We start from the raw sequence: 227,825 nt of genomic DNA on the forward strand, positions 1-227,825 counted from the left end.
AAGAGCCGGAGTTCCCAGCCGGTTGTTCTACAGAGGAGTGGAAGCTATGCCTGAACCGTATGCCTCGGCTGCACCCACCGAACGCACTTTTGGCAAGCGGCAAATCCAAGCCGGCCACGCGCTCATGATGGTCGTCGGCAGGATCATTCCCTATCCCATTGGGGAAGTGTGGGCGGCCCTGACGGACCCCGATGCCCTGGAGAAATACGTGGGACGGCCCGAGGGAGATTTACGGCGGGGAGGCAACTACGAGCTCCCCGACGGGACCAGGGGCGCTATCCTGCGGTGCGATCCGCCCCGGTTGCTGACCGTCTCCTTTACCCGTCCGGGCGGCCAAACGGCCGAACTGGAAGTGCATTTGGCTGCAGAGGATTCATATACGCATGTGGAGCTGAAGTACGCCTCGGTACGCAGCGGCTTCTTCCTCATTAACTCGGATTCCGGGGAATGGGCAGCGGGCCCGGGATGGGAATTCTTCCTGGACCACCTCACCGGCCATCTCGGCGGGGAGGAATTCCAGGAAACGATGGGAGTGATTGGCTGGGCCTCGCTGGAGGGGGAGCAACTGCGGCTGTACGAGGCGCGAAACGCCCAGTGGGAGCGGGCCAAAGAGGACTGGGACCACGAGCACGAAGCCGTGCCCGGCCTCTCCTAGAACGGGCTCGCGCAGTCCGGAAACTGCGTTCGATATTTTTGGGTCCAAGTGCGCGCAAACCGTGCCTCATTGTCGTGCAAACGCCGTGGATAACCTATACAATTCAAGTTGAGTCGAATTGACTCAACTTTGTTGCGTCCGGTGGGATGATCTTTTCTAGGACTCGCTCCGGAAGCTGGAATCCAGTTTGAGCTTGGAAGGAACCCGTAGTGGACACCAAATTCACCAACAAGAGCCAAGAAGCGCTCCAGGCAGCTGCCATGAACGCTGCCACGGCGGGCAACCCGCAAATCGAGCCTGCCCATCTCCTGAAAGCACTGATGGACCAGCGTCAGGGGGTTGCGGTGGCCCTGCTGAAGGCAGCGGGCGTGAGCGCTGATGCGGTCAGCGCCGCAGCGTCCAACGCGATCCACTCCCTGCCGTCATCTTCGGGCTCCTCCGTGGCACAGCCGCAGTTCTCGCGCTCCATGCTGCAGGTGATCACTGCGGCTCAGCAGGAAGCCGAACAGCTGGGCGACGCGTACGTGTCCACCGAGCATCTGCTGCTCGGACTGTCCCTGGACAGCGGCGCGGCCGGCAAGGCACTGCGGGACAACGGAGCCGGCCACGACGCTTTGAAGGCAGCCCTTCCATCTGTACGAGGAGACCGAAAAGTGACCAATGCTGATCCGGAAAACACCTTCCAGGCGCTGGAGAAGTTCAGCACCGACCTCACCGAGATGGCCCGCAGCGGCAAACTTGATCCGGTCATCGGGCGGGATTCAGAAATCCGCCGCGTTATCCAGGTGCTGAGCCGCCGCACCAAGAACAACCCTGTGCTGATCGGCGAACCCGGCGTGGGTAAGACCGCCGTCGTCGAGGGGCTTGCCCAGCGGATTGTGGCAGGCGATGTTCCGGAGAGCCTCAACGGCAAAACCCTCCTGTCCCTGGACCTGGGGTCCATGGTGGCCGGCGCCAAATACCGCGGCGAGTTCGAGGAGCGCTTTAAGGCCGTGCTGGAGGAGATCTCCAACGCCGAAGGCCAGATTGTCACCTTCATCGACGAGCTGCACACCGTGGTGGGCGCCGGGGCCGCTGAAGGCTCCATGGACGCCGGGAATATGCTCAAGCCCATGCTGGCGCGGGGGGAACTGCGCCTGATTGGCGCCACCACACTGGATGAATACCGCGAAAACATCGAAAAGGACGCCGCGCTGGAGCGGCGCTTCCAGCAGGTTTACGTGGGGGAGCCCAGTGTTCCGGACACCATCGGGATTTTGCGCGGCCTGAAGGAACGCTACGAGGCGCACCATAAGGTGGCCATCGCCGATGCTGCCCTGGTGGCCGCGGCTACGCTGTCCAACCGGTACATTACGGGCCGCCAGCTTCCGGATAAGGCTATTGACCTGGTGGACGAGGCCGCTTCCCGGCTGCGGATGGAGATTGACTCCGCGCCGGAGGAAATCGACGAACTCCGCCGCGCCGTGGACCGGTTGACCATGGAGGAACTGGCGCTGGCAAACGAGACGGACGAAGCCTCGGTGGAACGGCTGGCGGTCCTGCGCGAAGACATGGCCAATAAGAAGGAAGAGCTGGCTGCCCTGAACGCCCGTTGGGAAGCGGAGAAAGCGGGCCTGAACCGTGTGGGTGATCTGAAGGCCCAGATCGATGAACTGCGCAGCGAGGCGGAGAAGTTCCAGCGCGACGGCGACCTCACGGAAGCTTCGAGGATTCTTTACGGTGAAATTCCCGCGCTGCAAAAGGAGCTGGAAGCTGCCCAGCAGGCGGAAGAAAGCAAATTCGGCGAGGAAACCCATGAACTGATGGTCTCGGAGGAAGTCACGGCGGACGACATCGCCGAGGTTGTCTCCGCTTGGACCGGTGTTCCGGCCGGCCGGATGCTTCAGGGCGAATCACAAAAGCTCTTGGACATGGAGGCCAACATCGGTTCGCGCCTGATTGGCCAAACCAAGGCAGTGAGCGCCGTCTCGGACGCAGTCCGCCGTTCCCGCGCCGGTGTCAGCGACCCGGACCGGCCCACCGGTTCCTTCCTCTTCCTGGGACCCACCGGCGTGGGCAAGACCGAGCTCGCCAAAGCGCTCGCCGAGTTCCTCTTCGACGATGAGCGTGCCATGGTGCGCATTGACATGAGCGAATACTCGGAGAAGCACGCGGTTTCCCGCTTGGTTGGAGCGCCTCCCGGATATGTGGGGTACGAGGAGGGCGGCCAGCTGACTGAGGCGGTGCGCCGCCGGCCGTACTCCGTCATCCTGCTGGATGAGGTGGAAAAGGCCCATCCGGAAGTCTTTGACATTCTGCTCCAGGTGCTCGACGACGGCCGGCTCACCGACGGTCAGGGCCGCACCGTGGACTTCCGCAACGTCATTCTGATTCTGACGTCCAACCTCGGGTCCCAGTTCCTGGTGGATCCCGGTCTGACGGAAGATCAGAAGCGGGAGTCGGTTATGTCCATGGTCAACGCCAACTTCAAGCCGGAGTTCCTGAACCGGCTGGACGACGTCATCCTGTTCGATCCGCTGAGCCTGGAGGATCTGTCCAAGATCGTAGACATCCAGGTGCAGGCGCTGGCGAAGCGGCTGCATGAACGCCGTCTGGTGCTGGACGTCACCGACGCGGCACGCGAATGGCTGGCGTTGACCGGGTATGACCCGGCCTACGGCGCCCGTCCGCTGCGCCGGCTGGTGCAGCGCGAAATCGGTGACAAGCTGGCGCGGGGCATCCTCGCCGGCAGGATCAGTGACGGAGACACCGTGCTGGTGGACCGCCCGGAGGGAAACGTGAGCATGGACGGCGAGGAGCTGGTGACGGAACCGGTGGGTCTGACGGTGGAAGCCGCCTAAGCGGCCGGCCTGGCTGCCCTCGGGCAGCTAGTCGGCGAGCAGTGAGGCAGTCAGGTCCGCTTCTCCGCTGGAAACCACAAAGCAGTCGATGCGGCGGTCGCCGTCCTCCCACGACTCGCGGGTGGGGATGACCTTGTTCTCCTGAAGCTCCAGGTCAGGGGACTCGGTCAACACCTCGGAGTAGCGGACCTGGGCGCAGATCTCAGTGGCCCGTTCCGACAGTGCCTCGGTGCCGGGGAACTCGTCGCCGTCCGGATAGGTGGCTGCGGCGACCAGCTGGGCATTGTGCGGAGTCTCGCAGGTGACCACCGTGACGGGCTCGTTGACTCCGGCGAAATCAGCAAGGCAGGCTCCGGCATCCAGTTCTATGGGTGCAACGTTCTCTTCCAGCACCCCCGGTTCCTTTTCCGAACCCAGGATCACGGTGAAGAACAGCACCACGAGGACGGCGAGCACCCCCAGCACACCAATGATGAGCAGGGTGCGCTTGGTTGTTCCGTTGCCGGAAGGTTCCCCGGATGATTCGGATGATGCTGCGGTGCCGCGTGGCTCAGTGCCGCGGCGGGAACGCCGGGAGTCCGCAGGCTCTGCAGCAGCCTGCGGCTCCGCAGCTTCGCCGTTGCCGGAGGTCCCATCCGTGTTGCCATCGGAGCGGGGAGTCTCCTCCTTCGGGGATTCGTCATCCGCGGTCCCTGTGCCAGTCATGGGAGCCGCTGCCGTTATTCCCGCGGTGTGGCTGACCGCCGCAGGATGATTGGCAGCCGGATCGGTGAGGACAGCCGCATCCGCCGCTTCAGCCTCCACTGCCTTAACTTCTGCAGTTGCATCGTTGAGCGAGGCGGCGTCGGCTGCATCGGAGCTGATGTCCGGGCTGCCCAGGGACGGCTCTTCCAGCGTGACATCGTCCGGGTTGGTCAGTTCCGGTTCCTCACTCACCATTGCGTCAGGCCCTGCGTCAGCGGGTTCAGCGGCTGTACTGCCGCCGTCGTCCTGCCCGGCTTCGGTGCCTTCGAACGCGGCGGACCAAACGCGGGTGTCGTGTCCGATGTCCCCTGACAGCCACTGCGGTGGCTCGGCATGGGCTTCAAGGTCCGGCAGCCCGGGTGATGCAGCGGTCGCTGCCCCGGCCTCTTCCGCTGTTGGCTTTATCGGGGACGCTCCCGAAGCGGGAGGGGAATCTGTCCCCGGCGTGCTGTTTTTATCGCTCATGGTGAACGTCAGTCCTCCCTGTAGGCGGCCCGAAAAGGGCCCCAAATCTGTCTCTACCCCTGACTTTACCCAGTGTGGGTGCGGTCGTGCAGGATGAGGGGTGCTGGGTGCCGTGAACAATCCGGGGTCTTGGAGCGCCACATCGGGCGAGGCGGGGCACAAGGCGGCCCGAAAACATGTAACCTGTACTTACGACAAATTGACCAAATATTCCGGGGCCTCGCTCATCTTGCTCAGAGCGACCACCTCCGGATCGACGCAAAAAGGGGGTCACGCCATGGGGCGCGGCCGTCAAAAGGCAAAAGCAACCAAGCAGGCCCGGGAAATGAAGTACTTCACCCCGGCCACGGACTACTCGGCACTGCAGCGTGAGCTTGCGGGACCAACGAGCCGTCCATCGAGTCGATATCCCGAGGAACCGGCCGAGCCGGATTACTCGGCGTACGAAGACAAGTACGCGGATCAATTTGGCGACGATGACGACGATGAAGGTACTTCCCGCCGCATCGGCTAAAGCGGCACTTCAAAGCGTCGGCCAATTGCTATCCTTCAGCGGATCACCCCCGGGTGGATCCGCTGAAGGCCGTTAAGACGCGTTGCCGTTCCCAGCAGGACCTTTCCTCTCCCGGGACGGGCACAACAAAGGGCGCCCATCGAAGCCGATGAGCGCCCTTTGTGTTGAGGCCCTGGTGGAGGTTCGGCCCGTTAGCCTGCGTAGTTCCCCACCAGCCGGACGGCTCCGCCGTCGACGCCCTTGGCTCCCTGGACGTAGTCCGGGCCTGCCTGCGCCGGGCCTGCGGCACCTACGGTACCCATGACCCATGCGGGGACGCCGCGCTCCGCCAGCCGGGCCAGAGCCGCATCCGCGCCTGCCGCGTCCACGATGGCCACCATGCCCACTCCGAGGTTCAGGGTGCGTTCCAGATCGGACTGCGGCACATTGCCCAGCTCACCCACGAGCTTGAAGATGGGCGGCAGCTCCCAGGTGGAGCGGTCCACCGTCGCTTCGAGGCCCTTGGGCAGCACGCGTGCCAGGTTGGCGGCGAGGCCGCCGCCGGTGACATGGCTGAAACCGTGGACGCCTGCGGTTTCCAGCCGGGCCAGATCCAGGCAGTCAGCGGCATAGACGCGGGTGGGTTCCAGGAGCTCTTCACCCAGTGTCCGACCGAACTCGCTGACCTGGCGCTCCAGCTGCCAGCCGGCACGGTTGATGACACTGCGGACCAGCGAGTAACCGTTGGAGTGCAGGCCGGAGGACGCCATGCCGATCACCACGTCGCCGTCGCGGACGCGTTCGGGGCCCAGCAGGTTGGCGGCCTCCACAACACCGGTGGCTGCGCCGGCGACGTCGTACTCGTGTTCGCCCAGCAGCCCGGGGTGCTCGGCGGTTTCACCGCCCACCAGCGCGGTGCCGGCCACCTCGCACGCCGCAGCAATGCCGCGGACAATGTCCGCGATACGTTCCGGAACCACCTTGCCGCAGGCAATGTAATCGGTCATGAACAGCGGTTCGGCGCCCACCACCACAATGTCATCAACCACCATGCCCACCAGGTCAAAACCGATGGTGTCGTGGATGTCCATGGCCTGGGCAATGGCAACCTTGGTGCCCACGCCGTCGGTGGACGTTGCCAGCAGGGGCTTCTTGTAGGTCAGGAGCCGGGACACATCATAGAGCCCGGCAAAACCGCCCACCCCGCCCAGAACGGAGGAATTGTGGGTAGCCTTCACGGCTGCCTTCATCAGTTCAACGGCTTTGTCTCCGGCTTCAACGTCCACGCCCGCAGAGGCATAGGTGATGGCGGTGTCGGACGAGCTCATACGGCTTCCTTCTTATCGGATTCGGTGAGGAGGTTCTCAAAGTCTGAATCTGGTCCGGGGTCACAGCCGTTGGCGCTGTCTGCGTCCGCAGGGTTGGCCGGCGCCTCGGACTCCAGCAGGGACTTGCCCAGTTTGTCCGCTGCCGGCAGCTCAATCGGATACACGCCGGTGAAGCAGGCAGTGCACAAGCGTTGGCGGGGCTGCTGGGTGGCTCCGATCATGCCGTCCTCGGAGATGTATGCCAGGCTGTCGGCCCCGATGGACGTGCAGATTTCCTCCACGGCCGCACCGTTGGCAATCAGTTCTGCACGGGAGGCGAAGTCGATCCCGTAGAAACAGGGCCACTGGACGGGCGGCGAGGAAATCTTGACGTGCACCTCTTTGGCGCCGACTTCGCGCAGCATCCGCACAATGGCCCGCTGGGTGTTGCCGCGCACAATGCTGTCATCGACCACCACCACGCGCTTGCCCCGGATCACCGATTCCAGCGCGTTGAGCTTGAGTTTGATGCCCAGCTGACGCAGCGTCTGGCTGGGCTGGATGAAAGTGCGTCCCACATAGGAGTTCTTGACGAATCCATGGGCGAACGGAATGCCGGACTCTTCGGCATAACCCACGGCGGCGGGAGTTCCGGACTCAGGCACGGGAATGACAATATCCGCTTCAACCGCGTACTCGCGGGCGAGCTGGCGGCCCATTTCCACCCGGCTTTCATACACGGAGCGCCCGTTGATGACGGCGTCGGGCCTGGCCAGATAGACGTATTCGAAGACACAGCCGGCGGGAGTTGGCTCGCCGAAACTGCTGCTGCGGATCCCGTTCTCATCAATGGCAATGAACTCACCGGGTTTGATTTCGCGGATGAAGCTGGCGCCCACGGTGGCCAGGGCGGAGCCTTCCGAGGCTACGACCCAGCCGCGGTCCAGCCGTCCGAGGACCAGGGGGCGCACCCCGTAGGTGTCACGGGCGGCATAAAGGGTGCCTTCATCCATGAACACGAAGGAGAACGCGCCGCGCAGTTTGGGCAGCAGTTCCAGGGCCGTTTCCTCGAGCGAGCGGCCGTCGGAACCGTTGAGCAGGGCCGTGACCAGTGCCGTGTCCGAGGTGTTGCCCTGGGCGATCTCGCCGGAACGGGGCCGTCCCTCGCGCTCAACGATCATTTCATAGAGTTCAGCAGAGTTGGTCAGGTTCCCGTTGTGGGCCAGCGCCACTGTGCCGCTGGCGGTTGCGCCGAGAGTGGGCTGTGCGTTGGCCCAGTGCGAGGCACCGGTGGTTGAGTAGCGGCAGTGTCCCACCGCGATGTGACCGCCCAGGGTGTTCAGAGTCGTCTCGTCAAAGACCTGGGACACCAAACCCATGTCCTTGTAAACGCTGATTCTTGAGCCGTCACTGGTGGCTATGCCGGCGGACTCCTGTCCGCGGTGCTGCAGTGCGTAGAGCCCGTAATAGGTAAGTTTTGCTACCTCTTCGCCGGGGGCCCAGACGCCGAAAACTCCGCAGGCATCCTGCGGACCTTTTTCGCCGGGCATGAGATCGTGGGAAAGCTTTCCATCACCGCGTGCCATGAGATTAGTCTCTCACGCCGCGGGCAAAGCCAGACCTTCATGCGCAACCATTACGGCCGCTGGGAGCAGGACTACTCTTCGTCCCGTTCGACGACGGCACGGCGGGTTTTGCGGACACTGTTCCAGTCCAGGAGCAGGGCAACCAGGGCGCCGAGGCACACACCCGGAATCGCGAACATGATGGTGAAGAAGCCCAAGGTGGCTTCCCGCGTGTACGTGGGATTTTCCGGGCCGAGATAGGCGACCAGCATCGCCGCGATGAAGCCGGCGATCACGCCCAACAGGAGGAATGGGACGAAACGGGGGGCACGCCGGACGGTAATTTCGCGGCGTTCGGGACTGTGCTGCTGGGAATCCATACGAAAATTCTACCGGCAGTAGAGGTTATTGGCCTGCACGGAAGAGCGGCAGCCACTCAGACAGGTTGGCCCGCAGCCCTGACGCAGCCACTTTTCCGGCCTGAACGGACTCATTCCAGGACTGCTGCCCGGAGACCAGGCCCAGCCAGGTGGCCGCGTCGGTTTCGATCACGTTGGGCGGGGTGCCGCGGGTATGCCGGGGGCCGGCGACGCACTGGGTGACGCCGAACGGCGGCACCCGAACCTCCACGCTGTTGCCCGGCGCGCGCTCCGCCAGCTCTTCCAGTGAATAGCGGACGGCCGTGGCCAGGGTGTTCCGGTCGGCCTTCGTCCCGGCCGCTGCCGCTGCGAGGGCAGCGCGCAGCGCAGCTTCGCCGTCGGCAGCCGGGACCCGTCGTCGTGCCATGAGTTGTTCAGCCGGTCCGCTCAGGAATCCAGGAGTGCGGAATCCAGCAGCGCCGTTACGGGTGCGCCCAGGCGGATGCTGCCCACGGGTGCGCCGCCGCCCAGAATGGGACGGACAATCTTGTCCAGCACCGCGCTGATCTTGCCGGGATCCACCGCACCGCTGGCGGCCAGCAGGGTCAGGCCCACCAGGGACGCGGCCCGGGTGTCGCCGTCGAGCATCTTCAGCGCCACTGACACACCGGTGTCGGTGCCCAGGACCAGGACGCCTTCGGCGCCGTTCTTGGAAATGATGCCAAGGTCCTCCATCACCACCGTGTTTTCACGGCCGTGGCCGTGAACGGCCCAGGGGTAGTCCAGCATGGCGGTGGCCACCGTGGCGGCGCGGGCATTGCCGTGTTTCCCGGACGGAGCCTTGGCCAGGCGGCCGATGCCGCGGGCCAGCCCGGTGAGCGAAACAGCGGCCAGGGGCGCACCGCAGCCGTCGGTTCCCCAGTGGCTGACACTTTCGCCGGTGAATTCTTCGATCACACCGGCGATGCTCTGCTGGAGGGGATGCTGCGGGTCCAGGTAGGTGGCGTGGTCCCAGTTGTTTTCGGTGCAGGCCCAGAGGAAGGCGGCGTGCTTGCCGGAGCAGTTGAAGGCCAGCTTGTTTTTGCCCTTGCCGGCACGGATCAGCTCATGGCGGGCGGCCTCATCCTGCGGCCAGTCTTCGGGGCACTGCAGATGGTCCTCGGTGACGCCTGCGGCGGCCAGCATCGTCTTGACTACGTCCGTGTGTTCCTTGGAACCGGTGTGGCTGGCGGCGGCCAGCGCCACCTGCGCTCCGCGCAGGGGGACCCCGGCCTGCATGGCGGCCACGGCCTGGAAGGGCTTCAGCGTGGAGCGCGGAAAGATGGGCGTGGTGATGTCGCCCAGGGCGGTGACAACGGTTCCGTCGGCGGCCATGACCACGGCGGACCCGATATGGCGGGACTCGATGAAACCGCTGCGTTCAACAACGGCAAGTTCAACGGCATCGGACGCAGTAAAAGTGGCAGGCATGTTTCTATTCCACCATGAACTGAACGGACTGCCAGCCGGAGGCGCCGTCCGGAACCGTGTCGGCCCGGGCGCCGGTCTGCACACCGTCCTGCGGGTCCGTGGCGCGGGCCCGGACCGTGTGGTTGCCGCTGGAAAGGTCATCGGTGCGGAAGGACCACTGGCGCCAGGTATCCACCGATGCCTCGGCTGCCAGAACGGCGGGCTGCCAGTCGCCGTTGTCGATGGAAACTTCCACGCCGGTGATGCCGCGCTGCTGGGACCAGGCGGTGCCGCCCACGTCCACGGGACCGGCCGGAACCCGGGCGAACGACGCCGGAACCTCCACCCGCGCCATGGTCTTCACGGGTGCCTTCTGGGCCCATCCGCGGTCCGTCCAGTAGGCGGTCTGCGCGTCGAAACGGGTCACTTCCATGTCCACGATCCACTTCGTGGCGGAGACAAATCCGTAGAGCCCGGGCACCACCATCCGCACGGGATAACCGTGCACCGGGGGCAGCGGTTCACCGTTCATTCCCACGGCCAGCAGGGCGTCCCGGTCATCCTGGAGCACTTCCAGCGGTGTGGAGGCGCTGAAGCCGTCAACGCTGGTGGAAAGCACCATATCCGCGTCCGCGGCGGGCCGTGCCCGTGCCAGCAGTTCGCGCACCGGAAGTCCCAGCCACTTGGCGGTGCCGGCCAGGTCTCCGCCGAGCGGATTGGAGACGCAGGTCAGCGTGAGGTGACGCTCAATCAGCGGCGAGGCGAGCAGTTCGGCAAAACTGATCCGCACTTCCTCTTCCACCATCCCGTGAATGCGCAGCTCCCAGGTTTCCGCATCGATTTCCGGCACGCTCAGGGCGGTGTCAATCCGGTAAAAATCCGCGTTGGACGTCAGCCACGGGGTCACTCCCGCCACGGGTGACTGCAGCCCGGCCGGCAGGGCAGATGCCGGGTCAGCGGCGGCTGGCAGCTTCAGGGCCGCGCGGAAGGAAGCAGTGGTGTTCCGGGCTGCGGCGATGGCCCGGCCGCCGGCCGCGGCGGCAGTTCCCGCGATGACGGTCAGCCCGGCGGCAGTGAAAAAGCCCCGCCGGGTGGGGCGGTTCCGGAGCGGAGCGGGGGACCGGCCGCCACGGGATTCACCGGATTCGGCGGCAGGAGTGCGGCGGATCAATCCGCGCAGGACGCCGATCCCCACTGCGGTGCCCAGTACCGTGGGGATGGCGTCCACCGGGGAGGTGCCGGCTCTGGTCACCACGCAGGCCACAATCACCGCACCCATGATGAGGACGGCGGCTACGCCGAGCCCCCAGCGGCGGTGCGCCAGTATCCCTGCGCAGGCCGCGAGTACCGCGATGGTCAGGGCCATGCCCGCGAACAGAGCTGCCTTGTCATTGGTGCCGAAGGTTTCCACCGCGAAGTTCTTCAACCACAGGGGGGTGAAGTCAATGAAGGTGGATCCCAGGGCAATCAGCGGGCGGGCGCGGGCGGTGAAGAAGGACCCCGCGAGTTCCGCTGCAGCCAGGACGGTTCCGGCGGCGAGGATGCCCGCCAGCGCGGCGTAGAGCAGGGCTGGAAGGTTCCGGGGCCGGCGGGCTGGGTACTTCGGGGAAGCGGTCATGGCTCCTATTCGCGGCGGGAGGGCGTTTGTATGGGTGCGGCCACTGTGCCGGCGCTGCTTCGTCACAAGGCCGCCGTTCTTTCTGCTGCCGAAGCGCACCCAGTACGCTGAACTACTGTGAAGGTTCTAGTTGTTGGCCCCGGCGGCCGCGAACACGCCCTTGTCCGATCCCTGCTGGCAGATCCGTACGTCCGCGAGGTGCACGCAGCCCCCGGAAACGCGGGCATCGCGCAGATGGTTCCGGTGCACCCGGTCAACGCGTCCAGCCCGGAGGAGGTGACGGCGCTGGCCCGCAGCCTCGACTCGGACCTGGTGGTGATCGGCCCTGAAGCTCCGCTCGCCGCCGGCGTGGCCGATGCCCTCCGCGAAGCAGGCATCCCCGTTTTCGGCCCCTCGAAGGCGGCCGCCCAGCTGGAGGCGTCCAAGGCCTTCGCCAAGCAGGTGATGGCAGCGGCGGGCGTTCCCACCGCCATGGCCCGGCTGGCATCCAACCCGGAAGAGGCCGCCGACGCCCTGGACACTTTCGGTGCCCCCTACGTTGTCAAGGATGACGGGCTCGCCGCCGGCAAGGGAGTGGTGGTCACCTCCGACCGCGACGAGGCTCTGGCCCACGCCCGCGCCTGCTTCGATGTTGGCGGCACCGTGGTGATCGAGGAGTTCCTGGACGGCCCCGAGGTGTCCCTCTTTGTCCTCTCCGACGGCCGCAACGTGGTGCCGCTGGCACCGGCACAGGATTTCAAGCGCATTTTTGACGGCGACGGCGGCCCCAACACCGGCGGAATGGGCGCCTACTCACCGCTGGCCTGGGTGCCGGCGGACCTTGTTGAGGACGTTGTCCGCCGCGTGGCCCAGCCTACGATCGATGAGATGGCGGCGCGGTGCACTCCCTTCGTTGGAGTTCTGTACTGCGGCCTTGCACTGACGTCACGCGGGATGCGTGTCATCGAGTTCAATGCGCGGTTTGGCGATCCGGAAACCCAGGCCGTGCTGGCCCGGTTGAAGACTCCGCTGGGCGGGCTGCTGATGGCCGCCGCGAAGGGCGAGCTGGATGCCATGGAACAGCTCAAATGGGATCCCCGGACGGCGGTTGCCGTGGTGGTTGCCGCCGCCAATTACCCGGACACGCCGCGCACCGGTGACCGGATCCGCGGATTGAAAAAGGCCGAAAGGCTCGGCGGCGTGCACGTGCTGCATGCAGGCACCGCCCTCAATGATGACGGGAAAGTGGTGTCCGCGGGCGGGCGGGTGCTCGCCGTCGTCGGGCTGGGCGCCGATCTGGAGGCAGCACGCGCGCTCGCCTATGCGGGGGTGCAGGAGATCCGGCTGGACGGCTCGCAGCACCGCAGCGACATCGCCCTGAAAGCACTGCGGGGTGAGGTCACGGTGCCCGCGGGCTCCCAGTCCCCCGCGGGCCGTGATGTGGAAGGAGAGCTGGCATGAGCGCCCCCGAACTGGCCGGTTGGACCCACGTCTATTCCGGAAAAGTCCGCGACCTGTACGTTCCTGCTGATCTGTCCGCACCGGGGGCGGGGGAGAAGGTCCTGGTGGTGGCCAGCGACCGGATCAGCGCCTATGACCACGTGCTGTCCAGCATCATTCCGGACAAGGGCCGGATCCTCACCCAGCTGAGCCTGTGGTGGTTCGACCAGCTTGGCAACGTCCCCAACCACGTCATTTCCGCTGATGAGGGTGTTCCTGCCGAAGTGGCCGGCCGGGCCATGATCTGCAAAAAACTGGACATGTACCCCGTGGAAGCCATTGCCCGCGGCTACCTGACCGGGTCCGGGCTGGCCGAGTACCGCCGGTCGCAGACGGTATGCGATGTGCCCCTGCCCGCGGGACTGGTTGACGGCTCACGGATCGACCCCGCGATCTTTACCCCGTCTGCGAAGGCCGAGGTGGGTGAGCATGACGAGAACATCAATTACGACGCCGTTGTGGCGGCTGTCGGTGCCGAAACGGCTGCGAAGATCCGCGACCTGACGCTGGACATCTACACTGCGGCCGAGGCCATTGCCCGGAGCCGCGGGATCATCCTGGCGGACACCAAGGTGGAGTTTGGGCTGGACCCCGCCACCGGCCTGGTGACATTGGGAGACGAGGTGCTGACCCCGGATTCCTCGCGGTTCTGGGACGCGTCCCTGTACGAGCCGGGCAAGGCCCAGCCGTCCTTCGACAAGCAGTACGTCCGGGACTGGCTGACCTCCCCTGAATCCGGCTGGGACAAGGCGTCGGACACTCCGCCGCCGGCTCTGCCCGCCGACGTCGTCGAGCGCACCCGCTCCCGCTACGTCGAGGCGTACGAGCGGCTGACCGGGCGGACTTTTACTTGATGTGTAAGGCGTGCGGACTCAGCGCCGGAAGGTCAGGTGGGTGACGCCGTTGTCGGCTGCTTCGGCGCTGGCTTGGTAGCCGTCCTCCAGGCCGCGCAGGCCGTCCCAGAGGTTGATGCCGCGGCCCAGCAGGATCGGAGTGATGCTTACATGGAGCCGGTCCACCAGCCCGGCTTCCAGGAACGCTTTGACCACGGTGGGACCGCCGCCGATCCGCACGTCCTCGCCGCCGGCCGCATCGGCCGCCCGTTCCAGCGCCTCTTCCGGTGACGCGGCCAGGAACTCAAATCTTGTTCCGTCCGGCATGTCGATAGGTGCACGGGTGGTGTGGGTAAGGATGAAGACCGGGTAGCGGAACGGGGTTTCATCGCCCCACCAGCCCTGCCAGGCCGGGTCGTCGGGGAAGTTGTGCAGCCCGAACATTCCCGCTCCCATGATTTCAGCGCCGATGCCGTCGAAGTACTCGGCTGCGTATTTGTCGTCCACGCCGGTGCTGCCTCCGCCGGACTCCTGCAGGACACGCTCCCGGAACGTCCGGGTGGCGGTGTACGGACCCACCAGCCGCGACCAGTCTTCACCAAACGGGTTTTCCGGAGTTTGGTCGGTGGTGGTGGCGAACCCGTCCAGGGAAATATTCAAATCAACGCGGACAACCATGGGGAGCTCCTGGTGGCGTGTGCTGTCGCCACGAGCTTACCGCCGGGAATTCACAGATCAAGGGTGCGGGAACGGGACGCACCGCTTGCCGGCTCAGATGGAGGCAGGCTGGGCTGCGGGCTTGACGGACACGATTTGGCGCACCACCGCACAGGCCTCGCCGGAGCTGTCCGTAACCCGGACGTCCACGACGGTGGTGCGGCCCGTCCGCGTTACCTCGGCCTCGGCCCGAAGGATACCGCGTGCCGGCCGCAGGAAGTTTGTGGAGGATTGCATTGTTGCCGGCGCGGCTGAGGGGTCACCGGAGGCCATGACCGCCATGACTGCAGCGGCGATGTCCGCCAGGGCCATGACCGCGCCGCCGTGCACTCCGCCTCCGATGGTGCCGTATTCCGGCCGGTCGGCAAGCTGCGCCACCACGAGGTGGGGCGACAGTTCGGGAAAATCGATCTCCAGGAATTCGGCAAACGGAACGAGCTGTCGAATCATCTGAGGGGTAATGCCCATGGTTGTTTCCTCCGTGGTGAGCAGCGTGCGGCCTGAAAGGGTCGGATTGAAGCGTACTCGGTGCCCGGAGGAGAAGGGCAACAAAAAAGAGCCTGTCGAATGACAGACTCTCTTTGTTTGGTCGGGGTGACAGGATTTGAACCTGCGACCTCGTCGTCCCGAACGACGCGCGCTACCAAGCTGCGCCACACCCCGTAACCATTGCTTTTCGCCGGGTTTCCCCGCCGCTGAAGCAACTTTACAAGTGTAGACGATCACCGTGGATTCCGCGAAACCGGGCTCGCCGCCGGACGGTAACATCGCCCGGCGGCGAGCTTTCACCGTCGTCGTCCTACACGAGGGATTCCTGCCAGGCGGCCTGCAGCTTGGCAAACCGGCCGGTGCCGCCGGTGAGCTCCGCGGGGGTCCCGTCCTCCACCACTTCACCGGCGTGCATGACCAGCACCCGGTCGGCAATCTCCACGGTGGACAGCCGGTGCGCAATGATCAGCGCCGTCCGGTTGCCGAGCAGGGTCTTGAGGCCGTGCTGGACCAGCCGTTCGCTGGGGATGTCCAGCGAGGACGTGGCCTCGTCCAGGATCAGTACCGCCGGATCGGCCAGGAAGGCCCGGGCGAAGCTGATCAGCTGCCGCTGGCCGGCGGAAACCCGGCCGCCGCGCTTGTTCACGTCGGTGTCATATCCCTCCGGCAGCGCCTCGATGAACTCATGCGCACCCACCGCCTTGGCCGAGGCAATGATCTCCGCGCGGGTGGCTTCGGGCTTGCCCAGGGCTATGTTGTCCGCCACCGAGCCGCTGAACAGGAACGCTTCCTGTGTCACCATGACGACGGCGCGGCGCAGGTCCCGCTGGGTCAGGTTCCGCAGATCCACGCCGTCCAGCAGCACGGAGCCCTGGGAGGGGTCGTAGAAGCGGGCGATCAGCTTGGCGAGGGTGGACTTGCCGGCACCGGTCTGTCCCACCAGGGCAACGGTCTGGCCGGCGGGAATGTGCAGGTCCATTTGCGGCAGGATCACCGGTCCGTCACCGTAGCGGAATTCCACGCCGTCAAACCGGATGTCGCCCTTGGCGTGCTTCAATTCCACGGGATGCTTGGGCGGGCGGACGGTGGGCACTTCCTCCAGCAGGCCGGAAACCTTTTCCAGCGCCGCGGAAGCGGACTGGAAGGAGTTGTAGAACATGGCCATCTGGTCCACCGGCTGGAAGAAGCGCTTGGAGTACAGCAGCAGGGCCAGCAGGGCGCCCACCTCCAGGCCGCCGTCGAGTACCCGGAAGCCGCCCGCCAGCAGGACCACGGCCACCGTGGCGTTGCCGATGAGCACCAGCCCGGGCTGGAAGACTCCGTTGAGGTTGATGGAGCGGACGGTGGCCACGCGGTAGTCCTCGGCCAGATCGTCGTACTTCTCTGCGTTGACCTTTTCGCGGCGGAAGGCCTTCACGGCCCGGATTCCGGTCATGGTTTCGATGAAGTGCACAATCAGCTTCGCGGAGGTGACCCGGGAGGCGCGGTAGGCCAGCTGGGAGCGTTTCTGGTACCAGCGGGTCAGCAGGTACATCGGAACGAAGGCCACCAGCATCAGCAGTCCGGTGCGCCAGTCCAGCAGGAAGATGCTCACGGCGGTGAACAGCATGTACATCGCGCCGGACGCGAGGGAGCTGACGCCGGAGTCCAGCAGTTCGCGCAGCGCTTCCAGATCGGAGGTCTGCCGCGAAATGATCCGCCCGGAGGTGTACTTCTCGTGGAATTCCAGGCTCAGGCGCTGGGTGTGCCGGAAGACCCGCAGCCGCAGGTCCAGCAGCATGGCCTGGCTCAGCAGGGCAGTGGCGCGGACATACCCCGCCGTCAGGCCGGCAGCCAGGAGGGCGGCCAGCAGATAAGCCACGCCGGAAAGGATCAGGGGCAGGCTGTTGCCGGTCTGCAGGTATGGCAGGGCGTGGTCGATGCCGTAGGCGATGATGGCGGGCCCGGCCACGCGGGCGGCCTGGGAGAAGACCACCAGCAGCACCGTGCCGATGAACCGTCCGCGGTTGGGGCGGATCAGGGAGCCCAGCAGGGCCAGCGAGCGGCGGCGGACGGCCTGGTTCTCTTCCTTGCCCAGGTGGACGGCGTCCTCGCCAGCGGTGCCCAGCCTGGCGGTGGCATCATAGGCCGGGTCGGCACCCTTGCCGCGGCGGACGGTGAAGCGGCTCATCGGATAATCTCCTCATCGTCCAGGCTCGGTGCTTCAAGGGCTCCTGCGGCGTCGTCGGCTTCCTCCGCGGGCCGCGGACCGTCCTCCAGAGGGCTGTCCAGGTCTTCGGGATCCGTGGGCAGGCTGGCAATCACATACCGGTAGTGGTCGTTGCCGGCCAGGAGTTCGGCGTGCGTGCCGACGGCGCTGATGCGTCCGTCTTCCATCAGGGCCACGCGGTCGGCGAGGGAAACGGTGGACGGGCGGTGCGCAACCACCAGCGTGGTGGTGTCCGCAAGCACTTCGCGGAGCCGGCCTTCCACCAGTTCCTCGGTGCGTACATCCAGGGCCGAGAGCGGATCGTCCATGATCAGCACCGTGGGCCGCGCGGCGATGGCCCGGGCCAGGGCCACGCGCTGCCGCTGCCCGCCGGAAAGGCTCAATCCTTCCTCGCCGATGAGGGTGTCCGTGCCCTCGGGCAGCGAGTACACAAAGTCGGCCTGCGCCACGTCCAGGGCCTGGGCCAGGAGCTGGTCCGCTTCTGCGGAGCTTGCCGGTTCGGCGCCAAGCAGCACGTTGTCGCGGACGGAGCTGGAGAACAGTGTGGTGTCTTCGAAGGCCACAGCCACAATGGTGCGCAGTTCTTCCAGATCCAGCTGGCGAAGATCAGTGCCGTCGATCCGGATGGAGCCGCCGGTGACGTCGAACAACCGGGGGACCAGCTGCAGCAGGGTGGATTTTCCGCTGCCGGTTACGCCCACCAGCGCCATGGTCTCGCCGGGACGCAGGCACAGGGTCACGCCGTCGATCAGGTTGCGCGTGCCGTCCTTGGTGTCCGGATAGGCAAAATGGACGTCGTCGAACACCAGCTCTCCGCGGACATCGTTGAGGTGCACCGGGTGCTGCGGGCTTTGAATGGAGGACTGCGCGTCCATTACTTCGTAATGCCGGTCGATCGCGGTTTTCGCTGTCAGGGTCATGGACAGCAGCGGACCCACGGCTTCCACCGGCCCGGCGACTACTGCGGCGGTGGCAAAGAAAGCAACCAGCGAACCGATGCTGAGGTTGCCGTCCGCTACGGCAATGATTCCCACCACGAGGGCAACGGCGAGGGCAGCTTCGGGCAGCAGCGTCACCACGAGGGAGAACTTGGCCAGCGAGTTTGCCTTCGACACTTCGGTTTCACGCAGTTCCTGGGCCTGCTCCTCAAACGAGTCCAGGGCCTCGCGGCTGCGGCCGAAGGCCTTCAGGACGCGGATGCCGTGGACGGATTCCTCCACCGTGGTGGCCAGGTCTCCGGTTTGGTCCTGGCTCTGGCGGGAAACCTGCCGGTAAAAACGGTTGAAGCGGTAGCCGTAAACCACGATCGGAACGGCTGCAGCGATGAAGATCAGCGCCAGCACCCAGCTCGTGAACAGCATGATGGTGAAGCCAACCACCACGGTCAGCGCCGTGACCACCAGCATGATGGCACCGAACGCCATCCAGCGGCGGACCAGGTTCAAGTCGCTCATGGCCCGCGAGAGCAGCTGCCCGCTGCCCCAGCGGTCATGGAACGAGACGGAGAGGTCCTGCAGATGCCGGTAGAACGAGGTGCGCATCCGGGTTTCCACGGTGGTGGCCGGTGCAATCACGAACTGGCGGCGCAGGGCGATGAAGGTTGCTTCAAGGATGCCCAGACCCAGGACGACGCCGGCCGCTCCCCAGACAGCCGCCGTGGATCCGCCGGGGGCCAGGGAGGTGTTGATCAGGACCCGGAACACCTGGGGGATCGCCAAAGCCATGAGGCTGGCTCCGAGGGCACAGAACAACCCGCAGATTAAGCGGGGGAGGATGGGCCGCAGATGCGGATAGAGCCGTGCAAGGGATTGCCACAGGGTTGTCTGCGCAGGCATGGAACCTTCTCGAGCGGGTGGAGGGTGCTGCAACGAGCAGAGTGTCCCTTTGAGGGCTCAATCCTAAGCCCGCTTACGGGGGAGAATCGATGGGCGTCCGGAGTTTGGTCGTCCATGGTGGGCAACCCTGTGACCCCGCGGGAGGGAAACGGTCTAAGACCGCGCCGTCAGAGTCAGCAGGACAGCCTCGGGGCGGCAGGCGAACCGGACCGGGGCAAAACGGGAGGTTCCGATGCCGGCCGAAACATTCATCGGAACTTTCCGCCCGTTGTGCTCCCAAACGGCCAGGCCCTTGGCCAGCCGCGTAGGCAGGTCGCAGTTGCTGACCAGTGCGCCGTAGAACGGGATGCACACCTGTCCGCCGTGGGTGTGGCCGGCCAGGATCAACTCAGCGCCGCCGTCGGTGAAGTAGTTGAGCACCCGCTGGTAGGGAGCATGCGCAACCCCCACCCGGACAACCGGAAGCCCGGTGCTGGAACCTGTCTCGGGAAACCCGGGGTAAACGTCCCGGTCCAGATGCGGGTCATCCACCCCGGAGAAATCAAGGCGGACGCCTCCCAGCTCCATGGAGTCCCTGCGGTTGGTCAGGCCCCTCCAGCCCGCGTCCTCGAACGCTCCAAAGAGTTCGCCGAAGGGCAGCGCCGGCGGATCCTTGGTGATCTTCGAGGGACCGGTGAAATACGTCAGCGGGTTCTTGGCCCGGGGACCGTAGTAGTCGTTGGAGCCGGGAACGTACACGCCGGGAAAACGCAGCAGCGGCTTGAGCGCTTCCAGCAGGGGCGGCACGGCTTCCAGATGGCTCAGGTTGTCGCCCGTGTTGACCACCAGGTCCGGTTCGAGCTCGGCGAGGGACTGCAGCCAGCGAACCTTGATGTTCTGGTTGGGCACAAAATGGATGTCCGAGAGGTGCAGTACCCGCAGCGGGGCGCTCCCCGGCGGCAGGATGGCCACGGTCTCTTCGCGGACTCCAAAGAGATTCCGTTCAATCAGCGACGCGTATGCCAGCGCTGCCGCACCGGCTCCGGCAGTGCCGCCGGCAACCCAGGCGGCCGAACGCAGGGCAGAGCTAAGGGAAGGAGCAGCCACCGTTAGTCGTCGCCGTCGTTCTTGTTTTCGCCCTGGTTGCCGCCGCCGTTGTTGTTGTTGTTCTTGTTCTGATCATTGGACGGAGCCGGTGCAGGCGGCCGGGGCGGCGCCGCCACGGTGCCCATGACGGATGCCGGCGGCGGGGTGAACGGATTGGCCTGGTACTGGTCCGGGATCCGGTCAATGAAGTTCTTCCAGGACGGGCCGGCAATCTTCGAGCCGTCGATCTCGGGGTAGACCTGCCCGCCAATCTGCTTGCCCTCCATCGAGCCCCGCTCGTTGCCCCAGACGTGGTTGCCCAGCCAGGAGGCGGTGACCATGCCCGTGGTGTAGCCCATAAACCAGGTCTGGGACCGGAAGTCATTGGTTCCGGTCTTGCCGGCCACCGGCCTGCCGTTCTGCAGGTAGTAGCCGGAGCCCTTGGTCATCACCTGCTGCGTGGCCGCGTTGACGCCCTGGGCAACTTCCTTCTTCATGACCTGCGTGCACTCCTGGGCCGGTACCTCGAAGGACCGTCCATCCGCGGCCGTTACCGACTCCAGGGCGCGCGGTTCGCATTTCAGGCCTTCGGCTGCAAACGTGGCAAAGCCGGTGGCCATGGCCAGCGGGGAGGCGTCCCCGCCGCCGCCGAAGGACGACGGCGGGTTGACCTCAAGCGGTTCATTCTCGCCGCTGGCACTCTTGCCGTTGTGGATGCCTGAGGCAAACGCCATTTCCTGGAACTTGCAGAGATCAAGCTGGTTGATCTCGGCCATGGTGATGGTGTTCAGGGAGTTCGCCAGACCGTCGATGACGGTGGTGGTCTTGTAGTTGGTGTCCCCGTAGTTGATGGGCGTCCAAGGCTCCGGAATGCCATAGCGTCCGCCCGGCAGGCAGCTGGCGTTCCAGCTGTGGCCTGCAGGGTAGGTGCGCTTGCTGCCGTTCAGGGTGGTGTTCAGGGTTTTGCCTGCGTCCAGCCAGGCTGCCACGGTGAATGGCTTATACGTTGATCCGGGCTGGAAACCGCCCATGCCGCCCAGCGGCTTGTTGGGGTCGCCGTCCTGGTTCAGGTCAACGTTGAAATTGATGACCGAGTTGCCGGCGCCTTCTTCGGGTGTGTAGCGCGTGTTCTGCGCCATGGAGAGAATTTTTCCGCTTCGAGGTTCCATCGACACCATGGAGTGGCCGATCTCGGGGTCCGTGGTGTCCGGATTAGCGGTTTCGTTGACGGCCGTCTGCGCGGCGTTCTGGATCTCCGGATCCAGGGTGGTGTTGATGCTCAGGCCGCCCCGGTAGAGCAGCTTCTGCCGGTCCTCCGTAGTGGCACCGTATCTCTCATCGTTGAGGATCAGGTGCATGACGTAGTCGCAGAAGTACGGTGCCTGGACGGCGCCGGTGCAGTTGCTGGGAACCGGTGTGATGTTCAGGCCCAGCTCCGTGGCTACGGCGGCGTCGTGCTCTTCCTGCGTGATGCGGCCCTTGTCGAGCATGGCGCGGATGACAATGTTGCGCCGTTGAAGGGCCAGTTCCGGATTGCCCGTGGGGCTGTAGACGGACGGGCCGTTGACGACGCCGGCCAGCAGGGCTGCCTGCGGAATGTTCAGCTGCGAGGCGTCCACATTGAAGAAGAACTTGGACGCGGCCTGGACACCGAAGGTGGTGCCGCTGAAGGGAACGATGTTGAAGTAGCCCTCGAGGATTTCATCCTTGGAGAGCTGCTTTTCCACGGCAATGGCCAGCTTCATCTCCCGCAGCTTGTCGCCGTAGTCCTTGTTGCCGGAGAGCACCACCTCCTGCTTGTTCTGCAGGTTGGTGTCGATGATGACGCTGTTCACATACTGCTGCGTAATGGTGGACGCGCCGCGGTTGGTGCCGGAGGTGAGGTTGGAGGCCAGGGCTCCGATGACACCCTGGACGTCCACGCCGCCGTGCTCGTAAAAGCGGTCATCCTCAATGGCCAGCATCGCGTCGATCATGGTGGGGGAAACCTGGTCCAGCTTGATCGGCTGGCGGTTCTCCTCATACAGGGTTGCGATGAGAGAGCCGTCATTGGCGTAAATTTTTGACGGCTCGGCCAGCGCGCCGGCCTGCAGTTCCGACGGGAGGTCATCGAAGAACTGGATGGATCCGGACGCGGCTGTGCCCGCGGCGGCGGCGGCGGGAACCAGAAGACCCGCTGCCAAAACACCACAAAGCGCGCTGACGCCGAAGAAGGCGACAATCTGGCCAAGGGTGGTAGCCGTATCAAAGAACGGAGATTTGCGAGCTGCCATGCGCATCAGTCTACAAGCACGCGTTAGTCTTTGGATTATGAGCAAATGGGAATATTTCATCACGCCGCTTCCTCTTCACACACCGGGAGCTGTCCTTAACATGCACGGCGAAGAAGGTTGGGAACTCGTTCAGATCACACCCGCCCCCAACGGAACGGGTGCCGTGGCGTACATGAAACGCGAGAAGTCGCAGTGACTGAGGTGAACGGGGCGGTTTCCGCCGTGGAACGCAGGCTGGCAGAACTGGGTATTGAGCTGCCGGACGTCGCAGCACCGGTGGCCGCCTATGTACCCGCCGTTGTCACGGGGAACTACGTCTACACCTCCGGGCAGCTGCCCTTCGTCTCGGGCGTGTTGCCTGCGGCCGGCAAAGTTGGCGCCGGGGTACCGAGCGAGGACGCCGCAGGATACGCCGCAACCTGCGCTGTTAACGCGCTGGCTGCCATCAAGGCCCAGATCGGAGATCTGGACCGCATCAGCCGCATCGTCAAGGTGGTGGGCTTCGTGGCATCGGACCCGTCCTTTACCGGGCAGCCGGCCGTCATCAACGGTGCATCAGAACTGCTGGGGAAGGTCTTCGGCGAGGCGGGCGCGCATGCCCGCTCCGCCGTCGGGGTGGCCGTGCTGCCGCTGGATTCCCCCGTCGAAGTAGAAGTGATCGCTGAATTTGCCTAATTCATCAGTACGGCTTTTCCCGGTTCCCCCGTATCTTCGGGGAGCCGCGGAAAGCTGGTTTGAACACGGTGACCGTGCACCGCGCAAACCCCGCCTGGCGTCCTCCGTGGTGCTGGTGCGGGACGCGCCGCGCGGCGCCGAGACCTATCTGGCTTACCGCCGGGGCGAATCGCCGCTGGGCCGGGTGGCGTTTCCCGGCGGCAGCATCAACCCGGAAGACGACGACGCCGTGACCTGGTTCGGTCCGGCCCCGGCAGCCTGGGCCAAGGCACTGGGCATCGATGATCCCCGGCTGGCCCGCCGGCACGTGGTGGCGGCCATCCGTGAACTGTTTGAAGAAACCGGCATTCTGCTGGCCGGACCGGACGAATCGACGCTGCTGGAGGGCAACCGGGGGCCGGACTGGATGGCCGCGCGGGTGGCGCTGGCAGCCGGAGACAAGTCCTTTCCGGAGCTTCTCAAACGCCGGGGACTGGGCCTGCGCACCGACCTGCTCCGGCCGCTGGCCAACTGGCAGACGGCTGATTTTGCGCTGCGCCGGTTCGATACCCGGTACTTCGCGGTTGTCCAGCCGATGGGGCAGGAAGCCTCCCTGCTGGAGGGCAAGGGAAGCTGGGGTCAGTGGCGGTCCGCGGCGGAGGAGATCGCGGCCCGGAACACCACCGCCCTGGGCGATGAGATCGGGCTCCCGGACACCACCGGGCTCACGCTGTCTGAACTGACCGTGCCGCCGGTGGAACTGGTGCTGGAGAAACTGGCCGGTGCCCGTGGCTGCATTGCCTACCTTGCATCCCGCCGTCCGGCGGCCGTCTTCCGGCCCGAGCTGGTGGAGGCCGACGGCAGTTACTGGCTGTCCGTTTCACTCAGCGGCGCCGGGGAGGGATCGGCCCAGCACGGGCGCTGATTCCTGCACCGAGACCGATTCCCGCACACCTTAAACGCAAACGACGGCGTCGCCCCCGGTAAAGGGGAGCGGCGCCGTCGTTCGCTGTAAGACGGTCGGAAAAGACCTAGCGTGAGCGCTGGCGCAGCCGCTGCACGTCCAAAATGACGACGGCGCGGGCTTCCAGGCGCAGCCAGCCGCGCTGAACGAACTCGGCCAGGGCCTTGTTCACCGTTTCGCGGGAAGCGCCGACCAGCTGGGCCAGTTCTTCCTGCGTCAGCTCGTGAGCCACCAGGATGCCGTCAGTGGCGGGGCGGCCGAAGCGGTCCGCCAGATCCAGCAGTGCCTTGGCAACGCGGCCGGGAACGTCCGAGAAGACGAGGTCCGCAAGGGACTCGTTGGTGCGGCGCAGCCGGCGGGCCAGGGCCTGCAGCAGCTGGACCGAAACCTCCGGGCGCGTTTCCAACAGTGCCTTCAGGTTGTCGTGCCGCAGTCCGGCCAGTCGCGTTTCGGACACCGCGGTGGCGGTGGCGTTGCGCGGGCTCGGATCAAACAGCGCCATTTCGCCGAAGAGCTCGCCCGGGCCAAGAATGGCCAGCAGGTTCTCGCGGCCGTCCGGTGCCGAACGTCCCAGCTTGATCTTTCCGGACACGATGAAATACAGCTGGTCGCCCTGGTCACCCTCGCGGAAAACTGATGCGCCGCGCGAAAGGTCGACCTCAGTCAACTCGTCGGTCAGAGCTGCGAAGACGTCGTCTCCCAATGAGGCGAACAGTGGCGCACGGCGCAGTACCTCGATATCCATGAAATCTCCTGTAAATAGTTGTCCCTTCCATTATCTTCTCGCACTACGGCCCCATGTGACACCTGTAATAGCTTTGTTCGCCCACGGATGATAAAAAGGACGCCCCTGCGTACTGCCCTCTGCGGTCCGGCGCGGACGAAGTCTCCAGTTTGGGCCGCTAAACTCGGGAGGCAGGGACAGTCTCGAAGAGTCCCCGCAACACCCCCTAGACCGCGCTTGGAGCTGTTTGTGCTCGGATTTTCACTGCTAGACATCATTCTGCTGTTGGCGCTGCTGTTCTACCTCATCGCCGGGCTGCGGAACGGTCTTGTGGTGACGCTGGGCGGCATTGTGGGCTTTGTGGCCGGGGCTGTGGCCGCGTTCTTCGCGATCCCCCTGGTCACCGAATGGGTGCCCGACGACGGCTGGCGCCTGACCGCTGTCATCGCCACCATTGTGGTGCTTGTCCTGGGCGGGCATGCTCTCGGCGCCGCGCTGGGCGGGTCCATCCGGCGCTGGATGAACTTCCCGCCGCTGCGTTTTCTGGACCGGCTGCTGGGCGGGGGAGTGAACCTCGCCGTATCCGCCCTGGTGATGTCCGTGCTCGCTTTCAGCGTCAACACCCTCGGGGTTCCGTTCCTTTCGCAGCAGATCACGTCCTCGAAAGTGCTGAACGGCATCGAGGAAGCCACTCCTGACCGGGTGAAAACCTGGACGGCGGAAGTGCGTTCCTTCACTCTCGCAGAGGGCCTGCCCACCATCCTGGACAGCGCCGCCCCGGACAAGGTGGTTGCCCCCAATGAGGCGCTCTCATCCGCAGCTTTGCAGGCGTCGTCGGATTCGGTCGTGAAGATCACCGGAACGGCTTATCAGTGCGGGCAGAACCAGACGGGCTCGGGCTTCGTCGTCTCCGATGACCGCGTGATCACCAATGCTCACGTGGTGGCCGGAGTTTCCCGGCCCGTGGTGCAGGTCCCCGGCGGCGGGGCGCTTCCGGGCGAGGTGGTCTATTTCGACAGTGCCCGTGATCTGGCCGTGCTGGCTGTGGACAGCCTCGACGCCGAACCGATCCCGCTGGGCGATGTCCTTCCGGACGGCACCACTGCGGCGTTTGCCGGGTACCCGGCCGGCGGTCCGTTCCAGCTGCAGGCGGCCAACGTTGAAAAGCTCTCCGAGGTCTCGGTGCGTAACATCTACGGGTCCGCCCCGGAAGTGCTGGAGGTCTACACCCTCGCCGCGAACGTGCAGCAGGGCAACTCGGGCGGGCCGCTGCTGGACATCGACGGCCAGCTGGCCGGTGTCATCTTCGCCAAGACCACCGGCGATCAGCCGATCGGCTATGCGCTGTCCCTGAGCGAGGTTGGTCCGGTGGCGGAAGCCGCCGCCGGATATTCCGATCCTGTCTCGCCCGGGCAGTGCATCTCCGGCGAGTAGCGGATCAGGCGCCGGCTTCCGCCTGCGCTTCCCCGTCCAGCCGCGCGGCGAGGTAGTCCACGGCCATCTTGTAGCCGGCGATTCCGGCCCCGCAGATGACGGCGTCCGCCACCGCTGATACGTAGGAGTGGTGCCGGAATTCCTCGCGCCGGTGAATGTTGCTCAGGTGGACCTCGACCACGGGCAGACCGACGCCGGAAAGCGCATCCGGGATGGCGACTGATGTGTGGCTGTAGGCCGCCGGGTTGATGATGATCGCGTCAGCCAGCCCCGGAGCCCCGTGGATCGCATCGATCAGGTCACCCTCATGGTTGGACTGGATGCAGTCCACGGTCCAGCCGTGGGATTCCGCGGCGTCCAGCGCCAGTGCCTCCACGTCGTCGAGCGTTTCGGTGCCGTAGATTCCGGGCTCGCGGGTGCCCAGGAGGTTCAGGTTGGGGCCGTTGAGGATCAGCAGGTTGCGGGTGCGGGAGGCAGTCATGGCTTAACTATGCGCCAACCTGCGCCGGTGCTGCTGCCTCATCCCGGCGGCGCGTCATGCGTCCCGCCGCCAGGGCGCCGGCGATGGTCACCACCGACATCAGCGCCAGTACGACGCCGGGATGCCACCACGCGCTGTCCGTTGCCTTGGCGAATGCCTGCGTTGCGGCCGGGGCGAAGCCGGCGAGGATGCCCGCAAAGCTGTAGGCCAGGGACAGGGCAGTGAAACTGGTGCGGGCCGGGAAGAGATCAGCCATCAGTCCGCCCAGGGCCGCCCACGCGGCGGTTGGCGCGATCCCGCCGATGAGGATGGTGAGGATGTAGGTCGTCTGGTCTGCGGTGCTGATGAGCCAGTACAGGGGAAAGGAAATGAGCAGGGTGGCGAAGGCTCCTGCGGCGACCATGCGGGCCGAGCCGATCTTGGTGGCCAGCCAGCCGAATGCCGGAATGGTGGCCAGCTGCAGGACCGAGCCCACCAGTGCGGCATTGAGAACGGTGGTGCCGGACAGGCCCAGCTGTTCGGTTCCGTAGGCCTGGGTATAGGTGGTCATCAGGAAGTAGGACCCGATGCCGAGCAGGGACGCGGATGTGGCAACCAGGACGGCCAGCCGCTGGGTCTTCAGAACCTCCAGGACGGGAACGCGGGGAAGGGCCTGGTGTCCGGCAACATCCTTGAAGACGGGGGTTTCTTCGATGGCAAACCGCAGGTACAGGGCAATGGCCATGAACGGGAAGGCCAGCAGGAACGGAACCCGCCACAGGCCGGCCTCCATGGTTTCCTGCGGGACGCTGGTCAGCAGCAGGAAGATCCCGGTGACCATGATGGTTCCGACGGGGGAACCGATCTGCGGGATCGCGGCATACAGGGCGCGTTTGCGGGGTTCTGCATGCTCGGTGGCGATCAGGACGGCTCCGCCCCATTCACCGCCCACTGCCAGGCCCTGCAGCAGCCGCAGTGTCACGAGCAGGGCGGGGGCCCAGATGCCGATGGTGTTGTAGTCCGGCAGCAGGCCGATGATCCCGGTGGCTGTGCCCATCAGGACGATGGTCCAGATGAGCGACTTCTTCCGGCCGATGCGGTCGCCGAGATGGCCAAAGATGACGGCTCCAAGGGGGCGGGCAATGAACCCGATGCCCAGGGACAGGAAGGACAGCAGGGTGCCGATCAGCGGATCGACCTCCGGGAAGAAGATCCGGTTCAGGATCAGGGCAGCTGCGGTTCCAAAAACATAGAAGTCGTAGGACTCCAGGGCTGTTCCGACGAATGACGCTCCGGCGACCTTGCGCGCCATGCGTCGGGAGTGGACCGGCGGGTCCTGTGGTGCGGAGGGTGCGGAAGCGGACAGCGGGGAGGAAGTGCTGGAAGTGGACACGAGCACTGATTCTGCTACCCCGGACGCTGTGGTGCCAACTCCATGAGTTTCCATCTCACCAACGGACGTGATGGGTGCCGGGCCGGTGCGGAAAACCGGTCAGGCCGCGAGGCTGCCGAGAATGGCCCGTCCGCCGCTGACCAGTGCCCCCGAAACACCCGTGGGATCCGCCACATAGCCGTGGACCATGGCGCCGTCCCGCAGCATCAGCAGCTGATCTGCCAGGGAATCCGGATCTGCTGCCCCCAGCTGCGCCAGCCTGCCGCTGACCTCTGCGTGCAGCCACTGCCTGTGCTCAAGGATCACGGCACGGACCGGCGAGGCGGGGTCCGGATACTCGGCTGCCGCGTTGATGAACGGGCAGCCGCGGAAGCCGGGGACGCAGGCCTGCGCCCCCATGGCCTCGGCCAGTTCCAGCAGCCCGGTGCAGGGATCGGGGCTCAGGTGTCCCGCTGCCTCCCGGATCCGTTCCGACTGTGCCTGCAGATAGGCCACCACCAGCTCCTCTTTGGTTCGGAAGTAGCGGTAGAACGTCACCTTGGTGGTTTCTGCCGCAGCAATGATCCGGTCTGCACTCACGGCACGGATGCCTTCGGTATAGAAGAGCAGGGCGGCGGCATCCAAGATGCGGGTGCGCACCGGCGGACTGGCGGCCATGGGTCCTCCCGGGGTTGCGGTTTGCGGTGAAGGCGCGTTTACTTAGGGTCCAAGTAGACGTACTAGTTAGTCTACCTGATGCCCCCCGACTTAGAGGAGTTGCCATGAGCGCTTTGTACACTGCAGTTGCCACCGCGTCCGGAGACGGCCGCAACGGAGAAGCCCAGACGAGCGACGGACAGCTGAAGGTCAACCTGGCCACTCCAACGGAGATGGGCGGCTCAGGCGACGGCACCAACCCGGAGCAGCTCTTCGCAGCCGGCTACGCGGCCTGCTTCCTGTCCGCCCTGAAGATGATTGCGCGCGCCGAAAAGGCTCCGATCGCCGACGCAGCCATTACGGCCGATGTCAGCATCCACAAGCAGGACGTCGGCTTCAAGCTGGGCGTGGCCCTGCATGTGGAAATGTCCGGCGTGGACCAGGCCACGGCCGAGAAGCTGGTGGACGCCGCCCACCAGGTCTGCCCGTACTCCAACGCGACCCGCGGCAACATTGACGTGGAACTGGACGTCACCACGGCCTAACAGCCTCTCCGCGGGACAACCGCGTCCCGGAAAGCACAGAACACAAAACACAAAAGGTGCACGCCCCGGTCCGGGGGCGTGCACCTTTTGTTGGCTCAGTGCTTGTTGGCTCAGCGCGGGACGTTAGCTCCGCATCGACTCCGCGATCTGCTGCATGACGGTGTTGTCCGCCAGTGTGCTGGAATCCCCGGCCTCGCGGCCTTCGGCGACGTCTTTGAGCAGGCGCCGCATGATCTTGCCGGAACGGGTCTTGGGCAGCTCCGGCACCACCAGAATGTGCCGCGGCTTGGCGATCGGACCGATTTCCCTGCCCACGTGGTTGCGCAGCGTGGCGACAATGTCGTCGTCGTCCTTGGCGCTGCCGCGCAGGATCACAAAGGCCACCACGGCCTCGCCGGTTGTCTCATCCGCGGCGCCCACGACGGCGGCTTCCGCCACCGAGGGGTGGCTCACCAGTGCGGACTCGATTTCGGTGGTGGAGAGCCGGTGTCCGGATACGTTCATCACGTCATCGACGCGGCCCAGCAGCCAGATGTCGCCGTCCTCGTCCTTCTTGGCGCCGTCGCCGGCGAAGTACATGTTGTCGAACCGGGACCAGTAGGTTGCCTTGAAGCGCTCGGGATCGCCCCAGATGCCGCGCAGCATGGCCGGCCACGGTTCCTTGATGACCAGGAAACCGCCGGATCCGTTGGGCACGGATTCTCCCATCTCGTCCACCACGTCAATCGAGATGCCGGGAACGGCAACCTGTGCGGAACCGGGTTTGGTGGCCGTGACGCCCGGCATGGGGGCAATCATGTGCGCGCCGGTCTCCGTCTGCCACCAGGTGTCCACGATGGGTGCCGGGATTTCCTTCTGGTTGCCGTTGGCGCCGATGACGGTGCGGTACCACATCCACGCCTCCGGGTTGATGGGCTCGCCCACGGAGCCCAGCACGCGGATGGAGTCCAGATTGAACTTTCCGGGAATGTCCCGGCCCCACTTCATGCAGGTGCGGATGGCGGTCGGCGCGGTGTAAAGGATGGAGACCTTGTATTTCTCCACCAGTTCCCACCAGCGTCCCTGGTGCGGAGTGTCAGGGGTGCCCTCGTAAATGAGCTGGGTGGCACCGTTGACCAGCGGGGCGTAGGTGACGTAGCTGTGCCCGGTGACCCAGCCGATGTCCGCGGTGCACCAGTACACGTCGGTTTCCGGTTTCAGGTCAAAGGTGTTGAGGTGGGTGAACGCCGTCTGCGCCAGGTAGCCGCCGGTGGTGTGCAGGATGCCCTTGGGTTTTCCCGTGGTGCCGGAGGTGTAGAGGATGAACAGCGGATGCTCGGAGTCGTGGCCCACCGCAGTGTGCTCGGCGCTCGCGGAACCGACGGCGTCGTCCCACCAGATGTCCCGCCCCTCGGTCCACTCGACGGGTTCGCCGTTGCGGCGAACGACCAGGACGCTGGTGACGGTATGGCCTTCCTTCGCCAGCGATTCATCCACGGCGGGCTTCAGGGCGGTGGGCTTTCCGCGGCGGTAGGAGCCGTCGGCGGTCACCACCAGCTTGGCTTCGGCATCGTCAATGCGGTTGCGCAGTGCATCAGCGGAGAACCCGCCGAACACCACCGAGTGGACCGCTCCGATGCGGGCGCACGCGAGCATGGTGATCACGGCTTCGGGGATCATGGGCAGGTACACGGCTACCCGGTCGCCCTTGGATACGCCCAGGGATTCGAAGGCGTTGGCGGCCTTCTTGACCTCTTCAGTGAGCTGGGCATAGGTGTAGGTGCGGGTGTCACCGGGCTCGCCCTCGAAGTAGATGGCCACACGGTCGCCGCGGCCGGCTTCAACATGGCGGTCCAGGGCGTTGTAGGCCGCGTTGAGTTTTCCGCCGCCAAACCACCTGGCAAAGGGCGCGTCGGACCAGTCCAGGGTCTCGGTGAAGTCTTCGTCCCAGGTCAGCAGACTGCGGGCCTGGCGGGCCCAGAACTCCGGACCTTCGGCCGCTGCTTCGTCATAGACCGACTGCTGGGCAACCGCGCCGGCGGCGAAATCCGCGCTGGGCGGAAAACTGCGGCGCTCGTGGAGCAGGTTCTCCAGTGCGTCGCCTTGCTGCTTGACGGGGGACTGTTCAGACATCGTGAACCCTTTCGCTTAGCTGTCGCCCACGGTCCAGCCCGGATCGAGGGGCTGCCGTGGCGTTGCAATTACCCTAACGCCGATCGGCCGCCAGTGTGTTAACCGTCACATTCACGCCCGGTAACGGGGGTATTTGTGCGGTGAGCGGTAGATCACGGCCCGTGTCGCAGCGGCAGTTCGGCTAGTCTGCGGTGCCGGCGTTGACTAGGCTGTGCAGGGAAGCAACCGCTTTTTACCAGTGCAGGCGGCTCGCCCTGCCGCGGACCGCAGATGTTCTGCCGGCCTGCAGGCGGCGGCCGCGAATGGAGAAACGAATGAACCAGCCCCCCGTTGAGAACGACGCCCGAACGGCGACGGAGACTCCGGCACCGTCGGAGATTCATTCCGCCGGCGAGGACAACGCCCGGACGGCAGTCCTGGGTCCGTTTGGCCTGCGGGACACCGTGGTCGGTGGCTCCGTCCTCCTCATGCTGATTGGTTCCCTGCTGCCGTGGAGCTTTGCCTTCGGCCTGGAAGCCACCTTCTGGTCCCCGCTGACCCCGTTGTTCTTCCTCGGAATCGGCATCATCCTGCCGCTGCTCGTCGCCGGGCTCTTTGCCGCCCGCCGGATGGCTCCCGAACTGAAATACCGCGTTGGCTCGCTCTCCGTGGACCAGTTTGGTTCCGTTGTAGCTGTTTTGGCGGTGGCCTTCTTCTTCCTGCAGGTGGTCAACGACTTCACGATTGGCGCCCTGGTCACCCTCATCGGAGCCCTGGGCCTGGTGGCATCCACCACGCTCGCACCGCACATCCCGCCCTTCTCCCGCGAGTTCGACGAGCGCCCCGCGGCACCGGCCCACGTCATGGCCCGCGACGCTGTCCGTTTGCGCCGCCGTCCGGCCAAGCCCGCACCACAGGGAGCCACGGCCGCCGGTGCTGAGCACGGCACCGGTGAGAACGCCGGCAACAGCGCCGAGCCGGCAGAATCGCGCTTCGCAGGGATGGGCAAGGGCATGGGCAAGCTGGCCCCGGCCGGATTGTTTGGCCGCAAGGCTAACGACGGCGTGACCCCCGGCGCCGATGCCCCCGCCGTTAACGGCATCCCGGCAGATGCCGCGGAAGCCGGCTCCGGAGCGGGCCGCACGGAACCTGCCCGCACGGAAGCTGTTCCTGCCGACTCAGCCCGGACGGAATCCTCAGCTGACCAGAACGCCGCATCCCAGGGTTCCGCTTCGACTCAGGCACCCGCTTCGACTCAGGCTCCCGCAGGGTCTCAGGCTCCCGCAGCGGCGCCGGACAGCGAGGACGCCCTCGCGGCCACCACGGTCAACCCGGTGGTTCGGGCAAAGTCCGCCGAGGCGGAACCGGCCACGCAGGCCTCGGCCCAGGTGCCGTCGTCGGGCAATGAATCCATCAGCGCCACCCGTGAAGAGTCCGAAAACGTGGTGGAAGCATTCTGGTTTGCGGTGGGAACCCCGCGCCAGATCGTGGATGAACGCACCGGACTGCCGCTGTTCATGTTCCACCCGGGAGACTGGGAGCTGGGCCTGGAAGACCGCGGCACCGAATTCCTGGTCCAGGACAAGCGCACCGGCCGCATCGGCGTGCTGCGGGACTTGAGCAACATCGAGCGCGTTGGTGAGGATTCCGGCGAGTAGTCCGGAAACCCCCACCACCGCAGCGGCGCAACAGAAGGACACCAACCAAGTGGCAAAGGCAACCGGGAGTGATCCCTCCCTGCTGGCCCTGAAACGCAGGGCCCGGAAGATCAACCGGATGCTGGGGGAGCTGTACCCCTACGCCGTGGCTGAATTGGATTTCACCAACGCGTTTGAGCTGCTGGTGGCCACCGTCTTGTCGGCGCAGACCACCGACATCCGGGTCAACGCCGTCACTCCCGCGCTGTTTGCCCGTTATCCGGACGCCAAGGCACTGGCCGAGGCGGACGAGACGGAGCTGCAGGAGCTGATCCGGCCCACCGGTTTCTTCCGGGCCAAGGCCGCCAGCATCAAGGCCCTGTCCACCCGGCTGGTGGATGAGTACGACGGCGAGGTGCCGGACAAGCTGGAAGAGCTCGTCACGCTGCCGGGAGTGGGCCGGAAGACGGCCAACGTGGTGCTCGGCAACGCCTTCGGCATCCCCGGGATCACGGTCGACACGCACTTTGGCCGGCTGTCACGCCGGTTCGGCTGGACGACTGCCAAGGACCCCGTGAAGGTGGAGGAGGACGTCGCCGAGTTGTTTGAACCCAAGGACTGGACGCCCCTGTCCAACCGGGTGGTTTTCCACGGCCGGCGGGTCTGCCACGCCAAAAACCCGGCCTGCGGCGCCTGCGCGGTGGCCGCGCTGTGCCCGTCCTACGGCGAGGGCGAAACAGATCCGGAAAAGGCGAAAAAACTGCTGAAGTATGAGCTGGCTCCGGGCCGCGAGGAACTGCACGCCCGGATGATGGCCGCTGAGACCCGTGCCCAGCTGCGTGCCGCGGGCTATGGGCTGGAAGCATGAGCGCCTACGCCGATCTGAGGGAGCTGGGTGTTTCAGCCTCGGCCCGCAGCACCAGCTTCGACGCGAATTTGGAGCTGCTGCGCCGTAGCGTGGACCCGGCCACTGCCCGTCGTGCCGCGGTGCTGATCCTCTTCGGCAACCTGGATGACAAGCCCGCTGACTTCCGTACCGCCGGTGTTCCCGAGGAATTGGATGTCCTGCTGGTGGAGCGGGCCGCCACCCTGAACGACCATCCCGGGCAGGTGGCCTTTCCCGGCGGCTCCGTGGACGCGGTGGATTCCGGCCCGGAGGCCGCCGCCCTGCGCGAAGCGCAGGAGGAAACGGGGCTGGACCCGGACGGCGTCGTCGTTCTGGGCACGCTGCCCGAGGTTGGCCTGCCGGTCAGCAACTTCCTGGTGACTCCGGTGCTGGGCTGGTGGGACCGGCCCACCCCGGTGGATGTGGTGGATTACGGCGAGTCGGCGTCCGTGTTCCGGGTCCCGGTGGCGGACCTGTTGAACCCCGAAAACCGCCGCACCGCGGTGATGAGCCACGGCCGGAACAAGCACCGCTCGCCCGCCTTCCTCGTGAACGGGGTGCTGGTGTGGGGTTTCACGGGAATCATCCTCAACGGGGTGCTTGAGGAGCTGGGCTGGACTCTGCCCTGGGATGAAAACCGGGAAATCGTTCCCGATCTGTAGACGCTGGTTGGGCCTGCATGACGGTCACGGCCAGCTGGACACGGTTGGTGACGTTCAGCTTCGTGAAGGTGTTGGCGATGTGGGTTTTGACGGTGGCAATGCTGACGTAGAGTTCGGCGCTGATCTCCGCGTTGGTCAGCCCGCGGGCAACGGCCCGGGCAATGACGTGCTCGCGTTCACTGAGGACCGCCAGCGGGTTGTGCTGTGACGCGGGCTCCGCTGATTCTGCGGATGAGGCCGCCGCGGCCGCCACGATGCGCTTGAGGACACCGGGGGAGAAGCGCAGGTTGTCGGCTGCCGCCGCCCGGACGGCAGAGACCATGTCTGCCGGCGGCGTGTCCTTGAGCAGGAATCCACTCGCACCGGCACGCAGCGCGGACAGGATGAAATCATCGGTGTCGAACGAGGTCAGGACGATCACCCGGGGCGGCTCCGGCGCCGCCGTGATGCGCTCCGTGGCGGCGATGCCGCTTAGGCGTGGCATCCGGATGTCCATGAGGACGACGTCGGGCGCTAGCTCGGCGGCAAGCCGAACGGCGGTGTCGCCGTCGTCCGCTTCACCGATGATGGCAATATCCGGCGCTCCGTCGAGGATGAGCCGGAGCCCTGCCCGGATGAGGGGTTCATCGTCCGCGAGCAGGACCTTCAGCGGATCCGTGCTCACCACGGAACCTGCACTGCGGTGGTGTAGACCCCGCGCTTAGCACCCGATTCAAAGGAGCCGCCGGAGAGCCTGGCCCGCTCGGCCAGCCCAATCAGGCCGAGCCCGTCCGGTGCAGGGGACGTGGAGCGGGAAACCGGATTACTGACCGTCACCGTGATGCCCTCCCCGGGTGCACCTGTGAGGGACACAGCCACGGGATGGCCGGGAGCATGTTTTTGGGCGTTGGTGATGCCCTCCTGCGCCACCCGGTACAGATGGCGGGAGGTGGCATCGGCGGGACCATCCGCTCCGGCTGCCAGCAGCGCCGGTTCGATGCTCAGCTTGATGTCGGTGCCGACCGCCCGGGCTGATGCCACGAGTGCCGGAATGGCGGAGATATTGGGCTGGGGCGCCGTGGCCTCCGGCTCTTCACGAAGAACGGCCAGTACCTGGCGCAGCTCCGACGCAGCTTTGGCGGCGGTCTCCCGGAGGACCCCGGCTGTGGAACGGATGGTCTCCGGCTCCAGATCGGTGCGGTACTCCAGGGCGCCGGCATGCATGCTGATCAGGCTCAGGCGGTGCGCCAGGGTGTCGTGCATTTCCCGGGCGATCCGGGTGCGCTCGGCCAGCCGTGCCTGATCCGCCCGCGCATCCTGTTCCCGGCGGGCGCTGTCCGCTTCCTGCCGGAGGGAGACGATCAATGCTCTTTTGGCGCCGCGGTTCAGCCCGATCAGCACCAGAACTCCCAGCATGCCCAAAGCGATCAACAGCACCCACCCGTAGTCTTCGGCGCCATCAACCGGGTTGACCGCTAAGTCGACCAACACGGCTGCAAGAAAGACAAGCGCAGTGGCGGCCAGAAGACGAGGTCGCCGCAGGGTCGCGAGGCGGACGATGCACAGGCAGGCGGCGGGAAGGGCCAGGGTGGAGAGTCCGCTGAGGGCAATGATGGCAAGTCCGGCGCCCACGGGTGACCGGCGCAGGGCGATGGGGAGGAGGCCAACGGCGGTCAGACCCAGGACGAAGTCCAAGAACATCAGGCCTATGAAAGGCAGCGGATCGGCGTCGTCCGGCGGCAGCATGGAGCCGCGGACGATTAGGAAAACCAGGACCCCGACTGCCGCGGCGGCGGCGGTGATGCCGGCCGTCTTCCAGGGGCTGGGGTGTTGAGTCGGGAGCGGCATTCTAGAAATCCTAGTGAGCGGTCTGCCGGAGAACAATTAGCCAAAAGCATGAAGTCTTTTCCGTCATGTGGCTGGTGGCGGGAGCCGATTGGCCGAAGCGGAACGCGGCGCCGGGCGGGCAGGCTGGGAGCATGACTTTCTCTGCTGATCCTGCCGCCGCTCCCGCCTATCCCTTTCACCGGCTGCCCCGTTCCCTGCCCGGCTACCGCTGGTGGCACCCGCTGACCACGGTGTTGGTCACGGTCGTCCTCTTTTTTGTCCTGATGATGTTGGCGATGGGGATAACGGCGGTGGTGGGGATCTTTGTGCCGGAGGTTTCCGCCATGGTTGACCGGGCATTGTCAGCGCAATCAGACCTCGGGGACCCGGTGCAGCTCGCCTTTCTGCTCGGAACCGTCTGCCTGCTGTGGCCCGCGGCAGCACTGGGCGTGCGGTGGGGCGGCAGGCGTTCCGCCGGAACTCTCTCTTCGGTCACCGGCCGGCTGCGCTGGCGGTTGTTTCCCAAGCCGCTCGTCCTCGCGGCCAGCCTGTTTGCTGCCTTGAACGCCCTGAGCCTGCTGGTGCCGGAGTCCGCGCGAGGAAGCGGCGGAGTCCCGGACGGGAGACCAAACCCCGGTGATGTCTGGCTTCTGCTGCTGGTGGTCCTGGCGCTGGTGCCAGTGCAGGCAACTGCTGAGGAGTATGTGTTCCGCGGTCTGCTGATGCAGGGCATCGGTTCCTGGCTGCGCCATCCGGCCTTCGCCATTCTGCTGCCGGTTCCCCTCTTTGTCCTGGGCCACGGCTACGGACCGGCGGGGCAGATTGACGTGGCTGCCTTTGCCGTCGCGGCCGGCTGGATCACCTGGCGCACCGGCGGGCTGGAAGCAGCGATCGCGCTGCACGTCATCAACAACCTGGGAGCGTTTGGCCTGGGTGCGGCGGGCTTCGGGGACCTCAATGCCACCGACCTGCCGTGGGCTGCCCTGCCCTTCTCGCTGGCCTTCCTGTTGGCCTACTCCCTGATCGTCATCCGTTGGTTCCCGGCTCCGGCTCCTGTGCCGTCGCGTGCGGCGGAGCGTTACTTGGCTTCGGCGTAGGAATCCACGGTTACGGCCACCACCGGGAATTCCAGCGGGATCCGGCCGAACAGCAGGCGGGTGGCTGCCGCAGCGGCCTCGGTGACCAGGGCGCTGACCTCCTCTGCCCGGTCTGCGGGCACATGGAGCATCACTTCGTCATGCAGGAAAAACACCAGCTGCCCCGCCGGGGAGGAGGACGACGCCGCCCGCAGCCGGCGTCGTATTTCCGCCAGCCAGCACAGCGCCCATTCCGCCGCCGTTGACTGCACTACAAAGTTGCGGGTGAACCGGCCCTGGGCGCGGGCGAGGGAATCGGCGCGGCGCTGTTCCTCGGCGGACGCGGTCTGCTGGGCACGCAGCCAGCGTTCGGAGACCGGCGGCGAGGTGCGGCCCAAATGGCTGCTGACCGTCTTTCCGGCTTCCCCTGCCCGGGCACCGCGCTCCACCACTCCAATTGCCTGCGGGTAGGACCGGGTCAGGGCGGGCATCAGCCGGCCGGCTTCACCCGAAGTGGCACCGTACATGGCACCGAGCATGGCCATTTTGGCCAGCGCCCGGTCGCCGTTGAAGTTCTGGTCCGCGATGCCCTGGTACAGGTCCTTTCCGCGGGCCGCGGCAGCCAGGGCATTGTCTCGGCCCAGAGCGGCCAGCACCCGGGGTTCCAGCTGCGCGGCATCGGCGACAATCAACCGGTAACCCGGATCCGGGCGCACCGCATCGCGCACGTACTTGGGAATCTGCAGGGCACCGCCGCCGCGGGAGGCCCACCGGCCGGAGACCACCCCGCCCACCACGTATTCGGGCCGGAACCTGCCGCCGTCCACCCAGGCATCCAGCCAGGTCCAGCCGTTGGCGCTCAGCAGCCGCGAGAGCCGCTTGTATTCCAGCAGGGGAGCAATGGCGGGGTGTTCATGCTGCTGCAGCTCCCAGGAGCGGGTGGATTTCACCTCAATGCCGGCCCGGTGCAGGGCGCGCAGCAGTTCCTGCGGCGAATCCGGATTGAACCCCGGGTTGCCCAGTTTGTCCCGCAGCTCTGCTGCGAGCTGTTCCAGCCGCACCGGATGCTGCCCCTCGGGCGGGCGCGGCCCCAGCTCGGCCTCCAGCATGGCTTCGTGAATGTCCCGCCGCCAGGGCAGGCCGGCGTGCTCCATTTCCACGGCAATCAGGCCGCCGGCGGATTCGGCGGCCAGCAGCAGTGCCAGCCGGCCTGGGGCGGAGGAAGCCGCGACGGCCGCCAGCTGGTCCTGCAGCTCGGCCGCCTGGTCCTCCGGCGACGGACCGCGCCTGCCGGCCAGGGCATCGAAACCCTCGAGTTCCTCAAAGAGCGAGCTCTGGTTCGGTGCCGGCTGGACAGGCAGCAGCTGGCGCGGGAGCAGGTCCGCGTCCTCGCCCGGCGTCTCGGCACGCAGCTTGTCGATATAAGGGGACGCCGGCACGGCTTCGGAAAAACGCAGGATCCCGCGGACCAGGGCCAGATCATGGCTGCGTTCCACGGTGACCCCGGCGTCCAGCAGGCGGGGATAGATGTCCCGGGTGCTGCCGAAAACCCAGCGGACGTTCTGCGGCCGTTCCTCGTAATGCCGCACCGCGGCGGCCAGGTGCCCGGGGGCGACGACGGCGGGTGCTGCGCCGGGCTGCCCGGTTTCGTCCATTTCCTGCAGCAACAGGGACCCGGCGGGGGAGGCCGGCCCGGCGGCGGAGAGGACAACGTACATGGTTCCATTGTCCCTGCCTGCCGGCGGTGCTTCAGCCGACCCAACATGACGAATAAAAACGTGCGTCACTCCTCATTACATAGGTCACACCAGCATCGTTTATATTAGGTTTGGCAACCCTAACCCGCGTGGTCCGTAAACGCCTTTGGTACGCCGCCCTCCCGCCTCAGGCCCGCGACGATTCAGGTTCCTTATGTCCACAGTGCAAGACCAGTGCTCGCGGCTCCAGGCGATGCGCGGAGAGAATTTGGTACTCCGCTACGGCAGCACGCTCGTGGTCCAGGGTGTTTCACTGACGCTGGAACCCGGCCGGGTCACCGCGCTTGTCGGCCCAAACGGCAGCGGGAAGTCGACCTTGCTGCGCTCCCTGGCACGTCTGCACCGCGTCGACGGGGGGACCGTAAAGCTGGGCGGCGGAATCGACCGGCCCGAACGCGAGGCTTCCCTGCTCAGTGCGCGCGAGTTCGCGCGTGAGGTCACGTTGTTTGCCCAGTCGCGGCCGGCTCCACAGGGCTTGACGGTGAGTGAGGTGGTTGCCTTCGGCCGCCACCCGTACCGGCGGCGATTTGCCGGCCTCTCCGCCGCGGACCGCAGCGCCGTGAACCGTGCCCTGCGCGCCACCGGAGTCATGGACATGGCGCAGCGGCCGGTCGGGGAACTCTCCGGCGGCGAAGTGCAGCGCGTCTGGCTCGCCGCGTGCGTAGCGCAGGAGACCGGCGTCGTCCTGCTGGACGAGCCAACCAATCATCTTGACCTCCGCTACCAGATCGAGACCCTCGATCTGGTCCGCGACCTCGTGGATGACCACGGCGTTGCTGTCGGCATCGTGCTGCACGATCTCGACCACGCTGCCCGGATCGCCGATCACCTGCTCCTGCTGTCGGACGGCCGTATCCACGCCTCCGGCAGCCCGCTCGAGGTACTGACCGCCGCGAACATCAGCGAAGTGTACGAGCTCTCCGTCGAGGTCACCCTCGACCCGCGCACCAACCACCTGCGCATCGATCCCGTTGGACGCCATGCCAACCGCACCGCAACCCAAGTTCCTGCTCCGCCCCGGAGCGCCACCCGAGAGGACCACCGATGATCCGTTCCCGTTCCTTTGCGAGCACGGCCGCGACACTTGCCGTCGCCGCCCTCGCCCTCAGCGCCTGCGGCACCACCGAGGTCAGCGAAGCTGCCGATGTCGCCGCCGCAACGTCCGAGAGCTGCGCGGCAGACACGACGACCACCTCCACCGATGCGGTCTCAATGACCGACGGCGTGGGCCGCACCGTGGAGCTCGACAAGCCCGCCGAGCGCATCGCGGTGCTTGAGTGGCAGCAGATCGAGGACGCTCTCACACTGTGCGTAACACCTGTGGCGGTCTCCGACGCCGAGGGCTACGGAACGTACGTAAGCGCCGAAACCATCCCGGAGGGCGTTGCCGACATCGGCACCCGCGGCGAGCCCGACATGGACGCACTCTACGCGGCGGACCCTGACCTGATCATCATCGAGGCCTACAGCGCCGACGATGAACTCATCGCCCAGCTCGAGGAACGCGGCGTTCCCGTGCTTGCCACTGTCGGCGCGGACGGAGCGGACCCGATCGGCAACATGAAGAACGTGTTCAACATGATCGCCGAGGCGACCGGCCGCACTGATCGTGCCGCCGAAGTACTGGGGGACTTCGACGCACACCTGGCCGCTGCCAAGGACAAGGTCCAGGCCGTTGACCTGCCCACCACCGACTTCCTCTTCTTCGACGGATGGATGGAAGGCGGTAACGTGGTGATCCGCCCGTACGGCGAGGGTGCGCTCTTCACCGCGCTGGGCGAGGAGCTTGGCCTCACCGCTGCCTGGACGGACGAGATTGATGCCTCCTACGGCAGCGGCGGCGTCGATCCCTCGTACGGCCTGGGCCAGACGGATATCGAGGGCCTCACCGCCGTCGGCAACGCCACCTTCTTCTACTCTGCCGACGAGGGTGCCGACGGGTATGTCAGCGAGTTCGCGAAGAGCCCGATCTGGACCGCTCTTCCTGCCGTGAAGGAAGGCCGTGCGCACGCGTTCCCGGCAGGAGTCTGGGGTGCCGGCGGTCCGCTGTCCAACCAGCAGGCAATCTACGCGTACGTCAACATCATTACCGAGCAGGGTTGAGCAACTCCGCCCGAACAGCACCGCCCGGCACCGGACATGCTCCGGTGCCGGACGCCGGCCTTCGCGCCGGGATGAGCGGGCCGGCCGTATTGGCCGCCCTGCTCACCGCCGTCGTTTTGGTGGGCATGTGGCACCTGACCCAGGGCACGTCCGGAGTTGGCATGCTGGATCTTGTGCGCCTGGCCGGCGGTGCCCGAGAGGACATTGGCGGCGTGCCGGTCAGCGACATTTTGACCGGTTCCCGCCTGCCGCGTCTGCTTGCCGGAGTGGGGGTCGGTTTCGCGCTTGGGGTTGCCGGAGCGCTGCTGCAGTCGATCTCCCGGAACACCCTCGCGTCGCCGGACACGCTCGCGGTCACCGCCGGTTCCTACTTCGCGCTCACCATTGTCGCCGCCTTTGGCTTGGCCGTTCCGCTCTGGGCATCCAGCGGCGTCGCGTTTGTGGGCGGGCTGGCCGCTGCCGCACTCGTGCTGGGTCTCGCCGGAACTTCCGCCGGCTCCGGAACCACACGGCTCATCCTTGCCGGGTCCGCGACCGCCATGGCCCTGGACGCGGCCACCGCGATGCTCCTGATCCTCTTCAAGGAGAACACGACAGGTCTCTTTGCCTGGGGCAGCGGATCCCTGGCGCAGCTGAACCTCGACGCGTCCGTACGTGCAGCGCCGGTCATCATTGTCGCGCTCGCGGGTGCCCTGCTGCTTGCCAGGCGGCTGGACGTGCTCGGCCTCGGCGACGACACCGCGTTTTCGCTCGGCGTGCCGCTCCGTTCAACCCGCATCGCCGCAGTTGTTGCCGCCGTCGTGCTCACCGCCGTCTCCGTGACGCTTGCAGGGCCGATCGCCTTTGTCGGTCTCGGGGCACCGGTTCTCGCGCGGCTGCTTGCCAGCCGGATCCCGGTGCTGAACCGCCACGTTTTCCTGATTCCCGTGTCCGGCCTCCTCGGTTCACTCCTGATCCTGCTGGCAGACGCGACCCTGCGGGCTCTCCTCGGGGCTGAAGGTGCTTCGTCCATTCCCACCGGGATCCCCACCGCCATGCTCGGGGCCGTGGTCATTGTTCTGCTTGCCCTGCGGCTGCGGGACTCCGGCCCGGTCCGCCAGCCCCCGCAGGCACGCGGCGGGCTGCGCACCCGGCGCCGCTTTGTGCTGGTGCTGGCCGGTGCCGGCGTCCTGCTCGTGGCCGCCGCTGTGGCGGGCCTGCTCGCCGGCAGTCTGTGGCTGCGCACCGGAGACGTTGCCCTGTGGCTCAACGGCACGGCACCGGACCTGATTGGGCGGGCGCTGGATGACCGGATGCCGCGTGTCCTTGCAGCATTGCTGTCCGGCGCCGCGCTCGCCCTGGCCGGCTGCGTGGTGCAGAGCACGGTGCGCAATCCGCTCGCCGAACCCGGGATCCTCGGCATCACCGCCGGCGCGGGGCTCGGCGCTGTCATTGTCGTCACCATGCTCGGCGGCGGACGGCCGCTCCTCATCCTCACGGCGGTGGCGACGGGACTGGCAACGTTCGGCCTGATCGCCCTCCTGACCTGGCGCGGCGGGTTCCTGCCGGACCGTTTCGTGCTGATCGGCATCGGTTGCGGCTACGGGCTGAGCGCCCTGACGACCTTTTTCCTGCTCCGCGCCGATCCATGGAATACGCCGCGGATCCTCACCTGGCTGTCCGGCACAACCTACGGACGGACGCTGCCCGACGTCGTTCCGGTAGCGGTCGCGCTCCTCGTGGCGGTTCCGCTGCTGTTTGGCATGCGGCGGCAGCTGGACCTCCTCGCGGTGGATGAGGACACTCCGCGCATCCTGGGCGTACAGCTGGAACGGACCAGGCTCGGGGTGCTGTCCGTCGCGGCCGTCCTCGCTTCACTCAGTGTGGTCGCCGTCGGAGCAGTGGGCTTTGTGGGCCTGGTGGCTCCGCATCTTGCCCGGGCTCTGGTCGGAGCGCGGCACGGGCGCCTCATCCCCGTGTCCATGATGGTCGGAGCGCTGCTCGTCTGCGTTGCGGATACGCTGGGCCGCACGCTCATCGCCCCCGCCTCTATTCCCGCGGGGCTGATGATCGCGCTGATCGGTGCGCCGTATTTCGTCTGGCTGCTGCGCCGCTCACGCTAGGCGGTGCTGGCTGCTGACCAGCTGACTAGGGCAGGAAGCCGCGGATCACGGTGCTGATCAGCTTCGGGTGCTCGGCCAGCAGCCCGTGGGAAGCGCCCGGCACTATGCACAGCCGGGCGCCGGGAATGGAGGCTGCAATCAGGAGGGTGTGGTCCGGCCGAATTGAGTCACGGTCCCCGGCCATGATCAGGACGGGCGCGGAGATGCGGGCAAGGTCCGCTGCCGGGATGTTCGGCTCAGTGGTCCACAGCCGGAACAACTTATCGAGGACGACGTCGGCATGCTCCGGGCCGTCGGGTGACAGCCGTTCGTAGTGCAGGCGTTCGGCGTCGGGCTTGGCGGCCGGAGCGGATGCGCCGTCGCCGTCGGGTCCGCCAGCGGTGTGGACAGGACTCTGCCGCGCCGGTGTGAGCACCAGTGATTGGTGCTCTTCGTCGGTGCTGAAGGCAGAGGGATCCAGGTTGGCGCTGATGGCCGTGAGGGAGCGGACACGCCCCGGATGCTCTAGTGCGAGCAGCAACCCAAGGATGGCGCCGTCGCTGTAACCGATGACATGGACAGCTTCGAGGTTCTGGCTGTCGAGGTAGGCCAGCGTGTCAGCCAGTCCGCGGGCGTAGCTGTATTCGCCGTCGATGTCGGCGGAGCGGCCGTGGCCGGGACGCTCGAAGGCATGCACCCGATAGTGCGGGACCAGGGAATCGGAGAGCTCCCGCATCGCTTCCAGGGAGCAGAAGCCGCCGTGAAGCAGGAGAACAGGGGCGCCGTCGCCGGCAACCTCTGCATAAAGGTCCATGCCGTTGATCTGCAGGTACGTCATGCGTCCGGCATACCTTCCTGTTCCACTTCTGTTTTCACCGCGGATGCAGCCCATCCATCCTCCCACGCGGACTGCTGGCGCTGTGTTCCTTCACGCCCGTCCTCCACACCGCACGGGCAACCTCGGCTTGTCCCCAGTGCTGCAGTGGTCCGCTGTACTGCTGCTGCGGCTGGGCGAGTCTGGTGGCATGAGCGAAGAACAACTGTGGGTGCCGTCCTCCGGGCACCGGAAGGCACGCGCGCTGCGGGCGCAGTTCCCGGCGGAACACACACGGGCACCGGCTCGGTTTAGCCTGCGCACGGAGGGTGCCCCGTCCCATTCGACGGCCCGCGGTCCAAGCACCTTGGCGCCGGTCATTCTGATCAGTGCATCCCAGCGGCTCCAGGATGAGGTGGCCAGAATTGCTGCGGCAGCGGGCGTGGAGTTGGAAGTGATGCCGGACGCAGCTGCCGCATTCCAGCGCAACCCAGAAGTGATGCTCTTGGGCAGCGACCTGGCGGGTGTGGGACCTGGACACCGTATGTCACCGGACAGGAACCGGCGTCGACGGGCGGAAACCATCCTGGTGGGCTTCGAACAGGACACGGATTTGTGGAAGCAGGCTGCCCGGCTCGAAGCCGCGCGCGTAGCCGTGCTTCCGGCGGCTTCGGGCTGGTTGGCGGAATACCTTGGTCGCCGGCGCGAACACAATTCGGGCTTTGTGCTGGGAGTCGTGGGTGGAAGCGGGGGATCCGGGGCCTCCACCCTTTCGTGCTGGCTGGCCCAGGAAGCTGCCGAACACCGGATGGAAACGCTGTTGGTGGACGGCGACCCCCTCGGTGGCGGACTGGACGCCAGCCTGGGAAGCGGTGAAGTCCCCGGAGTGCGCTGGCCCGACTTGGCGGAGGTCCGCGGGGCATTGAACCCGGTGCAGCTCACTTCTGCGCTGCCTCAGGTGTCGGGTTTTGCGCTGCTCGCCGGTGGTTCCGCGGATTCCGATGCCGACGGCGAGGCGGGACCCGGGTATTCGGGAACACAGTCCTTGGTTGAAGCTCCTGCAGAAGAAAGCATCCGGGCAGTCATGGACGCAGCCCGTGCGGCCTTTGCCCTCACCATTGTGGACTGCGCACGGTACCTGCCCGGTCAGCTGCTGCTCTCCTGCGACGCATTGCTGGTGGTGGTTCCGGGACGGCTGCGGCCCGTGCTCGCAGCCAGATCATTGAGTCGAAGCCTGGGAGGCACCGTACCCAAAGCAGCAGTGGTCCGCGGACCGCTGGGCGACGGACTGGACGACGCCCGTGCAGCTGACGCCGCCGGGCTGCCCCTGGCCGGCTACCTGCCCGCGACGCGCCGCCTCGAACACGCCGAGGCACGCGGACTGCTGCTGCAGCGTGGCCGCAGCCGCAGCAACCGGCGGGTAACCGGACAGCTGGTGGAACGGTTTGCCGCCGAGGTGCCCCAGCCCGCTGACGCGAGGCAAAGGCCGCTGTCATGAGCGGGGCAAAGGGCCGCCGGGCAGCATCTTCCTTGCCCACAGATGACCAGGCGCCCCGCGCCGGTGATTCGACCATGGTGCGGGAGGTTCGCCGCAGGATGCTGGACGACGGCGAGCCCGTCACCGCCGCCCGGTTGGCAGCGGCAGTGCACTCCAGCGGGCGGCTGCTCGGCGCCCAGGGGGCCCTGCGCGCCGTTGACCGGGTGCAGGCGGAACTGCAGGGGCTCGGCCCGCTGCAGGAACTGGCGTTACTCCCGGGGATCAGCGACATCCTCGTGAACGGGCCGGACCGGGTATGGGTGGACAGCGGGCACGGGCTGGAACTGACCGGGCTGCGGTTCGGTTCCGACGCGGAGGTTCAGGGACTTGCCGCCCGGCTGATTGCTGCCGGGGGAAGGCGGCTGGATGACTCCAATCCGTGCGTTGATGTGCAGCTGCGCGGCTACCGGGTCCACGCGGTGCTGCGTCCGGTATCCACTGGTTCCACGCTGCTCTCCATCCGCATCCGGCGCACGCTGACCTTCACCATGGAGGAACTGCAGGCCGGTGGAACTATGGATCCTGAGTGCGCCGCAGTGCTTCGGCGCATCATCGCGTCCCGCCTGAACTTCCTGATCAGCGGAGCCACCGGCACGGGGAAGACCACACTGCTCTCCACCTTGCTGTCATTGAGCAAACCGCACGAACGGCTGGTGCTCGTGGAGGACGCCGCAGAGCTGGATCCCCGCCACCCGCATGTTGTGGGCCTGCAAAGCCGGCATGGCAACGTCGAAGGAGCCGGGTCCGTGGATCAGGCCGAACTGGTGCGCCAGGCCCTGCGGATGCGGCCGGACCGGCTGATTGTGGGGGAGTGCCGCGGCGCCGAGGTCCGTGAACTCCTGGCCGCCATGAACACCGGTCACGACGGCGCCGGCGGCACAATCCATGCCAACTCGGCTGCCAATGTTCCCGCCCGGCTGGCAGCTCTCGGGGCGCTCGCCGGCATGAGCAGCACCGCGGTTACTCTGCAGGCTGCAAGCGCCCTGGACGTGGTGGTGCATCTGGCCCGCAGCGCCGCCGGCCGCCGGGTTGCTGAAATAGCCGTGATCACGGCATCGGCTGACGGCCGGCTGCTGGCGGTGCCGGCGTTGCGGCCGCTGCTGCCAACGGATGCTGCAGATCGGCACGGGGAGGGGTGGGCTGCGCTTCAGCGTCGGATCGGCGGTTCCGGGGAGGAAGCGGCACCGTCCCGCCCAGACGGGCAACAGCCGTCCTGCGGAATCACCGGGGCCTTGGAGACCTCCGTTTCATGACCGGTCTTTGGGTTACCGGGCTGCTCGGGCTGTCGGCGGTTCTGCTGCTGTCGCCTTCCCGAAACCCGGGGCAATTGAGTCCGGGCCTTGGCCGCCGCCTGCCAGGTCCCGGCCGGGCCGAGAACCGGTTCCTGCGACCCTCGCTTCTGCATCAGCTATCTTCGGACTTTCGATGGTCCCGTTCTGAGCCGGCACTGCAGGAGCTGCCACTTCTGATCCATCAGCTCACTGGTCTGCTGGCGGCCGGCCGCGCCCCGCACCAGCTCTGGGCTGACGCAGCAACCCTGCAGGCAGCGGCCGGGAAGGAATCCGCCGGGTCCCTGCCCGCGCGGCTGCTGCCGGTGCTGGAGGCCGCCGCGCAGTCCGCGTCCCTGGGCATCAGCCCTGTACCGGTTTTCCGTGCTGCTGCGCAGGAACAGACCGGAACAGTTCGGAAGACGCGGCGGCCGGGCCGGAGCCGTGACGCAGCATCCCTGGCCGGGTTGTGGACCGGACTTGCGGCGTGCGTAAGCGTGACGGAGCGCAGCGGTGCACCCCTGGCCGGTGTCCTCGGACGGTATGCCGCGCAGCTGGAGAGCGGTTTGGACAGCCAGGCGGCGCGGGAGACCGCAATGGCCGGACCCCAGGCAACCGTCCGGCTGCTGACCTGGTTGCCGGTGGGAGGGCTGGGCCTTGGTTATTTGCTGGGGGCAGATCCCGTGGGCGTGCTGCTGGGCAGTCCGCTTGGCTGGTTGGCAGGGACGGCAGGAGTTGCCTTGTCCCTGGCTGGAAGGTTCTGGTCGCGTGCGCTGGTGCGTCAGGCAGCCGGCATCTGATGACCGGAGCCCTGGTGACGGTATTTCTTGCTGCCGCCGTTGCGCTGCTCCTGCTGCCGGGATGGAATACCGCGCCGCTCACTGTCTCTCCAAACGGGTCCGGTGCGCAAACAGCCCCGGGACACAACGCGGTTCCCGGGGCAGGCATAGAGGATCCTGCTCTGATGCTGGATCTGACGGCAGCCATGCTGGAGGCCGGGCAGCCGCTCCTCCAGGCACTTTCCATCTTGGCAGAGGTAGTGGAACCGGACACGTCAGTGTGTCTTTGCCGGGTGCAGGCTGCCCTGGAGCTGGGTGCTCCCTGGCCGGCAGCGTGGGATCTGGCAGCACCGGAGCGCAGCCGGCTCCCTGAGTCCGCAGCACACCTCCGCGAAGCACTGAGATTCGCAGCCACCACCGGGGCCCCGTCAGCTGCGGTCCTGGTGGCGGAGGCGGCGCAGATACGCCGCCGCCGGGCCCGCGAAGCGGAACGCCGTGCCGCGGCTCTGGGGGTCCGGCTCGTGGTTCCCCTGGGGCTGTGTGCACTCCCGGCATTCGTGGCCCTGACAGTGGTGCCGCTGCTGATGTCCCTGCTGCCGTCGCTTCCCTAAGACACATCTGCGCGGGTGCTGCGCATCCTCCACAACCGTCTTGCCCGCGTGCGTTGTCCGGAACGGCAACATCCGCACTGGTTCCGAGGGTCCGGCCGATGAAGGATCGGATCACCGCCTCAACAGCGGTGCAGTTACAGCTCACAGCAATCACATCAGGAGGAACCATGCCAGGTCTAAGCAGATCCGTGACCACCGTTCGGCGCGCCCGGAGCTACACCGATGAGCCGAACTGCGAGCCGGACGCGCCCGTTTTTTCAACGGAGCACAGTCCCGGGGCGCCGGCTTCCGGGACCCAACCCTGCGGCTCGGGATTCGGCACAGTGACCGTGCTCTACCCCCGGGCAACGGAGAACGTGTGTCCGATTCCCCTCAACAGAGGGGAGCGCCGCCGGAGAAGCTTCCGCGACAGCGAAGCAGGAATGGCAACGGCAGAATATGCGATTGCCACCTTGGCGGCCGTTGCCTTTGCCGCCCTTCTGGTAGCGGTCCTGGGCAGCGGCGAGGTGCGGTCCCTGCTCATGGGACTGATCCGCAGTGCCCTCACCCTTGGGTAGCGTACAGCGGGAGAATCCACCGGCAGAGTCCTCACGCGGAGCGGTGACCGCTGAACTGGCCGTGGGCCTGCCCGCCGTCGTGCTGCTCCTGGCGGCCGTCCTGACGGGAGTGGCAGCGGGAGCCACCCAACTGCGGGTGGAAGAAGCCGCGCGGGCGGCGGCACGGGAAATCATGCGCGGAGGCACCGCCGAAGCGGAGGATGCGGCCCGCCGGATCGCAGGACCCGGTGCACGGGTGACCGTCACCGCGGACGGGGAATGGATGCTGGTGGAAGTAGGGACCTCCGTCTCGGCTCCGCTGCTGGACCGGCTGCCGCTTGAGCTGACCGGGTCTGCCGCGGCGCTTCCGGAATCCCTGCCACCCGGAAACTAAACAAGCCAGAGGAAGCGTGCCGCCGGGCAACCGGACAGATCGGACCACGACCAGCCGAGAGGACGAACCAACGTGGGAGAAGCGCGAGCGGCCGCTGCGGCCGGGAAAGGAGATAAAACCGAGGAGGGCGCGGGCACGGTCATGGTGCTGGGTTCCGGACTGTTGCTGCTGATCCTGTGCGCAGCCGTTCTGATGCTGCTGCAAACCGCGGTGGCCGCAAGCAGGGCGGCCACCGCGGCCGATCTGGCAGCACTCGCGGCCGCTGACACGGTTCGTGAGCTTCGGAGCGGAGAGCCGTGCGTGGTGGCTGCAGAGGTGGCCGGGCGCAACGGCGCCGTGCTGGCAGCATGCACGGTGGACACCGGAGGGCGGACCGTCCAGGTGGAAACCCGGGTGCCCGTCCCGCTGCTGCCGCAGCCTGCCACCGGGCATGCCCGCGCCGGACCTCCGCCGTGAGTCTGGTCTTAGCCCGCTTGCCGGACCGGCGCTGCTGCAGCCGCAGCGGGAGCAGCGCCGGAGCCGGGTTCGGTTTCCCTGCTGCGGGCGTTGTCCAGCAGCACCTGCAGCAGGGTCACCGCACCGGCCTTGGACAGCGGATTGTTCTTGTTCCCGCACTTGGGGGACTGCACGCAGGAGGGGCAGCCGCGCTCGCACTCGCAGGCGCGGATAGCGTCGCGGGTGGCGGTCAGCCACAGTTCGGCGGCTTCATAGGCCCGTTCCGCAAAGCCTGCACCGCCGGGATGCCCGTCGTACACGAAGATGGTGGGCTTCTCGGTGTCGGCGTGCAGGGCGGTGGAAACGCCGCCGATGTCCCAGCGGTCGGAGGTGGCGATCAGCGGCAGCATCCCGATGGAGGCATGCTCGGCAGCGTGCAGGGCACCCGGAAAGTCGGCCGGAATCAGGCCCGCCCCGGTGAGCAGGTGCTCGTCAATGACAAACCACACCGCTTTGGTGAACAGTTCCTTGGCCTCAAGTTCCAGCGGCTCCTCGCCCAGGATCTCGTTGGAGATCAGGGCCTTGCGCTGAAAAGAAACCACCTGGGTGGTGACCTTCACGGTGCCGAAACAGACCTGGATCTCGCCCCAATGCGAGGTCCGTTCCGTCTCGATCACTTCAATCTGGGTGACGTCCCGGGCCTGGGTGTAGAACTCCGGGTTGCCGCGGGTGACCATCGCGCAGTGGTCCGCTTCATTAAGCTCGTCCACCAGGAACGTCTGGCCCTGATGCACGTAGACCGCGCCGGTGTGGGCCTGGTACTGGCTCTGCGGCGAATCCATGGTGCCCAGCAGCATTCCGGTGTCGGATTCCACAATGTTGATCGGCCCGCCGCCGTCCGCCCGCAGGTTCACCAGGGCGGCTGCACTTTCCGCATGCGTCCAGAACCACCCCGAGGGCCGGCGCCGCAGGTAGCCCTGGTCCACCAGCTGATCCAGCAGTCCGGCAGCGGTGGGACCAAAGAGCTCCCGCTCGTCGGGGGTCAGCGGGATTTCGGCGGCGGCGGCACAGAGGTGCGGGCCGAGCACATAGGGGTTGGACGGGTCAAAGACAGTTGCTTCCACCGAAATGTCGAAGATCGCCTCCGGATGGTGCACCAGGTACGTATCGAGGGGATCGTCACTGGCCACGAAGGCGGCCAGCGCGTCCTGGCCGGAGCGGCCCGCCCGCCCGATCTGCTGGAACAGCGATGCCCGGGTGCCCGGCCAGCCGGCCACCAGCACGGCGTCGAGCCCTGAAATGTCGATGCCAAGCTCCAGGGCGGAGGTGCTGGAAATGCCCAGCAGCTCGCCGCTGCGAAGCCGCCGCTCAAGCTCGCGGCGTTCCTCGGGCAGGTATCCGGAGCGGTACGCGGCCACCCGGTCCGGCAGCGAGGGATGCACCTCATCCAGCAGCCGGCGGGTGATGGTGGCAATGGTTTCGGCGCCCCGGCGGGACTTGATGAAGGCAATGGTGCGGACCTGTGCCGCCACCAGGTTGGCCAGCAGGTCGGAGGTTTCGGCAATGACGGTCCGCCGGGAGCGCACCCCGTTCTCGCCCTTGAGGTCGGTGAGCTGCGGCTCCCAGAGCGCCACGGTGGTGGCTCCGTGCGGAGAGGCGTCGCGGGTGACGGCGGTGACCTCGCCGCCGATCAACCTGCCGAAGGAGGAGGCCGGGTCCGCCGAGGTGGCGGACGCACCGATGAACACCGGGTCGGCGCCGTAGTAGCGGCAGATCCGGCGCAGCCGGCGCATGAGGTTGGCAACGTTGGAACCGAAAACACCGCGGTAGCTGTGGGCCTCGTCGATGATGACGTACTTCAGCCGGCGGAAGAACCTGGCCCACCAGGCATGGTTGGGCAGCACGCCAAAATGCAGCATGTCGGGGTTGGCCAGCACCAGGTTGGCGTGGTCCCGGATCCAGCGCCGGGCACCGGTGTCTGTATCGCCGTCGTATGTTTCAGCGCGCACGGTGGGAAGCTGCAGGGCGTTCACGGCGGAAAGCTGGTCAGCGGCCAATGCCTTGGTGGGGGCCAGATAGAGGGCCACCGACCCGGTTGGCTCCAGCGTGACCCGGTCATCCAGTGCCGTGCGGTGGATCGCGTCCAGGGCAGGCAGCAGGTAGGCCAGGGATTTTCCGGAGGCGGTGCCGGTGGAAATAATCGTGTGCTGCCCCGAGTGCGCGGACTCTGCGGCTTCAATCTGGTGGCGCCAGGGTTCGTGGACACCCACCGTGGCGTAGGCGGCAACGACGTCGGGGTGCGCCCAGTCCGGCCACGGAACGGGAACAGCCTGGCGGGCGGGGATTTCGTGGACATGGACCAGCTGTTCCGGGTCGGCGCCGGAGCCGAGCAGGGGGATCAGGGAATCATGTAGGGCCACTGTGCCATTCTCCCACCGGCCGTCCGGACAGCCGCTGTTAAACGCGCCCGCTCAGCTCCGGGCTGAACCGCTGCGTCTTCGCCGCAAACGCGACCGCAGAAGCCACCGCAAACCGGCCGCAGACGCCTACAGCCGCGGTTCGAACATCACCACGCTGGCCAGGTTTTCCCAGCCCAGGTAGGTGTACAGTTCCAGCCCGTCGGCGGTGGCGACCAGCAGCCCGGAATCGGCGTCGTGTTCCATGGCCACTGCGGTGAGGGCCCGCGTCACGTAGCTGCCCAGCCCGCGCCGTCGGAACCCGGGCTCGGTGACAATCCGGTCGTACACCGCATGCCCTTCCACGATCGCCACGCTGCCCCGCGCGGCCAGCTCGCCGTCGGCTGTGACGGTAACGGTGCCCACCTTGCCGTTGCGCACCGTTTCCGCTTCAAAACCGTCCAGCGGCAGCGGGTCTTCGATGTCCTGCCCGGTCATGTCCAGTGTCATGAAAACCTCGTCCGCGGACCGGACATTCAGCCCGTAAACCAAGGCGGCGCCGTGGATTTCATTCACGCGTCCGGTGACGATGGTGAAGAGCCTCCCGGGACTCATCCGGGCCGAGGAAGCCAGCGCCGCGAATTCGTCATGGGAGGGTTCCAGGGCGAAGTACTCCCAGTCGTTGGTTTTGTCGTGCAGGAAAGCCGCCGGAAAACGGCCTTCCCGTCGGGTTCGATAGCCGCGGGCCTGCGCCCATCCGGTCACCCAGGTCTCAAGCAAATCATCGTCCAGCAGGCTCATGAATGAACACTAGCGGGGGCGGCAGGTGAAAGGTATGTGCGCTGATGAAATTCGGGGTCCCGCGCCGGTCTACCCTTAATGTGTGGCTTTGAACCGAATTGCACTGTATTACGCCTTTACGCCCCTCCCCGATCCGGAGGCCGTGCGCCTCTGGCAGCGCGCCCTCTGCGAGAAGCTGGGACTGCGCGGCCGGATCCTGATCTCGCCCGACGGGATCAACGGAACCGTGGGCGGCGAGCTTGACGCCGTGAAGGCATATGTGAAGGCCACCCGCGAATATCCGGCCTTCAAGAAGATGGACATCAAGTATTCCGAGGGCGGTGCGGAGGACTTCCCGCGGCTGAGCGTCAAGGTCCGCCAGGAAATTGTCAGCTTCGGCGCCCCGGGTGAACTGAAGGTCGACGAGAACGGAGTAGTGGGCGGAGGCACCCACCTGCGGCCGGAAGAACTCCACCAGCTGGTGGAGGAGAAGAAGGCCGACGGCGAAGAGGTGGTCTTTTTCGACGGCCGGAATGCCTTTGAAGCCCAGATCGGCAAGTTCAAGGGGGCCGTGGTGCCCGACGTTGCCACTACGCATGACTTCATCGCCGAGCTGGATTCCGGCAAATACGACGATCTCAAGGACAAGCCGGTGGTGACCTACTGCACCGGCGGCATCCGCTGCGAGGTCCTGTCCTCGCTGATGGTCAACCGCGGCTTCAAAGAGGTTTACCAGATGCAGGGCGGGATTGTCCGCTACGGGGAAGCCTACGGTGACAAGGGACTGTGGGAAGGCTCGCTCTACGTCTTCGACAAGCGGATGCACATGGAGTTCACCGAGGACGCCGCCACCATCGGCAAGTGTGTGCGCTGCGAGGCTCCCACCAGCAAGTTCGAGAACTGCTCCAACCCCTCCTGCCGCAAGCTCACCCTGTACTGCGCGGAGTGCGCCTCGGACCCGTCCACCCTGCGGTGCCCGGACGGCTGCATCGAATAGGAACGATGACGACGGCGGCAGCCCGGGCCTGAAGCCTGGTGGGGCCGCCGCCGCACCGCCGGTCCGTGACGTTAGGCCGTAGCCGGTTCGGAAAGCAGGCTCTCGCCGGCCGCCAGCGCATCGCGGCGGAGGCAGGTGCCGCGGTCCAGGACCACGGTGTCCCCAACCCGCGTCTGGAAAACGGCGCCGGTTTCGGTCATCCACATGCTGGTGGTCAGCTCGTCGCCCGGAATCACCGGTGCGGCAAAACGGACGCTCAGCGAGCCGAACGCATCGACGTCGGACCCCAGTGCGCCTTCCAGGAGGGCACGGCCGGCGAAGCCCAGAGTGCACAGTCCGTGCAGGATGGGCTTCTCAAAGCCGATCATGGCGGCCATTGCGGGGTCTGAATGCAGCGGGTTGCGGTCGCCGTTGAGGCGGTAGAGCAGGGCCTGGTCGGGAGAGGTCCTTTGTACGTCCACAAGATCGGCCGGGCGGTCGGGCAGCTCCCACCCGTCATGCGGTGCCGGCTCGGATCCGAAGCCGCCCTCTCCGCGGATAATCATGGAGGTCACTGAGGTGGCAGTGAGCTCCCGGGTGTCGGCGTCGAGCAGGTGGGTGGTGAGCTCAACAACGGCATTCTTGCCTTTGTCCCAGGCGCCGCTCATGAAGCTGCGCGGAATCACGGTTCCGGCCGGGGCCAGCGTGCGGTGCAGCGTGACCGTTTGTCCGCCGTGCAGGATCTGCGAAAGCTTGAAGTCCCCGAACTCATCCATGGAACCGCCGGATCCGCCCAGAAGCACGGCGAAGGTGGGCAGCACGCTCTGATCGATTCCCCGGGAGTTCTCCGTGGTGAAGGCAAGGTTTGCTGTTTGGTCGCGGGCACCGGCACCCACGCTCAGGGCGTACAGGAGAGCGTCCTTGGACTCCCACGAAACGGGAGCGCCTTCCGTGACCTTCCCGATGTTCTGAAGATGGATTGTCATGGTCTTTCCTCTTTCACAAGCGTTTACTGAAATGCGGATTTCATGGGCCCCGGCGGCTCCGGGGACTTCGCAGCTGAGGGTTACAGCGGTGCGTGGACCGTGTCTTGCGGGCTTCGGTTGGTGCCGCGGCGAATGTCGCGCTCGCCGGCAGTCTCGGGAACCCACTGTGCGGGAGTGCGTCGCAGCATCAGTGCCACCACTACTGACGATGCAGCGAAAATCAACACGAAGATGAACGCTGAGCTGATGCCTTCCTGCGCAACGGCCGTTGTGGCCGGGTCGGTGTGGCTGGCCAGGATGTACGCGCCAATGGCAACGGCGGCGGACTGGCCGATGTTGCGGATCATGGTGTTGGTGCCGGCAGTTTCCGAAGTGTGGGTTTCCGGGACCACTTCAATGAGCAGGTTCGGCAGCGCGCCGTAGGCAAGAGATATGCCGGTGCTGTTCAGGACCATCGCAATGATGAACATCAGCACGCTTCCATAGGTCAGCAGGATGATGGGAATGACCAGGGCCACCAGCGCCAGACCAACGATGAAGACTGTGCGGGCGCCGTACCGGAAGGCCAGCTTTCCGCCCAGCGGCGAGAACAAGTAGCCCACCAGCAGAGTTGAGCTGATCAGAACCCCGGCGCCGGTGGGGGAAAAACCAAGCCCGTATCCCGACGAGGTGGGCGATTGCATGATGAGCTGCGCGGGGACGTTCCCGCCGCCCAAAGGCCCGACGGCGGCAAGCACGGTGGCGGTCATGGCCAGGGCAATTTGGCGGTTCTTGAACATTCGGAGGTTCACGATGGGGGATTCCACCCGCAGCTCCCACCACGCCCACACGGCGGCGGCGACGATCCCAACGCTGATCAGGGCGACGAACTGGGCGGACGCAAAACCGGTCTTCGAAGCGCCGGAAAACGCGAGCAGAATGGCACTCACGGCGATGGGCAGCAGTACCGCGCCCAGGTAATCCGGTTTCTCCCGGCTGGGCAGCACCGTGTCCCGGGGAATCACCAATTGGATGCTCACCGCGGCCATAACCGACACGACGGCAGCAAAGACGAAGATGCCGTGCCAGGAGAAGGCATCAATCATGAATCCGGCGATCAGTGCGCCGCCCCCGCCGGCGATGAGCGCCGAGGCCCCCACCATGGAGATGCCCACCGGAACACGTTTTTCGTCGAGATGTTCGCGGGCCAGTCCGAAAGCCAGACCCAGCACCGCACCGGTAACACCCTGAATGGCGCGGCCGAAGATGATCATGCCCAGGGAGCCCCCGAGCAGCGAGATGAGCGAACCGACGGCTGCGATGACCAGGGCAATGACCATGACCTTCCGCCTGCCGTACAGATCTCCGAAGCGTCCACCCAGAACACCGGCGGAGGCTGACACCAGCAGGAAGGCCGTAACAACCCAGGCAACCGTGTTTGCGTCCACCTGGAAGTCCCTCATCAGGGTGGGCAGGGTTACGTACATCATGGACAGCTCGAAGGCCGAGACAATCTCAGCGAGAATCAGGACTATGACAATCGGTGCAAACCCGGGACGTTTCAGCGCCCTTGCGGTGGAGGACATCGCGTCCTGCCTTTCGTGTTGGAAACCAAAGGCTGGCATGCACCGCGTGAGGCGGTGCATGCCAGCGCTTACGGGAACTTCGCTGTTGACTAGGCAGAGGCTGAAACGATGCCTTCCGGATCACGCGTTGTCCCGCGGCGAATGTCGCGCTCGCCAACCGTCTCGGGAACCCAGGGCTTGGGATTGCGGCTCAGCATCAGCCCCATGATGACTGAGAGCACGGCAAAGGCCAGGACCAGGAGCAGGGCGGCGCTGATGCCCTGCTGTGAAATGGCCTGGGTTGCCGGGTCCGTGTTCTTGGCGAGGATGAACGCGCCGATGGCGATCGCCGCGGACTGGCCGACGTTGCGGATCATGGTGTTGGTTCCGGCTGTTTCCGAGGTGTGGGTTTCCGGGACCACCTCAACGAGCAGGTTCGGCAGCGCACCGTAGGTGAGGGAAATGCCGACGCCGTTCAGAGTCATCGCCACTACGTACATTGCCACGTTCCCGTAGGTGAGCAGGATGAGGGGCAGGACCAGGGCCATCAGCACGAGCCCTCCGATAAACACAATCCGCGCCCCGTACCGGAAGGACAGTTTCCCGCCCACCGGTGAGAGAGCGAAGCCAACAAGGGCGGTAAGGCAGATGATGACGCCCGATTCGGTGGGCGTAAAGCCCAGCCCGTACCCCAGCGACTCGGGGGACTGCATGATCATCTGCGAGGGAACGGACACTCCGCCCAGGGGACCGACGGCGGCGAACACCGTTGCGGTCATGGCCAGGGCGATCTGGCGGTTCTTGAACATCCGCAGGTTCACGATCGGCGATTCAACCCGCAGTTCCCACCACGCCCACACCGCGGCAGCAGCGAGGCCCAGGCCGATCAGGCCCAGGAACTCCACCGACAGGAAGCCGGTCTTTGAGCTGTTGGAGAGTCCCAGCAGGAGGGCGCTGACCGCGATGGGCAGCAGGATGGCACCCAGATAGTCGGGTTTGTCCGTGGTGACCGCGTTGGTGTCCCGCGGAATAACCAGCTGGATGGCCACAGCGGCAATGACCGCCAGGACGGCAGCGAAGACGAAGATCCCGTGCCAGGAGAAGAGATCGATCATGAACCCGGCGATCATGGATCCGCCGGCGCCGGCGATCAGGGCCGAGGCGCCGACCATGGAGATGCCGACCGGCACCCGCTTTTCATCCAGGTGTTCACGGGCCAGCCCGAAGGCCAGGCCCAGGACGGCACCGGCAACACCCTGAATGGCGCGGCCGAAGATAATCATGCCCAGGGAGCCCCCGAGCAGCGATATGAGCGAACCGACGGCTGCGATGGCCAGGACAATGACCATGACCTTTCGCCGGCCGTACATGTCGCCGAAGCGTCCGCCCAGCACAGCGGCTGAGGCGGAGACCAGCAGATAGGCGGTGACGACCCAGGCGACCGTGTTGGCGTCTACCTGGAAATCCGCGATCAGGGTCGGCAGCATGACGTACATCATGGACAGTTCGAAGGCCGAGATGATTTCGGCCAGAACCAGGACTATGACTACTGAAGCAAAGCCTGGGCGCTTGAGCGCCCGAGTGGTGGAGGACATCGGTGTCCTGCCTTTCCTATGAGGTCAACAGAATGCAGCGGCGCCGGCCGACATGTATCGGGCGGCGGTGGAGCAGACGATCTTTAGAGAAAGGTGGTGCGGTGGTGCTGTACTCGGTGTTAGCCGTTCCCGTAGGCGACGGATTTGGTCCAGAAGAACTCTTCAAGTCCCTCCAGGCCGCCTTCATTGCCGGTGCCGGAGTGGCCGATGCCGCCGAAGGGGCGTTCCGCCACTGCGCTGGGGGCGCCGTTGATGGTTACTTCACCGGTTTCGAGCGCCTCGGTCACGCGGACGGCCCGGCGGGCGTCGCCGGTCCAGACGTATCCGGAGAGCCCGTAGTCGGTGCTGTTGGCCAGGGCGATTGCCTCGGCCTCGTCGCTGAAGCGGGTGATGGCCAGCACTGGGCCAAAGACTTCCTTCTGCGCCAGTTCGCTGGCAGGATCCACATCGGCCAGGACCGTGGGCGGATAGAAGAAACCGTCAGCGAGGTCCTCGGCAAGCCGCTGTCCGCCGGTAACCAGGCGGGCCCCGTCTTCCTGGGCCTGGGTGACCATCGAATGAATCCGGTCGATGGCGGCTTGGTTGATGACCGGACCGCAGATCGTGTCGAGTTCCTGGGGGTTTCCGGTCTTGAAGGAGGCCGCGATTGCACCGATGGTGGCCACAAAGGAGTCGTAGATGGAGTCCTGGACCAGCAGGCGGGTGGGCAGGGCGCAGGCCTGTCCGCTCATGATGCCGAAAGCCATGAAGGTTGAGTGCATGGCAGCGGCCTCGAGGTCGGCGTCGGCGAAGACGAGGTTGGCGGACTTGCCGCCCAGCTCCAGGACCACCGGTTTGAAGGTCTGCGCGCAGGCCGCGGTGATCTTGCGTGCGGTGTCGGGGCCGCCGGTAAACGTCACCTTCTTGACCAGTTTGTGCTCCACCAGGGCCGCCCCTGCCTCTGCACCGCCGGAAACCACATTGAAAACGCCCTCGGGTATGCCGGCTTCGGTGACCAGATCGGCAAAGAGCATAGCGGTGAAGGGAGTCAGCTCGCTCGGCTTGACCACCACGGTGTTTCCGGCGGCCAGAGCGGCGGGAACCTTCATGGCCAGGGACATCAGCGGTGCGTTCCACGTGATGATTGCACCGATCACGCCGTAGGGCTGACGCAGGGTATGGCCGAACGATCCTCCCGCACCGGCCACCGAGGTGATCCGGCCCAGCGGGAGTTTGTCAGCCCAGCCGCCGTAGTACCGGATCCACTCCACCGCGGCGTTAACCGTGGGATAGGCATTGGAGCGGGCAATGCCGTTGTCGGCAATGGCGAGATTGACGAAGTCCTCGGTGTGGTCCTCGACCAGCTGCGCCAGCTTGAGCAGCGCCTTGGCGCGGGTGCCCGCCGGTGTTGCCCGCCAGAGCGCGAAGGCAGCGTGGGCGGCGTTGACGGCGTCGTCAACGTCCGCGGCACCTGCCAGCGGGACCTGTGCCTGGGCTTCGCCGGTGGCGGGGTTGATATGGGTGTGCGTTCCACTGCCCGTGCTGCGCGCTTCACTGCCGATGCGCAGGGTGACGGGTGGCAGGGCAAAATCGGTGCTGACTGTCATTTTCAGTTCTCCGGTTCGTAGCGCAGCATGGTGATTCCCGCTTCGGGGTAATCGCAGAAAACGGGCTTAACCCGCATACCCACCTCGATGTCATCGTGGGCTACGTTGACGAGTTCGGTGGAAAACTTAGGGCCTTCATCCCACTGCACCACCGCGAGCACCAAGGTGCCTTCCTTCGCGAAGTGCGGGGCCACCGGCCGGGTGGAGACGGTATACGTGTACAGGGTTCCGGCTCCGGATATTTCCCGCCATTCCAGGTCGTCGGCGAGGGTGCCCGGGGCCAGGGGGCGGGGGTAGAAGATGTATTCGCCCAGTGAAGGCGAATACTGGATGCGGATGCGGTGCTCCGCCAGTGCATCCCAGAACGGCTTGGTCAGGGGTGTCGGGACCGGCATCGGACGCTGCAGATCCGGAAGAGTGTATGAGGTGCTCATGGGGTGTACTCCTAGTTGCCTTCGAGGATCAGTGCCGTTTGTTCGCTCATGATGCCGCCGTTGCCGGTCACGAAGGCCCGGTTGCAGTCGGTCACCTGCGCTTCACCGGCACGGCCCATGATCTGGCGCACGCCGTCGATCACGTGGTGCATGCCGCCGGCAATGCCCGCCTGCCCGAAGGAAAGCTGCCCGCCGGCGGTGTTCATCGGGAAGTCCCCGCGGAAGGTGAGATCGTGTTCGTTCACGAACTGCATGCCTTTGCCCTTTTCGGTGAAGCCGGCATCCTCCAGGCTCATCAGCACAGTGATGGAATAGCAGTCGTAGATGGAGACCATGTCCACCTCGTTGCGTCCGATGCCGGCCATGCCAAACGCCTGGTCGGCTGCGTGGATCATGGGTGAGTGCATCAGATCCCGTGCGTAGGTTGGTGTCTTGTAGGGCACCCGTTCTCCGAAGCCCTTGATCCACACCGGACGGTTCTTGGATTTGGCTGCGAGGTCCTTGTTTCCAATCACCACAGCGGCACCGCCCTGGCACGGCATCACGATTTCGAGCATGTGCAGCGGGTCCGCCACCATGGGTGATGCCAGCACGTCCTCAATGGTGATGGGCTGACCGTGGAAAACGGCGCCCGGGGTGGCGCAGGCGTTGGTGCGCTGGTCCACGGCAATTTTTGCCATGGCGCGCTCGTCGTAGCCGAATTCGTGGCCGTACCGCTTGGCAATTTGCCCGTAGGGACCGTTCTGCCCCAGGTTTCCGTACGGGATTTCAAATTCTGCCTGCGGCGACCCGTAGGCGTTGGATGAGGCACCGAAGTACATTTTGTCGGTCATCTCGAACGGCCGGCGGGCGTCGGCCGGTACGTCGTGGGTGCCCGGGAAGGTAACCAGTACGGCGTCGCACAGTCCCAGTTCCACGGCCGCTGCGGCCCGCCACACTCCGGCGGCGGAACCTGCGCCGCCGAGGTCCACGATCTCGGCGAAATTTGCGTTGATGCCGAGGTATTCCGTGATGGTGGAGGGAACAAACATGTCCGCTTCCCCGATCATCGGGGTGACGATGCCGTTGACGTCGGTGGCGTCCAGTCCGGCGTCATCCAGCGCCGCCTTGGAGAGCCGTGCCCACTGTTCCAGGTTGAAGGTCTTCTCACGCTTCAACTTGCGTTCCGGCGGCAGCTCAAAATAGCCCAGGATTGCGGCTTCTCCACGAAGTCCCATACGTTTGTTCTCCTCATTGCTGGTATATGAAATGTGCTGGTGCACCAAGGTCCGTGCAGATGCCGGATGTGCGACGCCGGCTGGTTGGGTAGGCGTGAACGGTCTAGCCGGATCCGGCCGGGGCGGGAATGCGCAGCGGCGAAATCCTGATGCCCAGTTCGGGATAAAAAGACCCCGCACCGAGCAATTCCAGAAGTCCGGGGGAATCCGGTCCGGCCCAGGGCTCGTCCGCTGCGGTGAAGCCCAGGGTTTTGAGGCCTGAGTCTCCGGCGCCGGGCACCGATTCCTGCAGGATGAGGTCCGCGCCTTCCGGCCACCGGAACACGGTGGCCGCCGGTTCTCCGTCGGGAACTTCCGGCAACCGCTGCCTGCCGGCGCCAAGAACGTTGACGAGCACGTGTTCCGCACGCTGCAGGTCAGACACCAGCCCAAAGACAACCGGCAGCCGGGCCGGAGAGGACGGGTCTTCCTCCCAGGGGCAGTCCGCAGTGAACTCGTTGGCAGCGGTGATGTCCTCCAGAGCTTCCGATGTCTGGACCATCTGCGTCAGGAACCCGAGCCCGGTGTCCTTGGGATGCAAAAAGGCTTCCTGCCACAGCGGATGCTCTGTGTTCACCAGAATCGGCTCGATTCCGGCCGCCTGTGCGCCTGCGATTGCTGCGGAGATGTCCTGCACCTTGAAGGTGATGTGGTGCGGTGCGGCGTTTCCTGCGTTTTCGGAGAGGAACCGTGTGATGAAGGATGTGGAGGAGCTGCCGGGTTCCAGCAGCTCCAGCCGCATGTCTTCGGCGAGGGCAACCTGGCACGGGTTGAACTCCGGCAGGGTGAAACCGCTGGCAAACCGCGCTCCGAGTTCCCGGTGCAGCATCGTTCCGGCCCGGCCCCAGGCCGGAACGGCAAAGGCAACATGGTCGAGTTCATGGGCGCTCATTCAGACACCCGGCCTGCTGCAGCGGTTAAAGTGCTCCCGCTTCGACCTGGTCGAGCCGCAGCCCGATCATTTTCACAAAGCGGACCAGGACCCGGTTGGCATCCTCCAACGTCTGGTTGCCGGCCAGCAGGCGCCCCACCATGTCCATGAGGATGGCCCACACCATGGCGGTAATGTCCGCAGCCTCGTCCGGTGACAGGGTGGAGAAATCGGCGCGGAGAGGTTCCTCGAGCAACAGGACCAGCTGCTGCATCAGCTCGCGCACATCCGGGTCGGAGGAAGTCCGCAGCATCAGGATCGTCTGGTAGAAATTCGGCCTTTTCTGGAACGCGGCCAGCGCCTGCCTCAGCCGCTGGGCGACCCGCTCGGTGGTGCTGAGGCTGTCCGGCACGGCCTCGTCCGCTGAACCAAACGGAACGCTCCAGTCGTAAACGACGTTCGCATACAGGTGCTCCTTCGAGGAGAAGTACCGGTACAGCGTTCCGAGCGCCACATTCGCCTCGGACGCGACGTCGCGGATTTGGATTGATTCGTACTCGTTGGCGCGGAGCAGGTTTTTCGCAGCATCCAGGATCCGTTGCCGGCGCTCCACCTGATAGGCGGGAAGGTCCATTGTTTCGCGCGTTAGTTGCCGAACCATCACTCGCCTCCCGGCCGAATTCCCTCAGAAATTGCAACGTTATCACCGCCTCCCGGCGCCCTTGGATGTGGCTCACCGGCTACTGGTCCTTCCAGCGGATCAGCGCGTCCAGCGCCTCGATCTGGTTACCGGAAACCCGGAGAGGATTGATTTCGAGTTCCTCGAGTTCATCGCCGAGTCCCACGGCCACCTGGGAAATCTTGAAGATGGCCTCAGCCAGCTCGTCGAGGTCGGTGGCTTCTCCGCCACGGAAGCCGGTCAGGAGGTCAATGCCCTTCAGGGATTCGAGCATGCGGCGGATCTCGGCGGGTCCCACCGGCAGCAGGCGCACCGCGGAGTCCTTGAGCAGCTCCACCATGACCCCGCCGAATCCGACGGCGAGCACGAGCCCCCAGCGCGGGTCACGGACAACGCCTACCAGCATTTCGGTGCCTGCAGGACGCATCGGCGATACCGCAACACCCTGGACCCGGGCAGCCGGTGCCAGTTCAGCCACGGAAGCACGGATGAACCGGTAGGCCTCGGCCACTGCATCGGCATCCGAGAGCATCAGCCGGACACCGCCAACCTCGGTCTTATGTGCGATGTCCTCCGACGCAATCTTCAGTACCACCGGGTAGCCCAGGTCTTCGGCGGCGGCCACTGCTTCCTCAGCGGAGGAAGCAACCACTGCAGGCACGTAGGGCACGCCAAGGCTGCGGAGGAATTCACCGCTCTGGACTTCGGTCCATGAATCCGCACCGGCCGGTTTGGCGATCGGTGCGGCGGCCGGCGGTGCGCCGTCGGCTGCGAGTTCAGCGGCACGCTGTCCCCACCAGGCGCTGCGGGCGGCCGCGGTGATGCCGCGGTCAAACGAATCGGAGGCATGAGGGAAGCCGTGCTCCGCGGCAAACGCGCGGCCAAACTCGGTTACCTCCGTGGGCAGGAAGCTCATCGCAATGACGGGTTTGGGGGAGGAGGTCAGCTGCCGGAGCATCTCATCCTGCGTGGCCCGGCTCATGTCTGCCACGGCTTGGTTGGCGGGCCAGGAGCCGTTGACCACTACGAAGTCATAATTCGGGTCATCGATAAAGCACTGGGCAGCCTTGGTGAGGATGGTCGGGTCAACTGACACATACCCGGTGGTGTCCATCGGGTTGTTGACGGTGGAGAAGGCGGGAAGCCCGGCGTCGTGCAGTCCCTGCACCGTGTCGGGGTGCGGAGCGGGCAGGTCCAGCCCTGCGGCGTCGGCCTTGTCGGCCACGAGTGCGCACATGGCACCGGAGCCGGTGACAACGCCCATGCGGCGGCCGGGCAGGGCGCCGTAGGCCTCGATGAGGCCCGCGGTGGCCACGAGGTCCTCGATGCCTTCCACCCGGATGACTCCGTGCTGGCGGCAGGCTGCGTCAATGACGGTGTCGTCGCCCACCAGCGAACCGGTGTGGGCTGCAGCGACCCGGGCCGATGCTTCACTGCGTCCGGCCTTGAAAATGACAATCGGCTTGCCTGCGGCGCGGGCGCGGGCAGCCACGTCGAGGAACTGCGCCGGGTCGGAAATCTGTTCCAGGTAAGCGGCGATGACCTTGGTGTTCTCGTCGTCCACCAGCAGGCTCATGACGTCGATGGCAGAGATCATCGCCTCGTTCCCCACGGTCACCGCCGTGGAGCAGCCGACGCCGCGCGAGGCCATGTAGGGAAGCAGATAGATGGCGAGCGCTCCGGATTGGGTGGCAATTCCCACGCCGCCGCTGATCATGGGCATCTGGGTCATATGGCTGAAGGCTGCAACCCTGGAATGCGTGTTGAGGAATCCCAGGTTGTTGGGTCCCAGGATCAGCTGGTCCGCCGCTCGTGCCCGCTCCACCAGACTGGCCTGCAGGGCAGCGCCCTCGGCTCCGGCCTCGCCCAGCCCCGCAGCCAGCATGATCAGGTTGCGGATGCCCTTGATCCGGGCTTCCTCCAGGATGGTTGCCAGGGAATCCGTTCCGGTCAGGACAATCGCCAGGTCCGGCGCCTCCGGCAGATCGGCAATCGTGGCAAATGATGCCTGGCCGTGGCAGTCCTCGCCCCGGCGGTTGACCAGGTAAAGCTTGCCCTCGAACCCGCCGGAGACCAGGTTGCTGTAGGTGAAGTGGGACCAGGCGGATCGGGTATTTGCTCCGATGATCACAATGGATTTGGGCTCCAGGAGTTCCCGCAGGCGGGCGGGATCCAGGGTGCGTGGGCTGTCGGTCTCGCTCGTCAACGTTGTCATGCGAAACGGTTCCTTCCGGTGGAGCTTGGTTGTGGGGTCACTGCGCTCGGGGGTGCGGCGGGTCCTGCTGTCCTGGATCAGCCGCGGGGAAGTCCAAGGATGCGTTCAGCAATGACATTGAGCTGGATTTCCACCGTTCCGCCGCCGATCAGCACCTGCGGAACGGAAAGCTGTCCGGTCACTGCGTCTCCGGGAGCCTGGGCAAAGAGCGCTCCGGGTCCGGCCAGCGCCAGGACGCGGGATGCGGCCTCGCGGGTTAGCCGGGCGTGGGCAACCTTGGCCAGTGAAGATCCGGCACCCGGTGCCATGCCGTTGACCTGGCGCAGGGTCTCCCGCAGGTTCAGGGCGCCGATGGCCGAGCTGAAGGCTGCGATCCTGCCGAGGGAGGAGAGTGCGTCATGCTCGCGGCCGGCGTAGGTGCCCTGGGTGATCATGGACCGCAGCGCGTCCTCCGTACCCACCGAAACACCGGAGGAAATCTGGGTCCGCTCGTTCTGCAGCGTCATGGCCGTGATGCGCCAGCCCTGGCCGGGTTCCCCCAGCAGGTAGGCGTCGGGCACGAAGACCGAGTCCAGGAACACCTCATTGAATTCGGCGTCGCCGGTGGACTGCTTCAGGGGACGGACATCCACCCCTGCGCTTCGCATGTCGATGAGGAAGTAGCTCAGTCCCTTGTGCTTAGGGACCTCGCTGTCCGTGCGGGCCAGGCAGATGCCCCAGTCCGCCTCATGGGCGCCGGACGTCCAAACCTTTTGTCCCCGCAGCTCCCATCCGCCGTCCACCTTGGCTGCCCGGGTGCTCAGCCCGGCGAGGTCGGACCCGGCACCGGGTTCTGAGAAGAGCTGGCACCAGATCAACTCGCCGCGCAGGGTAGGCAGCGCAAACTGTTCCTTGACCGCTTCACTGCCGTAGGCCAGCACGGTGGGCATGGCCCATTCGCCGATCACCGATGACGGCTGGGTCATCCCGCGGCGGGCATATTCCTGGGAGATGACCACCTGCTGGGCGGGAGTGGCGCCCAGCCCGTAGGGTGCAGGCCAGTGCGGGGCGGCGAGTCCGTTTTCCGCGAGGAATGTCCGCTGCGATCCTCGCGAGTACCAGCGCCCGCCGTCGTGCTCATTGGACAGTGTCCGGGCATGATCGAGCAGTTCGCCGATGCGGGCGCGGAAGGCCGGATCCTCGTCGGGCAGTTCAATGTCGATGCGGCGGTCCTGATTCAGGGCAACCCTGCCCAGCGATGCGGAGGCGTCGTTCATGGCCGGCACCAGAGCGGCCAGCGTCATTGCCCGCCGCCAGTACAGATGGGCATCATGTTCCCAGGTGAAGCCGATTCCGCCGAAAATGGTCACTGCTTCGGTGACCGTTTCTGCCGACGGGGCGATCGCGGCCTGAACGGCTGCACCGGCAGCCAGTTTTTGCTGGTCCTCATCCTGGTCTAGGGACACGACGGCGGACCAGGCTGCCGCTGCGGCCAGTTCGGCGGTGATGAGCAGGTTGGCACACTTGTGCTTGACGGCCTGGAAGGAACCGATCGGCGAACCGAACTGTTCGCGCAGCTTGGCGTATTCAGCGGCAGCTTCCACAGCCCAGCGGCTCACGCCGGCTGCTTCCACGGCGAGCAGGCAGGTCTGCAGGGTTTCCACGCGGCTTGCCCCGAGGTTTTCCAGGATCGCTTCGGAGCCCACGGCCACCGAGGAGAGTTCGAGGATCCCGGCGTCGCGGGTCAGATCCGTGCAGGCCTGGACCCTGCGGCTGACGCCGGCGCTGCGGGCATCGACCAGGGCAAACCGCGTGGTTCCGCCGTCGTTGAAGCCAACCACCAAAAGATCGGCTGACTGGAGTGAGAGTACGTTGGCGGTTCCGTGCAGGAGCCAGCCGCCCTCAGCGGCGGAGGTGCCGGTGATTGCGGAAGAAAGAACCAGGGTGCCGCGGGCGCCTTCAGCGAAGGCGGCCAGACCGCTGGCTGAGGCTTTGCAGTCACCGGCTGCCGCGACGGCCGCACTGGCGAGCACCGTTGAGAGGAAGGGGCCGGGTACCAGCCGGCGGGCAAATTCCTCCACCACGATGGCCGTGTCAGCCACCGTTCCGCCCTGTCCGCCGTGCTCTTCGCCGATATGCAGTGCGTGCAGTCCGTTGGCAACCAGGTCATCCCAAAACGGCGCGGGTTCCCCGGCCCCGTAAGAGTCCAGCTGCTCGCGGGTGACCCGTGTGTCGGCGAACCGTCCCGCAAAGTCGGCTGCAACGGAGCAAAGGTCCGCATGCTCTTCGGTAAGGGCAAACGCCATGTGCTGACTCCAATGTCATAGCGCACCGAGCTGCTTCAAGGAGACGGTCGGTGCATGTTTCAGATCCTGAACTGAAACTGGACTCTAATTCACAAATGTGATGTAGGCAACACTTTGCTTGGTTGGGTTTTGCGGCCGGACCACTGATTTCCACTGAAAAGTCATCATGTAGCATTCGTCGCACCCCGGACGCTGACGTCCGGGACACGCGGACCCATAGGGGGAGCAGGCCATGACGCAGGAGCAGAGCACGCGAACGGGCACCACAAAGGACACAACGCCGCCGGGGAGCGAAGAGTGGGACAGGATCGTAGACGTCCTGGTGGTGGGCACCGGAGCGGCAGCCCTCACCGCCGCTGTCACCGCGGCGGAGGATGGCCTGGATGTCCTGGTGGTGGAAAGCACCGATGTGTGGGGCGGCACCACTTCGATTTCGGGCGGGGGACTGTGGATGCCGAACAATCCGCTGATGGGCAGGGCCGGGGTTCCGGACAGTACGGAAAAGGCTCTCACCTACATGGAAACGGTGATTGATGATGTCGGCCCGGTGTCCTCCCGCGAACGCAAGCTGGCGTTCCTGAATGCCGTTCCCGACGTGGTCACCCTGCTGGGCACCCTGGGCGTGCAGTGGATGCGGTCCAAGGATTATCCCGACTACTACCCGGACAAACCCGGCGGCATGATCGGGCGTTCCCTGGAAGTCCGCCCGTTTGACACCAAACTGCTCGGTTCCTGGTTCAAGCAGTCCCGGGCCGCCAAATCCGGCATCCCGGTGCCGCTGATGACTGACGATGTCTGGGAGCTCTCCCGCGCCTGGTCCACGCCCGGCGGGTTCATCCGCGGTGCCCGTTTTGTTTTCCGGACCCTGGGCGGGCTGGCCCGCGGCAAACGGCTGTACGGTCTGGGCGGAGCGCTGTCCTGCTCCCTCATGCACATCGTGCGCCAGCAGCAGACACCGGTGTGGCTGTCCTCGCCGCTGACTGATCTGGTCCAGGACGACGACGGCGCGGTGGTGGGCGCCGTTGTCACCCGCCGCGGGCGCAGCATCCGCATCCGGACCCGGAAGGGCGTAATGCTGGGCGCCGGCGGATTTGCCCGCAACGCGCAATGGCGCAAAAAGTACCACGGGCTGGAGCAGGAGTATTCCTCGGCGCCGGAGGGGGACCGGGGCGACGTCATTGACCTGGTGGCCCAGCGCGGCGGAGCCCTGGCGCTCATGGACGACGCATGGTGGGGGCCGTCCACGGTGGGTCCGGGCGGCGGAGTCGCGTTCTCGCTCGCCGAGCGTTCCATGCCGCACTCGCTGGTGGTGGATGCCTCGGGGCAGCGGTACCTGAACGAGTCCGAGTCCTATGTCGACTTTGGGCACCACATGCTCGAACGCAATGAGACGGTGACGGCCAATCCGTCCTGGCTGGTGATGGAGGCGCGGCACCGGCGGCGCTATCTGTTCTCTGCCATCATGGTCGGGAAGAAAAAGTGGGCTGCCGAGGGGCTGCTGCTGGAGGCTGGCACGGTGGAAGAGCTGGCGGAGAAGATGGGCGTTCCGGCGGCGGGCCTGGCGGCCACGGTGCAACGGTTCAACGGATTTGCGAGGACCGGCGTGGACGAGGATTTCGGCCGGGGCAACACCGCCTATGACAACTACTACGGTGATCCCGGCGTAAAACCGAACCCGAACCTGGGCGCCCTGGAAAAGGGCCCGTTCACCGCCGTCCGCCTTTATCCCGGGGACCTGGGCACCAAGGGCGGACTGGTCACGGATCCGGACGCACGGGTGCTCCGGGAAGATGGTTCGGTGATCCAGGGACTGTATGCGGCAGGGAACACCACGGCCTCGGTCATGGGCCGGACCTACCCCGGGGCGGGAGCCACCATTGCCCCGGCTGCGGTCTTCGGCTATCTGGCGGCACGGCACGCGGCCGGGCGGAAATCCGAACCGGTGGCGGATGAACGCGGCGAGCTGCAGGAGGTTTCTTCCCAGTAGCAAAAACCCTGTGTCCGGGCACCCGGCGAGCCAGCCATAAACTGGGGAGGTGACTGATTTCGCCGGTGTCCCGGATGCACCCCAGAGTTCCGACCTTCCCCTGATCCAGAGCCTTGCCGCGGATTTGGCGGCTGTCCGCTACACGGTGGATGGGGTGGCGGACTTCCTGGGGGAGTCTGCCGCCGCAGCCTTGGGCCGGGACCAGCTGGTACCGGCGGTGCTGCGCTGCCGTGAAGAGGCGGCCAAGGAAAACCCGGCTCCGGTTTCCGTCCTGATCCGGCTGTGGCTTGCCGGAGAAGAAGTGGAAGCGGCGCCGTTGGATGCCGCCCTGCCGCGGACCGGCACCCGCGGGCTTCTTGCTTTGGGGCTGGTCGAATCGGTGCCGGACGGAGGCTTCCGCGCCGCGGTTGACCTTCGCCCGTACGAAATCGACGATGACGCCGACGGCGCCAACCTCTGGGTCGCCAGCGATTTGGGCGCTCACCAGCGGCCGGGCGTCCTCCGCCACGATCACGTGCTGGGCATCGGACAGGCCTCGCTGAGCCTTGCACAGCTGACGATCCGCCGCCCGGTTCAGCGTGCCCTGGACCTGGGCACCGGCTGCGGGATCCAGGCTTTCCACCTCCTCCGCCACGCCCGGCATGTGACGGCAACGGATATTTCGGAACGGGCGCTCGCGTTCACCCGCTTCAACCTGCTGCTGAACGCGGGCGCGCTGGATCTGAATCCCCAGCGCCTGGCGGACCGGGTGGAACTGCGGGCAGGCAGCTTGCTGGAACCGGTGGCCGGAGAACAGTTTGACCTGGTGGTGTCCAATCCGCCGTTTGTGATTACTCCCCGCCCCCGGAGTGAAGATCCCGAGGACCGCTTCACGTACCGCGACGGCGGTTTGGCCGGTGATGAAATCGTCGCCACGCTCGTGCGCAGCCTGCAGGGCGTCCTGGTTCCCGGCGGAACGGCGCAAATGCTGGGTAACTGGGAGATTCAGGGCAGTGATCTTCCCTACAGTGAGTCTCCGGAAACGCAGGAAAGCGGGTCCCCGAACTGGTCGGAACGGATCGAGTCCTGGCTGCCGGCGGAAACCGATGCGTGGGTGATCCAGCGCGAAATCCTGGAGCCCGCCGAATACGCGGAAATGTGGCTGCGGGACGCCGCGGAGAACCGGAACCGGGCCGAATACTTGGCCTCCTACGCCGCTTACCTCGAGGATTTCGCCTCCCGCAAGGTGCAGGCCATCGGCTTCGGATCCATCTTCCTTCGCCGCCGCTTGGCCCCGGACGCTGTTCCGCTGCGGCGTTTTGAGGAGATCACGCACCCGCTGGAACAGCCCGTTGGGCCGCACCTGGGCGCCGCCGTCGAGCGCTTTGACTGGCTGGCGGCGCATCCCTCGCTGGCGGAGGCGTACTTGGAGGTGGCCGACGACGTGACCGAGGAACGCCACTCACGGCCGGGGGCGGAACATCCCGGCGTCATCCTGCTGCGCCAGGGAGCGGGACTGCGGCGTACGAATCTCATGAGCACGGAACTGACCGGCTTTGTCTCCGCCAGCGACGGGGAGCTGTCCGTGGGACAGATCATTGGAGCGCTCGCGGTGCTGCTGGACCGCCCGGAACCGGAGTTTGCCGCCGGGCTGGAAGCCGAGGTCCGCAACCTGGTCCTGGACGGATTCCTGGTTCCCGCAGCCAATTGACGTCCGCAGAAGGACCTCCGGCTTTTCGGTAGGCTCGTCAATAAGTCCTATTCAATGCGGCTACCCTAGTGCTGGGGCATCCCGCATACTGTCTGAGGATGAATCGGGCCAGGCAGCAGAGCCCGGCCACAACAACCCATACTTTGAGAACCACCTTCGTACGTAGGAGAACAGTGCCAGTTAAGGCGACGGACAAGAAGACCGGCAAGAAGAAGCTTGTAATTGTCGAGTCTCCGGCCAAGGGCAAAACCATCGCCGGGTACCTCGGCGAGGGTTTCGAGGTGACGGCGTCCATGGGACATATCCGTGACCTTCCGCAGCCCTCCGACCTGCCTGCCGAGTTGAAGAAGACAGCCGTCGGCAAGTTTGCCGTGGACCTGGATAAAGACTTCGAGCCCTACTACGTGGTCTCCGCGGACAAGAAGAAGAAGGTTGCCGAGCTCAAGGCTGCCCTCAAGGACGCCGACGAACTCTACCTCGCAACTGACGGTGACCGTGAAGGCGAAGCCATTGCCTGGCACCTGCTCCAGGTGCTCAAGCCCAAGGTCCCGGTGCACCGCCTGACCTTCCCCGAAATCACCAAGGAAGCCATCCAGCGTGCGCTGCTGGAAATGCGCGACGTCGACGTTGCCATGGTGGACGCCCAGGAAACCCGCCGCATCCTGGACCGCCTCTACGGCTACGAGATTTCCCCGGTGCTGTGGCGCAAGGTGGCCCGCGGCCTGTCCGCCGGCCGCGTGCAGTCCGTCGCCACCCGCCTGGTGGTGGAGCGCGAACGTGAGCGCATGGCCTTCCGCCCGGCGTCCTACTGGGACCTGCTGGGCACCTTTGCCACCGGCGCTGCCGAATCCTTCAAGGCCAAGCTGGTGTCCGTGGACGGTGCCCGCGTGGCCACCGGCAAGGACTTCAGCGACCTGGGCGAGCTCAAGGCCAAGTCCGTGGCCCACCTGGACGAAGCGGCAGCCACCTCGCTGGCAGCGAACCTGGAATCGTCGTCGTTCACGGTCCGCTCCGTGGACACCAAGCCGTACACCCGCCGTCCGGCCGCTCCGTTCACCACCTCCACCCTGCAGCAGGAGGCCGGCCGCAAGCTGCGCTACTCCTCCAAGGTGACCATGCAGGTGGCCCAGCGGCTGTATGAAAACGGCTACATCACCTATATGCGTACCGATTCGCCGGCGCTGTCGGACCAGGCCATCAACGCCGCCCGCCGGCAGGCCTCCGAACTGTACGGCCCCGAATACGTGCCCGAAGCGCGCCGCGTGTACAAGGGCAAGTCCAAGAACGCGCAGGAAGCCCACGAGGCCATCCGCCCCGCCGGTGACTCCTTCCGCACCCCGGCACAGGTTGCCTCCTCACTGCGCGGCGACGAGTTCAAGCTGTACGAACTGATCTGGAAGCGCACCGTCGCTTCGCAGATGGCCGATGCCAAGGGCTCCACGGCGTCCGTCCGCCTCGGTGCTGTGGCCTCCGACGGCCGGGACGCCGAGTTCTCCGCCTCCGGTACCGTCATCACCTTCCGCGGCTTCATGGCCGCCTATGAGGAGGGCCGCGATGCGGCACGCGACGACGACGCCGAGGGTACCGAGGGTGCACGCCTGCCGGTCCTGAAGGCCGACGATGCGCTGACCGCAGCCGAGCTGAACGCCGTCGGGCACGAAACATCCCCGCCGCCGCGCTACACGGAAGCGTCGCTGGTGAAGGTGCTTGAAGAGCTCGGCATCGGCCGTCCGTCCACCTACGCGGCCACCATCTCCACCATCATGGACCGCGGCTACGTCACCAACCGCGGCCAGGCCCTGGTGCCGAGTTGGATCGCGTTCTCCGTGGTGCGGCTGCTCGAAGAGCACTTCACGGACTACGTGGACTATGACTTCACGGCCGAGCTGGAAGAGGACCTGGACCGCATTGCCCGCGGCGAAGCCGGCCGCGTGGAGTGGCTGAACCAGTTCTACTACGGCGACCGCGTGGACACCGGACTGCACACCATCGTGAACGACCTCGGCGAAATCGACGCCAAGGCCATCAACTCGATCGAAATCGCCCCGGGCATCACCCTGCGCGTGGGTAAGTTCGGCCCGTACCTGGAGCGCCCGCTGCCCGCGGACGCACCCGAAGGCACCGAGCCGGAGCGCGCCAACGTCCCGGAGGACCTGGCCCCGGATGAGCTGACCGCCGAGAAGGCGATCGAGCTGATGGAAACGGCCGGGCCGGAAGAGCGAGTCCTGGGCGAGGATCCGGAAACCGGGCGCACCATCGTGGCCCGGAACGGCCGTTACGGTCCGTACGTCATTGAGCTGATCCCCGAGGTCACTGCCGAGGAACTGGCGAACCAGCCGGTGGAGTATTACAAGAACGGCAAGCCCAAGCCGCCGAAGAAGCCCGTAAAGCAGAAGCCGCGCACCGGATCGCTGTTCAAGTCCATGAGCGTGGACACCGTCACGCTCGAGGAAGCGCTGAAACTGATGAAGCTCCCGCGCGTGCTGGGCACCGACGCCGAGGGCAACGAGATCACCGTGCAGAACGGACGCTTCGGCCCGTACCTGAAGAAGGGCACCGACTCCCGTTCCATCGGTTCGGAAGAGGAAATCTTCACCATCACGCTGGAACAGGCGCTGGAAATCTATTCCCAGCCCAAGCAGCGCGGCGGGCGTCAGGCAGCGGCTCCGCTGGCCGAGTTCGGCACCGACCCGGTCTCCGAGAAGCCGATTGTGGTCAAGGACGGCCGCTTTGGTCCGTACATCACCGACGGCATCACCAACATCACGGTCCCGCGGTCCACTGCCATTGAAGAGCTGACCCGCGAGCAGGCCATTGACCTGCTGGCGGAGAAGCGCGAAAAGGGTCCGGCGAAGAAGCCCGCCGCCCGCAAGCCGGCAGCCCGCAAGCGCGCACCCGCGAAGAAGTAGCCCGCGAAGAGCGCAGCCGCCGTACGGCGGCTGCGTTTCAGAGCGGCTGTGTTTTGAGCGGATAATGGGGTTATGCGATTAGGCGTGCTCGACATTGGCTCCAACACCGTCCACCTCCTCTTGGTGGACGCGCACCCGGGTGCGCGGCCGTTGCCGTTTGCCTCCCACAAGCGTCCGCTGTCGCTGATAGCGCACCTGGACGACGACGGCGCCATCACCGAGGCGGGGCAGCGCGAGCTGATCAATTTCGTCGCCGAAGCCGGGGACTTTGCCCGCAGGCACCGTGCCCAGGACCTCCTGGCATTCTGTACCTCGGCCATTCGCGAGGCGGCCAACGGTGCGGCCGTGCTGGCCCGGGTCGAGGCCGAAAGCGGTGTCCACCTGCGTGAACTCAGCGGTCCCGAGGAGGCGTCCCTAACGTTCCTGGCTGTCCGCCGGTGGTACGGGTGGGGCGCCGGGACACTGTTGGACCTGGACATTGGCGGCGGGTCCTTTGAAATGGCGCAGGGGGCCGATGAGCTGCCCGAAACGGCGCTGTCGCTTCCCCTGGGCGCCGGCCGGCTGACCCGGGACTGGCTGACGGGGGATCCGCCCACGGCCAAAAGCATTAAGAAGCTGCGCAAGTACATCCGCGGTGAGGTCCGTGAGGCTGCCGCGGAATTTGAACGGCATGGCCGGCCTGACCTCTCCGTGGGCACGTCCAAGACCTTTCGGTCGCTGGCCCGGATTGCCGGTGCCGCGCCTTCCGCGGACGGTCCCTATGTCCGTCGGCGCCTGCAGCGCACAGACTTGGGACTGTGGACCAAACGGCTGGAGACCATGAGCATTGACGACCGCAGCAACCTCGGCGGAGTGTCTCCGATCCGTGCCGCCCAGGTGCTGGCCGGGGCCATGACCGCCCATGCCGCGATGGAGGCCTTCGACCTGCCGGTGCTGGAGATTTGCCCGTGGGCCCTGCGCGAGGGACTGATCCTGCAGCGTTTTGACACTCTCCGCTTTGAATCCGACGGGCCGCTGCCCGACACTCCGCGAACTGAGACCACCCCTCAAGTCATGGAGTCCGGCACCGGAGCCGGACGCAGCCTTATCTACGGAAAGTCCAACTGAATGCCTTCTTCACCCCACACTCCACCGGCGGAGGAAAGCGGCGCCAAAGTCATTCCGGTGGCCCTCTCCAGCGCTTCCGTCTATCCGCTGTCCGTGCATGACACCTTCGCCGTTGCCCATGACCTGGGCTATGACGGGGTGGAAATCATGGTTACGGGAAACAGCGACAGCCAGAACCCGCAAATCCTGAACGGACTCAGCGAGCGTTATTCGCAGCCCATCCTGGCTATTCATGCGCCCACACTGCTGCTCACCCAGCAGGTGTGGGGCAAGGCCTGGACCAAGATTGAACTCTCCGCCGCCATGGCCGCGGAAGTGGGAGCCACCACGGTGGTGGCTCATCCACCGTTCCGCTGGCAGTCCGGTTATGCCGAGAACTTCGCCGAAGGCGTGCGGCACATTGCCGAGCAGTACGGAGTCACCATCGCGGTGGAAAACATGTATCCGTGGCGGGTCCGCGGGCGCGAGGCCAAGGCCTACCTGCCGCACTGGAATCCCATTCCGGAACCGTACGAGCACGTCACCTGGGACTTCTCCCACGCGGCCATCGCCGGCATGGACTCCTATGAGGAACTGCGCAAGCTCGGGCCCCGGCTGCACCATGTGCACCTCACCGACGGCACACCCAACGGCCGCGACGAGCACATGCTTCCCGGAGAAGGGACGCAGCGCTGCGCCGAAGCCCTGCAGTACCTCAGCGAAACCGGCTTTGACGGCGTCGTGGCCATTGAAGTGAGCACCCGGAAGGCCAAGGGGGCGGGGGAGCGGGAGGACCAGCTGAAGCAGACGCTGGACTTCGCGCGGATGAACCTGGGACAGATTTCGGAATAGCCTGCTTCTTATGAGCCGCTTGTCACGGAACATGGCAGCGCGCAGTGCCGTGACAGAATCGAAAACATGGATACCGGAGAAACCCACCTGACCTTTCTGGGCTGCGGCTCAATGAATGAAGCCATCCTGAGCGGAATCCTCGCCGGCGGGCTGCCGGCCGCGCAGGTGACGGCCACCGTGCGCCGTCCCGAACGGGCGGCCGAGCTGCGCGAACGCCACGGGATCACCGTGCTCGCCGGCAATGACGACGCCGAGGCCAACCGCACCGCCGTGGCCGGCGCCGACGTCGTCATCGTCGGGGTCAAGCCCGTGGGCGTCGCAGCACTGCTGGAGGAGATTTCCCCCGCTCTGCCCGGCGGCGCCGTTGTCATCAGCGTGGCTGCCGCCGTGTCGCTGGAAATGCTGGAGGCGGGCCTTCCCGCCGGACAGCCCGTCATCAGGTCCATGCCCAACACACCCTCCAAGGTGGGGCGCGGCGTGGTGTCGATCTCGGCCGGAACCAGTGCCACCGAGGCAACAATGGCGCTGGCTGCCGAGCTGCTGTCGGCCACCGGCCGCGTGGTGCAGGTTCCTGAGGATCAGGTGGACGCTGTGTCGGCGGTCAGCGGATCGGGCCCCGCCTATGCCTTTTACCTGGCCGAGGCCATGGCCCGTGCCGGCGTAGAGCTGGGCCTGGACCCTGAGCTTTCAACAGTCCTGGCGCGGGACACCGTTGCCGGCGCCGGATACATGCTCGCCGAGCCCGGCGCCGACGCAACCGCCCTGCGCCGCGGCGTGACCAGCCCCAACGGCACCACCGAAGCAGCCATCCGGACCTTCGACGAGCAGGACCTGCCCGGCGTCATCGCCCGGGGAGCGCGGGCCGCAGCGGAACGGGCAGCCGAAATCACGGCGGAGCTTTCAGCAAAGAAGTAGCACTTCGGGCAGGGGGGTGCCCCGGCATCCCGGGCGGACCTCCCCGGAGTGCGGATTGATGCCTAGGCACCGCACAGTGCTAAGGACGGGCCGCGAACCGTTCGAGCAGGTCCACGTGGCCGGAGACGATGAGCATGTCGCGGGAGGAAACCCTGGTGTCCGCGCGGGCATAGGTGAAGTCCTCGCCCGGGGACTTCACCCCCACCACCGTCACCCCGTATTTGGAACGCACGTTGGACTCTCCGAGGGTGAAGCCCTGGGTCTCGCGCGGCGGGTACATCTTCACGATGGCGAAGTCGTCGTCGAACTCGATGAAGTCCAGCATCCGCCCGCCCACCAGGTGAGCGGCGCGCCGGCCGGCGTCGGCCTCCGGATAAATGACGTGGTTGGCACCGATCCGGGTGAGGATCTTGCCGTGCGCGGAGGTGATGGCCTTGACCCAGAGATGCTCGATACCCAGGTCCACCAGGTTAACGGTAATCAGCACGCTGGATTCGATGGAGGTGCCCACGCCCACGACGGCGGAGGAAAAGTCCTGCGCGCCCAGCTGCTTGAGGGCGTCGATGTTGGTGGCATCGGCCTGGACCACATGGGTGAGAATGCCCGAGGCCTTCTGGACCAGGGTGGGATCCCGCTCGATGGCCAGAACCTCGCGGCCCTGCTTGACCAGCTGTTCGGCGGTGGCGGAGCCAAAGCGTCCCAGTCCAATCACCAGAACCGGAGCATTGTGAGCTGGTCTGTCAGCCAATGATCGGCCTTTCTTCGGGGTAGTGGTAGAGGGTGCTGCGTTGCCGGATTGCCAGTGCTGCGGCCAAAGTGATCGTACCCACCCGGCCGGCGAACATGAGGGCGGACAGCAGGTACTTCCCTTCCGGCGGCAGCACTTCGCTCAGTCCAATACTCAGCCCGCAGGTGGCAAAGGCGGAAATTACCTCGAAGAGCACCGGCTGCAGTGTCTCCTCCGTAATGGCCAGCAGCGCAACAGTGGAAACGGCTACCATGGTGGCGCCGAGGATAACCACCGAGATGGCCACCCGCATGGCGCTGTAGGCAATGGTGCGGCCGAACGCCCGGACATCAGAATCGCCCCGGGCCTCCGCCACGATGGCGAGGAAGATGACGGCCAACGTGGTGACCTTGATGCCACCGGCCGTGGACGCCGACCCGCCGCCGGCAAACATCAGCATGTCAGTGATCAGCAGGGTGCTGGAATCCAGATCGGACATGTTCACCAGGCTGAAGCCGCCGGAGCGGGTCATGACGGATGCAAAGACCGAATGCAGAATCCGGTCCGCCACATTCATGTCTCCGATGGTGCGTGTGTTGAACCACTCGAAGGCCCCCCACAGAATGCTGCCGCCCACGAGCAGGATGCCGGTGACCAGCAGGGTGAGCTTGGTGTGCAAATTCCATTGACGAAGGTGCAGCTTGCTTTGCAGCAGGACCATGATGACCGGAAAGCCGAGGCTGCCGAGGAAAACCCCGACCATCAGGGGAATCAGGATCCAGAGGTCCTCGTCATAGGGCACCAGGCCGTCCGAATGCGGAGTGAAGCCCGCGTTGTTGAAGGCGGACACCGAATAAAACACCGCATGCCAGATGGCCTGGCCCGCGGATTCACCCAGGATCATGAACCGCGGCGCCAGAATCACAGCCAGGATCAGCTCGATCGCCACGGTGGTGCTGACGACGATGCGGAGCAGTGAACCAACTTCACCCAGCCGGCCGGTGTTCATGCCTTCCTGTGCAATCAGCTTTCCGCGCACTCCGAGCCGCCGGTTAACGGCCAGAGCCAGCAGGGAGGCCATGGTCAGGATTCCCAAACCACCCACTTGGATGGCGATCAGGATCAGGACCTGCCCAAAACCGGACCAGTGCGTGGCGGTGGAAACCACGGTGAGTCCGGTGACGCAGACGGCCGATACTGCAGTGAAGAGCGCATCATGCAGAGGAGTGACCTGACCGGTACTCGAGGAAGCCGGCAGGGACAGAAGCCCGGTGAACACCAGGATGACCAGGGCGAAGACGATCAGAGCCAGCCGGGCCGGGGAGCCGGCGGCGACTGCATCCACAAAGTCACGCAGGCCGGAGAACACCTTGGAGGGCTGCAGTTGCCGAAGCTGCCGCAGGCGTTCCCGGGGCTCCCGGTGCTGCCGGATGGTTGCCATATTCGTGCTTGTTTCCTTGGTGACAGGTGATTACGGGTTGGGCGCGCGGTGCTCAACAGTAGTACACCACCGATGCGGTGCCGAAGCAGCGGACCGGGATGCTCCCGCTGCGTACAAACTCCAAGTATCGCGCACATCGCGTAGCCTGTTCAGCATGATCAACCGCGGACTGAGTCTTCCGGTCATGCCAACCCGCATCATCTGGCACGAGTCCATGCTGGCCTACAACTTCGGTGCGGGCCATCCCATGAGTCCGCTGCGTCTGGACCTCACCGCCAGGCTTGCCCGCGAGCTGGGAATCTTCGACCTGCCGGGCGTGTCCGTGGGGGAGCCGTTCGTTGCCAGCGACGCTGAGCTGGGCACCGTCCACGGCAGTGATTACATTGCCGGCGTCCGTGCCGTCAGCGCAGACCCCACGGCGACCAGCGAGAAGTTTGGGCTGGGAACCGAGGACAACCCCGCTTTTGCCGGTATCCACGAGGCCAGCGCCCGGCTGGCGGGCGGCTCCCTGGCAGCTGCGGACGCCATCCTGTCCGGAGAGGTGCTGCATGCGGTGAATTTTGGCGGCGGCATGCATCATGCCGCGGCCAGCCGCGCCTCCGGCTTCTGCATTTACAACGACGCCGCGGCCGCCATCGCCCGCCTGCTGGACAACGGTGTCAGCAAGGTCCTGTACATCGACGTCGACGCCCACCACGGAGACGGAACCCAGAGCATCTTCTGGAATGACCCGCGCGTCATGACCATTTCCCTGCACGAGACGGGCCTGACACTGTTCCCCGGCACGGGCTTCGCCAACGAGACGGGCGGCCCCGGAGCAGAAGGAACCGCGGTCAATGTGGCGCTGCCGGCCCGGACGTCCGATGCCGGGTGGCTGCGGGCCTTCCACGCCGTGGTTCCGCAGCTCGCGGCCGCCTTTGAACCGGAAGTGATCGTCAGCCAGCACGGCTGCGACAGCCACCTCCATGATCCGCTGACCAACCTCCGCCTCAGCGTCGAAACCCAGCGGCAGGCGGCCCTCACCATTGCGGACCTCGCCAACACCATCTGCGGAGGCAGATGGATCGCCACGGGCGGGGGCGGCTACAACGTGGTGTCCGTGGTTCCGCGTTCCTGGAGCCTGCTGATGTCCGTGGCGGCCAACGGCAGGATCCGCAGCAACACTCCCGTTCCGGAACCGTGGCGTAAGTATGTGAAGGAGCACTACGGAGAAGACTCCCCGCCGATGATGGGTGACGGCGTGGAACTCTGGTGGCGGTCCTGGGAAGTTGGCTATGACCCCAATGACGAGATTGACCGCACGGTGATGGCTACCCGCAAAGAGGTTTTTCCGCTGCACGGACTCGATCCCTGGTTTGATTAGCAGCGCGCGGCCGGGACGGGGCGGGAACCTGCCCGAGTCGGCCAAAACCGGGCTTTCCCCGGGGAACGGATAAAGTGGGTGTCATGGTCATCGATGATGTTTTTGCGGTCATTGCGGAAGGCACCCGCCGTGAACTGCTGGGAGCGCTGCGCAGCGGAGACAAATCCGTGGGCACACTCGTGGAGGAGCTGGAAGTCAGCCAGCCCACTGTGTCGAAGCACCTGAAGGTTCTCCGTGAGGCTGGTCTGGTCAGCATGCGGGCCGAGGGGCAAAAGCGCTACTACTCGCTGCAGACAGCTCCGCTGGAGGAGATTGTGCTGTGGCTGCGCGCGTTTGACCTGCCCTCGTTCTCGGCGGCATCCGCGGCAGACTCCCGGCTCGCGTCCGTAACCGCGGGATCGGCAGTTGCGCCCTCACGTCAGGGAAGGCCGCTGTTCACCGGCCGGCCAGGGGCGCCGGATCCCCGTTCCGCAGCGGCGGTCTCAGCCGCCGCACTGGAGCCCGGAGGCGCAGAGGCATCACCTGCCGGCGTGGATCCGGCCCTCGCGCCCCATCTGGGCCGCACTGTGGGCAGGGCTGCTGAACGCGCCGCAGACCTGCTGGGGCAGTTCCCGAAGTTCCGGCGTCGCCGCTCCTAGCCCTTCTTTCGCCGTCACACATCGCAGGCACGGCGCGCAAACGCTAGCGTAGAAGAGGAAATACGCTAAGGAGCATCACACCATGGACCCAACACTCATCAGCGTCCGGGATGAAGTCTTTCGCCGCAATCCGGGCGAAACTGAATTTCATCAGGCGGTAGTCGAAGTTTTCGACAGTTTGGAGCCGGTGCTCCGGAAGCATCCCGAGTTCCGCGACGCCGCCATCCTGGAACGCATCTGTGAACCGGAACGCCAGATCATTTTCCGTGTTCCCTGGGTCGATGACAAAGGCCAGGTGCAAATCAACCGCGGTTTCCGCGTGGAGTTCAACTCGGCGCTCGGCCCGTTCAAGGGGGGCCTGCGGTTCCATCCCTCGGTCTACTTGGGCATCGTGAAGTTCCTGGGCTTCGAGCAGATTTTCAAGAATGCCCTGACCGGGATGCCCATCGGCGGCGGCAAAGGCGGATCCGATTTTGACCCGCGCGGCAAAACGGACGCCGAAGTCATGCGCTTCTGCCAGTCCTTCATGACTGAGCTCTACCGCCACATTGGCGAGTACACGGACGTCCCTGCGGGGGATATCGGTGTGGGTGGACGCGAAATCGGTTACCTGTTTGGCCAGTACAAGCGGATCACGAACCGATACGAGTCCGGCGTGCTGACCGGCAAAGGCACCAGCTGGGGCGGTTCGCTGGTGCGGCCCGAGGCCACCGGCTTCGGCGTGGTGCTGTTTGTCGAGGAAATGCTCAAGACCCGCAGCCTGAGCCTGGACGGCCAGCGCGTCATTGTCTCCGGCTCCGGAAACGTGGCCATCAACGCCATCGCCAAAGCACAGTCCCTCGGCGCAAACGTCATTGCATGTTCCGATTCCCAGGGTTACGTAGTGGATGAATCGGGCATTGATGTACCCCTGCTGCGCGAAGTGAAAGAGGTGGAGCGCGGCCGGATGACCGACTACGCCAAGCGCCGGGGCAGCTCAGCAACCTATGTTCCCGGCGGCTCCATCTGGGACGCCGGCGCCACAGTGGCCCTGCCCTGTGCCACGCAGAACGAGTTGAACGCCGACGATGCCCGGACGCTGGTGAAATCCGGAGTCCTGGCGGTGGCAGAGGGTGCCAACATGCCCTGCACGCCCGAGGCCATTGAAATCTTCCAGGAAGCCGGCGTGCTGTTTGGCCCCGGCAAGGCTGCCAACGCCGGCGGCGTAGCCACCTCGGCGCTGGAAATGCAGCAGAACGCCAGCCGCGATTCATGGTCCTTTGAGCACACCGAACGCCGGCTGACCGAGATCATGGTCAACATTCACGACAACTGTGCGCAGACGGCGGAAAAGTACGGCTCACCCGGAAACTATGTGGTGGGGGCGAACATCAACGGTTTTGTCCGGGTGGCCGATGCCATGCTCGCCCAGGGTGTGATCTAAGCCCGGAGGCTCCGGCCGAAAGGATGGTTTGGAGGCCTAAGATGGCCCGCCAACTTCACTGGGGTGACGTGAGACACTAGAGTGGAAGACCGGGCAGCATTCCCTTGGCAGGCATCCGCGTCTGAGGATTCACCTGCCGTGCAGCTTGGTGGCTGCACATCAGCAAAGGAACAAAAGGCATATGGCAGACGAGGGCAATTTCTCGGACGTTCGGTTTCTGACCGTGTCAGAAGTCGCGGACGTCATGCGTGTGTCCAAGATGACCGTGTACCGGCTGGTGCACTCCGGCGAGCTGCCGGCCGTCCGTTTTGGGCGCTCCTACCGGGTGCCTGAATCCGCGGTGCAGCAGGTGCTTAAAAACGCCGTCTCCGACCGCCGAACAGACACCGCGTAGCGCTGTCACTGGATACCGCGGCGAGGCGGTACCCTGTTAAAGAACGTTTTACACCGTGGCAATTAACTGCCGGTGTCGACGCGCGGGTGCCAACGGTGCCGAAGCGTTGGAGCCGGCGTCTGACTATTTCAAGTTTGTGAGGACTCTGTGGGTTCAGTAATTAAGAAGCGCCGCAAGCGTATGGCAAAGAAGAAGCATCGTAAGCTGCTTCGCAAGACCCGCCACCAGCGTCGTAACAAGAAGTAACCAGGATCTTTCCTGGACAAACCCGCCGCCCCTTGGGCCGGCGGGTTTGTCATTTAACCAAAAAAGCCCCGGGTGGCGCCGGAAGACTAGCGGGAGCGGACCCAGGAAAAACCGCGCCACAGGCCGTAAGCGCCTCCCGCCACCGTGGCACCTTTTAGCCCCAGGGTTGCGGCGCGCCGGCCGGACCGGAAGTCATAGATGGGCCAGTTGCGGTCCCGGGCATGGCGGCGCAGCCGGGCATCGGGGTTGATGGCCACGGGATGGCCCACGATGCTCAGCAGGGGGACGTCGTTGTAGGAATCGCTGTACGCCCAGCAATGCTGCAGATCGAGGTTTTCCTTTTCCGCGAGCACCCGCACGCCTTCGGCTTTGGCGGGGCCGTGGAGGAACTCGCCCACCAAGCGTCCGGTGTAGAGGCCGCCGTCGATTTCACTGACCGTTCCCAGCGCCCCGGTCAGGTGCAGCCGGTCAGCAATCACGGAGGCCACCTCCACGGGGGTCCCGGTGACGAGCCAGACCGGCCGGCCGGATTTCATATGCTGCTCGGTGAGAGCACGGGTTCCCGGCCAAATCTTGGATTCGATCATCTCGTCATAGACTTCTTCGCCCAGAATGCGGATGTCCGAGGCTGCCAGCCCGGTGGCCAGCGTCAGGGCGGCGTCGCGCACTGAGTGAACATCCTTGAGATTCTCGCCCTGCAGCATAAACCGCAGCTGTTTGCGGGCAAAGCCGAACGCTTCGCGAAGCGTGAACACCCGGCGCTGGTACATCTTGCGCCCCACATGGAAAAGGCTCGCTCCGCGCATCAGAGTGTTGTCGACGTCGAAGAAGGCAGCCTCGCCAGGTTTGACCGCCGCTGCCATGGGCTCGACGGCTCGTACTGCGGTGGTTCTGGGCATACCCCGAGTCTACGCAAAAACTTGGTCCTAACGGCCCGTGACTAAAAGCGGCAGGAGAAATGGACGGAGCGGCTAATTTAGAGGTATGACTTCTTCACCGGCTGCTCCGGACCTGCTCCTGCTCACCCGACCGGGGTGCCATTTGTGTGCCGATGCGCGCAAGGTGCTGGAACGAATCAGCAGGGATTTGTCCATTGAGTGGCGCGAACAGTCCATTGAAGGCGATGCGGATCTGACGTCCCGGTTCGGTGAAGAGATTCCCGTGCTGATGATCGACGGCGTGCAGCGGGACTTTTGGCAGCTGGACGAGGCGAGGATCCGCCGGCTCCTGGAAGAGGGATGGCCCGGGCTTCGTCCGGACTCCCGCCGGGCATAGAGTGGAAATCCACCGACGGATAGAGACTTTGTGAGCAATTCTGAGGAACCCGCACCGGCAGGAGCAGTTGTCCACCGGCACATTCCGCCTGCCTCCCTGGCCCGGCTCACCATTTACCTGCGGGCGCTGGGCGCGCTGCTGGCGGAGGGCGTGGAGCGCGTCTCCTCCGACGAACTGGCGGCAGCGGCGGGAGTCAACTCTCCGAAACTGCGCAAAGACCTGTCCTACCTGGGCTCCTACGGAACCCGCGGCGTGGGATATGAGGTCTCCTACCTGAGCGACCAGATCTCAGCTGCGCTGGGGCTGACGCGCAATTGGCGGGTTGCCATCATAGGCGCCGGAAACCTCGGCAAGGCGCTGGCAGGATATCCGGGGTTCGGATCGCGCGGCTTCGAAGTGGTGGCCCTGTTTGACGCCGATCAAATGGTCGTAGGACAGGAAGTTGGCTGGCTGCGGGTGAGCCCCGTCAAGGATTTGGAAGCCGTGGTTCACCGTACGCGGGCCAACATGGCGGTGCTGGCTGTTCCCGCCGAGGTGGCCCAGGAATTGTGTGACAGCGTTATCGCAAGCGGCATTACCAGCATCCTGAGCTTCGCGCCGGTGGTGCTCCAGGTTCCGGATCACGTTCAGCTGCGCAAGGTGGACATGGCCACCGAACTTCAGATCCTGGCCTACCACGCCCAGCGGGCCCAGGCCTCGGATATAGCGGCGCAGGCGCGGGCCCGGCTGGCCACGTAGTAGTGGAGCCGCCGTCGCGGTTCCGGGTCAGGACTCGCCGAGATACTGGCTCCGCCTGGGCCGGAAGTACCTGGCGCAGTCCCGCCGGTACAGCAGTGCCAGGCCCAGGGCGGCCACCAGCAGCGCAACCGTTTGGGGAACCACGGCGTTGAGGACGGCCCAGACCAGTGCCGAGGCGACCAGGACCGAGCCTCCGATGCGAGCCCAGTTCCGTCCTTCCCGAATCATGGAGGCGAACAGCAGGTAGAGGCCGAAGACCACAAGCGTGGCAGCCAAGGTCACGAATTGCAGAACCGCTGCGTATTCGCCGGTGTCAACGCCCAGCTCTCCCAATTGGACGACGAGAGGCGGCATCTCGGTGACGGGCGCCCGGCTGGCCTGCACGCCGCTGATGAGGCTGATGCAGCCGGCCAGCATAATCAGGGCATAGGCCACCCGGACGGCACGCGGCCGCGGGCCCTTCCATTCGCTGTAGGGAATACGGGCAGGCAAAGCAGGAGCGGGGACCGCAGAGGGCATATCGGGAACCACCACGCCGGCCACCTCTCTGTGCCTGGGTGCCGGCGGCGCCGGATGTTTTTCCGTGGGCCGGGCAGCGGACAGCGGCTCGCCGCCGGGTTCCCTGGGGCCGGATCGCGCTGTTCGGATGCGTGCAGTGACCAATGTCCGCACCTTGGTGCCCAGGGCGGAAACACGGGTTTTTTGTGGATCGGGGGAAGCAGGAAGGGAACTCATCGCGGGTGCCGCCTTCGTCCAAAGGGATACGCTCTCCGCGCCTGGATGGGCTGCCCATCCCAGCGGGAGATCAAACGCTACGCCGCTTCCCTGCTGTTGTGACCACTGCAGGCCCTCTCCGGGAGGCTCGGGCACCAAAAAAGCCGGTCCGTGGAAACGGTCCGGCTTCTTTGGCGCGTGCCGCCTCAGCAGCGGCTGCCTTGGAGGTCCGTCAGTAGGGTCCGAAACGCGGCTGACTGCGGAAATATGGCTGGGACTCAGGGCGGTACAGCAAGAAAACGCCGGCGATTCCGGCCAATGTGCCCAGCATGTTCAGCAGGTTCAGCGGCGAGGAGAAGGCCATTCCGGCCACCAGGGAAAGCAGCAGCCCGACGGCGGATATCGCCGCGAACACCGTGGCAACAATCCGTGCCCAGTTCTTGCCCTTGCGGATCAGGACGGCAAGCAGGACATAGATCAGCAGAGCGATCGCCGCCATCACCACACCGACCGTCACGAACGAACTTCGCATCAGCTCCGCGGTGACACCGGCGTCCTCCATGACCCGGCGGTCTTCGGGAGGAAGTGTGGCCAGGGGATCGTCGGCGGTGGAGAGCACCGTGATAATCGTGGACAGGAAGGTCACGATGCCGGCCGCGATGATGAGCCAGAAGCCAGTCATGACCTCGCGGGGCGCAGGCCCCTTGGCACCCGGAACCGGCCCGCCTGATCCCGGATACGCATACCCGGAGGGCTGCGGTGCCTGGTAGCCGTAAGGGCTTTGCGGCTGGCCGTAGGGCTGCCCGTACGGCTGCTGTCCATAGGGCTGGCCATACGGGGAGGAAGGCTGGCCGGGCTGATTGGCGGATCCAGGCTGGCCATAGGCAGGGTACGGCTGGTCCTGCCCATACTGGGGCTGCTGGGGCAGCCGCTGTCCGTATTTGGGCTGGTCATCCGCCGGGCCGGGAATTGGTGGAACGAACGGATCCTGCGGATCCGGATTATTCGGTGGGGTACTCATCGCCGCCTGCTTGCTCGTTGGTGCGGGTACTGCTCCCTGCAAAGGACCGACCGGGCAGGAAAGCAGTAATCGGTTCCCATCCAGCCTATCCCGGGGCATAAACGACGGACACCCCGGCCCGAAGGCCGGGGTGTCCGCTGCGGCCCGCCGGAGCGGGATCAAATGTCTTGGTTAGGCTGCGGCCACGAAGGCTGCGTCAACGCTGATGGTCACCTTGTCACCGACAAGGACGCCGCCGGTTTCCAGAGCGGCATTCCAGGTCAGGCCGAAGTCCTTGCGGCTGATGACGGTGGAACCGGAGAAGCCGGCGCGGGTGGCGCCGAAGGGATCCACGGCTACGCCGTTGAACTCGGTGTCCAGGACCACCGGACGGGTAATGCCCTTGATCGTGAGGTCGCCGGACACCCGGTAGGTTTCACCGGAGCCCTCGATGCCGGTGACGGTGAAGGTCAGCTCGGGGAACTGCTCGACGTCGAAGAAGTCGGCGCCCTTGACATGGCCGTCGCGGTTGGCGTCGTTCGAGTTGAAGGAAGCTGACTGGATGACGGCGTTGATGGCGGAATCCTCAAGCGAGGGACCGATTTCCATCACGGCGGTGACGTCGTCAAAGTTGCCGCGCACCTTGCTGATGCCCGCGTGGCGGACAGTGAAACCGATCTCGCTGTGCGAGCCGTCGAGGGTCCAGGTACCGGTGGTGAGTCCGCTGGGGATCATGATGTGCTCCTGCTGCTGGTAGGTATCGGGGCGCTGCCCGCTGCATGTCCATGCATTTGCATCAACTATTGCACGGTTTAGTTCAAGCTTCAAGCATTGTGACGAATTTAGTCCTGCGCACTCTCTCTGCGAAACTTAGGAACATGTCGCGTGCCTCGATCCATCTCGTCCGCCATGGAGAAGTCTTCAACCCTGACGGAGTCCTTTATGGACGCCTGCCGGAGTTCCACCTGTCGGAGCTGGGCCAGCAGATGGCCCGCCGTGTCGCCGGATACTTTGAGGCGCAAAAGAACGACGGCGCCAAGCTGGTTCATCTGGTGGCCTCACCGCTGACCCGGGCGCAGGAGACCGCCGCGCCGATCGCCGCATCCCTGGGCCTGGACATCACCACCGACGAGCGCATCCTGGAAGCAACCAACAAGTTCGAAGGGCTCTCCGGCGTCACCAGCCGGCTGCGCAACCCGAAATACTGGCCGCTGATGTACAACCCCTTCAAGCCGTCCTGGGGTGAACCGTATGCCGCCCAGGCGGAGCGGGTCATGGCTGCCGTGACGGATGCACGACTGCGTGCCACCGAGCTTGGCGGGGACCGCGCCGAAGCCGTGCTGGTCAGCCACCAGCTGCCCATCTGGGTCACCCGGCTGTCCGCCGAGGGCCGCAAACTCTGGCATGATCCGCGCAACCGCCAGTGCACCCTTACCTCGGTAACCTCCCTGGATTTCGACGGCGACACCCTCATTGCTGTCCGGTACGCCGAGCCCTCCGCCGACCTTCTCCCCGGTGCAGCGAACATCCCGGGAGCATAATAGAATTACTACGCGTTGTAGAAGTGGCCCCCCTGCCGCGATGAAAGCTGGAAATAGTTGAAGAATCCTCAGAGCACTCCCCAGCCGGATGCCATGCGCCGCCGCTCCTTCCTGAAGCTGGGCGCCGGCCTGGCCCTCGGTGTGCCCGCAGTGGCGGCAGCATCGGGCTGCGCGGTGGAGGATCCGCTGGCAGCGCAGGCCAAAGCGGGGGACAACAAGAACTACATCGCCGGTGACGGCTCCGTCACCGAATATGCCTCTGACCAGCGCGGCGAGCCCGTGCAGCTGGAAGGCACCCTGTTTGACGGCACCACCGTCTCGTCGTCGGAATTCGCCGGCAGCGTGGTGGTGTTGAACTTCTGGTACGCCGCCTGTGCGCCCTGCCGTAAGGAAGCTCCGGATCTGGTGGAACTTCACGACACGTTCGAACCCGAGGGGGCACGCTTCTTCGGAGTGAACATCAGGGATGAACGCAATACTGCGGAAGCCTTTGAACGGTCGTTCAGCATTCCCTATCCCAGCTTCCAGGACAAGGACGGCGGAATCCTGCTGGCCATGACCCAGTTCGTGCCGCCGTCGGCCGTTCCCACCACATTGGTCCTGGACCGCGAAGGCCGCGTGGCTGCGCGCATCCTGGGCCTGGCGGACAAAGGCACCTTGAAGGCCTTGATCTCCGACGCGCTGGCAGCCTAGCCGGCATGCTTCCCTCAGCCCTCGCCGCCGGTGTGCCTGCCGCCCTGCCGGCCGCCAATGTTTTCGCCGAAACCATCCTGAACGGATCCATGCTGCTGGCCATTCCGGTGGCAGCCCTCGCCGGTCTGGTGTCGTTTCTGTCTCCGTGCGTTCTGCCGCTGGTTCCCGGCTATCTGGGCTACGTCACCGGCCTGACCGGTGTTGACCTCCAGAAGCAGCGCCGCGGACGGATGCTGGTAGGGATCGGCCTGTTCGTGCTCGGTTTTTCCGCCGTCTTTGTCATCATCGGTGCCGGGGTGGGCCAACTGGGCGGCTGGCTGCGCGGCGCGGACCAGGCCTGGATTCCGCAGGTCCTCGGTGCAGCCATCATTGTCCTGGGCATTGTCTTCATGGGCGGCCTGAGCTGGTTCCAGCGGGACCGGAAGATCACCGCCCGCCCGCCGGCGGGGCTGTGGGGCGCGCCGCTGCTGGGCATCACGTTCGGACTGGGGTGGGCCCCCTGCCTTGGCCCCACACTCTCGGCCGTGCAGCTGCTGTCCTTCTCCGGAGATGATGCCACCGCCGCCAAGGGCGCGTTCCTGACGTTCATCTATTGCCTCGGACTTGGCCTGCCGTTCCTGCTGATCGCTCTCGGATTCCGGCGGGGCATGGGCGCCCTGGGGGTCTTCCGCCGCCACCGGCTTGCATTGCAGCGTTTCGGCGGCGGAATGCTGATCGCACTCGGTGTCCTGATGATCACAGGCGTCTGGAACATCTGGATCAACAATCTCCAAGGTTGGTTGGATAGTGTGACCCTGCCGATCTGATGCTGATGACAATGCCGTTGACAAAAGACCAAGGACTGCCGGGGCCCCTGCTCGGCACAAGCCCCCTTCAAAGAACCATGAGAGCCAGTTGAAGCGCGAACCGGAAGTTTTGACCGAAGCCGAGAACAACGGCGCAAGTGCCTCCGGCGTGCCCGGTGGCGGCAAGGGCGGGCGGAAAGGCCCCGGCGGCAAAGGCTCCGCCGGAGACGTCCAGCTGCCGTCCCTCGGGCCGCTGGGCATGGTTCGCTGGGCCTGGACCCAGCTCACCAGCATGCGCACTGCGCTGTTCCTGCTGCTGCTGCTGGCGGTCGCCGCGGTGCCCGGATCGCTGTTTCCGCAGCGGCCGGCCAACCCCGCCGTCGTCACGCAGTACCTGAAGGACAACCCGGACACCGGCCCCTGGCTGGACCGGCTGCAGCTCTTCGACGTGTACTCGTCCGTCTGGTTCTCGGCGATTTACCTGCTGCTGTTCATCTCCCTGATCGGCTGCGTCATTCCGCGCGCAAAGGCACACTACCGCGCCATGCGCTCCAAGCCGCCGCGCACCCCCAAGCGGCTGTCCCGGCTGCCGGAGTACGGCACCTTGGCTGTGCCGGCGTCGTCGGGCCTCACCGCTGCCGCCGCCGTCAAGGAGGCCGCGCAGCTGCTGCGCAAGCGTGGCTACCGGGTGGATGTCCGGGACCTGGATACCGACCGTCCATCCGTCGGAGCGGAACGCGGCTTCGCGAAGGAAATTGGAAACCTGGTGTTCCACACTGCCCTGATCGGCGTGCTGATCTGCATTGCCGTTGGCGGGCTCTTTGGTTACAGCGGCCAGAAGGTGGTGGTGGAGGGGGAGTCCTTCGTCAACACTCTGGTGGGCTATGACTCGTTCACCCCGGGCACCAGCTTCACCGAGGAACAGCTGGCGCCCTACTCACTGACGCTGGACGAGTTCAACGTCCGGTTCGACCGCGAGTCGCCCACCCACTACGGCCAGCCCCTGGACTTCACCGCCGACATGACGGTCAAGGAAAGCCCGGATGCTGCCGAGCATACTGAAACGCTCAAGGTCAACGCTCCGCTGACCATCGGCGGCAGCCGGGTCTACCTGGTCGGCAACGGTTATGCGCCCGTCGTCACCGTGCGCGACGGCGAGGGCAACATTGCGCTGCAGGGGCCCGTGGTCTCCGTCCCCAGCGACGGCATGTACACGTCCCTGATGGTGATCAAGGCTCCGGATGCCAAGCCGGACCAGCTCGGTTTCGTGGGCTTCTTTCTGCCCACCGCCATGCTCGATGAACAGGGCGTGTCCTACTCCGGAGACCCCGATCCGATCAATCCGCAGCTCAACCTCAATGCGTACTACGGTGACCTTGGCCTGGATGACGGCGTGCCCAGCAACGTGTACGTCCTGGACACCGAGGACCTCACGGAAATCAACAGCCGCAACCTGGACGCCGGCGGCATTGTCCTGGGTGTTGGGGAAACCTATGAGCTGCCCGAGGGCAAGGGTTCCATCAGCTTTGACAGCATCAAGCGCTACGCAGCCCTGGACATCCACTATGATCCGGCGAAAATCTGGGTCCTGGTCTTCGCCACCCTCTCCCTCACGGGCCTGGCCGCTTCACTGTTCCTTGCCCGGCGCCGTGTTTGGGTCCGCACCGGCACCCATGCCGACGGGCGGATTATGGTCGAATACGGGCTCCTGGCCCGGGGTGAAGACCAGCGCCTGTCCACTGAAGCTGCTGCCGTCCGCGATCTGCTGCAGAAGCAGTGGTTGGCGGGCACCGGCTCAGTGGAGGACAATGGCGCGGGGGAAGCATCTGCTCCGGGCTCCGGACAGCACACGACAGACCGGGACGCAGAGCCCGGAGCATCAGCGGACAGCAGTGCCGCGCAGAAGAAGGAAACAGGTAAGGACTCGTAATGCCCTCCATTGACTACGCCCTCGCTGAGTACAGCGAGCTGTTCATGCTGTTGGCGGCGTTCGCCTATACGGTGGCGTTCCTTGCCTTCACCTGGGACCTCGCCAAGAGCAGCAAAACCATCCAGGCCGTGGAATCCAAGCTCTCCGAGCAGAAGGCCGGGGCGCCCGTACCGGCGCATGCCGGTGCATCCGCCCGCTCGGGCCGCGCCGGATCGGACACATATCTGGCGGACGGCAACGTACGCGGCTGGGATGCCGACGGTACAGCTGCCGACGGCGGTGCCGTGGCCCAGACAGCCGATGCCTCCATGGGCTACGTCGGAGCGCGACGGAACACCGCGCGCGTCGGCGTTGCACTGACCGTCCTTGGCGCCCTGATCCACACCGCTGCCGTGGTTACCCGAGGGCTCGCCGCCCACCGGGTGCCCTGGGGCAACATGTACGAGTTCTGCACCACCGGCGCCCTCGTAGTCGCCGTCGTGTTCCTGCTGGTGCTGCTCAAGCGGGACCTGCGCTTCCTTGGCACCTTTGTGGTGGCTCTGATCCTGACCATGATGATGGTTGCGACCATTGGCTTCCCAACGCCGGTGGCCCACCTGATTCCGGCGCTGCAAAGCTACTGGCTCATCATTCACGTGTCGGTCGCCGTCATTGCTTCCGCGCTCTTCACGCTGACCTTCGCCATGTCCGTCCTGCAGCTGCTGCAGGCGGACCGCGAGTCCAAGATTCGCGCCGGCGGCACCTCCAAGCTCACGTTCCTGCGGATTGTCCCCTCCGCCCAGGCCCTGGAGAACTTCGCTTACCGCATCAACGCCGTGGCCTTCGTGCTGTGGACCTTCACCCTCATGGCAGGGTCCGTCTGGGCCGAGCAGGCCTGGGGCCGGTACTGGGGCTGGGACACCAAGGAAGTCTGGACCTTCGTGATCTGGGTCGTGTATGCCGGCTACCTGCATGCCCGTGCCACCCGCGGCTGGACCGGCACCCGTGCCGCCTGGCTCTCGATCGTCGGCTACCTTTGCGTGGTCTTCAACTTCACGATCGTCAACGTCTTCTTCGCCGGCCTGCACAGCTACTCCGGCGTCTAACGCACTGACCGGCTTCGGCCGCTAGAAACCCGCCCTCCGGTTCGCCGGGCGGCGGGTTTTTTATTGGCCCGCCGAGTGTCCCGTCCGCGTTGCGGGCAACAAAAAACCCGCCCCGGGGATGACCGGAGCGGGTTTGGCGGCTGGCCGCTGAGCTACGAGGTGGGCTTTTCGTCGTCGTTCTTTTTGTTTCCGGCCTGCTTCTCACGCTCGCGGAGTTCAGCCTCACGGCGCTTGAGCTCGGCTTCCTTCTCCTGCTGCCGACGGCGGATGGCCAGGTTGCGCAGGAACTCCGGGTCGTCGTCGGGAGCGGTGGGATGGCGCGGCTTCCGGTTCTTCGGCTCCGGACCGCTCATCGGGCGGCCAAACAGGAACCACAGGAGCGCGCCGAGCACCGGCAACAGCACGATCGTGAAGATCCACGCCGTCTTTGAGATGCTGCGCACCTCCTGTGCACGCGACATGACGCAGTCGACGATGGCGTAAATAATGACGGCGGCGACAATGATGACACCGAAAAGCACGAGGCGAGGCATGACTCAATTGTAGGGGAGCGCAGCTGACCTTCAGCTGTGAGTTCCATACCGGGCGGGTCGGCGGGTGCCCTCGTGGCTGTGAAGAAGCTGCACACAGGAACAGCCACTAGAATGGCGGTGTGGCTTTCTGGAAATTTACCGCTCTCCGCCTTGGTTTGGTGGCCGTCTTCTTTGCAGCATGCGTCTGGCTTGGATTGGGGCTGGTGTTCTCCGCGATTGTCGGCGCGATACTTGCATGGTGCGTGACGTACCTGTTCTTCCGCGAGATGCGCGACGAGGCGGCACGCACCGTGCAGCAGCGCTTCCACGGCAACAACCCGCGGACCACAAACCGCTTTGAACGTGACGACGCCGGCGCTGAGGACAGCCTGCTGGATGCGCACCCGGACGTGCAGATCAACTCCGACCGCCGTCCCCGCGAGGATAAGTAAGCGCGGAACCTACGCCAGCATCCGGGTGAGGACCAGGCCGAGGCTGTACAGCAGGGCGAACCCGAGGTTGATCAGCCCCGTCTGTTTCAGGACCGGGATCAGGCTCCGGCGCTTCTTGCCCTTGAGCATCAGCCAGCTGGGCATCAGGCAGGCCGGGATCAGCAGCAGGACCAGCAGTACCCAGGGGTAGTCGGAGGCGAGGAACAGCGGCAGCAAAATGGCCACCGCGAGCATCATGACGTAGCTGATGCGGGCCGCTTCGTCGCCCAGCCGTACGGCCAGGGTCCGCTTTCCGGCCTCGCGGTCCGTGGGGATGTCCCGAACGTTGTTGGCCATCAGCAGCGCCATGGCGATCAGTCCGGTGCCGACGGCACCAAGCACCGCGGGCAGGCTGATCTGTCCCGCCTGCGTGTACGTGGTACCCAGCGTCGCCACCAGGCCAAAGAACACAAACACGAAGACGTCGCCCAGTCCCATGTAGCCGTAGGGGTTGCGTCCGCCCGTGTAACCCCATGCCGCTGCGACGCAGCCCACCCCGACCAGGATCAGGAACCAGGCGGAAGACAGGATAACCAGCACCAGGCCGGCCACCATCGCCGCGCCAAAACAGGCGAAGGCCGCGTACTTGACCTGCTTGGCCCGTGCCGCGCCGGAGCCGGTCAGCCGCAACGGGCCCACCCGGTTGTCGTCGGTGCCGCGGATGCCGTCCGAGTAGTCATTGGCGTAATTCACGCCTACCTGCAGCAGGATGGCCACCAGTGCGGCGAGCACGGCATTCAGGGGTTTGAACGAACCCAGATCATAGGCCGCGGCGGTGCCGATAATGACCGGAGCCACCGCCATCGGCAGAGTGCGGGGGCGGGCTCCTTCTAACCACTGCGCGGCTGTAGCCACAATCAACATCCTCTTGTTCTAGTGAAGGTTCTCTGGGATCTATTCTGCCGCAGCTTCGCGCCGCGAAATCCGCCGGGCCGACGGCCCGGTGCAGACATCAGGGGTGCGTGTGCCCGGCGGCCGCCAGCAGCTGGCGGATCCCCATCCGGTCGGTTTTGCCGTTGGCCAGCAGCGGCAGGGCCTCCAGCAGGAGCACCACCTTGGGCACCGCGGCCTTTCCCAGCGTTGTGCGGACGACGTCGCGAACCTTTTCAGGATCAACGGAGCCGACGACGGCGGCAGCGACTATGCTGCCCCATTCCGGACTGTCCAGGCCCAGGACCACGGCATCGGAGACTTCAGCCAACTGCTCGATGGCCGCGCCGACAGACGCGGCGGAGATCTTGACGCCGCCGCTGACGATGACGTCATCCAGCCGCCCGGACACCGTGACCCGGCCGTTCTCCACGTTGCCGGTGTCATCGGTCCGGTACCAGCGTTTGCCGGAATTGAACCGGAAGCGTTCCGCGGTGAGTTCGGGCCGGCCCAGATAGCCGTCCGCCAGGATGTCCCCGGCGATCCAGAGGGCGCCGGATTCCACCTCAACGTCGACACCGGGCAGCGGCACGCCGTCGTACACGCAGCCGCCGCAGGTTTCGCTCATGCCGTAGGTGGTGACGACGTTCAGGCCGAGTGCGGCTGCGTCGGCGAGGAGCCCGGTGCCGGCAGGAGCCCCGCCCAGGAGGATGGCATTGAAGCGGCGCAGCACGCGCACCGTTTCCGGCTCCGGGTTGGTCAGCAGCCGGTGCAGCTGGGTGGGCACCAGGGACGTGAACCGGTTGCGGTCCGTCATCTCTTCGGCCGCCTGCGTAAAGCGGGCCGCGCTAAAGGACCCGGACGTGTCCATGAACACCGGCTGGGTCCCGGCATACAGCGAGCGGATCAAGACCTGCACGCCGGCGATGTAGTGCGCGGGCAGAGCCATCAGCCACTGCCCGTCCGCATGCAGCGCCATGGCCGTGGCCATGGAGGAAGCGGCCAGGGCATCCGTGCTGAGCATGGTCTGCTTGGGGGTGCCGGTGGATCCCGAGGTGCTGATGACCAGGGCGATGTCATCGTTGGGGAGTTCCCCGGAAAAAGTCTGGTGCGGGTCCGCATAGGGGGCAACAGCTGGACCTTCGCCGGCGAGGGCATCTGCCAGCGGAGCCAGGAGCTCCTGGGCATTAAAGCCGGCGGGTGTGTGGACGGTCAGCAGTTCCATCGCAAGCCTAGAAGTAGTAGGGGAAGGAGGACCAGTCGGGGTCCCGTTTTTCGAGGAAGGCTTCCTTGCCCTCCACGGCTTCGTCCGTCATGTAGGCCAGCCGGGTCGCTTCGCCGGCGAAGACCTGCTGGCCCGCCAGGCCGTCGTCGGGCAGGTTGAAGGCAAACTTCAGCATCCGGATGGCCTGCGGGGACTGCCGGGCAATGTCCGCGGCGTATTCCAGCGCAACCTTCTCCAGGTTCTCGTGGTCCACGGCCTCGTTCACGGCGCCCATGGCCACCATGTCCTCGGCAGAGTACTCCCGGGCGAGGAAGAAGATCTCACGGGCCTTCTTCTGGCCGATCTGCCGGGCCAGCAGGGCCGACCCGTAGCCGGCGTCGAAACTGCCCACCGTGGCGTCGGTCTGCTTGAATTTGCCGTGCTGCCGGGAGGCGATGGTCAGGTCAGAAACCACGTGCAGGCTGTGCCCGCCGCCGGCCGCCCAACCGTTGACGACGGCTATGACCACCTTGGGCATGGTGCGGATCAGGCGCTGGACTTCCAGGATGTGGAGCCGTCCGGCGCGTGCGGGATCGATGGTTTCCCGGGTCTCGCCCTCGGCGTACCGGTAGCCGTCGCGGCCGCGGATCCGCTGGTCACCGCCGGAGCAGAAGGAGTGGCCGCCGTCCTTGGGGGAGGGGCCGTTGCCCGTAAGCAGCACCGTGGCAACGTCGGGGGTCATCCGGGCGTGGTCCATGGCCCGGTAGAGCTCGTCCACGGTGCCCGGGCGGAACGCGTTGCGGACCTCCGGACGGTTGAACGCGATGCGCACGGTAGGCAGGTCACGCACGATCCCGCCGTCGGCAGAGCGCTCCACATGGCGGTGGTAGGTCATGTCCTGCAGGTCCTCAAACCCGGAGACAAGACGCCACTGCTGCGGGTCGAAAATATCGGACACCTGTTCAGGAAGATCTGTGCTCACAGTTCCGAGTTTATCGCTCCATCCCAAACCCACTGCGCGCGACCCCGTGGAGGAACCGCCTGAGGTCCTCCCGCCGGACCGGTCTGCGTTCTGCGGCATGAATTTCCTGCCGATGGGCTGTCCCGCCCACCGGCTCCGGGCCTAGCGTGGTTTCATGGCTGGCTCCGCACCGGGGATTGATGGCCCGGCAACAGAAGCAATGCTCAAGCTCGGCAGGTTTTTCACCCGCTGGGATGAGACCGATGACGGCCGTGCCGTGTTCCGGGAGGGCGGCCGCAAGGGTGATTCCTTCTACCGGAACCGATGGAGCCACGACAAGGTGGTGCGCTCCACCCACGGAGTCAACTGCACCGGGTCCTGCTCCTGGAAGGTCTACGTCAAAGACGGGATCATCACCTGGGAAGCGCAGGAAACGGACTATCCCACGGTGGGTCCGGACCGTCCGGAGTACGAGCCCCGGGGCTGTCCGCGCGGCGCCGCCTTCTCCTGGTACACGTATTCGCCCACCCGGGTGCGCTATCCGTACATCCGCGGCGTGCTGCTGGAAATGTACCGGGCGGCGAAGAAGGACACCGGAGACCCGGTGCTGGCCTGGGAACGAATCGTCAATGACCCGGAAAGCCGTCGCACCTACCAGCAGGCCCGAGGCAAGGGCGGGCTCGCCCGGTCCACCTGGGCCGAGGCCCTGGAGATGACCGCCGCGGCCCACGTTTCCACGATCAAGAACTACGGTCCGGACCGCTGCACCGGCTTCTCGCCTATTCCGGCCATGTCCATGGTGTCCCATGCCGCCGGTGCCCGCTTCATCAATCTCATCGGCGGGGTGATGAACAGTTTTTACGACTGGTACGCAGACCTGCCGGTGGCCAGCCCGCAGGTTTTCGGTGACCAGACGGATGTGCCCGAATCCGGGGACTGGTGGGATGCCACCTACCTCATGATGTGGGGTTCCAACATCCCGGTGACCCGCACTCCCGACGCCCACTGGATGGTGGAGGGACGCTACCGCGGCACGAAAGTGGTCTCGGTCAGCCCCGACTATGCGGACAACACCAAGTTCGCCGATGAGTGGCTGCCCGCCCAGGCCGGTTCCGACGGCGCGCTCGCCATGGCCATGGGCCACGTCATCCTCAAGGAAAACTTCGTGGACCGGCGGGTACCGTTCTTCGAGGACTATGTCCGCCAGTTCACCGACCTTCCCTTCCTCGTCAGCATCAACACCCGCACCGACGGTTCCGTGGTGCCGGGCAAGTTCCTCACCGCTGCGGACCTCGGTCCGGCCGAATCCGGTGCCGCGGACGCCGCCTTCAAGACGGTGCTGCTGGACCGGGACGCCGGCACTCCGGTGGTGCCCAACGGTTCAGTGGGTTTCCGCTACAACGACGCCGACGCCGGCAAATGGAACCTCGACCTGCAGGGCGTGGTTCCGGCGCTGTCGATTGCCGATGCGCCGGCCTGGCAGGGTGAAGTCAGCCGGGTGGACCTGCCTGCCTTCACCGATCCGAGCGGCATCGGCTCTGTCCTGCGCCGGGGCGTACCCGTCATGACCGTGGCCGGCAGGACGGTCACCACCGTGTTTGACCTGATGCTCGCCCAGTACGGTGTGCGCCGGGACGGTCTGCCCGGGGAATGGGCCACCGGATACGACGACGCCGAAACCCCCTACACTCCGGCCTGGCAGCAGGAGGTCACCAACGTCAAGCCCGACGCCGTGATCCGCACCGCCCGGGATTTCGCCGCCAACGCCGAGAAATCCAACGGCCGCTCCATGATCATCCTCGGCGCGGGCATCTGCCAGTGGTATCACGGCGACGTCACCTACCGGGCCATCCTGGCAATGCTCATGCTCACCGGCTGCGAGGGCCGCAACGGCGGCGGCTGGGCGCACTACGTCGGCCAGGAAAAGTGCCGGCCGATCACCGGCTGGGCGGCAATGGCCTCGGCCGGTGACTGGAACCGGCCTCCGCGGTTCATGATCGGCACCGCATTTTGGTACATGCACACGGACCAGTTCCGCTCCGACGGCTACTCCTCCGACTCCATGCAGTCGCCGCTGGCACAGGGACACCTGCGCGGCCTGCACACCGCAGATGTGATCGCCAAGTCCACCCGCATGGGCTGGATGCCGTTCTTTCCGCAGTTCGACGCCAAGAACTCGCTCGATGTGGCCGATGAGGCAGCGGCGGGCGTGGCCCGCGGCGAGGCAAAGGATGAAGCGTCCTGGGTGGCCCGCCGGCTCAAGGACGGAAGGCTTCGGTTTGCGGTGGAGGATATTGATGCCCCGGAGAACTGGCCCCGGACCCTGGTCCTGTGGCGGTCCAACCTGCTGGGTTCCTCGGCCAAGGGCGAGGAGTATTTCCAGAAACACCTGCTGGGCACCCTGAACAACGTCATGGGCGCCGATCACGGCGAGTCCCGGCCCGCCGACGTCGTCTGGCGCGACGAGGCGCCGCAGGGAAAGCTCGATTTGCTGGTGTCCGCGGACTTCCGGATGACCAGTTCCACGCTGCTCTCCGACGTCGTGTTCCCGGCCGCCACCTGGTACGAGAAATACGACCTCTCCTCTACCGACATGCACCCGTATGTGCACGCCTTCACACCCGCCATCGCGCCGCCGTGGGAAGCCAAGACGGACTATGACCTGTTCCGGCTGCTCTCCGAGGAGTTTTCGCGCCAGGCAGGGGTCCATCTGGGGGTGCGGAAGGACCTGGTGGCCACGGCGCTCACCCATGACACGCCCGGGGAAATCGCCCAGCCCGGCGGGCACGCCCCGGATTGGAAAGGCACAGATATTCCCGCGGTGCCGGGCAAGAACCTGCCCTCCCTTGCCGTGGTGGAGCGGGACTACACCGCCATCGGCGAGAAATTCGTTGCCGTGGGGCCGCTCGCGGACAAGCTGGGCCTGACCACCAAATACGTGAAGTACGACGTCACCAAGCCGCTGGAAGACCTCGCGCGCAAGCACGGAGTCTTTGACAGCGGGGCGGCGGCGGGACGCCCCGCGGTGGACACCGACGCGCGGATGGCCGAGGCCATCCTGCTGCTCTCCGGAACCACCAACGGCGAACTGGCGGTGCAGGGATTCCGGACCCTCGAGAAGCGGACCGGCACCCCGCTGGCTGACCTGGCCGAGGGCGCGGAGGACAAGAAGATCACCTTCCGCGACACCCAGGACCGGCCGACGCCGGTCATCACGTCGCCGGAATGGTCCGGCTCGGAAACCGGCGGGCGGCGCTACGCCCCGTTCACCATCAATATCGAACGGCTCAAGCCCTTTCACACGCTGACCGGCCGGATGCACTTCTTCCTGGACCACGACTGGATGCAGGACATGGGTGAAGCCCTGCCGATCTACCGGCCGCCGCTGGACATGCACCGGCTGTTCGGAGAGCCGCAGCTGGGCACCCGCGGCGACCTGTCCGTGGCGGTGCGTTACCTGACCCCGCACAACAAGTGGTCCATCCATTCCGAGTATCAGGACAACCTGCTGATGCTCTCACTGTCCCGGGGCGGCACCGCAGTCTGGATGAGTACGCAGGACGCCGCGCTGATCGAGGTCAATGACAATGACTGGGTGGAGTGCATCTCCAACAACGGGGTCCTGGTGGGCCGGGCCATTGTGTCCAGCCGGATGCCGGCCGGAGTCATCTACGTCCACCACGCCCAGGAGCGCATCATTGACGTGCCCAAGTCGGAGGCGACCGGCCGGCGCGGCGGTATCCACAACTCGGTGACCCGCATCCTGGTCAAGCCCACCCATATGATCGGCGGCTACGCGCAGCTGTCCTGGGCGTTCAACTACCTTGGCCCCACCGGCAACCAGCGCGACATTGTTTCCGTTGTCCGCAAACGCTCCCAGAAGGTGGCTTACTGATGCGCATCATGGCCCAAACAGCAATGGTGATGGCGCTGGACAAGTGCATTGGCTGCCATACCTGCTCCGTGACCTGCAAACAGGCCTGGACCAACCGGGCGGGCACCGAATACGTCTGGTTCAACAACGTGGAGACCCGCCCCGGCCAGGGGTATCCGCGCCGGTACGAGGACCAGGAGAAATGGAAGGGCGGCTGGGAGCTGAACAGCCGCGGCAAACTCAAGCTGAAAGCGGGCGGCCGGCTGGCCAAGCTTTTTGGCATCTTCGCCAGCCCCGTCCAGCCGGAGCTGGACGATTACTACGAGCCGTGGACCTACGACTACGAGAACCTCATCAACGCCCCGGCGGGCAACGATTTTCCGGTCGCGAAGCCCAAGTCGCTGATCACCGGAGAGGACATGAAAATCGAGTGGTCCGCCAACTGGGATGACGACCTGGGCGGCTCGGCGCGCACGCAGCTCAGCGATCCGGTGCTAGAAAAGATGCGCCGCGAGGCGGAGGAGAAGGTGAAGCTGGAATTCGACTCCACCTTCATGTTCTACCTGCCGCGGATCTGTGAGCACTGCCTGAATCCGTCCTGCATGGCGTCCTGCCCGTCCGGCGCCATTTACAAGCGTGAAGAGGACGGCATTGTGCTGGTGGACCAGGACCGCTGCCGCGGCTGGCGGCAGTGCGTGACCGGCTGTCCCTACAAGAAGATGTACTTCAACCACCGCTCCGGAAAGGCTGAGAAGTGCACCTTCTGCTATCCGCGGATCGAGGTGGGCCTGCCCACCGTGTGCGCCGAGACCTGCGTGGGCAGGCTGCGGTACATCGGCATTTTCCTGTACGACGCGGACCGGGTCACGGCCGCGGCCTCTGTCCCGGATGAGAAGGACCTGTACGAGGCCCAGCTGGATCTGATGATGGATCCCAACGACCCGGAGGTGCTTGCCGCGGCGCGGGCCGAGGGCATCCCGGAGGACTGGCTGGAGGCAGCCCGGCGCTCCCCGGTGTACGCACTGGCCAAGACCTTCCGGGTGGCACTGCCGCTGCATCCGGAGTACCGCACCATGCCCATGGTCTGGTACGTGCCGCCGCTGTCCCCGATCGTGGATGTGCTGAACGAACAGGGGCACGACGGCGAAAGCGCGGACAATCTGTTCGGCGCCATCGAGGCGCTGCGGATCCCCGTGGAGTACCTGGCCGAACTGTTCACGGCCGGAGACACTGATCTGGTCACCGGTGTACTGCGCAAGCTCGCAGCGATGCGCGCCTACATGCGGAACATCACCCTCGGCGACGTCCCCGATGAACAGATTGCCGCCGACGTCGGGATGACCGGCGAACAGATCGTGGCCATGTACCGGCTAATGGCCGTCGCCAAGTATGAGGAGCGCTACGTCATTCCCAGCGCTCACCTGGAGGATGCCCACAACCTGGAGGAAATCGGCTGTTCCCTGGATGTGGACGGCGGCCCCGGAATGGGGCAAACCGGTGTCTTCGGCGAAGCCTCCGGGCGGCCGATGCCCGTTGCGGTGGAAAACTTCGCCGCTCTGCAGGCCCGCCAGCGCGGGGATGATCCCACCGGCAACGGCGATCTCGGCGGCCGCGTCAACCTGCTGAACTGGGACGGGCGGGGCTCACCCCGGGGCCTGTTTCCTGCTGACGGCAACCGCGGCGTGCCCGGGACCAGGGGCGGTATGTCCTCCGCCGAGGACAAGGGCAGCGGCATCGGCGCCGGTTACGACCAGGCCGAGGGTGACGGGCCGGACCAGCAGGGAGGTGGCCGGTGAGCCTGCTGGATAAGCTTCTGGGCAAACCCGGCAAGGGCACGTTCGAGCCGGAACCTTACAAGGACGCCCATCCCCGGCGCAGCGCCGTCGTCCGGCAGGTCTGCGGGCTGCTGCTGGAGTACCCGGACCAGGAACTGGTGGACCTGGTGCCGTCCATGCGTGCGGCGCTCGCCGAAGCCGGCGCGGATGCCGAACCGCTGGAGGAGCTGCTCTCCTGGCTGACCGTTGAACCGCTGCCCGAGGTGCAGGCGGATTATGTCCAGGAATTTGACCTGTCGAAGCGGCACAGCCTGCATCTGACCTACTGGACCGACGGCGACACCCGCCGCAGGGGCGAGGCGCTCGCCGCCTTCAAGGAGGTTTACCGGGCGCACGGTGCCCTGCCGGAAGGGTCCGAGCTGCCGGACTACCTGCCGCTGGTGCTGGAATTCGCCGCCAAGGTTTCCCCGTCGGACGGCTACGAGCTGCTGCAGCGCTACCGGCCCTCGCTGGAACTGCTGCGGCTGGCACTGCGCGATGACAATCTTCCGTACTCCGGAGCCCTGGCGCTGGTCTGTTCGACCCTCCCCGGGGTTTCTCCCGAGGACCGGCAAACGGTCATGCAGACAGCCGGCTACGGGCCGCCCACGGAAACGGTGGGCCTGGAACCTTACAGCTCCCGGCTGCTGCCGGTGCATGAAAGGAACGCGCCATGATACGTGCGGACGTACCTCCGCCGGCCAACGTGCAGGTGGGTTTGGGCGACGTGATGCTCTGGGGCGTGCTGCCCTACGTGGTGCTGGCCGTACTCATTCTGGGCTCGATCTGGCGCTACCGGTATGACCAGTTCGGCTGGACCACCCGCTCCTCCCAGCTGTACGAATCCCGGCTGCTGCGCATTGCCTCTCCGCTGTTCCACTTTGGCATTCTGGCGGTGATCGTGGGCCACTTTGTGGGACTGGTCATCCCGAAGACCTGGATGGATGCCATTGCGATCAATGAGGACCGGTACCACTTCTTTGCCCTCAGCGTGGGCTCCATTGCCGGGTTCGCCACGCTTGTGGGGATCGTCCTGCTGATCTACCGGCGGCGGACCACCGGGCCGGTCTTTATGGCCACCACCCGGAACGACAAAGTGATGTATATCTTCCTGCTGGCCGCCATCCTGGCCGGGCTCGCCACCACAGTCTTCTCCGTCTTTGACGCCGGGATCGTGAACTACCGGGACACCGTGGCGCCGTGGTTCCGCTCTCTCTTCATTTTTCAGCCGGACATTGCGGCGATGACCGCGGCGTCCCTTTCCTTCAAGATCCACACCCTGTGGGGCCTCGCCCTGTTTGCGCTCTGGCCGTTCACCCGTCTGGTCCACGCCTTCACCGCGCCGCTGCAGTACCTTTTCCGCCCGTACATCGTCTACCGCTCCCGCGGAAAAAGGCCTGCACCCGGGTCACCTACTCCGCGCGGCAGCTGGGCTCCGGTAGGCACTCCGGACCGCAACCGCAAAGGCATACCCCGGAACTGATGCGCCGGCACCAGCCCTGCACGAGAGGAGACCGTCATGCCAGCTTCAGCGCAATCGCCGGCGTCATCCGCGGACCTGAGGTCCGGGCAGCTGAAGAACCTTATTGTTGCCACGGTGGCGTCCACGGTGGGGTTCTGGGCCTGGACAATCATTGGGCCGTTGTCCAGCCGGTACGCCGCGGACATGGACCTGGGACCGGGCCAGACCTCCATCCTGGTGGCCATGCCCATCCTGGTGGGATCAGTGGCCCGCATCCCGGTGGGGGCCCTGACCGACCGGTACGGCGGCAGAATCATGTTCACCGTCATTCTGGGCATCACCGCGCCGCTGGTGCTGCTGACCGGCATCGTGGGACAGATGGGGAACTTCCCGTTCCTGGTGGTCATTGCGTTTTTCCTGGGCATCGCCGGGACTGTGTTCGCCATCGGCATTCCGTTCTGCTCGGCCTGGTACGAACGCACCCGGAAAGGATTCGCCACCGGCGTCTTCGGGGCCGGCATGGTGGGCACCGCCGTCTCGGCGTTCTTCACGCCCCGGCTGGTCACCGCCGTCGGCTACATGGGCACCCACATCACCATCGCCGTCGTGGTGGCTGCCATGGCGGTGCTGAGCTGGCTGATTCTGCGTGAGTCACCGGCCTGGTCTGCACCCACCGAACCGGTGCTGCCGAAGATTACCCACGCCTTCAGCCTGCGCGTGACCTGGCAGCTGTGTTTCCTCTACGGAGTGGTCTTTGGGGCCTTCGTGGCGTTCTCCAACTATTTGCCCACCTACCTTGGCAACGTGTACGACTATGACGCCACGGCAGCCGGAACCCGGACCGCGGGTTTTGCGGTGGCAGCCGTGATCGCCCGGCCCATCGGCGGAACGATCGCGGACAAAGTGGGTCCGAAACTGGTGACGCTCACGTCCCTGGCCGGCACCGTGGTCCTGGCCATTGTCGTTGCGCTGCGGCCGGAGGAGGAACGGGTGTACGGCACGGCATTTATCCTGATGGCCCTGTTCCTGGGGCTGGGCACCGGCGGCGTGTTTGCCTGGGTGGGACGGGCAGCACCGGCGCAGGACGTGGGCACGGTCGGCGGGATCATCGCCGCCGCCGGGGGACTGGGCGGCTATTTTCCGCCGCTGGTCATGGGCGCCACCTACGATCCCGCGAACCGCAGCTACTTTGTGGGGCTGATGCTGCTGGCGGCCTTTGCCGCCGTCGCGTTCCTGCTGACCTTCACCGTCCGCAACGGCGGCAAGACGGATCAGCGTACCAACACGTGACGGCGCGCGGGAGGCTTATTCTGCGTCGTGCACCCATGCCGCGAGCCAGTAGGGGGAGCCGTGGGCCGTTTTCACGGTGACTTCCACGCCTTCAACGGCCTCGTCGGCCGGAGCATCGAAAGTATATGACGAGGCGGGGCTGCTGCAGGGAACGGTATAACGCCCCATAGCGCCGCTGACGGACACTGAATCTCCGGGGGGACAGGACGCGGAGAGGCTCAGGACCTGTCCCGCTTCCAGCATTCCGTCAAACTTATGGGTTCCGGTGCCAACGCCCTGCTCGGAAAGAACCCTCTCTCCGGACGGAGAAACACCGTCCAGTTCAATCTGTGGTGCAAGGGGTTCCGCCACATCCGAATCCTCAAGAGGGCCGGAAGGGGAGACACTTGCGGCAGCCGCCGGCGTGGTGTTGGCCGGCTCGGCTTCAGCCGTCCCGTCCGCGGAACATCCGGAGAGGACAGCAACAAACATTGCGGCCAGGGCGCCGCGGCCAATCCAAAGACCGGGGTTGCCGCGGCCGCGCTGCCCTGTGGCGGAGGTACATGCTGCTCTGGATGCGCTTTCCTTCATATAGGTTCCCATCAACGACCCTAATCACAATGAGGTGAGTTGAATCAAGGGTTTTTGAAAAGTGCCGGAAATTTATTTATCCATGCAAAGGAAACATTTTCATAAATGCTAGGCGCCGCCGTGGACCCGGGCCTGTACCCAGAAGGATGCGCCGCTGGACGTCTCCACAGTGACCGACAGATCCGGAATATCCCGCACGAGGGCGGGATTGCTGACACTCATGTCAAGCGGCCCGTTGCCGCAGCGAAAGTTGCCGATGCCTGCGATGGCGGGGTCGGTTTTCACGTCCAGTTCTCCGCCAGGGGTGCACGTGACCGCAATGGTGAGGGATTCCCCCTCTCTCAGACCACCCTCAAGAACGTAGCTTCCGCTGCCTGTTCCCTTTTCGGAGAGGACGAGTTCTTCCGCCGGGTACGACCGGGAATCCGGTGACAGAGGTTCATGTAAGGGCTCAGGTGCAGCTGCAGATGAGGGAACGGGCGTGGGGGAGGAAGAAGTTGAAGGGACGCCGGGGGCAGGGCTGTTGGTGCCCCCGGCGTCGGTGCTGTCCGCGGGACCCGCGGAGCAGGATGCAAGGACAATTACCGCTGAGCATGCCAGCAAGGCCCGCCGTGCCCGATTCCCTGTAGAAGTCTGGGAAATGTCCGTTGGATCGTTCCAAAGCGTATTTTCCATTGCCGAGCCTAATCACATTTGGTGTACCCGAATCAAGTGCTATGAATAATGAATCCACAGGTTTTTCCCGTGAATTCATCTCGAATCGGTTTTGGGGCGGGGGTAGAGTCGGAGGATGGGTGCAATCGAACTGGTCCTGATCCGGCACGGCGAGAGCGCGGGAAACGTAGCAGCCACTGCGGCACACCGCTCCGGGGCCGAAGTCATCGACATTGGGCTGCGGGACGCCGACGTTCCGCTGAGTGACGCCGGTGTTCAGCAGGGTGAAGCACTGGGCCGCTGGCTCGCCGGGCTGCCGGAGCATGAACGTCCCGAGGCTGTTTGGTGTTCGCCGTACCTGCGGGCCCGGCAGACAGCGGAGCTGACCGGTCTGCAGGACATGCGCCTGGACGAACGGCTGCGCGACCGGGAACTGGGCATCCTGGACCTGCTGACTTCAGCAGGAGTGGACGCCCGTTTCCCGGATGAAGCACAGCGGCGAAACTGGCTGGGCAAGTTCTCCTACCGGCCCCCGGGCGGGGAATCCTGGGCGGACGTGGCACTGCGCCTGCGTTCGGTCCTCCGCGACATCGACGACGAAAACGACGGAAAGCGCGTCGCCGTCGTCTGCCATGATGCCGTGATTATGCTGATCCGCTACATCTGCGAGCAGCTCAGCGAGGCCGAACTTCTCGATATTGCTTCCAGTACAAGCGTCCGTAACGCTTCCATAACCCGCCTGATGCGCCCGGAAGGAAAGGGCCGCTGGGTGCTGGAGAGCTTCAATGCCGTTGACCACCTGGAATCCGGCGGCGCACCGGTGACCGAGCATGCAGGAGATGACAACCATGTCCACCCCCGCTGAACCCGTAACTGCCGTAACTCCCGCCCTGCTGAAGGGCTGGCAGGTCAACCGTGAGGCCGCTGACAAATCCGACCGCGGCAACGTGCTGGTGGTTGGCGGTGCACGGCGTTCACCGGGCGCTGCCATGCTGACCGGCCGTGCCGCCCTGCGCGTGGGCGCCGGGCGGCTGACCCTCGCCGTGACCGATTCAGTGGCCGTGGCCGTTGCCGTGGCAGTGCCTGAATCGGGGTGCGCTCCGCTGCCCGAAGACGAGGGCGTGATTTCCGGGTCCCGGGCGGGCAAAGCCATAGGGGCCGATCTGGAAACGTCCGACGTGGTGGTGGTTGGCCCCGGTCTGGACGACGCCGATTCCACCGCAGAGCTGCTCCGGAGCATTGCCCCGCTGATGAAGGAAGACGCGTCGGTGGTCCTTGATGCCTACGCACTGGGTGTTCTGCCCGGTCTGCCGGAGGTGTATGAGGGCTGGGCCGGGCGTCTGGTGCTGACGCCGAACAAGAAGGAAGCCGCCCGGCTGCTGGATCTTGACCCCGGGACGGACCTCGACGTGGAACAGGCGGCCCTGGACATTGCTGCCAAATATCAGGCGGTAGTGGCCGCCCAGGGCTTCATTACGGCACCGGATGGCCGGCGCTGGGAAGTTCCTGCGGGCAACTCCGGCCTGGGCACGTCCGGCAGCGGAGACGTTCTGGCCGGCGCCATCGCCGGGTTCCTGGCCCGGAAAGCCAGCCCAGAACAGGCCGCCTGCTGGGGAACCTACCTGCACTCCACCGCCGGCGACCGGCTGGCCGCCGCCCAGGGACCCCTCAGCTTCCTGGCCGGGGAGCTGCTGGACGCCATGCCCCGCGTCATGGCTGAGCTGACCGTCTAACGTGGCTGAGCTTCGCCGGCCGGACTTCCTGTCCTACGCCTTTACCCGGCGGGACGGAATTGCCGCAGGGTTTTACGTGCTGTTCCTGCTGATCTTCAGTTACGCCCCGGGGCTCGGCATCCCCGGACTGACCACGCTGATTCCCGATCCGCTGCTGGCCGGCTACGTGGTGAACCTGGCGTTCTACCTTTCGGCCGGCGCACTGGCCGCCTGGGCTTCCTGGCGTTACGCGGTGCGGGAAACCCGGATCCTGGCCACCCGGCCCTGGCTGACGCTGGCGATCATTCCGGGCGGCGTGTTTGTCATGCTGCTGCTCACCGCCGTCGCGGTGGCCTTCACCGGACCACCCGAAACAGCGGTCAACCAGGAAGCTGTCCAGGGCCTGGTGGTTTCCCTGCCGCCGCTGCTGATCATTCCGCTGCTGGTCATCATTGCGCCCTTTGTGGAGGAGTACATCTTCCGTCACCTGCTCATCGGCAAGCTCAGCCGGCACCTGAACATCTGGGCCTGCTGCACAATCTCCGTGCTGCTCTTCGCGGGCATCCACCTGGCCGGCAAGGAAGCGCTGACGCTGCCGGTCCTGATGCCGTACCTGGCCATGGGGGCGGTGCTGGTGGGCATCTACGTCTGGGCGGGAAACAACTTCATCCTGTCCTACGCCGTGCACGCCGCCAAGAACCTGCTGGCCGTTGTGCTGACCTACGCTGTGCCGGCGGAACTGCTGCAATAACCCTGGAAGCGCCGCACGCCGGACCCTCCCGCTCCAGCCCGTTGGCCTAGGCGATGCAGAATTCGTTTCCTTCGGGATCGGCCATGGTGTACCAGGAGGATGGCCCCTGCTGTTCCGAATACAGGAAGGTGGCTCCGCGTGCCTCAAGTTCCGCCCGCTTCACGTCCTTGTCCGCCCCGTTGATATGGATGTCCAGATGGATGCGGTCCTTTGCCGTCTTGGGCTCGGGCACGGGCTGGAAAAGGATGCGCAGGCGTTCCGGGGAGCCGACCTCGCTTTCCCGGCAGATCGCCGCACCGTCGCGCCACCGCCGTTGCCCTTTATGGTCAACCAGCATGTCCGGGGAAATGGTCCCCTGATCCAGCAGGGAATCAATCAGGGCCTGGTCAAGGGGTTCATTGACCCAGCCCAGCGTTTCCGCCCACCAATCAGCCTGCTCATGGGCGTTTTCGCAGTCCACGCATATTTGAATGTTGAAGCTCATGCCCGAAGCCTAGCCCCGCGAACCGCCGGCTGCGGGCGTTCCTGCGGACATTTTCTGTCCGCAGAGCCGTCCGTCACCCAAGGCCGGTCACATTGACCGCGTTCCGCCGCCGTGCAATTCTTTACAGAACGAATGGTCAGTAAATGCTGCCCGGCCAGCGTCGGCCGGCGGCACACAGACGGTGGGAGCAACAATGACTGAAGCGTTTCTCGTGGGCGGAGTGCGGACTCCGGTGGGCAGGTACGGCGGCGCGCTGTCCAGTGTCCGGCCCGATGACCTGGCGGCACTGACGCTGCAGGAACTGGTGGCGCGCGAGGGACTGGACCCCGCCGTCGTCGACGAAGTCATCCTCGGCAACGCCAACGGTGCCGGTGAAGAGAACCGCAACGTTGCCCGCCTCGCCGCCCTGTTGGCCGGGTTTCCCGGCGACGTTCCCGGCATCACCGTGAACCGGCTCTGCGCCTCCGGACTGTCCGCCATCATCATGGCCTCGCACATGATCAAGGCGGGGGCTGCGGACATTGTCATTGCCGGCGGCACCGAATCCATGAGCCGCGCGCCCTGGGTCACCGAAAAGCCCACCAAGGCCTTCGCCAAGCCCGGTGAAACCTTCGATACCTCCATCGGCTGGCGCTTCGTGAACGAACGCTTTACCTCCGGAGAACTCTCCCGCGACGGCAAGATGACGTACTCCATGCCGGAAACCGCCGAGGAACTGGCTGCCGTGGACGGCATCTCCCGCGAGGACGCCGACGCGTTTGCCGTCCGATCGCACGAGAACGCGCTGGCAGCCATTGCCGCCGGACACTTCAAGGACGAAATTGTTCCGGTCACCATCCGCGGCCGCAAGGGCGACACCGTGGTGGATACCGACGAGGGCCCGCGCGAGGGCACCACCGCCGAGGTGCTCGCCAAGCTGCGTCCCGTGGTCCGGCCCGGCGGCATTGTCACCGCCGGCAACTCCAGCACGCTGAACGACGGCGCGTCCGCGATCATCGTCGCCTCCGAGCGTGCCATCCGCGAGTACGGGCTCACCGCCCGGGCCCGGATTGTCGACGGCGCGTCCGCCGGAGTGCCGCCGGAAATCATGGGCATCGGCCCCGTCCCGGCCACGCAGAAAGTGCTCGCCCGCAGCGGCGTGAAACTTGCCGACGTCGGCGCCTTTGAACTCAACGAAGCCTTCGCCACCCAGTCCCTGGCCTGCATCCGCCGGCTCGGCGTGAACGAAGACATCGTCAACAACGACGGCGGCGCCATCGCCCTGGGGCACCCGCTGGGTTCCTCCGGCTCCCGGATTGCCATCACGCTGCTGAACCGAATGGAACGCGAGGGTGCCGCCCGCGGCATTGCCACCATGTGCGTCGGCGTTGGCCAGGGCACCGCCATGCTGATCGAGGCCGTCTAAATGGGCGCCGACTACAGCTCCTTCACCACCCTGCAGGTCACCGAGGGGAACGGGCGCGTCACCGCCGTCCTCAACCGACCCGAGGTCCGCAACGCCATCGATGCCGCCATGGTCGAAGAGCTGCACCTGCTCTGCGCGGACTTGGAGGAGAACCCCCGGACCCTCATCCTTGCTGGAAGCAACGGGGTGTTTGCCTCCGGCGCGGACATTGCCCAGCTGCGCGAACGCCGCCGCGACGACGCCCTGCGAGGCATCAACTCCACCGTGTTTGCCCGGATCGCCAAACTGCCGATGCCCGTCATTGCGGCATTGGACGGCTACGCCCTGGGCGGCGGCGCGGAGCTGGCCTTCGCTGCGGACTTCCGGATTGGAACACCCCGCGTCAAGATCGGCAATCCGGAAACCTCGCTGGGGATCCTGGCAGCCGCCGGCGCCAGCTGGCGGCTGAAGGAACTCGTGGGTGAACCGCTGGCCAAGGAGATCCTGCTGGCCGGACGGGTGCTGAACGCCGAGGAAGCGCTGGCCGCGCACCTGGTCACCGAGCTCGCCGAACCGGAAGACCTGCTGGCCGCCGCGCACGCCCTGGCGGACCGGATTGCCCGCCAGGACCCGCTGGCCGTCCGGCTCACCAAAACTGTGTTTGCCGCCCCGGCGGACGCCCACCCCGCCATCGACAATTTGGCGCAGGGGATTCTGTTTGAATCGCAGGCCAAGTTTGACCGCATGTCAGCATTCCTTGAGAGGAAGAAAAAGTAATGGCAGTTCCCTCCACGGTAGGAGTGCTCGGCGGCGGGCGGATGGGCGCGGGCATTGCCCACGCCTTCGTCACGGCCGGAGCAACGGTGGTGGTGGTGGAGCGCGACGACGACGCCGCCTCCGCCGCTTATGACCGCGTCGCCGGCGCACTGGCCAAGAGCGTCGAGCGCGGCACCGTTTCCGCGGGCCTGGCGGACCTGACCGCGCGTTTGTCCGTTTCCACGAACTATGCGGCGTTCTCCGGTGCCGGGTTGGTGGTGGAAGCAGTGCCGGAGGATTTCGGACTGAAGGCAGCAGCCCTGGTTGCGGTCGAGGAGCAGCTGGGATCCGAGGCCTGGCTGGCGTCCAACACGTCTTCACTGTCCGTCTCCGGCCTGGCGGAAAAGCTGCAGCGCCCGGAGCGGTTTTGCGGGCTGCACTTTTTCAACCCGGTTCCCGCCTCCACCCTGATTGAGGTGGTGCTGGGAAAGCAGACTTCCGAGGGGCTGGCCGAAGCCGCCGCCGCCTGGGCGCAGGACCTCGGCAAGACGCCCGTCGTCGTGAACGATGCCCCGGGCTTTGCCAGCTCCCGCCTGGGAGTGGCCATCGCCCTGGAAGCCATGCGCATGGTGGAGGAGGGCGTGGCCACGTCAGAGGATATCGATGCCGCCATGGTCCTGGGCTACAAGCACCCCACGGGTCCGCTGCGGACCACCGACATTGTGGGTCTGGACGTGCGCCTGGGCATTGCCGAGTATCTTGCCGAAACCCTTGGTCCGCGGTTTGAACCGCCGCAGATTCTCCGCGACAAGGTGGCGCGCGGCGAGCTCGGCCGGAAGTCCGGCAAGGGCTTCTTCGACTGGTCCTAGAAGGGCGTGATGAGCAACCGGGATGTGGAGTGGGAAGGCGCGGCGAATGCCCGTGACCTGGGCGGCATCCCGGTTGCCGGCGGCGGCTCCGTGGCACCCGGCCGGATCTTCCGGATGGGCCGGTCCGAATGGCTCACTGAGCGGGGCTGGGCGCAGGCCCGCGACGCCGGCGTCCGCACCGTCGTCGACCTGCGCAACGACGTCGAGCAGGGCCGCCGGGACACCGACCCGGAGGTGGGCCCCGACGCCGCCGCCGGCATCACCTTCCTGACCCGGCCCACCCAGGAAGCGAACGATCCCGACTTCACCGCGCTCTGCGGCCCGTACATGGATTCACCCAAGTGGTATCGGGAGAACCTGCGGCGCTGGCCGGAGAAGATCGCCGCCGTCGTTCAGGCCCTGGCAGACGCCGACGACGGCGCGGTGGTGATCCACTGCTCCGCCGGCCGGGACCGCACCGGGCTCATTGCCATGCTGCTGCTCCAGCTGGCCGGGGCATCGCCGGAAGCCATTGCCGACGACTATGGGGAGGCGGTCCGCGGCATTAATGCCTTCCACGCCACGCAGGTGCATCCGCGGGAAAAGCCGCTGACTCCCGAGCAGGAAGCCGCGAGGGTGGCCGACGGACGGCGGGAACTGCTCCGCGCCCTGGACGGGCTGGACGCGGAACAGTACCTGCGCGACGCCGGGCTCAGCCCTGCTGTGCTGAAGCGGCTTCGGCGCCGGATGCTGAGCTGAACCCGCTACACGGCCTGAGCTTTTCCGGCGTCGCCAAGTAGAAAAAAGAGCGCCGGGCCGGGCCGTCGAAACCGCCGGGGACCAGGAGCGAGGAATACCGGGCGCACCACTGGGCCGCTCCGCCGGAACCGGCGAGGGCCAGGGCCAGCGTCGGCAGGTCATGGAACCACATCAGCTGCTGCCTGCCGTCCACGACCAGCTGGACGATGCCCAGGTCCAGGTCCACGTAGGCCTGGGCATCCACCCAGTCATCGAAGCCAACAAGCTTCTTGGCATGGATCTGATGGATGTTATGGCCGGGCCGGAAGCTGGCGCAGCGGGTGTCACTGGAAGTGCTCACAGCGTGTTCCTTTACAGGTTGTCCTTGCCTGCGCCGGGCGGCGTCAGGCCGCTTCGTCATCCGAACCACCCGCCGAACATGGGGTTGGTGTGAGGCCAGTCGGAGCTTTTACGGACCCGGATTCCTCCGGGCGTTGGCCACCTCTCGTGAAGCTGACACCACCATAGCGCATGCCGGTGACAGCCGGGAACCGCCGCCGTACGGGAGGCATCAGCGCCAGCCGGCCGCCGGCGCGACATGCTTCACGATGTTCTCCAGCAGCTGCACGTTGTAGTCCACGCCCAGCTGGTTGGGCACCGTCACCAGAAGCGTGTCCGCAGCCTGAACCGCGGCGTCCGCGGCAAGCTGGGCGGCAATGACATCAGGTTCGCCAATGTAGCTCTTGCCGAAACGGGCCAGGCCGCCGTCGAGCCGTCCCACCTGGTCGCGTCCCTCGGCCTGGGCGCGCAGCCCGAAATACCGCCGGTCGGTGTCGGTCACCAGCGGAATGACGCTGCGGCTGACGGAGACCCGCGGAGTCCCCTCATGTCCGGCATCGGCCCAAGCCTTGCGGAACACTGCAATCTGCTCGGCCTGGAGCTCGTCGAAGGGAACTCCGGTATCCTCCGTCAGCAGGGTGGAGCTCATCAGGTTCATGCCCTGTTCGCCGGTCCACTTGGCCGTCGCCCGGGTTCCGGAACCCCACCAGATCCGTTCTGCGAGGCCGGGGGACTGCGGATCGATGGCCAGCGCGTCGGAACTGCCGGTCATCATCGGATCCGCGTTCGCCAGGCCTGCACCGGCAATCGCAGCCCGGAACACCAGTGTGTGCTTGCGGGCCTCATCCGCATCGGTGCTGTCCCCGGTGGGAACGTAGCCAAATGCCTCATAGCCGCGCAGCGCGGGCTCGGGTGAACCCCGGCTCAGGCCCAGCTGAAGCCTGCCGCCGCTGATCAGATCCGCGGCCGCTGCTTCTTCGGCCATGTACAGCGGATTTTCGTAGCGCATATCGATCACCGCCGTGCCCAGTTCAAGCCTGTGAGTCCGTGCGGCCATGGCGGACAGCAGAGGGAACGGCGCAGCGAACTGCGGGGCGAAGTGGTGGACCCGAAGGAAGGCTCCGTCAATGCCCGCTTCCTCGGCTGCCACCGCCGTTTCGACGGTCTGCAGCAGGGCGTCCCGGGCGGTGCGGACAAAGGAACCCTGCACGTCGCGGTAATGTCCAAAGGACAGGAAACCGATCTTCTTCATGTTCATTGACAGCACCGGTTTCCGAGCAGATATTCCCGGCTGCCGGCTCCCGGCACCACAGGATGAGAGGCGAACAGCATGCACCTGACCATGGTCCCCGGGATCGGCGGCTCCAATGATGAGCACTGGCAAAGCCGGTGGCAGGACGGTGCCGCGGACGTGTCCCGGATTTCGCCGTCGTCGTGGGATGACCCGAACCTGGAGAACTGGATGGACGCGCTCGACGACGCCGCCGGTTCCCGCGGCGGTGACACCATCCTCGTGGCCCACAGCCTGGGCTGCCTGGCCTCCGCCGAGTGGCTGCTGCGCAATCCGAAAGGCGCCCGGGGTGTGCTGCTGGTGGCGCCGCCGGATCCGGCCGAGCCGGCCTTCCCGGACACTGCCGGATCTTTCCGGGACCCGCGGTTGGAGCCGCTTCCGGTGCCCGGACTGCTGGTTGCCAGCGAAAACGATCCCTACTGCACCCTCCCCGGAGCACGGCTGCTGGCCCAGGCCTGGGGTGTCCCCGTGATCGACGCCGGAGCACTGACCCACATCAATGATGAAAGTGGCATCGGGAACTGGCAGCAGGGCCGGGACCTGCTGACCGCGTTTGCCGCGGGGCTGGGCGTTTCCATTCCCCTCGGCTGAAAACCGGGTAAGAATGGGGCCCATGAAACTTCCGGTAATGCCGCCCGTAGCCCCCATGCTGGCCAAAGCCGTGACTGCGCTGCCCGAGGGGGACTACTCCTATGAGCCCAAGTGGGACGGTTTCCGCTCCATCATTTTCCGGGACGGTGATGAGTTGGAAATCGGCAGCCGCAACGAAAAGCCGATGACCCGGTACTTTCCGGAACTGGTGGACGCGCTCAAGGCCAACCTTCCGCAGCGCTGCGTGGTGGACGGCGAGATTATCCTGATCAGCGAATCAGGGAAGCGGCTGGACTTTGAGGTCCTGCAGCAGCGCATCCATCCGGCGGCCAGCCGGGTGAAACTGCTGGCCGAAAAAACACCGGCGGCCTTCGTTGCCTTTGACCTGCTGGCGCTGGACGACACCGGTTTCCTCGACCGGCCGTACGCGGAGCGCCGCAGCGCGCTGGAAGCCGCGCTTGCCCACGCCGCCGCACCCGTTTATCTGACCAGTCGCACCACTGATCCAGGCACCGCGCAGCGCTGGTTCAGCGAGTTCGAGGGTGCCGGCCTGGACGGCATCGTGGCCAAACCCCTGACGGATCCCTACCAGCCGGGCAAGCGCACCATGGCGAAGTACAAGCACGAGCGGACCGCGGACTGCGTGCTGGCCGGCTACCGGGTGCACAAATCCGGGCCGGACGCCGTCGGCTCGCTTTTGCTGGGCCTCTACAACGACGACGGCGAACTCACCAACGTGGGGGTGGCCGGCGCGTTCAGCATGGCCCGCCGGCGTGAACTGTTCTCGGAACTCCAGCCGCTCGTCTCGGACTCGGCGGACCACCCGTGGACGGCGGACAAGCAGGACGCCGGGACGCGCACGCCCCGCAACTCCGAGGGCAGCCGCTGGAGCGGCGGCAAGGACCTGTCCTTTGTAACCCTGCGGCCCGAGCGCGTGGTGGAGGTCAAGTATGACCACATGGAGGGGGAGCGGTTCCGGCACACCGCCCAGTTTCTGCGCTGGCGGCCGGACCGCTCCCCGGACTCGTGCACCTACAGCCAGTTGGAGGAGCCGGTGAAGTTTGACCTGGCGGAAGTGCTGACCGCACCAGCCGGGACGTAGTTTGAGCCCGCCTCTCAGTCAGCGTCCGCGGCAGTGCCCCTTGCCTCCCTGGGCCAGGCGCTCCACGTCCACAGCGGCGGTAATGGCGGCGAAGTAGCCCTCGCTGTATCCGGTGGCCGTGGGATGCAGGGCAAAGGGGCCGTCCGCAAGGATCCAGGGGTCCGGTGAACCGATGCCGTGGCCGGCGAAGGCTTCGGTCACGTCCACGAAGGTGCCGTCGCCCACCTGCCCGGCGACGACGGCGTTGAGCGCGTCTGTTCCGGCGTTGAACAGGTTCTGTGCCTCTACGCTGAGGATTCCCGGCGCGGCGGCCTCGAACAGGTGAGGATAACCGGCCACCACCAGTTCCGCCCGCGGTGCCGCCTGGCGGATCTCCGCAAAGCTGGCCTGCAGCTGGGCAACGACGGCGGTCTCCGCGTACGCCTGTGCCGCCGCCACTGCGGGGGCGCAGGTTTCCGGCAGCACGGGTCCGGCGCAGGCAGCCACCACTGAGCCGAACTGCACGTCATTGCCGCTAATGGTGACGGTGACCAGATCGGTCTGCCGGTTCAGCAGGTTGGCGGAGACGGCGGTGGAGATCTGCTCCGGCAGGTCCACGGGGCCTGCCGGCGGGGCCGGATCGGTGGTCAGTGCCGTGGCGCCGGCGCAGGACTGATCGCTGTCCAGCTCCACGCGCGGCAGGGCGTCCAGCAGGGTCGGATAGCCCTGGGCCGTGCGGCGGCAGGCATCCAGCAGCGGCCCGCCGCCGAATCCTGAAGCGTAGGAGTCCCCAAACGCTACATAGTCAACCGTTTTGTCCCGGCCGTGGTGGCCGCCGCCGTGGCCATTGCCGTGGCCGTTCCCGTGTCCGTTCCCGTGACCGTTCCCGTGCCCCTTTCCATATCCGCCCCGGTGGCTGCCGTCTGCCCGGGCATCGGTGCCGGAGCCGGACACTGTTTCCGCAGCCGAAGCCGGCGCGGCGGTCACCGCGCCGGCAAGGGCTCCGGTCAACCCCAGCAGCAGGGCGCCAACCAGACCGGTGCGCCGGAACCGGACGGCCGGTTTGGATTTCCCCGGTGACCCGGAGGAAGCGGAGAGCGGAGGCAAAACCGTAGTCGGGGAATGAAACTCGTACATGATGCTCCTCAGGGGATGCGGATGTGCGCTCCAACGTAGTCCTGCACAATCTCCGCAGAACACCGTGGGCAGGGTTCCGGCGCACAGAACGGGTAGATTTCCGGTGCCCCGACCCGGCAGGGTGTGCTGCGCCACATCCTGCTGTAGGCTAAATCCTATTACTGAACGTCCGGTCAGTTATCCCGCGGTGGCCTCCGGCCTGCCGCTGGACCTTTGCACGGACGGGACCGTACCTCAGGTCCCCATCAATGCTTTCGAAAGGGCCAGTCAACGATGACCTCCACAGCCATAGACGTCCGGGTAGTGCCCAGCTACGTTCGGGATTCCTGGTGGACACCGGACCGCTCGGAGCTCACGGCCGCAGGCCCGGCGGAAGTCCGCGATGCCAGCACAGGGGAAACACTGGCCCTGGTCAGTACGGCGGGGCTGGACCTGGCTGCCGCCGTCGAGCACGCCCGCACGGTTGGCCGGAAGGGCCTGCAGCAGCTGACCTTCCACCAGCGTGCCCTCAAGCTCAAGGAGCTGGCCACCTACCTCAACGCCCACCGGGATGAACTCTATGAGGTGTCCGCCCGCAGCGGCGCCACCCGCACCGACTCCCTGGTGGATATCGACGGCGGCATCGGGGTGCTGTTCACCTTCGGATCCAAGGGCCGGCGTGAACTGCCCAACTCCACCGTGCTGGTGGACGGGGCAGCGGAGTCACTGTCCCGGGACGGCTCCTTCATCGGCGAACACATCTACACCTCGCTCCCGGGCGTGGCCGTGCAGATCAACGCCTTCAACTTCCCGGTCTGGGGCATGCTGGAAAAGCTCGCCCCGGCCTTCATTGCGGGCCTGCCCAGCATCGTCAAGCCGGCCACGCCCACCGGCTATCTCACCGCAGACACCGTGAAGATGATCATCGATTCCGGCATCCTGCCGCCCGGATCCCTGCAGCTGATCTCCGGTTCAGCCCGGGACCTGCTCGACCACCTGGACTACCGCGACTACGTGTCCTTCACCGGCTCCGCCTCCACGGCCAAGCTGCTGAAGGCCCATCCGAACGTCGCCGAGGGCGGGGTCCGCTTCACCTGTGAGACGGATTCGCTCAACGCCGCCATCCTCGGACCCGACGCCGTCCCCGGCACCCCGGAGTTCGATGCCTTCGTGAAGTCCCTGGTCACTGAAATCACCGTCAAGGCCGGCCAGAAATGCACCAGCATCCGCCGCGCCATTGTGCCCGCTGAGCTGGTGGACGACGTCGTTGCCGCCGCCGGCCGGCGCATTGACCAGCGCGTGGTGCTGGGCGATCCCCGCGCCGAAGGCGTCACCATGGGTGCCCTGGCGTCCACCGAACAGCTTGAGGGAGTGCGCTCCTCCGTCCAGACCCTGCTCGATTCCGGAGCTGCATTGGCCTACGGATCGCTGGACGCGCCGGAGGTCCTTCGCGGCGACGGAAGCCGCGGTGTCGCCGAGGACGGAGCGTTCCTTGCTCCCATCCTGCTGACCTGGGCAGACGCCGAAGCTGAGGCACTGCACTCCGTGGAAGCGTTTGGTCCGGTGGCCTCCGTGATCGGTTACGACGACGTTGCTGACGCCGTGCGCCTGGCCGCCCGGGGCAGCGGATCACTGGTGGCCACAGTGTGCACCAATGACCCGGACACCGCCCGCGAGCTGACCCTGGGCATCGCTGGACATCACGGCCGGGTGCTGCTGCTCAACCGTGAGGATGCCCGGAGCTCCACCGGCCACGGCTCACCCGTGCCGCACCTGGTCCACGGCGGACCCGGCCGCGCGGGCGGCGGCGAAGAACTGGGTGGCATGCGCTCGGTGCTGCACCATATGCAGCGCACTGCCGTCCAGGGGTCCCCGAACATGCTCACCGCCCTCACCGGCGTCTGGCACGCGGGTGCGGACCGGAACTTCGACGGCACCCATCCGTTCCGGAAGGACCTGTCCGAACTGAAGATCGGCGATGCCGTCCGCTCCGACCTCCGCGAAGTGACGCTGGAAGACATCACGGCATTCGCCAACAGCACCGGGGACACGTTCTACGCCCACACCAACCAGGCAGCCGCCGAGGCCAACCCCTTCTTCCCGGGCATTGTGGCACACGGCTACCTGCTGTTGTCCTGGGCGGCCGGGTTGTTTGTGGAGCCGGCGCCGGGGCCGGTGCTGGCCAACTACGGTTTGGAAAACCTGCGGTTCATCACGCCCGTGGCCGCCGGCGATTCCATCCGGGTCACCCTCACCGCCAAGAAGATCACGCCGCGGGAAACCGACGAATACGGCGAGGTTGCCTGGGATGCGCTGCTGACCAACCAGAACGACGACGTCGTGGCCACCTACGATGTCCTGACCCTGGTGGAGAAGAACCGCAGCACCGACTGATCCGCCGGAGCGGCGGTACTGGGGCGTCCGTGTCCCGTCTGCGGCGTGCACTAACAAACCAAATGTACTTGGTAACGAACCGTTTGGATTGTTAGCCTTGGGGCATGAACTCGATGCCCCACGTTCCTCCGCAGGCCGGCCGCAGGGAATGGATCGCCCTCATTGTCCCTATCCTTGCCGTCACGCTCCTCGCCATTGACGGGACCGTTCTGTACATGGCGGTCCCCGCTCTGACGGCGGATTTGGCCCCCACGGCGACGCAGATCCTCTGGATTGGGGACATCTATTCGTTCGTGCTCGCCGGGCTGCTGGTGACGATGGGCAACCTTGCCGACCGCATCGGGCGCAAACGGTTGCTCATCATCGGCAGCCTGGCCTTTGGTGTTGCCTCCGTGATTGCTGCCTTCGCTCCTTCCGCCGAGGTGCTGATTGCCAGCCGTGCCCTGCTGGGCATCGCCGGCGCCACAGTAATGCCGTCAACGCTCTCCATCATCCGCAATCTGTTCCACGATCCGATCCAGCGCACGCGGGCGATAGCCATCTGGTCAGCGGGTGCCATGGCCGGCGGCGCCATCGGCCCGCTGGTGGGCGGCGCCCTGCTGGAGTTTTTCTGGTGGGGCTCGGTTTTCCTCATCAACGTTCCGGTGATTGTGCTGATCCTGGTGCTCGGTCTCTGGCTTCTGCCCGAGTCACGGAATCCAAATGCCGGAAAGATTGATCTTCTGTCCGCGCTGCTGTCGGTGCTGGCGATTGTTCCACTGGTTTACGCGATCAAGCAGGCCGTCGGATCCGGCCTGGGCTGGCCGGTTCTCGCGGGTGCACTGATCGGCCTGGGCTCCGCCTGGTTGTTCGTTCGCCGGCAGCGCGGTCTGAAGACCCCGATGGTGGACATCAGCCTGTTCCGGATCCCGGCATTCAGCGGTGCGGTCGCCGCCAACACGCTGTCCATCTTCGCGTTTCTGGGCGTGTTGTTCTTCTTCTCCCAGTATCTGCAGCTGGTGCGCGGATACTCGCCTTTCTGGGCCGGCATGGCCGAGATGCCGGCGACCATCGCCTCCCTCGCCGTCGTCGCCGTCGTTGGCCTGGCGCTCTCGAAGCTGGGGCGCGGACGTGCCATCGCCGCCGGACTGTTTGTTGGAGCCCTGGGGCTGGCGGCGCTCGGTGTGACGGAGGGCCTGCCCCATTACCTTGGCATCGGTCTTTCGCTGGCGGTTATTGGCCTGGGAACAGGGCTGGCTATGACACTCTCCACCGATGCTGTGGTGGCGGCCGCGCCGCCCGAACGCGCCGGGGCCGCAGCCTCGATCTCCGAGACGGCCTATGAACTGGGTATCGCTCTGGGCATCGCCGTTCTCGGTTCGCTGCAGACGGCCCTGTACCGGTCCCGGCTTGAGATTCCGGAGGGCACCTCGCCGGAAACTGCGGCAGCTATGCAGGACTCCCTCGCCAGTGCGGCCGGCCGTTTGGGTGAGAGCAACGAAGCCCTGCTTGCGATGGCGCAGCATGCTTTTACGTACGGCATGCAGGTAGCCTCGTTTATTGCTGCCGCGCTCCTGGTTGTGGCCGCAGTCCTCGCCGCTCGGCTGATTCCGTCGGACACCACGAAAGAAGACACTCATGCCATCCACTGAGACAGCTGCCACGCGGGACAAGGAAAGGACCCGGAAATCGATCGTTGAGGCGGCGTCCCAGACGTTGTTTACCCATGGCGGGGGTGTCAGCCTGGCGGATATAGCAGCGGCAGCAGGAGTATCCAAGGGGGCGCTGACCCATCACTTTGCCAGCCGGAACGCGCTGGAGGAAGCAATTCTGGCGGATGTGTCCCAAAAGCTCTGGGATGCCGTGCACGCCCGCGTTGATCTGAGCGAGAACCGGCCCGGGAAGCTGCTGCGGGGCTATGTCCGGGCGCTGACCGACGCGGATAATCCCGCGGTGCGCCAGGTATTTGCCCCCACATCCCTGCTGCTGATCATCGGCAGCACGGAACCGGCCATTCAGGGGTTCCTCCGTGCGGATGCACAGAGGTGGCGGGAAGCATTCGACGCCGACGGGCTGGATCCGGCTACCTCCCTGACCATCCGCTACGCCGCCGAGGGCCTCGCAGGGTCCATCGGGACTCCCTACCTCACCGCGTCGGAACTCCGGACTTCGCGGGCGAGGCTTCTGGAGCTGGCTGAGCCGGAATGACGCGGTTGTGCACCGCACTCCCGTCAGGACCGCGCGTGCAGCCCGTCAAACATGATCGAGATGACATCATCGGCCAGCTGGTCCGGGGAAATGGGGCCGCCGGGCTTGTACCACTCCACAATCGAGTTGATCGTGCCGAAAAGCAGGCGCGTGGTGGTGCGCGGATCGATGTCGCTGCGCAGAGTTCCCTCGCTCCGTGCTGCGTCCACCAGCTTGGCCACCCGGTGGTCGAATTCGCGGCGCCGGGACAGGGCGTCGCGCTCAATTTCGGTGTTGCCGCGCAGGCGCAGCAGCAGCGTTACGAACGGCAGGCGCTCGGTGAGGACCTTGATAGTGCCGCGCAGCACGAACTCCAGCTGCTCATCCGCAGGACCGGTGGAGGCCCGGGCGTCGTCCAGTACTGCCTCCAGCCCGCCGAGTGCGTTTTCCAGTGCCAGGCGCAGCAGGTCCCCCTTGGAGGGCACATGGTGGTAGATCGCTGACTTGGTGATGCCCAGGTTTTCCGCCAGGATCCCCATCGAGGTTGCCTCGTAGCCGTGTTTGTTAAAGACGTCCACGGCAATGGCGAGGACGGACTGCTGATCGTATCCGGGACGGCCGCGGCGGTTGGCGGCGGTGGCAGCGCCGGATGCGGCTGATGGCGTTGAAGGCATGGGGTCCATTTTCTCACGAACGTTCGGCCGGGCGGGCCGGTCCCGGGCGGGCACTGCTCAGCCCTGGACCAGGCCCGCCTCTTTGGCGCGCAGGTCATAGATTCGGCGGAGCTTGCCGCTGGAGCGGGCCAGGGTTCCGGGCTCCGCCACCTGGACGGTGCAGGAGGACCCCACGTGGATCTTGATCTGCGTCCGCAGCTCCATGGCGGCGTTCAGGCACTCGTCCGAGGTCGAGTCTTCGCGCCGTTCAATCTTGACCGTGAGTTCATCCATGCGGTCCGGCCGGGTAATCTCCAGTTGGAAGTGCGGGCTCAGCGCGGGGATGCGCAGGGCAATCTCCTCGATCTGGCTGGGGAACAGGTTCACGCCGCGCAGGATGATCATGTCATCGCTGCGTCCGGTGATTCGGCCCATGCGGCGCATGCCCGGGCGTGCGGTGCCGGGCAGCAGCCGGGTGAGGTCATGGGTCCGGTAGCGGATGATCGGCAGGGCTTCCTTGGTGAGGGAGGTGAAGACCAGTTCACCGGGTTCGCCGTCGTCCAGCACCCTGGTGTCATCAAAGGGGTCGATGATTTCCGGGCGGAAGTGGTCCTCCCAGATGTGCGTGCCGTCCTTGGACTCCACGCATTCCCCGGCCACGCCCGGTCCCATCACTTCGGAAAGGCCATAAATGTCACAGGCGTCCAGGTCCATGGACACTTCCAGTTCGTGGCGCATTTCTTCGGTCCACGGTTCTGCGCCCAGGACAGCGTTCTTCAGGGAGGTGGAGCGCGGATCGATCCCCGCGGCCCGCATCGCGTCGGCGATGGTGAGCAGATAGGTGGGCGTGCACAGGATGGTGTCCGGCTGGAAGTCGGAGATCAGCTGTATCTGGCGTTCGGTCTGTCCGCCGGACATGGGGATGACCGTGCAGCCGAGCTTCTCTGCACCGGCGTGGGCACCCAGGCCGCCGGTAAACAGGCCGTAGCCGTAGGCGTTGTGGACCTTGTAGCCCGGTTTAACCCCGGAGGCACGCAGGGACCGCGCCACCAGCGTGCTCCAGCGGTCCAGATCGCCGGCGGTGTAGCCGACGACGGTGGGCCTGCCTGTGGTTCCGGAGGAGGCATGGATTCTTGCCACCTGCTCCTGCGGCACGGCGAACATGCCGAACGGGTAGGTCTGACGCAGATCCTCTTTGGTGGTGTACGGGAACTTGGCCAGATCTGCGAGCTCCCGAAGGTCTTCGGGATGGACGCCGGCCTCGTCAAATTTCTGCGTGTACAGCGGTACGCGCTCGTAGGCGTACTTCACCGTGTGCTGGAGCCGGGTCAGCTGCAGTGCTTCAATTTCATCGCGGCTCATCCGCTCTTCGGGATCAAGCGACGCCAAGTCTGCAGGGGTGGATTTGAGCAGTGCGGGGGAGGAGGTCATGGAATGCCCTTTGGGTTGGAACGTCATCGTCAAGGAAAGAGCCGCGGCATCGAAGAGGTGGCTAGCTGCGGGAGCGGAAGGCCGGGTTGGGCACTGCACGCGACCGGCCGCGGAACTCCGCAACCACCCGGCTGCCGCCGCCGGGGCCGGAAGCGGTGATCTCGACGTCGTAAACGCCGCTTCGTCCGGCGGAAGCCCGGTGATTGGCCACAGCCCGCAGAGTCTCACCAGGCAGTGCGGAGGAAATGAACGTGATGTCAGCGCCGGACGCGACGGTGATCAGTTCCATCTCCGCGACACTGGTACCGGCGGGATTACAGGCGAGGGCAAAGGCGGTGTCTGCAAAGGCGAAGACCATTCCGCCGTGGGCAATGCTGAAGCCGTTGAGCATTTCGGGGCGCAGCACCATGGTGATGGTCGCTTCGCCGGGAGCCAGGTGCTCCACCGTGAATCCCAGCCAGCGCCCCGCGGCGTCGTGTTCCAGGATCGGATGGTCCAGTCCGTGTTCCTGCACATGAGCGGCAACGTCGATGTCAGCCATGAGACCCTCTCGCTTTATTTACCGAATGTTCATTAGGTAATCCTGTGAGCGAGGTCACTGTCAAGCCGGGCGGTGCTTTGGCATTTTCCAGGGGCAGGGACACGGCGCCGTACCGTGCCGTAGGTTGAGGGGGTGATAGCTTTCGATGCCGCGGCTGCGGCCGGGGGAGCGGCCTGCCGGGCCGCATCAGACGGTGCTCCCTGAATGGCTGGATCCGCAGGTCTTCCTGGCGGATCCGGCGTTGGGGCCGTGGGTGGTGCTGGTGGTCTGCGGCATTGTGTTCGCCGAGACCGGCCTGCTCGTGGGCTTCTTCCTGCCCGGTGACACGCTGCTGTTCACCGCTGGCCTGCTGGTGGCCACCGGAACGGTGCACATCAACGTCTGGCTGCTGGGACTGCTGATTTCCCTGTCGGCGTTTCTGGGCGACCAGCTCGGGTACTGGATCGGCAGGCGGGCCGGTCCCGCCGTATTTTCCCGGCCCGAATCGCGGATTTTCCGGCGCGAAAACGTGGACCGTGCCGAGGCATTCTTTGCCCGGCACGGCGGCAAGGCCATCACCCTGGCCCGTTTCGTGGGCATCGTCCGGACCTTCACTCCAGTGGTGGCCGGAGTGGGCAAGATGCGCTATTCCGCCTACCTGGCCTTCGACGCGGCGGGGGCGCTGCTGTGGGGGACGGGGTTGACGCTGCTGGGATATGTGCTGGGGGACAGATTCCCCTTTATCCGCGACCACCTGGACCTGCTTGTGGTGGGCGTGGTCCTGCTGACCGTGGCGACCATTTCGCTCACGCTGCTGCGGCAGGGTAAAAAGGGCCAGCGGGCGCCGGGGCAGCCGCTGAACAGGCCCGCGCCGGAGCCGGGCGACTGAACGCCCGGGCCCCGGCAGCGGCAGCCGCTAGTTGCCTGCGGTGCCGGGAAGCAGTTCCGTGGCTCCCAGGGCATCCAGCACAAACGCGTAATCCCAGGCGCGGTCCTTCCAGGCCTCGTAGCGGCCCGAGGCGCCGCCGTGCCCGCCGTCCATCTCGATCTTCAGAACGATCGGCTCGGAGCCCGTGGTCACCTCGCGCAGCTTCGCCACCCATTTGGCTGGCTCCACGTACAGCACCCGGGTGTCGTTGAAGCTGGTCACCGCAGCAATGCGGGGATAGTCCACGGCCCGGATGTTCTCGTACGGGGAGTATTCCTTCATGTACCGGTACACCTCGGGGTCGGTGATCGGGTTGCCCCATTCCTCCCACTCCAGTGCCGAAAGCGGCAGTTCCGGATCCAGGATGGTGGTCAGCGCGTCCACGAACGGAACCTGTGCCACGATCGCCCTGTACTTCTCCGGCGCCAGGTTGGCCACAGCGCCCATCAGCAGCCCGCCGGCCGAGCCGCCCATGGCAGCAATCCGTGACGGATCCACCCACCCGGAAGACGCCAGGTAATCAGTGGCATCGACGAAGTCGGTGAAGGTGTTTTTCTTGTTCAGCTTCTTGCCCTGGTCATACCAGGCACGTCCCATTTCGCCGCCGCCGCGGATGTGCGCGACGACGAAGATGACGCCGCGGTCCAGCAGGGACAGCCTGGCCACGCTGAAACCCGGATCCATGCTGATCTCGTAGCTGCCGTAGGCGTAGACCAGGGCGGGGTTGGTTCCGTCCTGCTGAACCTCGGCGCGGCGCAGCACGGACAGCGGAATCCGGGTGCCGTCCGCAGCAGTAGCCCAGGCCCGCTCCGCCACGTACTCGGCCGGGTTGTAGCCGCCCTTGACCGGGGTTTCCTTGCGCAGCTCCAGCTCGCCGGTGGCCAGCACATAGTCGTAGACGCGCGGCGGAGTCAGGTAGGAGGTGTAGCTGAGCCGGATGATCGGGGAGTCATACTCCGCATTGGCCAGGTTGGCCGTGTAGAGCTCCTCGTCAAAGGCCGGCTCCACGGGATCGCCCTGGACTTCGGTGCCCAGGCCCTCCAGCGGAAGGACCTGCACCCGCTCGGTGGTGTCCTTGCGGACCGACACGATGACGTGTGTTTTGGTGACGGCCGCCCCGTTGACGCGGACGTCGTCGTCGTGCGCCACCACGGTGTTCCAGTGCTGCTCGGCCAGCGGATGTGCAAACTCGGTCTCCGCCACGAGGGAGAGCATGGAGTTCAGGGCATCCTTGTTGTGCGTGATGAGGTAGTGGCGCTCGCCGGCGATGGTGACGGGCTCGGCCTCGTAGAGGATGCGCTCGCTGCGCGGAATCAGGGTCCGCACTTCGCCGGCGGGATCTTCGAAGTCCAGGACCCGGTACTCGGAGTACTCGGAGTTGCTGATGCCGATCAGCAGCTGCTGCCGGTCCGCGGAGAGGTCAAAGCCGGTCCACATGGCAACGTCGTCCTCCTGGTAGATAACGACGTCGTCCTGGACCGGAGTGCCGAGGGTGTGCGCCTTGATCTGGTAGGGGCGCCAGGAATCATCCACGACGGTGTAGAACACCCGGGTGCCGTCGGGGGAGAAGGCAAGCGAGTAGAAGACGTTGGTGACCTCGTCCGGCAGCAGTTCGCCGGTGCGCAGGTCCTTGATCCGCAGCGTGAAGCGCTCGTCACCGGCGTTGTCCTGCGAATAGGCCAGCAGGTTGCCGTCCTCGGTGACGGCCAGTCCGCCGAGCGAGAAGAAGGGCTTGCCTTCGGCTTCGGCGTTGCCGTCGATCAGGATCTGCTCGCCCGGAACCGGAACGCCGGGTTCAACGACGGGCGGAGTCCAGTCCGCGTCCAGGTCCCCGGTGTCCTGCGCGGCGGTGCGGCAGTGGATGGCGTACTGCTTGCCCTCTTCGGTCCGGGAGTAGTACCACCAGCCCTTCTTGCGGGCCGGCACCGACAGGTCAGTTTCCTCGGTGCGGTTCTTGATCTCGTCAAAGATCTCCTGCCGCAGCTTCTCCTGATTCGCCGTGACCTCTTCCATGTAGGCGTTCTCTGCCTTCAGGTGCGCCACGACGTCGGGGTTTTCCTTTTCCCGCAGCCACTCGTAGTCGTCAACGAAGGTATCTCCGTGGTGGCTGCGTTCGGTGGGAACCTTGGGGGCAACGGGAGGAGTGGCAGAAGTAGTCATGTCCCGAATATATCGACACCGTCCGGGCGGGCGAAGAACTCCGTGGCGTTTATGCTCGCGGCTTACCGGTCTGAAGGCAGCTCAGCGCAGCAGGAACCAGGCCCCCATGGCGGCGGCTGCGAGGAACAGCATCCAGTTGCCGAGTACTCCCAGCAGGGTCAGGCCAAAAGAGGAGGGCGGAGGGGCGATCATCGGCTCAAGAATGGGGTCCGGAGCTGTGTCCTTGCGGAACTGGCCCCAGAGCGAGGTGGAGAGCAGAACCAGGCCGCCGGTGAGTGCGGTGGGCAGCGCTGGAAGGGTGAAGAGCACCACGTCCCTGGCAAGCACGCCGATCAGGACCTGAAGGGTGAAAACCAGCATTAGCGCGGCGGCGGGACGCCACAGCGGTCCCCGAACGAAGAAGCCCAGGAGGAGGGGCGCGCAGGCCGCAAGGGCCAGCCCGGTCAGCACGATGAGCAGGCCGGGGAGGGTCACCTGGACGCTGCCGTCCGTGGAACTCACCGCTGCCGCCACTGCGAAGAACCCCAGCAGTCCCAGGCAGGTGGGCACCAGCAGGGCGGCCATGCCGGAGCGGGGTTCCTTGTGGCGGGGCAAATCCAGGCTTGCGGCGTACGCCCGTGCCGGGCCGAACACTTCGCCGGGAGTGCCGCCGGAGTCCGCCAGGAACTCCCGGGCGGAGGCTACCGCGTCCCCGATGGCGTCCCCGGGAACGTCCTGTAACCGCAGTTCGACCACAAAGTCGTCAAACCATCGCTTGGTGGCCCTGTCGGTTCGGCCGGCGCGGTTTGGTTTTGGGATGGTCCGGCCGTCACGGGTTTCCATGAGTGCTCCTGTCGGGGGTCTCAGTGCTGCGTCCTTGAGTGCCGAGAAAACGGTCAACCGTGCCGCTGAAGCGCGCCCACAGTTCGCGCTGCTCAGCCAGTTCCCGTCGCCCGGCAGAGGTGAGGGAGAAGTACTTTCTCCCCGGACCGCCGTCCCCGGCCTGCCATGAGACGGTGACCCAGCCTGCAGCCTCGAACCGGGTGAGCAGCGGATACAGGGTGCCGCCCTTTACCGTGCCGAAGCCTTGTTCCTCCAAGCCGGAGGCGATGGCGTAGCCGTAGGTGGCGCCGCCGTCGAGCGCCTTCAGTACGCACAGGCTGAGCGCTGCCCGCATCCAGTCGCTGGGCCAGGAAATGTTCTGCACGACTAGATACTTTCATTAACTAGTTCGCCTGTCTAAATAGTGGGGAATGTTGACGTGAAGTGGATCACGCATATATCCTGACCGAACGGTCGGTAATTATCTTTTGCACTTTCGCATCCGGCTCCTTATCGCACAGTGAGGTGACAGTTATGTCGTTGCATACCGACGCTTCCCCCGGACTGCAGGCCGTTCCGGCCGAAGCACCGAGTGTCTCGGACGGGCCGGAGGCATACTTCGAGCAGCTCCTGGCTGAAGACTCGCGGATTGAACCGCGCGACTGGATGCCTGAGGCCTACCGCAAGACGCTGGTCCGCCAGATTTCGCAGCACGCGCACTCCGAGATCATCGGCATGCAGCCTGAGGCCAACTGGATTACGCGTGCCCCGTCCCTCAAGCGCAAGGCCATCCTCATGGCCAAGGTGCAGGACGAGGCCGGACACGGTCTCTACCTGTACTCGGCTGCGGAGACGCTGGGAACGCCGCGCGAGAAAATGACCGAGGACCTGATTGCCGGCAAGGCCCGGTACTCCAGCATCTTCAACTACCCCACCCTCAGCTGGGCGGACATGGGCGCGATCGGCTGGCTCGTGGACGGCGCCGCCATCTGCAACCAGGTTCCGCTCTGCCGTGCGTCCTACGGCCCCTACGGACGCGCGATGGTGCGCGTCTGCAAGGAAGAGTCCTTCCACCAGCGGCAGGGGTTCGAAATCCTGCTGGAACTGGCGAACGGTACGGAGGCGCAGCGCGACATGGCGCAGGACGCCATCAACCGCTGGTACGCCCCCTCGCTGATGATGTTCGGCCCGCCGGATGATGATTCACCCAACTCCAAACAGTCCATGGCCTGGAACATCAAGCGCTTCTCCAACGATGAACTGCGCTCCCGCTTTGTGGGAATGATCGTGGAGCAGGTCAAGGTCCTGGGCCTGGCCCTGCCGGATGACTCCATCCGCTTCAACGAGGACACGCAGCAGTGGGAGCACGGTCCCCTGGACTGGAACGAGTTCAAGGAAGTCCTCGCCGGACGCGGGCCCTGCAATGCGCAGCGCCTGGCCCGCCGCCGCGAGGCACACGAAGACGGCGCCTGGGTGCGCGAAGCAGCAGCCGCGTATGCAGCAAAGCAGGCAGCGGCACAGAAGACAGAGGTGGCTTAGATCATGGTTTCCGGTTCAACAACGGGCGACGACGGCGCCAAGCCGGTGGGCACGCAGACTTCCGCCGAGCCGGAGACCGCGGCCGGTGCCGCGGCACTGAGTTCGGCCTGGCCGCTCTGGGAGGTCTTTGTCCGTTCATCGCGCGGACTCTCCCACGTCCACGCCGGCTCGCTGCACGCTCCGGACGCGGACATGGCAGTCCGCAACGCCCGCGACCTCTACACCCGGCGCAACGAGGGCGTCTCGCTCTGGGTGGTGCCGGCGTCGGCCATTATTGCCTCCGACCCCGACTCCAAGGGGCAGTTCTTTGAATCCCCGCAGGGCAAGGACTACCGGCACGCCACGTACTACACCAAGTCCGAAGGAGTGAAGCACCTGTGAGCTCGGACAGCGCCACCCGCATTACCCCCGGCAACGCCCTGCGCCCGGAGGACATCGCCGCGGCGGGCATCAAGGCTCCCGCCGACGTCGCTGAATACGCCCTGCGCCTGGGCGATGATTCCCTGATCCTGGCCCAGCGGCTGGGCTGGTGGATCTCCCGTGCCCCGGAGCTGGAAGAAGACGTGGCGCTGGGGAACATAGGGCTGGACCTGCTCGGACACGCCCGGTCCTTCCTGACCTACGCCGGGTCGGCCAGCGGCAGGACCGAAGATGATTTGGCCTACTGGCGCCGCGAGGGTGAGTTCCGCTCCGCACACCTGTTTGAGCAGCCCAACGGCGACTTCGGCCGGACCATCGCCCGCCAGCTGGTGGCGTCCTTCTACCTCTACGAGCTGTACACGGCGCTCATGTCCTCCACTGATCCGACTCTGGCCGCGATCTCAGCCAAGGCCGTCAAGGAAGTTGACTACCACCGCGACCACAGCGCCCAGTGGATCCTGCGCCTGGCCGGCGGCACCGAGGAATCACGGCGCCGCATCACGCGCGCGCTGGAACTGACGTGGCCGTATGTCGGCGAACTGTTCGAGGACGACGATCTGGCCGTCTCCCTGGCCGCAACCGGAGCGGCAGTCCTTCCGTCCGCGCTGCGCGAGGGGTTCGACGCCGGCGTCGGCGCCGTGCTGCGCGAAGCAGGGCTTGAGGTTCCCGCGGTCCCGGCAGCCCCGGGCGGCGGACGCCGCGGAAAGCACAGCGAACATTTGGGATATCTGCTGGCCGAGATGCAGGTCCTGGCCCGCGAGCATCCCGGCGCCAGCTGGTAAGCGGTCATGACTGAGACTGAAGGTGCCACCGCCGTCGGCGCCGAAACGCTCCGTCCCTCCGATCCGGCAGCCGCCCGCGCCTGGGACATTGCCGCGACTGTCTGCGACCCGGAGATTCCGGTGCTCACCATCGAGGACCTCGGTGTGCTGCGGGCGGTTGAACCGACCGCACCGGACACTGTCACGGTCACCATCACGCCCACCTACTCCGGCTGTCCGGCCATGGACGCCATCCGCCAGGACGTGACGGCGGCGCTGAACGCCGCCGGCTATGACCACGTCCGCGTGGACCTGGTGCTCGCCCCGGCCTGGACCACGGACTGGATGAGCGAGGCTGGGAAAGCCAAGCTGAACACCTACGGCATTGCCCCGCCCACGGGCAAAGCCGCGGCTGGCCCGATCCGGCTGGGCCTGAGCGTGAAGTGCCCGCAGTGTTCCTCCCTCAACACCCGTGAACTGACCCGTTTCGGCTCCACCTCCTGCAAGGCACTTTATGTCTGCCAGGACTGCCGTGAACCCTTCGACTATTTCAAGGTGCTCTAACCCATGACTACATCCGTTCCCGCGCAGGCGCCCTCCGCACTGTCCGCGCCCTCCGCTGCGGACGCAGCCGTGCCGTCGCCGGGCCCCGCGCCCTCCCGCCGAACCACCTTTCATCCCCTCACGGTCACCGAGGTGCGCCGGCTCACCGAGGACGCCATCGAAGTGACCTTCATGGTGCCCGAGGCCCTCGCCGGATCGTATGACTACCTGCCCGGGCAGTATGTGGCCCTGCGCACCACCATGGACGGCACCGAAGTCCGCCGCAGCTACTCCATCTGCGCCGAGCCGCGGCCCGGGGAAATCCGGGTGGCGATCAAGCGTGACCTGGGCGGCCGGTTCTCCACCTGGGCCAATGAATCCCTCAAAGCCGGGGACGTGCTGGATGTCATGAGCCCGGCCGGCGGTTTCATTTCCAAGCATCCGATGAACGGCCTGAACCACCCCGAAGACCTGGACGTCACCGGCGAGAACGTTTTTGTGGCGGTGGCCGCCGGATCGGGCATCACCCCGGTGATTGCCATTGCCCGCACGGTGCTGGCCGCGTCCGAGAGCACCCGCTTTGACCTCGTCTACGCCAACAAGGCCGCCATGGACGTCATGTTTCTGGAGGAACTCGCGGACCTGAAGGACCGCTACCCCGCACGGTTCGCCCTGCATCATGTGCTGTCCCGCGAACAGCGGATCTCGCCCCTGCTGTCCGGGCGGATCGACGCCGAGAAGCTGTCCGTGCTGATCGACTCGGTGCTGCCGACGCAGCAGGTGGACGAGTGGTTCCTCTGCGGACCCTTCGAGCTGGTGCAGATGTGCCGGGACGCCCTGGCCGAGCGCGGGGTTGACGCGGAGAAGGTCCGGTTCGAGCTGTTCAGCACCGGCCAGCCCGGCAAGCCGGAAGGGTCCGCGGGCCGTCCCGTCGCCGTCGAACCCGGCGGCGACAACTACTCGATCACGTTCCGCCTGGACGGGCTGCAGGGCAAAGTGGCCAGCCCCACCCACGCCCGTGAATCCATCCTCAACGCCGCGCTGCGCGTCCGTCCGGATGTTCCGTTCGCCTGCGCCGGCGGCGTCTGCGGCACGTGCCGCGCCAAAGTTGTCACCGGCACTGTGGAAATGGACGAAAACTATGCCCTGGAACCGGATGAACTGGCAAAGGGCTACGTCCTGACCTGCCAGAGCCGCCCCACCAGCCCAGACGTCACCGTCGATTACGACGCCTAGTTTTCGAAGGAACGGAGCACCCCTTGATTGAACTGAGTGTCACCGGCGGCATCGCCGAAATAGTCCTCAATGCACCGAAGAAGCTCAATGCCCTGAACGAGGAGGCGCTGGCTGAACTGTCCCGGGCCTACGACGACGCCGAAGCCGCCGGCGTGCGGGCGCTGCTGCTGCGCGGGGAGGGCAGGGCGTTCTGCGCCGGACGCGACATTTCCGCCGTCGACCCCGCCAACGACGACGCTTACGCCTATTTGGGCGACCTGGTGACTCCTTTGTTGAAGAAAATGGCAGCCTTCCCGGCTCCCACCTTCGCTGCGGCGCAGGGTGCCTGCCTCGGCGTCGGACTCGGTCTGCTCGTGGCCACGGATGTTGTCTACGTGGCGGAGGACGCGAAGATTGGCTCGCCGTTCGCCAATCTGGGCGCAACCCTGGATTCCGGCGGACACTGGCTGTTCACCGAACGCCTCGGCGCGCACCGGACCCTGGACCTGATCTACACGGCGGATCTGATGAGCGGTGCCGAGGCCGTGGCCGCGGGTCTGTTCAGCCGTGCGTTCCCGGCCGATGAGCTGCTCGACTCCACCCGGGCCATCGTGGAGCGTGTGGCCAGCGGTGCAACCGGAGCGTTCCGGGCCTCCAAGTCCCTGGTGGCACAGATCCGCGATTCCCGGGTGGGACTGTGGACCGCCATGGAGGCCGAGAACACCGCCCAGGGCGAGCTCTGCCGGACCAAGGACTATGCCGAAGGATTTTCCGCGTTCATCGACAAGCGCAAGCCGGTTTTCCAGGGGTAGCCACGGGACTTTGATTCATCGCTGGAACAGATAACGGGCCTAAACGGTCCTCAGGACCCCATTATCTGTTCGAAGGATTCAGGGGAACGGGTTTTGACCCCGTTATCTGCACGATGAATCGGACGGTCCGCCCGGAAACGTATTCGACAACCCGTAGAAATCCGGGGAGAATGTCAGCAGCCGGACCGAGCACCCGCTCACCCGGTCCGAACCGTCTCCGGGAGGGAACATGAGCACGCGCACCGCACGCCTGGTGCGCGGCTGGGCCGCAGCCTTGTCGGCCACGGCCGTTGCTGCTGCCTCCCACGTCCTCGCCGGCGGGGTCATCCCCAACCCGTTCATCGTGCTGTTCGCCCTGGCGCTGTCCGCGATGGTCTCCTGTGCCCTTGCCGGACGGACTCTTTCCCTGCCGCGTACAGCCGGAGCAGTGCTGGCCAGCCAGGGAATCTTCCATCTGCTCTTTACAGTCGGGGGAGCGGGGCTGACCTCCGGTCCCTCCGCCGCCGGTCTGAGCGCAGTGAGCCACGCGGGGCACGCCGGGCATGTGGAACCGGCAGCACTGGCGGCGCAGTTTGCTGACCCCGGAACGGTTGCATCCGTGAGCGCGGCGGGGCATTCATCGGCCGCGATGTGGCTCGGCCACCTGATCGCCGCCGCAGCAACAGTACTGCTCATCCGCAAAGGCGAAGCTGCCCTGCTGCAGCTCGTGGCAACCATGCGTCTGTCCATCACGGCCATCCTGCCGCTGATCCTCCCGCTGCCGCTGGGACCGCGGATTCCCAAGCTCTCCAGCCTTATCCCTGCTGACCCGCTGGGGAACCTCGGTGTTCCGCTGCTGGTGATGAGACACCGGGGCCCGCCGGCCGCTGCTGTGTTCGTCTAGGCCCGCGCACCTCCGCGCGGAGCCTTACTCCCAGCAGCCGTCGGTAACGGGCCGGCGCAGAAAGCAGTCATGCCCTCTCTCTCCTCAACACCCTTTGCCCACCAGTTCAATTCCACCCCTCGCTCCCGCAGCGCTGTTTCCCGCCGCCTGCTCGCCTTCCGCGCGTTCCTGCTGGGCGCCCTGCTGCTTGCAGGGTTCGGAGCAGCACTGACAGCCGCACCGGCAGCACTGGCCCATGACGAACTTGTTTCCTCCACACCGGCGGACGGCACCGTCCTGGAAGAAGCTCCGGCAGAGCTCGAGCTGGTCTTCAGCTCCGAGCTGATGGACATCGGCAACAAGGTGATCGTCGCGGACGCAGCCGGAACCAACCTGGTCGAGTCCGACCCCGTGCTGAACCGTGAAACCCTGGTTCAGGCACTGCCCGCGCTCGAAAACGGCACCTACCAGGTTAACTGGCGCGCGGTTTCCAGCGACGGACACCCCATCACCGGAACGTTCAGCTTCACCGTTGATGCACCGGGTTCGGACGCCGCGGAGACGAACGCTCCGGCCGGTACACCTACGGAATCAGCAGCAGCATCCGCCACGGCGGAGCCGACCGCTGAGTCTTCCGACCCCGCAGCAACGGAGGAATCCGTGGCATCGCACGTGCCCTGGGGCCTTGGCGGTGCGGCCGTGGGAGCCATCATTGCCCTAGCCGTCTGGGCTGTTGTTGCGCAGCTGAAGAAGCGCCGCCGCGGAGCCGGCTCCTAACCGGTCAACTGCCGTGCGCCGCGCCTCAAACCCCGCGCGCGGCTACTTCAACGCAACCGTAGGGCTGCGTACCTTTAGCGACTTTTCGCCCGGGCCCATGAGCGCGCCCGCGCACCAAACCTTTCGGAGTACCCCAAATGAAGAAACTCTCCCTCGCAGCTGCCGTCCTTGCACTCTCCGCCGCAGGGCTTGCCGGCTGCGCCGCCGATACCCCGGCCACCGGCTCCTCTTCTGAAGCCTCCTCTTCTGAAGCCGCCGAGCAATCCCAGCACCTGGCCGTGACCGGAGCCTGGGCCAAGGCCAAAAGCGCCGGCGACATGACCGGTGCCTTTGGCACCCTGGAAAACTCCGGAGCGGAAGACATCACTGTGGTGTCCGCGACGTCACCTGCCGCTGCCGCGGTGGAACTGCACGAGACGGCAGCCGGCGCCGACGGTGCCATGGCAATGCAGGAAATCGAGGGCGGCTTCGTTGTCCCTGCCGGCGGGGAATACGTCCTCGAACCCGGTGCCAACCACCTCATGCTCATGGGCCTCACCGATGACCTGTTGGCCGGCGAGACGCTGCCCATCACCCTGGAACTTGGCGACGGCAGCACCCTGGAGATGGAAGCCACGGCCAAGGACTTTGCCGGCGCCAACGAAAACTACGACCCGGATGATGCGTCTTCCGAAAATGATGCTGCCCATGGTGCGGGCGATGGTGCCGGACACAGCAGCGAAGAACCCTCCACGGGCCACTGATGAGCCAGGAAAAGCCTCAGGGCGTCGGCCGTCGGCGCCTGCTGTTCGGCGGAGCGGCCGCCGGACTGGGCGCGGTCGCGGCGGCCGGCGCTCAATGGGTGGGAAACAGTTCCAGCTCCGAGCCGGATCTGGTCCGCACCGGGCTGGACGAGGGCGGAGCCAATGGTTCCCAGACGGTCCCCTTCTACGGAAGACACCAGGCGGGGATCGCCACCGAGCCGCAGACGCACGCAGCGTTCGTCGCACTGGACCTGGGCACCGATGTGAGCCGCGACCGGATCCGGTCATGGCTGCGTCTGCTCAGTGACGACGCCGCGGCCCTGACACAGGGCCAGCCTGCCCTGGCGGACACGGAAGCGGAGCTGGCGGTTCGTCCCGCCCGGCTGAGCGTGACCTTTGGATTTGGCCCGGGCCTGGTCAAGGCTGTTGCCCCGCACCTGGCACCGCCGTGGCTGGCTCCGCTGCCCGGCTTCGGCATTGACGCCCTGCAGGAGCGATGGAACGGCGGAGACCTGCTGCTGCAGATCTGCGCCGATGATCCGCTGACCGTGGCCCACGCCCAGCGGATGCTGTTGAAGGACAGCCGGGCGTTTGCCGCCGTGCGCTGGATCCAATCCGGATTCCGCCGTGCCTACGGCAGCGAACAAACCGGCACCACCATGCGGAACCTGTTTGGCCAGGTGGACGGCTCGGCCAACCCTGTTCCCGGAACGGGCGAATTTGACCGGGTGGTCTGGGGCGACGCTGAAATCCCGGCGTGGCTGGACGGTGGCACCTCCATGGTCATCCGGCGGATCGCCATGAACCTGGACACCTGGGATGAACTGGACCGGCACGGCCGCGAGGAGTCCGTAGGGCGCACCCTGGCCAACGGCGCGCCCCTTACCGGTTCCGCCGAGCACGACGCTCCCGACTTTGAGGCCGTCACGGCGCTCGGTTTCCCGGTGATTCCCGATTACTCCCATATGCGCCGGGCGCGGCCGGACAATCCGCGGCAACGGATCCTGCGGCGTTCGTACAACTATGACGACGCACCGGAGCCCGGCGGTCCGGTCTCCAATGCGGGGCAGGTTTTTGTCTCCTTCCAGGCAGACGTGAGTGCCCAGTTCCTGCCGATCCAGGAACGCCTGGACAAACTGGACCTGCTCAACGAATGGACAACGCCGATTGGTTCGGCGGTGTTCGCCGTTCCGCCGGGTGCCAGGGAAGGCGGTTTCGTGGGGGAAGCGCTCTTCGGCTGAGCATCCGGGCTGAGCAACCGCCGCGTCCGGGCCTGAACCGGGCCGGGTTGTTTCTCCGGGGCGCCAGAGACTACGTTGGAAACTAATGATCAGCATGCTGATTATTGTCCGGGCCACCCCGGAAGCACCAGTAGCCACGGAGAGACGGAGGCACAGATGACGGACAGCTACGATCCGAATAATGACCCGGGCAATCCCGACAAGCCCAAGGATGCCGGCAAGAAACTGCAGGACTCCAGCCGGGAGGGCGGCGGCAACGCCGACACCAGCACGGAAAAGGGTAAGTTTGCCAACCCGGACCCCGCGGCAGGGAACGTCACCGGGCTGGAGCCCGGCGGCGGCGTTCCCCCGGGAGAAACCCCTCCCGCAGAGGATCAGATGAGCATGGATCAGGGGCACGACGAAAATTAAGCCGCCCCGGTACTGCGCACAGCGGCCCGCCACCGGACTTCCGGTTGGCGGGCCGCTTGCTGCGTCAGGGTCTTTTGCTGTCTTGGGGGCCGCGGGTGCCGGGTCCGGGGCCTTGCCCTTACCTGGCGTCCAGATCCTCGAACACCAGGAACGTCTGCGTATCCAGGATGCCCGGCATTGATTGAAGCTGGTCGAAGATGACATGGCGCAGGTGCACGTTGTCTTCGGCGCGGACCAGCAGGATTACGTCGAAGGAGCCGCCCACCAGTGCAATGTGATGGATTTCGGGAATGGCGCGCAGCTGTTCACGCAGTTCCCGCCACGAGTGCTGACGTACCTTCAATGTCACATAGGCGGACGAACGCAGCCCTGCTTTCACCGGGTCAACGACGGCGGTGAACCGGCTGAGCACTCCTGTTTCCGTCAGCTTGGCAATCCGGGAATACGCGTGGGCGCGGGAAATGTGCACGGCCTCGGCCACGGCCGTGACGGACGCCCTGCCGTTGCCCGTGAGCTCAGCGAGGATGGATCGGTCGATGTCATCCAGTTTCGGGGCCGGTTGCTCGGTGATGTCCCGTGCCATAGTGTCCACACTCTCCGGGGTAATCCAGCTCACAATTTACATTTCGTCCACCAGCGTAGCCGACAGGGCCTCATTCATCCACGTTTTTGCCGCTCTGTGGATACGAATAAGGGTTCGTCAGCATACTTGGGTAACAGAACATCCACGGCGAAGAGGCGGTGGAAGGGCAGCTGACGGAGGCAAAATGACTATCTCAACGGGCAATCCGCCCCCCGGAGCCATGGACGATCCCCGCAGGGACGCACGCCGATTCGGCACCGCCGGCAGCTCGGACCTGCTGCCCTCGGACTCACCGGTGCAGCTGGTGGACCCGGACGGCGTCCACCGCCACGATGACCGCTATCCGCTGCCCGACGGCGATTCCCTCCGCAGTGCCTACGCCCGGTTGATCGCGGGCCGGCGCATCAACGACCAGGCCAACGCGCTCGTGAGGCAGGGCCGGCTGGCGGTCTATCCTTCCTCCCACGGCCAGGAGGCGTGCCAAGTGGCCGCCGCCGTCGTTCTCGACAAAAACGACTGGCTTTTTCCCACCTACCGCGACACAGTGGCGGTGATTTCCCGGGGCGTGGAACCGCTGCAGGTCCTGACGCTGCTGCGCGGTGACTGGCATTCGGGCTACGACCCCTACGAGCACAACACCGCTCCGCAGGCCACGCCCCTGGCAACCCAGCTGCTGCACGCCGTCGGCGTGGCCCACGCCGCCAAGCTCAAGGGCGAAGACACCGTGGTGCTGGCCATGTGCGGAGACGGTGCCACCAGCGAGGGCGACTTCCACGAGGCCCTGAACTTCGCCGCCGTGTTCCACGTGCCCGTGGTGTTCTTTGTGCAGAACAACGAGTACGCCATCTCGGTGCCGCTGGCGAGCCAGTCGGTGGCGCCGTCCCTGGCGCACAAGGCCATCGGTTACGGCATGCCCGGCGAACGGGTGGACGGCAACGACCTGGCGGCCCTGCTCTCGGTCCTCGGCGCCGCAGTGGACCGGGCGCGTGAGGGACACGGGCCGTCACTGGTTGAAGCGCATACCTACCGCATGCAGGCCCACACCAACGCGGACGACGCCACCCGCTACCGCACGGAGGAGGACGTTCAGAAGTGGGTGCCGCGGGATCCCATCGCCCGCATGCGCACCTATCTGCGCGGCCTCAACCTGCTGGACGACGACGCCGAGACCGGCTTCGCAGCAGATGCCGAGGACATTGCCGCCGCCATGCGCGACGGCTTGAACACCGATGTGGAACCGGATCCGCAGGAACTGTTCAACCACGTCTACACCCGACGCACGCCGCAGCTCACTGAGCAGGCAAACCTGCTGCGCGACGAACTCTCGCGCCAGGCCTGAAAGGCAGCCACGATGACCGTTACCGAAACCCTCGAAGTCCCTGAAACACTCGAAGCGCCGGCCGCGCCGGGCCCGGCCGCCCCTGAGTCCCTCACCTTCGCCAAGGCACTGAACACCGCACTGGCCGATGAAATGGCGGCCAATTCCGCCGTCATCATGTTCGGCGAGGACGTGGGCCCGCTGGGCGGCGTCTTCCGCATCACTGACGGGCTGACCGCCCGTTTCGGTGAAGAGCGCTGCTTCGACACCCCGCTGGCCGAATCCGGCATCATGGGCATGGCCGTGGGCATGGCCATGAACGGCATGCGTCCCGTAGTGGAGATGCAGTTCGACGCCTTCGCTTACCCGGCGTTTGAACAGGTGGTCAGCCACGTGGCTAAGACCGCCAACCGCACCCGCGGCAAGGTCCGCCTGCCAATGGTGATCCGCATTCCCTACGCCGGCGGCATCGGGGGAGTGGAGCACCACTGCGACTCCTCCGAGTCCTACTACGCACACACTCCGGGACTGACCGTCGTGGCGCCCGCCACGGTTGCCGACGCCTACACGCTGCTCCGCGAAGCCATCCGGCTGAATGATCCCGTGGTTTTCCTGGAACCCAAGAAGCTTTACTGGACCAAGGAGGATGTGGACCTCGCCGCACTGCGCAGCCGCTTCGACGCCGAAGATGTGTCCGGCGACGGCACCCGGCTGTCCGGCGGCATCGGCACCGCCGCAGTGGCCCGCTCCGGCTCCGACGCCACCCTGATTGCCTACGGACCGTCAGTGGCCACGGCCATGGCTGCCGCCGAAGCCGCAGCGGAAGAGGGCCGGTCCCTGGAAGTGATCGACCTGCGCTCCATCGTGCCGTTCGACGATGAAACCGTCACCGCCTCGGTTCGCCGCACCGGCCGCGCCGTCGTCATCTCGGAAGCACCCGGATTCGCCTCCGTGGCTTCTGAAATCGTGGCCCGCGTGCAGGAACGCTGCTTCCATTCCCTGGCCGCACCGGTGCTGCGCGTCACCGGGTTCGACATTCCCTATCCGGCACCCAAGCTCGAGCACTGGTTCCTGCCCAGCGTGGACCGGATCCTGGACAGCGTTGACGAACTGCAGTGGGAGGACCGATGAGCACGCGCACCTTCCTGCTCCCGGATCTGGGCGAAGGCCTGACTGAAGCCGAACTGGTGACCTGGCTGGTGGCCGTGGGTGATGAGATCCGCGTGGACCAGCCGGTGGCCGAGGTGGAAACCGCCAAGTCCCTAGTGGAAGTTCCCTCCCCGTTTGCCGGCACCGTGGCGCAGCTGCACGGCGAAGCAGGGCAGACGCTCGACGTCGGGCGTCCCCTGATCTCTGTGGCAGCGGCCGGCGCCGGGACAACTTCCGTCGAAAGCGCCGCCGTCGGATCCGCGCCGGCACCGGGACGCAGCGACCCCGACGGCGAAGCGTACCGGCAGGAAGAAAAGGCCGGTTCGGGCAACGTGCTGATTGGTTACGGCACCCCCGGCGGGCACGCCGTGGCACGCCGGACCCGCCGCCCGCGTACCGCAGCTGCTGGACCGGGTGCAGCTCCGGTTTCATCAGCCCCTCCGGTACCGGTTCTGGCAATAGTCCCGGACATCCCGGCCGAGGCTCCGAGGTGCATCTCGCCGCTGGTCCGCAAGCTGGCCCGCGAGAACGGTGTCCGGCTGGCTGATCTGACAGGCTCCGGCGCCAATGGACTGATCCTGCGCAGCGACGTGGAAGCAGCTCTGTCCGGGGCAGGGTCATCCGAAAAGGCCGAACCCGCCGCAGCCCCCGCAACCCCGGGGATCCAGGCATCCCCTGCCGGCAGCGACCCGCGCACCGGCCTGGCCGTCGCATCGCGGACACCGGTCAAGGGACTGCGCAAAACGGTTGCCGCGAACCTCACCGCCAGCCGGGCCAGCATTCCCGAGGCCACGGTCTGGGTGGATGTGGACGCCACCGCTCTGCTGGAACTGCGTGCGGACCTCAAGCGCCGGCACCCGGATAACACCCCCGGCCTGATGGCGTTCCTCGCCCGCTTTGTGCTGGCCGGGCTGGCGAAGTTCCCCGAACTCAATGCCCGGTTTGATCCGGCATCCGAGGACGCCGACGGCGGTGCAAGCATCACAGCCTACGACGGCGTCAACCTGGGCTTCGCAGCGCAGACCGACCGCGGCCTGGTTGTTCCCTCCATCCGCCGTGCCGACACCATGAACGCCCGCGGCCTGGACGCGGAAATCCGCCGGCTCACAGCGTCGGCACGCGATGGCAAGGCCACGCCTGCCGAGCTGACGTCGGGCACCTTCACGCTGAACAACTACGGGGTGTTCGGTGTGGACGGCAGCGCCGCGATCATCAACTATCCGGAGTCGGCCATCCTTGGGATCGGCCGGATCATCGACAAGCCGTGGGTTGTGGACGGCGAACTGGCCGTACGGAAAATGACCGAGCTGACCCTGGTTTTCGACCACCGGATCTGCGACGGCGGGACCGCCGGCGGCTTCCTGCGCTATGTGGCTGATGCCATCGAGAACCCGGGCAGCGTCCTCGCGGACCTCTGACGGACCAAGGACACCGCGAACCCTGCCGGACCCGCGCCGCAACATTTGCGGACAGTCGTGGTCCGGCCGCCGCGGCCGCGATACCTTGGAACCAGAAGTTGGAACAAGAAATTCACCGCCGGTGCACCCGAGGCTCCGGGCAGCTCACGGACCCCACAAAGGACGGACCCATGACCCACGCAACCGGCCAGGAAACCGAGCAGTGGCTGGAGGTGGCGCCGCGGGTGCTGGTGCTTCGCAATCCCGGCTTCGGCATGAACACCGGTCTGGTCATCGGGGATGAGCAGGCGCTGATCATCGACACCGGTGCCGGTCCCCGGCAGGGCTGCGCCATCCTGACGGCAGTGCGTGAGCGCACCGATCTGCCGCTGATCGCCGTGAACACCCACGCGCACTTTGATCATTTCTTCGGCAACGCTGTATTGGCGGCGAACGGCGTCCAGGACATCTGGGCCACCAGCCGCTGCGCCGAAGCCATCCGCGAGCAGGGCGATTCCCAGCGCCCCGCCGTCGCCGGCGTGGAAGCCGAGATGGCCGCCGGTGAGGGCGTGCACACGGAGATTCTGGCACCCAACCGCCTGGTGGACGGTTCCCCGGTGGACCTGGATCTGGGCGGCATCTCCGTGACGCTCTTCCATCTGGGCCGGGGCCACACCGACCATGACCTGCTCGTCGGCGCCGGCGATGTCCTGTTCACCGGAGACCTGGTGGAAGAGGGCGCGGATCCGTCCTTTGAGGACTCCTTTCCCAAGGAATGGATCCGCACACTGGGCAAGATGACCGCACTGGAGGACCTGTATTCGGTCTTCGTGCCGGGCCACGGCAAACCGGTGGCCGTGGACTTCGTGACTACGCAGATGAACAAGATGCGCACCGCCGTTGCCGTCACCCGCAGCGCCATGGACCAGGCCTCCACCGATATGACCAAGGCCATCCCTATTCTGCCGTACGGGCCGGAGCAGTCCCGGGCCCTGCTGATGCGGCTGCGGACCCTGGCACGCTGGAAGTGGCTTAAGCAATAAGGGCGTACCCTGAACCGGTGCCCGCAGAATCCTTTAGCCTCAAATCCATAGCCATTCCCGCGTTTGGGCCCACGCTCCTGTACGGCCTGGCCACCGGGGCCATCCTGCCGGTGATCGCGCTGACAGCGCGGGATCTTGGAGCCACCGTGGCCCTGGCCGCTTTGGTGATCACCCTGACGGGCATCGGTTCTTTGCTCACCAACGTGCCGGCCACGGTGCTTACCACCCGGTTCGGCGAAAAATGGGCGCTGGTGATCGCTGCACTGTGGTGTTCGGCAGCGATGGCCATGGCTGCTCTGGCACCGGTGCTGTGGATATTTGCCCTGGCCGTGTTCATGGTGGGGATGGCGGGCTCGGTCTTTGGCCTGGCACGGCAGAGCTACCTTACCGAAGCCGTACCGCTGTATTACCGGGCCCGGGCACTGTCCACCCTGGGCGGGGTAAACCGGATTGGTGTCTTTGCCGGACCCTTCGCCGCCGCCGGCGTCATCCATTTCGCCGGAATCTCAGGAGCCTACTGGGTGGGTGCCGCCGCCGCCCTGTTGGCAGCGATTATCAGCCTGCGGGTCCCTGAACTGCGGGTGCCCATCCCGGCGGGCCCGGGACGAGCCCCCGGTCCAGGCTCCGCCGGCAGAGGACGCCGCGGCGCGGGTGACCCGGCTGTTCCCGCGCCCACCGTTCGCTCCGTCCTCGGCAGCCACGGCAGGGTGTTCCGCACACTGGGCCTGGGCATCCTCCTGATCGCGGCCGTGCGGGCATCCCGGCAGGCAGTCATCCCGCTCTGGGCCCAGCACATCGGATTGGACCCCACCCAGACCGCCCTGATTTACGGGTTGTCCGGTGCCATCGACATGCTGATCTTCTATCCCGCGGGCAAAGCCATGGACCTGTGGGGGCGGCGCTGGGTGGCTGTGCCGTGCATGCTGACCATGGCGGCGGGACTGGCGCTGATGCCGTTCACCACCGACCGGACCGGCCTGCTGCTGGTGGCCCTGGTCCTGGGTTTCGGCAACGGGATCGGTTCCGGCATTGTGATGACCCTGGGTGCGGACTTCTCGCCCTCGCCCGGCCGCCCGCAGTTCCTGGGCATCTGGCGGCTGCTGGCGGACACCGGCACCATGGCCGGGCCGGCGCTCCTCTCGGCGGTGACGGCGCTGGTGTCACTGTCAGCAGGCATCGGTGCCACCGCCGTCCTGGGCCTGCTGGGAGCGGCCGCACTGTGGAAATGGGTGCCTAAAGGCCGTCCCGGCTACGGCCAGCCCAAGGGCCAGGCGCGCGGACAGGTCAGCGGGCCGGGTCTCCCGCCTGCATAGAGAAGACCCAGCAGGCCAGCGCGCTGAGCACGTAACCCACACCAACGATCAGGCCCAGACCGGACCAGAAATACAACAGCATGGACTCGCTGCTGCCGAGCACCGTGGTGCCGCTGATGGCGTACAGGTAGGCGCCCACGCTGATCAGCAGCGACAGCAGCCCGGGGATCCAGCACATCGCGGCCAGCACCGGAACTGAACCGCGGCCCCGGCCGCCGGGCGGCCAGTAATTCCACTCAGGGGTGGTGCGCAGCATGACCAACCCGCCAATTAGTGTCCACGTAGCCACCACCAGGAAGGACGCCACGACGTCGGCCGGCCGGTGCCACAGGTTAACAAAGGTGGACGCTCCGGCGAGCACGGCGTAGCTTCCGCCCGCCAGGGCAACCGCCGGACGCCAGCGGGGAGAGGCCAGCAGGAACACGACGGCGGCCGCCGAGGCAGCCAGCGTGGTGTGGCCTGACGGCAGCGAGTTGAAGTCCAGCGTGATGACGCCCCGGTCCGGGCGGTCAAAGAAGAGCCGCTTAAGCAGCTGGCTGCTGATGTTCGCCGCAGCAAAAGTTGCCAGCGCAATCACCGCCGGTGCCAGCCGCCGTCGTCGTACGGTCATCACCAGCACCACGGCCCCCGCAATGAAGACGGACAGCAGCGGCAGATTGTCCAGGAACTCCAGCACCGGCAGCTTTGTTCCGGGCATCGCCACTTCAGCCTCGCGCCAGGCGGATTCATCGGCCAGCTGGCCGGTGGTGGTTCGGACAAAACCCCAGTACGTCAGTGCCACTGCAGCCGCACACAGCAGTGCCCCGAACAGGAACAGGGCTGCATTGGAGGCAGGCGGGCGCCGAGTCGGAGCGCGGCGGTTCAGGAGATCGCGGGTATTCATTGCCTCCTAGTCTGCCACTGGATCTTGGCACTTGGCTGAATGGCCGCCGTGAGCGCCGTCATGCCGTGCCGAACCGATCCCGGGCTAGGCTGGCTGGGTGGCTACCCCTGACTTTTCCTCCGCTTCCGGGTCCCGGCCGGACCTGTCCGTCCTGCTCACCGGAGCCCGCGTCGTCTCGATTCCCATGCGCGTCCGTTTCCGCGGAATCCTGCACCGTGAGGCCCTCCTGATTCCCGGCCCGGCCGGCTGGGGTGAATTTTCCCCGTTTCCCGAATACGACGACGCCGAGGCCGCGCCCTGGCTCGCGGCCGCCCTGGAAGCGGCGGGGGAGGGGTATCCGAAACCGGTACGGACCTCCGTTCCGGTCAATGGAACCGTGCCGGCGGTGGCCGTGGACCGGGTTGAAGGAGTCCTCGCCCGGTTTGGAGCGGTAGATACCGTGAAGGTTAAGGTGGCCGAGCGGGGCCAGTCCGTGGCCGAGGATCTGGCCCGGGTGGCAGAAGTCCGGCGGCTGCTGCCCAACGCAGGCATCCGCGTGGACGCCAACGGCGGCTGGGACGTGCCCACCGCCGTCGCCGCCCTGGGAGCGCTGGCCGAAGCGGGACTGGAATACGCCGAGCAGCCGGTCCCGGACATTGCCGGGCTGCGGGAGGTGCGGCAGGAACTGGCACGCCGCGACATCCCGGTGCTGATTGCCGCCGACGAGAGCGTCCGCAAGGAAACCGATCCGCTGCGCGTGGCACGGGAAGACGCTGCGGACCTGATCGTGGTGAAGGTGGCTCCGCTCGGCGGAGTTCGCCGCGCCCTGGAGATTGTGGCCGCGGCCGGGCTTCCCGCCGTCGTCAGCTCTGCCCTGGACACCTCGGTGGGAATCCGGGCCGGCGTCGCGCTGGCGGCTTCGCTGCCCGAGCTGCCGTATGCCTGCGGGCTGGGCACACTGTCGCTGATGGCGGGGGATGTCGCCGAGGAACCCCTGCTGCCCGACGGCGGCGCCCTGGCAGTGCGGAACGTGGCGGTGTCTGGGGAATTGCTGGAGCGCTACGCGGCGGCGCCGGAGCGCCGGCAGTGGTGGCTGGACCGGCTGGAACGGGTTTATGGACAGTTGATGAGAGGGGACAGGACAGCATGAAGTACGTACTTCCGGCAGTGACGGTTCTGATGGCGGCTGCCGGGCTGGCCGTGTGGATCTTTGCGGACAACCTTCTTTTGGGGCTCGGCCTGGTGGCTCTGGCACTGCTTCTGGGGGCTGTTGCCCCGGGCATTGTTGGCCGGCTGGGAACGGACAACAGCGGCGGCGATGCCGACCCGGCACGGGTGAAGGAGTACCGGGCGCAGCATCCGGGAACGACCATCGCCGACGCAATCCGCGCCACCCGGCAGTAGGGTCCGCCGGATCCGTTGGCTGAAGGCAACGTGCAAGGATCAACCCATGACGCTGGCCACCTTTACCCTGTCCGAGCAGAACTACCGCCTGCGCCGGGCAGGTGCCGCCGACGTCAGGCCGATCGTTGAACTGCTGGCCGCAGATGAGCTGCGGCAGGGTGAGGATTCCGCGGAACCGGAGTGCCACGGAGCATACGTTGAGGCCTTCCGGCGGATTGACGCCGATCCCGCCCAGCTGCTGGTGGTTGCGGCAAACCAGCAGGACAAGGTTGTCGGCACCATGCAGCTGACTGTTATCCCCGGGCTGGCACGTGCCGGGGCCACGCGGTTGCTCGTGGAGGCGGTGCGGGTGGATGCCGGGCTGCGCGGCAACGGACTGGGCTCGGCGATGATGGCCTGGGCGGTCGAAGAAGGGCGGCGGCGCGGCGCCTCGATGGTTCAGCTCACGAGCGACAGGGCGCGCGGTTCCGCCCACCGGTTCTACGAGCGTCTGGGCTTTACTCCGTCGCATGTGGGGTTCAAACTCTTCCTCTAGCGGTCTTCCAAAAGGTGGTGCCCTCAGGCTGGGTCCGAGGCCCTAGGATGAACGACTAGGAAGGAGCGCCCCATGCCCGACTATGGCCGGAACCTGCTCTTCGGAGCATTCCTCACGCCTGCGGCCTCACCGCCGCAGCAGGCGGTGGAGCTGACCGTCACGGCGGAACGGGCCGGGCTGGACCTGGCCACCTTCCAGGATCATCCCTATCAGCCGCGGTTCCTGGACACCTGGACACTGCTGTCTTACGCGGCTGCCAGAACTGAGCAGATCACCCTCGCCACCAATGTCCTGAATCTGCCGCTGCGCCAGCCGGTGATCGTGGCGCGCAGCGCGGCCAGCCTGGACCTGCTCAGCGGCGGACGGTTCGAACTCGGACTGGGTGCCGGCGCCTTCTGGGACGCGATCGAGGCTGTGGGCGGGCAGCGGCTGGAACCGGGTGAGGCAGTCACCGGGCTGGCGGAGGCGATCCGGATCATCCGCGGCGTCTGGTCCGCCGCCGACCGGACGCCGCTGCGGGTGGACGGATCGGTCCACCAGGTCCACGGCGCCAAGCGCGGGCCCGCACCGGCGCACGACGTCGGCATCTGGCTGGGGGCCTACAAACCCCGCATGCTCCGGCTCACCGGGGAAACGGCTGACGGATGGGTGCCCACGCTCAGCTATCTCCGCGGCGGTCCCGCCGATTTGGCAGCGATGAACTCGCGGATTGACGACGCTGCGGTCGCCGCCGGGCGTGATCCGGCAGCGGTGCGGCGGCTGCTGAACATCAGCGGTTCCCTCGAAACCACCGGCGGCGGATTGCTGCAGGGGCCGGCCGCCCAGTGGGCGCGGGAACTCGCGGACATCGCCTTGGAATACGGTATCTCCGGATTCCTCCTGGCCAGCGACAATGCCCGGGACCTGCAGCGTTACGGCGAGGAAGTGGCCCCCGAAGTCCGGTCCCTGGTCGCAGCCGCACGGTAGGGCACCTGCTGGAGTTGTTAACCCGGCGTTCAACCGGCAGCCTCCTGCGCGTCGCTTTCCACTGCCAACGTGGGCAGCGACACATCCGCCGGAGAAAGGCCCGACCCTTGACCGACCTGTCCAATTTTGTGCCGTCCGCTTCTGAGCCCGCCGTGAACGCCGAGTCAAGTCTTGCCGGCGCCGCCCCGAAGAGACGGCTATTGCCCATGCTCGGGCACACCCGAGGCAAGCGTAGTGCTGTCACCTGCGCTCTGAAGTGCGACAACGCCTGCAGCAAAGCAGTCTGCAACACTTCCGCCAACAGCTATTTCCGGGACATCGTGTCGGCCGAGTTTTCACGGCGCACAGCTTTGGGGGTCGGAGCAGCCGGCGCGCTGGGGGCCGCAGTGCTGGCCCTCGGCGGCGCAGCTCCGGCGACGGCGGCACCGGCCGGGCCGGGCGGCGGACGGGGTCCGGGGAAGTCCCTGGGTTTCGCACCCATCGCACCCGTGGACGCGGCAGTGGACAGCTTTGACGTCCCGGCTGGATACGAGTGGGAACCGCTGCTGCGCTGGGGAGATCCACTGTTCATCGATTCCCCCGACTTCAATTTCCGTGACCAGAACGCGGCCGCGCAGGCCCGCCAGTTCGGCTACAACAACGACTATCTGGAAATCCTTCGCCAGCCCAACGGCAAGAAGGGACTGCTCGTCTGCAACCACGAGTATGTAAACCCGGAGATCATGTTCCCGGCTGCCCCGGCCTCCGCCGCCGAGGAAGCCGAGCGGCGCGCCATCTTCCGCAACGCCGTCGGCATGTCGGTGGTGGAACTGGAACGCAGTTCCCGGGGCACACCCTGGAATTATGTCCGCGGCGCCCGGCTCAACCGCCGCATCACCCTGGACACCGTCTTTGAACTCACGGGACCGGCAGCCGGAACGGAGCTGCTCAAAACGGCAGCCGATCCGGAGGGGCGGTTTGTGTTCGGGACGCTTGGCAACTGTGCCGGCGGCAGCACTCCGTGGGGAACGGTGCTCTCCGGCGAGGAGAACTTCAACGGCTTCTTTCGCGCCGACGGCACCAGCGCTGAGGACAAGCGGTATGGCCTGGGCAGCGCCGCGACGGCCATGGGCTGGGAGCAGGAGGACCCGCGCTTTGATGCGCGCACCCCGGAAACCCGCAACGAGCCGAACCGGTTCGGTTACATCGTGGAGCTTGACCCCGAGGACCCGGAGTCGGTGCCGCGCAAGCACACCAGTCTGGGCCGGTTCAAACATGAGGGTGCCAACGTCATCATTGCCCGCAACGGCAAGGCCGTGGCGTATTCGGGGGACGATGAGCGCTTCGACTACCTCTATAAGTTTGTCTCGAAGAACAAGTACCGGAAGAACGACAAGCGGCACAACATGACGCTCCTGGCCGAGGGGGACCTGTATGTTGCCCGGTTTGCCGGCAACTCGCCCGCGGCTGAAATCGACGGTACCGGCTCTGTTCCCGCTGACGGCGGATTCGACGGCCGGGGCACCTGGCTTCCGCTGGTGGTGCGCGGCAAATCGGCCATCCCGGGCATGAGCGTGGCGGAGGTGCTGGTCTACACCCGCCTCGCTGCGGACAAGGCCGGGGCGACCAAGATGGACCGCTGCGAGGACGTGGAGCCGAGCCTGGCCACGGGGCGGGTCTACGTGGCCTGCACCAACAACTCCAACCGCGGCGTCGGCGCCAGCGCAGCTGCCGATGAAGTGAATCCCCGGCGGGAAAACCGTGACGGGCACATTGTGGAAATCATCGAGGACCGCGACGACGCCACGGCCACCAGCTTCCGCTGGAATCTGCTGATGCTCTGCGGGGACCCGGCGCAGGGGGATGCCACCTACTTCAGCGGTTATCCGCGGGAGTTGGTCAGCCCCATTTCCTGCCCGGACAACCTGGCCTTTGATTCCGCCGGCAACCTGTGGATTTCCACCGACGGCGCTCCGTCCGGAATCGGCTATAACGACGGACTGTTCAAAGTGGCGCTTGCCGGACGCGACCGCGGCAAGGTGGAGCAGTTCCTTTCCGTGCCCCGTGACGGAGAGACCTGCGGACCGGTGATCCATGACGAGGAATCCATGGTGTTCGTTGCCGTGCAGCATCCGGGGGAGGACGGCAGCTACGGCGCGCACACGTCCTTCTTTCCGGACTACGTGCCCGATGGCGCCGTGGCGGCGTCAGATGAAGTTCGGGCGCCCCGGCCGGCCGTGGTGCAGGTGTACCGCGAGGATGCCAACCCCGGACGGCCCGGGCACAAGGGACGCGGCAAAAGGGGCCGACTCTAAGTAGGAGCGTAGGGCAGCCCCAGTCAGGTTCGTCAGGGGCCGATGTACTCGCCAGTGAAGCCGTCGACAGTTCCCAGTTGAATCCCGTCGCACTGGGAAATACCGCCGGACGTTACCGGCTCGTAGTTGAGACAGAATGCTACGTAGTAAGGCGTCCCCTGTTGCCAAGCCGCATAGGCCTGATCATACGTAAAGGTGAACCTGGTGGGGCTGTCACGCCAGGAAATCTCCTCATAGTCCTGCGGCCAGAGCGGCTGCGGATTTTTGTAGAAGTAGCACATCTGGGTATCCCCGGACGTGAAAAAGGTATCCCGGGCGCAGTATTCGGACAGGGTGATTTCACCGTTATTGGCCGCATGCATGGCCTCTTCCGGCGTCATCTCCAGTGCTGACCTGTTGGAGCGCTGCTGTGTCGGCGGGGGTGAAGCAATGGTTGGAGCCGGTGACGTTGTTTCCGGCCGCATTGACTCAGTGCTTGCGGAGGCCGACACAGTAATCGTGACGGGTGCTTCAGCCGTCTGGTCCGGGTCGTTTGTACACGCGGAGAGGGCAAGGGAGGCAACGGCCGCTGCGGCAGCCGCTAGTTTGATGGAGAGTTTCATGCCGATTCCTTTGACGGAGCTGTTGCTCCCTTAAAGGCTCGTTACATGCTGCCTCCGGAACAAGGCCTTCCCGAAATTGCCCCGCCGCCGGCCGGGCTTCTTCGCCCGGACCCGTGTCACGCCAGGGACAGGAAGAGCTGTTCCAGTTCCTTCTTGTCCATGGCGTTGTCTTCCTGGGTCAGGCACTGCTGCAGCCCAGTGGCAATGATGAGGAAACCTGCCCGGTCCAACGCCTTGGAGACGGCGGCCAGCTGCGTGACAACGTCCTTGCAGTCGCGGCCTTCCTCCAGCATGCGGGTGACAGCGCTCAGCTGGCCCTGCGCACGCTTGAGCCGGTTGATGACCGGGGTGAGCTCTGTTGCATCAAGTTCCATGGCGTTTCTCCGAAGTTAGGCGAGGTCCCAGCTTATACCCCGGTGGGTGTTTTGACTACCCCCGGGGGTATAAGCAATACTCGGTGGGGTATTCATCTTCCCCGTCCTGAGAGGACCCCATGGCTTCCGCAACACCCTCATCTCCCGGCTCGCCTACCCCCGCATCGGCCGTCACTGCACTCGATGCGCAGACCCTGCAGGCCTGGCAGCGTGAGCGCCCGGACCTGATCGTGCTGGACGTCCGCTCCGCAGCTGAATTCGAGTCCCTGCACATTGCCGGTTCCGTCAATGTGCCCCTTCCGCTGCTCAAGGACCACGCTGATTCCGTGGCAACACGCCTCGGCGGCAGCGTCGTTCTGGTCTGCCAGTCGGGTGTCCGTGCCGAGCAGGCACGGCAGCGGCTCGGCGCAGCCGGTGTCGATGCCGCCACCGTCCTCACCGGAGGCGTACCGGGTTATGCGGCGGCCGGCGGCAACGTTGTCCGCGGAAAGGAGCGCTGGGACCTGGAACGTCAGGTGCGCCTGGCTGCCGGATCCCTGGTGCTGGCGGGCCTGACCGGCGGCCGCTTCGCTTCGCCCAAGGTCCGGACCCTGGCCGGCGTCATTGGCGCGGGCCTGACCTTCTCCGCGGCAACCAACACCTGCGCCATGGGCAAGGCGCTTTCCGTCATGCCGTGGAACAAGGCCGCCGTTGAGCCCACCCCTGAAGACGTCCTCGCCAGCCTGCCGCTGAGCGGAGCCGGGAACACCGCGGCCGCATCATGACCCCGACACTGGTCCTCGTTCTGGCGCTGTCCATTCTCATCGGGCTCTCGCTCGGTGTCCTCGGCGGCGGCGGCTCCATCCTGACCGTTCCGATCCTGGTTTATGTGGCCGGTTTCGACGCCAAGGAAGCCATTGCGGCATCGCTGTTCGTCGTCGGTGTCACGTCCGCGGTCAGCGTGATCAGCCATGCCCGCAGCGGCCGGGTGATGTGGCGCACCGGCCTCATCTTCGGTGCCGCCGGCATGCTTGGCGCCTTTGCCGGCGGCTTGCTGGGCGGCTTCATTCCCGGCGAGATTCTGCTGGTTGCCTTCGCTTTGATGATGGTCGCCACCTCGGCCGCCATGATCCGCGGCCGTAAGAACAAACAGGCGGCAGGCACTGACAGCGGCGGTGCTCCGCGCCGGATGCCGCTCGGAAAAATCCTGGTCGAGGGCCTCGTTGTGGGCCTGGTCACCGGACTGGTGGGTGCCGGCGGAGGATTCCTTGTAGTTCCCGCCCTGGCTCTGCTCGGCGGACTGCCGATGTCCATTGCCGTGGGCACCTCCCTGGTGGTCATCAGCATGAAGTCCTTCGCCGGACTCGCCGGCTACCTCACCACGGTCCAGCTGGACTGGAGCCTGGTCCTGGCCGTCACGGCCGCTGCGATTGTCGGCAGCCTGATCGGCGCCAAGCTCACCGGCCGGATCCCCGAGACCGCGCTCCGCAAGGGCTTTGGCTGGTTTGTCCTGGTCATGGGCGCCTTCGTGCTCATACAGCAGGCACCGGCGGATCTCCAGCTGATTCTCGCCGGGGGCGTTGCGGCACTTGCGCTGGCTGCGGTGGCCGTCTGCTGGCTGTTCATCCCTTCCTGCCCGCTGCGTAAAACCAACCGGCACCGGGGCGACGCGTCCCGGCACCTGCCGGCCTAGCTCCACAGACAACAAACCTTCCACTTCACAACAGAAGGAGCACCCCCATGCTTATCGAACGCATTTATGATGAAGACCTGGCCCAGGCCAGCTACCTGATCGGCTGCCAGGCCAAGGGCGAGGCGATCGTCGTTGACGCCCGCCGCGACATTGCCGGCTACCTGGACCTCGCCGCCGCGAACGGCATGAAAATCGTGGCCGTTACCGAAACCCACATCCACGCCGACTTCCTCTCCGGAACCCGGGAACTGGCTGCGGCCACCGGTGCCACCGTCTACGTTTCCGGTGAAGGCGGACCCGACTGGCAGTATGACTTCGACGGTGAACGCCTGCAGGACCTGGATACCGTCAAGCTCGGCAACATCACCGTCCAGGCTCTGCACACCCCCGGCCATACCCCGGAGCACCTGTCCTTCCTGATCACTGACGGCGCGTTCAGTGATTCACCCGGCTACCTGCTGTCCGGCGATTTCATCTTCTCCGGCGACCTCGGCCGTCCGGACCTGCTGGACGAAGCCGCCGGCGGCGTCGACACCCGTTTTGCAGGTGCCAAGCAGCTGTTCGCCAGCCTGCGGGACAAGTTCCTGACCCTGCCCGACTACGTCCAGGTGCACCCGGGCCACGGCGCCGGCAGTGCCTGCGGCAAGGCCCTGGGGGCCATCCCGTCCTCCACCGTCGGCTACGAACGCCGCTACGCCTGGTGGGGCCCGTACCTCGAGAACAACGACGAGCAGGGGTTCATCAACGAACTGCTCGACGGGCAGCCCGACGCGCACGCCTACTTCGGCCGCATGAAGCGCGAAAACCGGCAGGGCCCGGCCGTCATGGGCGAGCGGGCGCCGCTGCAGGAACTGCCCACGGACGACGTCGTCCGTGATCTCGCTGCCGGCCGTGCGATTTTCGTGGACACCCGCTCTAACGCCCGTGTCCATGAGGGCACTGTTGCCGGATCCCTCAACATTCCCGCCGGCAAGTCCGTTGCCAGCTTCGGTGCCTGGGTCGTGGATCCGGAAAAGGACCAGAACCCGCTGGTGCTCCTGGCCGAGGGTCAGGAGCAGGCGCAGGAAATGTGGGACCACCTGGTCCGCGTGGGCATCGACAACGTTGCCGGTTACGTCACCAGCATCGACGGTCTGCCGCCGTTCACTCCGCCGCTGATCCAGCCGTCCGAACTTCCGGATTTCGACGCCGCCATGGTGCTGGACGTCCGCAACCGCACCGAGCACTCGGCCGGGCACATTCCCGGTTCGTACCAGCTCAGCGGCGGGCGTGTGCTGTGGCACCTGGATGAGCTTCCGGAGAGCGGCACCATTGTGACCTACTGCCAGAGCGGAGTGCGGAACTCCGTGGCAGCCAGCGGCCTGCGCCGCGCCGGGTACGACGTCGTCGAACTGGACGGCAGCTACGCCGCCTGGGTGGCACAAAAGTAACCAGCGAAAGAGAAGCCTCGCCTGGATAAGTGCCTTTGTGAAGTGCGGGGTATGGCGGCGGCCCCGCAATGAAAAACCGGCCTGGGCCGAGCATGTCTGCGAAAGATCCGAAAGTCCCCCAACTTCCGAAAAAACGATCTTCACAATGCTCGGCACCGGGCCGGTGACCCAATAATACATGATTGGAACATGTTCCGAACTACACTTTAGCGTGAGGCCCCACTAAAAATGAGGAACCCCATGGATAAAGACGTTCGACAAACGGCAAAAGATGCGTTCGAGCGACTTCAGCTGCCTGTACGCGTCACACTGGAATCCCTTATCCGGCACGTCGAGATAATCCGCCGGCGTCCCATCGTCATTGTTCAAAGCGAAAAGCTCACGGGTAAGAAAATCTGCGGGCTGTGGATTCCACGGGAGAATGCGGACGTGGTCTATCACTCCGCGACGAAGGGGACTCTTCATCGCCAGCAGCTGATTCTCCACGAACTCTCGCACATGGTCCTCCGCCATGATGAAAGCGTTGAGGCCTCATGGCAGGGGGTCAAAGTCTTCCAGGAACTCTCGGGCGAGGTGGTGGCCAAAGCGTTGGCCCGCGGTGACTTCCGTTCTGATCTGGAAGCGGCGGCAGAACATCTCGCCGATCTTCTGGCCGCAGCCATCCGGGAATCCAGCCATGAAATCTACCGGTACGAGGCGTACTTCGAATGAGCAACCTGATTGTCGTGATTTTCATGTGGCTGCTCGTGCTGACACTGGCGCTCCGGGCGCGCACCCGCCCGGATAACACAATGCTGAAAGCCTCAATAGTCATCGCCGCGTCCTTAACAACGAATATCGACGGGCTCTATCTCTGGGCAGCAGAAAAAATGCCCTGGCCCAACGGGCTGGATCTGGCCGCCAACGCCCTGTTGATTTTTGGTGTCTATTATTTGTCGCGGGCCATCGCCCACGGTGCCAGAGCCGGTGACACGGTAAGCGGCAGGGGAACCCTCTGGCTGCGGCGCGCGGCAGTTATCACGGTTGTCATCATGGCGGTGAGCTTTGCCTTGATCGACGATCCTGTCCCGTCATTCTCCTTCATGCTGGATTACGGAAGCCAGCCGGCGGCAGCCCTTTACTCGGGGATTCAATACCTGTACATACTGGCGGTCATGGTGGGAACCCTGGCCACCTGCCTGAAGAACGTGCCGCATATGAGGCGCAAGCGCTTTCGCGTGGGGTTTCGGATTATTGCGCTGGGATGTGTTGCGGGCATTGTTCTCTGCATCTCCGTGCTTGTTATGGACATGGCAAACGTGACCGGCAACGAGGAACTGAGGCGTGCCGCCGGAACCGTGTATGACGTGTCCAATCCCCTGACGGTGGTGCTGCTGTCCGCCGGGTTGGCGGTGGCACCGATTGGCCGGATCCTCAGCGACCTCAGAGTCCGGCGGCAGATCCGCGTGCTGGAGCCCCGGCTCCGGGCAGTGTGGCTCTCCACGGTCGCTCAGACACCCGCCGTCAGCCTGGTGGGAACCACCGCCCAATCCGTCACCGAAGGGCACCGGAAGCGCGCGCGGAACACCGCCGATACCATTCACCGCCTGGTCATTGAAATCCACGACTGGATGGACCTCTCTGAGAACCGCGGGCAGCAGATGTCACCGGCGGACAGAAGCGTAGTCAACCAGGCCGAGGCGCTGTGCCTGAAACAGGGGAGGCCGCTCTGATGGCGTGGCCAACCGTGCGCACGGTGCTGGCTGTCGCGGCCGCCGCCTGTCTGCCGGCGCTGGCCGGATCCCTGATCCGCGCAAAGGTCACGGATGCGGGCCCGGGCAGGACGCTGGCGCCGGTCCGTGGACACGGGAGGATCGGGAACCGGCAGTACCTTGACTTTGAACCGAACGGATTTGCCGCCCATCCCGGGCGGCTCAGCATGCGTGCGCCGTCGGGCGGCGGGTTAGTGGTGCTGGGGCCGCCCGCCGTCGGAACCGCGGTACGGCGGACGGTGGAGAGCGGTGACCCCGGCCGAATAATCCGGGATGGCAAAGGCCGCCTCAGCGGTCACCTGGGCGATACCCCGGCGGATTTCGGATTCGCCGCCGAGGAGGCAACCATTGGCGGGCTTCCGGCGTGGATCATCCCGTCGGCTCAAGGCAGCGGTGTGTGGGTCATCCACGTCCATGGGCTGGGCAGTTCACGAAGCCAGTGCCTGCGTGGCGTGGCAGCCTTCGCAGACCTCGGCTATACCTCGCTGCTGCCCACGTACCGCACATCCCTGGACCTCGGCCAAACGCCGGGCCGCAGCCATCTGGGGCTCACCGAATGGAAAGACATCGAGGCGGCCAGACGCTACGCGCTGGATCACGGAGCCCGGAGGATCCTGTTTGTGGGCTGGTCGCTGGGTGCTTCCATTGTGCTCCGCACCATCGGGCGGTGCCCGGCGCCGAGCACCGCGGGCGTGCTGCTGGTGTCTCCGGCGCTGGACTGGCCTGCGATCATTTCGGCGCAGCTGCGGCGTGCGGGCTGTCCCGGGTTCCTGGCCCGGTGGCTGCCGCATACCGTCAATCTCCTTCGCCCCCGGGGAGAACCCGTCATCAGGTGGCGCGAAATGCCCGCGACCTACATGCAGAAACATCCAAGTATCCCGACTATGATTTTTCACGGTACTGATGATCACTCCGTACCAGTACAGCTTTCCCGGGCATTCGTTTCCCGGCAAAGCCAGCCTGTGGGATTCGTGGAGTTCGACGGCGCCCACCACACGCTGGAGTGGAACTCTGCTCCACAACTGTGGAATGAATCCGTCCAGGCCTGGTGCCGGTGCCTGGACCTGGAGACACCTGTTGACTTGACCGACCCAGTTTCGGAGGCAAAATAACCGTGGCCGCTGAAAGCGCTGCCCAGCGCAACCTGAGGGAATCCCAAATTCTCGCCCGCAAAATCGACCTGCTGCTGGATGTCGTCCAGACATCCGAGGGCAAGCCATTTGAATTCCACGACATTCAGTCAGCCCTTGCCGAGAAGGGGATCAAGCTCTCACGCACCCGCTGGCACCACATGAAATCCGGGGATGCCACGGTCCGCCAGCCCGTAGAGGTGGTCACGGGCTTGGCCGAGTTTTTCCAGATCAATCCTTCTTACCTGCTGGAGGCCGACGGCGAAGTTCCGGAGCGTATCCAGAGTGAGTTGGAGCTGCTGGCGGCGATGCGCCGGGCTAAGGTTCGCGAATTTGCCACCCGCACTCTGTCCGAGGTGGACAGCGAAACACTGGACGCCATCGCGGCGCTGCTGGACGACTCGACCAAATACTGAGGCTGCTCACGCGGCCGCTATGATCCTGCACGGTGCATGAGAGCGTTCCCCTCCGTTACCGTATCGCGGCGCTGAAGCCACTTCCGGGTGAGGATGAACATGAACCCGCCCAAACAGATATGCACCAGTACCAGCGCAATCGCGTCCGGGGCACCGGCCACACGAAAATCGGTTTCGACTACGTCCACGTCGCCGTGGACGGTCACTCCCGGCTCGCGTTTGTTGAAGTTCACCCCGACGAGAAAGGGCCTACCTGCGCCGGGTTCCTGGAACGGGCTGCAGCGTTCATGGCAGCCCATGGGGCACCGGTGAAACGGGTCATGACAGACAACGCGTTCGCTTACCGGCTCTCCAACGACTTCCAACACGCCCAGAGCACGTTGGGGGCCAAGCACATCCTCATCACGCCCCGCCATCCCTGGCAAAACGGCAAAGCTGAACGGTTCAACCGCCCCCTGCAAGAACGCTGGGCCTACCGGCAGGTTTTCGCCTCGAACCAGGTCCGGACCGATGCCCTGCAACCGTGGTAAGACTTCTACAACCATCAACGCCCGCATGGCAGCCTCGGAGGCAAAGCACCCATCAGGTGTAACTAACGTGCTGTCTGAGTACACCTATGCGCCGGCGTTGCTGCGCTGTGCGGCGGCGGGGGACAGCGCGAGGCGACGCGATGATCCTGCACGCACCGAGCCGCACCCCGTGGAGATCCTGGTGGCACCGGACAGCTTCAAGGGCATGTACTCCGCCGCCGAGGTGGCTACGAACATCGCGGCGGGTATCCGCTCCACCGGAGGAACGGCCGAAGAGATGCCCGTTGCCGACGGAGGAGAGGGAACGTTCGACGTCGTCTTCAGCGGCCTGACCGCCCAACCCCCTCACCCTGCCGACCGTTGGCCCCCTGGGGCGATCCAATCGAGGCGGTCATCGGCCTCAGCGCATCAGGCACGGCCATCGTGGAACTCGCCTCGGCCAGCGGACTGAACCTTCCCGCCAGCGGGAAGCGGGATCCGGTGGCGGCGAGCACCTACGGCACCGGCGTGCTAATTGCGGAGGCCGCTCGCCGAGGTGCCCGCCGGATACTGGTGGCTGCCGGCGAATCGGCAACGACCGACGGCGGCGCGGGTGCAATTCGGGCCATCGACCACGACGGCGGGCTGTGCGGCACCAAACTGGTTGTCCTGTTGGATGTCACCACCTACTTTACCGATGCGGCCCGCGTCTCCGCACCGCAGAAAGGCGCCCATGCGGCAACGGTGGAGCTGCTGACCAGAAGACTCAAGGAGTTGTCCGGGACACTGAAACGCGACCCGCGCACCGTGGACCGGTCCGGTGCCGCCGGCGGCATGTGGGCCCAATACGACGCCGACCTGGTCTCCGGTGCGGACTTTGTTCTGGACCTGCTGGAAGCCGAACCGCGGATCGCCGCCAGCGACGCCGTCGTCGTCGATGAAGGCCGGCTGGACTCCCAAACCGGGCAGGGCAAAATCATTGCGGCCCTGCTGGCCCGCAGCGGTCGGGTCCCGGTTTATGCTGTGGTGGGCTCGGTCCACGAGGATCTGGGCAGTTACGCCGACCGGTTCGCCGGGATCATCATTGCCAGCGACGGCCCGGCCATGGTGGCGGCCGGAGCGTGGATCGTTTCCGGGTACCGTCAGCCCGCGCCGGCCACGGTTGACCGCTGAGAGTCCTCGTGTGGCAGGGCGGATCTTCGCACCCCGTCCAAGCGCGGGGGTGCGATGCCCATCAGCGTCTTGCCTTAGCGATAGTTATAGACATTTCTCCTGAATGAAGCGTATATAGAAACCGGTAGGTGTGTGATCACAGTGGCTTTTAATTCTCGGGAAGCAGAGACATGATGGAACCACTTTGGGAACGGTTACTCGTTGCAGCGGTCGGTCCAATTCTGACTGCTGCTTTGGCTTTATTTGTCATTAACTGGGTCACTGCTCGCGCTCAGAGGCGGCGGGAGTCTTCTGAAATTCGAGAACAGTTGGCAGCTGAGCTCACTGACTGCGGCAACACCCTTTATTTCGGACTTCAATCCTTCTGGCGGACCGCCAAGGACGTGCGCCTTGCTGACAGGGCCACCGATCCCCAGCTCGAAAAAGCGAGGCTGAAACTGGAAGATCTCTATCAGAAGCACCGGGCAGCGGGCAAGGTAATCGAGCAGCGCCTTAGAATCTATTACCGTGACCCGGCCCCGGCGCAGAATTGGCACAGTGCAATGAGCTTACTGTCCGCGCGAAACTTTCTTCTGGTCGAAGGCAATGAGGAGAGCAGGGGTGAGATTCGCCGGAGAAACTCCGGAATGCTGGAGTCCGGACTTTCGGAGGAACAGCTGCAGAACCCCACTCTCATCATGAGTTCTTACCGGCGCAAGTTGGAGGATGCCGTTCAATCGCTTTGGATATGCAAAGTGGACCGACGAGGCAAGCACATGAGTAAGTTGCCTGCCGAATCTCTCGACGAATACCAGAGGGTTAATGATTAGGAGCATTTCTCCTGAGGGATGCAGCCGAGCACCGGCAATCATTCGAGCTCGGCGTTCTCCCGGCGCGGCAGGGTGAGGATGTCGGCGCCGTCGTCGGTAATCACGATCGTGTGTTCGCTGTGCGCGGTCCGGCATCCGGTGGCGCTGCGCTGCGTCCAGCCATCAGCGTCCGTCACCAGCTTGTCGGTGTCCGCAATGATCCACGGCTCCAATGCCAGCAGCAGCCCGGGGCGCAGCTTGTAGCCGCGGCCGGGACGTCCGGTGCTGGTGATGTGCGGGTCCTGGTGCATGGTCGATCCGACGCCGTGGCCGCCGAACTCGGTGTTGACCGGGTAGCCCGCGGCGCTGATGACGGTGCCGATGGCATGGGAGATGTCTCCGGCACCGGCTCCTGGCCTGGCGGCGGCAATACCCGCCTTCAGGGCGCGTTCCATCACCGCGATCATGGCTGCATCCTGCTCCGACTGCGAGCCCACCGTGAAGCTGATGGCAGAGTCCGCCACGACTCCGCCCAGGGACACCGCCAGATCGAGGGAGAGCAGGTCTCCGTCGGCCAGCGTGTAGTTGCGCGGCAGACCGTGCAGCACGGCATCATTCACCGAGGTGCAGATGTAGTGGCCAAACGGCCCGCGTCCAACAGACGGTGCGTAGTCGACGTAGCAGGATACGGCTCCCGCCTCGAGAATCATGGCCTTGTCCCACTGATCGATGTCCAGCAGGTTGGTTCCCACCGTGGTGCGGCTCTTGAGCGTCAGGATGTTCGCAACTAGCGCGCCGGTTTCCCTGGCCCGGACCAGCTCAGCGGGACTCATGACCTCGATCATGCGGGACCTTTCTGTTTTCCAATAACTATCCCGGCAATCCTCGGTATTAGTATTCTCGCCATGGTTAGACTGCCGCACACTCCCGCCGAGGTGCAACAGGGACAACGCCTCGGCGTTTTGCTCCGCCGGGCCGGGGAGAACGGCCCATGATAACGACGGCGCTTGATGCCTCCGTCTCGCCGGAGACGCTCCGCAAGATTGAGTCCTGCCGGGTGGCCACGCCGGCGTTTTCCACCATCGCCACCATCGCCGCCATCGCGGGTGTGTTGGGGTTGTCCCTCGATGAGGTGTGGGCGGAAATCAGCCGGCCCGATCCTTCGGCTGCATCCGCTGCATCCACTGCACCCGGTTCCGGTCCGGGGGAGCGTTTGGCCTCCTAGCGCGGTTCTCCGCGCCGGGGCGCGAAACCCAATGCCCCGGCGGTGCAGGCGGCGGCGGCGACGAATGCCGACCCGAAACCTGCTGCCTCGATCAAGGCGCCGGTCAGGGCTGAGCCCGCGGACTGTCCCAAGACGAGGCTGATGAACAGGACGGAGGTTCCGGCGGCGCTGCTGGCCGATACCTGCGAGGCCCAGATGATGAGCACCGAGGTTGCGCTGGTGTAGGCCAGGCCGAAGAGCGCCGAGGCGGCGAAGCTGAGAATGACAATGTCTGGAGCCACGGCAAAGGTGCCGGTGGCGGCGGCGACGGCCAGGACGGTCACCCGCCAGGTTGTTCCTACCGCGTGTCGGGCGAGCCAGGGTGCTGTCAGGACTGCGGCGCCGCCGCCCAGGCCCAGCGCAACCCAAGCGGCCGCCGTGGCGGCAGTTGGCATGCCGCCCTGTTCTTGGAGCAAAAGCCGGCCGTGCACCCATACTGCAGCGGAGCCGGCGCCGAAGATGAAGGCCGCCGCGATGGGGCGCCGGAGCTTCCGCAGGCTCACTGCGTGGGCCTGCGCATCCGAGGCAGCGCCGCTCCCGCCGCCACTGCCTCGCCCGCCGTCACCGCCGGAAATGGAGGTGCTCGCGGAGGTGTCCGCGCGCAGCACAGCGATCATGGCCGCGAGGGTGATCACGGCTATCAGCCCCCAGGCCAGCCGCCAGGATGAGCCCGCGGCCAGGGCGAGCGTTCCTGCCGCAACCACCCCAAATCCGGTGCCGGAGTTCACCACCGACTGAAACTTCTTCTGCTTCCCGGAGCCGACGTTGCGCTGGACCAGTTCCACCAGGGCCGGCGATGCGAAGCCGGCCCCCAATCCCGCAATAAGGACGGAACCTGCAAAAAACGCCGTGCCGGGCGCGGAGGCAATCCCTGCGCTGCCAAGAGCCGCCGTCGTGCCTGCCAGCAAAGTCATCAGCCGCGGCCGGGTGGGCGCATAACGAAAGCCCGCCAGCGCTGCCGCGCAGTAGAGCACCGACGTTCCGGACGCCAGCAGTCCGCCCACGGCGGGGCTGAGGGCGAAGGCGGCCGAAAAAGCAGGCAGGAAAAGACCATAACCAAGGCGGGCCAGGCCATACGTGGCGGCGATCAGGGCAACGGCACCCGCTGCGAACAGAGGGGTGGCCGGTGCGTCAATGGACTGTAACGTTCGTTTCATTGAAACGGACGTTATAGCCTTGGGGCATGACTGCGCAACCGAGTGCCCGTGAACGCCTGCTGGATGCCGCCGATGACCTTGCCTTCACGCAAGGGGTGGCTGCAACACCGGTGGATGAAATCCTTCGGCGGGCCAACGTGGCGCCAGCTACCCTCTATGCGCACTTTGGCAACAAGGAAGGCCTCATTGTTTCCGCGCTGCAGCGCCGGCTCGCCCGCTGGGATAAGGCTTGGCAGCAGGAGATTGATGCCGCGCCGACGCCGGAGGCAAAGCTGCTGGCGGTGCTGCCGGCCATTAGACACTTCCGGGATGACGCGAGTGCGGCGCGGTGGTGCGCGTTCCTCGGCGTCGCGGCCGAGTCGCCGCACCCGGGGCAGCCGCTCCAGGATGCGCTGGCCAGTGACACGCACCTGCTGACCACCCGCCTGCGGTCGCTGTCCGTCCCCGTTGCCGGACCTGAATTCGCCGACTTCCTAGCCTCGCAACTGGTGTTGATCTTTACCGGGGTACTGGGCATGATCCTTCGCGGAATGGATACGAATGACGCCGTGGCGATGGGCATCCGCACCGCAGGAGCGGCGGTGAACGCAGTCCACGGGCAGGCTTCCCGTCACGGTGCCTAGCCAAACAGACAGGTGCGAGTAACATGTTACCGAGATCACCGACGAGGGAGACCCCATGCAGTTGAGCACCGACGTCAGAAGCCGCCTGCGCACCGACGGGGCAACCCTTGGCGCCTATGTGTCCGACGCATCCATTTTCCGGCGCGTGCCGAAGGCCGTTTTCGAGCCCCGGACCGTGGAGGACATCCGCGGCGTCCTACAGGTGGCACGGGACGAGAACTGGCCGGTCACCGTCCGCGGCGGCGGCACCTCGGTTGCCGGCAACGCCATTGGCGAAGGCCTGGTCATAGACACGTCGCGCCACTTCAACCGCATCCTCCAAATTGACCCCGCGGCGCGCACGGCGCGGGTTGAACCCGGCGTGATCTGCGACCAGCTGCGCGACGCCGTGGCCGAGCACGGACTGACGTACGGGCCCGATCCCTCAACTCATAACCGCTGCACCATTGGCGGAATGCTCGGCAACAACGCCTGCGGTTCCCACTCGCTGCAGTGGGGGACGGCGGCGGACAATGTGGTGGAACTGACCGTCATGCGGCCCGACGGCGAGCTGGTCCGCCTTTCCCGCGGCGGAACGGATGACGCCGGGCTGAATGAAGCGCTCACCGCCCTCCGGGACGCCGAACTGGCGCTGCTGCGCACCGAGCTCGGGCGCTTTCCCCGCCAAGTCTCCGGCTACGGGTTGCATTACTTGAGCCCGGAAAAGGGCTTTGACGTGGCCAAGGCTTTTGTGGGGACCGAAGGCACCTGCGGCATCATTGTCGAAGCCGTGGTCAAACTGGTCGAGAAACCGGCGGCAACGGCACTGGCCGTGCTGGCCTTCAGTACTGTTTTCGACGCCGCGGCGGCGGCGCCGCAGGTGCGGCGGGAGGGGGTCGCGACAGCCGAGGGGATGGGCGGAGACCTGCTCGATGCCCTGTACATCAGCCAGGGAAACACGGGAGCCGAAGCCCTTCTTCCCGGCGCCGTTGGTACGCCCCGCCCGGCCGGCGGATGGCTGTTCTGCGAAACCACCGGTGCCACTCCGGACCAGGCGCGGCAGCGGGCCGCCGCACTGGCGACGGAATTTGCGGCGCATCCCACCCGGCCCACCATGGACTCCCTGGTGGTCAACGAGCCGGCCGAAATGCGGCAGCTGTGGCGGATCAGGGAGTCCGCCGCCGGCCTGGTCACCCGCCTCCCGGACGGGCGGGAAGCCTGGCCGTCCTGGGAGGACTCCGCCGTTCCGCCGGAGAACCTGGCGGCCTACCTCCGCGACCTCTACGCACTGCTCGAGCGGCACGGCCTGGAGGGAATACCGTTTGGCCACTTCGGGGAAGGATGCGTCCATCTGCGCATCTCCTTCACGCTGGGGACGGAGGAAGGGGTGGCGATCTTCCGTGCCTTCATGCTGGACGCCGCCACCACCGTGGCCAGCCACGGCGGCTCCCTCTCCGGGGAGCACGGCGACGGGCGGGCCCGCTCCGAACTGCTCCCGCTGATGTACACGCCCGCCGCGCTGGCCGCCTTCGAGAAGTTCAAGGACATTTTTGACCCGGAGCGCGTTTTCAACCCAGGGGTCCTGGTCAGCCCCGAACCCCTCGACCAGGGGCTGCGTCCCGGGCCTGGACAGCGGACACGGGAATTCATTCCGCTGCACGCCCTCACCCGCGACGGCGGTTCGATGGTCAACGCCGTCAACCGGTGCGTGGGAGTGGGGCTGTGCCGGTCCGAATCGGAAGCCATGTGCCCCTCGTTCCAAATCACCGGAGACGAGGTCCACAGCACCCGGGGCCGGGCCCGCGTCCTCTCCGAAATGTTCCGCGGCGAAACCTACCCCGAGGGAACGGATTCGGAGGACGTCAAGGACGCACTTGACCTGTGCCTGAGCTGTCATGCGTGCGCCTCTGAATGCCCGGTGAACGTGGACATGTCCACCTACAAGTCCGAGTTCCTCAACCAGCACTACACATCCCGCCGCCGCCCCATGGCGCACTACTCCATGGGATGGCTTCCCCTCTCGGCCCACCTGCTGCACCGGATTCCGGGCGCCGCCCGGATTGCCGACAGCCTGCTGCGCCTGCGCCCGGTCGAGAAGCTCGTGATGCGCCTGGGCGGCATAGACCCCAGTCGCGGCATGATCCGCTTCGCGCCACGCAGCTTTCAGGCACTGGCCCGGCGTCGCAAAACGCCCACCCGGGGCAGCTCCGGCAAAGTGGTGCTCTGGCCCGACAGCTTTTCCAACCATCTGGACACAGCGGTTCCAACTGCGGCGGCCGAAGTCCTCGAGGCCCTGGGATATGAAGTGATAGTGCCCCAGGGATTCGTGTGCTGCGGACTGACCTGGCACTCCACGGGCCAGCTGGAGAACGCAAAGAAGGTCATCAGCGGCACCCTGGACCGGATAGAGGAACACCTGGACGGCTCTACGCCCGTCATCTGCCTGGAGCCGTCCTGCACCTCGATGCTCATGGAGGAAGCACCCCAGCTGCTTCATGACGATCCCCGCGTCCATTCCCTGGCAAAGCAGGTTGTTTCGCTCGGTGAATTCGTGGCCAGCCGGTCCACGGAGACAGCAGGGCAGCCCTGGCCCTTCGGGGAAGTGCGTGCCGAGGCGCTCAGCCAGGTCCACTGCCACGAGCGGTCACGCAAAGGCCACGGCGGAACGTCCGAGGTGCTGGAGCAGCTGGGCGTCAACGAGTCGACGATCGAGACCGGGTGCTGCGGGCTGGCCGGCAACTGGGGGTTCGAGCCCGGACACGCCCAGATGTCGCGCGACCTCGGTGAGCGGGAGCTGTTCCCCCGCATCCGCGGACTGGGGGATGGCGCCCTCATCCTCGCGGACGGATTCTCCTGCCGCACCCAAATCCAGGAAGGTACGGGCATGACGGGAAAGCACCTGGCGCAGGTTCTGAGGGACGCAATAAAAGAGGAGCAGAGCGAGTAACATGTTACTGTGATCCAGGTCGCAATAACATCTACCTGGAGCCGCCTCATGGGCATCGTCGCCCTCCTCATCTTCATCGTCGTCACGGTGGTCATGAACGTCATCGTGAAGCGCCCGATTTCCGAATCCCTGCTGGTCGCCCTGCTGGGCGCATCACTCGCCGGGGGCACGCAGGCCCTTCCCCTCCTGTGGCGGAGTGCAACGGGGGCGGTGGCTAATGACGTCACCTTCGCCGGCATGGCCTTCGTCTTCATGGGCGTTGTCGTGGCCGCAACTGGCCTCATCGAGCGGTTGATCGAGATTTTCAACTCGATCTTCGGGCGGCTTCGCGGCGGGGCGGCCTACGTTTCCACCGCCGGGTCCGCCGCCGTCGGCTTAGTGGCAGGTTCCACAGCCGGAAACGCAGCCACCGTGGGATCGGTGACCATCCCGTGGATGAAATCCACCGGATGGTCCGGTCCCCGGGCCGCTACCCTGGTGGCCGGCAACTCGGGCCTGGGCGTTTCCCTGCCGCCAAACTCAACCATGTTCATCCTCCTGGCCACTCCCGCAGCTGTGGGTGTTTCCTCCGGCGATGTCTACGTATCCCTGGCCGTGGCCGGCACATACTGCGTGCTGTACCGGCTGGCTCTGGTGTGGTTCTGGACGCGCAAGGACGGAATCCCCGCAACCCCGGCCGAGCTCGTGGTCCGGTTCGGCGTCGCCCTGCGCCAGGGTTGGTCCTCGACGCTCATCTTCATTGGCATCCTGGTGCCGGTGCTGCTGACCTTCGGTCCGCTGTCAGAGTTCCTCTCGAGCCCGGATCGTGTCGGTGAAGACGCCATTGGCTCCATCTCCATCATTGTGTGGGTTCCGATCCTGATTTCCGTGATCGCCCTGATCGAAGGCCGCAAGCGGCTTCGAGCCCGATGGCCCGCATTCATCAAGTCAATGCGCAAGGAAATACCGCAGTTCTCCACCGTCGGCGTATCGCTGTTTGCCGCGCTGGCAGCTTCCGGAGTCATGGAAGAACTCGGTGTGGGACCGCAGCTGAGCGGGATGCTCGACGGACTGGCCCTTCCCAAGGCCCTGATGATTGCCGTGGTGTGCGTGCTGTGCGTCATCGTGGCCACGCCGCTGTCGTCCACGGCTACCGCCGCCGCCATCGGAGCGCCCGCCGTGCTCGGACTGATCAGCGTCGGCGTTCCGCCGGTGGTGGCGATCTGCACCGTGCTGGTCTGCACCTCTACGGAGGGTGCCTCGCCGCCGGTCGGCGCCCCGATCTATCTCGCCTCCGGCCTGGCGGAAGTCAATCCTTCAACAACCTTCCTGCCGCTGGTGACCTACTTCGTAATCCCCATCATTTTCATTGGCTGGTTGCTCGGAATGGGCTTCCTTCCGATTCCCAGTTAGGACCCCGCAACCATGAAACGCCTTCTCGAGATCCTCTTCTGGATAACACTCGCCGCATTCCTGGTCTCCGGCGCCGTCGTTGTCTTCGGGCAGATGGCCGGGGTCCTGCTGCTCAACGGGGACATTGTCGCCGGAGTGGACGCCGTCTTCGCGGACCTGACGTTCTCCCTAGCCACAGCATGCGCCCTGATCGCCTTCATCCTCCAGTACTTCAAACGGACGGCTGACGATGACGCCGGCGAAGGCCAGAGCGAAGGCTAGGGAAAAGCTACGAGAGGTAACCGGCGGTCAGTCGGTCCCACAACTCGTCAGCGTCCTCGGAACCGCCCGTGCGTTGCAGCGCCTGGTCAACCAGGAGGCGGCCGGTCGAAATCAGATGCTCCCGCATCGCCCGGCCGGCTGCCTCCTCATCTCCGCGTCCAATAGCTTCCAGAACCGGATCATGCTCCCGGGTAATGTCCTCATACCCGCGGTGGGATACAGCGGTGGATGCGCCCAGCAGCCGGGTGGCTGAACGGAGCCGGTCAATAACTTCCCGCGCCCGCCTGGCTCCGCCGGCCACGAGGATCGCGTCGTGCAGGTCACGGTCCAGCTGGAAAAACAGTTCCTCGTTATCGTCCGCTGCGGCCACGTCCATTGCTGCGCGCAGCTCCGACAGGCACGCGGCGCCGCCCGCGCGGGCAGCACGGCGTGCGGCCGGAACTTCCAGTGCGATTCGGATGGAGAAGATCTCGGCGACATCGGCCGGCGTGGTTGGGATTACCCGGAATCCCCGGTTTTTGACGAATTGGATCAACCCGGCCTCCTCCAGTCGTAACAGGCCGTCCCTGACCGGCGACCGGGAAAAGTTCAGCTGATCCGCCAGCTGGTAAACGCTGTACCAGTCCCCGGGAGCCATCGCCCCGGAGATCACCGAGGCACGCACATGCTCCATGACCTGTTCGGTGAGGTTCGGCTTCCGCTGGTCGGCGGGGGCGGAGAGGTTCGGCTGCATCACTTCATTCTGCCCCACCGCTCCGACCCCTGCTCACCGGCTCGCAGCGCTTGGCGCTCCGATTCCCGGATCGATTTGGAATGGTCCCGAGGCCGAAGGACGGATATCAAAGTCGAAGATTGAGGTGGGTATGTAGACGGTGGAACAGGAGTTCGGAATGTCCACCACGCCCGAGAGCCGGCCCTCGATCGGGGCGGCGCCGAGCAGCAGGTAGGCCTGCTCGGGGCTGTAACCGAACTTGGTTAGGTAGTCGATCGCGTGCAGGCAGGCCCGCTGGTAGGACAGGTGCGAATCCAGGTAGCGCTGCTCGCCGTCGAGCGTGACCGAGGTGCCGGAGAAGGCGATCCACTCGCTGAACTGCGGTTCCACGGTGCCGGGCATGAAGATCGCGTTTTCGTGGACACCGTACGTGTCCATGCCGCCCTTGATTAGATCAACCCGCAGGTCGATAAAGCCGCCCATTTCAATGGCGCCACAGAAGGTGATCTCGCCGTCGCCCTGGGAAATCCCGGGGCACCCCGCCGAGCACTGCATGTTCTGCCTCGGACGGCAGCGCCAGCGGCGGTACCCGGTGCGGGTCGGTGGCAATCAGGTCACCTTCGCGCTTGTTCCATTTGGACAGCAGTGCGGCCGACGGGGCGGTTCCCATCAGCCCGGGATGGATCAGCCCGGTGAACGAGACTCCGGGTACGTGCCGGGAAGTGGCCGTCTGGCCGGTGAAATCCCAGATGGCCTTGTAGGCGTCAGGGAATTGTTCGGTGAGGAATCCTCCGCCATTCTCCCGTGCAAAAATGCCGGTGTATCCCCAGCCCTGACCGGCCAGCGGTCCGGTGTCCTCCTGCGGGATGGGTCCGACGTCGAGGATATCCACCACCAGCAGGTCACCGGGGCGGGCGCCCTCCACCGCAAACGGACCGCTGAGCTTATGTACGGTCAGCAGCGGAGCGTTGAGAATGTCCTCGGCGGAGTCATCATTGACGATGGCGCCGTCGAACCATTCCCGGCAGTCCACAAGGATTCCCCGGGCTTGAGCACCTCCACCGGCGGGATCTCAGGATGCCAGCGGTTGTGGCCCAGCTTTTCCTGGTCCTCAAATTTCTTCGATGAATCGAGTGGAAAGACGGCCTTTGGCATGATTGCTCGTTCTGCTGACGGGGAACCTGGGGATCAGTCGGGGCGGGGAAGCTTTCGGTGGAGCGGATTGGTGGTGATGTTCCCGCCGGCGTTGCGGGGTGCCGGCCCGGGAGAGCGGACGACGGCGGGCTCCGCTGCCGAGCGCTTGGTGCTTTCGATCAACCGGTACGCGCTGGAAGAAGCGCGGGAGAGGTTGGGTGCGGTGAAGCGCCGGGCGGAGGGGGTTCCGCAGGCAGGGCAGGGGAGGGAACCGGCCGCTTTGCCCATAGCAACGGAAATCTCAAAGTCTGAGCAGTCCGGGCAACGGTAGGCATAGAGCGGCATGTCATATCCCTTCGGGCATCTGCAGGAGCGGTCGTGGAGGGACAAGCTGTGCTGCTCCGGCTTGCCCGTCAGCCTAGGAAGGAGTCTGTGGAGAGTCAACTATGTGGCAGGAGTGAACTGTGTGCGGTCCCTGCGGGTGCGAGTTTCGTCACAGAGGGAAGCGGCAGCCCTAGTAACGACGGAGTTTTGCACTCGGCCGGCAGTCTTCCGGAAATGGGAGCAGCCATCCCCAATGGAATAATTTCTCTCATCATGAATACAGACCCTTCACCGCCACAGCGCGTCCCAGGCAGTACTGACAGGTCAACTGCCGCCGGTCCGGCTACGGGAGCTGTCGCCGCCGGCGGACCCGTTGAACGGGTCAAGAAGGCCCTGCAACACGTTGCCTCACCGGCTTTCGGCATCCACCCCGGGCTGGTCCCGGGCATCAGCGTCGAGGACACAGGTGTCAGTTATCCGACCCGGCGCGGTGTGTTCATTTCTGCCATGGCCATCTCCCTCGCCGTTCTGGCGTGGGCGATTTTTGCGCCCGACAACCTCAGTTCCGTGGGCGCCGGCGTACAGGCCTGGGTGGTTGTGCATTTCGGCTGGCTGTTTAACGCCACCATGGTTGCCGCTGCGATCTTCATGCTGGTGGTTGGCTTCGGGCCGACCGGCAAGATCCGGCTGGGGGCCGACGACAGCACGCCGGAGTACTCCACGGCGTCCTGGATTTCCATGCTGTTCGCAGCTGGTCTGGGCATTGCACTGATCTTCTACGGGCCGATGGAACCGCTCAGCCATTTCCTCTCCCCGCCACCCTCGACCGATGCAGAGGCCGGCACTTACGCCGCTATCCTGCCGGCCATGGCGACCACCTTCCTGCACCAGGCCAGTCTCGCCTGGGTCATCTACGCTCTGGTGGGCGGCGCCCTTGCCTACGCCTCGTTCCGGCGCGGCCGGTTGCCGCTGATTTCGTCGCTGTTTGAACCGGTGTTCCCCGACGGCAACAACCGGATGCTGGGAAAGATCATCGACGTTTCCGCCGTGCTGGTGACACTGTTCGGCACCGCAACGTCGCTGGGCATCGGCGCGATCCAGATCCGCACCGGAGTCTCGATCATCACGGGCCAGGAGCTGGGCAACGGCTTCGTCGTCGTCGCCATCAGCCTCCTGACGGTTGTCTTCACCATCTCCGCTGTCGCCGGCATCAAGAAGGGCATTCGGCTGCTCTCCAACCTCAACATGACCCTGGTCATTCTGTTGACGCTCTTTGTCCTGCTGGCCGGGCCGACGTTCTTCCTGCTCGATCTGCTGCCGGCCTCGCTCATCGCGTTTGTCGGCAACCTGCCGGACATGCTGACCGTCTTCGCCGGCCAGGGCGCCGAGCAGGAGGAATTCCTGACCGGCTGGACTACCTTGTACTGGGCCTGGTGGATCTCCTGGTCGCCGTTCGTGGGAATGTTCATCGCCAAGATCTCCAAGGGCCGCACCCTGCGCCAGTTCGTCACCGTCGTCGTCTTCGTTCCCTTGACCATCTCTGTCTGCTGGTACACGGTCTTCGGCGGTACGGCCATCTGGATGAACCGGAACGGGGTGGACCTGGCCGTGAAGGGCACCGGAGAGAACGTCATGTTCGATCTGCTGGCCAACCTGCCGTTCAGCTCCGTGACGCCCATCGTGTGCATGCTCGCGATTCTGGTCTTCTTCGTCACCGCCGCCGACTCGGCCGCCAACGTCATGGGCTCGATGTCGCAGTCGGGCCGGCCCGTGCCCTCGAAATCGGTGACCATCATCTGGTCGGCCGCGCTCGGGCTGATCGCCATGTTCCTGCTGCTGGCCGGGGGCCGCAACGCCCTTTCGGGGCTCCAAGCCATCATGGTGACCTGCGCGCTGCCGTTCACCGTCATCCTCGTCGGCGTGATGATTTCCTGGGCCAAGGACCTGCGCAACGACCCGCTGATGATCCGGCGCCGGTATGCGGTGGAGGCCATCAGCGGCGGCGTGCGCCGCGGCATCGACGAGCACGGTGACGACTTCGTGTTCGGCACTGCCCATGTGCCGGAGTCCGAAGGCGCCGGTGCCGACTTCGAGAGCGACGACCCCGCCCTCACCGACTGGTACACGGACAACGTGCAGGAACCGGCCCCGGCTGATCCTGAAGCTTCCGGGGATCCTGAGGGTGCGACGGCAGAGGGGCCGGATAAGGCAAAGACCGGCGGCACAAACTAGCGGGGGACAGCCGGACTCTTCCGGGGCGGCCGCGACTTGCGGGGCACGGCGCTGGCGATCGGCCTTGTGTTCTCCGCCGGTCTCGGCTGGCTCTTCAGTTGGTTTGGCGGGGGAGCGAGAATCCTCTGCTGGAGTTCACCGTGATGGCTTTTTGTACCTTGCCGGAGGCGGCCGGCGGCGCCTTAGGGGACATCCTCCTTTGTTCCGCTTAGCTCTCAGCGGCGGCACTTCGCCGGGTGCGGGAGGTATGCGCCAGTTTGCATGCGAGGGCGATGCAGGCCACGAGCGCGACGGTGGAGAGCAGCTGTGTCCGTGCAGCCGGATCGAGGCAGGCCAGCACAAGGATGGCTGCCAGAAGGACCATGCCGGCCACCGTCAGGTACGGAAAGCCGCGCATCCGCAGTTTGAGGGCCTGGCCGGCACGGTCGGCCCTGCGGCGAAGCACAAACTGGGACAGCAGAACCGAAGCCCAGACCAGGAGCACGGTGGATCCGACGACGTTCAAGAGGGCGGGGAGCACCCGGTCCGGGAAGAAGAGCTCCAGCACAGTGGAGACAACCCCCACGGCCACCGAGATGAGCACGGCAAGAACAGGTGCTTTCGCCTTGTTGAGCCGCAGCAACGCCCTGGGCGCATCACGGCGTTCGGCCAGCGAATAGACCATCCGTGAGGCGCCGTACAGGTTGGCGTTCAGCGCCGACAGCAGGGCAACGGCCGCCACGAGGATGATGGCCGTTTCTGCCCCCGGGATCTTGGCCGTTGCCAGGACAGCGGCAAACGGTGAATCGAGGGCTTCGGAATCCCAGGGGATAACAGTGACGATGACGGCCAGTGAACCGATGTAGAACACCAGGATGCGCCAGACAACGGTCTTGATGGCCTTGCCCACGCTGCGGGCGGGGTCAGCGGTCTCGGCTGCGGCGACGCTCACGATCTCGGTCCCGCCGAACGCGAAGATCACCACCAGCAGTGCCGAGGCAATGCCTGCCATGCCGGTCGGGGCGAAACCGTCGTTCCCGAAGAGGTTGCTCAGTCCGGGGGAGGTGGTGTCGGGCAGCCAGCCGAAGATGAGGGCGGCGCCGATCGCCAGGAAGAGAATAATGGCGGCAACCTTAAGGATCGCAAACCAGAATTCGAATTCACCGTAGTTCTTCACACCCGTGACGTTGATGAGCGAGAAAACCGCAATGAAGAACAAGGCCATGAGCCAGACGGGCAGGTCCGGGAAAACGGACGCCAAGAGACCGGCGGCGCCGATGGCTTCGGCGGCAATCACCACAACAAGCTGGAACCACCAGAGCCAGCCGACAGCGGATCCGGCCGTCTTGCCAAAGGCTTTCTCGGTATAGACAGAAAATGCACCCGAGCTCGGATTGGCCGCAGCGAGTTCGCCCAGGGCCTGCATCACGATGATGACCAGGGCGCCGGCCACGAGATAGGAAATCAGTACGGCGGGTCCGGCCGCCTGGACACCCACCCCCGATCCAAGGAACAGCCCGGCGCCAATTGCGCTGCCGAGCCCCATCATGGTCAGCTGGCGGGAATTCATTGACCGTCCCAGACCGGACCGGTTCTCGGGTGGTGCGGAGCTGGTTGTCAGATCAGCAGTGGTCATGCAGGTGCCTCACAAGCGTCAGGTGCGGAGGTGCTCCGCATCGAAAAAAGAAATCGGGGGCGGGCCGGCGGCACACTCGTCAATGAGTGGGGTCCAAACGCGGCAGCCTCGGAGTGACGCTAATCACAAAAGCGGTCATGAGCAAATTCGCGGAGAAAGGTTGTGCAATTTGTACAGCAGATACACGGCGAACTCCGGCCGAAGGTGGCACTCTGTGAGGTGTTTGCTGTGCAGCTTGTTTTGCGTGACCAGTATTACTTAGCCTCATTGGGCGGCGCGCCGGCGCTGCAGCTTATCTTTCGCTCCGGCCCATCAGGAGAATCATGAACATCACGCACCGCGCCGGGCTTGAAAACTTCCCGCCGTACCGCCAGGGAAAAGCTCCCCGGGCCGTTGACGGCCTGGAGGCCTTTAAACTCTCCTCGAACGAGAATCCCTACCCTCCTCTGCCTTCCGTGGTGGAGGCCGTTGCCGGCGCCGTGTCCAGCATCAACCTTTATCCGGAGATCGCCGCGGAAGAACTCCGCGGTGCGATCGCGTCCCGCTGGGCGGTTTCACCGGACAACATAGCGCTCGGCGCCGGGTCGGTGGAGGTTGCCAGCCAGATCATCCTCGCCGTGACCAATCCGGGGGACCAGGTGATGTTCGCCTGGCGGTCCTTCGAGGCCTACCCGCTTCTGGCCACCACGGCAGGGGCGGAACCGCAGCCCATTCCGCTGGCCGAGGACGGCGGCCACGACCTCCACGCGATGGCCTCCGCTGTCACCCCAAGAACCCGGGTGATCTTTCTCTGCAATCCGAACAATCCCACGGGCACGGTCCTCAGCGCCGCAGCGGTGGACAGTTTTATCTCATCCGTCCCCGCGGATGTCCTCGTGGTGCTGGACGAGGCCTACGTCCACTTCAACCGCGATGCCGACACCGCCGTCGGGATCGAAATGTTCCGCAAGTATCCCAACGTTGCTGTTCTGCACACCTTCTCCAAGGCCTACGGGCTCGCCGGGCTGCGCCTGGGCTATGCCATTGCCGGCCCGGAGCTGGTTGTAAATCTCCAAAAGGTGGCTGTTCCGTTCGGAGTCACGTCGCTGGCACAGCAGGCCGGGCTGGCATCCCTGCTGGCCGAAGATGAACTTCAGGAGCGGATTGATGTGCTCGTCACTGAACGCCGGCGTGTGTACGACGCCCTGTTGGCTGCCGGGCTGCCGGTGCTTGCGTCGGAAGCCAACTTTCTCTGGCTCGACAGCCGGGACCGGACGGGCGCTCTCGCCGCGCTCTTTGAGGAGAACGCCCTTTCCGTCCGCGTCTTTCCGAACGAGGGCATCCGCATCACCATCGGTGCACCTGTTGCCAACAACAGGATTCTCACCGTCGCCCGTCAGGCAGCGGCCCTGCTGACACCACAGCACTGATCTCAAGGAACCGACATGACTGAACAACTGAACGTATCCGACGTCGTCGCGGAAGTGTGTGCGCGTCACTCCGAGGTCGTGTTTGGCCTGATGGGCAACGGCAACGCCTTTTTCACCTCCAATCTCACGGCCCGCGGCCTGCCTTATGTCAGCGCCCGGCACGAGGCCGGAACCGTGGCCATGGCTGACGCCTATTACCGTGCCTCGGGCAGGATTGCAGTGGCAACGGTGACCTACGGAGCCGGTTTCACCAACTCCCTGACAGCGCTGACCGAAGCTGCCAAAGCCCGGATTCCGATGGTGCTGGTTGTGGGGGAGGCTCCCACAACCGGAGCCCGGCCGTGGGACATCGACCAGCTGATGGTTGCCCGGGGTCTGGGGGTGCTCACCCTCACCGTCGCAGCAGGGAACGCGGAGCGTCTCACTGAAGAAGCCTGGTCCACGGCCCGCAACGAGCGGCGTCCCGTGATCGTGTCCATTCCCTACGACCTCGCCAATGAAGCTGCCGGGACCCAGGAGCCGGCGGCGCATCCGCAGCCCGCCGCGCGGGTGCTGCCGGACCCGGCTGCAGTGGAACGCGTCGCGGCACTGATAAACCGTGCCAGGCGCCCCCTGATCCTGGCCGGCAACGGTGCCGTGGTCTCCGATGCGGGAACTGCCCTGGTGGAACTGGGGGACAAGGTAGGTGCGCTGTTTGCGACTTCCCTCATGGCGCGGAACTACCTCGATACGCCCTGGGATTTGGGTATAGCGGGGGGCTTCGCACGAAGGGCTCCGCTGCAGATCATGCGCTCCGCCGACCTCGTCCTGGTTGCCGGTGCCAGCCTGAACGCCTTCCAGGCCCGCTACGGATCCCTCTTCGCTGAAGACGCCGAGGTCATCCAGATTGATGAAGCCGATGCGCCCACGAACCCCCGGGTTTCGAGCTTCATTCAGGCCGATGCCCGGGAAACCGTTGTGGCACTTACGGAAGCAGTTTCCGCTGTGCAGGGCGGGTGGCGGACGCAGCATCCGGAAGTGACCGCGCCGTCGTTCACCTCTGACCCTGCCGCGGACGAATTTGCGGCCGACGGGCGGCTGAATCCCCGTGCCGTGGCGCAGCAGCTCGACGCCGTCCTGCCCGCGAACCGCACCATCGTCCAGGACGGCGGGCACTTCTGCGGCTGGATCCCGATGTACTGCCAGGCACCTGACCCGCAGGGGCTCATGATGGTGGGCACAGCGTTTCAGTCCATCGGCCTGGGCATCCCGGCAGCGGTGGGCGCGGCGGTGGCCCGTCCGGACCGGACCACCGTGCTCATCGCGGGCGACGGCGGAGCCCTGATGGCGCTGGCCGACCTCGAATCGGCCATCCGCGCCATTCCCAGCGGAGTGATGGTGGTGTTCAATGACGCCGCCTACGGCGCCGAGGTTCACCAGTATGCAGCCCGGGGCCTCGACGACACAGCCATGCAGATCCCCGAAGTCGATTTCAGTGCGCTGGGCCGTGCCATGGGTGCGCGCGGCGTGAAAATGCGTTCCCTGAGCGACCTCACGGAGCTGAAGGAATGGCTTGCCGACGGTGCCGAGGGTCTCTTTGTGCTCGATGTTGCCGTCACGCAGAGCGAGGTGGCCGATTATATGCGTGAAAGCATGGCCCCCATCCTTGCCGCGGCAGCTGCGGGGTAGGGAACAAAGTAGCGTTCCGAAATGCAATTAGCATTAGTTGGAATTAACTGCTACTTAAGCAGTGAATAACTTTCCTTCCAATAGTGGTCCAATTGTTATGAATTAGAGCAGTTGCAGGTAAATGCACTAAAGTCGTGCGTTATGAATTCTGACCCTTTACATTTTGACGGAGCGGCAAACAGCACGGACAGGCCGCCTGCGCCCGGTTTGCAGGGACAGAAACCGGGCGGGCGGCCGGTCGAACGGGTAAAAAAGGCACTGCGCCATGCCGCCTCCGAGCCAACGTTCGGTCTTCACCCCGGACTTGTGCCGGGAATCAGCGTTGAGGACACCGGGGTTGGTTTTCCAACCCGGCGCAGCGTGTTCATTGTCGCGCTGGCTGTTTCCCTGGCAATCCTGACGTGGGCAACACTTGCGCCGGCCAACCTCAACCTGGTCGGCACCACCATGCAGGGCTGGGTGGTGGTTCGCTTCGGGTGGCTGTTCAATGCAACCGTGGTGGGCATCGTGATCTTCATGCTGGTAGTGGGTTTTGGCCCCACCGGCAAGATCCGCTTGGGTGCCGACGACAGCACCCCGGAATACTCGACTCTGTCGTGGATCTCCATGCTGTTCGCCGCCGGTTTGGGTATTGGCCTGATTTTCTACGGACCCATGGAGCCGCTCAGCCATTTCCTTAGCCCTCCGCCGTCGACGGATGCCGAGGCCGGGACCTCCGACGCCATCCTGCCCGCCATGACTGACGCCTTCCTGCACCAGGCGTCCATCGCCTGGTGCATCTACGCCCTGGTGGGCGGGGCACTGGCTTACGCCTCCTACCGGCGCGGCCGCCTGCCGTTGATTTCCTCACTCTTTGAACCGGTTTTTCCGGACGGCAACAACCGTGTTTTGGGCAAGATCATCGATGTCTTCGCCGTGCTGGTGACCCTGTTCGGCACAGCGACGTCGCTGGGTATCGGCGCACTCCAGATCCGCACGGGCGTTTCGATGATCACCGGGAAGGAACTGGGCAATGGTTTCGTCGTCGTGGCCATCACCATTTTGACGGTTGTCTTCACCATCTCCGCAGTGGCCGGCATTAAAAAGGGCATTCGGCTGATGTCCAACGCCAACATGACCCTGGTCATCCTGCTCGCGGCTTTTGTCCTGCTGGCAGGACCGACCTTCTTCGTGCTGGATCTGCTGCCGGTTTCACTCATCGCGTTTTTCGACAACCTGCCGAACATGCTCACGGTCTTTGCCGGCCAGGGCGCCACGGAGGAGGCGTATCTGACGGCCTGGACGACGCTGTACTGGGCCTGGTGGATTTCGTGGTCCCCGTTCGTGGGAATGTTCATTGCGAAGATTTCCAAGGGCCGGACCCTGCGACAGTTCGTCACCGTGGTGGTGTTTGTTCCCTCGGCCATCTCCATCGTCTGGTTCACGGTCTTCGGCGGCAGCGCCATCTGGATGAACCTGGAGGGCAGGGACATGACGGTGGTGGGTGCCGGGGAGAACGTCATGTTCGATTTGCTGGGCAATCTCCCCTTCAGTACCGTGACATCGGTTGTCTGCCTGGTGGCCATTCTGGTCTTCTTTGTCACCGCCGCGGACTCCGCAGCCAACGTCATGGGGTCCATGTCCCAGTCGGGGCGGCCGGTCCCCTCGAAATCGGTGACCATCGTGTGGGCTTCCGCGCTTGGACTGATCTCCATGGCCCTGCTGCTGGCCGGCGGACGCAACGCACTCTCGGGGCTGCAGTCCATCATGGTGACCTGTGCCCTGCCCTTCACCATCATCCTGATCGGCGTGATGGTGTCGTGGGGCAAGGAGCTGCGCAATGATCCCTACATGATTCGCCGCCGGTATGCACTGGAGGCCATTAGGGGAGGAGTGCGCCGGGGTATCGGTGAGCACGGTGACGACTTTGTCTTCGGTGCCGCTCCCGTGTCGGAGGACGAAGGAGCCGGCGCCGACTTTGAAAGCGATGACCCCGCGCTCACCGAGTGGTACACGGAGGCCGTGCAGGATCCGGACGTCGTGGAGGGTCCGGAGGAGCAGCCGGACAAGGTAAAAGCCGCCACCGCCGACTAGCGCCTGGACCGGGGTGAGCCGTTGCTGCCCGGGTGAAAGGGAAGCGGGAGCCATCTTGGTTCCCGCTTCCGCGGTTTAACGGTGCCCCGGAAGGTATCGCTCCGGACACGGGGACCGGATCTCGTCACACTACGCCGCATATCGGCCCGGTGCGGTTAGGATGATCCCACTTCGAAACCAAGCAAGTGCTTTGCTAACGGAAATCGAACGGACATTGACAGTCCGACGGCGCATTGATGAATCCGAGCAACGAAAGTGAATAGATGACAACGACGTCAGAGCTGCCTCAGGCATCCTCCTTTCCCCGAGTATCCGCTCCCTCCACGGCAGCAACCAGTTCCGCGACCAAGTCCGCCGGCCACGTGATTGTTGATTCGCTGGCTGCTCACGGAGTGGAGCGGGCCTACGTGGTGCCCGGCGAAAGTTTTCTGGATGTGCTGGATGGACTGCACCAGTCAGCGATTGAAACCGTCGTATGCCGGCATGAAGGCGGGGCCGCCTACATGGCCGAGGCCGCAGGCAAGATGCAGCAGCTTCCGGGCATCGCCATGGTTACCCGCGGCCCGGGCGCGGCAAACGCGCACGTCGGCCTGCACACGGCCTGGCAGGATTCCACGCCCATGGTGCTTTTTGTGGGCCTAATTCCGTTCGAGCACCGGGACCGTGAGGCGTTTCAGGAATTCGATATCAAGGCCTGGTTCGACACCGGCGCCAAACGGGTGATGGTCCTGGACCACGCCGAGCGGGCGTCCGAGATTGTGGCCGAGGCGATCTTTGCCGCGATGAGCGGCCGTCCGGGCCCCGTCGTCGTCGGCCTTCCCGAGGACATTATTCGCAAGGAAATCAGCGCCGACCTGCATCCGCCTATTCCGGTTGCCCCCGGCGGCATGACAGTGACGGACTGGAAAGCGCTGCAGGCTGCGCTGAAGGAAGCGGACAAGCCGCTGTTTGTCACCGGCGGCAATGACTGGACGCAGGAAGGCGCAGACGCCCTGACCCGGTGGCTGGAGGAACACAACCTCCCCGCCGCCGCTGAGTGGCGCTGCGAGGGAATCGTACCCTTCGACTCACCCTCCTACGTCGGGCCGATCGGGTACGGCAGGCCGAAGCCCACGTACGACCTGCTCGAAGAGACGGACCTGCTGGTCTTTGTCGGTACCGTGCCCGGTGACGTGCTCACCGATGGTTTTGTCGCCAGGCAGGACTGGGGTAAGAAGAACTTCCTCGTCACGATCGATCCCTCGCTGCGCGGCCGTTCCGGTCCGGTTTCCTACCAGATCGTCGCCAAGCCGGATGTCTTTGTCCGTGACCTGGTGCTGATGGATCTGCCGGTGAAGGACGAGTGGAAGGCCTGGACCTCCCGCATGCGCGGTGAGCAGGAATCGTTCGCCGCCCTGCCGCCCGCCGGACCGCAGACCGGGCAGGCACGGATGGACACCCTGATGGCGCTTCTGGTGCCGACGCTGCCGGATGACGCCATGGTCACCCTGGGCGCAGGCGAGCACACCAACTGGGCCCACCGCTATTTCCCCACGAAGCGATACGCCTCCATGGTCAGCGCCCGTAACGGTTCCATGGGCTATTCCGTGCCATCGGCTGTGGCTGCGTCGCTGACCTACCCGGGCCGGCGCGTGGTGACCATCGCCGGCGACGGCGAGTTCCTGATGAACGGCCAGGAGCTGGCCACGGCCGCCCAGTACGGGGCCACCCCGCTGGTGATCGTCATGGACAACCAGGAATATGGCACCATTCGAACCCATCAGGAGCGCCACTACCCCGAGCGGGTCTCCGGCACCCAGCTGAAAAACCCCGAGTTTGGGCTCATGGCCCAGGCCTTTGGGGGCTTCGGCATCAAAGTGGAGCGCGACGCCGATATTCCCGCGGCCATCGAGGCTGCGCTGAAGGCTATCGATGAGGACAAGACCTTTGCGCTCATCCACCTGGTTGTCGAGCAGCGCGTGAAGGCGTACTGAGCGTACTGAGGAAGGGGTCGGCTGTCCGCGGGCATCTCGCTGCGGCTGCGCCCCTGCCAAATCCCTCCGCTTGGGGAAAAGGCGACCGGTTTGGGATTTTGCTGCCGCTGCGGAACGGCAGGGATCTCCCAAAACGGAGGGGATTTCCCAAACCGGAGCAGACGACGACGGCTGCCTGCCTTTCAATCCGGTATCGACCGGCTGACGATACACACCAGCCCCCGAACCCTAGGATGGAGAGGTGACCGGAACCTCGAAATCTCCCAGCCCGTCGGCCTCCGCCGCATCCTCCGACCCGAAGGCGGGAAGCAATCTCAGTTCGCTGCAGGCCGCCCGCTCCGCGGTGGCCGCACTGACCGCCGCAGGGGTGACCGACGTCGTCATTGCCCCGGGATCGCGCAGCGCCCCGCTGGCTTACGCGCTGGCGGAGGCCGAGGTGCAGGGACGGGTGAAGGTGCACGTGCGGATCGACGAACGCGTGGCCGGCTTCACCGCGCTGGGCCTGGCCCGCGGCGGACACCGGCCGGCCGCCGTCGTCACCACCTCCGGCACCGCGGTGGGCGAACTGATGCCCGCCGTCATGGAAGCCCACCATGCCGGCGTGCCGCTGGTGGTGCTCTCCGCCGACCGGCCCGCGGAGCTGCACGGGACCGGCGCCAACCAGACCACCGTCCAGCCCGGGATCTTCGCCGAGTTTCCCGCCTCCACCGCGAACGTCCGCGCCGGAGATGACCCCGCCGGAGCCATCGGTGCAGCCTTCGACGCGGTCAGTGCCGGCAGCCCGGTGGGGCCGATCCACATCAACCTGCAGTTCCGTGACCCGCTGATCCCGCAGGACAGCGACACCGCCGAACTGGCGGTCCCCGACGCCGAAACTCCAACCGAACTCCCGGCAGAACCCGTCGCCACCGGCCGCGAGGCAGCGGCCCTGGCCAACCACCCCGGAACTCGCCGCGCCGTGGTCATCGCCGGCGACGGCGCCGGCGAGATTGCCGCACTGTTTGCCCGCCGCGCAGGATTGCCTCTGCTGGCCGAACCGTCCTCGAACGCCCGTTTCGGCCCGAACGCGATTGGTGCCTACCGCCTGCTGCTGGAGGAACTGGGCCCGGAGGTCGAGCGCGTGGTGGTCTTCGGCAGGCCAACCCTGTCCCGACCCGTCGCCGGACTGCTCGCCCGCAGGGACGTGGAGAAGGCCATTTACGTACCGCGCCCGGTGAACTGGTTCACTGCCGGACGCCGCCCCGAAACTCTCATCACCGACTTGGCCGGACTGTTCGACTTTGTCGGCGAAGGCACTCCCGGCTGGCTGGAGCGCTGGCAAACCGCCTCCGCCGCGGCGATGGCCGCGGTATCCTCGCTGCTCGACGGGGAGAGTGAACTAAACGGCCTGCACGTGGCGGATCTGGTGTGGGACCACACGGACGGCAACCTGGTGCTGGGCTCTTCCAACCCCATCCGGGACATGGACCTGGTGGCGGCCCCGGACTGGCATCCGCTGGACGTCTACGCCAACCGCGGCCTGGCCGGCATTGACGGCACCATTGCGACGGCGGCCGGCATTGCGCTGGCCAACGGCATCCCCACCCGGGTGCTGCTCGGCGACCTCACCTTCCTGCACGACGCCGGCGCCCTCCTGCTCGGCCCCGACGAACCTGAGCCGGACCTGCAGCTGGTGGTGCTGAACGACGGCGGCGGCGGCATCTTCTCCACGCTTGAGCACGGGGCGCTGGGGGAGCGCGAGGAGTATGCTGCCGTCGTCGAGCGCTTCTTCGGCACCCCGCACACCGTGGACATGGCCGCCCTGGCCGCCGCCTACGGTGTGCCGCACACGCTGGTCCGCACGGCGGACGAGCTCGACGCCGCCCTGGACGCCCCCGTCACGGGCCGCTCCATCCTGGAGGTTCCGGTGCGCCGGGACGCCCTCCGGGAACTGCACGCGGCGGTCAAGGGCGCCGTGCAGAACGTGCTCAGGTAACTTTCCAGGGCACCAACAAAAGCAGCCCTCCCGCACGTGGCGTGCGGGAGGGCTGCTTTGCTGTGGAACGCTAGAGCACCTTGGAGAGGAACTCACGGGTGCGCGGGTGCTGCGGGTTATCCAGCACGTCGCTGGGGCGGCCCTGCTCGACGACGACGCCGCCGTCCATGAACACCACGCGGTCACCGACTTCCCGGGCAAAACCGATCTCGTGGGTCACCACCATCATGGTCATGCCCTCTTCGGCCAGCTTCCGCATGACCGCGAGGACGTCGCCCACCAGTTCGGGGTCCAGGGCGGAGGTCGGCTCGTCAAAGAGCATCATGTCCGGATCCATGGACAACGCCCGGGCAATGGCCACACGCTGCTGCTGGCCGCCGGAAAGCTGCGCGGGGAACGAGTCGCCGCGGTCGGCCAGGCCCACCTTGGCCAGGTTCGTTCTGGCGATTTCCTCAGCCTCGACTTTGCCGCGCTTCTTGGCCCGGCGCTGGGCGAGAGTGAGGTTTTTCAGCACGTTCAGGTGCGGGAAGAGGTTGAACTGCTGGAACACGATACCGATCCGGGTGCGGACCTTGTCCAGATCCGTCTCGGGATCGGTGATGTCCACGCCTTCCACCAGGATGGTGCCGCTGGTGGGCTCCTCCAAGCGGTTGACGCAGCGCAGCAGGGTGGACTTGCCGGAACCGGACGGGCCGATCACGCACACCACCTCGCCCTGGTCCACGTGGAAGTCGATGCCCTTGAGCACCTCTTTGGAACCGAAGCTCTTGTGCAGGTTCTGAACCTGGATGGCGGGAACCGCTTTGCTGGCGGCGGCGGGGGAGCTGGATGCTGCAGTACTCATGGCAGTCACCGGCCTCTCTGGTTGTGGCGCTCAAGCTTGGCTACCAGCTGCGTCAGCGGCAGCGTGATGATGAGGTACATCAGTGCAGCCAGCACCAGCGGAGTGGAATTGGCGTTTTGGGACACTGCGTCGCGGGCGAACGTTGTCAGTTCACGGTCCGCCAGCGCCATTCCGGCAATGAACAGCAGCGAGGTGTCCTTGATCAGGATGACGAGTTCGTTGGTCAGCGGCGGGGTGATGATGCGGAACGCCTGCGGCAGGGTCACGGACACCATGGTCCAGGCCGGGCCCATGCCCAGGGAACGGGCCGCTTCGATCTGGCCGGCCGGTACCGCCTGGATGCCCGCGCGGATGGTCTCGGCAATATACGCGGCCGAGACCACGATCAAGGCAATGAGGCCGCCTCCGGCATTTCCTCCGGGCCACTGCCAGGAGAAAGCGATCGGCACGGCGAAGGCAAACGCGAAGATGACCAGCAGAGCCGGGAGCCCGCGGAATAGTTCAATGTAGGCCGTCGCGGCCCAGCGGTAGGGTGCCACGGGGGAGAGCTTCATCAGGGCCAGGATCAGGCCAAGTGCCAGGCCGCCGGCAAAGGCGATGGCGGTGTAGATGATGGTGTTCTTGACGGCCACGGTGATGATCGTCGGGAAAGCCTTCTTGGCCACTTCGGCGTCAAAGAAGTTCACCCCGATAGCTTTCCAGTCCGCAAGCAGGACGATGGCCAGAACGGCCAGGATGAAGACGACGTACAGGACGCCCCGGAAGAGGCGTCTGCGGGTGGAGGGTTTCAAGGTGGAGCCTTCCGCGGAAGATATGTGTGGCGCCGCCCCGGAGTGGGTCACAAACCGGGACGGCGGAACGTTCAATGCTTGTCAGGGCTTATTCGGCAAAGTACTTGTCGTAAATTTCGGTGTATTTGCCGTTCTCCCGGAGGTCGGCCAACTGGGCGTTGACCTCTTCGATCAGGGCAGTGTTTTCCTTTTTGGTGGCGAAGCCGTAGGACTCGTCCGTCTCGTATTCTTCTACGATGTCGTACTCGCCCTCCTTCGTGTGGTTCGTGTTCACGGCGATGTCCTGGAGGATGGCGTCGATGCTCCCGGCCTGAATGGCCTGAAACAGCTCGCCGTCGCCGGGGTACTCAAGGATCTCGGCGCCCTCGACGTTTTCCTGTGCATATGCGGCACCGGTGGTGGACTGCTGCACACCTACGCGCTTTCCGGCCAAATCGTCGATGCCCGTAATGTCCGAGCCTTCGGGAACCATGAGCGTCTGCAGCGAGTCATAGTAGGGATCACTGAAGAGCAGATTCTCCGAGCGTTCGGGCGTAATGGTGACTGCGCTGGCGCTGAGGTCGCACATTCCCGCGCTGACAGCCGTACCGCCCTGAATTGCTTCAAAGGCCGACTGCTGGATCTCTGTTTCCAAACCCATGCCGGTGGCGATTTCCCGGATCAAATCAATGTCAAAGCCGGTATATTCTCCGTCCTCGACATATTCGAACGGCACGTAGGGGATTTCAGAGCAGACCTTCAGGGTTCCTTCCGAAACCAGGCCGAGTCCCGAGTCAGCGGCACCGTCGGCGGATGAATCGTCACCACCGCAGGCGGTCAGGGCCAAGGCGGTTAGCGCCACTGTGGCGAGGGCGGTTCGGCGTGCGTTGTTCAGCATGGATTTACAACCTTTTCATGGACGGACCCAGTGGCGATTGCCCCTTTATAAACAGATGAAAGCACTCTAGATTCTACGCATGTCACATTTCATCGGGGTACTGAACACGACGGCGCCGTTCGCGTATTGGGCTCCGCCTACGCGTTATTCGGTGAAGTACTTGTCGTAAATCTCCTGGTACTTGCCGTTGCTGTGCATCTCGGCGAGCTGGGCGTTGATCTCAGTGATCAGCTTTTCGCTGCCGTCCTTCTTTGCAGCCAGACCATAGGATTCACCGGTGGAATAAGTTCCGGCGAGGCTGAAATTCTTGTCATCCGCGTGCTTGAGGTTTACCGGCAGGTCTTGGAAGACGCCGTCAATGTTGCCGGCCTGCAGCGCCTGGAACAGATCCGCGTCCGTCTGGTAGGCGATAACCTCGGTGTCGGAAGGTGCATTGTCACGGGCATAGGTTTCGCCGGTGGTGCCCTGCTGAATGCCGATTCTCTTGCCGGACATGTCCTCCAGTGACTTTGCCGGAGAGTCCGCAGGAACCAGCAGTGACTGCAGGGAGTCGTAGTACGGATCGGAGAACGCGAGGTTTGCTTCGCGCTCCGGGGTGATGGTCATGGCCGCGGCGATCAGGTCGCACTGGTTGGCGGCCAGGACGGTGCCGCTCTGCAGGCCGTCGAAACTGGCGTTCTGCACTTCCAACTCCAGGCCCATGCCGGCGGCGATCTCACGGCTGAGGTCCATGTCGAAGCCGGTGTACTCGCCGTCCTCGCCTACATATTCAAAGGGCTCAAACGGAACGTTGGAGCAAACCGTCAGTGCGCCGTCGTTCACGATCGGAATCCCGGATTCCGTTTCCGCAGAACCGCTGCCGCCGCTGCAGGCAGTGGCGGTCAGGGCGCCGACAGCCAGGACGGCGGCCAAGGCGGTGCGTGTTTTGTACAGCATGGGAATTACAACCTCGAAATCGGAAAGGGACGGGACCGGCCGGAGGGGCCGGTGCTGCTGCCTGAGCTATGCATAAATATGCACGATCACTCAATTATACGCACTCCGAAGCGGTGCGATACACAACCTTCGTCACACCGTCAAGGGAGGCGCTTAAAGTTTAGGAGCAGGCGGCCCTGAGTGCTAAGCCCGGGATCCGGCCACGGCACCGCGGGCGCGGTCCAGTTCCAGTGCTTCGAGCATGGGGCGGAACTTGCTCCAGGTTTCCGCCAGTTCCGCGGCCGGATTGGATCCGGCCACAATGCCGCAGCCTGCATACAGCCGCACCGTGCGGGGGTCCTCAATGACGGCTCCGCGCAGGGCGATGCCCCATTCGCCGTTGCCTGCGGCGTCCATCCAGCCCACGGGGCCGGCATAGGGTCCGCGGTCCATGTGTTCAAGTTCACTGATCAGTTCGCCGGCAACGCTGGTGGGGAAGCCGCAGACTGCCGCGGTGGGATGCAGTGCCTCCACCAGGGCAAGCGACGTCGGGATTCCGCCGTCGGCGCCGGGCGCCAAGTCGGCGGCCACGTCGGACGCGAGGTGCCAGACGTTGGGCAGTTCCAAGACAAACGGCTCGCTGTGCGAAGTCATGGAGGAGGTGAAGGGCTGCAGCTGGCGGGTGAGCGAATCAATCGCGATCTGGTGTTCATGACGCTGTTTGTCGGATCCGGCCAGCACCCGCTGCGGATAGTGCGGATCATCCGCCGGCGCCGTGGCACGGTCCAGGGTGCCGGCCAGGACGCGGGCGCGGGCGACTCCGTTCTCCACCTTGATCAGCATTTCGGGCGTGGAACCGATCAGGCCGTCCACCGAATAGGTCCAGCAGCTGCGGTACCGCAAAGCCAGCTCGCGCAGCACCTGCGCCGCAGACACGGGCGAACCGAGGGACGCCACAATGTCGCGGGCCAGGACAATCTTGCTGAGGTCCCCGGCGTTGATGTGCGCCACCGAGCGGGCCACGGCGTTCTTCCACTCGGCCTCGCTGAGGATACCGGGCAGGATGCGGTCCTCCGGGTCCGGCTCGCGCGCAACCGGAACTTCATCCAGATACAGGTCCAGGGCCGACCTGGCGGAGGCCGGGCTCAGCTCGGCATCGGGATCTGCTGTGGTCTGCGTAATCCAGGTGACACCGTCGCGTGAACCCACCACGATCTCCGGCACAATGAGCCGGGATTCAAAAGGAGAGCGTTTGGAGAATCCGAAGGATCCGAAAGCGGCCAGGCCGCTGCCGGGAACCGACAGCGGATTCTCGATCTCGGCGTCGTCCGCCAGCTTTAGCCACCACTGTTGCGCGTCCGCGAAGCGTTCGGGGCCGCTGGAGGTGAAACGGGCACTTTCACCGAAGCCCACCAGCCCTTCTCCGCTGCGGATCCAGGCAAGCTGGTCATTAAGGACCAGATACTCCAGCAGCCCGATTGTGGCGGACAGCTCACCAATGGGCACGGTCAGGGAACGCAGGGTGGTCATAATGACTCCAGCCTACTCCTCGCGCGGATGTGTCCCGGGCGGCGTTCCACGCCGCTGAGGGCACGGGGCCATCCTCCGTGAGGCGGAAGACACCTGCAACTGCGCGTTCGGTCCCGTGGACATTCTTTGAGACAATGATCGAGTGAAGCGCGCATCGTTGGAAAAACGCCCTGATGAAGTCGCTGCCATGTTTGACGACGTGGCACCGAAATACGACGTCGTGAATGACGTGCTGTCCCTGGGACAGACGCGCCGTTGGCGTCGTCTGGTGGTGGACGCCGTTGGCGCCCAGCCAGGCCAGCGGGTCCTTGACCTGGCCGCCGGCACCGGCACCTCCAGTGAACCCTACGCAGACGCCGGCATCAACGTAGTTGCCTGCGACTTCTCCCTGGGGATGCTCAAGGTGGGCAAGCGGCGCCGTCCGGACATCGACTTCGTGGCCGGCGACGCCACCAATCTGCCGTTCGAGGACAACTCCTTTGACGCCTCCACCATCTCCTTTGGCCTGCGCAACGTGAACGAGCCGAAAAAGGCGCTCTCCGAGATGCTTCGGGTCACCAAGCCCGGCGGCCGTCTGGTGATCGCCGAGTTCTCCTCTCCCACCGTTCCGGTGTGGCGGACCATGTACACCGAATACCTGATGCGGGCCCTTCCGCCTATCGCCCGCAAGGTTGCCTCCAACCCCGATGCTTACGTTTACCTCGCTGAGTCCATCCGCGCCTGGCCCAACCAGGACGGACTGGCGGCCTGGATTTCGGAGACCGGCTGGGACGACGTGGCCTACCGCAACCTCTCCGGCGGCATCGTGGCCATCCACCGTGCTGTAAAGCCGGGGAGGACAGCCATCTAAGTGAAGGTCCTTATTGTCGGTGCCGGGCCCGCCGGTTCCACCGCTGCCTACTACCTGGCCCGCGCCGGAGTGGACGTTACCGTCCTGGAAAAGACCTCCTTCCCCCGGGAGAAGGTCTGCGGCGACGGCCTGACGCCCCGCGCCGTCCGTGAGATCCAGCTCCTCGGCCTGCCCCATGAAGAATCAGAGGGCTGGCGCCGCAACAAGGGCCTTCGCCTCATTGCAGGGGGACGCACCGTTGAACTTCCCTGGCCGGTGCTCTCCGATTTCCCCGATTACGGACTGATCCGCACCCGCCTGGGCTTTGACGAGGCGCTGGCCCGCCACGCGCAGGCGGCCGGGGCGCTCATTCTGGAGCGGCACTCGGTCACCTCCGCGCTGCGCAGCGATGACGGCCGGGTTACCGGGGCAGTGGCCAACGTGCTCGACGACGCCGGCCGGCGCACCGGTGAAACCCGCGAATTCTCCGCTGACGTGGTGCTCGCGGCTGACGGCAACTCCAGCCGCACCGCCCTGAGCCTGGGCATCGAAAAGCGCGACGACCGGCCGCTGGGCGTGGCCGTGCGCACCTACTTCGAAAGCCCGCGCAGCAACGATGACTGGATGGAAGGCTGGCTGGAACTTCCCGACGCTGCCGGAAATCCGCTGCCCGGCTACGGCTGGGTCTTCGGGGTGGGCGACGGAACGTCCAATGTGGGCCTGGGCATCCTGAACTCGTCCAAGGAATTCGGAAAGCTGGACTACCGCAAGGTCCTGCGCGACTGGACCGCGGGTATGCCCGCCGAGTGGGGTTTTTCTCCAGAGAACCAGGTGGGGGAGATCCGCGGTGCGGCGCTGCCGATGGGCTTCAACCGCACCCCGCACTACTCACCGGGGCTCCTGCTGCTGGGCGACGCCGGCGGCATGGTCTCGCCGTTCAACGGCGAGGGCATTTCCTACGCTATGGAATCCGCGCGGTTCGCCGCCGACTTTATCGTGGCAGCCGAGGCTGAGGCACGCACTCCGGGAATCCTGTCTGCCCCGGCAGCCTTTGATTACCGTCTCTCGGGCTACGCCGACCATATCCGTGCAGAGTGGGGAAGCCACTTCACCCTGGGCCGGATCTTCGCCGGACTGATCGGCAAACCCGCCATCATGAAGCTCGCGCTGCGCACCGGAATGCCGCTGCCGGTGCTGATGAAATTTGTGGTGCGGATGCTGGCCAACCTCACGGACCGCAGCAACAAGGGTTTGGAGGATAGAGTTATTGCCGTGCTGGAAGCCCTTGTCCCGGCAGCCTCGAACCAAGACGATCCATCCCGCCCGCTGTCCAAACCGCTCCGACGAAAAGTTAGTTCACACCGTGACTGAATCCTCGAACACCAGCCCGGATACTGCCGCTGACGACGCCGCGCCCGCACTGCCGGCAGGATTCGCGCTTATCGCCGAAGACCCCCAGCTGGGCCCTTCCATTGCCGCCGCCCTGGAGCTGGTGGAAGCCCGGCTCCTTGAAGCAATCTCCAACTCGGATCCCTTTGCCAACGCCACCTCACGGCATCTGGCGCAGGCCGGCGGCAAGCGAATCCGCCCGCTGCTGGCGCTGCTGGCCTCACATCTGGGTCCCAACCCGGTCAACGACGACGTCATTCAGACCGCCGTCGTCGTTGAGCTGACGCATCTGGCCACGCTCTATCACGACGACGTCATGGATTCCGCGCCCCTGCGCCGCGGTGCGCCCACGGCCCACGAGGTGTGGGGCAACTCGGTGGCTGTGCTGACCGGAGACCTGATTTTTGCCCGTGCCTCCTCACTAGTGTCCGAGCTCGGCGGCGAAGCCCTGGGCATTCAGGCCCGCACCTTTGAACGGCTCTGCATGGGCCAGCTGCATGAAACGGTGGGACCGCGCGAGGAACAGGATCCGCTGGAACACTACCTGTCCGTCATTTCCGGCAAGACAGCGTCGCTGATCGCCGCTGCCGGCGAGTTCGGCTCGCTCTTCTCCGGTGCAGACCGCCGGGCCGTCGACGTCATGGTGGAGTACGGCGAGAAGGTGGGTACCGCGTTCCAGCTGGCCGACGACGTCATAGACGTCACCGGACTTCAGGCTAAGTCCGGCAAGACGCCGGGTACTGACCTGCGTGAAGGCGTGCCAACCTTGCCGGTGCTGCTGCTGCGCCGCAACGCTGCTGCGGGCGATGCCGATGCCGCCGCCGTACTTGAGCTGGTGGACGGGGACCTGAGCTCCGATGCAGCGCTGGCTGCAGCCGTGCAGGCACTGCGGGAGAACCGGGCCACGGCGGAGGCCTGGGCGGTTGCCCGGCAGTGGTCCGATGAAGCCGTTGCCGCGCTGGAACCGCTGCCGGACACCGTGGTCAAGCAGGCGCTGGCCAGCTTTGCCGTGGCCGTGGTGGAACGGGAAGTCTAGGGCGCACTCTAGCGGACACGGCCACCCCCGGCAATGCTTATAAGCATACTTACTATAGTTTTCTGCAGGTGAGAAGGCACTTTCCGGGTCTCTGCAACGCTGTGAAGCACTACGTTGTAGTAGATGCCAGAGGGAGAGACCATGAGCCAAGTTGTGGCCACGCGCCGTGAAGTGCAGCAGGTGGGGGCGGTGCCAGCCAGGTCCTTGCCGCAGAAGGCTGATGTGACGGGCTGGTGGGTGCTGACGGTGCAGCCAGCGCGTGCCGAGGTGTGTGACGCCGTCGTTAGGCATGTGGTCACGCCGCTGATTGCTCAGGCCAGAACTTGGGGGGCCGAGCGGAGTTTCTACTTACGGCATCTGGATGCCAGGGAACCGAGCGTGCAGGTGCATTTTTTGGTCCGAGGCGAGATCGCGGGCCGACTGAAGCGCTTTGCACAGGCTCTTTCGCTTCAGTGCTCGCCCCAGCTGGGGGAGCTGGATCTTTCCGAGAAACACCGCGGCGAATACCCGCCACCCCAGGGCGGGCCAGCCACGCCGCACGTCGAGGCAGTCATGGCTTCCTTCGGAGGTATCAAGGGTATTGCGCTCACCTGCGAAGTGGCGGAACTCTCCTCGGACCTCGCGGCTTGGGGGCTGGGCCGTTTTGAGGCCGCCGGCACCCGCTCGGCGTTTGCGGCCCTGCTTCTCCACGACACGGCTTATGCCATGATGCGCGGACCCCGTTCGGCATTGTGGCCGGATCGCCGGACGCTTAGCTGGGACTACTACTGGACGAGGCATCTGCGCAGCTGCACGGAATCTTTTGGACCCCAGGCAGAACGCGCACGCCGAGCCCTGACATTGCGGACGGCAACGCAGGTGGTTCCCGCACTCAATATCATGTCCGCCATCGCTTCCGAGCCATCCGTCGACACCTGGCGTAAGCGCTGGAGCCGCGCCGTGGATTCTTACCTGTACCAGGCGGATAAGGCCCGCATCAGCCGCAGCGCGGAGTTCCTGACCATTTATCAAAGCCGAAGGTTGCTCAACAGGTTTGGCATTGCTCCACCGGAGGAAGCCGCGCTTGGCCTTTACTCCCAAGCCTGGAGCCAGGACCGTGAACCCAAGACTGACCGGTCACGGCCGTAGGGCCGGGGCCGGCAATACTCTCGGCGCAGCATCAATGCCGGCTCGGTCCGCCCTGTAGGACGGCGCGAAGTTCGGCGGCCTTCCGGGCCCGCACCGCGGGGTCCACAATCGGGCGCTTGGGCGTGAAATAGAGCCCGTCATTGTTCCAGCGGGGGAGCACATGCTGGTGGTAGTGCCAGACGTGCTGACTGCCGGCGGGCTCGTTGTGCTGCCGGGTGGTGACGCCGTCGGGATGCCACGCCCTCTTGATGGCCACCGCCATGTCCCGGGTGACAATCATGAGGCGGGCAGCGACGTCGTCGGGCAGTTCATACAGCAGCTCAAAATGTTCCCGGGGCGTCACCAGGACGTGGCCCGGCTCCGGATCGAAGCCGTGGGACGCGATGAACGCCAGTACCAGCTCGTCGGAATACACCAGGTCTCCGGGCTCGCAAAGGTTGTCCGGGAACGCGAACTCTCCGGACGCCATGTCGCAGAACGGGCACTGGTAGTTCTCCGGCGCGTGGCTGGGCCACACCTCATCGACGGTGCCGGGCTGCTGCATGCGTGGCTCCTTCCGGGAAGGGTTAGTTGGGATCTTCCTCGAAGACCCACTCGAACATGTCAAAGACGTATTCGCTGAAGGTGCCCTCTTCGCTTTGCCAGTCGCCGCGGGCGTTGTTGCGCCGCCACACGATCGGGTCCGGCACGTCCAGCTGATCCACACGGAAGCCCCAGACAAACTTCTCGTCCTCGTCTTCGAGGAAGAGCAGATAACCGTCTTCGATTTCCAGCTCGTCCGGATCCCAGAAGAAGTGGTAGGCCTCCATGAGGTCTTCACTGTTGCCCAGGGCAAGGTAGAACTCCCGCAGCACCAGGGGAATGGCGAAATCGTGGGCGTCGAGCATCTCATTGAGGATGTCGGCGGGGATGCCGTCTTCTTCTTCGCGCCAGTCGTCCTCAAGATACTTGGGGACCAGGGCTTTGAATTTGTCCAGGAACATTTGGCTCAATGGGGTCTCCAAAATTGCGGATGGTGTACTTCAATCCTAGCCGCGGGAGGAGGCAGCCCGGTGCACTCGGAAGCCGGGGCCAGGGAAGGCAGGGTTAGGGCAGGCGGCGGGCCAGGCCCGGATAGTCGATGACCACACCGTCAGAATCCACAGTCAGCTCGGCGGTGAACCCGCGGGAAGTGGAACTGAAGAGGACCACACCGTAACCCCGGTCCTCGCCGTAGGCCGAAACCTGGGAATAGACCTGATCGCTGGGGAGCACCCGCAAGCTTGGCATTTCCACCCGGGCCATGGTGAGTTTGGTGTCATCCGCAGGGGCTGACGCGTTCAGCAGGTCCAGGCGGAGGATGGGCATGGTGTTGGTCAGAGGACACAGGTCAAGGTCCACGTCCTGGGCGTTGTCCAGCGCGCCGGCGTCCTCGATGCCGGGAGCAGGCAGGCTCCAGTTCCCTGATACCTGCGTGTCGGCAGTCCATTTTCCTTCGGGGGAGCGCGTGAGCTCCAGGGAACGCGACCAGTCAGGTGCTTCGACCCGGATGCAGAAGCGGGTGGTTACCCAGCCCGGCGAGGTGGAAAGGGTCCACGAGGCGGTGTACTCCTCGGCGACCGAGGTGCCGCCGGCAGCCAGTTCCCGGTCCCGGAACGATACGGCTGCGGTGTCATGGCGTGCGGTGTCTTCCAGACCCTGCCAACGGAGAGTTCGGGCGGGTTGCACGCAGTTTTCCATTCCCCCACATTATGGTTACCGGGCGGTAAGCGGCAACGGGAGGTTTTGGTGCTTGCTGTGCGGCCGGAGCGGCGGGCCCATGGTTCCTTTGTTCTGTACGTCCAGACCGAGCCTGGACAACATCGCGGATCGTTCTTCGGTGATGTTTTCTTCAGTAATCTCCACAGGACTTCACCTCCTCGTGAAAAGACACATCTGAACTCCGGCAGTGCAGGCATGTTCAGAGTGCACTCGCTCAGACGAGCCAGTTGGGAGTAACCGTATGCCCGCCAAACCCGGACAACGAGGGACAACCGCCCGATCCCCGGACTACGCCGCTCAGGGGGCTGAACGCACCGCTCAACACCGAATCCGCCGTCTGATGCAACGCAACGGCCCGCATTTGCCCCTGCGTGCACGCGCGATGCTGCCCGGGGGAGGGGGTGAAGACGAGAAGGACCTGCGCGTTACCAGATGCTGACGCGTTGCTCCGGATCCAGCCACATGCCGTCGGAGGCGGTGACCTTGAATGCTTCATGGAAAGCGTCGAGGTTGCGGGCTATGGCGTTTGTGCGGAACTCGTTGGGAGAGTGGGGATCCGTCGCCAGTCTCCGGATTGCTTCCTCGGAACGGATTACCTGGCGCCATACGGCTGCCCATGACATGAAGAACCGCTGCTGTCCCGTGACGCCGTCAATCACCTCCGGTTCGGCTCCGCCCAAGCTGAGGAGGTAGGCCTTATAAGCGATCGCCAGACCACCGAGGTCGCCGATGTTCTCGCCCAGGGTCAGCTTTCCGTTCACCTTGTGGCCTGGTGCGGCATACGGAGAGAGCGCGTCGTACTGCGCCACCAGCTTGGCCGTCAAAGCTTCAAACGCGGCCCGGTCCTCGTCAGTCCACCAATTCCGCAGCGCCCCGCTGCCATCGAACTGTGAACCCTGGTCATCGAATCCGTGGCCGATTTCGTGGCCGATCACCGCTCCGATTCCTCCGTAATTGACGGCGTCGTCTGCTTCCGCGTTGAAGAAAGGCGGCTGGAGGATGGCGGCGGGAAAGACGATCTCGTTGAGCGTCCGGTGGTAGTACGCGTTCACCGTCTGCGGTGTTAGGCGCCATTTGGTGAGGTCAACCGGTTTGCCGACCTCGTCCAGATGCCGGTCGACGTCCGCGTTGTGGGCCCGCTCGATATTGCCCAGAAGATCATGCGGATCGATCTCAACGTCCGAGTAGTCGATCCATTTTTCCGGGAACCCCACCTTGGAACGGAAGGCCTTCAGCTTCATCAGTGCTTCAGCCTTCGTTTCTTCGCCCATCCACTCCAGGGAGGAGATGCTGTCCCGGTACGCCTCGGTCAAGTTGGCAACGAGGGACTCCATCCGGGCTTTGTGGCCGGCGGGGAAGTGCCGCTCCACGTAGATCCGGCCCACTGCCTCGCCCAGGTTCGCTTCGACGACGGCCACCCCGCGCTTCCACCGTTCCTTGTTTTGGGGTGTCCCGCTGAGAGTGGTGCCGTAGAAGTCAAAATGCGCCTCCACAAATTCAGAGGACAGGTAGGGGGCGGCCGAGCTAAGTGCCCGCAGGGTCAGCCATTCCTTCCAAGTGCCCAGATGTTCGGACTCCAGCAAGCCGGCGGCACCGGCGAAGAAGTCCGGAGTGCTGACAATGACCTCATCCCGTTTGGCCGGTTCCACCCGGGCGGCTTCGAACCACGTGTCCAGCAGCGGAAAGAGAGCAGCGGCTTCAGCGGCTGTCTTGAGGTTGTAGGTCTTGTGGGCATCCTGCACCGTGACCCGGTCCCAGTGATACGAGGCCAGGGCCCTTTCGAGTTCGACGACGCGGGACGCCGCGGCTTGGGCATCAGGGATGTCAGCGAGGGTGAACAATTTGGCAACGTAGTCGCCGTAGGCCGCTGCGACAGGGGCAAACTTGTCCTGGCGGTAATAGGACTCATCCGGCAGCCCCAGGCCACCCTGCCCGAGATGGAGGATGACCCTTTCCGGGTTGCCCGCGTCCGGGTCGGGGTAGATGGAAAAGAGACCGTGGACGTTGGAGCGGAACAGCCGGCCAAGCAGGCCCGCGAACTCTTCGATTGAGCGCACGCCGCGGATTTGTTCCAGACGTTCCTGCAGGGGTTTCAACCCCAGCTGGTCGGCTGCAGCGACGTCCATGAAGCTGGAGTAAAGGCCGCCAATTTGCTGCTCGACGCCGGATGCGGACTCTCCTTTGGCGGCGGCTTCTTCGATAATCGCCTTGACTGCCAGTTCAGCTCCGTCACGCAGGGCGGTAAACGTGCCCTCCAGCGGCCTGTCATCAGGGATTACGGTGCTGTTGAGCCACGCGCCGTTCACGTGCTGGTAGAGGTCGTCCTGGGGACGGACGCTGTTGTCAGCACTGGAAAAATCGATCCCCGACTGCGGCATTGCTGGCTCCTCGTGTGGACACTGCAGCGGGCACTCTTAAGGTCGCGGCGTCTACGTGATGGTGGTTTGCACTTTGATTACATGCACCGTACTAGATAACGCGGAGAAGTTTTGTGTCCCGCACCTCAGGGCGCTCCGAGGCCGAGACGGCGAACATTCAGTGCCAGGAACAGATGTACCCGGTCCGCGGTGACGGCGGGGTCGTAGCCGGTCAGTTCGGTAATCTGCCCCAGGCGGTAGCGCACGGTGTTTCGGTGCAGTCCCAGCTCATCCGCCACGGCAGCCACGGATCCGTTCAGGGCCAGGTAATGATCCAGGGTCTCCAGCAGGTTTGCGTCGTGGGCGGCGTCAAATTCCGTCACCGGGTCCAGCGCTTCGGCGGCGAGATCGGCCAGCGGAACGTCGGTGCCGGACATCAGCAGTGAGGTGAGGCTCAGCCGAACCGGTTCGTTGAGGCTCTGGCCCCGCTGGAGGGCTTCCTTGGCCTCGAAATAGCTCCAGCGCAGCCCGGCATGGTCCGCGTAGGAACCGCCGATGCCGATCTTCGCGGTGAGCCCGCTGCCGTAGAGGTAGTCGGAAAGGATCCGGGCGAGTTCGGGGCGGGAACCCTGCGGAACCACGACAACCAGCCGGTCATCGACGACGGCGGTGGCAGCGCCGTCGAACTCCGCGGGCAGCGGAAGGGACGGCAGCGAGCGCACCTGGCCGGAAGCGGCTTCCACCAGGAAAGTCACGTTGCGCCCGGTCATGGAGATGCCGGCCCCCTGCAGGCGCATCGAGGCATCGGTGCCGGTCAGCCGGCCCGCGACGACATCGGCCAGCAGCTGACCGGTCACGGCGCGCTCGCGGGTGCGCCGGCGGGCCTGGTTGCTTAGTTCGACACTGATCAGGCTTTGGGCGTAGGCCACAATGTCCGACCGGAGATAGGGTTCAGCGATCATCAGGGTGCACCGGTCCCGGAGGCCGGTGGCGATGGGAACTCGCCGGCGCAGCCCGGACTCGGCGCGGGCACCGGTGGTGAACAGCCGCGCACCGTACTGGTACAGGGCAACCGGGCTGTCCAGCAGCCCGGAGAGTTCCTGCAGCAATCCGGGCAGGCCTTTCCCGCCCAGCAGCGCTGCCGCCAGGGACTGGTGTGCAGCGAGCAGATCGCGAAGCTGAGTGACGTGATCAGCCGCCAAGGCGTCCGCCACCATCTTGCCAAGGGCCACGAACGGGGTCTCGTAGGGAACTTCGAAGACGGACAGGCCGCGCTGGTCCGCCGCTTCGAGAAGGGCAGCCGGCACCTTTGCGTGGCTGAGTCCGGTGCCAAAACCAATAGCCAGCGCTCCGGCCCGGTGCACGCTGTCCACGAAACTGCGCTGCACGGCTCCGCTGCGCTGCCGCAGCCCCGTCGTCAATACGACCTCTCCGCCGCCCAGGAAGGGGAACGGATCTTCAAGTTCGGTCACCGCAACCCACTGGAGGGGTGCGGGTGTGAGCTCGGCAGTGCCGCATTTGCGCAGGTTGAGACCGGGAGCGGCGAGGAGATCGGACAGTTGGATTGGCATGCAGCAACTATACGGGCGGGCTTTGGTCGCCTGCACAGACCAAGACGGTGACCGTTGTAGTTTTGTCCCTATGGAACGAAGTCTTCACCGCATAGGTTGAGAGGAAAGTCCCGGGCAACGGAGTCCGGGCTTACCTCCACCCGAAAGGACAGTGCGAGCCATGGCCCAGACGCTGCAGAACTTCATCAACGGAGAGTTTGTCCCGGCACAGGGAACCGAGCAGCTGGAAATCATCAACCCGGTCAACGGCGAAGTGGTTGCCTCGTCTCCGGTGTCCAATCAGGCCGACGTCGACTCCGCCATGGAGGCCGCCGCGGCCGCCTTCAAGACCTGGAAGCGGACCACTCCGTCCGAACGCCAGCTCATGCTCCTTCGTCTGGCCGACGCACTGGAAGCCAATGCCGATGAACTGGTGGACGCCCAACACCGCAACACCGGACAGGTGCGGTCGGTCATTGCCGCGGAGGAAGTGGCCGTGGGAGCGGACCAGCTGCGCTTCTTTGCCGGTGCTGCCCGTCTGCTGGAGGGCAAGGCAGCGGGGGAGTACATGGAGGATCACACCTCATTCATCCGCCGCGAGCCTATCGGCGTCGTCGCCCAGGTTGCCCCCTGGAACTACCCGCTGCTGATGGCCGTCTGGAAGATCGGCCCGGCGCTCGCCGCGGGGAACACCGTAGTGCTCAAGCCCTCCGACACCACGCCCGAATCCACACTCGTTCTGGCCCGCCTCGCCGGGGAGATTTTCCCTGCCGGCGTCCTGAACGTGGTCCTGGGCACCGGAGAAACCGGTGCCGCAATGGTGGAGCACCCCGTGCCGGGCCTGGTGTCCATCACCGGTTCGGTCCGCGCCGGCATCGCGGTGGCTTCCGGCGCCGCCAAAACACTCAAGCGTGCGCACCTGGAACTCGGCGGCAAGGCGCCGGCTGTGGTGTTCGCTGACGCGGACCTGCAGAAGACTGCCCGGGCCGTGGCCGAGTTCTCCTTCTTTAATGCAGGCCAGGACTGCACCGCCATCACCCGCGTACTCGTGGAGGACTCTGTCCAGGACGAGTTTGTGGCCGCCCTGGTGGAGCACACCAAAACCCTGCAGACCGGGCACGAGGATTCCGAGGAGAACTACTTCGGACCGCTGAACAACATCAACCACTTCAACGCGGTCAACGCCGTCATCGACGCCCTGCCGGAGCACTGCAGCATTGTCACCGGCGGCAAGCGTGCCGGTGCCAAGGGGTTCTTTTTTGAACCGACGGTCATCACCGGCGCCCGCCAGGATGATGACATCGTCCAGAAGGAAACCTTCGGCCCCGTCATCACGGTGCAGAGTTTCCGCACCGAGGAAGAGGCGGTGGAAATGGCCAACGACGTCGAATACGCCCTGGCTTCCAGCGTCTGGACCACCAACCACGGCCGGGCCATGCGGCTGGCCCGCGACCTTGACTTCGGCGCTGTCTGGATCAATACGCACATCCTGCTGACGGCCGAAATGCCCCACGGCGGGTTCAAGAGCTCCGGCTACGGCAAAGACCTCTCCATGTACGGCGTAGAGGACTACACGCGGATCAAGCACGTCATGACCGCGCTGGACGCCTAGGCTTCACTCCCGCCGCAACGCAGCACCTACCTCCCCGCAACACCGTTTGAAAGGCACGCCCCATGAGCACCCAAGCCCTCTCACCCGCCTACCGGCTGGAGCAGAAGCGCAGCATCAACGGGACCTTCCCGGGTCCCAGGTCCACCGAGCTGAACGCCCGCCGGGCAGCGGTGGTTGCCAAGGGCGTGGCCTCGTCCGTTCCGGTGTATGTCTCCGACGCCGACGGCGGCATCATCCGTGATGTGGACGGCAACTCCTTCATTGACCTGGGTTCCGGCATTGCCGTGACCAGCGTCGGTGCGTCGGATCCCGCCGTCGTCGACGCGGTGAAGCAGCAGGTGGAACATTTCACTCACACCTGCTTCATGGTGACCCCCTACGAGGGTTACATTGCGCTGGCCGAAAAGCTGCACGAAGTGACCCCCGGGGACCATGAGAAGCGCACCGTCCTCTTCAACTCCGGCGCCGAGGCCGTGGAGAACGCCATCAAGATTGCTCGGTCCGCCACCGGCCGGAACGCCGTCGTCGCCTTTGACCACGCCTACCACGGCCGCACCAACCTCACCATGGCGCTGACCGCAAAGGCCATGCCGTACAAAACCGGCTTCGGGCCGTTTGCCTCGGAGATCTACCGGATGCCCATGAGCTACCCGTTCCGCGAGGAAAATGCGGAGATCACCGGTGCCGAGGCCGCGGACCGGGTGATCCTCGCCATCGAAAAGCAGATTGGCGCGGACCAGACCGCGGCCATCCTGATCGAGCCGATTCAGGGCGAGGGCGGTTTCATTGTTCCGGCGGAAGGTTTCCTGCCGCGGCTGGCCGAGTGGGCCAAGTCCAAGGGAATTGTCTTCATCGCGGACGAGGTCCAGTCCGGCTTCTGCCGTACCGGCGAATGGTTTGCCGTGCAGCATGAGGGCGTCATTCCGGACATCATGACCATGGCCAAGGGAATTGCCGGCGGCATGCCGCTCTCGGCCGTCACCGGCCGCGCCGAACTGCTCGACGCCGTCCACGCCGGCGGTCTGGGCGGCACCTACGGAGGCAACCCCGTTGCGTGCGCTGCGGCCTTGGCAGCAATCGAGACTATGGAAGCCTTCGATCTTTCCGGGCGCGCCCGCCGGATCGAGGAGCTGGCGGTTCCACGGCTGCAGCAGCTCGCTGAAGACACCGGCGTTATCGGCGAGGTCCGCGGCCGCGGTGCCATGCTGGCGCTGGAATTCGTCAAGCCCGGCACCAAAACCCCTGACGCTGACATCACCAAGGCCATCGCCGCGGCGTGTCTGGCTGAAGGCGTCATCATCCTGACCTGCGGCACCTACGGCAACGTGGTGCGCCTGCTGCCGCCGCTGGTGATTGGGGAAGAGCTGCTGTCAGACGCCCTCGACGTGTTGGAAGCGGCGGTGCGCGCACAGCTTTAGCTGCTGGGCCTACATGCCCTCTCGGTGCTGGAGATGCGCCGGACTCTGCGAAGAGCCCGGCGCATCTTTTTGCGTCCCGGGCCACCCTCCGGCAAGCCCGGTACTGACAGCGGTTACCGGGTTCAGCGTGTCCTATTTGTTATTGGTGTTACTGATGTTATTAGAGGGCCTGTTGTCTATTGGTGGTGCCTGCGGTAAATTCACATCGTTGCCCCGTGACGTTTTTACCGGGCACCGCAGTCTTCTGGGGAGTCTGCGCACGGCCGGCACCGGTGTTTCACCGGGTCCCGAGGCATAAGGATGCACTTTGCGCTTTAAGAAACTTGTGGGCGTCTTCACGGCGCTCGCCATCGCACTCATGACGGCGTTGATCTCGATCCCGTCCGCAGCGGCAAGCTCCGCGGACGCTCAGTTCGCCAACCGCCTGTACGTCTTGATTAATGATTACCGGGCACAGCATGCGCTGGCCCCGCTGCGCTGGAATGACCAGATGTCTGCCGAGTCGCAGTCCTGGACACAGCAGTCGGCCGACCAGGCCAACATCTACGGAGCCGGCGTCTTCCAGCACAGCCCGGGATCCTATGCGTTCCCCGAGAACATCGTCTGGAACATGAGCGCCGACCAGGCTTTTAGCTGGTGGGTCAATTCGCCGGCGCACCGCGCCAACATGCTCCGTGCCGCTGACACGGATATTGGAATCGGAGCAGTCCAGCTGACTGCCGGTCCCAACCAGGGCGCCTACCTCGCCACTGCGAAGTTCGGCCAGTACGCGGTCTCGCCGCAGGACGAAGCAGCAGCCCGTGAGGCCGCCGCGCGCGCCGCCGCGGAAAAGGCAGCTGCTGAAGCTGCTGCCCGCGCTGCCGCCGAAGAGGCAGCGGCACAGGAGGCCGCCGCCCGCGCCGCCGAGGAAAAGGCCGCCGCTGAAGCTGCTGCCCGAGCTGCCGCCGAAGAGGCTGCCGCCAACGCCGCCCGCGAGGCCGAGGCTGCCAAGGCAGCTGCGGAAGCCGCCGCCAAGGCTGCGGCCGAAGAAGCCGCTGCCAAGAAGGCCGCCGAAGAAGCGGCAGCTGCTAAGCCTGACACCGCCCCGGTGGAGGACAAGGCCGCTGAAGAAGCCGCGGCTCAGAAGGCCGCCGAGGAAGCCGCTGCTGCAAATAAGGCCGCGCAGGAGGCCGCCGCTCAGAAGGCTGCTGAGGAAGCCGCTGCTCAGACTGCTCAGAAGGCTGCTGAGGAAGCCGCAGCACAGGAACGCCAGGCCGCTGAAGAGCAGGCCGCCGCTGACGAGGCCCTTGCCCAGGAAGCCGCAGCTGCCGAGGCCGCCGCACAGGAAGCTGCCGCCCAGGAAGCAGCTAATGAGGCCGCAGCTAAGGAAGCAGCCCAGACGGCTGCCGCAGCGCAAGCTGCTGCGGAAGAAGAAGCACGCCGTGCAGCCGAGCAGGCCAAGGCCAAGGCTGCGGCCGGGGTCGCCACTGTTGAACAGGTGACGCTGGGGCAGGACACGCTCCTCACCGAAGCCGCGCGGGGAACGGTCACCGCTGCTGCATCCGGCAGCCAGCTGCGCATCTCGGGCCTGAACGGCGGAACCGCCTACGAAGTGGTGCTGCCGTCCGCAGGCGTCAATCTGGGTGAGGTTACTGCAGACACCCAGGGATCACTGGCTGTGGCTGTTCCGGCCGTTCTGGCAGCAGGTGAGCACAAGGTGGCTCTGTTCCGGAACGGAGCCCTTGCAGGCTGGACAACCTTCACGGTTGAGCAGGCTGTCACCGTCCTGGCAGCGCAGCCGGTTCCGGCTGCAGCTGACGGGACAGCGGAGCTGGCCGCAACCGGCCTGAATGCCGCGCAGCTGGCCATCGGCGGGATCGGCGCCCTGATGGCGCTGACCGGTGGTGCCGCCCTGGTGGCACTCCAGCGCCAGCGCGCAGCTTCGGTCCGCTAAACGCTTCACGCAGACCAAAACAGCCCCCGCCGTCCTTTCGGACAGCGGGGGCTGTTTTCTTTTTGAGTCGTTGCTCCTGCTCAGACCCCGGCGGCGCGGAGCAGCCGGTTCCGTCGGGGACCGCCCATCATGTCCACGGTCAGGATCACCAGCGCCAGCCAGATCAGTCCGAAACCTGCCCAGCGCTCCGGCGGCATGGTTTCCTTGAAGACCGCCAGAGCAATAATGAACTGCAGGGTGGGCGCCAGGTACTGCAGCATGCCCACAGTTGAGAGCGGAAGGCGCCGGGCGGCGGCGCCGAAAAAGATCAGCGGAACAGCCGTAATGATGCCGGAAGCGGCGAGCAGCCAGAAGTGAGCGGCGCCGTTGCTGAGGATGGTGGACGTTCCGCTAATCGAGAGCCAGATCAGGACGCCGACGGCGATTGGCGTCAGAGCGGCGGTCTCAATGGTCAGGCTGGAGATTGCATCAACCTTTCCACCCACGCCCTTCTTCACCAGCCCGTACAGGCCAAAGCTGAAGGCGAGGGCAAGCGCCACCCAGGGCACAGTGCCGTAGGCGAACGTCAGTACCAGCACGGCAACAAACCCCACCGCCATAGCCACCCACTGCAGCGGCCTGAGTTTTTCCTTGAGGATCACCACGCCCAGGAGCACGGAGACCAGAGGGTTGATGAAGTACCCCAGGGCGGCCTCCACCGCGTGTTCATTCAGGACGGCCCACGCATAAGTGAGCCAGTTAACGGCAATGAGTACGGCGGCTCCGCTCAGCGTGGCCACCAATCTCGGGTTCCTTGCGGCTGCGGCCGTGGCCTTCCACGAGCGCAGGGTGGTGAGCAGCGCAGCGCAGAACACCAGGGAGAAGACGATTCTGGAGGCAACAATCTCCACCGCTCCCGCCGGAACCAGCAGGACAAAGTACAGGGGCAGCAGTCCCCACAGCACATACGCACCGACCCCGAACAGGATGCCCGTGGAGTTTTCGCTGCGTCTGCCGGACGACGCCCCGGACGGCGGCGGCGACGCCTGCGCCGCCGGCTGCTGCGGGGCGGAACGGGCGGGCGCGGACGCGGGGGAGGATGCGGAGGCGGACAAGGATGCGGAGCGCTCGGCGCCGGTTCCGTTCGAAGAAGACACGTGAGCCACAACATGCTGAGACCGCCGGGTATTCCCGCCGCAGCGCAGCCGGTGGCCAGGAGCGCAAACCCGTCCCCCGCCCATCCGCGGGGACGTTCGCACCGAACCGTTTAGACGCCGTCGTACGCGGCATTTAGAATAGGAAACTGTGCGTTATTCCGCACAGGATTTCTCCCCGAGACGAAGGACTATCAGTGTCTAATTCAGCCGCGGACCGGTCGCAGCGCCCCATGCGAGTCGCCATCATCGGCGCTGGCCCCGCCGGTGTTTATGCCGCAGATATCCTCACCAAAGCTGAACGGGACTTCGAGGTCAGCATTGACCTCTTCGACAAATACCCCGCACCCTACGGCCTGATCCGCTACGGCGTGGCTCCGGACCATCCCCGGATCAAGGGCATCGTCAACGCCCTGCACAAAGTCATGGATCGTGGTGACATCCGGTTCCTCGGGAACGTGCACTACGGCAAAGACCTGACCCTCACCGACTTCCGGCACTTCTACGACGCCATCATTTTCGCCACCGGCGCCATCAAGGACGCGGACATGAGCATCCCCGGCGTCGAGCTCGAGGGCTCCTTCGGCGGTGCCGACTTCGTGTCCTGGTATGACGGACATCCGGACGTGCCGCGGGAATGGCCGCTGGACGCCAAGGAAGTTGCCGTCATCGGCAACGGCAACGTGGCCCTGGACGTCGCCCGCATCCTGTCCAAGCACGCCGATGACCTGCTCACCACCGAGATTCCGGACAACGTCTATGAGGGCCTGAAAAAGTCCCCCGTCACGGACGTCCACATCTTCGGCCGCCGCGGTCCGGCACAGGTGAAGTTCACGCCGCTGGAACTGCGTGAACTCTCGCACTCCCGTGACGTTGACATTGTGCTCTACCCGGAGGACTTCGAGTTCGACGAAGGCTCGGACGAGCAGATCCGGACCAACAACCAGACCAAAACCATGGTCAACACGCTGACCAACTGGCTGGTCGAGGAACAGGACTCCGGTGCCTCCCGCCGCCTGCACCTGCACTTCCTGCACAGCCCGGTGGAGATCTACGAGGACCCCGCCAACCCCGGCAAGGTGGCCGGCATGAAGTTCGAACGCAATGAATTGGACGGAACCGGCAACGCCCGCGGCACCGGAGAAATCGTCGATTACCCGGTCCAGGCGGTCTACCGGGCGATCGGCTACTTCGGGTCCGAACTGCCGGAGGTGGGCTTTGACTCCCGGCGCGGCGTCATCCCGAACGAGGGCGGAAGGGTCATTGACGAAGCCGGCACCCCCGTTCCCGGCATCTACACCACCGGCTGGATCAAGCGCGGCCCCGTTGGCCTGATCGGACACACCAAGGGTGACGCGCTGGAAACCATCGGCTTCCTGCTGGAAGACCGGCTGAACCTGCCGGCCGCCGAGGAACCGGATGAGGAATCCATCATCAAGCTGCTCGAAGACCGCGGCGTGGAATACACCACGTGGGAGGGCTGGCTGAAGCTGGACGCCTACGAAAAGAGCCTCGGCGCCTCCTACGTCCATCCCGATCCCGCCACGGGCGAGCTGGTGCGCGAGCGCGTCAAGGTTGTGGACCGTGACGAGATGGTCCGGATCGCCCGCGGACAGTAACCCGCCGTCGGCACGCCCGGATAACACCGAAGCTTCGGCCCTTTCCCGTGGAACGGACGGAAGCGGCATGAGTAGACTGTCCTGACACCCGCAGTTGCGGGTGTCAGGACAGTCTCCTTATCGGTGTGGATAGGTCGGGGCAGTGCACAATCAGGACTACGATGATCCGTCTCCGCGCACTGCGGACGCCCTGCAGCGCGATGCCTTCCGCGCTCACGAAAACCTTGGTTCTGCGGACGGTTTGACGCGCTGGCTCCGGCCCCCGGTCCGTGAATCCTGGCAGCGGTCCCTGCGCCACCACACAGACCCGGACGAGGCCGTTCCACAGCTGGTGTTTACCGGCTCCGAGCTGGGGGAGTACCGCACCTCGCATCCCCTGGCAGCCATCATGCCGGTCATCAGGCGGCTGCTGGTCCGCCCGGGCACCGACACCGGGCTCCTCGTGGCCGTGGGAGATGAACTGGGCCGGCTGCTGTGGGTGGAGGGCGACGACGACGCACGCCGGCTCGCGGAAGGAATGCTGTTTATCCCCGGCACGGACTGGTCGGAGCGTTCGATTGGAACAAGCGCCCCGGGGACTGCGCTTGCCTCGGGCCAGAGCGTTCAGATTTCGGGAGCTGAGCACTTCAGCCGCCAGGTCCATTCGTGGAGCTGCACCGCGGTGCCCGTCCACGATCCGGATACGGGGACCCTCATCGGCGTCGTGGACATCACCGGGAAAGACGAAGCCGTGGCAGCCCACACCCTGGCGCTGGTTGAAGCCACCGTGGCGGCAGCGGAGTCCCAGTTGAAGGTGGAGCGTCTGCAGGAGGCTGGCCGCCGCCGCAACCTGCGCCGCCGTCCGCGCCTGCCGGGTGCCTCGCCGCGCTCAGCACACCGGACTCTCCTTCAGCAGGACAGCCTGCAGATTCTGGGGCGTGATCCTGCAGTAGTCAACGTCGGCGGACGTCCCGCGACGCTCAGCACCCGGCACGCTGAGCTGCTCACTCTCCTTGCCCTGCACCCGGGCGGGCTCACCGCCGATGAACTTTCCGTCATGGTCTATCCGGAGCGCACCTCCGTGAGCACCGTCCGTGCTGAAATGCTGCGGCTGCGGAATCTGCTGGGAAAGCACAGCCAAGGTGCGCCGGAGCCTGCCCTGGTACCGCAGTCCCGTCCGTACCGGCTTCCGCGCGGGGTGGTCATTGATGCCAAACAGGTGCTCGGATACCTGGAGAACGGCGCCTATCGGCTGGCGCTGGGACTGTACCGGGGGCCGGTCCTGCCGCGCTCGGATGCCCCGGCCATTACCGCTCTGCGCAGCGAGGTCAGCATGGTGCTGCGCGAGGCGATGCTCTCGGACGCCGGTCCGGATTCGCTGCTGGCATACCTGGCGTTGCCGGAGGGCAGGGACGACGCCGAGGCCTGGTCCCGCGCCCTGCAGCTGCTTCCTGCGCGCTCCCCGCGGAAAGCCTCGATAGTGGCCGGCCTCCAGCGCATTGAGCGGGACCTGGGCTGACCCGGGACCGCGGCTACGGAGAACTTGCGCCGGGCCCCTCTTCCGGAGCCCGCACACCGGCCGGCTCACCGGCCTGCGGCCCGATAACCGGCTTGATGCGCAGGCTGGTGAGGAAGCCAATCAGCAGTGCGGCAGCGGCGATCCAGCCCGCCAGGGACGCCCCGTTGGTCATGGCTTCCCGAGCGGCGTCCGCGATGAAAGCGGTCTGCGGATCCGCTGCCAGTGCGGAGATGCTGCCGCCTGAGGTTGCATTGACGGAATCCACCACAGCACCCAACTGGGGGTTGCCGGCGACGGCGTCCGCCACCCGGTCTTCGGTGCCGGTGCGCAGGGTGGTGAAGAAGGCCGTTCCCAGCACGGCGATGCCCAGAGCGGATCCGGTCTGCCGCGCGGTGCTCTGGGTAGCCGAGCCCTGTCCGCTCTTGGCGATGGGAACTTCGGCAAGGACCACTGAGGTGAGTTGGGCGGTGGCCAGTCCCACGCCAATGCCGTAAACCAGCAGGATGGGCGAGGTCAGCCAGGCTGTGCTGTCCGGCCGGATCAGCAGGGCCAGGGCGGCAATGCTCAGGATTTCCAGGCCCAGTCCCATCCGGACCACCAGGATGGGGCTGAACCTCCGTGCCAGCGCCGCAACGCCTCCGCTGGCGAGGAAAGATCCCGCGGCCAGCGGCAGCAGGGCCAGGCCGGCTTGGAAAGCGGTAAAGCCCAGCACATTCTGGAACCACAGCGGCAGCGAAAGGATCAGCCCAAACTCGCCGAAGCTGACAATGAGCGCGGTGACGTTGCCGTTGGCGAAGGACGGGATCCGGAAAAGCGACAGATCCAGGATCACGCCCTTCCCCGCAGCCGTCCGTGAGCGCTGCAGCAGCACAAAACACGTCAGGGCCACCACTGCGAGCAGGAAAGCCAGGGGAACAGGGGAGAGGTTCCCCACCTGGAACGCAGCGTCCTCGGACGCATTCCACCAGCCGTAGGTGCGGCCTTCGATCAGGCCGAACACCAGTGCCCCGAAGCCGATAATGGACAGGGCGGCTCCGCCCAGGTCCAAGCGCTGTGCGGCGCCGACCACGGGTTCGGACGACTCCGCGACAAACAGCAGCAGGCCGCCCACAATCAGCACGCCAACCGGGATGTTGATGCCAAAAGCCCAGCGCCAGCTGGCATTCTCGGTGAGCCAGCCGCCCAGCAGCGGGCCAATGGCCGCCATGCCGCCGATCGTTGATCCCCAGATAGCGAAAGCGATGCCGCGTTCGCGTCCCTGGAAGTTGGCGTTGAGCAGGGCCAGCGTGGTGGGCAGGATCATCGATCCGCCCAACCCCTGGATGGCGCGCCCCAGGATCAGTACACCGCCGGACTCGGCGAGGGCGCACAGTATGCTCGCGGCAACAAACAGGACGACGCCGACCAGCATCACCCGCCGTCGTCCCACCCGGTCCGCGATCCGGCCCCAGGTGAGGAGCAGGGCAGCGAACAGCAGGGTGTAGATTTCCTGGACCCACTGGATCTGGGTGCTGGAGATGCCCAGATCACCAACGATTGAGGGCACGGCCACCGACACGATGGTGGCGTCCATGATAATCATGGCCACACCGAGGCTGATGGCCAGCAGGCCCCACCACCGGTAACGGATGTAGCGGCTGGTGCCCGGTGCCCCGCCGTCGGTACTGCGTTCGACAGCCATGTGCCGTCCTTGTCAGGTCCGTCCGGGGGCAGGTCCGGAAAATTGCCCACGGCAACAATAATGCCGGTGCAGGCGCTGCACCATCCCTGGCGCTACGTAGATGCAACGTAGCCGGGTCTACGCTCATGCCACCGACGGAAAAGACACCGACGTCACAACTCCAGGAGCGCAACATGACTGTATATGCACAGCCCGGCACCGAGGGCTCCAAGCTTTCCTTCAAACCCCGATACGAGAACTGGATTGGCGGCGAATGGGTGCCCCCGGTCAAGGGCGGGTACTTTGAAAACGTTTCTCCGGTCACCGGAAAGGTGTTTTGCGAAGTGGCCCGGGGTACGTCAGAGGACATTGACCTGGCCCTGGACGCGGCGCACAAGGCCGCTCCGTCATGGGGCAAGACTTCGGTGGCGGAGCGGGCACAGATCCTGAACCGCATCGCCGACCGCATCGAAGAAAACCTGGAGCTGCTGGCTGTTGCCGAGACCTGGGACAACGGCAAGCCCGTCCGTGAGACGCTGGCCGCGGATATGCCGCTGGCCGTTGACCACTTCCGCTATTTTGCCGGAGCCGTCCGCGCGCAGGAAGGCACGCTCTCCCAGATTGACGACAACACCACGGCTTACCACTTCCACGAACCGCTGGGTGTGGTGGGACAGATCATCCCGTGGAACTTCCCCATCCTCATGGCTGTCTGGAAGCTGGCTCCGGCGCTTGCCGCGGGCAACGCCATCGTCCTGAAGCCGGCCGAGCAGACCCCGGCCTCGATCATGGTCCTCATGGAACTGCTCGCGGACATTCTGCCCGCCGGTGTGCTCAATGTGGTCAACGGCTTTGGCGTGGAGGCCGGCAAGCCGCTGGCATCCTCAAAGCGGATCCGCAAGATCGCCTTCACCGGTGAAACCACCACCGGCCGGCTGATCATGCAGTACGCGAGCCAGAACCTCATTCCGGTCACCCTCGAGCTGGGCGGCAAGAGCCCGAACATCTTCTTCGCCGATGTCGCCCAGGAGGATGACGCCTTCTACGACAAGGCACTGGAAGGGTTCAACATGTTTGCCCTGAACCAGGGTGAAGTGTGCACCTGCCCCTCACGGGCGCTGGTCCAGGACTCCATTTACGACTCTTTCATGTCCGATGCGCTGGCGCGCACCGCGCAGATGATCCAGGGCAATCCGCTGGATACCAACACCATGGTCGGTGCGCAGGCGTCCAACGACCAGTTGGAAAAGATCCTCTCCTACATGGATATTGCGCATCAGGAAGGCGCAAAAGTGCTCACCGGCGGGGAGCGCCTAATGCTCGACGGCGACCTCGCCGGCGGTTTTTACGTGAAGCCCACCGTGTTTGAAGGCACCAACAACATGCGCATCTTCCAGGAGGAGATCTTCGGCCCGGTGGTCTCGGTGACCCGCTTCTCCGACTACGGCGAGGCTCTGGCCATCGCCAACGACACCCTCTACGGCCTGGGAGCCGGCGTATGGTCCCGCAACGGCAACACCGCGTACCGCGCCGGCCGGGACATCCAGGCCGGCCGGGTATGGGTGAACAACTACCATGCCTATCCCGCACACGCGGCGTTTGGCGGTTACAAGTCCTCCGGCATCGGACGAGAGAACCACGCCATGATGCTGGACCACTACCAGCAGACCAAGAACCTGCTGGTCAGCTACGCCGAAAACAAGCAGGGCTTCTTCTAACCCCGGACGGTCGAACCTACGCTGAACTACACCCGTGCGGATCAAGGAGAGATGAGGACCGAATGGCAAACATGCAAGCAGCCGTAGTCAACGAGCTTGGACAGGAACTGTCAGTGGAAGAAGTGGCGGTCCCGGACCCGGGACCGGGACAGGTGCTGGTCAAGCTGGTCACCACCGGCGTCTGCCACACTGACCTTCACGCTGCCCAGGGTGACTGGCCGGTGAAACCCACTCCGCCCTTCATCCCCGGCCACGAGGGCGTCGGTGAAGTTGTTGCTGTGGGAGACGGCGTTACGGACGTCGCCGTTGGAGACATGGTGGGCAACGCCTGGCTGTGGTCTGCCTGCGGTGTTTGTGAATTCTGCCGCACCGGGTGGGAAACGCTGTGCGAGCAGCAGCAGAACGGCGGCTACACAGTCGACGGATCCTTCGGTCAGTACATGCTGGTTGACGCCAAATTTGCCGCCCGCATCCCCAAGGGCGCGGACCCGGTGGAGATTGCGCCGATCCTGTGCGCCGGAGTGACCGTCTACAAGGGGCTGAAGGTCAGCGAAGCACGGCCCGGGCAATGGGTGGTGATCTCCGGCGTTGGCGGGCTGGGCCATATCGCGGTTCAATATGCCAAAGCCATGGGACTGCGGGTTGCCGCTGTGGACATCGCTGACGACAAGCTGGAGCTCGCCACCTCATTCGGCGCCGAAGTGGTGGTCAATGCACGCAACGAGGATCCCGTCGAGGCCATCCAGACCAAGATTGGCGGTGCCCATGCCGTGCTGGTCACGGCAGTCCATCCCTCGGCATTCGGACAGGCCATTGGCATGGCACGGCGGGGCGGCACCATTGTCTTCAACGGCCTTCCGCCGGGAGATTTTCCGGCACCCATCTTTGACATTGTGCTCAAGGGACTCACCATCCGCGGCTCGATTGTGGGCACCCGGCAGGACCTTGCCGAGGCGATCGACTTCTACGACCGCGGCCTCATCCACCCGAAGGTGAGCACCCGGAACCTTGAGGAGATCAACGCCGTGATGGAGGAGCTGGAGCAGGGCAAAGTCGACGGACGGGTGGTTGTCCAGTACTGATGGCTGCAAACCAGGAAGCAGGCTCCAACCGCGCCGCCATCGTGTCTGCAGGGGCGCTGGAGGCCGCCGTCACGCTGCCCGGGGAGAACTTTTCCCGGGTGGCGTTGACGCCTGCTGCGCACCAGCTCCTGCTGCAGCTGCGGGAACAGCACGGCCCGCTGATGTTCCATCAATCGGGCGGCTGCTGCGACGGCTCATCACCGATGTGCTATCCGGCCGGGGACTTCATCACCTCTGAAGCGGATGTGTTGCTGGGGACCTTTGAAGTGGCGCCCGGGGAACAACTGGACTTCTGGATGTCCCTGGAGCAGTTCGAGTACTGGAAGCACACTCACCTTACGGTCGACGTGGTCCCGGGCCGGGGGAGCGGCTTCTCTGTCGAAGCTCCGGAGGGCAAGCGGTTCCTCATCCGGTCCCGCCTGATGGGCAGCTAGGCACACCGGTACGCGGAACCGGTCCGGACATAGTAAGGTTGCTGTTGATTCTTCCGCTTCCGGCGGTAGTGTGCGTATGAACACCCAGACGGTATTCGCAATGCCCCTCACGGGGGCAGGAATGAGGAGCACCATGGTTAAGAAGTTCGTATTTCTGGCCGGCGCAGGCGTTGGCTACCTGCTCGGTTCCAAGGCCGGCCGCGAAAAGCTGATGGAACTTTGGAAGGACCCCAAGGTCCAGGAAACTGTTTCCCACGGCACGGAGTGGGCAAAGGAAAAGGCACCCGGACTGCAGGAGAAGGTGTCCGAGGTTACTTCCACTGCCAAGGACAAGGTCTCGCATTCATCGGATTCCGGTAAGCCCGCCTCATCGGCAGGCTCGTCCGCTTCCAAGCCCGCTGAAGCGAGCGGAACCGGCTCCGCTTCCAACGGATCCTTCACCACGGGTGGTAACCACACCATGGCTCCGGCCGAAGTGCAGCCCGAGCCCAAGAAGCCGTAGCAAAACTACACGGATAATTCGAAGGGGCGTTCCGGAAACGGGGCGCCCCTTTGGCATGCCCGGGGCCGGCGCGGCAGGGTGCCGGACCTGCCCTGGGCGTACGGCGGGCTGCACCTGATTCGGCCTGCGGCGAATATGTCCGGATTGTTGCCCTTGGAGGCAGGGGAGTTGCCGTCCATCCGTTACGATCAAGGCCGGATCCGACAATGAGCTGAAAATAGGAGTGTGAGCCAAGGAAGATGGCGACAGATTACGACGCACCGCGCAAGACCGAGGACGACGGAGCATCCACCGCGTCCCTTGAAGAACTGCAGGCCCAGCGCAGTGTGACCCCGTCCGCCACCGCCGTAGACGTTGATGAAACGGAGGCCGCGGAGAGTTTTGAACTCCCCGGCGCTGACCTCTCCGGCGAGGAACTGCTGGTCCGCGTGGTTCCGGCGCAGGACGACGAATTCACCTGCGCCTCCTGCTTCCTGGTCCGCCACCGCTCCCAGGTGGCCCTGGAAAAGAACGGCATGAAGTACTGCTCTGACTGCGAAGGCTGACATCGTGCCCGTCCCGGTGGTTGGCCTTGTGCTGGCTGCCGGGGCGGGCACCCGTTTGGGTCTGGGCACCAAAGCACTGCTGTCCTTCCGGGGCAGACCGCTGATTGAACACATCCTCACGCAGCTTCGCAGCGGCGGCTGCACTGACATTACCGTGGTCCTTGGGGCCCAAGCCGACCGGGTGCTGGCCCATGCGCGGCTGGACCGGGCCGGAATAGTTACCAACCCGTCCTGGGAAACCGGACTGGGATCCTCCTTTAGCCGAGGCGTCAACGCCGCGCTGGCGGACCACCCCGGCGCACAAGCGCTGCTGGTGGCACTCGGCGACCAGCCCGGGGTGAGCGCCGCCGTCGTCGGCCGGTTGATTGCACGCCATCAACCCGGCCGTATCACCGCCGCCGGCTACCGGCAGCCCGGGTCAGCCGATCTTCGCCGCGGCCATCCGCTGGTCTTTGACCCGGTCCTGGCCGCCGCTGCGGCGAAGACGGCGGCTGGAGACGCCGGCGCCAGAGCGTACCTGCACGCCAATCCCTCACTGATCGACGTCGTCAACTGCTCTGATCTTTCTGACGGTTTGGACGTTGACACCCCGGCTGACCTGCCGCTTCTGGAGATCCCCGCGAACAATGAGTGGCAGTAACGCTTCCAAACCCGTTAGACTGATCCCTTCGTAGGGGAGTATCCACCTCGCCGTTATCCGTCAACACGCTGGGCACCGATGCCCCCGCCGGATGCAGCGGGCACCTGTTCAAGGTTGCCGGAGAGACCTATGGTTCTCTGACGACCCTACGAAAGCGGATTTCCATGACTGTTTCCCCCTTGATCTGGGGAGTGACGATTGCCGTCATTCTGGGCCTGCTGGCCTTCGATTATTTCTTCCACATCCGCAAGGCGCATATTCCCACGCTCAAGGAAGCCGCTGTCTGGTCTTCCATCTACGTGGGTCTTGCGCTCGTCTTCGGCGTCCTGGTCCTGGTCTTCGGCGGAGCCACCGCCGGCAGTGAGTATTTCGCCGGATACATCACTGAGAAGGCTCTCTCAGTGGACAACCTCTTTGTCTTCCTCATCATCATGGCCAGCTTCCGGGTGCCCCGCGAAGACCAGCAGAAGGTGCTGCTCTTCGGCATCGTCTTCGCCCTGATCGCGCGGACCGGGTTCATCTTCCTGGGCGCGGCGCTGATCAACTCCTTCTCGTGGATCTTCTACCTGTTCGGCCTGATCCTGCTGATCACGGCCGGCAATCTGCTCAAGCCCGAGAACAGCGAAAAGGATGAGGCAAACAACTTCATCATCCGCATCGCCAAACGTGTGCTGCCCACCACCGACCATTACGACGGCGACAAGCTCGTCACGGTGGAGAACGGCAAGAAGGTCCTCACCCCCATGCTGCTGGTCATGGTGGCCATCGGCGGAACCGATATTCTCTTCGCCCTGGACTCCATTCCGGCCATCTTCGGCCTGACCCAGAGCACGTTCATTGTCTTCACCGCCACCGCGTTCTCCCTGATGGGCCTGCGCCAGCTCTACTTCCTCATCGACGGACTGCTGGACCGCCTGATCTACCTTTCCTACGGTCTGGCCGCCATTCTCGCCTTCATCGGCGTGAAGCTGGTGCTGCATGCACTGCACGAAAACACGCTGTGGTTCATCAACAACGGCGAGCATGTGGAGGTCATCGAGATCGGCACGGGACTGTCCCTCGGTGTGATCATCGGGGTCCTGACGGTCACGATCATCGCGTCGCTGGTCAGCCCGGCCGGCAAGGCCCAAACGGCCGTGAACAATGCCCGCCGCCACGCCAACGCCTACCTGGACCTGTCCTACACGACGGATGAAGGCGAACGGGAACGTATCTACACCGCGCTCTGCGAGGAAGAACGGCAGATCGCCGGGATGGACCTCAAGTACCGGAACAAGGTCAAGGACATCGAGGAGATCCGGGCAGAGGTAGCCCGGGCGCACGAGGCGCACGCGAAGTACATCAGCAAGTAGAAGTACATGAGCGAGTAACCGCACAGCAGGATCAAAGTCCGGACGGGGCGCAGGGCCCCGTCCGGACTTTTTTGTGCCTGGCCGCGGATTCAACGGGCACGGACGGGCGGGGCGCAAGCGCCGGCCTGCCCGTTTACCGCAACGTAACGAGGAAAGTACGCCGGTGGTAACAATGCGTTCCTAGGCTCAGGACTTATTCGCCTACGGAAAGCCTGATACCGATGAGCCTTACCTCCCGGCCAACACGACGTTTCACGCCAGCCCTTGCCGCTCTGGCCGCATCCAGCCTGCTTCTGGTCACCGCCTGCACGGGGTCCGAGGCGGAGGCCGGCACAGATGCCGGCGACTACGGCACCCTGGACATGAACCTGTCCTGGATCAAGAACGCGGAGTTCGCCGGAGAGTACTTCGCCGACGCGAACGGCTACTACGCCGAGGAGGGCTTCAGCGAGCTGAACCTGATTGCCGGCGGACCGGGCGGCACGTCCACGGAAACCATGCTCCTTTCCGGCGGGGCCCTGGTGGGCACCTCGAGCCCCATGGGTGTTGCACCGGTCATTGTGGAGGAAGACGCGCCGCTGAAAATCATCGGCACCACGTACCAGAAGAATCCGTTTGTCATCATTTCTTTGGACGGCAACCCGATAACCGCCCCGGAAGACCTGTTAGGCCAGCGGATAGGTGTGCAGGCCGGGGTCAACGAGACCCTGTTCGACGCTCTGCTGGAAGTCAACGGCATCGATGCCGGGACGGTCGAGAAGGTGCCGGTCCAATATGATCCCCAGCCTCTCGTCAACGGCGATGTGGACGGCTTCTTCGGTTACCTGACCAACGAGGTGCTGACCCTGGAACTGGCCGGCCACGCGACGGCAGTGCTGCCCTTCGCGGACAACGGACTGCCCTTTGTCGCGGAGAGCTTTGTCACCACGGATGAGAGCATCGCGGACCGCCGCGAAGAGCTCAAGGATTTCCTGCGTGCCACACTGCGCGGCTGGAAGGACGCCGTGGCGGATGCGGAGGAATCGGCACGTCTGGCTGTGGAAGTCTACGGCGCCGACCTGAACCTGGACATGGCCAAGGAGAAGATGCAGGCCGAAGAGCAGAACACCAAGCTGGTGGTTACCGAGGAGACCGAAACCAATGGTCTCTTCACCATCTCTGATTCCCTGATCGAAGAGAACCTCTCGATCCTGAAACTGGCCGGCTATGACCTCGCTGCCGAAGATGTCTTTGACATGAGCCTGCTGGCGGAGGTTTACGAAGAAAATCCGGAGCTGAAGTAATTGCGCCGGGACTTCGTGGCTGCCGCAGTGCCGCCCGCAGGCACATTGGTGCAACCGGAATCCGCGGGGTCCCGGTCAGGAACGGGAATCCGGCTCGCAGACCTGGGCAAGACCTTCATCTCCGGCCGGCAGAAGGTCACGGCTTTGGAAGCTGCCAATCTCATGACCGAACGGGGCTCGTTCCTCTCTCTGCTCGGACCATCGGGCTGCGGCAAATCCACCGTGCTCCGGATCCTGGCCGGGCTGGAAACCCCCACCACCGGTGAAGTGCTGGTGGACGGGAAATCCCCGCAGGATCTTCGCCGCGGACACGAACTGGGCATCGCCTTCCAGGATTCGGCGCTGTTGCCGTGGCGCAGCGTCTACACCAACATCCGGCTGCCGCTCGAAGTCTCGGGGCTGCCCGCTGATGACGCGTATATCCGTGAACTGATCAGCCTCGTGGGGCTGAACGGGTTTGAGAAGGCCCGCCCGGCACAGCTTTCCGGCGGAATGCGCCAGCGCGTCTCGATTGCGCGGGCCCTGGTCCTGAAACCGTCCGTCCTGCTCCTGGATGAACCCTTCGGAGCACTGGATGACATGACCCGCCAGCGGCTGAACCTGGAACTGCTGCGAATCTGGACCGAGAAACCTGCCACCACGCTGATGGTCACCCACGGTATCTCCGAAGCCATTTTCCTCTCTGACACCGTTGCGGTCATGAGCCCGCGGCCGGGACGGATCAAGGAAGTCATCACCGTGGACCTGCCGCGGCCGCGCACTCCGGACATGATGCGCACCCCTGAATTCCACGCCCTGCATGACCATGCTTCAGAACTGCTGTTCAGCGGTCCGGTGTCCGGGGAGACCCCGTGAGACGCCTACAGCTTCCGCATTGGGCCGTGGGCCTGTCCGGGGCGGGCGCTGCACTGGCGCTGTGGTGGATCGGTGCCGCCACATTCCTGCGCGGTGTCGGGGCCCCGGCCGGGGGCGGCACAGGAGCCATACCCACACCCTGGCAGGTGCTGAGCCAAATGGGAGCTGACGGATGGGGGTTTTACTGGCGGAACGCCGCAGTGACCCTGCTCGAAGCCGGTGCCGGCTACGCGTGGGGCAACGCCCTGGCTTTGCTGTTGGCGTTCCTGGTGTTGCTGGTTCCGCCGCTGGAACGCCTGGCAACGCAGCTGGCCGTCATTAGTTACTGCCTGCCGGTGGTGGCCGTCGGCCCGGTGATCTTCATCGTCCTGGGACCTCCGCGCTCCGGTGATCCCTCAGGCACCGCCGTCGCACTGGCTGCCCTGTCCGTCTTCTTCACCACTATGGTCAGTGCCCTCGCCGGGTTGAAGGCGGCCGACCGGTCCTGCCTGGATATTGTGGCGGTGTTCGGCGGCCGCAGGATCCACCAACTCATGAAAGTCCGCATCATTGCGGCCCTCCCGGCGGTCTTGGCGGCCTTTAAAATCGCGGCCCCGGCCGCGTTGCTGGGCGCCATCCTGGGCGAGTATGTCGGGGGAGTGGACCGCGGGCTGGGACCGGCAATGGTCAACGCCCAACAGACCCTGGAAGTAGCCCGGGTCTGGGGAATTGCCTTTGCCTGTGCCGCCCTGGCCGGGGGAGCGTACGCCGTGCTGGGACTCCTCTCCCGGTTCGCTGCACCTTGGGCTTCCAGCGTCCGGGCCGGAGGGTTCTGATGCGCGGGGTGCTCCGGTCTACGGGGAAGATGCTGTTTGGTCTTGTCCTGTCCCTGGCCGTTGTCGGGGCGCTGTGGGTTGGGCTGCTGCGCGTGTTCGAGGTTTCGGCCTACATCGGCAAGGGTCCCTGGGACGTTTACAGCTATTTGCTCCGTGATCCGGATTCAGCGGAAAACCGGGCCCTCATCATGGGGCAGCTGGGCCAGACCCTGCTGGACGCCGGAATGGGGTTCGCCGCGGGAATGCTCGCCGCCGCCGTCGTGGCCTGCCTTTTCACGGTCTTCCGAGGAGTGGAACAAGCCCTGATGCCCCTGGCCATGCTTCTTCGGTCGGTGCCGCTGGTGGCGCTGGCTCCCATGATCATCCTGATTTTTGGCCGGCAGGAAGCCGCAGTGGCTGCCATGGGCGGCATCGTGGTGCTCTTCCCTGCACTGGTCACGATGGTGTTCGGACTTCGATCTGCCTCGCCGGCCATGCTGGAGGTTGTCCAGGTCTACGGCGGCAGCCGGCTGGACGCCTTCCGGAAGGTGGCACTGCCCTCCGCTGCGCCGGCTTTTTTCACGGCTCTGCGGGTGTCGATTCCGGGAGCACTGACGGGAGCGCTGCTGGCCGAATGGCTGGCAACCGGCCAGGGGATAGGCTACGGGATCGTGTCAGCCGTTTCCCGTGCCCGGTATGACCAGGTCTGGGCCGGCGTCGTCGTCGTGACCCTTGCGTCGATCGTGCTTTACGCGCTGGTATCAGCGGTGGAGGCGGCGCTGCAGCGGCGAACCGGCACCTGATGCTTGAGCTGCTGATTCCGGGTTCCGCCGGATCATCTGATCCATCACGACGCCGGCGAGCAGCGAGCCCAATCCGCCGGCTACGAGGTCACCCATGGTGTCCTGGTAGCCCACGTTGATGGCGGCGTCCACAAAGGAGTTGCCCCACCACTCGCCCAGTTCCCACAACACGCTCACGGCCAGCCCCAGGGCGAAAACCAGCACCGGCACGGCCAGCCGGGCTGCGGCAGGCGCGGGGCGACGCTCGGGAACGGAAATCACACCGAGGCGGGACAGCAGGAAGTACGTCATGCCGGCTATGACACCGGTGGCGGCGAAGTGCACCGGAAGGTCCCACCAGCCCACCCGCGCGTACACGTCCAGGACGCTGCTCCATGCCGCGGTCAGCAGCGTCAGCCCGTAGAGCCCGTCAAAAAGCCGGGAGATGTTCAGGGAACGTGAGACCAGCGTTCCCCCCAGAACGAGGAAAAACAGGGCCACGTCCACCGGGCCGTACCAGAGGAGAGCTGCAGCGAGGCTGAACAGGACGGCCAGGCGCACCCCGTCAGCGAAGAACTCTCCGGAACCCGCGGAACGACGGAGGAGGGCGTCAATCATGAATTCACGGTAGCGCAGCGTGCAGCCCGGCGGCAGACGAGCAGCATCCGGGAGGTCCGCCGTGTCCCAGACGGATGCCGGTCCCGGTAGACTTCCCCCATGTCTGCCGCCCTGCCCTCAGTCAGCGTGGTGATCCCCTGTTTGAATGACGCGGCCGCCCTCCAGGGGTGCTTGGCCTCCCTCGCCGGACAATCGGTGCCGCCGCTTGAAATCGTGGTGGTGGACAACAACAGCACTGATGCCAGCGCCGCCGTCGCGCGCCGGTTTGGTGCCCGCGTGGTGTTTGAGGGGGAACGCGGAATTCCGGCCGCAGCTGCCGCCGGCTACGACGCCGCGTCAGGAGACATCATTGCGCGGTGCGACGCCGACTGCGTGCTGCCGCCGGATTGGATTCAGCAGATAGCACAATCCTTCTGCGCCGATCCCGCCCTCGCGGCGCTCTCCGGGCCCGGCTCCTTCTACGGCTTCCGCAGGCCGGTTGGCGCTGTGCTCAGTGTGTTGTACCTCGGGTCCTATTACCTGGCCATGGGTCTTGCCATGGGGCATCTGCCGCTCTTCGGCTCCAACCTCGCCCTGCGCCGTTCAGCGTGGTGTGAGATCCGCTCCGAGGTGCACCGCAGCGATCCGGAGATGCACGACGACGTCTGCCTCAGTCTGCATATGGGCCAGCGCTACCGGTGCCGCTTTGAACGGACCTTAGTGGTGGGCATGGCCCCGCGGGCGCTGATCGGAACCGCGAACATCATCCGCCGTTTCCGCCGGGCCTTTCACACCCTGTGGGCACACTGGCCCGCTGAAGCGCCGTGGGTTCGCTGGCCCCGCCGGTTCTCCTTTGCGGCCTATGCCGGCACGGAGGAACCGCGGCCCGCGAATACCTCCGGATAGAGCAGGGGCAACTGCAGCACCAGCCAGGGGCTGAAGGCCCATGGGGTCAGGCGCACGGCCTCGGCCAGCGCGAGCGGATCCGCCCACTTCCAGTCCATGACTTCGTCCGCAGCAGGCACGGGATCTGCGTCCGTGACCGCCGTGTAGACAGGACAGATCTCGTGCTCCACGATTCCTGAGGCATCCACCGCACGGTAGCGGAAATCCGGCAGCCGAAGGTCAAGCTGGTCCCGGGCCAGTGTCAGGCCCAGCTCCCTGTCCGCCCGGCGGATGGCGGCGTCTTCTGTGGCCTCGCCGGGACCGGGATGCCCGCAGAAGGAATTGGTCCATACTCCCGGCCACGTCAGCTTGCTTAAGGCCCGCCGGGTTACGAGCAATTGTCCGGCGCGGTTAAACACATGAGTGGAAAACGCCAAATGCAGGGGCGTATTAGTTGTGTGGACCGTTGATTTTTCCTGCGTTCCGACGGGCGTGCCATCCGAATCCACGAGAACTACGAGTTCCCCGCGTTGCGACATTTCTCCTCCGTATACTCACCGTGTTTACTGGACCTATGGAGACCGAACCACTGCTTGACCCAGCCGTCGGATACGAGCAGGTGGAAGGTGTCCTGCGTGAATTCTTTTCCCAGGCAAAGCTTCGTGCAGCCAAACTTAGTCCCAGCTACCTTAGCCTGTGGGACACATTGGAGAAATCCACGGTGGGCGGCAAACGCGTCCGCCCTGGAATCCTGATGACTGCTTATCATCATCTGGGCGGCACGAACACGGAAGCGGCGGCCCGGGTGGGTGCGGCCTTTGAGCTGCTGCACACGGCGCTGATCATCCACGATGACGTCATCGACCTGGATTTCATGCGGCGCGGACACGAGAATGTTTCGGGCACCTACCGGGCCCTGGCGCAGACAGCCGGGCAGACACCGGAATCCGCTCGGCACCGGGGCATGTCAGCGGGAATCATCGCCGGAGACCTGGCACTGATCGGGGCGTTCCGGATGCTGGACACCGTTGACACCGACCAGCAGACCCGGCTTCGACTCGCGGCGATCCTGGATGACGCAGTCTTTGCCTCCGCCGCAGGCGAGCTGATCGACGTGGACTTTTCCTTTTCCCCCGGTGCACCGCAGATCCCCGAGATCCTCGACATGGAGCGCCTGAAGACAGCTGTCTACTCCTTCGAAGCACCTTTGCAGGCTGGTGCGGTGCTGGCCGGAGCAGACGACGACGCCGTCGCAACGCTGGGCGACTTTGGCCGGGACACTGGAATTGCCTATCAGCTCGTCGATGATCTGCTCGGTGTTTTCGGCAAGGAGAGCGCCACCGGGAAGTCGAACCTGAGCGATCTGCGGGAGGGAAAGCGGACGGTTCTCATTGCGCACGCCGCCCAGGGTGAGTCGTGGGAAGAACTGTCCCATCTCATCGGCTGCCCGGATCTTACCGCCGAGGAAGCGGACCGCGCACGGGAACTGCTGATCAGTTCCGGGGCCCGTGACTACGCCCGGACCCTGGCGGAGGAATACGCGGACCGCGCCCGGTCCCACCTGGACTGCCCGTCCATCCCGGGGCCGCTGCGCCAGGTGCTCGAACGCATCGTGGCCGGCGCCGTAAACCGGGGACGGTAGGGGATGGCCAGGCAGAGCGGCCTTTCGCTGTACAACAAAGTCGCCGTGGAGACGGCGTCTGTGGTGATCCGTTCCTACTCCACATCCTTTGGGCTGGCCTCGCGGCTGCTGCAGCCCCGGACCCGGCTGCAGATCGAGGCCATCTACGCGCTGGTGCGGCTGGCAGATGAAATCGTGGACGGCGTGGCCGCGGAGGCGGCCCTGCCGCCGGAGGACGTTGCCCGCGTACTGGATGCCCTGGAAGCGGAAACACGGCAGGCTTTGAACACCGGTTACAGCGTGAACCTGGTGGTGCACGCCTTCGCCCTGACCGCCCGCGCCACCGGCATTACCGGGGAACTGACCACTCCGTTCTTCCGGTCCATGCGCGCGGACCTGCTCCGCACCGAGCACACCGCCGAATCCTTCAACGACTATGTTTACGGCTCGGCCGAGGTTATCGGACTGATGTGCCTGCAGTGTTTCCTGCACGGCACCGAGGTCAGCGAGGAGCGGGGCAAACGCCTGCAGGAAGGTGCCCAGCGACTGGGAGCCGCCTTCCAAAAGGTCAACTTCCTGCGGGACCTGGCGGACGACTTCGACACGCTGGGCCGCAGCTACTTTCCCGGCATCAGCGTGGGGTCGTTCTCCGAAGCGGATAAGCACCGGTTGCTGGATGACATCGATGCAGACCTTTTGGTCTCCGGAGCGTCCATCGCGGAGCTCCCGCCGGCTGCGCGGCCCGCCGTGGCGCTGGCGCAGGAACTGTTCAGTGAACTGTCGCGCCGACTGCGGGCCACACCCGCCCGGCAGCTGCGCAGCAGCCGCATCCGGGTGCCCAACCCGGTGAAGCTGCGCATTGCGGCACAAACGCTTTACACCCACCGCCTCCGCCGCCCGGCGCTGCGCGGCACCGAAGCCGGAAGGCAGCCATGACCCGCAGGACCGCATCCGCACCTCCCCGCACCGCCGTAGTGATCGGCGGCGGCATCACGGGCCTGGCCACTGCTGCGCTGCTGGCTCGGGAAGGCCTCCGGGTCACCGTCCTGGAGCAGCAGTCAGTCCCGGGGGGACGCACCGGTACCTGGCAAAGCGCCGGCTTCAGCTTCGACACGGGGCCCTCCTGGTACCTGATGCCCGAGGTTTTCGACCATTTCTTCCGCCTCATGGGCACATCCGCCGAGGAGCAGCTGGACCTGGTGCAGCTGGACCCCGGCTACCGGGTCATCTTTGAAGGTTCCGGTGAACCCGTCGACATCGCGGCCACGCGCGCTGAGAACGTGAAACTGTTTGAATCCCTCGAGCCCGGCGCCGGAGCCAAGCTTGAGAAATACCTGGATTCCGCCGTCGACGTCTATGACATGGCCAAAAAGCGGTTCCTCTATTCGACCTTCGCTTCCTTCCTGCCGCTGCTGCGCCCCGACGTGCTCAAGCGCGGTCCCCGGCTTGCCCAGTTGCTGCTGCAGCCGCTGAGTTCCTTCGTGGCACAGAAGTTCACCGATCCCCGGATCCGGCAGATCCTGGGCTATCCGGCCGTGTTCCTGGGCTCCTCCCCATTCACCACGCCCAGCATGTACCACCTGATGAGCCGGCTGGACCTGGCGGACGGAGTGCTCTATCCGATGGGCGGGTTTACCCGGCTTATCAGCGTCATCGCCGATCTGGCCACCGCGGAGGGCGTCACGATCCGTACCGATGCCACCGTCACGCGGATCCGCACCACGGATCCTGAGCCGGCCGGGCGGCTGAGCCGTTTCCGGCGCAGCCCCGGCGTGCGGGCCACCGGCGTCGAATACACCAATGTTGCCGGACAGGCACTGGTGCTGGACGCCGATCTGGTGGTCTCCGCGGCGGACCTGCACCATACCGAAACTTCGCTGCTGCCCCGGAACCTGCAGACCTATCCGGAGCGTTACTGGAAAAACCGGATCCCCGGCCCCGGCGGGCTGCTGCTGCACCTGGGGGTCCGCGGGACGCTGCCGTCCCTGGCCCACCACACGCTGCTCTTCACCAAGGACTGGGAAGAGAACTTCGGGAAGATCTTCGGCAAGGAAACCTCGGTGCCGGATCCGGCGTCGCTCTATGTCTGCCGCCCCAGTGCGACCGACCCGGACGCCGCCCCGGACGGCTATGAGAACATCTTCGTCCTGGTGCCTGTTCCCTCCGATCCGGCTCTGGGAGCCGGTGGCATGGACGGCAGCGGCGACGAACGGATCGAGCGGATGGCCGACGCCGTCATCGCCCAGATTTCCGACTGGGCAAACATCCCGGACCTCGCCGAGCGCATCACGGTCCGGCGAACCGTGGGCCCGCAGGACTTTGTTCAGGACCTGAACTCCTGGCGCGGAACGCTGCTCGGCCCGGCGCATGTGCTCAAGCAAAGCGCGTTCTTCCGCGGTTCCAATGCGAGCCGCAAGGTGGACGGGCTGCTCTACGCCGGCGGCTCCACCCTGCCGGGCATCGGACTGCCGATGTGCCTGATCAGTGCAGAACTGGTGCTCAAGCGGCTGCGCGGGGACACCAGCACGGAAGAGTTGCCCGTGCCGTCCGGACACGGGGACCGGGCTCCGGGAGGCCGCGGCTAGTGGGATTCCTCTATCTGTTCCTGCTGCTCGCGTCGATCGGCTGCATGGTACTGCTGGATCACCGGTTTCGGCTCTTCTTCTTCGCGGACGCCAGGCGTGCCTCCTGGGTGACGGCAATCGGGCTGGTGTTTTTCCTGCTGTGGGACCTGGGCGGCATTGGCCTGGACATCTTCTACCGGGGTGAAACACCGATCATGCTCGGCATTGTCCTGGCACCGCACCTGCCCGTGGAAGAAGTCTTTTTCCTCGGCTTCCTCTGCTACCTGACCATGGTCCTGTTTGGCCTGGTGTCCCTGGTGCTGAACCGCGCCGGAAAGCGCAGCACTTCCCGGCAGGAGGCGGAACAGTGACGTACTGGGCATTGAACGCAGTGTTCCTGGTTCCGGCCGCCGCTGTGCTGGTCTTAGCACTGATGCGGCGGACCACGACGACGGCGGGCGGCCGGAAGGGCGTGCTGGCGGCGCTGGGCATCACCGCTGTTGTCCTGCTGCTCCTCACTGCCGTTTTCGACAACGTGATGATCGCCGCGGGACTGTTTTGGTACAACCCGGAGCGCATCTCGGGTGCCTTTATCGGCAGGGCACCGCTGGAAGACTTCGCCTACACGGTTGCCGCCGTGCTGCTGCTGCCGGCGCTGTGGATGCTCCTTGGAAAACGGAAGAACCCCCTGAAGGCCCGCAACGCCGCCATCAATCCCCAGGAGAAACAGTGAGCACAACCACCCGTACGGCGGGAACGACGCTGCGGATGCTGCTGGTCTCGTCCAGGCCGCTGTCCTGGGTGAACACCGCGTATCCGTTTGCCGCCGCCTACCTGATCACCACGGGCGGCATTGACCTGACCTGGGTGCTGGGAACGCTGTACTTCCTGATTCCCTACAATCTGGCGATGTACGGCATCAATGACGTTTTCGACTACGAATCCGACCTGCACAACCCCCGCAAGGGCGGAGTGGAGGGGGCGGTCCTGGACCGCGGCTTCCACCGGATCACCCTGTGGGCCGCCGTCGTCACCAATGTTCCGTTCCTGGTTGCGCTGATCGTGCTCGGCAATCCGCTGTCCTGGCTGGTGCTCGCTGTAAGCGTCTTTGCCGTCATTGCGTACAGCGCCCCCGGGCTGCGGTTCAAGGAACGTCCCTTCCTGGACTCCATCACGTCCAGCACCCACTTCGTCTCGCCCGCGGTCTACGGGCTGGTGCTGGCCGGAGCCGTGTTCACGCCGGGGCTGTGGGCGGTGCTGGGGGCGTTTTTCCTCTGGGGGATGGCGAGCCAGGCATTCGGCGCCGTGCAGGACGTGGTGCCGGACCGCGAGGGAGGGATCAGTTCCATCGCCACGGTCCTCGGCGCCAAAGCAGTGGTCCGGATTGCCGCCGCAGCCTATCTCGCCGGCGGCCTGCTGATGCTCCTCACTCCGTGGCCGGCAACGCTCGGAAGCCTGCTGGCGCTGCCGTACATCCTCAACCTGCTGCCCTTCCTCGGTATTTCGGATGCGGATTCGGAGCGTGCCAACGCCGGCTGGAAGCGTTTCTTGAAGCTGAATTTCCTTACCGGCTTCCTCGTGACCATGCTCATCATCTGGTACTGGCCCGACCGGTAGGGAAACACCAGCAACCGAGGTTTCCCCTCCGTTTTGGGCAGATGTAACCGGTTTGGGAAATCCCTTCCGGTCCGCACAGGCAGGGATTTCCCAAACCGGGCGCCGACGCCCAAAGCGGTCGCCAATTACACAAAAGCGGCCGGCCCCGAAGGGACCGGCCGCTCATGTCATTTCACCAACCACCGAAGCGGTTGCCGGAGTATCCGGAGTTAGTCGGCAACGCCCACGAACTCGGCCTTCTCGATCGGCGTCGTCTCGCCGGAAGCGAGGTTCAGGCGCAGCTTCTCGCCCAGGGTCGCGTCAACGTTGGTCCAGTACTGGATCGCAGCTTCGCGGATGTGCGGGCGCTGAACGCCGGAGACGGCACCGGTGATCGTTTCCAGGAAACGCTCCTTGGCAGCGTCGTCGAACACCTCGCGGTACAGCGTGCCGGCCTGGCCGAAGTCGCTGTCCTCGGAGTGCAGGGTAGCGGCGGCGCGGACCAGCGAGCCGTCGCTCTCCCAGGAGCCCTCGCCGGCAAGTGCGGCATCGGCTACGGGGCCGCCCAGGGTGTTGGGCGCGTAGACCGGGGTCTCGGGGGAGTTGTAGGAGAAGCGCATGGCGCCGTCCTGCGAGTAGTTGTTAACCGGAGCCTTCGGCGAGTTCACCGGCAGCTGGTTGTAGTTGGCGCCGATGCGGTAACGCTGTGCATCCGGGTAGGAGAAGATGCGGGCCATCAGCATCTTGTCCGGGCTGGCGTCAATGCCGGGAACCAGGTTCGCGGGGGAGAGGGCAACCTGCTCGATCTGCGCGAAGAAGTTCTCCGGGTTGCGGTTCAGGGTGTGGGTACCCACCTTGATCAGCGGGTAGTCCGCGTGCGGCCAGACCTTGGTCAGGTCGAACGGGTTGAACCGGTAGGTCTTGGCATCTTCGTACGGCATGACCTGGACGTGCAGGTCCCAGGACGGGAAGTTGCCTTCGGCGATGGCCTCGTACAGGTCGCGGCGGTAGTAGTCGGCGTCGGCGCCGGCAATCTTCTCTGCCTCGGCACCGTTGATCTCGTGGTTGCCCTGGTTGGACGTGAAGTGGTACTTCACCCAGAAACGCTCGCCGGCGGCGTTGATCCACTGGTAGGTGTGCGAGCCGAAGCCGGGCATTTCACGCCACGACGTCGGGATGCCGCGGTCACCCATCAGGTACGTGACCTGGTGTGCGGACTCGGGGGAGTTGGTCCAGAAATCCCACTGCATGTCAGCGTCACGCAGGCCGGAGCCCGGGAGGCGCTTCTGCGAGTGGATGAAGTCGGGGAACTTGATGCCGTCGCGGATGAAGAACACCGGGGTGTTGTTGCCCACGATGTCGTAGTTACCCTCGGAGGTGTAGAAA

The 227,825-nt window shown here is 65.4% G+C and carries 211 protein-coding genes, 1 tRNA gene, 3 pseudogenes and 1 riboswitch (1 of these 216 running past the window's edge); of the genes and pseudogenes, 132 read left to right on the forward strand and 83 right to left on the reverse strand.

The window, feature by feature from the left end:
- Positions 1-46 precede the first annotated feature (46 nt).
- Both CXQ89_RS03075 and clpB read left to right on the forward strand, forming a co-directional pair.
- The gene (locus CXQ89_RS03075) at positions 47-655 is read left to right on the forward strand and encodes an SRPBCC domain-containing protein (protein ID WP_181032214.1); all 609 of its coding nucleotides are present in this window, start codon (positions 47-49) and stop codon (positions 653-655) included.
- A gap of 209 nt (positions 656-864) precedes the next feature.
- Positions 865-3,495, forward strand: coding sequence for an ATP-dependent chaperone ClpB (gene clpB, locus CXQ89_RS03080; protein WP_104160253.1), 2,631 nt, complete (start codon positions 865-867; stop codon positions 3,493-3,495).
- Between the two features lie 27 nt (positions 3,496-3,522).
- On the opposite strand, the gene CXQ89_RS03085 is transcribed toward clpB, so the two are convergent.
- Complete coding sequence (locus CXQ89_RS03085) at positions 3,523-4,704, reverse strand: septum formation family protein (protein WP_104160254.1); 1,182 nt, start codon at positions 4,702-4,704, stop codon at positions 3,523-3,525.
- A 277-nt stretch (positions 4,705-4,981) separates the two neighbouring features.
- On the opposite strand from CXQ89_RS03085, the gene CXQ89_RS03090 reads away from it, so the two are divergent.
- Positions 4,982-5,218, forward strand: a complete 237-nt coding sequence (locus CXQ89_RS03090; protein WP_104053710.1) for a DUF3073 domain-containing protein — start codon at positions 4,982-4,984, stop codon at positions 5,216-5,218.
- 191 nt (positions 5,219-5,409) lie between these two features.
- Here the strand turns inward: CXQ89_RS03090 and purM are convergent, their stop codons facing one another.
- The 6 genes from purM to CXQ89_RS03120 form a co-directional block, all read right to left on the reverse strand.
- Positions 5,410-6,525 carry a phosphoribosylformylglycinamidine cyclo-ligase gene (gene purM / locus CXQ89_RS03095; protein WP_104053123.1) on the reverse strand — a complete coding sequence of 372 codons (1,116 nt, stop codon included), beginning with the start codon at positions 6,523-6,525 and terminating at the stop codon, positions 5,410-5,412.
- Positions 6,522-8,090: an amidophosphoribosyltransferase gene (gene purF, locus CXQ89_RS03100; RefSeq protein WP_104053122.1), complete on the reverse strand. Its 1,569-nt coding sequence runs from the start codon at positions 8,088-8,090 to the stop codon at positions 6,522-6,524. Before purF ends, purM begins: the two co-directional genes overlap by 4 nt.
- Positions 8,091-8,161: 71 nt before the next feature.
- Positions 8,162-8,449 (reverse strand): hypothetical protein, encoded by a 288-nt coding sequence (locus CXQ89_RS03105; RefSeq protein ID WP_104160255.1) that lies wholly within the window; start codon positions 8,447-8,449, stop codon positions 8,162-8,164.
- Between the two features lie 25 nt (positions 8,450-8,474).
- On the reverse strand, positions 8,475-8,855 hold the full coding sequence (locus tag CXQ89_RS03110; protein ID WP_104160256.1) for a sterol carrier family protein: 381 nt from the start codon (positions 8,853-8,855) through the stop codon (positions 8,475-8,477).
- A gap of 20 nt (positions 8,856-8,875) precedes the next feature.
- Entirely contained in the window at positions 8,876-9,898 is a 1,023-nt protein-coding gene (locus CXQ89_RS03115) for an asparaginase (RefSeq protein WP_104160257.1), read from the reverse strand.
- Between the two features lie 4 nt (positions 9,899-9,902).
- On the reverse strand, positions 9,903-11,495 hold the full coding sequence (locus CXQ89_RS03120; protein WP_104160258.1) for a molybdopterin-dependent oxidoreductase: 1,593 nt from the start codon (positions 11,493-11,495) through the stop codon (positions 9,903-9,905).
- 117 nt (positions 11,496-11,612) lie between these two features.
- Between CXQ89_RS03120 and purD the strand changes: the two genes are divergently transcribed.
- Both purD and CXQ89_RS03130 read left to right on the forward strand, forming a co-directional pair.
- Positions 11,613-12,935, forward strand: coding sequence for a phosphoribosylamine--glycine ligase (purD, locus tag CXQ89_RS03125; protein ID WP_104160259.1), 1,323 nt, complete (start codon positions 11,613-11,615; stop codon positions 12,933-12,935).
- The gene (locus CXQ89_RS03130; protein WP_104053116.1) at positions 12,932-13,828 is read left to right on the forward strand and encodes a phosphoribosylaminoimidazolesuccinocarboxamide synthase; all 897 of its coding nucleotides are present in this window, start codon (positions 12,932-12,934) and stop codon (positions 13,826-13,828) included. The genes purD and CXQ89_RS03130 overlap by 4 nt, the downstream gene beginning before the upstream one ends.
- Positions 13,829-13,846: 18 nt before the next feature.
- Here CXQ89_RS03130 and CXQ89_RS03135 read toward each other — a convergent pair whose 3' ends face one another.
- From CXQ89_RS03135 to CXQ89_RS03165, 7 genes are all read right to left on the reverse strand, one after another.
- Positions 13,847-14,485 (reverse strand): dihydrofolate reductase family protein, encoded by a 639-nt coding sequence (locus CXQ89_RS03135; protein WP_104160260.1) that lies wholly within the window; start codon positions 14,483-14,485, stop codon positions 13,847-13,849.
- A 93-nt stretch (positions 14,486-14,578) separates the two neighbouring features.
- Entirely contained in the window at positions 14,579-14,992 is a 414-nt protein-coding gene (locus CXQ89_RS03140) for a PaaI family thioesterase (RefSeq protein ID WP_104160261.1), read from the reverse strand.
- Positions 14,993-15,110: 118 nt separating this feature from the next.
- Positions 15,111-15,187: transfer RNA gene (locus tag CXQ89_RS03145), tRNA-Pro, on the reverse strand.
- Positions 15,188-15,323: 136 nt separating this feature from the next.
- Positions 15,324-17,183: an ABC transporter ATP-binding protein gene (locus CXQ89_RS03150; protein ID WP_104160262.1), complete on the reverse strand. Its 1,860-nt coding sequence runs from the start codon at positions 17,181-17,183 to the stop codon at positions 15,324-15,326.
- Entirely contained in the window at positions 17,180-19,057 is a 1,878-nt protein-coding gene (locus tag CXQ89_RS03155) for an ABC transporter ATP-binding protein (protein ID WP_104053112.1), read from the reverse strand. Before CXQ89_RS03155 ends, CXQ89_RS03150 begins: the two co-directional genes overlap by 4 nt.
- A 153-nt stretch (positions 19,058-19,210) precedes the next feature.
- On the reverse strand, positions 19,211-20,143 hold the full coding sequence (locus CXQ89_RS03160) for a metallophosphoesterase (RefSeq protein ID WP_104160263.1): 933 nt from the start codon (positions 20,141-20,143) through the stop codon (positions 19,211-19,213).
- 2 nt (positions 20,144-20,145) lie between these two features.
- Positions 20,146-22,395: a transglycosylase domain-containing protein gene (locus CXQ89_RS03165; protein ID WP_181032215.1), complete on the reverse strand. Its 2,250-nt coding sequence runs from the start codon at positions 22,393-22,395 to the stop codon at positions 20,146-20,148.
- 37 nt (positions 22,396-22,432) lie between these two features.
- Between CXQ89_RS03165 and CXQ89_RS18125 the strand changes: the two genes are divergently transcribed.
- The 3 genes from CXQ89_RS18125 to CXQ89_RS03175 are packed head-to-tail and all read left to right on the forward strand — an operon-like array spanning position 22,433 to position 23,974.
- Positions 22,433-22,591 carry a DUF4177 domain-containing protein gene (locus tag CXQ89_RS18125; protein WP_146067190.1) on the forward strand — a complete coding sequence of 53 codons (159 nt, stop codon included), beginning with the start codon at positions 22,433-22,435 and terminating at the stop codon, positions 22,589-22,591.
- The gene (locus CXQ89_RS03170) at positions 22,588-23,070 is read left to right on the forward strand and encodes a RidA family protein (RefSeq protein ID WP_104160265.1); all 483 of its coding nucleotides are present in this window, start codon (positions 22,588-22,590) and stop codon (positions 23,068-23,070) included. Before CXQ89_RS18125 ends, CXQ89_RS03170 begins: the two co-directional genes overlap by 4 nt.
- The gene (locus CXQ89_RS03175) at positions 23,063-23,974 is read left to right on the forward strand and encodes an NUDIX hydrolase (protein WP_104160266.1); all 912 of its coding nucleotides are present in this window, start codon (positions 23,063-23,065) and stop codon (positions 23,972-23,974) included. The genes CXQ89_RS03170 and CXQ89_RS03175 overlap by 8 nt, the downstream gene beginning before the upstream one ends.
- A gap of 106 nt (positions 23,975-24,080) precedes the next feature.
- On the opposite strand, the gene CXQ89_RS03180 is transcribed toward CXQ89_RS03175, so the two are convergent.
- Entirely contained in the window at positions 24,081-24,758 is a 678-nt protein-coding gene (locus tag CXQ89_RS03180; protein ID WP_104053107.1) for a Crp/Fnr family transcriptional regulator, read from the reverse strand.
- A gap of 228 nt (positions 24,759-24,986) precedes the next feature.
- Between CXQ89_RS03180 and CXQ89_RS03185 the strand changes: the two genes are divergently transcribed.
- Positions 24,987-26,171 carry a MarP family serine protease gene (locus CXQ89_RS03185; RefSeq protein ID WP_104053709.1) on the forward strand — a complete coding sequence of 395 codons (1,185 nt, stop codon included), beginning with the start codon at positions 24,987-24,989 and terminating at the stop codon, positions 26,169-26,171.
- Between the two features lie 4 nt (positions 26,172-26,175).
- Here the strand turns inward: CXQ89_RS03185 and aroQ are convergent, their stop codons facing one another.
- The 3 genes from aroQ to CXQ89_RS03200 all read right to left on the reverse strand — a co-directional run bounded on the left by aroQ (position 26,176) and on the right by CXQ89_RS03200 (position 28,681).
- Positions 26,176-26,652 (reverse strand): type II 3-dehydroquinate dehydratase, encoded by a 477-nt coding sequence (gene aroQ, locus CXQ89_RS03190; RefSeq protein ID WP_104053106.1) that lies wholly within the window; start codon positions 26,650-26,652, stop codon positions 26,176-26,178.
- Positions 26,653-26,659: 7 nt separating this feature from the next.
- Entirely contained in the window at positions 26,660-28,024 is a 1,365-nt protein-coding gene (locus CXQ89_RS03195; RefSeq protein ID WP_258059831.1) for an MFS transporter, read from the reverse strand.
- Between the two features lie 99 nt (positions 28,025-28,123).
- A complete protein-coding gene (locus tag CXQ89_RS03200) occupies positions 28,124-28,681 on the reverse strand; it encodes a TetR/AcrR family transcriptional regulator (protein WP_104160267.1) in 558 nt (185 codons plus the stop codon).
- A 104-nt stretch (positions 28,682-28,785) separates the two neighbouring features.
- Here CXQ89_RS03200 and CXQ89_RS03205 point away from each other — a divergent pair, with 104 nt between their 5' ends.
- Positions 28,786-29,205: an organic hydroperoxide resistance protein gene (locus tag CXQ89_RS03205; RefSeq protein ID WP_104053103.1), complete on the forward strand. Its 420-nt coding sequence runs from the start codon at positions 28,786-28,788 to the stop codon at positions 29,203-29,205.
- Positions 29,206-29,328: 123 nt separating this feature from the next.
- On the opposite strand, the gene acs is transcribed toward CXQ89_RS03205, so the two are convergent.
- A complete protein-coding gene (acs, locus tag CXQ89_RS03210) occupies positions 29,329-31,317 on the reverse strand; it encodes an acetate--CoA ligase (RefSeq protein ID WP_104053708.1) in 1,989 nt (662 codons plus the stop codon).
- A 314-nt stretch (positions 31,318-31,631) separates the two neighbouring features.
- Between acs and CXQ89_RS03215 the strand changes: the two genes are divergently transcribed.
- From CXQ89_RS03215 to CXQ89_RS03225, 3 genes are read left to right on the forward strand one after another with little or no spacing between them, the layout of a single operon-like run.
- Complete coding sequence (locus CXQ89_RS03215) at positions 31,632-32,954, forward strand: hypothetical protein (RefSeq protein ID WP_104160268.1); 1,323 nt, start codon at positions 31,632-31,634, stop codon at positions 32,952-32,954.
- Between the two features lie 49 nt (positions 32,955-33,003).
- Entirely contained in the window at positions 33,004-33,801 is a 798-nt protein-coding gene (gene nth / locus CXQ89_RS03220; RefSeq protein WP_258059833.1) for an endonuclease III, read from the forward strand.
- Positions 33,798-34,481, forward strand: coding sequence for a CoA pyrophosphatase (locus CXQ89_RS03225; protein WP_104053100.1), 684 nt, complete (start codon positions 33,798-33,800; stop codon positions 34,479-34,481). Before nth ends, CXQ89_RS03225 begins: the two co-directional genes overlap by 4 nt.
- Here the strand turns inward: CXQ89_RS03225 and CXQ89_RS03230 are convergent.
- Together CXQ89_RS03230 and CXQ89_RS03235 are read right to left on the reverse strand one after the other, a co-directional pair.
- The gene (locus CXQ89_RS03230; protein ID WP_258059834.1) at positions 34,408-35,145 is read right to left on the reverse strand and encodes a response regulator transcription factor; all 738 of its coding nucleotides are present in this window, start codon (positions 35,143-35,145) and stop codon (positions 34,408-34,410) included. The two genes, CXQ89_RS03225 and CXQ89_RS03230, sit on opposite strands and share 74 nt — an antisense overlap.
- A complete protein-coding gene (locus CXQ89_RS03235; protein WP_104160270.1) occupies positions 35,142-36,308 on the reverse strand; it encodes a sensor histidine kinase in 1,167 nt (388 codons plus the stop codon). Before CXQ89_RS03235 ends, CXQ89_RS03230 begins: the two co-directional genes overlap by 4 nt.
- A gap of 131 nt (positions 36,309-36,439) precedes the next feature.
- Between CXQ89_RS03235 and CXQ89_RS03240 the strand changes: the two genes are divergently transcribed.
- On the forward strand, positions 36,440-37,384 hold the full coding sequence (locus tag CXQ89_RS03240; RefSeq protein WP_181032216.1) for a CPBP family intramembrane glutamic endopeptidase: 945 nt from the start codon (positions 36,440-36,442) through the stop codon (positions 37,382-37,384).
- On the opposite strand, the gene CXQ89_RS03245 is transcribed toward CXQ89_RS03240, so the two are convergent.
- A complete protein-coding gene (locus CXQ89_RS03245) occupies positions 37,366-39,081 on the reverse strand; it encodes a bifunctional 3'-5' exonuclease/DNA polymerase (RefSeq protein WP_104160272.1) in 1,716 nt (571 codons plus the stop codon). The two genes, CXQ89_RS03240 and CXQ89_RS03245, sit on opposite strands and share 19 nt — an antisense overlap.
- Positions 39,082-39,274: 193 nt before the next feature.
- On the opposite strand from CXQ89_RS03245, the gene CXQ89_RS03250 reads away from it, so the two are divergent.
- The 3 genes from CXQ89_RS03250 (at position 39,275) to CXQ89_RS03260 (ending at position 43,325) form a co-directional block, all read left to right on the forward strand.
- Positions 39,275-40,168: an ABC transporter ATP-binding protein gene (locus CXQ89_RS03250; protein ID WP_104053096.1), complete on the forward strand. Its 894-nt coding sequence runs from the start codon at positions 39,275-39,277 to the stop codon at positions 40,166-40,168.
- Complete coding sequence (locus CXQ89_RS03255; protein WP_104160273.1) at positions 40,165-41,223, forward strand: iron-siderophore ABC transporter substrate-binding protein; 1,059 nt, start codon at positions 40,165-40,167, stop codon at positions 41,221-41,223. The genes CXQ89_RS03250 and CXQ89_RS03255 overlap by 4 nt, the downstream gene beginning before the upstream one ends.
- Positions 41,224-41,294: 71 nt before the next feature.
- Positions 41,295-43,325, forward strand: coding sequence for an iron ABC transporter permease (locus CXQ89_RS03260; RefSeq protein WP_181032248.1), 2,031 nt, complete (start codon positions 41,295-41,297; stop codon positions 43,323-43,325).
- A 25-nt stretch (positions 43,326-43,350) separates the two neighbouring features.
- On the opposite strand, the gene CXQ89_RS03265 is transcribed toward CXQ89_RS03260, so the two are convergent.
- On the reverse strand, positions 43,351-44,142 hold the full coding sequence (locus tag CXQ89_RS03265; protein ID WP_104160275.1) for an alpha/beta fold hydrolase: 792 nt from the start codon (positions 44,140-44,142) through the stop codon (positions 43,351-43,353).
- Positions 44,143-44,329: 187 nt separating this feature from the next.
- Between CXQ89_RS03265 and ssd the strand changes: the two genes are divergently transcribed.
- From ssd to CXQ89_RS03300, 7 genes are all read left to right on the forward strand, one after another.
- The gene (gene ssd, locus CXQ89_RS03270) at positions 44,330-45,616 is read left to right on the forward strand and encodes a septum site-determining protein Ssd (RefSeq protein ID WP_181032217.1); all 1,287 of its coding nucleotides are present in this window, start codon (positions 44,330-44,332) and stop codon (positions 45,614-45,616) included.
- Positions 45,613-46,908: a TadA family conjugal transfer-associated ATPase gene (locus CXQ89_RS03275; protein ID WP_374952970.1), complete on the forward strand. Its 1,296-nt coding sequence runs from the start codon at positions 45,613-45,615 to the stop codon at positions 46,906-46,908. The genes ssd and CXQ89_RS03275 overlap by 4 nt, the downstream gene beginning before the upstream one ends.
- Positions 46,905-47,723: a type II secretion system F family protein gene (locus CXQ89_RS03280; RefSeq protein WP_258059836.1), complete on the forward strand. Its 819-nt coding sequence runs from the start codon at positions 46,905-46,907 to the stop codon at positions 47,721-47,723. Before CXQ89_RS03275 ends, CXQ89_RS03280 begins: the two co-directional genes overlap by 4 nt.
- Positions 47,724-47,737: 14 nt before the next feature.
- Entirely contained in the window at positions 47,738-48,313 is a 576-nt protein-coding gene (locus tag CXQ89_RS03285) for a type II secretion system F family protein (protein ID WP_258059837.1), read from the forward strand.
- Between the two features lie 167 nt (positions 48,314-48,480).
- Complete coding sequence (locus CXQ89_RS19045; RefSeq protein ID WP_308471673.1) at positions 48,481-48,870, forward strand: DUF4244 domain-containing protein; 390 nt, start codon at positions 48,481-48,483, stop codon at positions 48,868-48,870.
- 43 nt (positions 48,871-48,913) lie between these two features.
- Positions 48,914-49,243 carry a TadE family type IV pilus minor pilin gene (locus tag CXQ89_RS03295; protein ID WP_237688611.1) on the forward strand — a complete coding sequence of 110 codons (330 nt, stop codon included), beginning with the start codon at positions 48,914-48,916 and terminating at the stop codon, positions 49,241-49,243.
- 72 nt (positions 49,244-49,315) lie between these two features.
- Positions 49,316-49,699 carry an Rv3654c family TadE-like protein gene (locus tag CXQ89_RS03300; RefSeq protein WP_258059839.1) on the forward strand — a complete coding sequence of 128 codons (384 nt, stop codon included), beginning with the start codon at positions 49,316-49,318 and terminating at the stop codon, positions 49,697-49,699.
- An 8-nt stretch (positions 49,700-49,707) separates the two neighbouring features.
- On the opposite strand, the gene CXQ89_RS03305 is transcribed toward CXQ89_RS03300, so the two are convergent.
- Complete coding sequence (locus CXQ89_RS03305; protein ID WP_104160279.1) at positions 49,708-52,098, reverse strand: DEAD/DEAH box helicase; 2,391 nt, start codon at positions 52,096-52,098, stop codon at positions 49,708-49,710.
- Between the two features lie 126 nt (positions 52,099-52,224).
- Positions 52,225-52,875, reverse strand: coding sequence for a GNAT family N-acetyltransferase (locus CXQ89_RS03310; RefSeq protein WP_104053086.1), 651 nt, complete (start codon positions 52,873-52,875; stop codon positions 52,225-52,227).
- Positions 52,876-52,957: 82 nt separating this feature from the next.
- On the opposite strand from CXQ89_RS03310, the gene CXQ89_RS03315 reads away from it, so the two are divergent.
- Positions 52,958-53,851: a rhodanese-related sulfurtransferase gene (locus tag CXQ89_RS03315; RefSeq protein WP_104101910.1), complete on the forward strand. Its 894-nt coding sequence runs from the start codon at positions 52,958-52,960 to the stop codon at positions 53,849-53,851.
- 71 nt (positions 53,852-53,922) lie between these two features.
- Here the strand turns inward: CXQ89_RS03315 and CXQ89_RS03320 are convergent, their stop codons facing one another.
- The 10 genes from CXQ89_RS03320 to CXQ89_RS03365 form a co-directional block, all read right to left on the reverse strand.
- Positions 53,923-54,816 carry a MaoC/PaaZ C-terminal domain-containing protein gene (locus CXQ89_RS03320; RefSeq protein ID WP_104160280.1) on the reverse strand — a complete coding sequence of 298 codons (894 nt, stop codon included), beginning with the start codon at positions 54,814-54,816 and terminating at the stop codon, positions 53,923-53,925.
- Between the two features lie 80 nt (positions 54,817-54,896).
- Positions 54,897-56,381, reverse strand: coding sequence for an MFS transporter (locus CXQ89_RS03325; RefSeq protein WP_181032218.1), 1,485 nt, complete (start codon positions 56,379-56,381; stop codon positions 54,897-54,899).
- Between the two features lie 89 nt (positions 56,382-56,470).
- Positions 56,471-57,955 carry an MFS transporter gene (locus CXQ89_RS03330; protein ID WP_104053082.1) on the reverse strand — a complete coding sequence of 495 codons (1,485 nt, stop codon included), beginning with the start codon at positions 57,953-57,955 and terminating at the stop codon, positions 56,471-56,473.
- A gap of 119 nt (positions 57,956-58,074) precedes the next feature.
- Positions 58,075-59,541 carry an aldehyde dehydrogenase gene (locus CXQ89_RS03335; RefSeq protein ID WP_104053081.1) on the reverse strand — a complete coding sequence of 489 codons (1,467 nt, stop codon included), beginning with the start codon at positions 59,539-59,541 and terminating at the stop codon, positions 58,075-58,077.
- A gap of 2 nt (positions 59,542-59,543) precedes the next feature.
- The gene (locus tag CXQ89_RS03340) at positions 59,544-59,975 is read right to left on the reverse strand and encodes a Zn-ribbon domain-containing OB-fold protein (RefSeq protein WP_104053080.1); all 432 of its coding nucleotides are present in this window, start codon (positions 59,973-59,975) and stop codon (positions 59,544-59,546) included.
- Between the two features lie 11 nt (positions 59,976-59,986).
- Positions 59,987-61,192: a thiolase family protein gene (locus tag CXQ89_RS03345; protein ID WP_104053079.1), complete on the reverse strand. Its 1,206-nt coding sequence runs from the start codon at positions 61,190-61,192 to the stop codon at positions 59,987-59,989.
- Positions 61,193-61,295: 103 nt separating this feature from the next.
- Positions 61,296-62,123 (reverse strand): VOC family protein, encoded by an 828-nt coding sequence (locus CXQ89_RS03350; protein ID WP_104160282.1) that lies wholly within the window; start codon positions 62,121-62,123, stop codon positions 61,296-61,298.
- A gap of 25 nt (positions 62,124-62,148) precedes the next feature.
- Positions 62,149-62,763, reverse strand: a complete 615-nt coding sequence (locus tag CXQ89_RS03355) for a TetR/AcrR family transcriptional regulator (RefSeq protein ID WP_104160283.1) — start codon at positions 62,761-62,763, stop codon at positions 62,149-62,151.
- A gap of 79 nt (positions 62,764-62,842) precedes the next feature.
- Complete coding sequence (locus CXQ89_RS03360) at positions 62,843-64,996, reverse strand: acetate--CoA ligase family protein (RefSeq protein WP_104160284.1); 2,154 nt, start codon at positions 64,994-64,996, stop codon at positions 62,843-62,845.
- Between the two features lie 77 nt (positions 64,997-65,073).
- Positions 65,074-67,281 (reverse strand): acyl-CoA dehydrogenase, encoded by a 2,208-nt coding sequence (locus CXQ89_RS03365; RefSeq protein WP_104160285.1) that lies wholly within the window; start codon positions 67,279-67,281, stop codon positions 65,074-65,076.
- 232 nt (positions 67,282-67,513) lie between these two features.
- Between CXQ89_RS03365 and CXQ89_RS03370 the strand changes: the two genes are divergently transcribed.
- The 6 genes from CXQ89_RS03370 to proC all read left to right on the forward strand — a co-directional run bounded on the left by CXQ89_RS03370 (position 67,514) and on the right by proC (position 76,720).
- Positions 67,514-69,268 carry an FAD-binding protein gene (locus tag CXQ89_RS03370; protein ID WP_104160286.1) on the forward strand — a complete coding sequence of 585 codons (1,755 nt, stop codon included), beginning with the start codon at positions 67,514-67,516 and terminating at the stop codon, positions 69,266-69,268.
- 49 nt (positions 69,269-69,317) lie between these two features.
- Positions 69,318-70,958, forward strand: a complete 1,641-nt coding sequence (locus tag CXQ89_RS03375) for a methyltransferase (protein ID WP_104160287.1) — start codon at positions 69,318-69,320, stop codon at positions 70,956-70,958.
- A gap of 173 nt (positions 70,959-71,131) precedes the next feature.
- Positions 71,132-73,867: a type I DNA topoisomerase gene (topA, locus tag CXQ89_RS03380; RefSeq protein ID WP_104053072.1), complete on the forward strand. Its 2,736-nt coding sequence runs from the start codon at positions 71,132-71,134 to the stop codon at positions 73,865-73,867.
- Between the two features lie 72 nt (positions 73,868-73,939).
- On the forward strand, positions 73,940-74,974 hold the full coding sequence (locus CXQ89_RS03385) for an exopolyphosphatase (RefSeq protein WP_104160288.1): 1,035 nt from the start codon (positions 73,940-73,942) through the stop codon (positions 74,972-74,974).
- A complete protein-coding gene (locus CXQ89_RS03390) occupies positions 74,975-75,805 on the forward strand; it encodes a sugar phosphate isomerase/epimerase (RefSeq protein WP_104053070.1) in 831 nt (276 codons plus the stop codon).
- Between the two features lie 66 nt (positions 75,806-75,871).
- Complete coding sequence (gene proC / locus CXQ89_RS03395) at positions 75,872-76,720, forward strand: pyrroline-5-carboxylate reductase (RefSeq protein ID WP_104160289.1); 849 nt, start codon at positions 75,872-75,874, stop codon at positions 76,718-76,720.
- Positions 76,721-76,799: 79 nt separating this feature from the next.
- On the opposite strand, the gene CXQ89_RS03400 is transcribed toward proC, so the two are convergent.
- Together CXQ89_RS03400 and CXQ89_RS03405 are read right to left on the reverse strand one after the other, a co-directional pair.
- A complete protein-coding gene (locus CXQ89_RS03400; RefSeq protein ID WP_104053068.1) occupies positions 76,800-77,468 on the reverse strand; it encodes a TrkA family potassium uptake protein in 669 nt (222 codons plus the stop codon).
- Positions 77,461-78,888, reverse strand: a complete 1,428-nt coding sequence (locus tag CXQ89_RS03405) for a TrkH family potassium uptake protein (RefSeq protein ID WP_104053067.1) — start codon at positions 78,886-78,888, stop codon at positions 77,461-77,463. The genes CXQ89_RS03400 and CXQ89_RS03405 overlap by 8 nt, the downstream gene beginning before the upstream one ends.
- Before the next feature lie 154 nt (positions 78,889-79,042).
- Here CXQ89_RS03405 and CXQ89_RS03410 point away from each other — a divergent pair, with 154 nt between their 5' ends.
- The 5 genes from CXQ89_RS03410 (at position 79,043) to CXQ89_RS03430 (ending at position 82,952) form a co-directional block, all read left to right on the forward strand.
- Complete coding sequence (locus CXQ89_RS03410; protein WP_237685642.1) at positions 79,043-80,251, forward strand: acetoin utilization protein AcuC; 1,209 nt, start codon at positions 79,043-79,045, stop codon at positions 80,249-80,251.
- An 83-nt stretch (positions 80,252-80,334) separates the two neighbouring features.
- The gene (locus tag CXQ89_RS03415; protein WP_104160290.1) at positions 80,335-80,889 is read left to right on the forward strand and encodes a helix-turn-helix transcriptional regulator; all 555 of its coding nucleotides are present in this window, start codon (positions 80,335-80,337) and stop codon (positions 80,887-80,889) included.
- Between the two features lie 82 nt (positions 80,890-80,971).
- Positions 80,972-82,312, forward strand: coding sequence for an NADP-specific glutamate dehydrogenase (gene gdhA, locus CXQ89_RS03420; protein WP_104160291.1), 1,341 nt, complete (start codon positions 80,972-80,974; stop codon positions 82,310-82,312).
- A gap of 181 nt (positions 82,313-82,493) precedes the next feature.
- Positions 82,494-82,706: a helix-turn-helix domain-containing protein gene (locus tag CXQ89_RS03425; RefSeq protein ID WP_104160292.1), complete on the forward strand. Its 213-nt coding sequence runs from the start codon at positions 82,494-82,496 to the stop codon at positions 82,704-82,706.
- A 147-nt stretch (positions 82,707-82,853) separates the two neighbouring features.
- Positions 82,854-82,952, forward strand: a complete 99-nt coding sequence (locus CXQ89_RS03430) for a 30S ribosomal protein bS22 (RefSeq protein WP_003792170.1) — start codon at positions 82,854-82,856, stop codon at positions 82,950-82,952.
- 86 nt (positions 82,953-83,038) lie between these two features.
- On the opposite strand, the gene CXQ89_RS03435 is transcribed toward CXQ89_RS03430, so the two are convergent.
- Entirely contained in the window at positions 83,039-83,851 is an 813-nt protein-coding gene (locus tag CXQ89_RS03435; protein ID WP_104053064.1) for an HAD family phosphatase, read from the reverse strand.
- 85 nt (positions 83,852-83,936) lie between these two features.
- On the opposite strand from CXQ89_RS03435, the gene CXQ89_RS03440 reads away from it, so the two are divergent.
- Together CXQ89_RS03440 and CXQ89_RS03445 are read left to right on the forward strand one after the other, a co-directional pair.
- Complete coding sequence (locus CXQ89_RS03440) at positions 83,937-84,227, forward strand: glutaredoxin family protein (RefSeq protein ID WP_104053063.1); 291 nt, start codon at positions 83,937-83,939, stop codon at positions 84,225-84,227.
- Positions 84,228-84,257: 30 nt separating this feature from the next.
- A complete protein-coding gene (locus CXQ89_RS03445) occupies positions 84,258-84,965 on the forward strand; it encodes a redox-sensing transcriptional repressor Rex (protein WP_104053062.1) in 708 nt (235 codons plus the stop codon).
- A 27-nt stretch (positions 84,966-84,992) separates the two neighbouring features.
- Here CXQ89_RS03445 and CXQ89_RS03450 read toward each other — a convergent pair whose 3' ends face one another.
- The 3 genes from CXQ89_RS03450 to CXQ89_RS03460 form a co-directional block, all read right to left on the reverse strand.
- Positions 84,993-85,700 (reverse strand): hypothetical protein, encoded by a 708-nt coding sequence (locus CXQ89_RS03450; protein WP_104053061.1) that lies wholly within the window; start codon positions 85,698-85,700, stop codon positions 84,993-84,995.
- A 211-nt stretch (positions 85,701-85,911) separates the two neighbouring features.
- Positions 85,912-86,700, reverse strand: a complete 789-nt coding sequence (locus CXQ89_RS03455) for a hypothetical protein (RefSeq protein ID WP_104160293.1) — start codon at positions 86,698-86,700, stop codon at positions 85,912-85,914.
- Between the two features lie 171 nt (positions 86,701-86,871).
- Positions 86,872-87,417 (reverse strand): YceI family protein, encoded by a 546-nt coding sequence (locus CXQ89_RS03460; RefSeq protein ID WP_104053702.1) that lies wholly within the window; start codon positions 87,415-87,417, stop codon positions 86,872-86,874.
- Between the two features lie 140 nt (positions 87,418-87,557).
- On the opposite strand from CXQ89_RS03460, the gene CXQ89_RS03465 reads away from it, so the two are divergent.
- The 5 genes from CXQ89_RS03465 (at position 87,558) to ccsB (ending at position 92,713) form a co-directional block, all read left to right on the forward strand.
- Positions 87,558-88,220, forward strand: a complete 663-nt coding sequence (locus CXQ89_RS03465; RefSeq protein ID WP_104160294.1) for a histidine phosphatase family protein — start codon at positions 87,558-87,560, stop codon at positions 88,218-88,220.
- A 93-nt stretch (positions 88,221-88,313) separates the two neighbouring features.
- Entirely contained in the window at positions 88,314-88,913 is a 600-nt protein-coding gene (locus CXQ89_RS03470) for a TlpA disulfide reductase family protein (protein ID WP_104053701.1), read from the forward strand.
- Between the two features lie 5 nt (positions 88,914-88,918).
- The gene (locus CXQ89_RS03475; RefSeq protein ID WP_237685640.1) at positions 88,919-89,719 is read left to right on the forward strand and encodes a cytochrome c biogenesis CcdA family protein; all 801 of its coding nucleotides are present in this window, start codon (positions 88,919-88,921) and stop codon (positions 89,717-89,719) included.
- Positions 89,720-89,957: 238 nt separating this feature from the next.
- A complete protein-coding gene (locus CXQ89_RS03480; protein ID WP_104160684.1) occupies positions 89,958-91,628 on the forward strand; it encodes a cytochrome c biogenesis protein ResB in 1,671 nt (556 codons plus the stop codon).
- The gene (ccsB, locus tag CXQ89_RS03485; protein WP_104160295.1) at positions 91,628-92,713 is read left to right on the forward strand and encodes a c-type cytochrome biogenesis protein CcsB; all 1,086 of its coding nucleotides are present in this window, start codon (positions 91,628-91,630) and stop codon (positions 92,711-92,713) included. The genes CXQ89_RS03480 and ccsB overlap by 1 nt, the downstream gene beginning before the upstream one ends.
- A gap of 152 nt (positions 92,714-92,865) precedes the next feature.
- Here the strand turns inward: ccsB and CXQ89_RS03490 are convergent, their stop codons facing one another.
- Positions 92,866-93,246, reverse strand: coding sequence for a PLD nuclease N-terminal domain-containing protein (locus CXQ89_RS03490; protein WP_104053057.1), 381 nt, complete (start codon positions 93,244-93,246; stop codon positions 92,866-92,868).
- Between the two features lie 119 nt (positions 93,247-93,365).
- On the opposite strand from CXQ89_RS03490, the gene CXQ89_RS03495 reads away from it, so the two are divergent.
- Positions 93,366-93,677: a DUF4229 domain-containing protein gene (locus CXQ89_RS03495; RefSeq protein WP_104160296.1), complete on the forward strand. Its 312-nt coding sequence runs from the start codon at positions 93,366-93,368 to the stop codon at positions 93,675-93,677.
- Between the two features lie 9 nt (positions 93,678-93,686).
- Here the strand turns inward: CXQ89_RS03495 and CXQ89_RS03500 are convergent, their stop codons facing one another.
- The 3 genes from CXQ89_RS03500 to CXQ89_RS03510 form a co-directional block, all read right to left on the reverse strand.
- Positions 93,687-94,571, reverse strand: coding sequence for a 1,4-dihydroxy-2-naphthoate polyprenyltransferase (locus CXQ89_RS03500; RefSeq protein ID WP_104053698.1), 885 nt, complete (start codon positions 94,569-94,571; stop codon positions 93,687-93,689).
- 97 nt (positions 94,572-94,668) lie between these two features.
- The gene (locus tag CXQ89_RS03505) at positions 94,669-95,811 is read right to left on the reverse strand and encodes an AMP-binding protein (RefSeq protein ID WP_104053055.1); all 1,143 of its coding nucleotides are present in this window, start codon (positions 95,809-95,811) and stop codon (positions 94,669-94,671) included.
- A 7-nt stretch (positions 95,812-95,818) separates the two neighbouring features.
- Positions 95,819-96,772: a 1,4-dihydroxy-2-naphthoyl-CoA synthase gene (locus CXQ89_RS03510; protein ID WP_104102776.1), complete on the reverse strand. Its 954-nt coding sequence runs from the start codon at positions 96,770-96,772 to the stop codon at positions 95,819-95,821.
- 154 nt (positions 96,773-96,926) lie between these two features.
- Between CXQ89_RS03510 and CXQ89_RS03515 the strand changes: the two genes are divergently transcribed.
- Genes CXQ89_RS03515 through CXQ89_RS03535 form a run of 5 tightly spaced genes read left to right on the forward strand, consistent with a single transcriptional unit; the run spans position 96,927 to position 105,191 of the window.
- Complete coding sequence (locus CXQ89_RS03515) at positions 96,927-100,646, forward strand: nitrate reductase subunit alpha (RefSeq protein WP_219815557.1); 3,720 nt, start codon at positions 96,927-96,929, stop codon at positions 100,644-100,646.
- Positions 100,646-102,421 carry a nitrate reductase subunit beta gene (gene narH, locus CXQ89_RS03520; protein WP_104160298.1) on the forward strand — a complete coding sequence of 592 codons (1,776 nt, stop codon included), beginning with the start codon at positions 100,646-100,648 and terminating at the stop codon, positions 102,419-102,421. Before CXQ89_RS03515 ends, narH begins: the two co-directional genes overlap by 1 nt.
- A complete protein-coding gene (narJ, locus tag CXQ89_RS03525; protein ID WP_104160299.1) occupies positions 102,418-103,116 on the forward strand; it encodes a nitrate reductase molybdenum cofactor assembly chaperone in 699 nt (232 codons plus the stop codon). Before narH ends, narJ begins: the two co-directional genes overlap by 4 nt.
- The gene (narI, locus tag CXQ89_RS03530) at positions 103,113-103,922 is read left to right on the forward strand and encodes a respiratory nitrate reductase subunit gamma (protein ID WP_104160300.1); all 810 of its coding nucleotides are present in this window, start codon (positions 103,113-103,115) and stop codon (positions 103,920-103,922) included. Before narJ ends, narI begins: the two co-directional genes overlap by 4 nt.
- A 36-nt stretch (positions 103,923-103,958) precedes the next feature.
- Entirely contained in the window at positions 103,959-105,191 is a 1,233-nt protein-coding gene (locus tag CXQ89_RS03535; RefSeq protein WP_104160301.1) for an MFS transporter, read from the forward strand.
- A 15-nt stretch (positions 105,192-105,206) separates the two neighbouring features.
- Here CXQ89_RS03535 and CXQ89_RS03540 read toward each other — a convergent pair whose 3' ends face one another.
- Together CXQ89_RS03540 and CXQ89_RS18290 are read right to left on the reverse strand one after the other, a co-directional pair.
- Entirely contained in the window at positions 105,207-105,761 is a 555-nt protein-coding gene (locus tag CXQ89_RS03540) for a hypothetical protein (RefSeq protein ID WP_104160302.1), read from the reverse strand.
- A gap of 108 nt (positions 105,762-105,869) precedes the next feature.
- The gene (locus tag CXQ89_RS18290; protein ID WP_181032219.1) at positions 105,870-106,046 is read right to left on the reverse strand and encodes a hypothetical protein; all 177 of its coding nucleotides are present in this window, start codon (positions 106,044-106,046) and stop codon (positions 105,870-105,872) included.
- A 505-nt stretch (positions 106,047-106,551) separates the two neighbouring features.
- On the opposite strand from CXQ89_RS18290, the gene CXQ89_RS03545 reads away from it, so the two are divergent.
- The 3 genes from CXQ89_RS03545 to CXQ89_RS03555 are packed head-to-tail and all read left to right on the forward strand — an operon-like array spanning position 106,552 to position 108,878.
- On the forward strand, positions 106,552-107,280 hold the full coding sequence (locus CXQ89_RS03545) for a histidine phosphatase family protein (RefSeq protein WP_104160303.1): 729 nt from the start codon (positions 106,552-106,554) through the stop codon (positions 107,278-107,280).
- Positions 107,264-108,148 carry an NAD(P)H-hydrate dehydratase gene (locus CXQ89_RS03550; protein WP_104160304.1) on the forward strand — a complete coding sequence of 295 codons (885 nt, stop codon included), beginning with the start codon at positions 107,264-107,266 and terminating at the stop codon, positions 108,146-108,148. Before CXQ89_RS03545 ends, CXQ89_RS03550 begins: the two co-directional genes overlap by 17 nt.
- Before the next feature lies 1 nt (position 108,149).
- On the forward strand, positions 108,150-108,878 hold the full coding sequence (locus CXQ89_RS03555; RefSeq protein ID WP_104160305.1) for a CPBP family intramembrane glutamic endopeptidase: 729 nt from the start codon (positions 108,150-108,152) through the stop codon (positions 108,876-108,878).
- 46 nt (positions 108,879-108,924) lie between these two features.
- Here CXQ89_RS03555 and CXQ89_RS03560 read toward each other — a convergent pair whose 3' ends face one another.
- Positions 108,925-109,362 carry a VOC family protein gene (locus tag CXQ89_RS03560; RefSeq protein ID WP_104053044.1) on the reverse strand — a complete coding sequence of 146 codons (438 nt, stop codon included), beginning with the start codon at positions 109,360-109,362 and terminating at the stop codon, positions 108,925-108,927.
- Between the two features lie 193 nt (positions 109,363-109,555).
- On the opposite strand from CXQ89_RS03560, the gene CXQ89_RS03565 reads away from it, so the two are divergent.
- Genes CXQ89_RS03565 through CXQ89_RS03580 form a run of 4 tightly spaced genes read left to right on the forward strand, consistent with a single transcriptional unit; the run spans position 109,556 to position 113,109 of the window.
- Positions 109,556-110,767 carry an acetyl-CoA C-acyltransferase gene (locus tag CXQ89_RS03565; RefSeq protein WP_104160306.1) on the forward strand — a complete coding sequence of 404 codons (1,212 nt, stop codon included), beginning with the start codon at positions 109,556-109,558 and terminating at the stop codon, positions 110,765-110,767.
- The gene (locus CXQ89_RS03570; RefSeq protein WP_104160307.1) at positions 110,768-111,523 is read left to right on the forward strand and encodes an enoyl-CoA hydratase/isomerase family protein; all 756 of its coding nucleotides are present in this window, start codon (positions 110,768-110,770) and stop codon (positions 111,521-111,523) included.
- Complete coding sequence (locus CXQ89_RS03575; protein WP_104160308.1) at positions 111,523-112,371, forward strand: 3-hydroxyacyl-CoA dehydrogenase family protein; 849 nt, start codon at positions 111,523-111,525, stop codon at positions 112,369-112,371. The genes CXQ89_RS03570 and CXQ89_RS03575 overlap by 1 nt, the downstream gene beginning before the upstream one ends.
- A gap of 9 nt (positions 112,372-112,380) precedes the next feature.
- Positions 112,381-113,109, forward strand: a complete 729-nt coding sequence (locus CXQ89_RS03580; RefSeq protein ID WP_104160309.1) for a tyrosine-protein phosphatase — start codon at positions 112,381-112,383, stop codon at positions 113,107-113,109.
- Here CXQ89_RS03580 and CXQ89_RS03585 read toward each other — a convergent pair.
- Entirely contained in the window at positions 113,063-113,449 is a 387-nt protein-coding gene (locus CXQ89_RS03585; protein WP_104053039.1) for a hypothetical protein, read from the reverse strand. The two genes, CXQ89_RS03580 and CXQ89_RS03585, sit on opposite strands and share 47 nt — an antisense overlap.
- Before the next feature lie 15 nt (positions 113,450-113,464).
- A riboswitch (SAM riboswitch) is annotated at positions 113,465-113,601 on the reverse strand.
- A gap of 58 nt (positions 113,602-113,659) precedes the next feature.
- Positions 113,660-114,685, reverse strand: coding sequence for an LLM class flavin-dependent oxidoreductase (locus CXQ89_RS03590; protein WP_104053038.1), 1,026 nt, complete (start codon positions 114,683-114,685; stop codon positions 113,660-113,662).
- Between the two features lie 72 nt (positions 114,686-114,757).
- Between CXQ89_RS03590 and CXQ89_RS03595 the strand changes: the two genes are divergently transcribed.
- Both CXQ89_RS03595 and CXQ89_RS03600 read left to right on the forward strand, forming a co-directional pair.
- The gene (locus CXQ89_RS03595; protein WP_104160310.1) at positions 114,758-115,309 is read left to right on the forward strand and encodes an alpha/beta hydrolase; all 552 of its coding nucleotides are present in this window, start codon (positions 114,758-114,760) and stop codon (positions 115,307-115,309) included.
- Positions 115,310-115,331: 22 nt separating this feature from the next.
- The gene (locus CXQ89_RS03600; protein ID WP_104160311.1) at positions 115,332-116,411 is read left to right on the forward strand and encodes an ATP-dependent DNA ligase; all 1,080 of its coding nucleotides are present in this window, start codon (positions 115,332-115,334) and stop codon (positions 116,409-116,411) included.
- Positions 116,412-116,429: 18 nt separating this feature from the next.
- Here CXQ89_RS03600 and CXQ89_RS03605 read toward each other — a convergent pair whose 3' ends face one another.
- Positions 116,430-117,527: an SGNH/GDSL hydrolase family protein gene (locus tag CXQ89_RS03605; RefSeq protein WP_104160312.1), complete on the reverse strand. Its 1,098-nt coding sequence runs from the start codon at positions 117,525-117,527 to the stop codon at positions 116,430-116,432.
- Between the two features lie 273 nt (positions 117,528-117,800).
- Between CXQ89_RS03605 and paaZ the strand changes: the two genes are divergently transcribed.
- From paaZ to CXQ89_RS03620, 3 genes are all read left to right on the forward strand, one after another.
- On the forward strand, positions 117,801-119,900 hold the full coding sequence (gene paaZ / locus CXQ89_RS03610; protein ID WP_104160313.1) for a phenylacetic acid degradation bifunctional protein PaaZ: 2,100 nt from the start codon (positions 117,801-117,803) through the stop codon (positions 119,898-119,900).
- Between the two features lie 104 nt (positions 119,901-120,004).
- Positions 120,005-121,531: an MFS transporter gene (locus CXQ89_RS03615; protein ID WP_104160314.1), complete on the forward strand. Its 1,527-nt coding sequence runs from the start codon at positions 120,005-120,007 to the stop codon at positions 121,529-121,531.
- The gene (locus CXQ89_RS03620) at positions 121,518-122,087 is read left to right on the forward strand and encodes a TetR/AcrR family transcriptional regulator (protein WP_104160315.1); all 570 of its coding nucleotides are present in this window, start codon (positions 121,518-121,520) and stop codon (positions 122,085-122,087) included. Before CXQ89_RS03615 ends, CXQ89_RS03620 begins: the two co-directional genes overlap by 14 nt.
- Before the next feature lie 23 nt (positions 122,088-122,110).
- Here CXQ89_RS03620 and CXQ89_RS03625 read toward each other — a convergent pair whose 3' ends face one another.
- The 3 genes from CXQ89_RS03625 to CXQ89_RS03635 form a co-directional block, all read right to left on the reverse strand.
- Positions 122,111-122,740 (reverse strand): TetR/AcrR family transcriptional regulator, encoded by a 630-nt coding sequence (locus tag CXQ89_RS03625; RefSeq protein ID WP_104053031.1) that lies wholly within the window; start codon positions 122,738-122,740, stop codon positions 122,111-122,113.
- Positions 122,741-122,797: 57 nt separating this feature from the next.
- Positions 122,798-124,150: a phenylacetate--CoA ligase PaaK gene (paaK, locus tag CXQ89_RS03630; RefSeq protein WP_104160316.1), complete on the reverse strand. Its 1,353-nt coding sequence runs from the start codon at positions 124,148-124,150 to the stop codon at positions 122,798-122,800.
- A 61-nt stretch (positions 124,151-124,211) separates the two neighbouring features.
- The gene (locus tag CXQ89_RS03635; protein ID WP_104160317.1) at positions 124,212-124,691 is read right to left on the reverse strand and encodes a hotdog fold thioesterase; all 480 of its coding nucleotides are present in this window, start codon (positions 124,689-124,691) and stop codon (positions 124,212-124,214) included.
- A gap of 193 nt (positions 124,692-124,884) precedes the next feature.
- Between CXQ89_RS03635 and CXQ89_RS03640 the strand changes: the two genes are divergently transcribed.
- Positions 124,885-125,559 (forward strand): DedA family protein, encoded by a 675-nt coding sequence (locus tag CXQ89_RS03640; protein ID WP_237688609.1) that lies wholly within the window; start codon positions 124,885-124,887, stop codon positions 125,557-125,559.
- 27 nt (positions 125,560-125,586) lie between these two features.
- Here the strand turns inward: CXQ89_RS03640 and CXQ89_RS03645 are convergent, their stop codons facing one another.
- The 3 genes from CXQ89_RS03645 to CXQ89_RS03655 all read right to left on the reverse strand — a co-directional run bounded on the left by CXQ89_RS03645 (position 125,587) and on the right by CXQ89_RS03655 (position 128,944).
- Positions 125,587-127,758 carry a S9 family peptidase gene (locus CXQ89_RS03645; RefSeq protein ID WP_104160319.1) on the reverse strand — a complete coding sequence of 724 codons (2,172 nt, stop codon included), beginning with the start codon at positions 127,756-127,758 and terminating at the stop codon, positions 125,587-125,589.
- Between the two features lie 81 nt (positions 127,759-127,839).
- Positions 127,840-128,580 (reverse strand): hypothetical protein, encoded by a 741-nt coding sequence (locus CXQ89_RS03650; protein WP_104160320.1) that lies wholly within the window; start codon positions 128,578-128,580, stop codon positions 127,840-127,842.
- Positions 128,567-128,944 (reverse strand): PadR family transcriptional regulator, encoded by a 378-nt coding sequence (locus tag CXQ89_RS03655; RefSeq protein ID WP_374952971.1) that lies wholly within the window; start codon positions 128,942-128,944, stop codon positions 128,567-128,569. Before CXQ89_RS03655 ends, CXQ89_RS03650 begins: the two co-directional genes overlap by 14 nt.
- 149 nt (positions 128,945-129,093) lie before the next feature.
- Here CXQ89_RS03655 and paaA point away from each other — a divergent pair, with 149 nt between their 5' ends.
- The 11 genes from paaA to CXQ89_RS03710 all read left to right on the forward strand — a co-directional run bounded on the left by paaA (position 129,094) and on the right by CXQ89_RS03710 (position 137,883).
- Entirely contained in the window at positions 129,094-130,098 is a 1,005-nt protein-coding gene (gene paaA / locus CXQ89_RS03660; protein WP_104160321.1) for a 1,2-phenylacetyl-CoA epoxidase subunit PaaA, read from the forward strand.
- 3 nt (positions 130,099-130,101) lie between these two features.
- Positions 130,102-130,479, forward strand: a complete 378-nt coding sequence (gene paaB, locus CXQ89_RS03665) for a 1,2-phenylacetyl-CoA epoxidase subunit PaaB (RefSeq protein WP_237685638.1) — start codon at positions 130,102-130,104, stop codon at positions 130,477-130,479.
- A complete protein-coding gene (paaC, locus tag CXQ89_RS03670; RefSeq protein ID WP_258059844.1) occupies positions 130,476-131,300 on the forward strand; it encodes a 1,2-phenylacetyl-CoA epoxidase subunit PaaC in 825 nt (274 codons plus the stop codon). The genes paaB and paaC overlap by 4 nt, the downstream gene beginning before the upstream one ends.
- Positions 131,301-131,306: 6 nt before the next feature.
- Positions 131,307-131,843 carry a 1,2-phenylacetyl-CoA epoxidase subunit PaaD gene (paaD, locus tag CXQ89_RS03675; protein ID WP_104160323.1) on the forward strand — a complete coding sequence of 179 codons (537 nt, stop codon included), beginning with the start codon at positions 131,307-131,309 and terminating at the stop codon, positions 131,841-131,843.
- 3 nt (positions 131,844-131,846) lie between these two features.
- Positions 131,847-133,058 carry a 1,2-phenylacetyl-CoA epoxidase subunit PaaE gene (gene paaE / locus CXQ89_RS03680; RefSeq protein ID WP_104160324.1) on the forward strand — a complete coding sequence of 404 codons (1,212 nt, stop codon included), beginning with the start codon at positions 131,847-131,849 and terminating at the stop codon, positions 133,056-133,058.
- A 23-nt stretch (positions 133,059-133,081) separates the two neighbouring features.
- Positions 133,082-133,849, forward strand: a complete 768-nt coding sequence (locus tag CXQ89_RS03685; RefSeq protein ID WP_104160325.1) for an enoyl-CoA hydratase/isomerase family protein — start codon at positions 133,082-133,084, stop codon at positions 133,847-133,849.
- A gap of 229 nt (positions 133,850-134,078) precedes the next feature.
- Positions 134,079-134,732 carry a hypothetical protein gene (locus CXQ89_RS03690; protein WP_104160326.1) on the forward strand — a complete coding sequence of 218 codons (654 nt, stop codon included), beginning with the start codon at positions 134,079-134,081 and terminating at the stop codon, positions 134,730-134,732.
- A gap of 69 nt (positions 134,733-134,801) precedes the next feature.
- Positions 134,802-135,488, forward strand: a complete 687-nt coding sequence (locus CXQ89_RS03695; RefSeq protein WP_104160327.1) for a copper resistance CopC family protein — start codon at positions 134,802-134,804, stop codon at positions 135,486-135,488.
- Between the two features lie 137 nt (positions 135,489-135,625).
- Complete coding sequence (locus tag CXQ89_RS03700) at positions 135,626-136,231, forward strand: copper chaperone PCu(A)C (RefSeq protein ID WP_104160328.1); 606 nt, start codon at positions 135,626-135,628, stop codon at positions 136,229-136,231.
- Positions 136,231-137,472, forward strand: a complete 1,242-nt coding sequence (locus CXQ89_RS03705; protein ID WP_104160329.1) for a Dyp-type peroxidase — start codon at positions 136,231-136,233, stop codon at positions 137,470-137,472. The genes CXQ89_RS03700 and CXQ89_RS03705 overlap by 1 nt, the downstream gene beginning before the upstream one ends.
- Positions 137,473-137,628: 156 nt before the next feature.
- The gene (locus tag CXQ89_RS03710) at positions 137,629-137,883 is read left to right on the forward strand and encodes a DUF6480 family protein (protein WP_104160330.1); all 255 of its coding nucleotides are present in this window, start codon (positions 137,629-137,631) and stop codon (positions 137,881-137,883) included.
- A gap of 118 nt (positions 137,884-138,001) precedes the next feature.
- Here the strand turns inward: CXQ89_RS03710 and CXQ89_RS03715 are convergent, their stop codons facing one another.
- Complete coding sequence (locus tag CXQ89_RS03715) at positions 138,002-138,466, reverse strand: Lrp/AsnC family transcriptional regulator (RefSeq protein ID WP_104160331.1); 465 nt, start codon at positions 138,464-138,466, stop codon at positions 138,002-138,004.
- 184 nt (positions 138,467-138,650) lie between these two features.
- On the opposite strand from CXQ89_RS03715, the gene pdhA reads away from it, so the two are divergent.
- From pdhA to CXQ89_RS03740, 5 genes are all read left to right on the forward strand, one after another.
- Positions 138,651-139,805, forward strand: a complete 1,155-nt coding sequence (gene pdhA / locus CXQ89_RS03720; RefSeq protein WP_104160332.1) for a pyruvate dehydrogenase (acetyl-transferring) E1 component subunit alpha — start codon at positions 138,651-138,653, stop codon at positions 139,803-139,805.
- A gap of 12 nt (positions 139,806-139,817) precedes the next feature.
- Entirely contained in the window at positions 139,818-140,915 is a 1,098-nt protein-coding gene (locus CXQ89_RS03725; protein ID WP_104160333.1) for an alpha-ketoacid dehydrogenase subunit beta, read from the forward strand.
- Positions 140,912-142,351, forward strand: coding sequence for a dihydrolipoamide acetyltransferase family protein (locus tag CXQ89_RS03730; RefSeq protein ID WP_104160334.1), 1,440 nt, complete (start codon positions 140,912-140,914; stop codon positions 142,349-142,351). The genes CXQ89_RS03725 and CXQ89_RS03730 overlap by 4 nt, the downstream gene beginning before the upstream one ends.
- A gap of 170 nt (positions 142,352-142,521) precedes the next feature.
- The gene (locus CXQ89_RS03735; RefSeq protein WP_104053012.1) at positions 142,522-143,373 is read left to right on the forward strand and encodes an MBL fold metallo-hydrolase; all 852 of its coding nucleotides are present in this window, start codon (positions 142,522-142,524) and stop codon (positions 143,371-143,373) included.
- A gap of 17 nt (positions 143,374-143,390) precedes the next feature.
- Entirely contained in the window at positions 143,391-144,686 is a 1,296-nt protein-coding gene (locus tag CXQ89_RS03740) for an MFS transporter (protein ID WP_104160335.1), read from the forward strand.
- On the opposite strand, the gene CXQ89_RS03745 is transcribed toward CXQ89_RS03740, so the two are convergent.
- Positions 144,658-145,569: a phosphatase PAP2 family protein gene (locus tag CXQ89_RS03745; protein WP_104053010.1), complete on the reverse strand. Its 912-nt coding sequence runs from the start codon at positions 145,567-145,569 to the stop codon at positions 144,658-144,660. The genes CXQ89_RS03740 and CXQ89_RS03745 overlap by 29 nt on opposite strands.
- A 184-nt stretch (positions 145,570-145,753) precedes the next feature.
- Here CXQ89_RS03745 and CXQ89_RS03750 point away from each other — a divergent pair, with 184 nt between their 5' ends.
- From CXQ89_RS03750 to CXQ89_RS03770, 5 genes are all read left to right on the forward strand, one after another.
- The gene (locus tag CXQ89_RS03750) at positions 145,754-146,698 is read left to right on the forward strand and encodes an o-succinylbenzoate synthase (protein ID WP_258059923.1); all 945 of its coding nucleotides are present in this window, start codon (positions 145,754-145,756) and stop codon (positions 146,696-146,698) included.
- Positions 146,695-146,952: a hypothetical protein gene (locus tag CXQ89_RS03755; RefSeq protein WP_104160336.1), complete on the forward strand. Its 258-nt coding sequence runs from the start codon at positions 146,695-146,697 to the stop codon at positions 146,950-146,952. Before CXQ89_RS03750 ends, CXQ89_RS03755 begins: the two co-directional genes overlap by 4 nt.
- 46 nt (positions 146,953-146,998) lie before the next feature.
- Complete coding sequence (locus tag CXQ89_RS03760) at positions 146,999-147,487, forward strand: GNAT family N-acetyltransferase (protein ID WP_104160337.1); 489 nt, start codon at positions 146,999-147,001, stop codon at positions 147,485-147,487.
- Between the two features lie 72 nt (positions 147,488-147,559).
- Positions 147,560-148,453: an LLM class flavin-dependent oxidoreductase gene (locus CXQ89_RS03765; RefSeq protein ID WP_104160338.1), complete on the forward strand. Its 894-nt coding sequence runs from the start codon at positions 147,560-147,562 to the stop codon at positions 148,451-148,453.
- Positions 148,454-148,659: 206 nt separating this feature from the next.
- Positions 148,660-150,747: a PhoX family phosphatase gene (locus CXQ89_RS03770; protein WP_104160339.1), complete on the forward strand. Its 2,088-nt coding sequence runs from the start codon at positions 148,660-148,662 to the stop codon at positions 150,745-150,747.
- A 32-nt stretch (positions 150,748-150,779) separates the two neighbouring features.
- On the opposite strand, the gene CXQ89_RS03775 is transcribed toward CXQ89_RS03770, so the two are convergent.
- Complete coding sequence (locus tag CXQ89_RS03775; protein WP_104160340.1) at positions 150,780-151,349, reverse strand: hypothetical protein; 570 nt, start codon at positions 151,347-151,349, stop codon at positions 150,780-150,782.
- Positions 151,350-151,465: 116 nt separating this feature from the next.
- A complete protein-coding gene (locus tag CXQ89_RS03780) occupies positions 151,466-151,723 on the reverse strand; it encodes a metal-sensitive transcriptional regulator (protein ID WP_104053005.1) in 258 nt (85 codons plus the stop codon).
- Positions 151,724-151,842: 119 nt separating this feature from the next.
- Here CXQ89_RS03780 and CXQ89_RS03785 point away from each other — a divergent pair, with 119 nt between their 5' ends.
- From CXQ89_RS03785 to CXQ89_RS03820, 7 genes are all read left to right on the forward strand, one after another.
- Positions 151,843-152,487 carry a rhodanese-like domain-containing protein gene (locus tag CXQ89_RS03785; protein ID WP_104160341.1) on the forward strand — a complete coding sequence of 215 codons (645 nt, stop codon included), beginning with the start codon at positions 151,843-151,845 and terminating at the stop codon, positions 152,485-152,487.
- Positions 152,484-153,395, forward strand: coding sequence for a sulfite exporter TauE/SafE family protein (locus tag CXQ89_RS03790; protein WP_104160342.1), 912 nt, complete (start codon positions 152,484-152,486; stop codon positions 153,393-153,395). The genes CXQ89_RS03785 and CXQ89_RS03790 overlap by 4 nt, the downstream gene beginning before the upstream one ends.
- 47 nt (positions 153,396-153,442) lie before the next feature.
- Positions 153,443-154,825: a rhodanese-like domain-containing protein gene (locus CXQ89_RS03795; protein WP_104160343.1), complete on the forward strand. Its 1,383-nt coding sequence runs from the start codon at positions 153,443-153,445 to the stop codon at positions 154,823-154,825.
- A 240-nt stretch (positions 154,826-155,065) separates the two neighbouring features.
- Positions 155,066-155,536 carry a hypothetical protein gene (locus CXQ89_RS18130; protein WP_146067191.1) on the forward strand — a complete coding sequence of 157 codons (471 nt, stop codon included), beginning with the start codon at positions 155,066-155,068 and terminating at the stop codon, positions 155,534-155,536.
- Entirely contained in the window at positions 155,533-156,537 is a 1,005-nt protein-coding gene (locus CXQ89_RS03810; protein ID WP_104160346.1) for a hypothetical protein, read from the forward strand. The genes CXQ89_RS18130 and CXQ89_RS03810 overlap by 4 nt, the downstream gene beginning before the upstream one ends.
- Positions 156,537-157,688 carry an alpha/beta hydrolase gene (locus CXQ89_RS03815; protein WP_104160347.1) on the forward strand — a complete coding sequence of 384 codons (1,152 nt, stop codon included), beginning with the start codon at positions 156,537-156,539 and terminating at the stop codon, positions 157,686-157,688. The genes CXQ89_RS03810 and CXQ89_RS03815 overlap by 1 nt, the downstream gene beginning before the upstream one ends.
- Positions 157,689-157,690: 2 nt before the next feature.
- Complete coding sequence (locus CXQ89_RS03820; protein ID WP_104101778.1) at positions 157,691-158,122, forward strand: hypothetical protein; 432 nt, start codon at positions 157,691-157,693, stop codon at positions 158,120-158,122.
- Between the two features lie 17 nt (positions 158,123-158,139).
- Here the strand turns inward: CXQ89_RS03820 and CXQ89_RS18740 are convergent, their stop codons facing one another.
- Positions 158,140-158,355, reverse strand: a complete 216-nt coding sequence (locus CXQ89_RS18740; RefSeq protein WP_258059933.1) for a hypothetical protein — start codon at positions 158,353-158,355, stop codon at positions 158,140-158,142.
- Here CXQ89_RS18740 and CXQ89_RS03825 point away from each other — a divergent pair.
- The 4 genes and pseudogenes from CXQ89_RS03825 to CXQ89_RS03835 all read left to right on the forward strand — a co-directional run.
- A pseudogene (locus tag CXQ89_RS03825) lies at positions 158,257-158,649 on the forward strand (DDE-type integrase/transposase/recombinase); the annotation flags it as partial. The gene CXQ89_RS18740 and the pseudogene CXQ89_RS03825 sit on opposite strands and share 99 nt — an antisense overlap.
- A 70-nt stretch (positions 158,650-158,719) precedes the next feature.
- On the forward strand, positions 158,720-159,103 hold the full coding sequence (locus CXQ89_RS18745) for a glycerate kinase (protein ID WP_258059847.1): 384 nt from the start codon (positions 158,720-158,722) through the stop codon (positions 159,101-159,103).
- The gene (locus tag CXQ89_RS03830) at positions 159,076-159,804 is read left to right on the forward strand and encodes a glycerate kinase (RefSeq protein WP_258059848.1); all 729 of its coding nucleotides are present in this window, start codon (positions 159,076-159,078) and stop codon (positions 159,802-159,804) included. The genes CXQ89_RS18745 and CXQ89_RS03830 overlap by 28 nt, the downstream gene beginning before the upstream one ends.
- A gap of 170 nt (positions 159,805-159,974) precedes the next feature.
- Positions 159,975-160,613: a hypothetical protein gene (locus CXQ89_RS03835; RefSeq protein WP_104160349.1), complete on the forward strand. Its 639-nt coding sequence runs from the start codon at positions 159,975-159,977 to the stop codon at positions 160,611-160,613.
- Between the two features lie 38 nt (positions 160,614-160,651).
- Here the strand turns inward: CXQ89_RS03835 and map are convergent, their stop codons facing one another.
- Positions 160,652-161,437 (reverse strand): type I methionyl aminopeptidase, encoded by a 786-nt coding sequence (gene map / locus CXQ89_RS03840; RefSeq protein ID WP_104160350.1) that lies wholly within the window; start codon positions 161,435-161,437, stop codon positions 160,652-160,654.
- 60 nt (positions 161,438-161,497) lie between these two features.
- On the opposite strand from map, the pseudogene CXQ89_RS03845 reads away from it, so the two are divergent.
- Positions 161,498-161,817, forward strand: a pseudogene (locus CXQ89_RS03845) (transcriptional regulator).
- On the opposite strand, the gene CXQ89_RS03850 reads toward CXQ89_RS03845, so the two are convergent.
- Positions 161,814-163,013 carry an MFS transporter gene (locus CXQ89_RS03850; RefSeq protein WP_104160351.1) on the reverse strand — a complete coding sequence of 400 codons (1,200 nt, stop codon included), beginning with the start codon at positions 163,011-163,013 and terminating at the stop codon, positions 161,814-161,816. The pseudogene CXQ89_RS03845 and the gene CXQ89_RS03850 sit on opposite strands and share 4 nt — an antisense overlap.
- 26 nt (positions 163,014-163,039) lie before the next feature.
- Between CXQ89_RS03850 and CXQ89_RS03855 the strand changes: the two genes are divergently transcribed.
- The 4 genes from CXQ89_RS03855 to CXQ89_RS03870 are packed head-to-tail and all read left to right on the forward strand — an operon-like array spanning position 163,040 to position 168,215.
- Complete coding sequence (locus CXQ89_RS03855; protein WP_104160352.1) at positions 163,040-163,636, forward strand: TetR/AcrR family transcriptional regulator; 597 nt, start codon at positions 163,040-163,042, stop codon at positions 163,634-163,636.
- Between the two features lie 55 nt (positions 163,637-163,691).
- Entirely contained in the window at positions 163,692-166,562 is a 2,871-nt protein-coding gene (locus CXQ89_RS03860) for an FAD-binding and (Fe-S)-binding domain-containing protein (RefSeq protein WP_104160353.1), read from the forward strand.
- Positions 166,563-166,610: 48 nt separating this feature from the next.
- Positions 166,611-167,954, forward strand: coding sequence for a TRAP transporter large permease subunit (locus tag CXQ89_RS03865; RefSeq protein WP_104160354.1), 1,344 nt, complete (start codon positions 166,611-166,613; stop codon positions 167,952-167,954).
- Between the two features lie 12 nt (positions 167,955-167,966).
- The gene (locus tag CXQ89_RS03870; protein WP_104160355.1) at positions 167,967-168,215 is read left to right on the forward strand and encodes a hypothetical protein; all 249 of its coding nucleotides are present in this window, start codon (positions 167,967-167,969) and stop codon (positions 168,213-168,215) included.
- A gap of 7 nt (positions 168,216-168,222) precedes the next feature.
- On the opposite strand, the gene CXQ89_RS03875 is transcribed toward CXQ89_RS03870, so the two are convergent.
- The 3 genes and pseudogenes from CXQ89_RS03875 to CXQ89_RS03885 all read right to left on the reverse strand — a co-directional run bounded on the left by CXQ89_RS03875 (position 168,223) and on the right by CXQ89_RS03885 (position 170,406).
- Positions 168,223-168,948, reverse strand: a complete 726-nt coding sequence (locus CXQ89_RS03875) for a GntR family transcriptional regulator (protein ID WP_104160356.1) — start codon at positions 168,946-168,948, stop codon at positions 168,223-168,225.
- 33 nt (positions 168,949-168,981) lie between these two features.
- A pseudogene (locus CXQ89_RS03880) lies at positions 168,982-170,082 on the reverse strand (acetamidase/formamidase family protein).
- A gap of 33 nt (positions 170,083-170,115) precedes the next feature.
- Positions 170,116-170,406 (reverse strand): FmdB family zinc ribbon protein, encoded by a 291-nt coding sequence (locus tag CXQ89_RS03885; RefSeq protein WP_104160357.1) that lies wholly within the window; start codon positions 170,404-170,406, stop codon positions 170,116-170,118.
- A 252-nt stretch (positions 170,407-170,658) separates the two neighbouring features.
- On the opposite strand from CXQ89_RS03885, the gene CXQ89_RS03890 reads away from it, so the two are divergent.
- A complete protein-coding gene (locus CXQ89_RS03890) occupies positions 170,659-172,617 on the forward strand; it encodes a BCCT family transporter (RefSeq protein ID WP_181032220.1) in 1,959 nt (652 codons plus the stop codon).
- Positions 172,618-172,825: 208 nt separating this feature from the next.
- Here the strand turns inward: CXQ89_RS03890 and CXQ89_RS03895 are convergent, their stop codons facing one another.
- Positions 172,826-174,232 (reverse strand): amino acid permease, encoded by a 1,407-nt coding sequence (locus tag CXQ89_RS03895; protein WP_104160359.1) that lies wholly within the window; start codon positions 174,230-174,232, stop codon positions 172,826-172,828.
- 323 nt (positions 174,233-174,555) lie between these two features.
- On the opposite strand from CXQ89_RS03895, the gene hisC reads away from it, so the two are divergent.
- From hisC to menD, 5 genes are all read left to right on the forward strand, one after another.
- Complete coding sequence (hisC, locus tag CXQ89_RS03900) at positions 174,556-175,641, forward strand: histidinol-phosphate transaminase (protein ID WP_104160360.1); 1,086 nt, start codon at positions 174,556-174,558, stop codon at positions 175,639-175,641.
- Positions 175,642-175,656: 15 nt separating this feature from the next.
- On the forward strand, positions 175,657-177,309 hold the full coding sequence (locus CXQ89_RS03905) for a thiamine pyrophosphate-binding protein (RefSeq protein ID WP_104160361.1): 1,653 nt from the start codon (positions 175,657-175,659) through the stop codon (positions 177,307-177,309).
- Positions 177,310-177,615: 306 nt separating this feature from the next.
- Entirely contained in the window at positions 177,616-179,382 is a 1,767-nt protein-coding gene (locus tag CXQ89_RS03910) for a BCCT family transporter (RefSeq protein WP_258059851.1), read from the forward strand.
- Between the two features lie 263 nt (positions 179,383-179,645).
- Positions 179,646-181,355, forward strand: coding sequence for a thiamine pyrophosphate-dependent enzyme (locus tag CXQ89_RS03915; protein WP_104160363.1), 1,710 nt, complete (start codon positions 179,646-179,648; stop codon positions 181,353-181,355).
- A 241-nt stretch (positions 181,356-181,596) separates the two neighbouring features.
- Complete coding sequence (gene menD, locus CXQ89_RS03920) at positions 181,597-183,330, forward strand: 2-succinyl-5-enolpyruvyl-6-hydroxy-3-cyclohexene-1-carboxylic-acid synthase (protein WP_104160364.1); 1,734 nt, start codon at positions 181,597-181,599, stop codon at positions 183,328-183,330.
- A 70-nt stretch (positions 183,331-183,400) separates the two neighbouring features.
- Here menD and CXQ89_RS03925 read toward each other — a convergent pair whose 3' ends face one another.
- The 5 genes from CXQ89_RS03925 to CXQ89_RS03945 form a co-directional block, all read right to left on the reverse strand.
- Positions 183,401-184,174, reverse strand: coding sequence for an amino acid ABC transporter ATP-binding protein (locus CXQ89_RS03925; protein WP_104160365.1), 774 nt, complete (start codon positions 184,172-184,174; stop codon positions 183,401-183,403).
- 5 nt (positions 184,175-184,179) lie between these two features.
- Positions 184,180-184,965 (reverse strand): amino acid ABC transporter permease, encoded by a 786-nt coding sequence (locus tag CXQ89_RS03930; protein ID WP_104101756.1) that lies wholly within the window; start codon positions 184,963-184,965, stop codon positions 184,180-184,182.
- Between the two features lie 88 nt (positions 184,966-185,053).
- Complete coding sequence (locus tag CXQ89_RS03935) at positions 185,054-185,842, reverse strand: transporter substrate-binding domain-containing protein (protein ID WP_104101755.1); 789 nt, start codon at positions 185,840-185,842, stop codon at positions 185,054-185,056.
- Positions 185,843-185,986: 144 nt separating this feature from the next.
- On the reverse strand, positions 185,987-186,778 hold the full coding sequence (locus tag CXQ89_RS03940) for a basic amino acid ABC transporter substrate-binding protein (protein WP_104160366.1): 792 nt from the start codon (positions 186,776-186,778) through the stop codon (positions 185,987-185,989).
- 183 nt (positions 186,779-186,961) lie between these two features.
- Positions 186,962-188,287 carry an isochorismate synthase gene (locus tag CXQ89_RS03945; RefSeq protein ID WP_237685637.1) on the reverse strand — a complete coding sequence of 442 codons (1,326 nt, stop codon included), beginning with the start codon at positions 188,285-188,287 and terminating at the stop codon, positions 186,962-186,964.
- A gap of 142 nt (positions 188,288-188,429) precedes the next feature.
- On the opposite strand from CXQ89_RS03945, the gene CXQ89_RS03950 reads away from it, so the two are divergent.
- The 4 genes from CXQ89_RS03950 to CXQ89_RS03965 all read left to right on the forward strand — a co-directional run bounded on the left by CXQ89_RS03950 (position 188,430) and on the right by CXQ89_RS03965 (position 192,669).
- The gene (locus CXQ89_RS03950) at positions 188,430-189,137 is read left to right on the forward strand and encodes a demethylmenaquinone methyltransferase (RefSeq protein ID WP_104052963.1); all 708 of its coding nucleotides are present in this window, start codon (positions 188,430-188,432) and stop codon (positions 189,135-189,137) included.
- Positions 189,138-190,487, forward strand: coding sequence for a geranylgeranyl reductase family protein (locus CXQ89_RS03955; RefSeq protein ID WP_104160368.1), 1,350 nt, complete (start codon positions 189,138-189,140; stop codon positions 190,485-190,487).
- Entirely contained in the window at positions 190,480-191,541 is a 1,062-nt protein-coding gene (locus CXQ89_RS03960; RefSeq protein ID WP_104160369.1) for a polyprenyl synthetase family protein, read from the forward strand. The genes CXQ89_RS03955 and CXQ89_RS03960 overlap by 8 nt, the downstream gene beginning before the upstream one ends.
- A gap of 141 nt (positions 191,542-191,682) precedes the next feature.
- Positions 191,683-192,669 carry a lantibiotic dehydratase C-terminal domain-containing protein gene (locus tag CXQ89_RS03965; protein ID WP_104160370.1) on the forward strand — a complete coding sequence of 329 codons (987 nt, stop codon included), beginning with the start codon at positions 191,683-191,685 and terminating at the stop codon, positions 192,667-192,669.
- A 31-nt stretch (positions 192,670-192,700) separates the two neighbouring features.
- On the opposite strand, the gene CXQ89_RS03970 is transcribed toward CXQ89_RS03965, so the two are convergent.
- The 5 genes from CXQ89_RS03970 to CXQ89_RS03990 all read right to left on the reverse strand — a co-directional run bounded on the left by CXQ89_RS03970 (position 192,701) and on the right by CXQ89_RS03990 (position 198,337).
- Entirely contained in the window at positions 192,701-193,213 is a 513-nt protein-coding gene (locus CXQ89_RS03970) for an HIT family protein (RefSeq protein WP_104160371.1), read from the reverse strand.
- Between the two features lie 22 nt (positions 193,214-193,235).
- The gene (locus CXQ89_RS03975) at positions 193,236-193,661 is read right to left on the reverse strand and encodes a hypothetical protein (protein WP_104052956.1); all 426 of its coding nucleotides are present in this window, start codon (positions 193,659-193,661) and stop codon (positions 193,236-193,238) included.
- Positions 193,662-193,755: 94 nt separating this feature from the next.
- Positions 193,756-194,376, reverse strand: coding sequence for a putative glycolipid-binding domain-containing protein (locus CXQ89_RS03980; protein WP_258059854.1), 621 nt, complete (start codon positions 194,374-194,376; stop codon positions 193,756-193,758).
- A gap of 458 nt (positions 194,377-194,834) precedes the next feature.
- Positions 194,835-196,787 (reverse strand): M13 family metallopeptidase, encoded by a 1,953-nt coding sequence (locus CXQ89_RS03985; RefSeq protein WP_104160373.1) that lies wholly within the window; start codon positions 196,785-196,787, stop codon positions 194,835-194,837.
- 125 nt (positions 196,788-196,912) lie between these two features.
- Positions 196,913-198,337, reverse strand: a complete 1,425-nt coding sequence (locus CXQ89_RS03990; protein ID WP_104160374.1) for a PucR family transcriptional regulator — start codon at positions 198,335-198,337, stop codon at positions 196,913-196,915.
- Positions 198,338-198,497: 160 nt separating this feature from the next.
- On the opposite strand from CXQ89_RS03990, the gene CXQ89_RS03995 reads away from it, so the two are divergent.
- The 3 genes from CXQ89_RS03995 (at position 198,498) to CXQ89_RS04005 (ending at position 203,279) form a co-directional block, all read left to right on the forward strand.
- The gene (locus CXQ89_RS03995; RefSeq protein WP_104160375.1) at positions 198,498-199,928 is read left to right on the forward strand and encodes a gamma-aminobutyraldehyde dehydrogenase; all 1,431 of its coding nucleotides are present in this window, start codon (positions 198,498-198,500) and stop codon (positions 199,926-199,928) included.
- Between the two features lie 62 nt (positions 199,929-199,990).
- Positions 199,991-201,346, forward strand: a complete 1,356-nt coding sequence (gene gabT, locus CXQ89_RS04000; RefSeq protein ID WP_104160376.1) for a 4-aminobutyrate--2-oxoglutarate transaminase — start codon at positions 199,991-199,993, stop codon at positions 201,344-201,346.
- A 307-nt stretch (positions 201,347-201,653) separates the two neighbouring features.
- Complete coding sequence (locus tag CXQ89_RS04005; protein ID WP_104160377.1) at positions 201,654-203,279, forward strand: CAP domain-containing protein; 1,626 nt, start codon at positions 201,654-201,656, stop codon at positions 203,277-203,279.
- A gap of 80 nt (positions 203,280-203,359) precedes the next feature.
- Here the strand turns inward: CXQ89_RS04005 and rarD are convergent, their stop codons facing one another.
- Positions 203,360-204,424: an EamA family transporter RarD gene (gene rarD / locus CXQ89_RS04010; RefSeq protein ID WP_374952972.1), complete on the reverse strand. Its 1,065-nt coding sequence runs from the start codon at positions 204,422-204,424 to the stop codon at positions 203,360-203,362.
- 185 nt (positions 204,425-204,609) lie between these two features.
- Between rarD and CXQ89_RS04015 the strand changes: the two genes are divergently transcribed.
- Together CXQ89_RS04015 and CXQ89_RS04020 are read left to right on the forward strand one after the other, a co-directional pair.
- Positions 204,610-206,031 carry an FAD-dependent oxidoreductase gene (locus CXQ89_RS04015; protein WP_104052905.1) on the forward strand — a complete coding sequence of 474 codons (1,422 nt, stop codon included), beginning with the start codon at positions 204,610-204,612 and terminating at the stop codon, positions 206,029-206,031.
- 142 nt (positions 206,032-206,173) lie between these two features.
- On the forward strand, positions 206,174-207,529 hold the full coding sequence (locus CXQ89_RS04020; protein WP_104160379.1) for a GAF domain-containing protein: 1,356 nt from the start codon (positions 206,174-206,176) through the stop codon (positions 207,527-207,529).
- A gap of 13 nt (positions 207,530-207,542) precedes the next feature.
- Here CXQ89_RS04020 and CXQ89_RS04025 read toward each other — a convergent pair whose 3' ends face one another.
- Positions 207,543-209,210 carry a DHA2 family efflux MFS transporter permease subunit gene (locus CXQ89_RS04025; protein ID WP_104160380.1) on the reverse strand — a complete coding sequence of 556 codons (1,668 nt, stop codon included), beginning with the start codon at positions 209,208-209,210 and terminating at the stop codon, positions 207,543-207,545.
- A gap of 173 nt (positions 209,211-209,383) precedes the next feature.
- On the opposite strand from CXQ89_RS04025, the gene CXQ89_RS04030 reads away from it, so the two are divergent.
- The 11 genes from CXQ89_RS04030 to CXQ89_RS04080 all read left to right on the forward strand — a co-directional run bounded on the left by CXQ89_RS04030 (position 209,384) and on the right by CXQ89_RS04080 (position 219,197).
- Positions 209,384-210,907, forward strand: coding sequence for an aldehyde dehydrogenase family protein (locus CXQ89_RS04030; RefSeq protein WP_104052902.1), 1,524 nt, complete (start codon positions 209,384-209,386; stop codon positions 210,905-210,907).
- A 71-nt stretch (positions 210,908-210,978) separates the two neighbouring features.
- Positions 210,979-211,989 carry an alcohol dehydrogenase AdhP gene (gene adhP, locus CXQ89_RS04035; RefSeq protein WP_104160687.1) on the forward strand — a complete coding sequence of 337 codons (1,011 nt, stop codon included), beginning with the start codon at positions 210,979-210,981 and terminating at the stop codon, positions 211,987-211,989.
- Positions 211,989-212,423, forward strand: a complete 435-nt coding sequence (locus CXQ89_RS04040) for a DUF779 domain-containing protein (protein WP_237685636.1) — start codon at positions 211,989-211,991, stop codon at positions 212,421-212,423. The genes adhP and CXQ89_RS04040 overlap by 1 nt, the downstream gene beginning before the upstream one ends.
- Before the next feature lie 133 nt (positions 212,424-212,556).
- Positions 212,557-212,925, forward strand: a complete 369-nt coding sequence (locus CXQ89_RS04045) for a YtxH domain-containing protein (RefSeq protein ID WP_104052901.1) — start codon at positions 212,557-212,559, stop codon at positions 212,923-212,925.
- A gap of 239 nt (positions 212,926-213,164) precedes the next feature.
- Positions 213,165-213,470: a DUF4193 domain-containing protein gene (locus CXQ89_RS04050; protein WP_104052900.1), complete on the forward strand. Its 306-nt coding sequence runs from the start codon at positions 213,165-213,167 to the stop codon at positions 213,468-213,470.
- Between the two features lie 4 nt (positions 213,471-213,474).
- A complete protein-coding gene (locus CXQ89_RS04055; protein ID WP_237688605.1) occupies positions 213,475-214,110 on the forward strand; it encodes an NTP transferase domain-containing protein in 636 nt (211 codons plus the stop codon).
- Positions 214,111-214,274: 164 nt separating this feature from the next.
- Complete coding sequence (locus CXQ89_RS04060) at positions 214,275-215,462, forward strand: TerC family protein (RefSeq protein WP_104052898.1); 1,188 nt, start codon at positions 214,275-214,277, stop codon at positions 215,460-215,462.
- A 221-nt stretch (positions 215,463-215,683) separates the two neighbouring features.
- Positions 215,684-216,745: an ABC transporter substrate-binding protein gene (locus tag CXQ89_RS04065; RefSeq protein WP_104052897.1), complete on the forward strand. Its 1,062-nt coding sequence runs from the start codon at positions 215,684-215,686 to the stop codon at positions 216,743-216,745.
- A 45-nt stretch (positions 216,746-216,790) separates the two neighbouring features.
- Positions 216,791-217,600 (forward strand): ABC transporter ATP-binding protein, encoded by an 810-nt coding sequence (locus CXQ89_RS04070; RefSeq protein ID WP_374952974.1) that lies wholly within the window; start codon positions 216,791-216,793, stop codon positions 217,598-217,600.
- Entirely contained in the window at positions 217,597-218,415 is an 819-nt protein-coding gene (locus tag CXQ89_RS04075) for an ABC transporter permease (RefSeq protein ID WP_104160382.1), read from the forward strand. Before CXQ89_RS04070 ends, CXQ89_RS04075 begins: the two co-directional genes overlap by 4 nt.
- Positions 218,416-218,444: 29 nt before the next feature.
- A complete protein-coding gene (locus tag CXQ89_RS04080) occupies positions 218,445-219,197 on the forward strand; it encodes an ABC transporter permease (protein ID WP_237688604.1) in 753 nt (250 codons plus the stop codon).
- Here CXQ89_RS04080 and CXQ89_RS04085 read toward each other — a convergent pair.
- Positions 219,156-219,794 carry a hypothetical protein gene (locus CXQ89_RS04085; protein ID WP_104160383.1) on the reverse strand — a complete coding sequence of 213 codons (639 nt, stop codon included), beginning with the start codon at positions 219,792-219,794 and terminating at the stop codon, positions 219,156-219,158. The genes CXQ89_RS04080 and CXQ89_RS04085 overlap by 42 nt on opposite strands.
- Positions 219,795-219,893: 99 nt before the next feature.
- Here CXQ89_RS04085 and CXQ89_RS04090 point away from each other — a divergent pair, with 99 nt between their 5' ends.
- The gene (locus CXQ89_RS04090; protein ID WP_104160384.1) at positions 219,894-220,679 is read left to right on the forward strand and encodes a glycosyltransferase family 2 protein; all 786 of its coding nucleotides are present in this window, start codon (positions 219,894-219,896) and stop codon (positions 220,677-220,679) included.
- Here CXQ89_RS04090 and idi read toward each other — a convergent pair.
- The gene (gene idi / locus CXQ89_RS04095; protein WP_104160385.1) at positions 220,634-221,197 is read right to left on the reverse strand and encodes an isopentenyl-diphosphate Delta-isomerase; all 564 of its coding nucleotides are present in this window, start codon (positions 221,195-221,197) and stop codon (positions 220,634-220,636) included. The two genes, CXQ89_RS04090 and idi, sit on opposite strands and share 46 nt — an antisense overlap.
- Before the next feature lie 35 nt (positions 221,198-221,232).
- Here idi and CXQ89_RS04100 point away from each other — a divergent pair, with 35 nt between their 5' ends.
- Genes CXQ89_RS04100 through CXQ89_RS04125 form a run of 6 tightly spaced genes read left to right on the forward strand, consistent with a single transcriptional unit; the run spans position 221,233 to position 226,460 of the window.
- Entirely contained in the window at positions 221,233-222,300 is a 1,068-nt protein-coding gene (locus CXQ89_RS04100) for a polyprenyl synthetase family protein (RefSeq protein ID WP_237685635.1), read from the forward strand.
- A gap of 3 nt (positions 222,301-222,303) precedes the next feature.
- Entirely contained in the window at positions 222,304-223,215 is a 912-nt protein-coding gene (locus CXQ89_RS04105) for a squalene/phytoene synthase family protein (protein ID WP_104160386.1), read from the forward strand.
- Positions 223,212-224,864, forward strand: a complete 1,653-nt coding sequence (gene crtI / locus CXQ89_RS04110; RefSeq protein WP_104160387.1) for a phytoene desaturase family protein — start codon at positions 223,212-223,214, stop codon at positions 224,862-224,864. Before CXQ89_RS04105 ends, crtI begins: the two co-directional genes overlap by 4 nt.
- Positions 224,864-225,214: a lycopene cyclase domain-containing protein gene (locus CXQ89_RS04115; RefSeq protein ID WP_104052885.1), complete on the forward strand. Its 351-nt coding sequence runs from the start codon at positions 224,864-224,866 to the stop codon at positions 225,212-225,214. Before crtI ends, CXQ89_RS04115 begins: the two co-directional genes overlap by 1 nt.
- A complete protein-coding gene (locus CXQ89_RS04120; protein ID WP_104052882.1) occupies positions 225,211-225,576 on the forward strand; it encodes a lycopene cyclase domain-containing protein in 366 nt (121 codons plus the stop codon). The genes CXQ89_RS04115 and CXQ89_RS04120 overlap by 4 nt, the downstream gene beginning before the upstream one ends.
- Positions 225,573-226,460 carry a prenyltransferase gene (locus CXQ89_RS04125; protein ID WP_104160388.1) on the forward strand — a complete coding sequence of 296 codons (888 nt, stop codon included), beginning with the start codon at positions 225,573-225,575 and terminating at the stop codon, positions 226,458-226,460. Before CXQ89_RS04120 ends, CXQ89_RS04125 begins: the two co-directional genes overlap by 4 nt.
- Positions 226,461-226,669: 209 nt before the next feature.
- Here the strand turns inward: CXQ89_RS04125 and CXQ89_RS04130 are convergent, their stop codons facing one another.
- Positions 226,670-227,825: the 3' portion of a catalase gene (locus CXQ89_RS04130; RefSeq protein WP_104052879.1), read on the reverse strand. Its footprint extends 335 nt past the window's final position; the window shows 1,156 of its 1,491 coding nt (coding positions 336-1,491); its start codon lies off the right edge, out of view; the stop codon is at positions 226,670-226,672.

Origin of the sequence: Arthrobacter sp. ZGTC212 (assembly GCF_002929255.1) — a bacterium.
Taxonomy (GTDB): Bacteria; Actinomycetota; Actinomycetes; order Actinomycetales; family Micrococcaceae; genus Arthrobacter_B; species Arthrobacter_B sunyaminii.

Bases quoted from the DNA above. Each gene is read 5' to 3' on its own strand.
- CXQ89_RS03075 (WP_181032214.1), top strand. From the start codon at position 47: ATGCCTGAACCGTATGCCTCGGCTGCACCCACCGAACGCACTTTTGGC.
- CXQ89_RS03085 (WP_104160254.1), bottom strand. From the start codon at position 4,704: ATGAGCGATAAAAACAGCACGCCGGGGACAGATTCCCCTCCCGCTTCG.
- CXQ89_RS03090 (WP_104053710.1), top strand. From the start codon at position 4,982: ATGGGGCGCGGCCGTCAAAAGGCAAAAGCAACCAAGCAGGCCCGGGAA.
- purM (WP_104053123.1), bottom strand. From the start codon at position 6,525: ATGAGCTCGTCCGACACCGCCATCACCTATGCCTCTGCGGGCGTGGAC.
- purF (WP_104053122.1), bottom strand. From the start codon at position 8,090: ATGGCACGCGGTGATGGAAAGCTTTCCCACGATCTCATGCCCGGCGAA.
- CXQ89_RS03105 (WP_104160255.1), bottom strand. From the start codon at position 8,449: ATGGATTCCCAGCAGCACAGTCCCGAACGCCGCGAAATTACCGTCCGG.
- CXQ89_RS03110 (WP_104160256.1), bottom strand. From the start codon at position 8,855: ATGGCACGACGACGGGTCCCGGCTGCCGACGGCGAAGCTGCGCTGCGC.
- CXQ89_RS03115 (WP_104160257.1), bottom strand. From the start codon at position 9,898: ATGCCTGCCACTTTTACTGCGTCCGATGCCGTTGAACTTGCCGTTGTT.
- CXQ89_RS03120 (WP_104160258.1), bottom strand. From the start codon at position 11,495: ATGACCGCTTCCCCGAAGTACCCAGCCCGCCGGCCCCGGAACCTTCCA.
- CXQ89_RS03130 (WP_104053116.1), top strand. From the start codon at position 12,932: ATGAGCGCCCCCGAACTGGCCGGTTGGACCCACGTCTATTCCGGAAAA.
- CXQ89_RS03135 (WP_104160260.1), bottom strand. From the start codon at position 14,485: ATGGTTGTCCGCGTTGATTTGAATATTTCCCTGGACGGGTTCGCCACC.
- CXQ89_RS03140 (WP_104160261.1), bottom strand. From the start codon at position 14,992: ATGGGCATTACCCCTCAGATGATTCGACAGCTCGTTCCGTTTGCCGAA.
- CXQ89_RS03150 (WP_104160262.1), bottom strand. From the start codon at position 17,183: ATGAGCCGCTTCACCGTCCGCCGCGGCAAGGGTGCCGACCCGGCCTAT.
- CXQ89_RS03155 (WP_104053112.1), bottom strand. From the start codon at position 19,057: ATGCCTGCGCAGACAACCCTGTGGCAATCCCTTGCACGGCTCTATCCG.
- CXQ89_RS03165 (WP_181032215.1), bottom strand. From the start codon at position 22,395: ATGGCAGCTCGCAAATCTCCGTTCTTTGATACGGCTACCACCCTTGGC.
- CXQ89_RS18125 (WP_146067190.1), top strand. From the start codon at position 22,433: ATGAGCAAATGGGAATATTTCATCACGCCGCTTCCTCTTCACACACCG.
- CXQ89_RS03180 (WP_104053107.1), bottom strand. From the start codon at position 24,758: ATGGATATCGAGGTACTGCGCCGTGCGCCACTGTTCGCCTCATTGGGA.
- aroQ (WP_104053106.1), bottom strand. From the start codon at position 26,652: ATGACTGCCTCCCGCACCCGCAACCTGCTGATCCTCAACGGCCCCAAC.
- CXQ89_RS03200 (WP_104160267.1), bottom strand. From the start codon at position 28,681: ATGGCCGCCAGTCCGCCGGTGCGCACCCGCATCTTGGATGCCGCCGCC.
- CXQ89_RS03205 (WP_104053103.1), top strand. From the start codon at position 28,786: ATGAGCGCTTTGTACACTGCAGTTGCCACCGCGTCCGGAGACGGCCGC.
- acs (WP_104053708.1), bottom strand. From the start codon at position 31,317: ATGTCTGAACAGTCCCCCGTCAAGCAGCAAGGCGACGCACTGGAGAAC.
- CXQ89_RS03215 (WP_104160268.1), top strand. From the start codon at position 31,632: ATGAACCAGCCCCCCGTTGAGAACGACGCCCGAACGGCGACGGAGACT.
- CXQ89_RS03225 (WP_104053100.1), top strand. From the start codon at position 33,798: ATGAGCGCCTACGCCGATCTGAGGGAGCTGGGTGTTTCAGCCTCGGCC.
- CXQ89_RS03235 (WP_104160270.1), bottom strand. From the start codon at position 36,308: ATGCCGCTCCCGACTCAACACCCCAGCCCCTGGAAGACGGCCGGCATC.
- CXQ89_RS03240 (WP_181032216.1), top strand. From the start codon at position 36,440: ATGACTTTCTCTGCTGATCCTGCCGCCGCTCCCGCCTATCCCTTTCAC.
- CXQ89_RS03245 (WP_104160272.1), bottom strand. From the start codon at position 39,081: ATGTACGTTGTCCTCTCCGCCGCCGGGCCGGCCTCCCCCGCCGGGTCC.
- CXQ89_RS03250 (WP_104053096.1), top strand. From the start codon at position 39,275: ATGTCCACAGTGCAAGACCAGTGCTCGCGGCTCCAGGCGATGCGCGGA.
- CXQ89_RS03255 (WP_104160273.1), top strand. From the start codon at position 40,165: ATGATCCGTTCCCGTTCCTTTGCGAGCACGGCCGCGACACTTGCCGTC.
- CXQ89_RS03260 (WP_181032248.1), top strand. From the start codon at position 41,295: ATGAGCGGGCCGGCCGTATTGGCCGCCCTGCTCACCGCCGTCGTTTTG.
- CXQ89_RS03265 (WP_104160275.1), bottom strand. From the start codon at position 44,142: ATGACGTACCTGCAGATCAACGGCATGGACCTTTATGCAGAGGTTGCC.
- ssd (WP_181032217.1), top strand. From the start codon at position 44,330: ATGAGCGAAGAACAACTGTGGGTGCCGTCCTCCGGGCACCGGAAGGCA.
- CXQ89_RS03275 (WP_374952970.1), top strand. From the start codon at position 45,613: ATGAGCGGGGCAAAGGGCCGCCGGGCAGCATCTTCCTTGCCCACAGAT.
- CXQ89_RS03280 (WP_258059836.1), top strand. From the start codon at position 46,905: ATGACCGGTCTTTGGGTTACCGGGCTGCTCGGGCTGTCGGCGGTTCTG.
- CXQ89_RS19045 (WP_308471673.1), top strand. From the start codon at position 48,481: ATGCCAGGTCTAAGCAGATCCGTGACCACCGTTCGGCGCGCCCGGAGC.
- CXQ89_RS03310 (WP_104053086.1), bottom strand. From the start codon at position 52,875: ATGAGCCTGCTGGACGATGATTTGCTTGAGACCTGGGTGACCGGATGG.
- CXQ89_RS03320 (WP_104160280.1), bottom strand. From the start codon at position 54,816: ATGACAATCCATCTTCAGAACATCGGGAAGGTCACGGAAGGCGCTCCC.
- CXQ89_RS03325 (WP_181032218.1), bottom strand. From the start codon at position 56,381: ATGTCCTCCACCGCAAGGGCGCTGAAACGTCCCGGGTTTGCACCGATT.
- CXQ89_RS03330 (WP_104053082.1), bottom strand. From the start codon at position 57,955: ATGTCCTCCACCACTCGGGCGCTCAAGCGCCCAGGCTTTGCTTCAGTA.
- CXQ89_RS03335 (WP_104053081.1), bottom strand. From the start codon at position 59,541: ATGACAGTCAGCACCGATTTTGCCCTGCCACCCGTCACCCTGCGCATC.
- CXQ89_RS03340 (WP_104053080.1), bottom strand. From the start codon at position 59,975: ATGAGCACCTCATACACTCTTCCGGATCTGCAGCGTCCGATGCCGGTC.
- CXQ89_RS03345 (WP_104053079.1), bottom strand. From the start codon at position 61,192: ATGGGACTTCGTGGAGAAGCCGCAATCCTGGGCTATTTTGAGCTGCCG.
- CXQ89_RS03350 (WP_104160282.1), bottom strand. From the start codon at position 62,123: ATGAGCGCCCATGAACTCGACCATGTTGCCTTTGCCGTTCCGGCCTGG.
- CXQ89_RS03355 (WP_104160283.1), bottom strand. From the start codon at position 62,763: ATGGTTCGGCAACTAACGCGCGAAACAATGGACCTTCCCGCCTATCAG.
- CXQ89_RS03360 (WP_104160284.1), bottom strand. From the start codon at position 64,996: ATGACAACGTTGACGAGCGAGACCGACAGCCCACGCACCCTGGATCCC.
- CXQ89_RS03365 (WP_104160285.1), bottom strand. From the start codon at position 67,281: ATGGCGTTTGCCCTTACCGAAGAGCATGCGGACCTTTGCTCCGTTGCA.
- CXQ89_RS03370 (WP_104160286.1), top strand. From the start codon at position 67,514: ATGACGCAGGAGCAGAGCACGCGAACGGGCACCACAAAGGACACAACG.
- CXQ89_RS03385 (WP_104160288.1), top strand. From the start codon at position 73,940: ATGCGATTAGGCGTGCTCGACATTGGCTCCAACACCGTCCACCTCCTC.
- CXQ89_RS03390 (WP_104053070.1), top strand. From the start codon at position 74,975: ATGCCTTCTTCACCCCACACTCCACCGGCGGAGGAAAGCGGCGCCAAA.
- proC (WP_104160289.1), top strand. From the start codon at position 75,872: ATGGATACCGGAGAAACCCACCTGACCTTTCTGGGCTGCGGCTCAATG.
- CXQ89_RS03405 (WP_104053067.1), bottom strand. From the start codon at position 78,888: ATGGCAACCATCCGGCAGCACCGGGAGCCCCGGGAACGCCTGCGGCAG.
- CXQ89_RS03410 (WP_237685642.1), top strand. From the start codon at position 79,043: ATGATCAACCGCGGACTGAGTCTTCCGGTCATGCCAACCCGCATCATC.
- CXQ89_RS03415 (WP_104160290.1), top strand. From the start codon at position 80,335: ATGGTCATCGATGATGTTTTTGCGGTCATTGCGGAAGGCACCCGCCGT.
- gdhA (WP_104160291.1), top strand. From the start codon at position 80,972: ATGGACCCAACACTCATCAGCGTCCGGGATGAAGTCTTTCGCCGCAAT.
- CXQ89_RS03425 (WP_104160292.1), top strand. From the start codon at position 82,494: ATGGCAGACGAGGGCAATTTCTCGGACGTTCGGTTTCTGACCGTGTCA.
- CXQ89_RS03435 (WP_104053064.1), bottom strand. From the start codon at position 83,851: ATGCCCAGAACCACCGCAGTACGAGCCGTCGAGCCCATGGCAGCGGCG.
- CXQ89_RS03440 (WP_104053063.1), top strand. From the start codon at position 83,937: ATGACTTCTTCACCGGCTGCTCCGGACCTGCTCCTGCTCACCCGACCG.
- CXQ89_RS03450 (WP_104053061.1), bottom strand. From the start codon at position 85,700: ATGAGTTCCCTTCCTGCTTCCCCCGATCCACAAAAAACCCGTGTTTCC.
- CXQ89_RS03455 (WP_104160293.1), bottom strand. From the start codon at position 86,700: ATGAGTACCCCACCGAATAATCCGGATCCGCAGGATCCGTTCGTTCCA.
- CXQ89_RS03465 (WP_104160294.1), top strand. From the start codon at position 87,558: ATGTCGCGTGCCTCGATCCATCTCGTCCGCCATGGAGAAGTCTTCAAC.
- CXQ89_RS03470 (WP_104053701.1), top strand. From the start codon at position 88,314: ATGCGCCGCCGCTCCTTCCTGAAGCTGGGCGCCGGCCTGGCCCTCGGT.
- CXQ89_RS03475 (WP_237685640.1), top strand. From the start codon at position 88,919: ATGCTTCCCTCAGCCCTCGCCGCCGGTGTGCCTGCCGCCCTGCCGGCC.
- CXQ89_RS03480 (WP_104160684.1), top strand. From the start codon at position 89,958: ATGGTTCGCTGGGCCTGGACCCAGCTCACCAGCATGCGCACTGCGCTG.
- ccsB (WP_104160295.1), top strand. From the start codon at position 91,628: ATGCCCTCCATTGACTACGCCCTCGCTGAGTACAGCGAGCTGTTCATG.
- CXQ89_RS03490 (WP_104053057.1), bottom strand. From the start codon at position 93,246: ATGCCTCGCCTCGTGCTTTTCGGTGTCATCATTGTCGCCGCCGTCATT.
- CXQ89_RS03505 (WP_104053055.1), bottom strand. From the start codon at position 95,811: ATGGAACTGCTGACCGTCCACACACCCGCCGGCTTTAATGCCCAGGAG.
- CXQ89_RS03515 (WP_219815557.1), top strand. From the start codon at position 96,927: ATGGCTGGCTCCGCACCGGGGATTGATGGCCCGGCAACAGAAGCAATG.
- narH (WP_104160298.1), top strand. From the start codon at position 100,646: ATGCGCATCATGGCCCAAACAGCAATGGTGATGGCGCTGGACAAGTGC.
- narI (WP_104160300.1), top strand. From the start codon at position 103,113: ATGATACGTGCGGACGTACCTCCGCCGGCCAACGTGCAGGTGGGTTTG.
- CXQ89_RS03535 (WP_104160301.1), top strand. From the start codon at position 103,959: ATGCCAGCTTCAGCGCAATCGCCGGCGTCATCCGCGGACCTGAGGTCC.
- CXQ89_RS03540 (WP_104160302.1), bottom strand. From the start codon at position 105,761: ATGAAGGAAAGCGCATCCAGAGCAGCATGTACCTCCGCCACAGGGCAG.
- CXQ89_RS03545 (WP_104160303.1), top strand. From the start codon at position 106,552: ATGGGTGCAATCGAACTGGTCCTGATCCGGCACGGCGAGAGCGCGGGA.
- CXQ89_RS03550 (WP_104160304.1), top strand. From the start codon at position 107,264: ATGTCCACCCCCGCTGAACCCGTAACTGCCGTAACTCCCGCCCTGCTG.
- CXQ89_RS03560 (WP_104053044.1), bottom strand. From the start codon at position 109,362: ATGAGCTTCAACATTCAAATATGCGTGGACTGCGAAAACGCCCATGAG.
- CXQ89_RS03565 (WP_104160306.1), top strand. From the start codon at position 109,556: ATGACTGAAGCGTTTCTCGTGGGCGGAGTGCGGACTCCGGTGGGCAGG.
- CXQ89_RS03570 (WP_104160307.1), top strand. From the start codon at position 110,768: ATGGGCGCCGACTACAGCTCCTTCACCACCCTGCAGGTCACCGAGGGG.
- CXQ89_RS03575 (WP_104160308.1), top strand. From the start codon at position 111,523: ATGGCAGTTCCCTCCACGGTAGGAGTGCTCGGCGGCGGGCGGATGGGC.
- CXQ89_RS03580 (WP_104160309.1), top strand. From the start codon at position 112,381: ATGAGCAACCGGGATGTGGAGTGGGAAGGCGCGGCGAATGCCCGTGAC.
- CXQ89_RS03590 (WP_104053038.1), bottom strand. From the start codon at position 114,685: ATGAACATGAAGAAGATCGGTTTCCTGTCCTTTGGACATTACCGCGAC.
- CXQ89_RS03595 (WP_104160310.1), top strand. From the start codon at position 114,758: ATGCACCTGACCATGGTCCCCGGGATCGGCGGCTCCAATGATGAGCAC.
- CXQ89_RS03600 (WP_104160311.1), top strand. From the start codon at position 115,332: ATGAAACTTCCGGTAATGCCGCCCGTAGCCCCCATGCTGGCCAAAGCC.
- CXQ89_RS03605 (WP_104160312.1), bottom strand. From the start codon at position 117,527: ATGTACGAGTTTCATTCCCCGACTACGGTTTTGCCTCCGCTCTCCGCT.
- paaZ (WP_104160313.1), top strand. From the start codon at position 117,801: ATGACCTCCACAGCCATAGACGTCCGGGTAGTGCCCAGCTACGTTCGG.
- CXQ89_RS03615 (WP_104160314.1), top strand. From the start codon at position 120,005: ATGAACTCGATGCCCCACGTTCCTCCGCAGGCCGGCCGCAGGGAATGG.
- CXQ89_RS03620 (WP_104160315.1), top strand. From the start codon at position 121,518: ATGCCATCCACTGAGACAGCTGCCACGCGGGACAAGGAAAGGACCCGG.
- CXQ89_RS03625 (WP_104053031.1), bottom strand. From the start codon at position 122,740: ATGCCTTCAACGCCATCAGCCGCATCCGGCGCTGCCACCGCCGCCAAC.
- paaK (WP_104160316.1), bottom strand. From the start codon at position 124,150: ATGACCTCCTCCCCCGCACTGCTCAAATCCACCCCTGCAGACTTGGCG.
- CXQ89_RS03635 (WP_104160317.1), bottom strand. From the start codon at position 124,691: ATGGCTGACATCGACGTTGCCGCTCATGTGCAGGAACACGGACTGGAC.
- CXQ89_RS03645 (WP_104160319.1), bottom strand. From the start codon at position 127,758: ATGACTACTTCTGCCACTCCTCCCGTTGCCCCCAAGGTTCCCACCGAA.
- CXQ89_RS03650 (WP_104160320.1), bottom strand. From the start codon at position 128,580: ATGGAAACCCGTGACGGCCGGACCATCCCAAAACCAAACCGCGCCGGC.
- paaA (WP_104160321.1), top strand. From the start codon at position 129,094: ATGTCGTTGCATACCGACGCTTCCCCCGGACTGCAGGCCGTTCCGGCC.
- paaB (WP_237685638.1), top strand. From the start codon at position 130,102: ATGGTTTCCGGTTCAACAACGGGCGACGACGGCGCCAAGCCGGTGGGC.
- paaD (WP_104160323.1), top strand. From the start codon at position 131,307: ATGACTGAGACTGAAGGTGCCACCGCCGTCGGCGCCGAAACGCTCCGT.
- paaE (WP_104160324.1), top strand. From the start codon at position 131,847: ATGACTACATCCGTTCCCGCGCAGGCGCCCTCCGCACTGTCCGCGCCC.
- CXQ89_RS03690 (WP_104160326.1), top strand. From the start codon at position 134,079: ATGAGCACGCGCACCGCACGCCTGGTGCGCGGCTGGGCCGCAGCCTTG.
- CXQ89_RS03695 (WP_104160327.1), top strand. From the start codon at position 134,802: ATGCCCTCTCTCTCCTCAACACCCTTTGCCCACCAGTTCAATTCCACC.
- CXQ89_RS03700 (WP_104160328.1), top strand. From the start codon at position 135,626: ATGAAGAAACTCTCCCTCGCAGCTGCCGTCCTTGCACTCTCCGCCGCA.
- CXQ89_RS03705 (WP_104160329.1), top strand. From the start codon at position 136,231: ATGAGCCAGGAAAAGCCTCAGGGCGTCGGCCGTCGGCGCCTGCTGTTC.
- CXQ89_RS03710 (WP_104160330.1), top strand. From the start codon at position 137,629: ATGACGGACAGCTACGATCCGAATAATGACCCGGGCAATCCCGACAAG.
- CXQ89_RS03715 (WP_104160331.1), bottom strand. From the start codon at position 138,466: ATGGCACGGGACATCACCGAGCAACCGGCCCCGAAACTGGATGACATC.
- pdhA (WP_104160332.1), top strand. From the start codon at position 138,651: ATGACTATCTCAACGGGCAATCCGCCCCCCGGAGCCATGGACGATCCC.
- CXQ89_RS03725 (WP_104160333.1), top strand. From the start codon at position 139,818: ATGACCGTTACCGAAACCCTCGAAGTCCCTGAAACACTCGAAGCGCCG.
- CXQ89_RS03730 (WP_104160334.1), top strand. From the start codon at position 140,912: ATGAGCACGCGCACCTTCCTGCTCCCGGATCTGGGCGAAGGCCTGACT.
- CXQ89_RS03735 (WP_104053012.1), top strand. From the start codon at position 142,522: ATGACCCACGCAACCGGCCAGGAAACCGAGCAGTGGCTGGAGGTGGCG.
- CXQ89_RS03745 (WP_104053010.1), bottom strand. From the start codon at position 145,569: ATGAATACCCGCGATCTCCTGAACCGCCGCGCTCCGACTCGGCGCCCG.
- CXQ89_RS03750 (WP_258059923.1), top strand. From the start codon at position 145,754: ATGCGCGTCCGTTTCCGCGGAATCCTGCACCGTGAGGCCCTCCTGATT.
- CXQ89_RS03755 (WP_104160336.1), top strand. From the start codon at position 146,695: ATGAAGTACGTACTTCCGGCAGTGACGGTTCTGATGGCGGCTGCCGGG.
- CXQ89_RS03760 (WP_104160337.1), top strand. From the start codon at position 146,999: ATGACGCTGGCCACCTTTACCCTGTCCGAGCAGAACTACCGCCTGCGC.
- CXQ89_RS03765 (WP_104160338.1), top strand. From the start codon at position 147,560: ATGCCCGACTATGGCCGGAACCTGCTCTTCGGAGCATTCCTCACGCCT.
- CXQ89_RS03770 (WP_104160339.1), top strand. From the start codon at position 148,660: ATGCTCGGGCACACCCGAGGCAAGCGTAGTGCTGTCACCTGCGCTCTG.
- CXQ89_RS03775 (WP_104160340.1), bottom strand. From the start codon at position 151,349: ATGAAACTCTCCATCAAACTAGCGGCTGCCGCAGCGGCCGTTGCCTCC.
- CXQ89_RS03780 (WP_104053005.1), bottom strand. From the start codon at position 151,723: ATGGAACTTGATGCAACAGAGCTCACCCCGGTCATCAACCGGCTCAAG.
- CXQ89_RS03785 (WP_104160341.1), top strand. From the start codon at position 151,843: ATGGCTTCCGCAACACCCTCATCTCCCGGCTCGCCTACCCCCGCATCG.
- CXQ89_RS03790 (WP_104160342.1), top strand. From the start codon at position 152,484: ATGACCCCGACACTGGTCCTCGTTCTGGCGCTGTCCATTCTCATCGGG.
- CXQ89_RS03795 (WP_104160343.1), top strand. From the start codon at position 153,443: ATGCTTATCGAACGCATTTATGATGAAGACCTGGCCCAGGCCAGCTAC.
- CXQ89_RS18130 (WP_146067191.1), top strand. From the start codon at position 155,066: ATGGATAAAGACGTTCGACAAACGGCAAAAGATGCGTTCGAGCGACTT.
- CXQ89_RS03810 (WP_104160346.1), top strand. From the start codon at position 155,533: ATGAGCAACCTGATTGTCGTGATTTTCATGTGGCTGCTCGTGCTGACA.
- CXQ89_RS03815 (WP_104160347.1), top strand. From the start codon at position 156,537: ATGGCGTGGCCAACCGTGCGCACGGTGCTGGCTGTCGCGGCCGCCGCC.
- CXQ89_RS03835 (WP_104160349.1), top strand. From the start codon at position 159,975: ATGATGGAACCACTTTGGGAACGGTTACTCGTTGCAGCGGTCGGTCCA.
- map (WP_104160350.1), bottom strand. From the start codon at position 161,437: ATGATCGAGGTCATGAGTCCCGCTGAGCTGGTCCGGGCCAGGGAAACC.
- CXQ89_RS03850 (WP_104160351.1), bottom strand. From the start codon at position 163,013: ATGAAACGAACGTTACAGTCCATTGACGCACCGGCCACCCCTCTGTTC.
- CXQ89_RS03855 (WP_104160352.1), top strand. From the start codon at position 163,040: ATGACTGCGCAACCGAGTGCCCGTGAACGCCTGCTGGATGCCGCCGAT.
- CXQ89_RS03860 (WP_104160353.1), top strand. From the start codon at position 163,692: ATGCAGTTGAGCACCGACGTCAGAAGCCGCCTGCGCACCGACGGGGCA.
- CXQ89_RS03865 (WP_104160354.1), top strand. From the start codon at position 166,611: ATGGGCATCGTCGCCCTCCTCATCTTCATCGTCGTCACGGTGGTCATG.
- CXQ89_RS03870 (WP_104160355.1), top strand. From the start codon at position 167,967: ATGAAACGCCTTCTCGAGATCCTCTTCTGGATAACACTCGCCGCATTC.
- CXQ89_RS03875 (WP_104160356.1), bottom strand. From the start codon at position 168,948: ATGCAGCCGAACCTCTCCGCCCCCGCCGACCAGCGGAAGCCGAACCTC.
- CXQ89_RS03885 (WP_104160357.1), bottom strand. From the start codon at position 170,406: ATGCCGCTCTATGCCTACCGTTGCCCGGACTGCTCAGACTTTGAGATT.
- CXQ89_RS03890 (WP_181032220.1), top strand. From the start codon at position 170,659: ATGAATACAGACCCTTCACCGCCACAGCGCGTCCCAGGCAGTACTGAC.
- CXQ89_RS03895 (WP_104160359.1), bottom strand. From the start codon at position 174,232: ATGACCACTGCTGATCTGACAACCAGCTCCGCACCACCCGAGAACCGG.
- hisC (WP_104160360.1), top strand. From the start codon at position 174,556: ATGAACATCACGCACCGCGCCGGGCTTGAAAACTTCCCGCCGTACCGC.
- CXQ89_RS03905 (WP_104160361.1), top strand. From the start codon at position 175,657: ATGACTGAACAACTGAACGTATCCGACGTCGTCGCGGAAGTGTGTGCG.
- CXQ89_RS03915 (WP_104160363.1), top strand. From the start codon at position 179,646: ATGACAACGACGTCAGAGCTGCCTCAGGCATCCTCCTTTCCCCGAGTA.
- CXQ89_RS03925 (WP_104160365.1), bottom strand. From the start codon at position 184,174: ATGAGTACTGCAGCATCCAGCTCCCCCGCCGCCGCCAGCAAAGCGGTT.
- CXQ89_RS03935 (WP_104101755.1), bottom strand. From the start codon at position 185,842: ATGCTGAACAACGCACGCCGAACCGCCCTCGCCACAGTGGCGCTAACC.
- CXQ89_RS03940 (WP_104160366.1), bottom strand. From the start codon at position 186,778: ATGCTGTACAAAACACGCACCGCCTTGGCCGCCGTCCTGGCTGTCGGC.
- CXQ89_RS03945 (WP_237685637.1), bottom strand. From the start codon at position 188,287: ATGACCACCCTGCGTTCCCTGACCGTGCCCATTGGTGAGCTGTCCGCC.
- CXQ89_RS03965 (WP_104160370.1), top strand. From the start codon at position 191,683: ATGAGCCAAGTTGTGGCCACGCGCCGTGAAGTGCAGCAGGTGGGGGCG.
- CXQ89_RS03970 (WP_104160371.1), bottom strand. From the start codon at position 193,213: ATGCAGCAGCCCGGCACCGTCGATGAGGTGTGGCCCAGCCACGCGCCG.
- CXQ89_RS03985 (WP_104160373.1), bottom strand. From the start codon at position 196,787: ATGCCGCAGTCGGGGATCGATTTTTCCAGTGCTGACAACAGCGTCCGT.
- CXQ89_RS03990 (WP_104160374.1), bottom strand. From the start codon at position 198,337: ATGCCAATCCAACTGTCCGATCTCCTCGCCGCTCCCGGTCTCAACCTG.
- CXQ89_RS03995 (WP_104160375.1), top strand. From the start codon at position 198,498: ATGGCCCAGACGCTGCAGAACTTCATCAACGGAGAGTTTGTCCCGGCA.
- gabT (WP_104160376.1), top strand. From the start codon at position 199,991: ATGAGCACCCAAGCCCTCTCACCCGCCTACCGGCTGGAGCAGAAGCGC.
- CXQ89_RS04025 (WP_104160380.1), bottom strand. From the start codon at position 209,210: ATGGCTGTCGAACGCAGTACCGACGGCGGGGCACCGGGCACCAGCCGC.
- CXQ89_RS04030 (WP_104052902.1), top strand. From the start codon at position 209,384: ATGACTGTATATGCACAGCCCGGCACCGAGGGCTCCAAGCTTTCCTTC.
- adhP (WP_104160687.1), top strand. From the start codon at position 210,979: ATGCAAGCAGCCGTAGTCAACGAGCTTGGACAGGAACTGTCAGTGGAA.
- CXQ89_RS04040 (WP_237685636.1), top strand. From the start codon at position 211,989: ATGGCTGCAAACCAGGAAGCAGGCTCCAACCGCGCCGCCATCGTGTCT.
- CXQ89_RS04045 (WP_104052901.1), top strand. From the start codon at position 212,557: ATGGTTAAGAAGTTCGTATTTCTGGCCGGCGCAGGCGTTGGCTACCTG.
- CXQ89_RS04050 (WP_104052900.1), top strand. From the start codon at position 213,165: ATGGCGACAGATTACGACGCACCGCGCAAGACCGAGGACGACGGAGCA.
- CXQ89_RS04060 (WP_104052898.1), top strand. From the start codon at position 214,275: ATGACTGTTTCCCCCTTGATCTGGGGAGTGACGATTGCCGTCATTCTG.
- CXQ89_RS04065 (WP_104052897.1), top strand. From the start codon at position 215,684: ATGAGCCTTACCTCCCGGCCAACACGACGTTTCACGCCAGCCCTTGCC.
- CXQ89_RS04080 (WP_237688604.1), top strand. From the start codon at position 218,445: ATGCTGTTTGGTCTTGTCCTGTCCCTGGCCGTTGTCGGGGCGCTGTGG.
- CXQ89_RS04085 (WP_104160383.1), bottom strand. From the start codon at position 219,794: ATGATTGACGCCCTCCTCCGTCGTTCCGCGGGTTCCGGAGAGTTCTTC.
- CXQ89_RS04090 (WP_104160384.1), top strand. From the start codon at position 219,894: ATGTCTGCCGCCCTGCCCTCAGTCAGCGTGGTGATCCCCTGTTTGAAT.
- idi (WP_104160385.1), bottom strand. From the start codon at position 221,197: ATGTCGCAACGCGGGGAACTCGTAGTTCTCGTGGATTCGGATGGCACG.
- CXQ89_RS04100 (WP_237685635.1), top strand. From the start codon at position 221,233: ATGGAGACCGAACCACTGCTTGACCCAGCCGTCGGATACGAGCAGGTG.
- CXQ89_RS04105 (WP_104160386.1), top strand. From the start codon at position 222,304: ATGGCCAGGCAGAGCGGCCTTTCGCTGTACAACAAAGTCGCCGTGGAG.
- crtI (WP_104160387.1), top strand. From the start codon at position 223,212: ATGACCCGCAGGACCGCATCCGCACCTCCCCGCACCGCCGTAGTGATC.